This window comes from Pedobacter soli (genome assembly GCF_900101435.1).
Taxonomy (GTDB): Bacteria; Bacteroidota; Bacteroidia; order Sphingobacteriales; family Sphingobacteriaceae; genus Pedobacter; species Pedobacter soli.
In genome coordinates this window covers 519,043-749,728 of the sequence record NZ_FMZH01000001.1, presented here as the reverse complement: position 1 = coordinate 749,728, position 230,686 = coordinate 519,043, and the positions used below count along the sequence as shown (strand labels likewise).

At 41.5% G+C, this 230,686-nt stretch carries 172 protein-coding genes, 1 tRNA gene and 1 riboswitch (2 of these 174 running past the window's edge); of the genes, 102 read left to right on the top strand and 71 right to left on the bottom strand.

Annotation, left to right across the window (positions count from 1 at the left end; all coding sequences use genetic code 11):
* Positions 1-2,359, top strand: the 3' portion of a protein-coding gene (locus BLR37_RS02960; RefSeq protein WP_090764371.1) for a caspase family protein. The gene continues 1,991 nt to the left of window position 1, outside the view; the window shows 2,359 of its 4,350 coding nt (coding positions 1,992-4,350); its start codon lies beyond the left edge, outside the window; it ends in the stop codon at positions 2,357-2,359.
* Positions 2,360-2,523: 164 nt separating this feature from the next.
* On the opposite strand, the gene BLR37_RS02955 is transcribed toward BLR37_RS02960, so the two are convergent.
* Both BLR37_RS02955 and BLR37_RS02950 read right to left on the bottom strand, forming a co-directional pair.
* Positions 2,524-6,204 (bottom strand): hypothetical protein, encoded by a 3,681-nt coding sequence (locus BLR37_RS02955; RefSeq protein WP_090764368.1) that lies wholly within the window; start codon positions 6,202-6,204, stop codon positions 2,524-2,526.
* Entirely contained in the window at positions 6,201-7,109 is a 909-nt protein-coding gene (locus BLR37_RS02950; protein ID WP_090764365.1) for a hypothetical protein, read from the bottom strand. Before BLR37_RS02950 ends, BLR37_RS02955 begins: the two co-directional genes overlap by 4 nt.
* 418 nt (positions 7,110-7,527) lie before the next feature.
* Here BLR37_RS02950 and BLR37_RS25700 point away from each other — a divergent pair, with 418 nt between their 5' ends.
* The 3 genes from BLR37_RS25700 (at position 7,528) to BLR37_RS02935 (ending at position 10,079) form a co-directional block, all read left to right on the top strand.
* Positions 7,528-7,809: an RNA polymerase sigma factor gene (locus BLR37_RS25700; protein ID WP_090764362.1), complete on the top strand. Its 282-nt coding sequence runs from the start codon at positions 7,528-7,530 to the stop codon at positions 7,807-7,809.
* Positions 7,743-8,105: a sigma factor-like helix-turn-helix DNA-binding protein gene (locus BLR37_RS25070; RefSeq protein WP_143009522.1), complete on the top strand. Its 363-nt coding sequence runs from the start codon at positions 7,743-7,745 to the stop codon at positions 8,103-8,105. The genes BLR37_RS25700 and BLR37_RS25070 overlap by 67 nt, the downstream gene beginning before the upstream one ends.
* Before the next feature lie 561 nt (positions 8,106-8,666).
* Positions 8,667-10,079 (top strand): hypothetical protein, encoded by a 1,413-nt coding sequence (locus tag BLR37_RS02935; RefSeq protein ID WP_039471873.1) that lies wholly within the window; start codon positions 8,667-8,669, stop codon positions 10,077-10,079.
* 232 nt (positions 10,080-10,311) lie between these two features.
* Here the strand turns inward: BLR37_RS02935 and BLR37_RS02930 are convergent, their stop codons facing one another.
* The gene (locus BLR37_RS02930; RefSeq protein WP_039471871.1) at positions 10,312-10,731 is read right to left on the bottom strand and encodes a hypothetical protein; all 420 of its coding nucleotides are present in this window, start codon (positions 10,729-10,731) and stop codon (positions 10,312-10,314) included.
* Between the two features lie 154 nt (positions 10,732-10,885).
* Here BLR37_RS02930 and BLR37_RS02925 point away from each other — a divergent pair, with 154 nt between their 5' ends.
* The 3 genes from BLR37_RS02925 to BLR37_RS02915 all read left to right on the top strand — a co-directional run bounded on the left by BLR37_RS02925 (position 10,886) and on the right by BLR37_RS02915 (position 14,625).
* A complete protein-coding gene (locus BLR37_RS02925; RefSeq protein ID WP_052265934.1) occupies positions 10,886-11,464 on the top strand; it encodes a UPF0758 domain-containing protein in 579 nt (192 codons plus the stop codon).
* A 292-nt stretch (positions 11,465-11,756) separates the two neighbouring features.
* Positions 11,757-13,076: a hypothetical protein gene (locus tag BLR37_RS02920; RefSeq protein WP_090764359.1), complete on the top strand. Its 1,320-nt coding sequence runs from the start codon at positions 11,757-11,759 to the stop codon at positions 13,074-13,076.
* Between the two features lie 16 nt (positions 13,077-13,092).
* Positions 13,093-14,625 carry a P-loop NTPase fold protein gene (locus BLR37_RS02915; RefSeq protein ID WP_052265933.1) on the top strand — a complete coding sequence of 511 codons (1,533 nt, stop codon included), beginning with the start codon at positions 13,093-13,095 and terminating at the stop codon, positions 14,623-14,625.
* A gap of 39 nt (positions 14,626-14,664) precedes the next feature.
* On the opposite strand, the gene BLR37_RS02910 is transcribed toward BLR37_RS02915, so the two are convergent.
* Entirely contained in the window at positions 14,665-16,515 is a 1,851-nt protein-coding gene (locus BLR37_RS02910; protein ID WP_090764356.1) for a hypothetical protein, read from the bottom strand.
* A 257-nt stretch (positions 16,516-16,772) separates the two neighbouring features.
* Between BLR37_RS02910 and BLR37_RS02905 the strand changes: the two genes are divergently transcribed.
* The 8 genes from BLR37_RS02905 to BLR37_RS02870 all read left to right on the top strand — a co-directional run bounded on the left by BLR37_RS02905 (position 16,773) and on the right by BLR37_RS02870 (position 29,759).
* Positions 16,773-20,096, top strand: coding sequence for a DEAD/DEAH box helicase (locus BLR37_RS02905; RefSeq protein WP_090764353.1), 3,324 nt, complete (start codon positions 16,773-16,775; stop codon positions 20,094-20,096).
* Positions 20,097-20,399: 303 nt separating this feature from the next.
* On the top strand, positions 20,400-21,704 hold the full coding sequence (locus tag BLR37_RS02900; RefSeq protein ID WP_090764350.1) for a hypothetical protein: 1,305 nt from the start codon (positions 20,400-20,402) through the stop codon (positions 21,702-21,704).
* Positions 21,705-21,791: 87 nt separating this feature from the next.
* Positions 21,792-22,934: an HNH endonuclease domain-containing protein gene (locus BLR37_RS02895; RefSeq protein ID WP_244154579.1), complete on the top strand. Its 1,143-nt coding sequence runs from the start codon at positions 21,792-21,794 to the stop codon at positions 22,932-22,934.
* A 187-nt stretch (positions 22,935-23,121) separates the two neighbouring features.
* A complete protein-coding gene (locus BLR37_RS02890) occupies positions 23,122-24,192 on the top strand; it encodes a hypothetical protein (RefSeq protein ID WP_090764347.1) in 1,071 nt (356 codons plus the stop codon).
* An 80-nt stretch (positions 24,193-24,272) separates the two neighbouring features.
* Positions 24,273-24,527 carry a hypothetical protein gene (locus tag BLR37_RS02885; protein ID WP_039471858.1) on the top strand — a complete coding sequence of 85 codons (255 nt, stop codon included), beginning with the start codon at positions 24,273-24,275 and terminating at the stop codon, positions 24,525-24,527.
* A 422-nt stretch (positions 24,528-24,949) separates the two neighbouring features.
* Positions 24,950-25,945: a ComEC/Rec2 family competence protein gene (locus tag BLR37_RS02880; protein ID WP_039471856.1), complete on the top strand. Its 996-nt coding sequence runs from the start codon at positions 24,950-24,952 to the stop codon at positions 25,943-25,945.
* Positions 25,929-28,322: an RNA-directed DNA polymerase gene (locus tag BLR37_RS02875; protein ID WP_039471854.1), complete on the top strand. Its 2,394-nt coding sequence runs from the start codon at positions 25,929-25,931 to the stop codon at positions 28,320-28,322. Before BLR37_RS02880 ends, BLR37_RS02875 begins: the two co-directional genes overlap by 17 nt.
* On the top strand, positions 28,323-29,759 hold the full coding sequence (locus BLR37_RS02870) for a DNA polymerase (protein ID WP_039471852.1): 1,437 nt from the start codon (positions 28,323-28,325) through the stop codon (positions 29,757-29,759).
* An 84-nt stretch (positions 29,760-29,843) separates the two neighbouring features.
* Here BLR37_RS02870 and BLR37_RS02865 read toward each other — a convergent pair whose 3' ends face one another.
* Positions 29,844-32,135 (bottom strand): nSTAND3 domain-containing NTPase, encoded by a 2,292-nt coding sequence (locus BLR37_RS02865; protein ID WP_090764344.1) that lies wholly within the window; start codon positions 32,133-32,135, stop codon positions 29,844-29,846.
* Positions 32,136-32,980: 845 nt separating this feature from the next.
* Here BLR37_RS02865 and BLR37_RS02860 point away from each other — a divergent pair.
* Positions 32,981-33,415: a DUF5990 family protein gene (locus BLR37_RS02860; protein ID WP_090764341.1), complete on the top strand. Its 435-nt coding sequence runs from the start codon at positions 32,981-32,983 to the stop codon at positions 33,413-33,415.
* Between the two features lie 990 nt (positions 33,416-34,405).
* Here BLR37_RS02860 and nhaA read toward each other — a convergent pair.
* On the bottom strand, positions 34,406-35,728 hold the full coding sequence (nhaA, locus tag BLR37_RS02850) for a Na+/H+ antiporter NhaA (RefSeq protein WP_090764335.1): 1,323 nt from the start codon (positions 35,726-35,728) through the stop codon (positions 34,406-34,408).
* Positions 35,729-36,164: 436 nt separating this feature from the next.
* Between nhaA and BLR37_RS02845 the strand changes: the two genes are divergently transcribed.
* The 7 genes from BLR37_RS02845 (at position 36,165) to BLR37_RS02815 (ending at position 44,169) form a co-directional block, all read left to right on the top strand.
* The gene (locus tag BLR37_RS02845) at positions 36,165-36,494 is read left to right on the top strand and encodes a hypothetical protein (protein ID WP_143009520.1); all 330 of its coding nucleotides are present in this window, start codon (positions 36,165-36,167) and stop codon (positions 36,492-36,494) included.
* A gap of 6 nt (positions 36,495-36,500) precedes the next feature.
* Positions 36,501-36,779, top strand: coding sequence for a hypothetical protein (locus BLR37_RS02840; protein ID WP_039471844.1), 279 nt, complete (start codon positions 36,501-36,503; stop codon positions 36,777-36,779).
* A gap of 1 nt (position 36,780) precedes the next feature.
* The gene (locus BLR37_RS02835) at positions 36,781-38,427 is read left to right on the top strand and encodes a PepSY-associated TM helix domain-containing protein (RefSeq protein ID WP_090764329.1); all 1,647 of its coding nucleotides are present in this window, start codon (positions 36,781-36,783) and stop codon (positions 38,425-38,427) included.
* 180 nt (positions 38,428-38,607) lie between these two features.
* A complete protein-coding gene (locus tag BLR37_RS02830; RefSeq protein WP_090764326.1) occupies positions 38,608-40,944 on the top strand; it encodes a TonB-dependent receptor in 2,337 nt (778 codons plus the stop codon).
* A gap of 1 nt (position 40,945) precedes the next feature.
* Complete coding sequence (locus tag BLR37_RS02825; protein WP_090764324.1) at positions 40,946-42,163, top strand: DUF4374 domain-containing protein; 1,218 nt, start codon at positions 40,946-40,948, stop codon at positions 42,161-42,163.
* A 148-nt stretch (positions 42,164-42,311) separates the two neighbouring features.
* The gene (locus BLR37_RS02820) at positions 42,312-43,214 is read left to right on the top strand and encodes an SDR family oxidoreductase (protein ID WP_090764321.1); all 903 of its coding nucleotides are present in this window, start codon (positions 42,312-42,314) and stop codon (positions 43,212-43,214) included.
* Between the two features lie 37 nt (positions 43,215-43,251).
* Positions 43,252-44,169 carry a helix-turn-helix domain-containing protein gene (locus BLR37_RS02815; RefSeq protein ID WP_090764315.1) on the top strand — a complete coding sequence of 306 codons (918 nt, stop codon included), beginning with the start codon at positions 43,252-43,254 and terminating at the stop codon, positions 44,167-44,169.
* 156 nt (positions 44,170-44,325) lie between these two features.
* Here BLR37_RS02815 and BLR37_RS02810 read toward each other — a convergent pair whose 3' ends face one another.
* Complete coding sequence (locus BLR37_RS02810; protein WP_090764312.1) at positions 44,326-45,063, bottom strand: SDR family oxidoreductase; 738 nt, start codon at positions 45,061-45,063, stop codon at positions 44,326-44,328.
* 79 nt (positions 45,064-45,142) lie between these two features.
* Positions 45,143-45,712, bottom strand: coding sequence for a Crp/Fnr family transcriptional regulator (locus BLR37_RS02805; protein WP_039471830.1), 570 nt, complete (start codon positions 45,710-45,712; stop codon positions 45,143-45,145).
* Positions 45,713-45,955: 243 nt separating this feature from the next.
* Here BLR37_RS02805 and BLR37_RS02800 point away from each other — a divergent pair, with 243 nt between their 5' ends.
* Positions 45,956-47,341 carry a serine hydrolase domain-containing protein gene (locus BLR37_RS02800; RefSeq protein WP_090764309.1) on the top strand — a complete coding sequence of 462 codons (1,386 nt, stop codon included), beginning with the start codon at positions 45,956-45,958 and terminating at the stop codon, positions 47,339-47,341.
* A 47-nt stretch (positions 47,342-47,388) separates the two neighbouring features.
* Here BLR37_RS02800 and BLR37_RS02795 read toward each other — a convergent pair whose 3' ends face one another.
* The gene (locus BLR37_RS02795) at positions 47,389-47,748 is read right to left on the bottom strand and encodes a response regulator transcription factor (RefSeq protein ID WP_039471826.1); all 360 of its coding nucleotides are present in this window, start codon (positions 47,746-47,748) and stop codon (positions 47,389-47,391) included.
* Positions 47,749-47,973: 225 nt separating this feature from the next.
* Between BLR37_RS02795 and BLR37_RS02790 the strand changes: the two genes are divergently transcribed.
* The 3 genes from BLR37_RS02790 to BLR37_RS02775 all read left to right on the top strand — a co-directional run bounded on the left by BLR37_RS02790 (position 47,974) and on the right by BLR37_RS02775 (position 53,248).
* Positions 47,974-50,922, top strand: a complete 2,949-nt coding sequence (locus BLR37_RS02790; RefSeq protein WP_208599585.1) for a sensor histidine kinase — start codon at positions 47,974-47,976, stop codon at positions 50,920-50,922.
* Positions 50,923-51,339: 417 nt separating this feature from the next.
* Positions 51,340-52,893, top strand: a complete 1,554-nt coding sequence (locus BLR37_RS02780) for a sensor histidine kinase (protein WP_244154578.1) — start codon at positions 51,340-51,342, stop codon at positions 52,891-52,893.
* Positions 52,886-53,248 (top strand): response regulator, encoded by a 363-nt coding sequence (locus tag BLR37_RS02775; RefSeq protein ID WP_090764304.1) that lies wholly within the window; start codon positions 52,886-52,888, stop codon positions 53,246-53,248. Before BLR37_RS02780 ends, BLR37_RS02775 begins: the two co-directional genes overlap by 8 nt.
* Positions 53,249-53,644: 396 nt before the next feature.
* Here BLR37_RS02775 and BLR37_RS02770 read toward each other — a convergent pair whose 3' ends face one another.
* The gene (locus BLR37_RS02770) at positions 53,645-54,748 is read right to left on the bottom strand and encodes an AI-2E family transporter (protein ID WP_090764301.1); all 1,104 of its coding nucleotides are present in this window, start codon (positions 54,746-54,748) and stop codon (positions 53,645-53,647) included.
* Between the two features lie 508 nt (positions 54,749-55,256).
* Between BLR37_RS02770 and BLR37_RS02765 the strand changes: the two genes are divergently transcribed.
* A complete protein-coding gene (locus BLR37_RS02765) occupies positions 55,257-55,640 on the top strand; it encodes a hypothetical protein (protein WP_167356539.1) in 384 nt (127 codons plus the stop codon).
* A gap of 58 nt (positions 55,641-55,698) precedes the next feature.
* On the opposite strand, the gene BLR37_RS02760 is transcribed toward BLR37_RS02765, so the two are convergent.
* Together BLR37_RS02760 and BLR37_RS02755 are read right to left on the bottom strand one after the other, a co-directional pair.
* On the bottom strand, positions 55,699-57,687 hold the full coding sequence (locus tag BLR37_RS02760; RefSeq protein WP_090764294.1) for a PAS domain-containing sensor histidine kinase: 1,989 nt from the start codon (positions 57,685-57,687) through the stop codon (positions 55,699-55,701).
* 109 nt (positions 57,688-57,796) lie between these two features.
* Positions 57,797-59,224 (bottom strand): SDR family oxidoreductase, encoded by a 1,428-nt coding sequence (locus BLR37_RS02755; RefSeq protein ID WP_090764292.1) that lies wholly within the window; start codon positions 59,222-59,224, stop codon positions 57,797-57,799.
* Between the two features lie 74 nt (positions 59,225-59,298).
* Here BLR37_RS02755 and BLR37_RS02750 point away from each other — a divergent pair, with 74 nt between their 5' ends.
* Positions 59,299-59,835 carry a 2'-5' RNA ligase family protein gene (locus BLR37_RS02750; protein WP_090764289.1) on the top strand — a complete coding sequence of 179 codons (537 nt, stop codon included), beginning with the start codon at positions 59,299-59,301 and terminating at the stop codon, positions 59,833-59,835.
* A gap of 60 nt (positions 59,836-59,895) precedes the next feature.
* On the opposite strand, the gene BLR37_RS02745 is transcribed toward BLR37_RS02750, so the two are convergent.
* Both BLR37_RS02745 and BLR37_RS02740 read right to left on the bottom strand, forming a co-directional pair.
* Positions 59,896-61,239: a paraquat-inducible protein A gene (locus tag BLR37_RS02745; RefSeq protein WP_090764286.1), complete on the bottom strand. Its 1,344-nt coding sequence runs from the start codon at positions 61,237-61,239 to the stop codon at positions 59,896-59,898.
* A 12-nt stretch (positions 61,240-61,251) separates the two neighbouring features.
* Positions 61,252-62,574, bottom strand: coding sequence for a paraquat-inducible protein A (locus BLR37_RS02740; protein ID WP_244154577.1), 1,323 nt, complete (start codon positions 62,572-62,574; stop codon positions 61,252-61,254).
* Between the two features lie 296 nt (positions 62,575-62,870).
* Here BLR37_RS02740 and BLR37_RS02735 point away from each other — a divergent pair, with 296 nt between their 5' ends.
* The 6 genes from BLR37_RS02735 (at position 62,871) to BLR37_RS02710 (ending at position 68,593) form a co-directional block, all read left to right on the top strand.
* Positions 62,871-64,442 carry a L,D-transpeptidase family protein gene (locus BLR37_RS02735; protein WP_090764283.1) on the top strand — a complete coding sequence of 524 codons (1,572 nt, stop codon included), beginning with the start codon at positions 62,871-62,873 and terminating at the stop codon, positions 64,440-64,442.
* Between the two features lie 99 nt (positions 64,443-64,541).
* Positions 64,542-64,985: a pyridoxamine 5'-phosphate oxidase family protein gene (locus BLR37_RS02730; RefSeq protein WP_090764279.1), complete on the top strand. Its 444-nt coding sequence runs from the start codon at positions 64,542-64,544 to the stop codon at positions 64,983-64,985.
* Between the two features lie 29 nt (positions 64,986-65,014).
* Positions 65,015-65,770 (top strand): carbonic anhydrase family protein, encoded by a 756-nt coding sequence (locus BLR37_RS02725; RefSeq protein ID WP_090764276.1) that lies wholly within the window; start codon positions 65,015-65,017, stop codon positions 65,768-65,770.
* A gap of 531 nt (positions 65,771-66,301) precedes the next feature.
* The gene (locus tag BLR37_RS02720) at positions 66,302-66,955 is read left to right on the top strand and encodes a hypothetical protein (RefSeq protein WP_090764272.1); all 654 of its coding nucleotides are present in this window, start codon (positions 66,302-66,304) and stop codon (positions 66,953-66,955) included.
* Between the two features lie 101 nt (positions 66,956-67,056).
* The gene (locus tag BLR37_RS02715) at positions 67,057-67,833 is read left to right on the top strand and encodes an ABC transporter ATP-binding protein (protein WP_090764270.1); all 777 of its coding nucleotides are present in this window, start codon (positions 67,057-67,059) and stop codon (positions 67,831-67,833) included.
* Between the two features lie 10 nt (positions 67,834-67,843).
* Entirely contained in the window at positions 67,844-68,593 is a 750-nt protein-coding gene (locus BLR37_RS02710; RefSeq protein ID WP_090764267.1) for an ABC transporter permease, read from the top strand.
* Between the two features lie 22 nt (positions 68,594-68,615).
* On the opposite strand, the gene BLR37_RS02705 is transcribed toward BLR37_RS02710, so the two are convergent.
* The gene (locus BLR37_RS02705; RefSeq protein ID WP_090764259.1) at positions 68,616-69,248 is read right to left on the bottom strand and encodes a TetR/AcrR family transcriptional regulator; all 633 of its coding nucleotides are present in this window, start codon (positions 69,246-69,248) and stop codon (positions 68,616-68,618) included.
* A gap of 296 nt (positions 69,249-69,544) precedes the next feature.
* Here BLR37_RS02705 and BLR37_RS02700 point away from each other — a divergent pair, with 296 nt between their 5' ends.
* Both BLR37_RS02700 and BLR37_RS02695 read left to right on the top strand, forming a co-directional pair.
* On the top strand, positions 69,545-70,243 hold the full coding sequence (locus BLR37_RS02700) for a DUF1826 domain-containing protein (protein WP_090764256.1): 699 nt from the start codon (positions 69,545-69,547) through the stop codon (positions 70,241-70,243).
* A gap of 82 nt (positions 70,244-70,325) precedes the next feature.
* Complete coding sequence (locus tag BLR37_RS02695) at positions 70,326-71,381, top strand: glycoside hydrolase family 130 protein (RefSeq protein ID WP_090764253.1); 1,056 nt, start codon at positions 70,326-70,328, stop codon at positions 71,379-71,381.
* A gap of 15 nt (positions 71,382-71,396) precedes the next feature.
* Here the strand turns inward: BLR37_RS02695 and arr are convergent, their stop codons facing one another.
* Both arr and BLR37_RS02685 read right to left on the bottom strand, forming a co-directional pair.
* Positions 71,397-71,840 (bottom strand): NAD(+)--rifampin ADP-ribosyltransferase, encoded by a 444-nt coding sequence (arr, locus tag BLR37_RS02690; RefSeq protein WP_090764870.1) that lies wholly within the window; start codon positions 71,838-71,840, stop codon positions 71,397-71,399.
* 754 nt (positions 71,841-72,594) lie between these two features.
* On the bottom strand, positions 72,595-73,545 hold the full coding sequence (locus BLR37_RS02685) for a phytanoyl-CoA dioxygenase family protein (RefSeq protein ID WP_090764251.1): 951 nt from the start codon (positions 73,543-73,545) through the stop codon (positions 72,595-72,597).
* A gap of 145 nt (positions 73,546-73,690) precedes the next feature.
* Here BLR37_RS02685 and BLR37_RS02680 point away from each other — a divergent pair, with 145 nt between their 5' ends.
* From BLR37_RS02680 to BLR37_RS02645, 8 genes are all read left to right on the top strand, one after another.
* Entirely contained in the window at positions 73,691-74,380 is a 690-nt protein-coding gene (locus tag BLR37_RS02680; protein ID WP_090764248.1) for an aspartyl/asparaginyl beta-hydroxylase domain-containing protein, read from the top strand.
* Positions 74,381-74,508: 128 nt separating this feature from the next.
* Complete coding sequence (locus tag BLR37_RS02675) at positions 74,509-75,324, top strand: hypothetical protein (RefSeq protein ID WP_143009518.1); 816 nt, start codon at positions 74,509-74,511, stop codon at positions 75,322-75,324.
* A gap of 420 nt (positions 75,325-75,744) precedes the next feature.
* Positions 75,745-76,689, top strand: a complete 945-nt coding sequence (locus BLR37_RS02670; protein WP_090764242.1) for a metallophosphoesterase family protein — start codon at positions 75,745-75,747, stop codon at positions 76,687-76,689.
* Positions 76,690-76,731: 42 nt separating this feature from the next.
* A complete protein-coding gene (locus BLR37_RS02665; RefSeq protein WP_090764239.1) occupies positions 76,732-77,274 on the top strand; it encodes a phage tail protein in 543 nt (180 codons plus the stop codon).
* Positions 77,275-78,429: an ABC transporter substrate-binding protein gene (locus tag BLR37_RS02660; RefSeq protein WP_090764236.1), complete on the top strand. Its 1,155-nt coding sequence runs from the start codon at positions 77,275-77,277 to the stop codon at positions 78,427-78,429.
* Between the two features lie 9 nt (positions 78,430-78,438).
* A complete protein-coding gene (locus BLR37_RS02655) occupies positions 78,439-88,272 on the top strand; it encodes a YDG domain-containing protein (RefSeq protein WP_090764232.1) in 9,834 nt (3,277 codons plus the stop codon).
* Positions 88,273-88,347: 75 nt separating this feature from the next.
* Entirely contained in the window at positions 88,348-89,235 is an 888-nt protein-coding gene (locus tag BLR37_RS02650; RefSeq protein WP_039471741.1) for a PorP/SprF family type IX secretion system membrane protein, read from the top strand.
* A gap of 39 nt (positions 89,236-89,274) precedes the next feature.
* Positions 89,275-89,787 (top strand): hypothetical protein, encoded by a 513-nt coding sequence (locus tag BLR37_RS02645; protein WP_090764229.1) that lies wholly within the window; start codon positions 89,275-89,277, stop codon positions 89,785-89,787.
* On the opposite strand, the gene BLR37_RS25060 is transcribed toward BLR37_RS02645, so the two are convergent.
* Together BLR37_RS25060 and BLR37_RS02640 are read right to left on the bottom strand one after the other, a co-directional pair.
* Positions 89,784-90,119 (bottom strand): hypothetical protein, encoded by a 336-nt coding sequence (locus BLR37_RS25060; RefSeq protein WP_143009517.1) that lies wholly within the window; start codon positions 90,117-90,119, stop codon positions 89,784-89,786. The genes BLR37_RS02645 and BLR37_RS25060 overlap by 4 nt on opposite strands.
* Positions 90,120-90,541: 422 nt before the next feature.
* The gene (locus BLR37_RS02640; protein ID WP_090764226.1) at positions 90,542-91,417 is read right to left on the bottom strand and encodes a LysR family transcriptional regulator; all 876 of its coding nucleotides are present in this window, start codon (positions 91,415-91,417) and stop codon (positions 90,542-90,544) included.
* Positions 91,418-91,515: 98 nt separating this feature from the next.
* On the opposite strand from BLR37_RS02640, the gene BLR37_RS02635 reads away from it, so the two are divergent.
* Genes BLR37_RS02635 through BLR37_RS02625 form a run of 3 tightly spaced genes read left to right on the top strand, consistent with a single transcriptional unit; the run spans position 91,516 to position 93,464 of the window.
* Complete coding sequence (locus tag BLR37_RS02635) at positions 91,516-92,037, top strand: GNAT family N-acetyltransferase (RefSeq protein WP_090764223.1); 522 nt, start codon at positions 91,516-91,518, stop codon at positions 92,035-92,037.
* A 2-nt stretch (positions 92,038-92,039) separates the two neighbouring features.
* A complete protein-coding gene (locus BLR37_RS02630) occupies positions 92,040-92,954 on the top strand; it encodes a DMT family transporter (protein ID WP_090764220.1) in 915 nt (304 codons plus the stop codon).
* Between the two features lie 6 nt (positions 92,955-92,960).
* Entirely contained in the window at positions 92,961-93,464 is a 504-nt protein-coding gene (locus BLR37_RS02625; RefSeq protein WP_090764218.1) for a GNAT family N-acetyltransferase, read from the top strand.
* A gap of 548 nt (positions 93,465-94,012) precedes the next feature.
* On the opposite strand, the gene BLR37_RS02620 is transcribed toward BLR37_RS02625, so the two are convergent.
* From BLR37_RS02620 to BLR37_RS02610, 3 genes are all read right to left on the bottom strand, one after another.
* Complete coding sequence (locus tag BLR37_RS02620; RefSeq protein WP_090764216.1) at positions 94,013-94,516, bottom strand: CinA family protein; 504 nt, start codon at positions 94,514-94,516, stop codon at positions 94,013-94,015.
* Between the two features lie 269 nt (positions 94,517-94,785).
* A complete protein-coding gene (locus tag BLR37_RS02615) occupies positions 94,786-96,549 on the bottom strand; it encodes a flavin monoamine oxidase family protein (RefSeq protein WP_090764213.1) in 1,764 nt (587 codons plus the stop codon).
* Positions 96,550-96,561: 12 nt separating this feature from the next.
* Positions 96,562-97,749 carry an FAD-dependent oxidoreductase gene (locus BLR37_RS02610; protein WP_090764210.1) on the bottom strand — a complete coding sequence of 396 codons (1,188 nt, stop codon included), beginning with the start codon at positions 97,747-97,749 and terminating at the stop codon, positions 96,562-96,564.
* Positions 97,750-98,327: 578 nt separating this feature from the next.
* Here BLR37_RS02610 and fdhD point away from each other — a divergent pair.
* Genes fdhD through BLR37_RS02595 form a run of 3 tightly spaced genes read left to right on the top strand, consistent with a single transcriptional unit; the run spans position 98,328 to position 101,888 of the window.
* Positions 98,328-99,227 (top strand): formate dehydrogenase accessory sulfurtransferase FdhD, encoded by a 900-nt coding sequence (gene fdhD, locus BLR37_RS02605; RefSeq protein ID WP_090764208.1) that lies wholly within the window; start codon positions 98,328-98,330, stop codon positions 99,225-99,227.
* Positions 99,211-99,567 carry a DUF7009 family protein gene (locus BLR37_RS02600; protein WP_090764205.1) on the top strand — a complete coding sequence of 119 codons (357 nt, stop codon included), beginning with the start codon at positions 99,211-99,213 and terminating at the stop codon, positions 99,565-99,567. The genes fdhD and BLR37_RS02600 overlap by 17 nt, the downstream gene beginning before the upstream one ends.
* Positions 99,564-101,888 carry an FdhF/YdeP family oxidoreductase gene (locus BLR37_RS02595; protein WP_090764201.1) on the top strand — a complete coding sequence of 775 codons (2,325 nt, stop codon included), beginning with the start codon at positions 99,564-99,566 and terminating at the stop codon, positions 101,886-101,888. The genes BLR37_RS02600 and BLR37_RS02595 overlap by 4 nt, the downstream gene beginning before the upstream one ends.
* A 194-nt stretch (positions 101,889-102,082) precedes the next feature.
* On the opposite strand, the gene BLR37_RS02590 is transcribed toward BLR37_RS02595, so the two are convergent.
* Positions 102,083-102,355, bottom strand: coding sequence for a DUF4242 domain-containing protein (locus BLR37_RS02590; RefSeq protein ID WP_090764199.1), 273 nt, complete (start codon positions 102,353-102,355; stop codon positions 102,083-102,085).
* A 491-nt stretch (positions 102,356-102,846) separates the two neighbouring features.
* Between BLR37_RS02590 and BLR37_RS02585 the strand changes: the two genes are divergently transcribed.
* From BLR37_RS02585 to BLR37_RS02505, 17 genes are all read left to right on the top strand, one after another.
* Positions 102,847-105,963, top strand: coding sequence for a DUF5107 domain-containing protein (locus BLR37_RS02585; RefSeq protein ID WP_090764196.1), 3,117 nt, complete (start codon positions 102,847-102,849; stop codon positions 105,961-105,963).
* A 181-nt stretch (positions 105,964-106,144) separates the two neighbouring features.
* Entirely contained in the window at positions 106,145-106,735 is a 591-nt protein-coding gene (locus BLR37_RS02580; protein ID WP_090764193.1) for an RNA polymerase sigma-70 factor, read from the top strand.
* 483 nt (positions 106,736-107,218) lie between these two features.
* Complete coding sequence (locus tag BLR37_RS02575; protein WP_143009516.1) at positions 107,219-108,364, top strand: FecR family protein; 1,146 nt, start codon at positions 107,219-107,221, stop codon at positions 108,362-108,364.
* A 164-nt stretch (positions 108,365-108,528) separates the two neighbouring features.
* Positions 108,529-112,017, top strand: a complete 3,489-nt coding sequence (locus BLR37_RS02570; RefSeq protein ID WP_090764187.1) for a TonB-dependent receptor — start codon at positions 108,529-108,531, stop codon at positions 112,015-112,017.
* A 13-nt stretch (positions 112,018-112,030) separates the two neighbouring features.
* Entirely contained in the window at positions 112,031-113,683 is a 1,653-nt protein-coding gene (locus BLR37_RS02565) for a RagB/SusD family nutrient uptake outer membrane protein (RefSeq protein WP_090764181.1), read from the top strand.
* Positions 113,684-113,816: 133 nt separating this feature from the next.
* The gene (locus BLR37_RS02560; protein ID WP_090764178.1) at positions 113,817-114,575 is read left to right on the top strand and encodes an SDR family NAD(P)-dependent oxidoreductase; all 759 of its coding nucleotides are present in this window, start codon (positions 113,817-113,819) and stop codon (positions 114,573-114,575) included.
* Between the two features lie 138 nt (positions 114,576-114,713).
* Positions 114,714-114,787: transfer RNA gene (locus BLR37_RS02555), tRNA-Pro, on the top strand.
* A gap of 267 nt (positions 114,788-115,054) precedes the next feature.
* Positions 115,055-115,360, top strand: a complete 306-nt coding sequence (locus BLR37_RS02550) for an SMI1/KNR4 family protein (RefSeq protein ID WP_090764175.1) — start codon at positions 115,055-115,057, stop codon at positions 115,358-115,360.
* A gap of 275 nt (positions 115,361-115,635) precedes the next feature.
* Positions 115,636-116,160 carry a hypothetical protein gene (locus tag BLR37_RS02545; protein ID WP_090764172.1) on the top strand — a complete coding sequence of 175 codons (525 nt, stop codon included), beginning with the start codon at positions 115,636-115,638 and terminating at the stop codon, positions 116,158-116,160.
* Positions 116,161-116,439: 279 nt separating this feature from the next.
* Complete coding sequence (locus BLR37_RS02540) at positions 116,440-116,916, top strand: hypothetical protein (RefSeq protein WP_090764169.1); 477 nt, start codon at positions 116,440-116,442, stop codon at positions 116,914-116,916.
* A 178-nt stretch (positions 116,917-117,094) separates the two neighbouring features.
* Positions 117,095-117,523: a hypothetical protein gene (locus BLR37_RS02535; RefSeq protein ID WP_090764166.1), complete on the top strand. Its 429-nt coding sequence runs from the start codon at positions 117,095-117,097 to the stop codon at positions 117,521-117,523.
* 110 nt (positions 117,524-117,633) lie between these two features.
* Positions 117,634-118,098: a DUF6843 domain-containing protein gene (locus BLR37_RS25695; RefSeq protein WP_090764163.1), complete on the top strand. Its 465-nt coding sequence runs from the start codon at positions 117,634-117,636 to the stop codon at positions 118,096-118,098.
* A gap of 344 nt (positions 118,099-118,442) precedes the next feature.
* Positions 118,443-118,811, top strand: a complete 369-nt coding sequence (locus BLR37_RS02525) for a nuclear transport factor 2 family protein (RefSeq protein ID WP_090764160.1) — start codon at positions 118,443-118,445, stop codon at positions 118,809-118,811.
* Between the two features lie 111 nt (positions 118,812-118,922).
* Positions 118,923-119,426, top strand: a complete 504-nt coding sequence (locus tag BLR37_RS02520) for a DinB family protein (protein WP_090764157.1) — start codon at positions 118,923-118,925, stop codon at positions 119,424-119,426.
* A 198-nt stretch (positions 119,427-119,624) separates the two neighbouring features.
* Positions 119,625-120,179: an REP-associated tyrosine transposase gene (locus tag BLR37_RS02515; RefSeq protein ID WP_090764154.1), complete on the top strand. Its 555-nt coding sequence runs from the start codon at positions 119,625-119,627 to the stop codon at positions 120,177-120,179.
* Positions 120,180-120,366: 187 nt separating this feature from the next.
* The gene (locus tag BLR37_RS02510) at positions 120,367-121,161 is read left to right on the top strand and encodes an SDR family oxidoreductase (protein ID WP_090764152.1); all 795 of its coding nucleotides are present in this window, start codon (positions 120,367-120,369) and stop codon (positions 121,159-121,161) included.
* 17 nt (positions 121,162-121,178) lie between these two features.
* Positions 121,179-122,093, top strand: coding sequence for a helix-turn-helix domain-containing protein (locus BLR37_RS02505; protein ID WP_090764147.1), 915 nt, complete (start codon positions 121,179-121,181; stop codon positions 122,091-122,093).
* On the opposite strand, the gene BLR37_RS02500 is transcribed toward BLR37_RS02505, so the two are convergent.
* The 17 genes from BLR37_RS02500 to BLR37_RS02425 all read right to left on the bottom strand — a co-directional run bounded on the left by BLR37_RS02500 (position 122,094) and on the right by BLR37_RS02425 (position 143,310).
* Positions 122,094-122,792, bottom strand: coding sequence for a sulfite exporter TauE/SafE family protein (locus BLR37_RS02500; protein WP_090764144.1), 699 nt, complete (start codon positions 122,790-122,792; stop codon positions 122,094-122,096).
* A complete protein-coding gene (locus tag BLR37_RS02495; RefSeq protein WP_090764142.1) occupies positions 122,792-123,220 on the bottom strand; it encodes a FixH family protein in 429 nt (142 codons plus the stop codon). The genes BLR37_RS02500 and BLR37_RS02495 overlap by 1 nt, the downstream gene beginning before the upstream one ends.
* 12 nt (positions 123,221-123,232) lie before the next feature.
* Positions 123,233-124,600: a cytochrome c oxidase accessory protein CcoG gene (gene ccoG, locus BLR37_RS02490; protein WP_090764139.1), complete on the bottom strand. Its 1,368-nt coding sequence runs from the start codon at positions 124,598-124,600 to the stop codon at positions 123,233-123,235.
* Entirely contained in the window at positions 124,584-125,516 is a 933-nt protein-coding gene (locus BLR37_RS02485) for a cbb3-type cytochrome c oxidase N-terminal domain-containing protein (protein WP_244154576.1), read from the bottom strand. The genes ccoG and BLR37_RS02485 overlap by 17 nt, the downstream gene beginning before the upstream one ends.
* Positions 125,517-125,576: 60 nt before the next feature.
* The gene (locus BLR37_RS25215; RefSeq protein ID WP_167356538.1) at positions 125,577-125,732 is read right to left on the bottom strand and encodes a hypothetical protein; all 156 of its coding nucleotides are present in this window, start codon (positions 125,730-125,732) and stop codon (positions 125,577-125,579) included.
* Positions 125,733-125,734: 2 nt separating this feature from the next.
* Positions 125,735-127,876: a cytochrome-c oxidase, cbb3-type subunit I gene (ccoN, locus tag BLR37_RS02480; protein WP_090764136.1), complete on the bottom strand. Its 2,142-nt coding sequence runs from the start codon at positions 127,874-127,876 to the stop codon at positions 125,735-125,737.
* Between the two features lie 59 nt (positions 127,877-127,935).
* Positions 127,936-128,118: a cbb3-type cytochrome oxidase assembly protein CcoS gene (ccoS, locus tag BLR37_RS02475; RefSeq protein ID WP_090764133.1), complete on the bottom strand. Its 183-nt coding sequence runs from the start codon at positions 128,116-128,118 to the stop codon at positions 127,936-127,938.
* Complete coding sequence (locus BLR37_RS02470; protein ID WP_090764130.1) at positions 128,115-130,499, bottom strand: heavy metal translocating P-type ATPase; 2,385 nt, start codon at positions 130,497-130,499, stop codon at positions 128,115-128,117. The genes ccoS and BLR37_RS02470 overlap by 4 nt, the downstream gene beginning before the upstream one ends.
* 45 nt (positions 130,500-130,544) lie before the next feature.
* On the bottom strand, positions 130,545-131,891 hold the full coding sequence (gene hemN, locus BLR37_RS02465; protein ID WP_090764127.1) for an oxygen-independent coproporphyrinogen III oxidase: 1,347 nt from the start codon (positions 131,889-131,891) through the stop codon (positions 130,545-130,547).
* Positions 131,891-132,322, bottom strand: coding sequence for a Rossmann-fold NAD(P)-binding domain-containing protein (locus BLR37_RS02460; RefSeq protein WP_039476452.1), 432 nt, complete (start codon positions 132,320-132,322; stop codon positions 131,891-131,893). Before BLR37_RS02460 ends, hemN begins: the two co-directional genes overlap by 1 nt.
* A gap of 246 nt (positions 132,323-132,568) precedes the next feature.
* Positions 132,569-133,600, bottom strand: a complete 1,032-nt coding sequence (locus BLR37_RS02455) for a response regulator (RefSeq protein WP_090764122.1) — start codon at positions 133,598-133,600, stop codon at positions 132,569-132,571.
* 15 nt (positions 133,601-133,615) lie between these two features.
* Positions 133,616-134,806 carry a PAS domain-containing sensor histidine kinase gene (locus BLR37_RS02450; protein WP_090764119.1) on the bottom strand — a complete coding sequence of 397 codons (1,191 nt, stop codon included), beginning with the start codon at positions 134,804-134,806 and terminating at the stop codon, positions 133,616-133,618.
* 42 nt (positions 134,807-134,848) lie between these two features.
* Complete coding sequence (locus BLR37_RS02445; protein WP_090764116.1) at positions 134,849-136,675, bottom strand: hypothetical protein; 1,827 nt, start codon at positions 136,673-136,675, stop codon at positions 134,849-134,851.
* Positions 136,676-136,843: 168 nt separating this feature from the next.
* A complete protein-coding gene (locus BLR37_RS02440) occupies positions 136,844-137,992 on the bottom strand; it encodes an efflux RND transporter periplasmic adaptor subunit (protein ID WP_090764113.1) in 1,149 nt (382 codons plus the stop codon).
* Positions 137,993-138,001: 9 nt separating this feature from the next.
* Positions 138,002-142,360: a CusA/CzcA family heavy metal efflux RND transporter gene (locus BLR37_RS02435; RefSeq protein ID WP_090764110.1), complete on the bottom strand. Its 4,359-nt coding sequence runs from the start codon at positions 142,358-142,360 to the stop codon at positions 138,002-138,004.
* A gap of 89 nt (positions 142,361-142,449) precedes the next feature.
* Positions 142,450-142,824 (bottom strand): hypothetical protein, encoded by a 375-nt coding sequence (locus BLR37_RS02430; protein WP_143009515.1) that lies wholly within the window; start codon positions 142,822-142,824, stop codon positions 142,450-142,452.
* Between the two features lie 87 nt (positions 142,825-142,911).
* On the bottom strand, positions 142,912-143,310 hold the full coding sequence (locus BLR37_RS02425; RefSeq protein ID WP_090764104.1) for a hypothetical protein: 399 nt from the start codon (positions 143,308-143,310) through the stop codon (positions 142,912-142,914).
* Between the two features lie 204 nt (positions 143,311-143,514).
* Between BLR37_RS02425 and BLR37_RS02420 the strand changes: the two genes are divergently transcribed.
* On the top strand, positions 143,515-143,724 hold the full coding sequence (locus BLR37_RS02420; protein WP_090764101.1) for a hypothetical protein: 210 nt from the start codon (positions 143,515-143,517) through the stop codon (positions 143,722-143,724).
* 97 nt (positions 143,725-143,821) lie between these two features.
* On the opposite strand, the gene BLR37_RS02415 is transcribed toward BLR37_RS02420, so the two are convergent.
* The 10 genes from BLR37_RS02415 to BLR37_RS02370 form a co-directional block, all read right to left on the bottom strand.
* A complete protein-coding gene (locus BLR37_RS02415; RefSeq protein WP_090764098.1) occupies positions 143,822-144,118 on the bottom strand; it encodes a hypothetical protein in 297 nt (98 codons plus the stop codon).
* 138 nt (positions 144,119-144,256) lie between these two features.
* Positions 144,257-145,534, bottom strand: a complete 1,278-nt coding sequence (locus BLR37_RS02410) for an MFS transporter (RefSeq protein ID WP_090764095.1) — start codon at positions 145,532-145,534, stop codon at positions 144,257-144,259.
* Positions 145,535-145,540: 6 nt separating this feature from the next.
* A complete protein-coding gene (locus BLR37_RS02405; RefSeq protein ID WP_090764092.1) occupies positions 145,541-145,771 on the bottom strand; it encodes a hypothetical protein in 231 nt (76 codons plus the stop codon).
* A 4-nt stretch (positions 145,772-145,775) separates the two neighbouring features.
* The gene (locus BLR37_RS02400) at positions 145,776-146,366 is read right to left on the bottom strand and encodes a TetR/AcrR family transcriptional regulator (protein ID WP_090764089.1); all 591 of its coding nucleotides are present in this window, start codon (positions 146,364-146,366) and stop codon (positions 145,776-145,778) included.
* Positions 146,367-146,830: 464 nt separating this feature from the next.
* Entirely contained in the window at positions 146,831-149,977 is a 3,147-nt protein-coding gene (locus BLR37_RS02395; protein ID WP_090764086.1) for an efflux RND transporter permease subunit, read from the bottom strand.
* A gap of 27 nt (positions 149,978-150,004) precedes the next feature.
* Positions 150,005-151,096, bottom strand: a complete 1,092-nt coding sequence (locus BLR37_RS02390) for an efflux RND transporter periplasmic adaptor subunit (RefSeq protein WP_090764083.1) — start codon at positions 151,094-151,096, stop codon at positions 150,005-150,007.
* Between the two features lie 10 nt (positions 151,097-151,106).
* Positions 151,107-152,378 (bottom strand): TolC family protein, encoded by a 1,272-nt coding sequence (locus BLR37_RS02385; protein WP_090764080.1) that lies wholly within the window; start codon positions 152,376-152,378, stop codon positions 151,107-151,109.
* A gap of 34 nt (positions 152,379-152,412) precedes the next feature.
* Complete coding sequence (locus BLR37_RS02380; protein ID WP_090764077.1) at positions 152,413-153,786, bottom strand: ATP-binding protein; 1,374 nt, start codon at positions 153,784-153,786, stop codon at positions 152,413-152,415.
* On the bottom strand, positions 153,786-154,463 hold the full coding sequence (locus tag BLR37_RS02375; protein WP_090764074.1) for a response regulator transcription factor: 678 nt from the start codon (positions 154,461-154,463) through the stop codon (positions 153,786-153,788). The genes BLR37_RS02380 and BLR37_RS02375 overlap by 1 nt, the downstream gene beginning before the upstream one ends.
* Before the next feature lie 129 nt (positions 154,464-154,592).
* The gene (locus tag BLR37_RS02370; protein WP_143009514.1) at positions 154,593-155,051 is read right to left on the bottom strand and encodes a hypothetical protein; all 459 of its coding nucleotides are present in this window, start codon (positions 155,049-155,051) and stop codon (positions 154,593-154,595) included.
* Between the two features lie 258 nt (positions 155,052-155,309).
* Here BLR37_RS02370 and BLR37_RS02365 point away from each other — a divergent pair, with 258 nt between their 5' ends.
* The 5 genes from BLR37_RS02365 to BLR37_RS02345 all read left to right on the top strand — a co-directional run bounded on the left by BLR37_RS02365 (position 155,310) and on the right by BLR37_RS02345 (position 163,803).
* The gene (locus BLR37_RS02365; RefSeq protein ID WP_090764068.1) at positions 155,310-155,903 is read left to right on the top strand and encodes an RNA polymerase sigma factor; all 594 of its coding nucleotides are present in this window, start codon (positions 155,310-155,312) and stop codon (positions 155,901-155,903) included.
* A 99-nt stretch (positions 155,904-156,002) separates the two neighbouring features.
* On the top strand, positions 156,003-157,157 hold the full coding sequence (locus BLR37_RS02360; RefSeq protein WP_090764066.1) for a FecR family protein: 1,155 nt from the start codon (positions 156,003-156,005) through the stop codon (positions 157,155-157,157).
* A 288-nt stretch (positions 157,158-157,445) separates the two neighbouring features.
* A complete protein-coding gene (locus BLR37_RS02355; protein WP_167356537.1) occupies positions 157,446-160,739 on the top strand; it encodes a SusC/RagA family TonB-linked outer membrane protein in 3,294 nt (1,097 codons plus the stop codon).
* Between the two features lie 11 nt (positions 160,740-160,750).
* On the top strand, positions 160,751-162,142 hold the full coding sequence (locus BLR37_RS02350; protein ID WP_090764061.1) for a RagB/SusD family nutrient uptake outer membrane protein: 1,392 nt from the start codon (positions 160,751-160,753) through the stop codon (positions 162,140-162,142).
* Between the two features lie 170 nt (positions 162,143-162,312).
* The gene (locus BLR37_RS02345) at positions 162,313-163,803 is read left to right on the top strand and encodes a redoxin domain-containing protein (protein ID WP_090764059.1); all 1,491 of its coding nucleotides are present in this window, start codon (positions 162,313-162,315) and stop codon (positions 163,801-163,803) included.
* A 448-nt stretch (positions 163,804-164,251) separates the two neighbouring features.
* On the opposite strand, the gene BLR37_RS02340 is transcribed toward BLR37_RS02345, so the two are convergent.
* Positions 164,252-165,235 carry an aldo/keto reductase gene (locus BLR37_RS02340; protein ID WP_090764057.1) on the bottom strand — a complete coding sequence of 328 codons (984 nt, stop codon included), beginning with the start codon at positions 165,233-165,235 and terminating at the stop codon, positions 164,252-164,254.
* Positions 165,236-165,702: 467 nt separating this feature from the next.
* Between BLR37_RS02340 and BLR37_RS02335 the strand changes: the two genes are divergently transcribed.
* The 6 genes from BLR37_RS02335 to BLR37_RS02310 all read left to right on the top strand — a co-directional run bounded on the left by BLR37_RS02335 (position 165,703) and on the right by BLR37_RS02310 (position 175,675).
* Complete coding sequence (locus BLR37_RS02335; protein ID WP_090764054.1) at positions 165,703-166,260, top strand: RNA polymerase sigma-70 factor; 558 nt, start codon at positions 165,703-165,705, stop codon at positions 166,258-166,260.
* Positions 166,261-166,519: 259 nt separating this feature from the next.
* A complete protein-coding gene (locus tag BLR37_RS02330) occupies positions 166,520-167,464 on the top strand; it encodes a FecR family protein (protein WP_090764051.1) in 945 nt (314 codons plus the stop codon).
* Between the two features lie 139 nt (positions 167,465-167,603).
* Complete coding sequence (locus BLR37_RS02325) at positions 167,604-170,906, top strand: SusC/RagA family TonB-linked outer membrane protein (RefSeq protein WP_244154575.1); 3,303 nt, start codon at positions 167,604-167,606, stop codon at positions 170,904-170,906.
* Between the two features lie 12 nt (positions 170,907-170,918).
* On the top strand, positions 170,919-172,442 hold the full coding sequence (locus BLR37_RS02320) for a RagB/SusD family nutrient uptake outer membrane protein (RefSeq protein ID WP_090764048.1): 1,524 nt from the start codon (positions 170,919-170,921) through the stop codon (positions 172,440-172,442).
* Positions 172,436-174,292: an alkaline phosphatase gene (locus tag BLR37_RS02315; protein ID WP_244154574.1), complete on the top strand. Its 1,857-nt coding sequence runs from the start codon at positions 172,436-172,438 to the stop codon at positions 174,290-174,292. Before BLR37_RS02320 ends, BLR37_RS02315 begins: the two co-directional genes overlap by 7 nt.
* Positions 174,293-174,772: 480 nt before the next feature.
* Positions 174,773-175,675, top strand: a complete 903-nt coding sequence (locus BLR37_RS02310) for a metallophosphoesterase family protein (RefSeq protein WP_090764045.1) — start codon at positions 174,773-174,775, stop codon at positions 175,673-175,675.
* A gap of 93 nt (positions 175,676-175,768) precedes the next feature.
* Here the strand turns inward: BLR37_RS02310 and BLR37_RS02305 are convergent, their stop codons facing one another.
* Entirely contained in the window at positions 175,769-176,239 is a 471-nt protein-coding gene (locus BLR37_RS02305; protein ID WP_090764042.1) for a hypothetical protein, read from the bottom strand.
* Positions 176,240-176,421: 182 nt separating this feature from the next.
* Here BLR37_RS02305 and BLR37_RS02300 point away from each other — a divergent pair, with 182 nt between their 5' ends.
* Together BLR37_RS02300 and BLR37_RS02295 are read left to right on the top strand one after the other, a co-directional pair.
* The gene (locus BLR37_RS02300) at positions 176,422-178,434 is read left to right on the top strand and encodes an ATP-binding protein (RefSeq protein WP_167356536.1); all 2,013 of its coding nucleotides are present in this window, start codon (positions 176,422-176,424) and stop codon (positions 178,432-178,434) included.
* Positions 178,427-179,068: a response regulator gene (locus tag BLR37_RS02295; RefSeq protein ID WP_090764036.1), complete on the top strand. Its 642-nt coding sequence runs from the start codon at positions 178,427-178,429 to the stop codon at positions 179,066-179,068. The genes BLR37_RS02300 and BLR37_RS02295 overlap by 8 nt, the downstream gene beginning before the upstream one ends.
* A gap of 355 nt (positions 179,069-179,423) precedes the next feature.
* On the opposite strand, the gene BLR37_RS02290 is transcribed toward BLR37_RS02295, so the two are convergent.
* The 7 genes from BLR37_RS02290 to BLR37_RS02265 form a co-directional block, all read right to left on the bottom strand.
* Positions 179,424-180,749 carry an amidohydrolase gene (locus BLR37_RS02290; protein ID WP_090764855.1) on the bottom strand — a complete coding sequence of 442 codons (1,326 nt, stop codon included), beginning with the start codon at positions 180,747-180,749 and terminating at the stop codon, positions 179,424-179,426.
* A 272-nt stretch (positions 180,750-181,021) separates the two neighbouring features.
* On the bottom strand, positions 181,022-181,867 hold the full coding sequence (locus BLR37_RS02285; protein WP_090764031.1) for a helix-turn-helix domain-containing protein: 846 nt from the start codon (positions 181,865-181,867) through the stop codon (positions 181,022-181,024).
* Positions 181,868-182,151: 284 nt separating this feature from the next.
* Positions 182,152-182,301, bottom strand: a complete 150-nt coding sequence (locus tag BLR37_RS25210; protein WP_167356535.1) for a hypothetical protein — start codon at positions 182,299-182,301, stop codon at positions 182,152-182,154.
* Positions 182,302-182,370: 69 nt separating this feature from the next.
* Positions 182,371-183,969 (bottom strand): SusD/RagB family nutrient-binding outer membrane lipoprotein, encoded by a 1,599-nt coding sequence (locus tag BLR37_RS02280; RefSeq protein ID WP_090764028.1) that lies wholly within the window; start codon positions 183,967-183,969, stop codon positions 182,371-182,373.
* A 3-nt stretch (positions 183,970-183,972) separates the two neighbouring features.
* The gene (locus tag BLR37_RS02275; RefSeq protein ID WP_208599584.1) at positions 183,973-187,056 is read right to left on the bottom strand and encodes a SusC/RagA family TonB-linked outer membrane protein; all 3,084 of its coding nucleotides are present in this window, start codon (positions 187,054-187,056) and stop codon (positions 183,973-183,975) included.
* Between the two features lie 49 nt (positions 187,057-187,105).
* Positions 187,106-188,128: a FecR family protein gene (locus tag BLR37_RS02270; protein ID WP_090764022.1), complete on the bottom strand. Its 1,023-nt coding sequence runs from the start codon at positions 188,126-188,128 to the stop codon at positions 187,106-187,108.
* A gap of 41 nt (positions 188,129-188,169) precedes the next feature.
* Complete coding sequence (locus tag BLR37_RS02265; RefSeq protein ID WP_090764019.1) at positions 188,170-188,823, bottom strand: RNA polymerase sigma factor; 654 nt, start codon at positions 188,821-188,823, stop codon at positions 188,170-188,172.
* A 283-nt stretch (positions 188,824-189,106) separates the two neighbouring features.
* On the opposite strand from BLR37_RS02265, the gene BLR37_RS02260 reads away from it, so the two are divergent.
* The 4 genes from BLR37_RS02260 (at position 189,107) to BLR37_RS02245 (ending at position 196,544) form a co-directional block, all read left to right on the top strand.
* Positions 189,107-189,991 (top strand): ROK family protein, encoded by an 885-nt coding sequence (locus BLR37_RS02260; protein WP_090764016.1) that lies wholly within the window; start codon positions 189,107-189,109, stop codon positions 189,989-189,991.
* Between the two features lie 78 nt (positions 189,992-190,069).
* Positions 190,070-193,180, top strand: coding sequence for a SusC/RagA family TonB-linked outer membrane protein (locus BLR37_RS02255; protein WP_090764013.1), 3,111 nt, complete (start codon positions 190,070-190,072; stop codon positions 193,178-193,180).
* Between the two features lie 11 nt (positions 193,181-193,191).
* Positions 193,192-194,829 carry a SusD/RagB family nutrient-binding outer membrane lipoprotein gene (locus tag BLR37_RS02250; protein WP_039476524.1) on the top strand — a complete coding sequence of 546 codons (1,638 nt, stop codon included), beginning with the start codon at positions 193,192-193,194 and terminating at the stop codon, positions 194,827-194,829.
* 86 nt (positions 194,830-194,915) lie between these two features.
* Positions 194,916-196,544 carry a LamG-like jellyroll fold domain-containing protein gene (locus BLR37_RS02245; protein WP_090764012.1) on the top strand — a complete coding sequence of 543 codons (1,629 nt, stop codon included), beginning with the start codon at positions 194,916-194,918 and terminating at the stop codon, positions 196,542-196,544.
* 69 nt (positions 196,545-196,613) lie between these two features.
* Here the strand turns inward: BLR37_RS02245 and BLR37_RS02240 are convergent, their stop codons facing one another.
* The 3 genes from BLR37_RS02240 to BLR37_RS02230 form a co-directional block, all read right to left on the bottom strand.
* The gene (locus BLR37_RS02240) at positions 196,614-197,657 is read right to left on the bottom strand and encodes a histidine kinase (protein WP_090764010.1); all 1,044 of its coding nucleotides are present in this window, start codon (positions 197,655-197,657) and stop codon (positions 196,614-196,616) included.
* 111 nt (positions 197,658-197,768) lie between these two features.
* Complete coding sequence (locus BLR37_RS02235) at positions 197,769-198,839, bottom strand: sensor histidine kinase (protein ID WP_167356534.1); 1,071 nt, start codon at positions 198,837-198,839, stop codon at positions 197,769-197,771.
* A 299-nt stretch (positions 198,840-199,138) separates the two neighbouring features.
* Positions 199,139-199,864, bottom strand: a complete 726-nt coding sequence (locus BLR37_RS02230) for a LytR/AlgR family response regulator transcription factor (protein WP_090764004.1) — start codon at positions 199,862-199,864, stop codon at positions 199,139-199,141.
* A gap of 123 nt (positions 199,865-199,987) precedes the next feature.
* Here BLR37_RS02230 and BLR37_RS02225 point away from each other — a divergent pair, with 123 nt between their 5' ends.
* Together BLR37_RS02225 and BLR37_RS02220 are read left to right on the top strand one after the other, a co-directional pair.
* On the top strand, positions 199,988-200,212 hold the full coding sequence (locus BLR37_RS02225; protein ID WP_090764001.1) for a cold-shock protein: 225 nt from the start codon (positions 199,988-199,990) through the stop codon (positions 200,210-200,212).
* Positions 200,213-200,550: 338 nt separating this feature from the next.
* Complete coding sequence (locus tag BLR37_RS02220; RefSeq protein WP_090763998.1) at positions 200,551-201,048, top strand: anthrone oxygenase family protein; 498 nt, start codon at positions 200,551-200,553, stop codon at positions 201,046-201,048.
* Positions 201,049-201,091: 43 nt separating this feature from the next.
* Here the strand turns inward: BLR37_RS02220 and BLR37_RS02215 are convergent, their stop codons facing one another.
* Genes BLR37_RS02215 through BLR37_RS02195 form a run of 5 tightly spaced genes read right to left on the bottom strand, consistent with a single transcriptional unit; the run spans position 201,092 to position 206,554 of the window.
* On the bottom strand, positions 201,092-201,544 hold the full coding sequence (locus BLR37_RS02215; RefSeq protein WP_090763995.1) for an L-rhamnose mutarotase: 453 nt from the start codon (positions 201,542-201,544) through the stop codon (positions 201,092-201,094).
* Between the two features lie 9 nt (positions 201,545-201,553).
* Positions 201,554-202,861 carry an alpha-L-fucosidase gene (locus BLR37_RS02210; protein ID WP_090763991.1) on the bottom strand — a complete coding sequence of 436 codons (1,308 nt, stop codon included), beginning with the start codon at positions 202,859-202,861 and terminating at the stop codon, positions 201,554-201,556.
* Positions 202,862-202,906: 45 nt separating this feature from the next.
* On the bottom strand, positions 202,907-204,553 hold the full coding sequence (locus tag BLR37_RS02205; protein ID WP_090763988.1) for a sodium:solute symporter: 1,647 nt from the start codon (positions 204,551-204,553) through the stop codon (positions 202,907-202,909).
* A 6-nt stretch (positions 204,554-204,559) separates the two neighbouring features.
* Positions 204,560-205,780, bottom strand: coding sequence for an enolase C-terminal domain-like protein (locus BLR37_RS02200; protein ID WP_090763985.1), 1,221 nt, complete (start codon positions 205,778-205,780; stop codon positions 204,560-204,562).
* Between the two features lie 3 nt (positions 205,781-205,783).
* Positions 205,784-206,554 (bottom strand): SDR family NAD(P)-dependent oxidoreductase, encoded by a 771-nt coding sequence (locus BLR37_RS02195; protein WP_090763982.1) that lies wholly within the window; start codon positions 206,552-206,554, stop codon positions 205,784-205,786.
* 258 nt (positions 206,555-206,812) lie between these two features.
* Between BLR37_RS02195 and BLR37_RS02190 the strand changes: the two genes are divergently transcribed.
* A complete protein-coding gene (locus BLR37_RS02190; protein WP_039476542.1) occupies positions 206,813-207,691 on the top strand; it encodes an AraC family transcriptional regulator in 879 nt (292 codons plus the stop codon).
* Between the two features lie 26 nt (positions 207,692-207,717).
* Here the strand turns inward: BLR37_RS02190 and BLR37_RS02185 are convergent, their stop codons facing one another.
* Positions 207,718-208,989 carry a peroxiredoxin family protein gene (locus BLR37_RS02185; RefSeq protein WP_090763979.1) on the bottom strand — a complete coding sequence of 424 codons (1,272 nt, stop codon included), beginning with the start codon at positions 208,987-208,989 and terminating at the stop codon, positions 207,718-207,720.
* A gap of 137 nt (positions 208,990-209,126) precedes the next feature.
* A riboswitch (SAM riboswitch) is annotated at positions 209,127-209,233 on the top strand.
* A gap of 312 nt (positions 209,234-209,545) precedes the next feature.
* Here BLR37_RS02185 and BLR37_RS02180 point away from each other — a divergent pair.
* Together BLR37_RS02180 and BLR37_RS02175 are read left to right on the top strand one after the other, a co-directional pair.
* Positions 209,546-212,710, top strand: coding sequence for a SusC/RagA family TonB-linked outer membrane protein (locus BLR37_RS02180; RefSeq protein ID WP_090763976.1), 3,165 nt, complete (start codon positions 209,546-209,548; stop codon positions 212,708-212,710).
* 11 nt (positions 212,711-212,721) lie between these two features.
* Entirely contained in the window at positions 212,722-214,155 is a 1,434-nt protein-coding gene (locus tag BLR37_RS02175) for a SusD/RagB family nutrient-binding outer membrane lipoprotein (RefSeq protein WP_090764853.1), read from the top strand.
* A 228-nt stretch (positions 214,156-214,383) separates the two neighbouring features.
* On the opposite strand, the gene BLR37_RS02170 is transcribed toward BLR37_RS02175, so the two are convergent.
* Positions 214,384-214,584 (bottom strand): hypothetical protein, encoded by a 201-nt coding sequence (locus tag BLR37_RS02170; RefSeq protein ID WP_090764851.1) that lies wholly within the window; start codon positions 214,582-214,584, stop codon positions 214,384-214,386.
* A 673-nt stretch (positions 214,585-215,257) separates the two neighbouring features.
* Here BLR37_RS02170 and BLR37_RS02165 point away from each other — a divergent pair.
* The 4 genes from BLR37_RS02165 to BLR37_RS02155 all read left to right on the top strand — a co-directional run bounded on the left by BLR37_RS02165 (position 215,258) and on the right by BLR37_RS02155 (position 217,067).
* On the top strand, positions 215,258-216,070 hold the full coding sequence (locus BLR37_RS02165) for a DUF1223 domain-containing protein (RefSeq protein WP_090763973.1): 813 nt from the start codon (positions 215,258-215,260) through the stop codon (positions 216,068-216,070).
* Positions 216,071-216,081: 11 nt separating this feature from the next.
* Positions 216,082-216,255, top strand: a complete 174-nt coding sequence (locus tag BLR37_RS25205; protein ID WP_167356533.1) for a hypothetical protein — start codon at positions 216,082-216,084, stop codon at positions 216,253-216,255.
* A gap of 125 nt (positions 216,256-216,380) precedes the next feature.
* Positions 216,381-216,827, top strand: a complete 447-nt coding sequence (locus BLR37_RS02160) for an organic hydroperoxide resistance protein (protein WP_208599583.1) — start codon at positions 216,381-216,383, stop codon at positions 216,825-216,827.
* Between the two features lie 54 nt (positions 216,828-216,881).
* The gene (locus tag BLR37_RS02155) at positions 216,882-217,067 is read left to right on the top strand and encodes a hypothetical protein (protein ID WP_090763970.1); all 186 of its coding nucleotides are present in this window, start codon (positions 216,882-216,884) and stop codon (positions 217,065-217,067) included.
* Here the strand turns inward: BLR37_RS02155 and BLR37_RS02150 are convergent, their stop codons facing one another.
* Both BLR37_RS02150 and BLR37_RS02145 read right to left on the bottom strand, forming a co-directional pair.
* Positions 217,068-217,829 (bottom strand): LytR/AlgR family response regulator transcription factor, encoded by a 762-nt coding sequence (locus BLR37_RS02150; protein WP_090763968.1) that lies wholly within the window; start codon positions 217,827-217,829, stop codon positions 217,068-217,070. It abuts the gene before it with no gap.
* Entirely contained in the window at positions 217,810-218,829 is a 1,020-nt protein-coding gene (locus BLR37_RS02145) for a sensor histidine kinase (protein ID WP_090763965.1), read from the bottom strand. The genes BLR37_RS02150 and BLR37_RS02145 overlap by 20 nt, the downstream gene beginning before the upstream one ends.
* Before the next feature lie 317 nt (positions 218,830-219,146).
* Here BLR37_RS02145 and BLR37_RS02140 point away from each other — a divergent pair, with 317 nt between their 5' ends.
* The 7 genes from BLR37_RS02140 to BLR37_RS02110 all read left to right on the top strand — a co-directional run.
* The gene (locus tag BLR37_RS02140; protein ID WP_090763963.1) at positions 219,147-220,169 is read left to right on the top strand and encodes a GntR family transcriptional regulator; all 1,023 of its coding nucleotides are present in this window, start codon (positions 219,147-219,149) and stop codon (positions 220,167-220,169) included.
* A 10-nt stretch (positions 220,170-220,179) separates the two neighbouring features.
* Positions 220,180-221,772 (top strand): solute:sodium symporter family transporter, encoded by a 1,593-nt coding sequence (locus BLR37_RS02135; protein WP_090763960.1) that lies wholly within the window; start codon positions 220,180-220,182, stop codon positions 221,770-221,772.
* A gap of 863 nt (positions 221,773-222,635) precedes the next feature.
* Positions 222,636-225,821, top strand: a complete 3,186-nt coding sequence (locus tag BLR37_RS02130; RefSeq protein ID WP_244154573.1) for a SusC/RagA family TonB-linked outer membrane protein — start codon at positions 222,636-222,638, stop codon at positions 225,819-225,821.
* Positions 225,821-227,752: a RagB/SusD family nutrient uptake outer membrane protein gene (locus BLR37_RS02125; RefSeq protein WP_167356532.1), complete on the top strand. Its 1,932-nt coding sequence runs from the start codon at positions 225,821-225,823 to the stop codon at positions 227,750-227,752. The genes BLR37_RS02130 and BLR37_RS02125 overlap by 1 nt, the downstream gene beginning before the upstream one ends.
* Positions 227,753-227,767: 15 nt before the next feature.
* The gene (locus BLR37_RS02120; RefSeq protein WP_090763958.1) at positions 227,768-229,000 is read left to right on the top strand and encodes a DUF5000 domain-containing lipoprotein; all 1,233 of its coding nucleotides are present in this window, start codon (positions 227,768-227,770) and stop codon (positions 228,998-229,000) included.
* A gap of 34 nt (positions 229,001-229,034) precedes the next feature.
* On the top strand, positions 229,035-230,255 hold the full coding sequence (locus tag BLR37_RS02115; protein ID WP_090763956.1) for a DUF4998 domain-containing protein: 1,221 nt from the start codon (positions 229,035-229,037) through the stop codon (positions 230,253-230,255).
* A 131-nt stretch (positions 230,256-230,386) separates the two neighbouring features.
* Positions 230,387-230,686: the beginning of a glycoside hydrolase family 95 protein gene (locus BLR37_RS02110; RefSeq protein ID WP_090763954.1), read on the top strand. 2,034 nt of this gene lie beyond the right edge of the window; 300 of the gene's 2,334 nt are visible here — the first part of the coding sequence; the start codon lies at positions 230,387-230,389; its stop codon lies beyond the right edge, outside the window.

Sequence of the window (230,686 nt, the reverse complement as noted above, 5' to 3'; positions counted from 1 at the left end):
TGATAAAGAGATGTGGGTGAGTTCTAATAAATTCAGTCCTGCTGATCTGGCAAGGTTTGGAAGGACCCAGCAGACACTAGTATTTCTAAAAAAAGTTTTAGCTGATACGGGTAGCCACCGTATGAAAAAAGTGAATGCAGTTTACCACTTGCTTTATTTTGATTTCAGGGGCTTTGAAAAAGAGGCCCTGGAATTTCAAGAAATGTTATTCTCCGCTCTGCTGCATGAAGATATTGCCGCTGAAGACGCCCACAGAATCATGTCTTTACTGGCAAGGCTACCCGTTGCAAAAGAAGATCAGATTGAACAGATTGTTCAAAAATTCAAAAAACACAAGAACCAATACCTGCGTGCCGGACTTTATGAACTTATTGGTGTCTCGGATGCCCCTGAGAGGTTTATTGCTGTTCTGATGGATGGCCTGTCCCTTGCCGAGATTTCTGAGGCGGTTGAGGATAGGGAAAATTTTAGCCTTGGTGACGAGGACTATCATTGGGAAGTGGCATTTAAAAAGATAATGTCTGTTACAGGCATTCAGTCGGTTTTTAAGATATTGATTGATAATCCACAAAAGAGACTTTCGCTGGTGCATAACCAAAGGGAAAGCTTGATAGCACTTGTTCAAAATGCTGGGTCAGCATACCATATCGACCGCAATGTATTTTCGGAAGTATTTGAACTTGTTATCTTGATGGCGAAACAATATGAAGAGCATAGTGTAAAATTAATATCCGTATTTTTCAAAGAAACTGCAACTCATGGAAAAGCTTTGAGCCTGATTTCATTAGCGGATGATGATGAATTTTATTATTTGCATGATGTGGTCATTAATTTAATAGATCGGAAGGCGTTGGATGAGTGGATAGCTGGTTGGTCACAGTCAAATGTAAATGTGACCATGTTGAATTTTGTTCATCAATACCTTTGGGAGCAGAGAGATGGGGACGCTTTGGCGCAGGAGTTCGATGATAAAGTTAAACAGATTTTCTCTATAACGCTAACAAAGCCTATCGCGATACAAAGACCGGATATTTGGGAACAACGCTTGGTTGACAACTTTTATCTATTATTCAGATCTGATTTGATCAAGCCAATATTAGAGCACGTTTTTGAGCGTCTGGCAAAGGAAGAGATTACTCGGGAAGATGTTGCAGGGTTGTCGAAAGCTAATTTTAAGCCCGAGACCCTCTATATTCCTAATATAGCTTTGAATATTCTGAGGAGATTTACATACAATAACAGAATTTGCCATCGGTCTGAGATTTTGAATTGGATCGATGCTGGTTTAAGTTTCATTGGCTTTCAGATTGAACAGATCCATCAACATTTAAAAAATCATAGGCAATTACAAGTAAGTGCCCCAATGATCGACTTCATTCGAAACTGGACAGTGTTAAGAGGCAATTCTTCAGACATTGCGTGGTATTTCCTACAGCGCTTCAAATTTAAAATGCCCACCGAAAAAATTCTTGATTTCACATGCTATTATAATTTTGGGTGGGAACTGGGGGTAAGGAACAGCGGGGGGATCGAAGTGCTCGAGGAATTGGTTGGGCTGGCTCCCCTGATTTTAAGGGTCAATGAAAATATCATTAATCCGGAGTTGCAGGGTTTTGCATGGCTCGGAAATGCCTCCTATGCACTTAGAAAAAAAATACAAGAAGCGTTTCCTAATATTATCAAACGACTGCAGGAAAGTAGAGAAGATGATTATCGATATGAGGAGTTACTATCATTTTGGTTTGACTTAACCGGGGACTGGGAAAGATTGGAAACATTCATCGAAAGCGTGTGGAATCGTTCCCTCAGGTTGAAAGCTATTGAACTACTCTCAAGCGTTCCCAAAGAATCGACTGTTTTACATGGTATCTTAATTGGAGATTTAGGGAATGACCATATTTCAGATCAAGATCGTTTGATAGCTGCCAATTATCTGATAAAAATGGGCGACTCCGCTGGTTTTGATTTCCTTTTTAAAGAACTGATGGCCAGAACGAATGAGGCTTTCGATTACAGGAACCATTTATTTGGTTTCGAATTCATTGATACAATTGGGTGCCTTGATCGATTGTTGATCCTGCTAAAAAGATCCAAAATAAGCAAATACCCTGGTGACATTTTCAATAATCTCGAATCTAGGGTTTTGGAAGCGTTAAATAGTATTGCGCTGGTATCTGAAGAAAATTATAGACAAGTAAAATCTGCAATCGAAGATATGATGGATCGGGTTGAAGAGGGTACAGATTGGAGCAACCTTTATTATTTTATCCGGCAGCTTGATGATCAGAATATAAGTAAAAAGACAATTGAGGTAAGTGTAGATGAAGCAATGAGAAGTTATCATGAATTTCAGCTTTAGTCGTTTCCTCATTTAGGGTCTGTGTCATATCAGATATATAGACATGCTACGACAGGTTCAAAGCTTTTGGAAGGATAGTGGGTAAATTTAATTTATATCCTTCCTTAGTGTTTTTAAATGCGTTACACTACCAGTTTAAAAGATGCATTTGATATTGCTGTCTTTTAATTTAGAAGTTTTCTTTTTATATGGTATTCGAGATCTGTCCATAGCGTTTTGTTTTGATTTTTAGGGTCTAATTCTTCAATAAACATTAGGTCAGACCGGTCACCGATATTTTCCATTACCCTCGAAAAGCAATCCAGTTGTGGTTGGCTTACAGGCGTTTTTTTGATTGTTTTGAGTAGGGTCGAGATGATTTCCTTTCTGGATATCCCATTTTTCTCCAGGCGTTCCAGCCAACTATCTATTCGCCAGCGGCTTTTAGGAACCCTTACGAACTCATCGAATTCATCGGAAATATCCTCTTCTGAAGGGAAAAGATCCTTTACATGGTCAAAATGTCCTGGTTTTTTCTTCAGTATTGGTAGGACATTGGTTTTAATAAAAGCCCTTTCGGTTGCTGTTGAGGCATTCATCATCAAGGTTTCCAGCACGCTTTGGCTAAAATAGGCTAGGTGAGGCTTTAGGTTCTCCAGTACCTGGGTAGTGAGGGGCTTACGCTTAAATTGGATGAGATCCACAATCTTTCCGCTTGTAAATTTGATGTCCAGGTATTTGAATAAGGCCTTGGGGTCCGGGTATTGTGGGAATACCTGGGCAGCCAGGTCTGCTGTCTTTTTTGTGCCGGTAAGTAAGGCCAGTATCACAAATTCGCTCAAATAGCCCAACCTGTCCCAATGTTTTTCCAGCAGGTAACTGACATCTGCATCTGGGCAGTAAAATAGCAGTTCGGCAATGCTAGAAAGCACCCACGAATTTGAATGTTTGAACTTCTGGTCTTGATTTGGGTGGTATAAGTTTAATAAGCTATCGACATATTCTTTTGTAGCTTGGTCCCAGATCAAACACAGGTGCTCAATGTACTTCCCATTTTGTCTATTCTCAGCTTTGATGATCTGTTTTAGGTCTGCTAAGACCGAATGGTCACCTATGAGCATCCTGGTGGTTATTGTCCGGGAGTATAGCTCAGGGTTATCTAGATCTATTTTTTGCAGGATGTGCCCTTCTGATTCATCAGCGCCAACAGACCAGAGGACAAATGCTTGTAGGGTAAGGAACTGGTCATCTGGCTGGTTGTTCCATAAGCTTAGAAGTCTATTTCTACTGGCTGTGGAAAGGCTTTTCCCACTTTGATGGCGCGGAGACCACCTTTCAGGGAATTTTGAAATGGTAAGGGAGGCTACATAGAGCCCCTCTTGTTGTGACAGCTGTCTTTTGATTTTGGCAAAGTGCCTGATGGTAAATTCAATTAAATCAGGGTGGTCCATGTAGGCTGTTACCGCGAAGAAGAGGTTTAGGTAATCCTCTCGTTGTGTGTTTTTGAGTAGAAAGGCCGCCAGGGCCTCGTTAACGGCAAATTCCTTATATCTTCCCAGATTGTAGGTACTCAGTGCTTTTGTTCCTTCGGGAAACCCATTTGTTTTTTTGCTCTCGGGCAAGCTGGCCCAAAAATCAAAGACTTCCTGCAGTTTTTCTTCCTTGCCGGCCTGGAAAGAAATGATAAGTGCCCAGATGCTGTTCATAAAGAGGGCTTTTTTGTCCGATTGCCAGCGCTCAAATATAGGGTCGAACAGTTCCTGTGAACGTAGGTACCCTGCAAACATGATGATGGCATTTTTTTGTTGGATGGTGTAAGTGGGGACGCTTAGGTACTTTTTGAGGTCTGCAATCCCATTTTCCTTAAATCTATTGTTAAAATTGGCCATGAGGTAGTCACGGCGGGCATTTCCACTGTTCGGCTCAAAATCACTATTGGCAAACCTGGCTATATAGCGTATGCCATCGCCGGTATGGCCGTTTAGAAAATTAGCGCCTAAGGTGTAAAAATCGGTATCCAGGCAATCACAAATCTGGATGACACTGGGATTGTGGATATTGTTTAGGCTGGCCTTTATGGAAATTAGTGTTGCCTCGTTTAATTTTTCTTTGTGCGTTTTAAGCCAGGTGATGAGCTGCTGGGTGATGAGTCCATGGGCGTCTTCATCCTGGTGGTAATTCAGGGATTCTACTACGGCCAGCGGTAAGTGTCCAAGCAACCATTTGGATATATTGGATCGTTGCTCACCGTTAGTGTTGGATAGTGCCCTGCCGATGAGTTCTGCATAGTAGGGCTCGGACAGGGTTTGGATATGCTTGGGTAGGTCGGAAAACATGCGCGCAATGGCTTTGGACAGCAGGTAGTCCCTTAGTTTATCATGTTTGAAGATAAGCTGCCCTTCTGGGCCGAGGGAAAAGATAGCATTGTTGAGGCCGATCTGGTGAAGTATTTTGATGTCCTCGCGGTCTAGTTTGTCCTCGAGCGCTACAAAAGATATGAATTGTAGTTTGCTCTTTAGCATATGGTCAGCAAGTTTCAAGAGTGCCTGCTCAAGGCTAAAGTGTGGAATGGAAGCTTTCTGCTGGATGTCCAGTAACCGTTCCCCGATATATTCTTCAATAGGGGCTGAAGTTTTTGCCAGCCAGTTGTCCTGGTCAATACCGGTTAAATCTCCATAGATCCGGATCAGGAAAGGATCGTTGAAAAGTTCCTCTGATATCCGCTCGAATTGTTGGTCGCTGAATTTTTGGGCACTGTTCAGGGACGATAGCTTCAATGCTGCTATTGATTCTTCTGTCGAATAGCCTAATAACAGGACGGTTTCTGAAAGCTCTGGCTTATTTTTTTCGTCTGTGTTTTCCTCTTTGAAACGTTTTGGGAGCTGATCGTATACGTTTTGCCAAACCGGGATCAATACATTAAAACTGCTTTCCCTTTGCCATAGCAAAATATGCTCAAGCAGTATTGTCGGGTTGGTAGCTTTATTGATGTCATCGATCACAATCAATACTTTTTCACTTAGGTTTTGGAACTGGGAAGGGGAGATGAACAGGTCGTTCTGGTGCTGCAGGAGCTGTTTGCTAATGGCCTGGGTCAAAGAGCTTGAATCTGCTGCGATGCTGTGGTTTATCCTAAGCCCCCATTTTTTTGTCTTTGAGCAGTTTTTTAAAATGTTATAGGCAATAGTAGATTTTCCCATCCCTGATTTTGCCACTAGTAGCACCGGGGAGTATGATTGGTCGAGGATTTCCGCTAAATCAACTTCACATGCCCTGGTAATTAGTTCGCCTGCGAAAATTTCCCGGGCATAGGCTTCCAGGTTGACCAGGGTTAAATCAAGGAGTTTGGGTTTCGATAGTTGTTTGGCGCTGATATGCAGGGACTTTTGGGCTATCCATTGACCAATTGGTGTATCTTCTAGGTACGATACTATGGCTGATTGTTCAAGGAATTCAACGGTGACCCCTGATTGTTTACAAAGTTCGACAACGTCCGTGAAAAGCTTGTTATGATGGCTGTCTTTAACCCTTTGATTGGTGCACAGCCACAGGGTAAATGCTGCCTCTGGGAAATTGCTATGCCACTCTTGAACTTTTCCTAGTGCTTTAAAAACGTCGCCGGTATTTTTATCCAACCATTTCCTGCGCAGGTTGCTGTCATCTGAGGTTACCTCGATGAGCACAAAATTTCCGTTTTGATCGCAGTGGAAAGCATCCAAAGGGGAGGGCACCGGTTCACCTTTCTCGTTTAAACCGCCATGGATAATGTTGGCATATTCCGGACGGATATTACGTAGGATATCCACACATATTTTTGCAAATAGGCCCCTGTCTGTTATATTTTTGATCTGGTCTAGGACTGTCATCTGTTAGTGTCAACTAAAAACATGAGGCTGATCCCATGTTCATATTTAAGAAAGCGTGTGAAGTTTTGTATATAATCGATCTGTGCTCTTTCACGTAATTGATCCTCTTGGTCAAAAGCTGGACTACCTTCCAGTGCGAGATTTTGAGTATAATTAATGAAGGGCAGGAGCCTTATACCGTTTTCCCTGTTTGTTTCAAAATGCTCATAGATTGAAGAAAGCATGGTGGATAAGCGGAAATCCGATCTGAGTACCTCCCCTCCATGCCAGGCAAGCTCTGATCCGTTCTTTGAAAAAGAATAGTGGTGGTTATGGGTATCAACATCGGTATGTGCCGGTATGGAGATGTGGTGCCGGAGAAAAGGGTTACTGCCCAGGAATATTTTTTTAGCTTGGATACTATCGGCTATTTCAGCATCCTGGTTATCAAAAGGGCGCCACATGCGGTGCCACCATCGTGGCTCCTGGTTCATCAGTTTTTCATATTCAGCGAGGTCCAAAGTTAAGGGTGCGATATATAGTCCGTATTGGTGGGGAGGCTTATGCATACGAGCCAATAGGTTGTGCTGTAACTCTGTAGCTGTTTTAGCCTGTCTCCTTAATTGAAAATAAAGTATCGGATCCCCGGCAAGGCCATTGGATTTCCTGTAACTGATGATTTTGGCCAGTGGTTTGTTCAATATCTGGCCAAGTATTGAGGCTTTGGGGTCAAGCCCTTGGGAAACCTTAAACTGAAGGTAAATAGGCACAAACCTATTAAAAAGCTTGTCAGCCCCAGAGCTTGCCTCATTTACGGAAATCAAACGGAAACGCTTGGACCAGAATGGAGTGATGTAACCCAGGTATGAGGCTACGTCTGATTCAATTTGGTCTTCACTTAGCTGGCTTGGGATTTTGAATGACATATTTGTTAGCGCTATTTTTTATTAAGGTGTTTTGAGTTTTACTAAAATATAAACATACTTGGAATATACATTGCCTGGTTGAATAAATACTGATTTTTGTGAAACGCTCAAACGATATGCTTTATGTTTTGACTTCCCAAAAAGTTATAGACAGTTTTGATACGCGATTTCATATTTATTTGGCTTAACAAAATGATTACATTCCGTTATTTCCATTATTGGAAAAATATCCCCACCTTTGTATCCAATATTTCCTATATGTAGTGCCGAAGGAAAGGTTGTACGCCAAAGCTGTAGATAAACACATTGAAAACCCATCTGACCAGAGTGGGTTTTTGTGATCAGCTCCAACGGGTTCAAGGTCAGGCCGTGATATAAGTATTGGAATTACTGATTCATAAAAAAGTACCAGCAGACTATGCTCTGTTATGCCCATTTCTCGGATCTTGAACTTGCCGATCTTTTAAAAGGGAAGGACGAGGGAGCGTTTACCGACATCTATAACCGCTATTGGGCAGTGCTTTACTGTCATGCCCGCAGACTGCTCCTGGATGATGAAGAAGCAGAAGACCTCACGCAGGAGGTGTTTCTGACTTTGCTGAACAGATCGGGTGATCTGGAACTGAGCTCACGCTGTCTGGTTACCTGTATAAGATTTCGCGCAATAAGATTCTTAATCATATCGATCACGATAAGGTAAGGGATAAATATATTTCCTTGCTGAATGATTTTGCTGAGGCCGGTCGGTATGAATCGGATTTCTTGGTACGTGAGAAGCAGCTTAAGGAGTTGATTGAAATCGAAGTAGCTGCACTGCCCGAACAGATGCGCAAGGCATTCGAGATCAGTAGGAACCATGATCTTGCCCATAAGGAAATAGCTGAACAACTGGGAGTATCTGAAGGGGTGGTGCGGAACAATATCAGCCGATCACTAAAAATCCTGCGAGAAAAGCTGGGTCCAGTAGTGCTGTTGTACCTGCTTCTGAAGAGATAGATACCGGTCCGGAAAATTATTTTCAAAAAATAAGCCACCGAAGGATTATATGAAATGTAGCTTAATTAATGGCGTGTTGGATCATTGGAAATTTATCCTCGCTATAGGAAAAAGTGTAATTTTGTAGAACTGTTGCCTGCTACGAGGTTGCCGTTGCCTTAATTGAACTGTGTGACAAGCACTATTCTATTTATGCCATCAAATGGTTTTAGTGTGAGAATTCGAGCGCAGCGCGGTTAACAGGATTCAAAGGATCACAACTCAAGGCTGATGATCGGATTATTACTCTCGAGCTCTGGTGTTGCTAAGTTATCTGTATTAATCGATGTAAGAGATTAGATGTTGAAGGAACCGTTTGAATGTAGTTTGGCTGCGTCAATTATTCACTGCTCACATGAGTATGAACCGTGTGGCGATTTTACCTTTGGAACTGCCCCGGTCAGGGTTTTTCTGATGGAAAGGATGAAGAATTGCAAAAAAAAACGGCTCGCTTGAATTGACCTAGATGTGATGCGGATTACTTTTTTTATCTTCGCTTACCTAATTATTTAATAATCCTAAATGAAGCGTGTTTCGAATATTGGAATTCATATTCCATCCAATGACGAGAATTATATCAGGCTTGACAGCATAAGTTCCCTTTCTGAAACAGATATAGCGATCTTTTCTCCTGACCTAGATAGTACCGCCTATTCTAGCTATGATTCACATTATTCCAGGGGAGTCTATGAGGGCAAAACGCTCTACAACAAAGATTCATCATCAAAGATTCTTGATCATACCAAGCACTGGCAAAGTGAGCTTCTCCATTTTGTAGAAAATGGTGGGACTTTGGTGGTGGTTCTATGTAAAAAACAAGATTTTTATATTTATTCAGGGACCAAATCAACTAGTGGTACCGGTAGGAATCAAAAAACCACAGAGCATGTAGCCCCATTTACCAATTATAATTTATTGCCATTTAGTTCTGTTGACTTCGCTTCGGCAAGTGGAAAAACGGTATACCCAAATTCAAGTCTGGTAACTGAGCTTCATAATAACTTTAAAGATTATTTTTCATTCGAAACATATATCAAAAGTGATGTTATTGGGAAAGGATCGACTTTTACTACAAAAAACAAAGACAGGGTGCTTGGTGCAGCGTTAACTTTGAAAAAAGGTTTCCTAGTTTTTCTTCCCAATGTGGACTTTGAGATCGATAAATTGACTCAATATAATTCTAAAACAGACAAGACAAGCTGGAATTCAGAAGGAATTAAATTAGGGAAGCTTTTTCTTAACTCTTTGGTGCAGATCGATAAGGTCTTACATCAAAAGCAGGATAAAACGCCTAAACCTAACTGGCTATCTGAGACGGCATATGGACTACATTCGTCCACGGCTACCCAGACCAAGATTTCGAAGTTAACAGAGGAAATTCTTAGAAAAAAGAAAGAGATAGCAGATTTACGAAATGAGCTAGCGGAACAGGATAGCCTTAAAGACCTGCTATTTGAGACGGGAAAGCCGCTGGAAAAAGCCGTTATAAAAGCTTTGATTATTCTTGGTTACAAGGCAGAAAATTATGACGATGGTGAATTGGAACTCGATCAGATTATTATATCACCTGAAGGGGAACGGCTTATAGGTGAATGCGAGGGTAAGGATAGCAAGGATATAGATGTGTCTAAATTTAGGCAGCTTCTTGATGGGCTGAATGCTGATTTCGAAAAAGAGGAGGTTAAGGAACGCGCATCGGGGCTGCTGTTTGGTAATCCGCAACGGCTAACATCTCCCAACGAAAGAACACTGTCATTCACCGCCAAGTGCCAGACTGGAGCCAAACGAGAGCAAATTGGACTTGTAAAAACTGCAGATCTTTTCCTGGTATGTAAACATATTCTTGAAAGCGGTGACCAGCATTTTGCTAAAACATGTAGGGAGAGTATTTCGCTGCAGCTTGGGGAAATAGTAAAATTTCCTGAGATTGAGTGATAAAAAACTTCAGTTTTACTGAGGATTTAATCTGGGGATCAAGGCGCGGCGATGAGATCTAGTTGAGTTTATCCATAAGCAGATATAACTCTATATGGCTTCTCAATGACTGTATCATCACTTTCTCTGTAAAGATAAAGCGTGTTGTATCCTTGATGATAGAACTGAGTTTCAAAGCTGATGTGATCAATAGTCTTACCATTTACGGTTTTAATGGAACAGGGGATTTACATTAATAATTGTACCGGGTGTTGAGGTCTGGATCAATTTTGAAGGTGAGCCAGTTCATGTCTTCTTTCCAGCAAAATTCAAAGCAGCATTTCCACATTTCTCGGCCTCCTTCCAGTGCTGCTCCCGTACAGAAGCGGTGGTCAAAACCAAGCCTCCTCAGTTCATCTTTTCTGATATGGCGGATTTCTCCTTCTTTTAAATTGTTAAGCCGGTATTGTTTCAGGACCCTGTAATTATTTTTAATGGTTTTGATGACATCGGGAAAACGTTTGTTTTCTTCGGCGCGGTCTACTGAGCGGATACGGCTATTGTAGTTGTTCTTGCAGTCTACGTTACAGAAGATTTTTCCCGCCCTGCCGTGTAGTATTTTATCGCAGTAGCGGCAGCGCGGTTTTTCGTGGGTGGGTGTTTCGTTGCTCATGGAAGTTGGTTTTTCAAGAGTTTCCTATATCTAATATCGGATAATTTTTTGTGGAAACCGTTATGTTGTTTGGTTATCAGATAAGATTTTTTTTTCTGCTGTTAATTTTTAGCACAGCGACCAACTTTGATGCGGATTAAAAATTAAAGGCATTATGAAAAATAACATTTTGACATCTGAAAGCTTCTCTAGGGGAAACAAACACTATTTTTTCGATTACAAACGGGCAATTAACAGTAGCAACTTTATCAGTCTTACCTTAAGTGAGGCACAGCATTGTGGTGGCTACGGTCGCCAGTCGATTCCTGTGTTTGAAGAGGATTTTGGGATATTTATCGAAAGCTTTTCTTCTCTTATAACCTCAATCATGCATTATGGTAAGGCATATGAGACGGTTCAGGATATGTGGGCTTTAGGGCAATATAAAGAGCGGTTAGGAGAGCATGGGATCAAGGGAATGCAGGAAGGGGAAAGACCAAGGGAAAAGATGCTGGAGCGAGGAGCAGGTAGGATGACAGATTCTGAACTGCTGGCCATGTTGATCGGCTCGGGTACGCCGGGTGAGAATGCGATCGAGCTTGCCCATAGGATATTACAGAGCGTGGAATGGAAGCTCAAGGGACTTGCTGCGCTGGATTTTTCCGGACTGTGCCGGTTTTCAGGAATGGGGATTGCCAAGTCTTCTTCGATTATGGCAGCGATGGAACTGGGCAGGCGCTTGGGGCGGTATTGATTATGCTTAAGTCTTATACATCCTTAACCTTTTATTGTGGATTTGTGATGCTTTTATTTTAGGCTGATTTGTATTTAAAGCGGAATATTTCCAATGGATAATCTTTTTTAGCGGTAGTTGTTTTTGATCCTTTTATCGAGAACAGTACCGCTATTTGGTCGGTATTGCCATCCGGATTTTGGTTATGTGAAATTTTTCCAGGTGCCCCATATGTCCTGTTTTTTGATTTATTTCTCCATATCTGCTGGGTTTATTGTTGCAGAATATATAGTTTTACGCAAAAACGCTCTACATGAACCAGCACCTTAATATTTTTCGTTATTATAACGAAAGTAACTCTTCTGAATTTATCGAAAATAACCTAAGCAGGGCCTTTGCCATCTGTTTGGAAAGCGATACACTCTTTTTTAGTAAATACATTCAGGCCATTGTTGAAAAGGATGATTATGATTACCTGTTCAATCATTATGAAGATGGTTCGGTTTATCAGATTGACCTTCAGGTGAACACTAATTCTTTGGAAGTATCAGGGTTAAAGAAGGTTTATGCTGTTGCAATGACGGCCGATAGAAATCTTGATATGGGGGATTTTCTCTCGCTTGAGGCTTCGGTTTCAAAGGAAATCAATCTGACGGATGTACTCATTACCATCAAGGATATCGCTATAGTAATTGAGGTGAAGCGGAATACTTTTGACTGTAAACAGCAGCTTTTTGACCAGGTTGTGCCGCTTGTTTCCTCTGGCCAGCAGATAAGCGTCGTTCCTGTAAATTTTTCCTGGAAGCATACCATGGTGCTGATGGAGCAGGTAGCCAACCTGATGCAGTTCAGGGGAGGGAGATCGAGGATGCTGGACGATTTTATTGCTTTGGCTGAAATAAGATATCCTTACTGGTTTTCCAGCCGTCCGTTCCATCAGTTGCCGTCCTTAGCCGATAGTTCGCAAAAATCGGTTCATGCGAGGAATCTCCGGTTAAAGCAGATCATTAATCATTCGGCGCAGAAAATACTGGATTATGCCGACCGAATGGCCATAGGTATCAATTTTGGATGGGCGAGCGAGATCATTCCTTTTTTTCAGCAGCACCGGGGAGATGATTATGTGGTTTTTACCATCTGGCCGGGTAATACCAAGTCCCAGGGCTATCATATTTATGATAAACCGCTTAGCTGGATTGAGCGGAAATCCTTGATGATCGGGGATATAAGTTTTGAACTTGATTTGGAGTACCATATTAAGTTTTGCCATTTTAACCGCTTTGTAACCTCACTTGATTTTGGTCCGGAACAGCTTTTGAAGCCGTTGAACACTGCGAAGAATTTTTATGATAAATCTGGTAAATGGGATCTGAAGGATTGGAACGAGTTTGAATTGCTGATGGATGAGCACCTCAGGTCGGAGTTCAATTGGCGGGAGAAATGCGGCTTTGATAAACACTTTGTTAAGACTGATAGAAATTATTTCACGGTTTCGTTCGGCTTTATGGTTGATTTATATGTTCCTTATAAGATTTTTCAGCAATTAGATACTGATCTGAACAATTATTCAGCACCTTCGGGTTTTATTGATCAATTGGTAGACGCTTATTCCCATTTATTGGACCGGTCTTAAGCAAATTATATTCCTTATGCAAGAAGTTAAGAATAAATCTGGGGAAAGAATTCCCATAGATGGCGAACTGGAGCGTTTTGCGCTACATTTATCCCCTGCGGACAATAAAAGGATTATGTTTTCGGCAGGTTTTGGTGCTGGTAAGAGTTATTTTCTGGACTCTTTTTTTACTGCCCATAGCGATAGCTACCACTCGGTTCAGCTTTATCCGGTAGATTATTCGGTGAGTTCGAACGAAGATATTTTTGAACTGATCAAGTTTGATCTGCTCGATGCGTTACTGAAAAGATATGCTGAAAAGATCAAGCTTAGCGAAGAAGATATCAGCCAGGGCTTGATTACGCAGGAATTTCTAAGGAGCGAGGTGAACTTTTATAAGGTGTTCAAAGTTTTTGCCAAACATTTTATTCCTTTTGGAGAAGCTGCAACCGATACGTTGGATGCCCTTAAAAAATTGTTTGATGCCCATAATACCTTTTCGGGTGAAATTAGGCGTACCGGGACTGATAGTGCTGAGGAATTTATCAAGACATTCCAGCGGAAGAGTGGTAGTGTAAGGGAATTGGATGGTACTACGCTGCTCATTCGAGATTTCGTTTCCAGGGTGCGCGGGGATGAAGATAAACCGGTTGTACTGGTTATCGATGATCTCGATAGATTGGATCCTGAGCATATTTTTAGGATATTCAATGTATTTACTGCTCATCACGACAGTCGTTCTGAGGAGAATAAGTTCGGTTTTGATAAGGTGGTTTTCGTGTGTGATGTGAACAACATTGAGCATATTTTCCATCACCGGTTTGGGCAAAAGGCTGAATTTTCCGGATATATAGATAAGTTTTATTCACGGGAGATTTTTCAGTTTCGGCATCGGGATTTCCTTAAGCAGCTTTTTCATGATGCCTACCTGCGTCCCAGGTTGAATACCGCCCAGCAGGATGAACTGGCCAGAGTCTATGTTCAGATGTTGGATAAAGGACATAGGTTCCAAAAGGTTCTTATCCGTACTGTCGGTGAGATGATTGATATAGATGCAGTGAGGATCCGTAGTCTGGTAAAGTTCTCTGTTTATGAACTGGCTGATTATACTTTTAGCTATAATGAACTCAGGATGCAGGCTTTTGCTTATCCATTGTTATCGCTGATCCACCTATTGAGACAGCTCTTCCCCAGGCTAGAGGACCTGGATGCGGCTATCGCTGAACTTGCTGGAAATTACCATTCAGATTATTCGGTAACACCGAAGGCTTTTGATGATGGAGGCTATGCCAGGGAACTCATCAATTATTCACTTCCTTTCATCAGTCCAGACACAATCTTTACTTATAACATCACTTCCGGAGAGCGGGAAATGAATGTGCTCAATGAAAAGGGCAGGGGGTATGTTATTAAATACCGCTTGACCGAAGATTTTGAGAATGGCGGCGGAAAGATGGAGTACATCGTAATGTATAATCCGGATCAGGTTGGTGTTATTTATAGGCCAAATCCATTTCATTTGTTTTTACACGCTTTCCGTTTTTGCCGTCAAAACGGGCTTTTACATTAAGTCGGTTAACTAAAATACATTTGGGAGGTAGGATATTTATTATTTGCTGAATTTTCTAAATGCACTTACCATCTGGAAGATATAATAGGAAACAATGATCCGACTGAGCAGGTCGAACAGATAGATGATTTTGGGGGATTGATCTATGTTCTCCGTTAAGTCTTTGATACGGTGGGTGGGGTTGAGTAGCACGATCCACATTTTCAGATTCTCCAAGATAACCCAAAAACTGATCTCCAGGTCTTTCCAACTGGAAGCGAAGTGGTTATAGTCGAGTTTGTCTGATGCGAGAAAGCCGACTGGGATATAGCTAGCCAGTGAAAAGACGACTAGGCCGGTCAGTGCGCGAAGCCAGCTCTGGCCGTAATTATTGCTTGCACTGCTCCAGAGGATCAGGTATTCACTCCATTGCCTGGGCCGCTGGTGGGTTACGGCCTGCTTGTAATAATAGAGTTCGTGGCGTTGAAATTCTAGGGACTGGGGCGTATCTCCCTGTTTTTGTGAAGCAAATTTTAGCTGGCGGTAAATTTCTCTCACTGCATTCAGGCGCTGGTAGAGGACCTCTCTTGCAGCAGTAATTTCGTATCTTTTTCCACTTCGTTTTGCTGATTTAAGGGTTTCATTGGCAGAATCGATGCGATGGTTTTCCAGCTGTGAAGGACTGAACCAGGTTAAATTTGAAGTGGAAATGTCGGTGAGTACCACATTGTGCAGATCGATAAGGTCGTAGGAGTTAAGGTCGCTCTGAAAAAAAAGTGCTTTGCCCAGATGGGTATTGTTCATCTTGACCGCTGAGCTCCTGATCAATAGTGGATCTTGGTCGTCTGCCCATTGGATTTTGGAGGCCCGGAGTCCTGAAAAGATAATTCCGCCTTGATTGTTGGTTTCACAGATGGAGGGCTCATTGACTGCTACATTGGTGAAACTGATGTTTGCACTGTTGTTATAACCCTGCATAAAGATTTTTCCTACATCCAGGTCACTAAAATTGAGGTTACCGCTAAGGTTGGGGGTTAGTTCTAAGATGATCATTTTAACAGGGGAAGTCCATTTGCCGTCTCCTCGTGCTCCTTTTACGATCAGTCCAGAGGCAAACCGGCAGCTGTCTATAGAATATTGCAGGATCCCGGAATAACCCTCATGAACTAAAGCATTGTAGTCGATAAAAAAGGCGCGTTCGAAGTGGCTGCCAAAAAGCCTGAGCCCTCCATGTTTATTAAGCAGGCCTTTAATATGCACCTCACCGCGGAAAAGTCCATCGTGGAAAAGGATATTGTTTCTGATGATCTTGTTGTAGAGTTCCAGTCCTTTGGAAAACGTTCCAGGACCTGTGAATTTTAAGTTTTCAGCACTGCCGTACTCAATTAATGCAGTTTGTTGTATCTGGCAGGATGCTAAATGTATATCTGCTTTGATCTGGCATTCTTTGATCAATAGCGGACCTTCTAGGTTGCATTTTTCGAGCATAATTCCTTGGTGCTGTGTACGGATTTTCTCCAATATCAATGGGCCGGAGAATTTACAGTCTTCAAAATGGATTCCCTCATGTAATTTACATTCTTTTAATTCTACCTGGGCTTTAAAGACGCAGTTCTTAAACTTGATGCTCAGTTCTTCGCCCCAGATAAGTTCTTGATAGGCTTCAACCCTCAGGGATGAAAAGCTGATAATCTGGTTAAAGGTACATGCCTCAAAATAGATGCCCAGGCCAAGATCTGTTCGGTGGAAATGAACCTGTCCGGTAAATTCTGCCCGGCGAATATGCATGTACTGGGCTTTATATTCGCTTTCATTGATTACCAGATCTTCGACTCGGATGTCTTGGATCAAATCCTGCAGGTTTGATTTTGAAAACTTGGATTTGAGGTCGTAAAAGGTATCAGTGGACATGAGCGAAAATTATGGAATTAAAAAGTTAAATCTGTGTGAAGATATGAAATTGGTAGTAAAATGAAAGTTTACTATGCTGTTGGATTTCACAGGATTTGTAGTATAATTTGCTTGGCTTGTTTGACTGAATTGAGGGCGGATCTATCGGAACCAACTCAGGCATGGAAAATTGGGTCAGGAAAAAAAATAGCATGCAATTTCTGACATTTGGAGCGGACTGATGAATAATTCTGTATTTTGGGTGAAATTAATCTTTTATGACCGCTACTCAATTTTTAGAACTTGTTAAGAATTTCAAAACTGGTACCGGAATCAGGCTGCCTAGAATCGAATCCGGTGCTTTTAAACAGAACATCGGAAAAATAAACCATATTATCAAAAATGAACGGTATGGGGAAATCATTGCCATTGAACAAATTCCGATTTCGCCAAGGATAAGTGAAAATGCTATTGTTCTCCGGGACGGCATTAAAATACTAGTCAGTCAGCGGAAGAAAATTGCTATGCCAGAAGAGGTATCAGAGGTACTGTCATTTGATAGCGAGGGCAAGCTTTTTTGGGATCAGCATGTGTTGATCAATGAATTTCGTTCCAGGGTTGTCCAAATTGGTTTAGAGAAAATAGCTGGTGAGATCGCTGCAACCTGGCATGATATTTTTTCATTTAAGGCGGAGAAAAAGAACAGCAGCGGGGAGATAACAGATTTTGGATTCCGTCCACCACAGCTTGGGGCCCTTCATGCTATCGGCAGCCACTGGAGCTTATATCATAGCGCTGGGACTTTGGTCATGCCGACCGGAACTGGAAAAACAGAGACCATGCTGGCTACAATGGTAGCTTACAATCCTGGAAAAATACTGGTTGTTGTACCCTCCAGGGCGCTCCGAGCACAGACATTTGAAAAGTTTTTGACCCTGGGACTGCTCCGCAAGCTTGGGAATATTGGTTTTGATAGCTTAAACCCAATTGTCGGAGTGGTTACTTCGATACCTAAAAGCGATGAAGATCTGACCATCTTTGATAAGTGCAATGTAATAATTGCCAGCATGGGGGCTTTGAATGAAGATATTCATTTTCAGTCATCCAAGAAAATTGCTTCTAAAGTTGATGCGCTCATTATCGATGAGGCCCACCATATCGCAGCTCCCACCTGGACAGCCTTTAAGGAGTTTTTTCAGGAAAAGAAAGTGCTGCAGTTTACCGCAACACCTTACAGGCGTGATGGAAAGCTTGTTGATGGTAAGGTCTTATATGAATATGCGCTACAACAGGCCCAGGTAGATGGGTATTTTAAGAAGATAAATTTCTATCCTGTTCATCAGATTGATGATCTCTTATCAGATTCTGATATTGCAAATGAAGCGGTCCAAATCCTGAAACAGGATCTGACTGCAGAATTAGATCATATTTTAATGGCAAGATGTGCCGATACAACACGCGCGGGAAAAGTGGTTGAGATTTACAGGCAGCTTGCTCCGGAATTAAACCCAGTGCTGGTACACTCTGTTGAAAAGGGGAGCGAGGCATCATTGAGAAAGATCTTTTCAAGGGAAAGCAGGATTGTGGTTTGCGTGAATATGTTGGGAGAGGGATTTGATCTTCCGCAGTTGAAAATTGCTGCGGTTCACGATATCCATAAAAGTTTGGCTATTCTTTTACAGTTCACCGGTAGGTTTACCAGGACTTCGGCAAGTAAGATAGGAGAGGCCAGTATAGTTGCAAATATAGCACGGGCTGAAGTATCGCTTGCCCTGGAAAGATTGTACAGTGAGGATGCTGATTGGAATATTTTGCTGAGTGAAATGAGCTCTCAGGCGGCACGTTCCCATGCTGAACTGATGAAGTTTCTAAATGAATCTAAGCAGTTGGAAGGAGGACAGGATGGTGTGGATGCCCAAGAAATATCTCATCATTTGTTGAAGCCAACCTTCAATACCATGATTTACGAATGTGAAAAATTCGAACCAAAAAGATTTCATGAAGGGGTACCCGATAATATGTCGGTACAACGCGTCTGGTTGAATGATGAATCCAAGACGATATATTTCGTGACCAGGGTAGATTTTCCATTAAAATGGACCCGGTCTAAAACGATTAGGGATACAGAGTGGCACTTGTTTGTTATCCATTATGATCAGGAACGCAAACTAATATATTTTTCTTCAACGGAGAAAACGAATTTCTACGATAAGATGGTTTCGGCGGTTGGTGCGACAAGACAGATTAGGGAGGAACAGATATTTCGGACCTTGGGCAGGATAAATCGGTTGATCTTTCAGAATATCGGCGTGAAAAAAAATGGGCGGAGGAATCTTCGTTTTGCCATGTACGTGGGAGGGGATGTTGTTCAGGCTTTGGCACTGACTGAGAAAACCGGATCAAGCAAGTCCAACCTGAGTGGTACCGGTTGGGAAAATGGAGCTCCTGTCACTATTGGGTGCTCTGCGAAAGGTAGGGTATGGGCAAGGGATCCTGGCAGTATTCCAGAATTGATCCAATGGTGTGAAAACGTAGGGGATAAGCTGCTGGATGAGAGTATAGATCCAAGTAAAATTATAGATAATGTATTAATACCGGAGGAAGTCGAAATTTTACCGGCAATAAGGACACTTTCGATTGACTGGCCGATGGAACTGTTGAGAAAATCGCAGGAAAGAGTCAATATTTATGATAGCCATGGTAAAGATTTTACCTTATCATTGATCGATATAGATGTTGCAGCAATGCGGAAATCTGTTAATGAAATTGTGTTCACTTTAAGTTATAATCAGGAATCTGTTTGGGCAACATTTGTGTTGACTGTAGGTGGGAAAGATGGTTTTTTGGTTGGCGAACAAGGTGGGGACAAGCTTAAGATAAAGATGGGAAGGAAGGATCTTTTCCTATCCGAATATTTTTCGAACTATCCGCCGTTGATCCGTTATATTGATCTTTCTGAACTTGATGGAAACCTCTTGATCAAACCTCAGAATCCCCGTGAATTTGAGCTGCCGGAGCAAATTTTTGAGCCTTGGGATTGGAGAGGGGTCGATATATCGAAAGAGTCGTTATGGAAAGAAGGAAATATCAGAAATGACTCCATTCAGTGGAGAGTTTCGCAGGCTTACATCGCTGCAGGATATGAGATCGTGTTTGATGACGATGCTGCAGGTGAATCAGCTGATTTGGTCTGCCTCCGTGAAGAGGCAGATTTTATAAGGCTGGCGCTGGTCCATTGCAAGTTCACTAAAGGGAAGGAACCTGGTGAGCGCGTGAATGATGTTGTTGAGGTCTGTTCGCAGGCCATACGGTCAACTAAATGGAAGTGGAAATTTAAGGATCTATGTACGCATATATTGGGACGGGAAACCAGGTTAGCTTCTGCGATAAGACAGAGTAGGTTTTTGACCGGTAATGCAAATTTGGTAAATAGGGTTAGTCAGGTAAGTAGGTTCAAAGAAATTAAGCTAGAAATAATTATTGTCCAGCCTGGAATTTCTAAGGCCAATATTTCCCCAGACCAAAAGATAGTACTTGCAGCATCCCATAGCTTTTTGCAGGAAACTGTTGGTATAGAGTTACAGATTATATGTAGTGATTAACATGATTTTCATGCTGATCGGACAGTTGGAACTAAGGGGAAACGATCTTAGGTATTCAGAAAAATTCTACAGATAAGAATCCGCGATTGAGGGAAATACCATAGGCCTGATGAATACTTTAGATCAATACGATAGACAAACGAAAGGAACTTAGGGGAAAGGGAGCGCAGCTGACAACTGCCGAAAAGTTATATCTGAGTGCTTTTCATGCAGACGGAAGTGAATATCTGTTGCCTGAAAAAAATATCAGAGATACCCGCAAGTTCCTTTGAATGAAAGCGGGAAAATGCATTATTTTTGAGAATGGATTTAACAGCTCTTATCAGGATTTCGCGTGAAAATATAGAAGAATATACTCCGCTGCTCAGAGAAGTCGAAATAAATGCCGAAGAAAACTTTTCTGATATGGAACTGGGAGCCGGACTTGTAAATGAAGTAGTGGAACTGTTCCATAATGCATTCGGGAAAGATCCTGGTCGTTTTGTAAGAGAAGTTTTTTTGGAAGGAGCAGCGCTGATCAAACTTACTGGCGATCACCAGCATTATATTTATCAGCAGTTTGAAGAATTAAAAAAGGCTGCTCCTGACAGAAATTTTCAAATTAGGTTGGTCAATCTATATCGGAGCACGGTTTCGGATATGTATGATCCCTATTTGTCGATTATCGTGGGCTGTCTACAGTTTATAGAAGGGATATTTACATCCATCAACCAGGCCAATTTGAGCGGGTCCGAACACAATAAACTGGAGTTTATTCAGTCCAGAATGAAAAATTCCAAGCTGTTTGAGGGGTATTTTTCCATTATTAGAAATGCTGTGTCGCATGCTGGTACCCATGGAATAAGTTACGCTGAAGGTCACATCGTTTTTCGTAACATCAAGCGTTCCTCAAACCCATTTGTTTCGGCAACAGCGAAAATCAGCAACCATGAGTTACTGGCTGAAATACAAGCTATGATCAACTTTACCACCGCGATCGATGTGGCCAGAAATGTCTTCGGGCTGGATATAGGCAATATGATTGTAGCAGATAAGAAAATCGCTTCGCATTTTGCCAATCATCTTGCGGATAGAGAAGCTTTTGAGTTATGGCGGGCGAGGTGTGATCAGTATCATGAAAAAATATGGGTTGATGGGGCATTAAGCGAGGAGGAAAAGATCGACAAAATTGCAAAGTTGTTCACTGCGGCCTGCACAGATAATGGACTTGAGGCAATCAGCGTGACATTAAAAAAAGATCCCAAGATTCTGGTAATAAATATTCCGTATCAAGAAATTGATCATTCCGATGAAAATCTTGTCGTTGCCCGGATAGTGAAGATGATTAAATACTGCATTATTGCTGAGCCGGTATTTTGTTTTAGATATTCGTCTTTTCTTGTACAAGAAGAGGAAAAAGAGGGAAAGGATTCTTTACAGGTTTGGCTGCAAGGCAACGATCTGAAGGAATATTGGATAAGGAACGCAGATATTCATGACCTTATCGTAGACGGTAAAATCTATAAAAATAAAGAATACCTGAATGTCACAGTGGACTTTCAAACGCTGGAAGAACTTGAGATGAAATCATTGGTGAATAAGAACAGAAGAAGGAAGCCACGTGTATGATAAGTGATAAAGAAGAATTATAAATACTTTATTTTCCTGACCGGTATAATACAATCTTAATTATTTATTCCCGATATCACTATTTATATGAAGCTACCCTATACAGAACATTTGCCGGTGAATCTACTCGCTGCGTGTTTCAACAATACCTCGGCCAGTTATAAATTTTACTGGTTTCTGTCAATATTAAGCCGCGCCGAAAATGGAGAAACTGAGCTGTCAAAAAATGCTCTTTTTGCAGACATGGTCGCACAGAGCTGGTTTACAATTAATTACTTTAAGGTGTCCTTTGGGAGACAGGATAAGCTGCAGCAGGCTTCTGCGAAGATCAAGGAACTGGAAGATCTTAGCATTGATGCTGGTAGAGCGTATATTTTTCAAAAGCTTTGTGCCAGCGAGAATAAGCAGACTATTAAAGAACTGAGGTATTTCAATGCTGAAGTCCCCCATCGATTTTTGAGCCCATGGTTCAATGCCAATGACTTGAAAACAGCTTATCTGAAATCGCAGTGTTTCACCAATAACTGTTTATATGCGCTGCATCAGGATTATATAATTGTAAACCCTTTGTGGAAAGACTATCTTCAGCAGCATGCCGGTATATTAAAGTCATTTTGCTATTGGCATTTGAGTATATATTTACAGGCTAGAAATCCCAGTGTTCCGGATATCCCTGGAAAACTGATCAAATCGCCCAGGAGAAAAAGTCTTTTAGCGCAGCGAAAAAAATTCTGGGATATTGTGATAGGGGAAATGGGAGCTGTAGATTGTATCTATACAGGTAAAAAACTTGGGGTAGGAAATTATGCGGTAGAGCATTTTCTGCCATATGCATTCGTATCACACGACCTGATCTGGAACCTGATACCCGCATGTCCTTCGTTTAATAGTTCGAAAAGTAATAAGCTTCCATCATTGGAAAGATATTTTGATCCTTATTTTACCTTACACCAAAATGCAATAGAGATCATTCAGGCAAAAGCCCGGGTAACAAATTTCTTCAGGATTACCTTACGATTCTGCCAGACCTTGGACCTGATTATTTTAATGCGCAAAGTATGTTGGAGCGGATGCAGCCAATGGTCACTATTGCATCTAACAATGGATTTGAGTTCGTCAAGCTGTGAATGTAATTCTCCCATATTTCCAGCGATGATGGCTCTGGTGCTGAGCCAGTCAGAGAAGTCCTGGTCGAAGATATTTCCTTCCATGAGCGATAGTTTGGAATAATAAGGTAGCCTGGATTGTTATGGATATTTAAAGCGGAAATGAATTGGGTTTGATGAAAATGTTTTAAAAGATCCTGTTTGCATAAGTTGCATTTTACCATTTTTAAAAACTATACAATTATCGTCATTTGGATGCAGGAGACCTGTAATGCTGTATATTGTAGCTAAATCAATTTCCTAAAGCGTTTATGGAGAACCATCGCAGAGCCGATGAATATTATTATGATGAGTATGACAGGCGGACGATAGCGGATCTGAAGGAAAAAGAGCAGGCTTTGATCGGGGCCAGAAAATTGTATGTGAAGGCAGTGGAGGAGGATGAGAAAGACTTGGTGGCAAAATATGTTGCGCTCAACAGACGGTTTATAGATGCCGGGGTAGAGTGGGCAAGGTCGAGGGAAATGGAGGTGAAGAATAGGATGGCTGCTGATGAGAGAAAGGATGGGATGGTGAAAAGGGCAAAGGTGCCTGAAAACATCAGGTGCGGCACATGTGGGGAAGAGATGTTTGTAGAGCTGTCGGATTTTATCGATGAATCTTATGACCTTGTTTTCTTTTTTGCCTGTCCGGCGCATCATGCACCCAGAAGAGCTGTTTATGCAAATAGGAGGGAATATGTATTGCCAGAGAGCAGGTGCGGTCATTGTAAGGGTAGGGTGTCTTCCAAAAAGAAAAAGAGCAGAAATAAAATAATCTTTACTGATACCTGTTTAGCCTGTGGTAAGGTTGATAAAAGGGAGCTAGTTATAGGGAAAAGGAAAGTCCTGCCGATTGAGGACGCTGAAAGACAGAAGTATTGTATAGATTTTATTGGACGGCGGTCATTTACCGAGGATCTTCAGGCATTGGTGAATATCAAGCTGATGGCGGATGCGGAAATGCCGGGCTGGAAAGAGGGGGATTTGGGAGAAGAACGTGTGGTGAGGCCTGAGATGCTTAATGTGGCTGCATTGGAACAGCGGCTGACTGGGGAACTGGAGAAGAGTGGTTTTGTCAAGTTGCAGTTTGAAAAACCAAAGACCGGCAGATTTTTGACGATGGGATTTTCCGTGCAGGACAGCGGCAACCATGATGCTGATCAGAGTATAAAAAAGATAAAACAGCTGATTAGTGGGAGTTTGCTTTTGACCAATTGGCGTTTGATGTCCGGACTTGAATGTACCTTGGGCTATCTTACCGGGCAGCTTAAAGGCTATTCGAATGGAGAAGACCTCAATAAGTTAGCGCAGGAATTATCGGCGAAAAAAAGAGGATTATGATGAATTATGTTGCTGATTAGTTTTAGTTAATATAGAGGGGACTGTACTATGTTCAAAATTGATAACTTAATATTTTAACCATGATTAAAATACATCCTGAAAGAAGAAATATAACTCCGAAAAGGGCAGTAAGGATCCTGAAAAAATATGGGGAAAAGATAAGTCTGAAAGAAGCGATGTTGATGCTGGACCTGATGTATAACCTTGCGATATTGGCTGCTAATCAGGTGCTCAGTGATGATCGGATGACGGACCTCTGGACGGATGTCAAACAGAATGCGCTTGAAGAGCAATATCAGGAGAAGAAAAGAAGAATGGGGAAGGATAGAATTTAGTCCGAAGAATTTTGGCTTTTTTAGGCCTGCATGGATTCAATTATTTTAAGCATCCCGTTATGTTTTTCGTTATGTTATTGCCGACTTCAGTGGGAACTAGATAGCGGATTCAGCTCTTCCAGATAGTGCCAATACTTCAATTTTATCAACCAGCTATTATTTTTGAAGGGTAAATCCTTGCCTCAAAAAAATAAAAGGAATTGCTGAGAGAAGAAATAATGATCTGAAGACCAATGCATATGCTTTTGACAAATACCAAGAGACCTGACAGAAAAGAGCCGACCAGAAAGCATCAATATATTCACCAAAACAGACTTGTAAACTGTTATCCAGGATTCCCGGATTAAGATGAGATTTAGGTTTAGCGCAATGCCGGAATTGAGATAATTAAATTTGTATATTGGCAAAAATTATCGCTTAGTATGAACATAAAATACCTGAAAGCAGGCTCTGGTGATTCAATTCTTATTCAGGATGGAACATATAATATTCTCATTGACGGTGGAAATGACTTCACTTATATACGTGATGAGGTCACCAAAATCTTCAATGCAGGCCAGAAGTTAGATTTAGTAATCGTTACCCATCATGATGATGATCATATTTCAGGTATCATAGCACTGGTGCGCGCCGCAATTGATGGTGATTTTGGGCATGAGTTTATAAAAGAAATTCTATTGAATTCACCTAAAAAGATCAAAGGCCTTATTCCTTCAACAGACCAAAATATGCTATCCTACAGGCAGGCTCGGGATTTGGAAAACCTTTTGGTCGGTTACACGGCAAAGTGGGACATTGCCACAGCTGAAACTCCAGCATGCACATTTGGGGAAATGACCCTTAGATTTTTATCACCAGTTAAAGAAGTTTTAGAAACATACAGCTCGGCTGAAGGCGCATATCTAACCAGTGATTACAGGTGCGACTGGGATTCTTCGATGGCAGCCCTAGATAAGTACTTAGATGACGAAAGCCAAGATGATTCGGCGTCGAATAAAACGAGTATCGTTATACTGGCCGAGACACCAGGAAAGAAAGTTTTGCTGACTGGAGATTGTGTTCCTGAACGTATGGACAAAATACTTTCAAAACTTCAGGAAGAAAATCCAGGAAATCCGGTTTACTTCGACTACGTTAAGCTACCTCACCATGGCAGTTATCGGAGCCTTTCAGAGGCGATGCTATCAAAAATGGATTGCTCGAAATTTATAATAAGTACCAATAGCAAAAAGCACTTTCTTCCAAATAAACGGGCGATTCTTAAGGTAGCAAAGTTTATACCTCAACAGAAAGAAGAGATACAGTTTCTATTTAATTATGCCGAACCAATAGAGAAATTGAATATTAAGTCAGATGAGTTGCGCAAGTATAAAATTAAGTTGAAGCAAAATAACGAGATATATGGCTACGGTACTTGACAATTTACGAGGTTGCGGGATCAAGATCTGTACAGTCGTTGCCGGAGTAAAAGTTTGTGGATCTGGAATTCTATACCTTACTTCCAATCTGGAAAGCTATAATTACGTTCTCACAGCAAAACACATTTTTCAGGAAGATAGCAAAACACCTTACAGTGAAGCGAAGTTAGGCCACATAGAGGTTCTGTATAGCGATAAGAAAGGTTTCCAACGGCTGGAATGGATTAAAAATAAGCAGATCAAGGAAAAGTTGTTGCTTTTTGACCAAGATCTTGTGATTCTCAAAGTAAATAAAAATCCAAAGGTTACTTTTCGGCAAATACTGGTTTCTGATGAATTGCGAGACTCTGACGTAGATTTTTTTGCCTGGGGTATTTTTGCTGCTAACGAAGACGAACTCCAAAGGTTCGACTTTCAGCGAAACGACAGTTTAGCAAAAAGGTACAGGCTGCATGGTCCGGTAGAATATTCATGGTTAAAAGGATTATCTGGTGCAGGGCTTTTTTCTCAGTCAAGAAGCACGCTATTTGGTGTGATCACTAGATATCCAAACACGGAATTTCAGAATGCGACAGTCGACTTGGTCGATATTTCCTTCGCTGAGATCAATGTGAGGTTGAAAGATTCAGGACTTGTTGAACTGACCACGGAATCCTCGCATTTCAAGAGGGAAATAAAATCCGAGGTGGTTGACATCCATCAGGCATTTATCAATGACACCTGCGTTGATCTGGAGCTTGCCCGCAAACGGTTAAGTACTGATATTGGTGATGACTGGTTTCATGATCCGCTTAAGTACATCGATTTGTTGAATCAGGATTATCTTTTTGCGCAGTTTGAAGAATATTTTAACAACAAAGAATATCAGGCTAGTCAAGCGGAAACATTTTATGTTCCCAAAAAGAAATTTACATTAAGGTTGGCATTGATATCACCGTTTATAGACCGGATTATGTATATGGCTTGCGTCGGCACACTTGCACCAAAACTTGACAATGCGCAGATTGCGAACGTGTTTTCCGCAAGGTACAATTTTTATGATCCAGGTAACCTGATCTTAAATGGTGTCGAACAATGGAGAAAGCTCCAATACCATTTACACGAAGTAGCCGAACAAAAAGATCAGGATGAAAAATACCTTTATAACTGTGTCATTGAAATCGACTTATTGAATTTTTTTGATAACATTAGCAAGGACCTCTTGCACAGTAAGATACTTCGTATTTGTGAGACAGACAATGAGCTAAAGGCGGCAGAGATGCTCAAAATGATTTTGAGTAAGGTAACAGACAAAAAAGTTGGCTTACCACAAAATAGTGATGCTTCTGCATTGTTGGCCTCATTTTATCTCAATCAGGTAGACATTTTTATGCAGCATCACGCTCCAGAATACTATCGCTTTATGGACGATATCAAAATATTCTGCAAAGATAAGTATGAGGCGAGAAAGATATTGCAGACCTTTGAATTCGAACTGAGGAGATGTTACCTATCGGTTAACTCACAAAAGACGGAAATCTTTACCTTCAATGATAAGCCTGGTAAGGTAGTCTTACAACCTGGTGAAAAGCGCAGGGGTGATTTCAAAGGAGCGTTCGATCTCACGGCAGCTAAAATAGCAAAATATCGTAGGTCAAATAATGCACAATACAAGAATGAAGCATTTCATTCCTCAATAGAACTTTTAACTAACAACCTTCACGTACACAGCGATCAACGAGACGACGCAGCAAAAAAGATGAATTTCGCGTTGAACACAATCGCGATGTTAGCCTATAGGGGGTTGGAAGAAAGTAGCTTCAATAATATTGTAATAAGTGCAATTGAGAAGGCCTGTGCCGAGCTTGTCGACAGGCCGTGGATTACCACGGAACTATGTAAAGTTTTGAGTCTCATGCCGACAGAGATCGTCGAAGAACACATACTCAGACATCTTTTGCCAATCGTTTTGGATGAGAAATATAACACTTATGCTTTCCAGGTATATCAGATATGGATGCTTCTGGCAAAGCATAAAATTAATATCCCTAAACTGAAAACTTACGCTGTAAGATGTATTGAAAAGAATGATGATACCAACAAAGCAGTAATTGCTGCAATGGTGATATACATGTGTTCGGTCGATATGGAGTATCGTCGGGTAATCTTGCGGAAATACGAAGAGGGATTTACCCATGGTTACTTTCAGAACCGAATAGCACTCGTTGCATTACGTTCATTTAGACCTGAGATCGTGCTTGGTAAAACCGATCCTAGTCTTGCTAAATCACATGAATTCAGCCACAAAAAGAAAGATCGAGATCTTGTTTTTGTCAGGGGATTCGATGAATTTGATAATGCAAACGGAGAAACCAGTGAACAACTATATTCGCTTTAAATGATTAGACTAGCAGTACTTTACATAGAAAACAAGTGGTATTCGAGAAATATAGATACCACCGATGATTACTACGAAAACCATAAGTTTGGAAGTGATGATCTGATACTAACCTTTCAGAGCTCGGAACTAATACGGCATTTAAAAACATTTAAGCAGTTCAGGAAATGGCCAGAAATTGTCGACCTAGAGGGGTTTGATAAGCAAATGACTCAAGAAGGGAAAGATCTGCGGGAATATAAAAAATGGACAATGTTAGAGGCATTGAAATATCACAACATATTGGACCCTGACTTTAAACTTAGTTTATCCACAATCCGAGAATTTTTGGGAGGCATGGGCATATTGTATTTATATATGCTTAATCAAAAACCTGAAGAAATAAACCGTTTCAACGACTTGGAAGCCCAAATCAACAATGTAATTTATAGACGCCAACTACGTGGCGTACCTATAAATTTGAATTTGGCTGGAAACCTTTGTGCTGATTTAGAAAAAGAAATCTATAGAATAAAGAATATTTTGCAGCTCAAATACCGAATTTTCAATCCCGAGAACGAGCGGTGGCAATCCGAATATTTAAAGAGCAAAGGATACCGCCTGGTAAAGTCCGCACTATTTACTTTTAAAGCCTGGAGAAATAACGACGAAATTTGTAGCTTGATGTACGACATGATCAGGAACCAAAAAGACTTCGATAGCCTTCTTTTTATGCAGTCTCATTGGGGGGGAGGATCCTGCGCTTATCCAAAATATCTAGGTTTTGGCACTATCACTTCCAGGATAATTTTGAGGGAACCTTCTTTTCAGAATTTGAGGAAATCGAACAGGAAAGTTGTTGTGGCTGAAAGGTTTCATAAACTGTTGTATATAGATTACTCGCAGTTCGAAGCAGGGATACTGGCCTCATTGAGTGATGATCCAAAGTTGATAGATCTTTACAATACCGACATCTATGAAGACCTGGCTAACTTTGTTTTCGGAGATCCGAAAAAACGTTCAGATGCAAAGGTAGTGTTCTACCGCTATATGTACGGAGATACAACTCTGGACTTGAAAGCCCAACTGTACTTTAAAAAATTTATAAAACTTCAGGAATTTAAGGAGAAAATCGATAAAGAAATGGCGGACAATTCTCGGGTGGGTACCTCGTTAGGGAATTTCCGTATAAAAGGTGAAGAACAGGTTACCTGGGCGTTAAGTCATGTAATTCAAGCCACTGCTTCTTTGATCTATAAAAACGCACTAATGAGAGTCGCAAATGAACTAGACAGGGCAAAGTTTTTAATTCCTATGCATGACGGAACTGTTTACCAGATTTCAAATTTGTGGTACGATTCTCTAAAACCCAAGATTGAGGGAGTTTATCTGGAAGAATTCGTAAAGGTCTGTCCAAAAATTAAAGCAAAAGTTAATATGAAGGATGTATTCGATTAAATATTTCCGGGCCATTAACGAAATGTTTAGCCTATTATCAAATATTGAGCTGTTTCCCGAAGCCAGTCGAGGTTCTAAATGATCTTATTTCAAGCTATCAAACATATCAGAGATATCAGTTTGACTCTCTGAAACATCTGTTATGGTTGCATACCGCTCGTAATCATCATCATAATCTGATTCGTAATTTTCTTTGCTATCTTCCCATTTTTCATTTAATCTTTGCACCACGTCATCAAAATTTAGCCCGGTTTCGTCGGTAACACCTTTTATCTCAGCGATCAGTTCCTCTAGGTGATGGTCTTCGGCATTTTCTGCTTCAAATTCAACGATATCTTTAATTGAATCAAGAAACTCTTCATCCTTTGATACAAAAGTTTCAAAGCTACCCGCTAAAGAATCTTTCAACCTCAAAAATTCACTAAAATCATAAAGGTTCGATAGGGTATTGGAATAGGCCTTGAGAAGAGTTGTATCTTGGAAATCTAATTGATCTTGGTAATTTAAAAAGATACTGATATAGTAATTTTGATCATCTCCATGGAAGGCCTGTGGAATAATTGCTGCCTGAAATTTCTCAACTATCATTGATTCCAAAACCGGCTTTTTTGTAACCAAACCAGATCCCATTATATCAGATATTTTACTGTAAACAGTGCATTTCTCAGCATACCATTGAAAATTTGTCGTATTTGTGAAAGTAGCTTTTTTGAGTCTGGAAGACTTTAGAGCGTCAAAGTTATTAACGATATTTTCTACAATAATTTCAATCTGGCTATCGGTCAATTTAATCTGTGATTTTCGTCCCTTTTTATTAAGCGGAGATGTTTCTCTAAGCGTAAAAAGATCAAAGAATTGGTTTATAAAAATAGCACTACCAAATATGTCAGTCAAATAATCCGGCATTTCGTAAAAATAGTTAACTAGGAAATCTTGAACCGAGGGATTCAAATAATTAACTATCAGTGTACCAATAGAATCCCTTTCGGTCTTAATAAAAGTATTCTCTAATTCCCTTACTGCTTTATTATAATCGATTTCTGAATAGGTAATACCATATTTAACAGCATGTTTATCTGCGAAGACTTTTGTCTGATGTTTTAAGTTATTGAAATGAATCGGGGCACCCAGGGTCATCAGATTTGCCAAAATAATCTGGGAGAAATTTGTAATCTGGTTTTCATATACATGTTTCCAAATGCTCTCAGGGTAGTCCAGGAATGCAAGGAATCTTTCAATGAACTTATTTACAGGTATAGTTTTTAATACACTTGGTGTAAAAATGGTCTGAATTATCCTTGGACTGTAATTAGGATGAGATATTATTTTATTATAGCTTTTACCATTCAGCATTTCCTGAATGTAATCCTCGCCAACATTGGCAAAAAAGAGGTGATTATAAAGAATCTTCGCTCTTACTACCTTGGTATACTGAGCAAGATCAATCACACATTTTGCAATATCTATCGCATCATTTTCAAACATATCGTAGCGCAACTTAGCTTGAGCAAGGATATATTCTCTTGTAGTCATAATCAATATCTTGTTTTCAGATTTTTTGATTTTTTCTATGAATCTGATTATACGCTGGTCCTCATTGTTTTTTAATTTCTTGTCCAGGAAAGTTTTACCTAAAAAGTCGTCAAACAAAAACACCTGTTTTGCCTCCTCTCGAAATAAAGCATATGCATCGTCAATGGACTCAGAAAGAAAAACGAATTCTTCATAACCATTCGCAAGATACTCGTATGAAAGTATTCGCGCGAGTGTAGTTTTCCCAATCCCAGGAGCGCCAGAAATGATGACATAGTTGAAGTGGTCAATCAGATCTTTAGCAGTAGTGTGGCTACTATTATTTACATACAATTTGACAGTTTCTTTAACATGGTCTTCTTCAAAGCTGGATTGATTGAAAATTCGGCTATGTAAAATGCGCTCCAGGATATTCACGCTTGAGAGCCATAATTTGAAATGTTGCTTTTCTATCTGCGGAAATTTACCCAACAAATTGTTAAGATCATCTTTACCATAGATATCTGATGGTGTTTTTAGGAATGGCTTTAATAGATCAAAAATTTCTTTTTTATTTTTCGGCGTCAGTGAGGCCGAGGTACTGAGTACATAGCGTCTGGGTTTTAATTTTACCAGCTTAGGCAGCTCGTCTCTGAGCTTACTATATAGGCTTTTATAATCCTTAAATCGCTTACATTGGATTATCATCTCACCCGACTTTGGGTAACAGTGCCTGAAGTCGATCCCGCCATCTCTACCATTGCTAAATGATTCAAGGTGAATTTTAAGCTCTTGTTGAAGAAGATCTCTAGTTAGTTCTTCAAATTCTGCAGGTGATAGATTTAAAAAAGAATATTCCGGCATTTTTGCTCTGTTACAATATAAAAAGCTAATTTAATTAAAACTTGATTGTTTGCTGCTTAATAAATGTTTTTGCATCATAATTTATGCTGATGAAACGGAGCGTCGTAGGCGGGAGCGGAGATGCGGCTATTTTAGTAGGCTTAACGTCAAAGAAGCAAAAAACAAAGGCCCTGCTCATTTTTACCAATTCTAAGAGAGCCTTGAAAATATCAAAAAAGAGATCCGTAACAGATAGTAAGTGGGTTTAGTATTATTGGATTAACATCTCCCAGAGATCTGATCAAAACCAATTTGAGAACCGTTAATTTATAAAGTTTTAGCGAGAAATTTTGGTTTTTTAAAAGGGAATTTTTATCATTGTATTAGGTTGGAATAGTCATGAAATAGCTGTTGCGTAATTGTATCCTTTTCTTTTTAATTTATTGATTTATAGGTAGTTCTACTTTCTGTATCGGCAAGTAGATGCTAAAATAACCACAATTTTCTAGAACTAACAATAAGTTAAATCGCTAATTATAAGTTAATTAGCGATTTTTTTGTATCTTTATTTTCGTTATTTGTGGCTCGTTTTGGTTGTTTTGTTTCTTTTTACTAAAATTTCTATTCGTATCTGTGATATGTGTTTAATGTGAAAAATTACTTGACAAAATGATACAAAAAAATACAAACTAATTCATATTACACAAAATTAGTTGAAATTATGTCGGGTAATAGTTTAATAAAATAGCACATTAGATTCCACTCTACAATGACATAGGGAGATTTACCCAAGCGTATATTTTAGTTCCTCACACCATTATAAATTCTTATTTTAGTTAAAAGATTATTTGGCTTATACATAAAAAATGGAGTTACCATTAAAGATTACTTTAATAAAGCCTACTCCTGGAGTAGATTTCGCTTTGCAGAAAGGTTCAGGCAATATCTACGAATCTGTTCAGAAACAAAATGTGTCTTCTGGTGATATCAGTTTTAGCTTTTCTTTAATTGCGAAAGGAACACGTGGTGTTGATGCATTCCCACGCCTTTCAGGGGCGTTTGTTCAGGGACCGGCAAATGGAAAATTTATCTATATAGGCATTGGCACTTATGCAGGACAAACGAATACCTCATGGAGCAGACGTTTGAAAATACCATTAACTGGTATCAGTTGGGAAATGCTCGATCAGTTAACGAGCGATACTAAATCTGTACTGTATACTCAAGTTCCCGGTACTGGTAAAGATGGAGGGCCTAATTGTGCTACGGTAAAACCTTTTGATGGCTGGGCAGTTGGCTAGTTCTTGAATTGTTAAACCAAATGGGCCGATACAGGCCTGATATTGTTTCTGCCCCAATATAGGATAACCAAATAGGTTGTATGCAGATAGATACGCTGAGCTGAATATCACAAAGCAAATAATTTTTACCTTGCAATGCTGTAACACAAACTGATAAACTTTTTGATCTGATTAAAGCACCATGTAAAGTCCAAATCCTGCAATACTGCCCATGATTAAAATTGTAAGGAACATTACTATCAGCAATTTTTCGAATGAATCTAAACTTTCCATATCATGTTAACCATTTATAACATAAAAAGTTTTAATTGCCAATCCGTTGCGTTTTTTGGGTGGTTGACAAAATTGTCTGTAAACTGCTTAATGATACTGCTATCACTGTCTGCAGTATCATTTATTCCCTGTAGATCAGCCTTGCTGCCTCGATTTTACCTCAGCATTCAAAGCATTTAGCCGCAAATAGACCGGAAGGAAAATAGCAACCATCGTGCATACCGGAATAAACAGTGCTGTATTGTTTTTTTTGTAGTAAAAATATACCGCCGCGCTCAGAATTATTGGCCACAGGATACACGCTCCAATAAGTAATCCTTTAAAGAGATCACGCTGTTTTATCAGTTTTTTAAGTGCTGTCTGCTCCGTTGTCATAAAGTTTTGTTTGATTGTGTTAATTTAGCTTATTTATAATCGACAATAATATCCAATCCTGAAAACAGGATACCTATCAGGCAATATTTAAAGAAAGCTGCAAGTATATAAAAAATCTCAATATTGTGATATATTTATATTCGAATTTCTGTTCACAGCTGTAGCATTTTAGATTCAGTCCGAGAGACGCCATAAAAATTGCAAAAATAAGAATCCAGAGACCTGGCCCTACAAAAACGCTGTTGGCCTTTATCGGGGCCACTATCCAGGTTAAAACTGTGGATAAAGAAACCGCCTAAAACCTGATTTTTTAACTTTCATCATTCATCCCGGCTTTAATTTTTATCCTTTATTTACTGTCGATTTTAATACCAGCGTGCCCAGTAAGCCGGCCGTAACTGAGGCAATCAGAATACCATATTTAGCCTGATCTGCCAAATGAGGATCCGGAAAGGCAAGTCCGCTGATAAAGAGCGACATGGTGAAACCAATACCGGCCAGCAAGGAAATACCCGTCATTTGCCTCCATGTGGCACCTTCCGGCAAACCGGCAAAACCCAGCTTTACCATCATATAACAGAAAAGCATGATCCCTGTAAACTTACCCACAACGAGGCCAACAATTACACCTGCCGATACTGGATTAACTATGGCAGAAAAGAAATCGGCGCCGATCATAATCCCTGAATTGGCCAGTGCAAAAAGGGGCATGATCAAAAAAGCAACGTAAGGATGAAGCGCATGTTCAATTTTTTGAAGCGGTGTTTCTGCTGCGGTGCTCAGATCTTTTACCTGGCGGATGGTTCGATGCTGGCCAGGTGTGGTGAGCGAACTGTTATTTGGAATCTCCCTGTCAAAATCATCACTCAAACGGCGGAGCGCACTGGAATAAACATGTTCATCGATCCTGGTCCTGGCCGGAATGGTGAATGCAACCAATACCCCGGCAAGGGTAGCATGTACCCCCGAAAGCAGAAAACCGATCCAAACAACTATACCAACAATTAAATAAAATGCACTGTTGCGTATCCCCATAGCATTTCCGATAACGAGTAGCAACAAAAACAAACCTGCAATGCCCAGGGCAATAAAATTAACAGAACCGGTATAAAAAAAAGCAATCACCAGTACCGCACCCAAATCATCGGCAACGGCAAGTGCCGAAAGAAAGACTTTAATCGAAGCAGGGATATGCTTGCCTGCCATGGAAAGAAGAGCTAAAGCAAAGGCAATATCAGTAGCCATCGGAATGCCCCACCCATGCTGTGCATTACTACCCAAATTAAACAATACATAAATCCCCGCCGGAACAAGCATACCGCCCAGTGCCGCTGTCATTGGCAGTATGGCCTTTGAAAAGGTAGAGAGTTCGCCTTCCATAAATTCACGCTTGAGTTCAAGTCCGATTACAAAGAAAAAAAGCGCCATCAAACCATCATTGATCCAGATGTGTAAAGGTTTATCCAGCACATGTTGTCCCAGACCAACCTTAAAATGCGTTTCCCACAAGTGGTGATACGATTCGCCAAAAGCCGAGTTCGCCCATATTATTGCAACAACCACACTGATCAGCAGTACAATACCGCTGGTATACTCCAGGTGTACGAAACGACTAACCGGTGCAATAATTTTTTCGATGGGGGTTTTGGGTAGATTTTTAATCATGGTCTCCTTTTCTGGCAAATTAGGATTTTAGCGATAAAAATACCATAAATGTTCTTTTTCTAACGAAATCAAGTACGTTAATCTGCAATGTTATTTTCTATCCTTAAATATCATCTGTACCAAACAGCCTGACAATAAAGCCTTTTGACAAGCATCAGCAATATTTTAGTGCCGACTGGTTAGCTTATTAACTATAATTTGCGAAAAAGGTTTTTAACTCAAACAGCATTAGCTTTCGCAATCGGTTAAAGAAGTTGGCGAAATACCAAAATTAACCTTACACTAACAGTATGATTTGCAATAGCATAGCAAATTGTTGCTTCTTTTTATTTAAATTAATTCTAAATAGTATTGTCAAACTGAATTTTGGCCACTATATTTGCACAAATTTTTAGGGTAACAATCTAAAAGTATCCACCGGAAACCAAACTGAATTATGATAAGTACAGCCTGTTTAATGTTGCTTCTTGCTTTTGAAATTTTGTATCTGACCTCTAAGCAGTATAAGCAAGCCAGTTCTCTTGTTTTTGTGAAGACAATTGTAGCCAAACCCAGGCAATTCCGCTTAGCTGCTGCAATTTTATTCAGTATTGGCAGTGCATTAATCATATCAGGTATGGGCTGGGTAAGTGGCAGTGTAGCTGTAGTTGTCGCCGTAATGGCAACAGGCAGTTTAGTAGTTGTGCTCCAACCTTTCCGATATATCGGTGTAATAGGTCTTTCGGCGCTGTATGCCGCAGTTTTGTTATTAGAAATCTTTATTTAATTATTTATGCCTGCAAACAAGAAACACCTCACCAAATCTCCATGGCTTAGGCTCGCAAAGATCCTCACCGGAACCATTGGTGGCTACCTGGTTATGTTTACCTTCCATTTATTGCTATGCAAAGCTTTTCCGAAAGAAAATGTGGTAGCTACTTCTTTCATTACCGGTTATATATTATGGGCAACCTTATTGCTCGTTGCTTTTTTAGGAAAGCAGGTATGGAAAGTGGCCGGTATTTACCTGGCATTAACGCTCATTTTTTCAGGTGCCTATTTAATCGTATAAAATGGATAACAGAAAATACAATATATATTTCCATACACATACCATTAGCGGCATAATCATTTGTGCAGTGCTTTACGTCATTTTCTTTGCCGGCTCATTTTCTTTCTTTAAGGAAGAGATCAGTGCCTGGCAAAAAAATACATCTTATACCCAGAGCCGGAAAACGGTAACCAGAGATTTCGATCATATTATCGATTCACTCGCTCAAAAAAATAAGCTGCTGGGCCGCGATTTCGATTTTTTCCTGCAGAGACACGATATGGGCGCTTACGTTAGCATGAGCGCTTCAAATGATACAACCTTAAAAAAGAAACCCAAAGCCAGGCCTGCGGCTGCTCCAAAAAAACGTGGCGGACGCGGAAGAGGAGGCGATGAGGATTCCATGTATTTTAATTATGATTTTGCCCAACAAAAATCAGGTAATTATGCCGATGCGTACGACATGGGAGAATTTCTCTATCGTTTACATTTTCTGGCACAGTTAAATGTTGTGCCAATACACCTTGGCGCGCCTTTTGGTTACCTGTTAGCCGGTGTGGTCTCATTTCTTTTCCTGTTTGCACTCATAACAGGTTTAATGTTGCATTGGGATAAACTATTTTCAAACTTTTTCACTTTCAGGCCATGGTCTAAATGGAAAACCTTGTGGACAGATTTACACACGGCAATAGGGGTGATAGGCTTTCCTTTTCAGCTTGTATTTGCAGTAACCGGAGTGGTATTAATTGCAAACGTATTTTTAATAGGGCCTTATACCAAATATTTATATAAAGGAAACAGTGCCGCAATATACCAGGACCTGGAGTATAGCGATACCACCAAATTTGTTTACAGCTATAAGCCTTTGCAAACTAAATTCAGCGTTAATGATTTTGTTGCCCGGGCAGAGAAAAAATGGCCCCATAGCAGGATTGCTTCGTTACAAATCAAAAACTATGGCGATTCGAACATGCATGTTATCCTCACGGCCAAACCCCATGCGCAAGAGCGTTTTTCGGGTACCGGAAAAATCCTGTATCGGGTAAACGACCAAAAGGTATTAAAAGAAATTTCACCGGTTAAAAGTTCTACCTATGTAGATAAGGTGAGGAGCATGATTTACCACCTTCACTTCGGTGATTTTGGCGGGAAACCACTTCGCTTAATATTTTTTGTATTGGGTATTATGGGTTGTCTGGTAATCATATCAGGTATTTTAATATGGCTGGTAGCCAGGGATAAAAATAACATTCCCAAAAAGAAGCGGGTTTTTAATTTCTGGACTGCCAATATTTTCATGGCTTCATGCCTGAGTATGTTACCGGTTACCGCTTTCACCATGACGGGGTTGCTTTTCATGGAAAAACCTGGCCAGAGCGATATTTTTCACCTGTATTTTTATAGCTGGTTAATACTTGCGGTTTATTTTATCATCAGGAAAGATTTAAAGATAACCAACCAACAAACGCTCATCCTTTCTGCATTATCCTGTATCATATTGCCATTAGCTGATGGGATAAAGCGCAATAACTGGTTCTGGAATACCTTTAACCAGGGCAAATTTGAAATCCTGTTTATTGATTTGCTGTTCCTGATTTTAGGTGTGCTGGCAATAGTTGTACTGGTTAAAATGAAGCAACACGAAAAGTTAAAAACAATAAAAGCTTAACCTCAAAATAAAAGACCAACTGGAATATGAAAAAATAAACAACCGCATTTTAAGTACCCAGAAATAAATAGGCGCAAAGCTGATTTGAGGTAGCAATACCAATAAAAAACCGGATGGCTGCCACCATCCGGCTAATCATTTGCTTTTGCGCAAACAAACTTCTAACGTCAATTAAAAGTAATGCAAATTAAGAAAAATTTGTTGATCGGAATATTTATTATTCTTTGCTCAACGGCTTATGCCCAAACGGGTTCCCTGGGTGGAACCATCGTCGATGAAGCTGGCAAACCCTTGCCCGGAATCGCAGTTAAGATTAAAAACAGCAAGCTTTTTACCCTTTCTGAAAATGACGGGAACTATATCATCGCAAAGGTTCCCGTAGGAAAACATACCATCCTTTTCAGTGGTGTTGGCTTGAAAACATTGGAGAAAACCATATCGGTCCAAAATGGTGAACAAAGTACCCTTGATGCTAAGATCCTTACCGATGCACAGCAAATGGAAACTGTACAGGTTTACGGCAGAACCAAGGCTGAAGAAACCAACAGGCAGGCGTTTAACGTAACCGCTATTGATGCTAAAAAGTTGTACAACAGTACACTCGATATTTCAAGCGCTTTAGACCGTGTTTCGGGGGTAAGGGTTCGCGAATCGGGAGGTGTAGGTTCTAATTTCAACCTGTCGCTAAATGGTTTTTCGGGTAACCGGATAAGGTATTTTATTGATGGAATACCGATGGATAATTTTGGATCTTCTTTTCAGATCAATAACATCCCTGTAAACCTTGCCGATAGAATTGAAGTTTACAAAGGAGTAGTACCCATGTGGCTTGGATCTGATGCTTTAGGCGGTGCCATCAACATTGTTACAGCAGAACGTGCCGGAAGCTACCTGGATGCTTCATATGCTTTTGGTTCATTTAATACCCACAGAACCGTTTTGAATCTTGGTACAACAACCAAAAGTGGGTTTACCATACAGCTAAATGCTTTTCAGAATTATTCAGATAACAACTACAAGGTTAAAGTCGATGCTGCAGATATCAATACCGGAGCCTATGCAGTAGATGCAATGGTAAACCGTTTCCACGATACCTATCACAACGAAACCCTTATTACGAATGTTGGCGTAGTGAATAAATCATACGCCGACAAGCTTTTATTAGGTATTACTCTGGGCCAGAATTATAAGGAAATACAAACAGCCGCAAGAATGGTGGCCGTTTATGGCGGTTTTCATACCAGGGGAAACATCATTATGCCAAGTTTAAAATACCGTAAAGCTAATCTTATCAAAGGTCTTGACCTTACCTTAAACGCCAATTACAACCTTGGCCGCGAGAAACGGATTGATACCCTGAATGGCCGCTTCGATTGGTACGGAAATTTTAAACCCATCGGCACAAATGGAGAGAGTTCGAGATCATTGTACAACTACCAGAATAATAATGGTTTGGTAACGGCCACAGCAAATTATGCCATCTCTGAACGCCATAGCCTGGCCTTAAGTAATGTGTTAAACCTTTTCAACAGAAAAGGCTATGATGAGTTGAGGCCATTGAATACTGCCGACGAAGCTCCTAAAAGAACCAATAAAAATATTCTTGGTTTAGGATACAGTTACGCCATCAGGGATAAATTCAGTGCTACGGCATTCGGAAAATATATTTATCAGAATATCGTAACCACTAACACCGGCATTAACCAGCCACCTATAGAGAAAATTGGCTATGGAACGGCTTTAACTTATTTCTTTAACAGAAATTTCCAGGTTAAGGCATCATACGAACTGGCAAACAGAATGCCTGAAGCAAACGATATTTTTGGCGATCTGGTTAATCAGGAAGGTAATCCAAACCTTAAACCAGAGCAAAGCGACAACTTTAACTTAGGTTTTAGCTATGATTTTGCCATCAATAAAATTCACCGTTTCGGCATTAACGCAAATGGAATTTACCGTTATGCAAACGATTTTATTTACACCCGCTTAAACAGCAACCAAAGTAAATATGTACCCGATAACAGGGATGGGGTACGTACCTACGGCGGAGATGCCGAAATAAGGTACTCTTATAAAAACTGGCTTAATGCTGGTATCACTACAACATACCAGTATTTGCAGAACATGCAAAAGGTAGAAGCCGGTTATACCGGGGTGAGTCCGCTTTATCTCGATCAGATGCCAAACATCCCATACCTTTTTGGTAATGCCGATGTATCGGTAACATTAAAAGATCTGGGTAAAAAAGGCAATAGCTTAAATATTGGCTACAATCTGCTCTACGTACACGAATTCTACCTGTATTGGCCAAGTTTAGGGCAGCAAAAGTATAACATCCCACAACAATGGGCACACGATGTAAATGCCGTTTACAGCATGGCCAATGGCCGCTACAACATTGGTTTGGAAGCCAAAAACATTACCGATGCCTTCCTTTACGACAATTTTAGCCTACAAAAACCCAGCAGAGCATTCTACTTAAACATCAGATATTTCTTTAATAAAAACCGTAATTAACATGAAAGTACATTTTACAAAAGCTATTGCTGCATTGGCATTAGCAACAACAATTGTTTCCTGCGCTAAAAAAAGCGATGATCCGGTAGCAGAAAACCCGGGTAATTATATTTTAACCGTTACGCCTGTAGCTTCAACCGCGGTGGCAGATTATTTGTTAACAGCAAGTAACTTAGAGACTGGAACAATCTCAACAGCAGGTAATGGTGTAGAACAGGATGGAACCTACCGGTATTATGTTACGCACAATAACAAATTCTTTAGTATGCTGTACGGCCAGGGTAACCCGGGCGCGGTTACTACCTACAATATTCAGGGGGGTAAGCTAACTAAACTGTCAAACTTCCAGACCGAAACCGTTCAGGCATTTGCGCCGGTTAATAACGATATTTTGTTAACCAAACTTCCCAGGACTATCAATGCAACAGGATCTACCGTTGCCACCTGGTACCAGGTTAACACCAATAGTTTGTTAATTAGCGGTACAGGTACATTGGATGCATTGGCTCCCGGAAACAATGGAGAGATTGCACACTTCAGCTGGTTACAACAGGTAGGTACTAAGGTATATGCGCCATTTTTCAGTATTAAAAATTCGAGCTTTGCAACCAGTTACCCTGACGAAGCATGGATTGCAGTTTACTCATACCCGGGCATGCAGTTAGAAAAAACCATTAAAGATAACAGAACAAGTTTTATAGGCCGTTACTTTACCAATGGCTTAGGTGTTGTTGAAAACGGCGATACTTATGCCTTCTCTTCATCTGTAGCAAGAGACGAAACAAAATTTACATCGACAAAGCCATCGGCAATTACAAGGATTAAATCAGGCGCAACTGAATTCGATCTTACTTATTTCTTTAATTTTGAAACGGCATTGCCAGGATATTATATCACCAACTGGATTTACTTAGGTGCCAATAACTTTGTAGCCCAGGTACAGCCTATTGCTGCTAAAGGTGCTTATACTTCCGGTATCGAACTGGCAATTGTAAATGTTGTAGATAAAACAATAAAGAAGGTAACAGGCCTGCCGGCTGATGTTAAAAGCATTACGACCAATAATTACACGCCAAAAGATGGTAAAACAGCTTATTATGGCGTAAACTTAACCAGTGGAATTGGCTATATCTATAAAGTTGATGCAGCCAGTGCTACTGCGAAACAAGGTTTAAAAGTTGAAGGGGGTACAATTACTGCCGTACAGCATTTAGACTAGTATATTGATATGTTCTTTTTCGAAAGCAGTTAGAAATCCTAACTGCTTTTTTTGTTATAGCTTTCTTTTTTGGCTACAACATATCCACTTTTGGATACAAAATCTGCAGGCCTGGCACCGAACTTTGGATGAACAAAAAATAACAGCAATGAAAGTATTTATAACAGGAGCCACAGGTTTCATCGGAACAGCAGTAACACAACAACTCATCAATGCAGGTCACCAGGTTATAGGTTTAGCCCGCTCTGAAAAATCAGCAGAAAAGCTAATGGAAGCCGGTGCTCAGGTTCACCACGGAGACCTTAGTAACCCCGAAAGCCTCAAATTGGCCGCTGCAAACGCGGATGCAGTTATCCACCTTGGTTTTATACACGATTTCTCACGTTTTGAGGAAATGTGCAAACTCGACGCAAAGATAATTGCCGCCATTGGCGATGCGCTTATCGGAACGGAGAAACCATTTCTGATTACCTCCGGCACCGCGCTTTTCGCAGCAGAGGGAATTACCACCGAAAACGACCGCCATGCACAGCACCCTCATCCAAGAATAGCAACAGAAAACGCAGCCGATGCACTCGTAAGCAAAGGAATAAAAGTTGCCGTAATCCGGTTATCTCCTTCGGTACACGGAGAAGGCGACAGGATCGGTTTTGTACCCATGCTGATTAACATGGCGAGGGAAAGACAAATTTCAGCAATGATTGCTGACGGGCAGAACCATTGGCCGGCAGTACACCGGCTTGATGCAGCAGAACTTTACCTCAAGGCCCTGGAAAAACCTTTTCAGAGTGGTACCAGATACCATGCAGTGGCTGAGCAGGGTATTCCATTTAGCAATATTGCAGAGGTAATTGCAGCGCGGTTAACTGTTCCGCTAATTTCACTTTCTGCAGAGCAGGCAACTGAACATTTTAGCTGGTTCTCGCATTTTGCACAACTCGATAACCAGACCTCAAGCCAGCAAACCAGGGCTATGTTGGACTGGAACCCAAGGCATCCAAGCCTGCTCGAAGATCTTCATGGTGATGTTTATTTCCCAAAAGACCGATAATTCCTATCTTTAACCCAACGAATCTATACGCTGTAAAATGTCAGATCGCCAGCCCATTATACTCAAAACCATCTCCCAGTTCCATGCCTTAAGAGGACTGCCCGCGCCAAAACACCCTTTAATCAGCGTAGTCGACTTTAGCGAAATGGCCCCAAATATTAAGGGTGGAAGGGAGGATCTGATATTCGATTTCTACGTGATATCGGTTAAAAGGGATATGGAACATAACTACCGATATGGCCAGAAAGACTATGACTTTGACGAGGGCATTATGTTTGCCATGGCGCCACACCAGGTGTTGAGCGTAATCCGCGAAGCAGCTGGCAAGAACCCAACCGGATGGATGCTGATGGTTCATCCGGACTTTTTATGGAACAGCAACCTGGCAACTTCGATCAGAAAATACGAGTTTTTCGATTATGCGGCCGACGAGGCACTATTCCTTTCCCTTGATGAGGAGGCAAAGATTCAGCAGATTATCGATAATATCCGGCAGGAATATCAGTCCGGAATCGACAAATTCAGCCAGGATATCATGCTCTCGCAGCTGGAAACGCTGCTTAACTATTCTCAGCGTTTCTACCAGCGGCAGTTTATCACCCGCGGTAAGGCAAGTCACCAGTTCCTGCAAAAGCTGGATGAGCTGCTTGAACACTATTTCCAAAATGACAGCATGGGCAGTAATGGTTTGCCCGGCGTGCAGTATTTATCTGAAAAACTCGGAATGTCAGCGCCGTACATGCGCAGTCTCTTAAAGTCGCTCACCGGGCAGACCACCCAGCAGCACATCCACGATAAGCTGATTGAAAGGGCTAAAGAAAGACTATCTACTACCGGGCTTTCGGTCAGCGAAATCGCCTATGAGCTTGGCTTTGAGCATTCACAGTCGTTCAGTAAACTTTTTAAAGATAAAACCAAGGTATCGCCACTGCAATTCCGCAGGTCTTTTAACTGAGCAAAACGTCGGTTACATCCATCTGCCCTTAGTTAATTTATACCCTTTAGGTAGCAGATGCCAAACCTGTTTTAAGCAGGCTGGCATCCAAATTTTTACGGGAATTAAGATTTTAGGGTGCTCCAGTGTACAAATGTACCCGAAAAAATGGGGCGATTACCAGGGGCTTATTCCTGTACTATCCTCAATATCGTTGCTGAAAAATTTACCATTAGGTCCGTTATTATCGGTTAAGGTATGTTTAAGTATAAAGCTGGCGGCATTTTCTACCGTTCCTGGCCCGCTGTGGTTATTAAAATCTGTGGCCGTGTAACCAGGGTCAATTGCATTCACTTTGAAATTGTGGTTTGCCAGTTCGTGTGCGAGGACAATAGTATAAGCATTGAGAGCTGATTTTGAAGGACCATAAGCAGCTGTTTTTACCTGGTAATACTTCCATTCAGGATCGCTGTGCAGTGTGAGTGAACCAAGACCGGAAGTGATATTGCTGATTCGCGGGCTATCCGATTTCTTTAACAGTTCGAGAAAAGCCTGCGTAACCCCGATTACACCAAAGAAATTCGTGTCAAAAACGTTCCTGATCTCTTCAACTGCTGTTGTTGCGGCACCTTGCGGACTTTCGCCTAAAATACCGGCGTTGTTGATCAAAATATCCAGTTTTCCTTGCTCAGTTTCGATAGTTTTGCTTGCAGAGTAAATCGAATCGGGATCTGTTACATCTATTTCAATAGCTTTAAGGTTTTTAAGCCCGGTTTCATTTAACTCCTGTACAGCAGCGTTTCCTTTAGCCAAACTGCGGGCACCTAAGTAAACAAATATGCCCTGCCCGGCAAGTTGTTTGGCAAGCTCAAAGCCAATACTTCTGTTCGCCCCTGTAATTAATGCGGTTTTCATATTTTAAATGTTTTAAATTAATGGTGTAAAACTGCATGTTTTTAAACCACTATCATTTGCCATTTGGCAAATAATGATTTTAGCGGATATTTTTTCTGATCCTGCTCAGTGAAGACTGCGTAACGCCCAGGTAGGACGCAATATAGGCAAGTGGGATACGGTTAACCGCTGAAGGATAAATTTCCATAAATTTAAGGTAGCGCGTTGTTGCATCTTCAGATACCAGTGGGCTTCGTCTTTCTACCTTTTGCATCAAAGCCCTGGAAATAATTTTATGCACAATGGCATCCCAGCCAACAATGGTTTGCAGCAGTTCCAGCCAGTCTTTTCGCGAAAAGACGATCATCTTACAGTCGGTAACTGCCTGCACATAGGCACTTGAGCAAATTTCATTGTCAAAACTTTCCAGATCAACAACGAGATTATTTTCGTCTATAAAATATTTCGTAATTTCTTCGCCTTTATTGTTGTAATAACAAACCCTCAGAATGCCTTCGGTGATAAAGCCAACTTGCCTGGCAATTTTGCCAGCTTCCGAAAAGTATGCCTCTTTATGCAGCGTAAGGGTTTTAGCTTTGCTGGCAATAAAATCCATCTGTTGCCGGTTGAGATTGCCGAACTTTAAAATAAAGTTAAATAGTGCTTCCATGGCCGCAATATACTTAAAGGAAAATTTAGCCCTTTTGCCATTTGGCAAAAAAAAGCCAGTGCTTGTTGATGAGTTGTAATTTTAATATGATGTTATACAAAACCTTGTATCACTAAATCAAAAAGCAGGGCAGGAGATAAGGCCTTAACAAGACTGGTAACAGAATCTATTAAAACAAGGATAAAAATTATCTGCCTCCTTGCAACTAATTAAACAGTTAGGTGTCTAATACGAAAAGTACCTATGAAAATGCGCCCGGCCTTAGTGATATTTGTCCTTTTTCCTTTGAGCTTATTCGCTCAAAATAAACAGCAGCATCAGCTTGATTCGTTAATGAAGGTTGCGCACCAGCGAGGTATATTTAACGGGAACATCCTGGTTGCAAAAGGGAACAAGATCATCTATGAACAGTCGTTTGGCCTGGCAGATGCTGAACAAAAGCTACCTTTGAGCAAAGAAATGCTGTTTGATGTCGGATCCATTAGTAAGGAATTTAACGGCGCTGCGATTATGTGGCTCAGCGAGCATGGCAAGCTATCGCTGGATGATGAACTGATCAAATATTTTCCTTCCTTTCCACTTTGGGCAAAAACAGTCAAAATCCGGCACCTGATCAATTATACCAGCGCAATCCCCATTCTGGGCCCGGAGCTTGACGGCAATGACAGCCTGATTTTAGAAAGCCTGAAAAACCTCAAAACGCTTGCAGCTGCACCCGGAACAGTATATATCTACAACCACATCAATGTATCGCTTCAGCGCAGCATTATTGAGATGGTTAGTGGTATGAATTACAGCACGTTTTTGCAAACACATATCTTTCCGGCTGCAGGGATGAAGCATGCCCGGGTAGATTACCCTGTAGATGCAAAAGGCATGGCCCGGGCATTTGACGAGGAAGGAAAAACCGTTCCTTACGCCCAACAAACAAAGGGATGGGTACGTCTGCCCGTGAGAGACTTATATAAATGGATGATTACCCTGGATGCAGGAAAAGTAATTCCGGCAAGCGCATTAAGGGAACTTGGTCGTAATTTCCCCGGCGGAGAAAGCAGTCTGGGTACTACCAGTTTTAATGATGATGCTTTGATCTCTCATCAGCACCAGGGCTCTAACAGCAATTACGAAGCAGCATTTTATCACAACGCCAAAGATGGCATATCGATTGTGATGATGACCAATAACCAGCAAATGAATGTATGGCCGCTCAAAACCGCAATCGTCCATATCCTCCAAAACGAGCCTTTTACCATACCGAAAAAATCGCTTTACCTCAGCATCCGTGATAAAATACTTGCCGATTTTTCAAAAGGGATGGAATACTACCACAGCCTGAAAAGCACCGGACAGCAATCTTATGATTTTAGCTTTGAAATAGGCGACCTGATCAGTACTGCAAAATACCTCCAGCGGAGAGGACGGTTTGATGATGCAATATCCATACTTAAAGCGGCCGTTGTCCTTGATGCAAAAGCCCAGGACCGCTCTTATGGTTATGAGCTAATGGGAGAATGTTATGAAAAGAAGGGCAACACCAGCTTAGCCCTCGAAAGTTTACAAACGGCTGTATCGCTATATCCTGAAAATAAAAATGCTGCAGGCATGATGCTCAGGCTTAAAAATAATTGAGCGCTGATGGCTGAGGCTTCGGATTTGCAGGACCGAATAGTTCTTTCTTAGTTTGCTACCGCATTCACTCTGGAAACAAATTCATCAATGTTAAAAGGTTTGGCTATAAAATCGTCCGGAACAAATTTTTTAGATCCATCCGGTGCTGAAGCATGCGCCGACATCATCAAAACCGGAATATTACTGGTTCGCTCATCGGTTTTTACCTCCCTGCACAGGTCATGGCCATTTCCATCAGGCAACCTCACATCCATAATCAGCAGGTTAGGTTCATTCCAAAGCATATCCTTTCTAAAGCTCCTGATATCTGCATAAAGCCTCACATCATAATCTTCCTGGTCTAACAACAGTCCAATAATTTCTCTGATATCGCGGTCATCCTCAACAACCATTACTTTCTTTCTCATAAAATTTCGTGTACATCATTAGAACCAGATAAAAAGCCAAATGGTTTTAGGTTCATAGAAAAAGAAATTATTGAGGTGCCTTGTTTTTCAGATTTCTGGTGGCTTAACACTCAAATCGATTTTTACATGAAACAGGATCCTGATTTCGCTAATGGATGGTTGTATGATATTTAAGCTGTATTGATGCTAATTATGCTATCTTTAGCGCTATAAACTATAAAATTCATGGATAATCATAGCATCTCTAGCGAACAGTTCTTATCTGGTGGCGGGGAAATGGGGGCGTTAATACGTTCGATGGACTGGTCTGATAATCCACTTGGCCCGGTGGAAACCTGGCCCCAAAGTTTAAGAACATCGGTAAGTTTGTGCCTTTCTTCAACTTTTCCCATACTTATTGCCTGGGGGCCGGAAACGATCCAGATTTACAATGATGCGTATCGTCCAATCTGCGGATCAATGCACCCGCAGTCGATGGGCATGAACTTTCGGGTATGCTGGGAGTCGGCACTGGAAGTAGTAGGCGATAAATTTACCCGAGGACAGCAGGGGGAGGGAACCTACATTACCGACCAGCAAATGTTTCTGTTTCGTTATGGATACCTGGAGGAAGCTTTCATGACCTTTTCATTTGCACCTATACGCGATGAATCAGGAGAAGTTGGCGGTATATTCCATCCCATTACAGAAACTACAGATAAAATGCTTAACGCGCGCAGGACCCAGGTACTGCGGGAGATGGCAGCCGTTTTGGCCAAAGCCAAAAGCATTGAAGAAATTGGCAGCCTGGTTGCCGAAAAACAACCGGATTTTGTAGCTGATTTACCTTTTTTATTATTCTACAGCGTAGCTGCCGATGGCGCTTCTGCCGGTTTGGTAAGCGCAGCAGGTACAGCGCTTGCCCCAGCTTTAACCATCCCTGAGATATTACTGGATGGTAGCGATCAAAGCTGGCCGCTTGCAGCAGCAAGCTCGTCGGCCCTGGTATTGGATGACCTGGCTTCAAGATTTGGCGATTTTAGCTGCCAACCTTATCCCGAAACTCCTCATACGGCAGTTATATTGCCGGTATTCATTTCAGGAAAAGCAACACCATTCGGCTATATCGTTGCCGGCGTAAGTTCCAGAAGGGCAATTGATGAAGATTACCTCGGGTTCTACTCACTACTGGCCAATACTTTCAGTAGTGCTGTTTCTAATGTATATGCCTATGAGCAGGAACAAAAACGTGCCGAAGCCCTTGCGGCGATAGACCGTTCAAAAACTGCTTTTTTCAGCAATGTAAGTCATGAGTTCCGCACCCCGCTTACACTGATGCTCGGCCAGCTGGAGGATCTTCAACATAAGGCCATCATGTCTGATCCTGAAATTAGCGAAATTGTGCTTTCCTCTCACCGGAATTCGATGCGTTTGCTGAAACTGGTAAATAACCTGCTTGATTTTAGCCGGGTAGAAGCGGGTAGGGTGAAAGCGGCTTTTCAGCCTGTTGATATTGTTGAAGTTACAGCTGATCTGGCCAGTAGTTTCCGCTCCATCATCGAAAAAGCAGGAATGGAACTTGTGGTAGAAATCCCTCAGGCTGAGCTCGAAGTTTTTCTCGATATCCAGATGTGGGAAAAGATTGTACTCAACCTGCTTTCCAATGCCTTTAAATATACCCTGAATGGGAAAATAACGGTTGAACTATTGCCCGAAGAACGGCACGTGGTTTTAAAGGTTTCAGATACCGGAGTGGGTATACCCGAATCCGAACTGCCGCATATGTTCGAGCGTTTTCACAGGGTCGAAAACGCTATTGGCAGAACCCACGAAGGAAGTGGTATCGGTCTATCGTTGGTTAGCGAACTGGTAGGTTTGCACGGTGGTAATATAGCTGTAGAGAGTGTCTTTGGCGAAGGCTCTGTTTTTATTATCCACATCCCGCTGGGTAATGCACATCTGCCCGAAGCGCAGGTACACCAGAAAGATTACCAAGGGCTGATGAGTGGTTTAAGAGAATCCTTTTTGCAGGAAGCTTCTGGGCTGCTTGGCGAAGCATATAGCCTGCAAAGTAATGAAGATGAATCAAGCCATCCGTTACAGGAAAATGAGCCTGAGGCTAAAGTACTCATCGTAGATGACAATGCTGATATGCGTGCTTACCTGAAACGCCTGCTTGAAGGAGAGTTTACCGTTTACACTGCGGTTAATGGTGCCGATGCCTTGCAACAACTTAATGCCTTTACTCCTGAGCTAATCTTAAGCGATATTATGATGCCGGTAATGGATGGTAAGGGCTTGTTAAAGAAAATAAGGGAACGGGAGGAAAAACATTGGATACCACTCATATTTCTCTCGGCAAGGGCGGGCGAAGAAGCCAGGTTTGACGGGCTTGAAGCCGGGGCAGATGATTACCTTGTTAAGCCATTTTCGGCTCAGGAACTCCTTAGCAAGGTAAGGGCACAAATTAACATTAACCGGGTGAGGCTCCATAATGAACGGCGCATGCGCGATTTCGTTGCGGTAGCTACCCACGAATTGAAAACACCCTTAACGGCCCTCTCTGGTTACGTACAGTTAATAGCCAAAAAATCTGCAACCATAAACCAACCGCTAATTACAAATGCAGCTGAGCGGGCAGGTTATCAGGTTACGAAGATGGCCAGGCTGGTAGACGATTTTCTGGATGTAAGCAAACTCGATGAAGGGATGTTACACCTGAACCGGGAACATTTCGATATCCACAAGCTGGTTAGCGAAATTGTAACCGATGTACAATCTACATCACCCAGCCATACACTTCACTTTACCGCAGGAGATCTGCTCAAGGTTGAAGGTGATCGTGAAAAAATAGGTCAGGTAATTACCAATCTCCTTATTAATGCCGTTAAGTACGCGCCGGAAGCACCCAAAGTTGAAATTGCCATCACGGTAAATCAGGGGCAAGTGGTTATTCATGTTCGCGATTACGGCGTTGGCATTAAAAAGGAAGACCAGGCGCATGTATTTAAGCGTTTCTACCGTACCGAATCGGCCAATAAAGGTTTCAGGGGATTTGGTGTTGGTTTATACCTCTGCTCAGAAATCATTAACCGCCATGGCGGGAGCATTGGGGTAGAGAGTGAACCGATGAAAGGCTCTACCTTCTACTTTACTTTGCCGGTAAATGATTCGGCTACAGTCGAAGCCGTTTAACATAAAACCAGTATACATAAAAAAGCGGTTGCCGGAAAAACCAGCAACCGCGTTTGATCTTCAACTAACCAAAGTTTATGATCATTTAAGGTAGATGTGGGATGGTAACAAGCCCGGCAAGACGATTGTTTTGAAAAAAAAATAATGTTTCTTAATTTGCATACTTCCTGCATGAGTAAAATCCTCATTAAAAGCGGTTTACGAAGTATAAAATTATCTCTATTTGCTGTATTTAGTCAATGGGCTTAAGCTGTAAAATCTATCCGGTTTTACTTGCCGGCAGCGCCCTGGTTGTAAAGAAGGCAAAACAAAACCTGCCTGAAGGGGTTATATGAAGGATTCATTTCAGCAGAAATGGGTTAAGTGTTTCAAAGCACCATTTAAACATAACAGCCACTTACAAATTATACAATCAAATTGGATACAGCTAAAAATAGAGATTTTGACCTTTCAGCAAATGCAGGAGCATCCAATATTCAGCTGATGACCATGGCATTAGATGCCTCCAACTCCGGGGTGATTATTACAGATCATACCCAGCCGGATAATCCTATCATATATTGCAATAAAGCTTTCGAAAATATTACCGGGTACTCCAGAAAAGACATTATCGGGCATAACTGCAGGTTTCTGCAAGCCCAGGACCGCAATCAAAAGGAAAGAGAAATTTTAGCCCATTGTATTGCCGAAGGCGAAGAATGCCGGGTAGAAATCAGGAATTATAAAAAGAACGGCGACCTTTTCTGGAACGAACTTTATATGGCCCCTGTAAAAAATGAAGCCGGAGAGGTTACTCATTTTATTGGCATTCAGAACGATGTAACCTGGAGGAAGAATGCTGAACATGATTTGCGCCAGCAAAAAACAGTGATGGAAAAAAAGATCAGGGAAAGAACCATGGCCCTGAAAGATAGCGAAGCTTTCCTCTCCAGTATCATCGAAACGGTAAGGGAAGGATTGCTGGTACTGGATCCCGATTTCAATGTGCTGAGTGCAAACTACCATTTCTTAAGAACTTTTAAAGTAAGTCTGGAAGAAACCGTTGGCCGGCAATTATATGATTTGGGTAACCACCAGTGGGATATTCCCAAACTGCGCGATCTGCTCATTAAAATCCTGCCAACCAATAATCCGGTAGTAGATTTCGAGGTTGAACATGATTTTCCGCATATAGGCAGAAAACTAATGCTCTTAAACGCATACAGAGTAGAATTTGAAGGACAGTTTAAAGACCAGATCCTGCTGGCCATAGAAGATATTACCGAAAGGCGCGAAGTAGAAAACAGAAAGGATGATTTTCTATCAATAGCCAGCCACGAGCTGCGTACCCCTTTAACCACCATTAAAGGGTATGTGCAATTGCTGGAGCGCGCGATGCCTGAAAACGCCAGTCAGAAGTTTTTGTCGACCTTTGGAAAAGTCTCGGTATATGTAGAAAGGTTAAATGCCTTAATCGGAGAATTGCTTGATGTTTCGCGTATCCAAAGCGGCAATATGGAATTGCACATGGCCCGCTTCGATTTTGATGCCATGATTGCAGAAGCAGTAGATGGTATGCGGGCAACAGTGCCAACCCATAATATTCTGCTTAAAGGCCAAACCGGAGCTAGTGTAGTTGCCGATGAGTCGCACATTGCGCAGGTAGTAACCAACCTGCTGTCAAACGCCATCAAATACGCACCCGATTCAAAGCAAATTGAAGTGAATATTGCCAATGTAAGCGAGTATGTAAAGGTATCGGTTAAAGATTTTGGTTTAGGAATGAGCCAGGAAGACCGCAAAAAAGTTTTTGAACGTTTTTACCGTGGAGTGGAAATTCAGAAGAAGTTTCCGGGAATGGGGATAGGTCTTTATATCTGCGATCAGATTATTAAAAACCATAATGGAACGCTCTGGGTAGAAAGCGAAATCGGTAAAGGATCAGTATTCAGCTTCACCTTACCAAAAGCAGGAAAGGAACAACATGGATAAGAAAAAAATCCTGATTTGCGATGATGATGAAGGCATTATTGATGTATTGGAAATGATTATGGAAGAGGTGGGGCATGAAGTGATGTCGGTGAATGACAGCCTGAAAGTTCAGGAAGTTATTGACAAAGTGCAGCCAGACCTGCTTATCCTCGATTTGTGGATGCCCAGACTTTCTGGTCAGGATGTACTCAGGCAATTAAGAAGCCATCCACAGCACGATAAATTACCGGTTATCGTCATCTCAGCCAGCCGCGACGGGGAGCAGATTGCAACTGCTGCCGGTGCTGATCAGTTTATTGCCAAACCCTTCGATTTGGGCAATATTGTCGAATCGGTAGATGCGTTGCTCAATTAAAAAAATATTCACATCCGGCTTGTACTTTAAGATGCCTTTATCCGTAATATGGATAATCATAAACAGCTTAATATAGCTACCGATTATTGAGTTTAAAGTTTTCGTTTTGTCTTAATTCCTGGTTTATACTTTAATTGTATCATCACAACTCAAACACCATGCTACGAAATCTATACCGTTGAGGAGAGGAGCGCTGTTTAAAAAAAGAAAACGGAAACAATCTTACCGACTGTTCCCGTTCATCTAAATTAACGCTCTCAATAATGTATACGGATTATCTTTGCGAATATTATCCATTACCTAAAATAAATATTTAAACTTTCCATTGCTTTTAGCAAATTCATCACCGAAGATTGAAAGCGGTCTGATTTCTTCAAAGCGTTGAAGTATTGATTATCATCCCTTACTGGTAGATACCAATGCCTTTCTTCGCCTGGTTAATCTTTTAAGCTGCCCAAGGTGTTCAGTAGGTATATTATCACCTAAAAGTTTGCCCCATGGTTTAAGTCCTTCCACACGGTCAAAAATAATCTTCAGCACCGCTACAAATGGAATGGAAAGAAACATCCCTGGAATACCCCATAATGCTGCACCCAATAGAACGATTACAATCGAAATCAGCGCATTAATCTGAACCTTGGAAGATACAATTTTTGGCACAAGTAAATTATTGTCAATAAACTGAATCGAAGCGTAAGCGCCGATGATAAGTAACTGGGTGGTAAAACCATCGAAAGTTACAGTCGCCATTAATACCGGTAGCGCTATGGCAATGATTCCACCAATGTATGGTAGCAGGTTGAGTATGGCCCCAATTACACCAATCAAAATGGCATTAGGCACGCCCAGAATCAATAATGCACAAGAATTCATAATTGCAACAATGCCAGTCTCAATTAATAAGCCTACAATATAACTTTGGATGGCCCCTTTCGTTTCAGCCAGAATTTCACCTACCTTAAGCTGATTTTCAGTAGAGAATACCTCGTATAAAAAGTTTAATATCAAAGCTTTATAAAGCATGATGAGGAACGTATAGACCGGGATCAGGAAAACTACGCTCAATACGCCCAGGGCACCACTTAAAGTTTGTCCGATTACTGCTTTACTGTTATTTGCAGCCTCGTTAATCATTTCAGTTTGCTTTTGAGTGGCAATGCCGAAAGTTTTTTCGAGCCAGGATTGGCCGTTACTGAGTAGTTCAGTAAACTTTTGCTTCATCGCATCGATGTTATCAAAAAAGTGCGAAATCTGCGAGGATAAGAAATAAGCTATACCAGCAAGAACGAGTAAGGCAATGAGCATCGAAATTATTATTGCTACGATTTTGGGTAACTTTCGTTCCAAACGAACTTCCAGAGGGTTGAGCAAAATCGCAATCAGCACAGAAAAGGCCAGTGGCACCAGGATATCCCTGAGCACGCTCAGGATAAACACCATGATCACCAGTCCAAGTAATATAACAGGTGCTTTGATATAAAACGGGTATTCTTTTCTCATAGGATAAACGTATTTAAAATTACTAAATAAGCGGTTTCAAGTATCAATTCAAGTAAAATGTTAGTCTCTCAAACACTGTTTTAAACTGTTGGTTGAGTTAATGTTTTCAACTCAGTTATTTTACAGTCTTGTTTCCTAAAAACAGCAAAGTTTCTAATAGAAACCTTGTCCATTCTGTTTACATCTTGCTAGTTAACATAGGATGTAACTTTTTGTTTACTGTAAAGAGAAATATATCTTTAGAAAGGTTTTTACTCCCATTATTTTCGTGAATTGACTTAGAAAATTAACAGGTTTAAAGGAAAATTGTATAAGGTAAACTAAAATGATTAGTTTTGCCCTAACCTGAAAATCAAGGTTACATAGTTGTCAAAATATCCGCTATCAATACGAGTGAAACTGTTTACCGGTCGGGAAAAGTGTGCAATCGCTTTTCCGGTTAAGTAGTTTGCTGCTCGTATATGAACAATTATGCGCCCATATTAACAGGTTTAAGCCGATATTTGCTATGGACAGTTTTTCATTTCAACACTATTTAAGGGACACGCCCACAGCTTGCCAGATTGATGTTATGCTTTCAGGCGGTGCATATGCAATTGCTGTGAACGGAGCCCATTATGGCGTGATAATAAAGGATGATTCTGCTCCTTTAGGTTACGCCACCAGCAATGAAAAGCTGATTGAGTATTTAGCGCCGGTTGCAGCCAGGCTAAAGAAAAAGAGCTGGCAAAACGGATTGAAGGAACTACCTCAGGCCATTATTGGTACCATCAGACTGATTGCTTTCCTGCTGGCCACCATTGTCGGATTCAACCTTAAACGTATTTTTGGTAAGTTAACATCGCTTTTAAGTCTTAATCTTCTGCCCGTTATTTTCGATTTGGGAATTTAAGTCACAGGCTCGCCTTCGTAGGCCAGAGCAAAGCAACCACTTATCCTTTTGGCCAGTTTTAGTTCATCAATTGAGTATTAATGGGCAAGGTAACTTTAAAAAGTGATCCTTTTTCCGGTTCGCTTTCAACCTCAATTGATCCAGAGTGCCTGTCAATAATTTCTTTACAGAGGTAAAGTCCAATCCCAAAACCGGCAATAGATCCCATACTGGTGTTTTTAACCCGGTAGTAACGTTCGAAAATATGGGGCTGGTCTTCTTCAGCTATGCCCATTCCCTGATCTTCGACCCACATAAATAACTCATTTTCTGCTGAACGTTTGTAACCTATTGTGATGGTAGAACCCACCGGCGAATATTTTGCCGCATTACCAACCAGATTTTTAATCACCTGAGCGAGTTTCTCGCGATCACCGTAAACAGGCAAAGCGCCTCCTTCAATAAACGAAAGCCTGTGGGTATGTATATTGGCCGACAGTTCGTTTTCCAGTTCCGAAAAAAGCTCCTGAGCATCAAAATGACTATAATCGATGGCCATTTTTCCTGATTCCAGCCTGGATACGTTCAGGAATCCATTAATCATTGAAGTCATGTAGCCGATTTGTTTAAGGGCTTTATCACTGGTAGATCCCAGCCAAACATCGTCGTTCTGAATAGCGTTTCGTTTAATCAACTGCAGGTAAGCTTTCAGCGAAGTAACAGGTGTTTTCATCTCGTGGCTCACCATGCCGATAAAATCATCCTTACGTTGTTCGTCTTTTTTCTGCTCGGTAACATCGCGTAATGTTCCGTTCAAACTTGTCGGGTTACCGGCCAGATCATAAAATACTTTCCCAAGCGCCTGTAAAGTCCGTGGTTGTTGCCCTGGAGTCTGGATCTGATATTCGATCTCATAATGGCCATCCTGCTCTCCATCAAGTGCGGCCGATATGGCCTTAATCACACGTTCGCGGTCTTCTGATACGATTACATCAAGGGCATTAGAGAGGTCAATTTGCTCGTCTTCTGAAAGGCCGAACCAGGCTTTTAATAAGGCATTACCTGAAAAAGTATTGGTGGCAGACTCGTAGTAAAATGTAGCCAGCTCTCCGGCCTCAATCGCCATCTTCAGCATCTGTTGATTTTTATCGTGTGCGGCACGTGCTGCCATTTGTTCGGTAATCTCTTCAAGGATGCAAAGTATACCGGTAATTTCTCCGCGCGAGGACCTAATGGGTTGATACATCGAATTAACTACTGCCTCGCGTGTACCATTCGGTGTGTAAAGGTTAACACTCAGCTCCCTGTTTATCCGGGGCTCGCCAGTTTGGAAAACCTTTTCCAGCCATGCAAACATGGGCTGACCTGCCAGTTCGGGACGGGCAAGCTCGTGGATTTTTCCAATAACATCCTGTTCAGTACGTCCCCAGATTTTCAGGATCTTTTCATTAGCGATATCAATAACATGTTCGGGTCCCTGCAAAACGCAGATACCTACAGGTGCCTGGGCAATGAGCGTGCGCAATTGTTCTCTGCTGTCGGCAAGATCAACGAGCGAACGGTTAAGGTCTTCATTGGTAGAAGTCAGCTCTTCCATAGTGGCTGCCATCTCCTCATTAAGGGCTTGTTCTTCTGCTTCTTTTTCTGCAATTCTTAAAAGATGTTCTCTTCTTTGGGTAACATCTTTGGTAGTATGAATAATGCACAGGGTGCGTCCGGATTGATCCTGAATTGCTCTGTACTCAAAATCGAAATAAAATTCCTGCAGGATATCATCAACTACAAGTGAGGCAGGAGTATCTGATACGGAATAGGTTATCCCGGTATGCCATACACGCTGTAAAATAGCAACAAATGGCTGCCCTTCAAGTTCGGGAAGTGCTGCGGCAAGGGTTTTACCGATAATCGTTTTGTCCTTTCCCCAAATGGAAAGCATTGCATCATTAGCAAATCTGATCAGCAGATCTTCATTGATATAAATAGCGGTGGCATCGCTCGAGGTCTGGAGCGCAGCAATCAGCATGCTATCACTAAATTGGTCAAAAAGTGTGTGGTCCGCAGGATTCATGGTGTGCAAAGATATAAATCAACAAGATTTACACCTTAATTGTTTAGTTTTTTAGTACCACCTTTAAGAGTACATGATCAATAATACCGGCTAAACCCGCGGCAGTACATTACTGCTCCGTTGAAACAATTTTACTGAGCATTCCCCTGAATATGAAATAATGAAAAGGCAACATAGCCAGCCAGTATAATCTGCCGCTAATGCCCAGTGGCCTGAAAGTGGCTGTCTGGTGCACTACGTTTTGCTCGTCGATGCAGAATTCGAGCCAGGCCTCACCAGGCAGCTTCATTTCAGCATACAATAACAGCCGCCGTTGCTGTCTGGAAGACAAAATCACCCGCCAGAAATCCAGTGCTTCTCCGGGAGAAGTTTGCGAAGCGTTCTTTCTGCCCCTGCGCAAGCCAACCCCTCCGAAAAGTTTATCCAAAAAACCACGTAAATCCCATAACCAGTTCGCATAATACCAGCCATTTTTACCTCCAATGGCAAAAATGCGGTTTAAGGCTGCTTCTGCATCCTTTGCTTGCATCTGCTGTTTATCCTGAAATACCCCAAATTTGGGTACTTCGATATGCACCGATAATCCTTTTTTGAAGATCCGGTTGTCGCCGGCATCATTCCAGCTCGATAGCACCAGGTTTTGCTCAATCTTTTCAAAGGCCATAGAAATAGCTTTTTTATATGGGATTAGCCTGATACCTAAATCCTTACTGAGTGAGTTCTTTTGAGGAATGACATCTATTTTCATACTGTCTACCAGGTTTTTGGCCAATGCGTAAGAAGTAGAGGTTACAAAATACAGCCAGTAGGAGGAGAGCCGGGGGGTGAATACCGGCACAATGATTATTTTTCGTTTTAAACCGCGAACCCCGGCAAATTGTATCAGCATCTCCTTGTAGGTGAGTAAATCCGGACCATAAATGTCGTAATGCTGCCCAAAGGTTTCACTTTTACCCAGTACCCCGGTCAAAAAATCGATTACATTTCGGATGGCAACAGGCTGACAACGAGTCTTAAGCCATTTTGGGGCTACCATTACCGGAAGCTTTTCTACCAGATCCCTTATAATCTCAAAAGAAGCACTTCCAGAACCAATAATGATACCGGCGCGTAAAACCGTTAAAGGCACATTTCCCATGTTTAGTTGCTCTTCCACTGCTTTCCGGCTCTGCAGATGTCTGCTAAGCTTCTTTTCATTGATAATCCCCGAAAGATAAATCAACTGGCTGGCAGAAGTTTGATCAAGATAGGAGACAAAATTACGGGCAGAACGCAATTCGCTGTCACTAAAATCGCTTCCTGAACTCATCGAATGTACCAGATAGTATGCTGCATCGATATCCGGAGGAAGCAAATCCAATGATTCTCCTTTCAATAAATCTGCTTCAACTACTTCTACTTGTCCTGGTTTAAAAGCTGAAATATCGAGCCTGGCTTGATCTCTAATCAGGCAAACCAGGTGATGGCCCATTTCAACCAGCACGGGCATTAGCCGTCTTCCGATATAGCCTGTGGCACCAGTTAGGAGAATCTTCATACCCTGTCAACAAAAACAGGTGCCGTTTTGTTGTAAATTCAAACCTGAAAAAACACAAAGGCTGAAACAAGCGAATGGAAAATATTAATAAAATAGTACCTGTTAGCAGGAGTACCTGTATCTTAACAGCCAGGCTTGATACGCAAAGCCAGCTTTTTTTCGATCGGATGCGAAAATGCTATTTTCCGCCTGAGAGAAACTTCCTCAATGCCCATCTTACCCTTTTTCATCAACTTCCGGATAGCGGACATACTTTACATGTGCTTCGCTGTATAACTCATGATACCATTAAAGCAAACGTGAAGGCGGTAAAAAGTATCGGTTATGGTATTGCCTATTTTATCGAATGTCAGGAACTTCAGTTGGTTCACCAAAAATTGCAACAGGAATTCAGAGGGTTGCTAAGTGCACAGGATCAGCAACCTTTGCGTCCACATGTCACCATACAAAATAAAGTCAGTCCAGAGCGGGCCAGAAGTTTGTTGCTGGCATTGGCGCCGGATTTCGAACCTTTTGAAATCTATATCACCGGACTAGACCTGTGGCATTATTTAGAAGGACCATGGAGCCACTATCAACATTATCCTTTTAGTGCTGAGAAAAGGCTTTAAAGTCGTTTACTGCTTCATCCTTATCCGGTTTCCTTAAGTTGCGCTGTTCAAAAAAGTCTTCTAGCAGGGGCCATTTTGCTCATCTATACGCTTAAGTATAGCTGACAAAATGATATTATAAGCTACATAGGCTACAAAAATAAAGAAGCCAAGCTGCAGGGCCGAATTGTTCGCTGTAACCACCTTTAGCGTATCGCTGGTGATATTAAGTCCTGAAAGCTGACTTTTTAAAATTCCATTAAGGCCGATATAGGTCATGGCTATCCCAACTACCATCACATCTGCCATATCCCATTTGCCTAAATCAAAAGCCAGAAAACGGACGAATTTCGAATTACCCAGTAGTTCGCTGCAAGAAACTTGTAAACCCCGTGCGATCAGGCGTAGCAAGGGGAGTATCACCACGAAGAGCATCAGCAATACCCCCACCAATATTGCGTCGGGTTTAGGTTGTTCTACCAGCGTGCCGATTACTCCGAGTATGCTCTGGCTTTGAAAAAAGAGCACCTGATTAGAGAAAACAAGTTTTTCGCCAAGTAATGCAAACTCTAAGGTTTGAATTCTGGCATCGACCTCAATAATAGGGGAGGATACGCCTACTGCAAGTAGCGTGAAGGCAAAAAGCAATGAAATAATAAAAAGCTGGACTTCGAGGTTTACCCGTTTGCGCAGCCATAACCAGAGCAACAGGGCAATGGCAATGGAGGCAGTCATGCCAATTGCATACCGGTAGCTTAAATCTTTAATGTAACTAAGTTTAGCCTTGATAACCTTATCGAAAGCGGCTGAATTACTGACTTTGTATTTTTGATATATACTATGCTCAACCGAAGAGATGGTTTGATCGCTCCGGTCGTAAGTTTGTGCTTCCAGCTCATCGAGTTTCCCTGTTGCTACAGATTTTAATTTTTTCAGGCTCGCAGGGCTGGTTACTTTGGTAACAATGGTGCGGGAGAAAGAAGGGACCAATGCATGTATTTCTTTTACATCAACAAAGGTATTGAAGGCAAGTTTTTTGAGTTTCGCACCAAGCCCTTTCTGGGGTTTTGTAACTTCTGCAACTGCCTTGTCAACCATGCCGTGCAACTGTTTTTCAACCTCTTGTTGCATATCTGCTTTCTGGTTTTTGGTCAGCTTAAAGCCCTTTACCCGTCTGTCGACCACAGCCGATATTTTATCGCCCCAGCGGTCTACCGAAAATATACCGAAGGTGATGTTGTTTGAAAGACTGTAATCTTCTTTAATATGCTTCTGCTCGTAGGCAAGCGCCCTGAACCGGTAGCCGCAATATGCAGCTGCCACCAGGAGAAGTGAAAGCATCGCAATCAGCAAAAAAGAAGCTGATCTGGATCCCCCGGATGCTGTATGGTTGGTATTGGTCGTATCTTTTTGCAAATTGCTCATTAATTTACAGATTTAATGCACATCGTGCGGAGTAATAGATTTAAGGATTGTAGAAAGGATCAACCCATAAAGTACAAAACAGATAAAAATAATGTAGCCTGGTTGCAGGGCCGTGTTATTGGTGGTCAGGATCGTAAGCGAGTCGTTGTTGATATTCAATGCCCGCAACTGGTTTTCAAGAAGTCCGTTGAGCCCAATGTATGCCATTAAAATTGCAATAACAATTACATCTGCCATGCTCCATTTTCCAGACTGAAAAGCAAAATACCTGATTATCCTGTTTTCTGCCCAACGTTTTCCGCCCAGCAGGTGCACACCGGTTGAAGTTAGTTTTACAACAGGGAAAAGGATACTGAAAGCCAGGATCAATACACCCACCAGAACCGAATCTATTGCCGATTGGCTAATGAGTACGCGAACTACATCCATAATACTCTTGCTCTGGAAAAAGAGTACCTGATCGTTAAATACCACATGCTCTCCGAGTAAAACAAAATCCAGAGAACGAATCCTGGCGTCAACTTCGATCATCGATGCGGTAAGGCCTACGCCCAGCAGGATAAATGCAAAAAGCAAGGACATGATGAAAAGTGTTGCATGTAAATCTGTGCGCCTGCGTAACAGCCACCAAAATGCAAGCACCACAATAACGCAGCTTAACATGCCAAAACAGTAGGCATAGGTTTGTTTCCTGATGTTAATTAATGAGCTACTGAGCTTTTGGTTCAGCTGTGCATTAGAGGATACACCATAACTGTTGTAAATTTTTTTCATTATCGCATTGTTGGCAACAAATGCGGTATCCTGGCTTTCTTCTTTGGCTATTTCATTAAATTCGCCCAAAGCCATACGTCCAAGTTGCTTTTTGTTTTTGGGATTATCAATTTCGGCGATAATTTTTCGGGCAAAGGAGGGGACCTGCGCACGGATACTATCCGAATTCACAAAATTTTTGATGGCAAACTTCTGAATCTTACCACTGATGGTTTTTTTGGGTTTGTTTACCAGGGCTTCGGCCTTATCAATAAGTGCAAGGAGTACCTGTTCGACTTCGCCCTGAAGCACTTTTTTTTGCTTGCGGGTTATTTTAAGCCCGGAAACCTGATGATGAACAATAGCTGCAACCTTATCTTTCCATTGTTGTACAGAAAACAGCCCATAAGTAATGTTGTTTACCCTGGAATAATCGTGTTTAATTTGTTCCTGCCTTTCTGACAACTGATGCAAACTGTAGCCGAAAAAGCCTTCGGCTGCAAGCAGTATGGCCAGTGCAAAAATCAGCAAAATGCGGTGGCTAAGTTTACCGGCTGTGGTCTTGTCGATTATTTTTTCCAATCTTAGCGTTATGAAGGTGGTTAAATCTCCTGGATAGGAACTATTGGCATTTAAACATGCATTTTTGAAAAAAGTTTTATGCCGATCTGCTAAAATGAACTGAAAGCAGACAGGACGATGCAGGGAGAAGTTTATCCAGGCAAATTTGGCTGCGGAAACATGCAAACTACCTTACCAGCGTGATTTGCATTTAGTGCCTGGCTGGTAACGAATTACCGCTAGCCCAGGACGCGAATTTTCAAAAAGTATTGCTTATTTGAAGATCATAGCTAAGTTTTGTATATTTTCAGGATTATATGGTAAAATACATCGTGCTCGGGCTTTCCCTGCTAACCGCAGTGGCCTGTACAGGCAATGGAAAAAAGAAAGAAAGGCAAACAGTAAATACAGCAAAAGTAGCTGAACCTTTAGTCGATACCTCCTTACTGGTGCTTGATACTTTGATGATTGATAGCTTTCTGGTTAATAAACCGGCGTTTAAGGAATTTAAAGAGGATTTCAGAACATTTTATGCCTCAAGAAACTTCCGCTACGCCTGGTTTGATACAAAAGGGATAATTGAAGGAGCCCAGCATTTAGCAGGGCAGATCCATGCGAGGGAAAATGATGGGGTACTGAAGAAACAAGTATACGCCGACGAATTCTTTACCTTGATTGATCAGCAGAAAGTGAAACCCCTGAAGCCTTTGCTGGCCTTAGAGCTGATGTTAACTGCCCAATACTTTAGCTATTCAAAAAACAGGCTGGGAGGTTCAGAACTTACCAAAGCTAAAGATCTCGGTTGGTATTTACAGGCGAAAAAACTTTCCTATGCCCAGTTGCTTGCCAAACAGCTCAAAAGCCCTTCCAGCGAGATAGAGCAGGAGGCAGTGATCCCCCAATATATCGCCCTGCGCAAAATGCTCAACTTTTATCAGCAACTGGAAAAAAAGGAAAAAGATGTGTGGGTAGCCAATGATACACTGTTTAAAAAAATAAGAGTAGGAGATACATCAGCGGCGCTTGCTAAGCTGCGCGAACGGTTATTCCAGTTGGGCGATCTAAAAGTTAAAACACCCGACAGCGTGTACGATCAGCCCCTGGCAGATGCCATAGTGCGGTTTAAAAAAAGGCATGGCATCCGCGCCGATTTTTCCATCAGTCAAGGCTTTTTAAAAGAAATCAATGTTCCGCTGCACAGCCGCATACAGCAGATGATGATCAATTTAGAACGCATGAGGTGGATTCCGCTGGGAGATCATGGCGCTAAGTTTATTTTGGTTAACATACCCGCCTACCAGCTGTATTACTATGAAAATAACAAGCTCAGCTGGGGCTGTAAGGTTGTAGTTGGAAAGGCAATGAATCAGACGGTTATTTTTGAAGGAAATTTACAATATATCGTTTTCAGCCCTTATTGGTATGTGCCCGAAAGCATCATCAAAAAGGAAATCCTGCCAGCTATGAAAAATAATCCGGCTTATCTCGACCGGCATCGGATGGAGTGGAACGATGGCAAGGTAAGGCAGAAACCGGGAGCCGATAACTCATTGGGCCTGGTAAAGTTTATATTCCCCAATGTAAACGATATTTATTTACATGATACCCCGAGTAAACCTTTATTTAAAGAAGATGTCAGGGCCTTTAGTCATGGCTGTATCAGGGTTGAAAAACCAAAGGAGCTTGCAGAGCTGTTATTACCCAAATGGACCTCGAAAAATATTGATGCTGCGATGAAGGGTGGAAAAGAGCAATGGATTCCATTAAAAAATAAAGTTCCGGTTTACATCGGCTATTTTACAGCCTATGTAGATTCGGCCGGCGAATTGAATTTTAGGGATGATGTCTATCAGCGCGATGGGCGTTTGCTTGAGATGTTGATGCAATAAAATACTGCCTGATTTTTTTAATCCGCTATTGGATAAAACGGGCTTTATTGATAGCTTTATTTTAAAGACAAATTTAACCATAGAAAAACAAAACAGGATATGCTGGGAAATCTAAATAAAGGAGAGATCGTTGCACTGCTGGAAAATCAGGTAATTGGCCGGTTGGGCTGCCATAGCGAGGGCGAGACTTACATCGTACCGATAAACTATATCTATCACGATAACGCTATCTATGCCCATTCGGCAAAGGGAAAGAAATTGGATATGCTGCGGGCAAATCCGGAAGTATGTTTTCAGGTCGACCAGATTGAAGATACCTTTCGCTGGAAAAGTGTAATTGTTTGGGGAAAATTTGAAGAACTACAGGGAGAGGAACGGCAGCAGGCCATGCAAGGAATTATCCATAAGATTATGCCTTTAACAGATGCTTCATCCCAGGGGCCTTCTCATGGAATTGATCCGGCCGAGCGTGCCAATATTATCGTTTACCGGATTAATATCAAAGAGGGTACAGGCCGGTTTGAGGCGCATCCGGATTTGTAAGTATAATAATGGTGTAAATAAAAAAACACATGAGAAAAATTTATACGCTGGGGATAATCGGAACACTTTTGTTAGGAGCTTGTAATCAAACAGCTGAAAAGAAAGCCCAGTCAAATAATGTCGATACTGTGGTTGTTCCCAAAGCAGATATTCTTATCTCCGAGGCGCTCACATCAGAACAACAAGAGAAACTTACTCCCGATAGTGTGCTGCAACGTATGAAAAATGGGAATAAGGATTTTACGGAGGACAATCTTACGATCAGGAATAGCACCGAAAGGGTTAGGAGGGCATCGCTTGGGCAATATCCTAAGGCAGTTGTTTTATCCTGCCTGGATTCCCGTGTGCCGGTAGAAGATGTATTCCATAGTGGAATCGGAAATCTTTTTGTAGCCAGGGTAGCAGGAAATATTATCAATGATGATATTTTAGGTAGCCTGGAGTACTCTTGTAAAGTATCAGGCGCTAAGCTGATCGTGGTATTGGGACATGAATATTGTGGTGCGGTTAAATCGGCAATTGATGATGTAAAATTGGGTAATATTACCTCGCTTTTAGCGAAAATACAACCCGCCGTTCAGCATGCGAAGGCTTCTTTCAAGGGAAAAACAACATCTTCAAATCCAGATTTTGTTGCGGCCGTATGTGATGAAAACGTAAAGGAATCTATTCGTCTGATCCGTGAAAAAAGCCCCATATTGAATGAGATGGAAAAAAGCGGAAAGATTAAGATTATTGGTGGAGTTTATGATATGAACTCCGGTAAAGTTGAGTTCTTTAATTAAAATTCCCTACGGTTCCCCCAGAGAAGGTTACGGCGGGCTTGCTCATGATCAGATGACAGGTACAGGGAGCACCAATTATAGATATTTCTTCGTGTCGCTGCTGTCCGGTAGCCTAGTCGCTGCCAATATCAGATATTAAAAGTGATAAGCCAGGCCAAGGTTTGCAAAGATATTGTACATTTTAAATGATATCCCTTTAAAGCTTCCTGGAAATACCGGAACAAGCCCCCATTGCAGTTCTGCCCTTAAGGCCAGTTGATTCCAAACCAGCCTTTCAGCACCACCCGGTAACCCAAAGTCAATTTTACGCTGGCGATCGCTGAAATCACAATGCTCAGAAATTTTATTTTATAGCATAATCGCAGTTATTAAGCGCTTGCCGTAATAATGGTCATGATCATACATCTGGCTAAGGTAATGCAATAGATTAAAATATGTTTGAATACTGTTGCAACCTTTAATAAATCCTTGTCGTCTTTCCTGCATACAAAATAATAAACATACTTGCAGCACCTAACAAATTTCAAAAAGATGAAAAAAATTATTTACCTGTTTATTTTAGGCCTTTGCGTTTTTACCAGTTCTTGCACCATGATGGTTAAAGGTTTTGCCAAACTCCTGGTTAAAGATTATAATGATTATACCAGCACCTATATCTCCGACATCCAGATCGAAGATCCGAATGGTAAGCATCAAACATTTAAAAATTTGTATGACGGAAAAACTGTCTATCTGTATGTTTGGGGAAATAAGAAATTATCTGCAGAGCAAGAAAAGTCGTACCGGTTACTCAAAGAACGTTTTGCTAAATATCCCGACGTAGTTTTTGCTAATCTAATTGTCGGCTCAGATAGCTCATCTACAACCAACAGGTTAGTTGATGATGCATCATCGGCTGAATTCCGTAAGATTTTGAAACTGAATGATCCTGCGCCATTTATTATTGGAAAGGATGGAGCCATTTTAGCCTACAAGGGCCCAAAGCCTGACGACAAAATTTTAGTTGATTATGTGCTTTTTCAAGCTATGCAGGGCGAAGATGGAACTAAATCTGCCAAACGGTTCATTAGAGGTATCAACGGCAACAGCCAGTTTAAATCTGATAAACTGATTGAATGGTATACTGGCCATTTTGGTAAAGCCCCTGGCAATAAATTATCCATGTCTTTGTCTTCTACAAACTAAAGTCGCTTGTTTGGAATGACTTTTTGTAAAACCATAACCTAAGCAGCTAACAGATTTATTAAGGAGAACATTGAATAGGCCTAAATTTATATCTTTGGTATATGGAGATCAGTCAAAGCCTTTTAAATGTCGAAAACCTTTCTGTTAGCTATGGGAATTTCGAGGCTGTGAAAAACATTAGCTTCAGCGTTTTGCCTGGAGAAATTTTTGGCCTGCTCGGTCCTAATGGGGCTGGCAAGACCAGCACATTGAGTGCAATAGAAGGTTTGGTCAGGTTTTCTTCAGGCACTATCATTGTCGACGGCTATGACGTAATTAAAAATCCCTTGCACGCACGTGCGGCAATGGGCGTACAATTGCAGTCAACAACCTTTCAGCCTGAACTTAATGTGGTGCAGATACTGCAGCTGTTCTCTGGTATATACGGTGTACCACTTGATAAAAACGGGCTTAACCGGATTTTAAAAGAAATCCAGTTGGAAGACGCTGTGCATAGGAGATTTGCCCAGCTATCCGGTGGACAGCAACAACGCTTGTCGCTTGTCATCTCAACCATACATCATCCGCGTCTGGTTATGCTTGACGAACCTACCACAGGTCTTGATCCACAGTCGCGCAGGCAATTGTGGGAACGTATAGAAGCGATCCGTAAAAGCGGACATGCCGTTTTATTAACTACGCATTCAATGGAGGAAGCTGAAGCGATCTGCGACCGCATTGCTATAGTTGATCACGGTAAGATCATCACCATCGATGAACCCCAGGCGCTGATAGAAAAACACCGCAATGATCCGGAGGTTATTGCTGTTTCCCGCCGTGGAAAAATTACTTTGGAAGACGTGTTTATTGCATTAACCGGTCGCGAAGTGCGCGCCTAAAAATTTTCAGATGTCGGTATCAATTCCTAAAACCAACACCGCCTTAATGGCATTGTTAAAAGCAGATTTCGCAGTCCTCAGGGCTAACCGCCGTTCCGCTATCCTGGCACTTCTTGTGCCTGTGGTTATATTAATATCGTGGAAACCCCTCATTCCTAAATTGGGAGGTGCTTATGCGCTCTCAGCGGCCATTACCTTTGGCCTGATGGCAATTGGGTTGATGGGGTACTCCATTACAGTAGCACGAGACAGGGATAAGGGAATATTTCAAAGATTAAGGGTTGCTCCGGTGCCTACCTGGGCAATTATGGTAAGCAGACTGGCTATACAACTTTTTATGATTATGCTCCTCACCATACTCATCTTTATTATCGGCAAATCGTATGATGGTGTTACGCTAACATTAGCAGGTTATGTCATAACCTTTTTTGTGGCTTTTTTGGGCGGTGCAGTTTATTTATCGCTGGGGCAGCTGATTGTTGGCCTGATCAAAAATCCTGAAACTGTTAATGCCACTACGAGGATTGTATATTTTATCTTTATTATGGTGGGCATGTTTGGCGAATTGGGTACCCTTGGGGAGCAGGTTAAGAAGTATATACATTATTCTCCGTACGGTGCTGTGAAAATGATGCTGGCTACCAGTATGATTCCGCAAACATGGTCTTCCGCTACAAGTGTGGCAGTGCTCATATCCATTGGCTATGTGCTATTATTTGCCGGTGTGGGCATTAAATTATTTAAGTGGAATACCAAATAATGGTGCAGGCAGCGCACGCGCGTTATGCATATGCCCAATCGATAATTTGCCTGAAAGTCTTTTTTATTGCTTCCTGGTCTTCGGTTTTTTGGATATCGATTCCACATATTTTACTGCCATTCACCTGGCTAATCAGGGTCATATAATAATTGGCGCTGATTAAAATGGCAACCACCGCCCTGAAATTTTTGTCCTTATCTTTAAAATAGGCATCGGCCAGATTGGTAAAAAAAGCTTCAGCCAGCTCCTCACGGGCTTCGTTAAGCTCTCTTAATGGTTTCAGGTCCTGGCAAAGCGCCCAGGTTATGATACTACGCATCTCAGCATTTTCCATTAGCGCATCAAACTGTTGTTCCAATATATCGCAGGTTGCTGCTTTGCCAATATCTGCGGTATTTTCCGGGATAGCCTGCTCAATTTGTTCGGTGTTAGATGCCCAGAAATCCCTGGTATTCAGGTATTCTTTTACCAAACCTTCCATACCACCAAAGTAATCGTAAATTAACTTACGGTCGATTTTAGCCTTTGCTGCAACTTTGCTAACATTAAGACCGGTAAATCCTTCTTTAACCAGGATTTTACCTACAGCCGAGATCATTGCTTTTTTTGTACGCTCTTTGTTCCTTAAAGGGCCGTCAGTAGTTTTCCGGGTCATGGGAGGGTTTGGTTTTACATTGCAATTTGCAAAATTTTTAGATTTTAATGCAGTAAAACGCGGTATGTTTTTAATGTGGCACTGGTAGGATAAATTTGATTTGAAGATGGTGTTTTGCGGCGTATTGTATATTGAAAAACATTCCAGACGTTTTTTTTATAGAAATTTTGTTTTTTAAACCTGAGTTTTTAACATTGTGATGCAAAATTATGCTCCTTTAGACCTGTTTTTGAGCATAAGTGTTTATGTTATTTTTTTATACCGGGGGTAATTCTTCAATAAATACTGTTAAGTAAATGAACGCTAAATTTTCGGATAACCATCAAATTGGCGTAGTGACTACTTTTGCCGAACTGATGGGTACTAATTTTCAGGGAGCCATCAATGCATTGTGCTGGTACAGGGAACTGGATCGCGATTTTAAAGAAATTGTGGCTAAACTTCAGCTGGATCAAAATATTACAGAAATTTCTGCCGAAAATCTTTTATCGCTTGAGCTTACTGAAATGGGAAATATTGCCAGAGGGATCATCTTAACTGATTTGAAGTTGCTTGCTGATTTTGGCGCATCACCTTCACTCAACCTTATTAAAAATTATCAGCGTGATGAGGAGCTCGATTTCATTTCAACCGATGTATATTCCTATCATGTAGATCGCTCTCCGGTGGCTACTGATACTTTTTTATGTACGTATTATGGGGCATCGAGTGATATTTTGCCAAATGATCAGGCCGAACAGAAAGTTTTAATTCCCGAAATCCGCGAAAAGCTTAAAGCCTTACACGATGGCTCCGATGCTGAATTTGAAGACTTTTTAAAGGAGTATTTTTTCGATCTGCACTATCAGCCTAAATCTGGCGCGCAACCCACAAATTTAGGTCTGGGGCATCTTTGGAAATTAGCGGTAGATCACCCTCAACAAAAAGTTTTGCCCTGTGTGCATCGGGCGCCTGTAGAAAACGATGGTGAATATCGCTTACTGCTCATTTGTTAATCAGTTAAGGCTTTGCTTACTGTGTTTGAAGGTCAGCAGGTTAAAGTTAAAACATTAACCATCCGGAGGTGTTCATTAAAACATGAAAGACCTTGCCCACAGATTTGAATCCAACCCGATTTTACTGCCCCGCGATATTACACCCAGCGAAAAATCATTGCAGGTAATCTGTCTGCTTAACCCTGGTGTTTTCCGTTTTAAAGGGAAAACCTGGCTGCTGGTACGGGTGGCAGAAAACATTGCACAAAAAGAAGGCTTTGTGTTTTTTCCAACCATGAATGCATCCGGAAAATTGGAAATAGCTGCAGTTGCGCTAAATGATCCTGAATTAATTGCTACCGATGCGCGGGTAATGAACTACCGTGGTCTCGATTATCTCACAACCATTTCGCACCTTAGATTGTTGAGTAGTAACGATGGCATAAACTTTACTGAGGAAGAAGGATATCCCGGAATTTTTGGAATGGGCGAACTGGAGCGTTTTGGGATTGAGGATTGCAGGGTTGTAAAGATTGATGAAACTTTTTATCTGACCTACACTGCGGTTTCTCCTTCAGGAGTAGGGGTTGGATTGCGAACTACTAAAGATTGGAAAAACTTTTCCCTACCGGTAATGATTTTGCCTCCGCACAATAAAGACTGTGCTTTGTTTGAAGAAAAAATAGACGGGAAGTTTTTTGCCTTACACCGGCCAAGTTCGAAAGAAATTGGTGGTAACTTCATTTGGCTTTGCGATTCGGTAGATGGCGAACGCTGGGGAAACCACAAATGTATTGTTAAAACCAGGCCGGATATGTGGGATAGCGCACGTGTTGGGGCAGGGGCAGCACCAATCCTCACCGAAAAAGGTTGGCTTGCCATTTATCACGGTGCCGACCAGTCGCAAAGATACTGTTTGGGTGCTTTTTTGCTCGATTTGGATAACCCGGCAATTGTATTGGGCAGAACAATAGAACCGATAATGGTTCCTGCCGAACCTTATGAACTCAATGGTTTTTTTGGCCGTGTGGTTTTTACCAACGGGCATGTGGTAAATGGCGACAAGCTTACGATCTATTATGGTGCAGCAGATGAATTTATTTGTGCTGCAGTTTTTTCTATTGCCGAAATTCTGGATGCAACTTTGGCCACTCGTTAAGCAAGCTATTCACGCTTATTCCTCAATTGCCATAATGCCTTCTTGTTTAAGCTTTTCAATTCCGGCTTTCATGGTATTAACCTGTTCGGGCGAGTGACTTTCCCATAACTTAACTTCGCCAATAACTTTGAAAGGATGGGTTGAACGGTAAGACATCGTCGGATTACCAGGGAATTTTTTATCCGTTACATTGGGATCATCTTCAAGTGGTCCGGTAGCCTCTACCAGGTAAATGCGCTCAGGTTCGCTGCCCGAGGCCAGTTCCGCACCCCATATTGCGGCGTGTAAGGTAGCCGACAGGTAAATGTGTTTCAGTTTTTTATCTACAAAGTTCGATTGATATCCGGTTGTAATCAGATCTCCGGGTTTTAAATCTGCTTTTGTTCCATGAAAAAAGGTTTGGGCAAAGGCTTGTGCTGCTGGTGATTGATGTTCTTGTTCCTGATTGTTGTCTTTCATGGTGTGGTTGTTTAAAGTATAGATGTTTATGGTGGTGAGCAGCTTTAAAATTAAAAAAAATAATGGAAAGCATATGGCAACGCCTATTAATCTGGTTCCTTTGTTGAAGGGGGAATAATAAAAATCAGCCACAGATTCACAGATTTGACTGGGAAATTTTTGTGCGCTTTGCGGCTAAATCAGCCACGGAGGCACGGAAAACACGGATGATTTTGATGTTCTGTAGTTGCAATAAAACTGTACTTTGTGTGCTCTGTGTTTTTTCTCTGTAGCCCTCTGTGGTAAAAAAACAGCTTTGCATCCTTCGCGTTTCTTCTTTGCAAACTTTGCGGTTAAATCAGCCACGGAGACACGGAAAACACGGATGATTTTGATGTTCTGTAGTTGCAATAAAACTGTGCTTTGTGTGCTCGGTGTTTTTTCTCTGTACTCTTTGTGGTAAAAATGACTTTGCGCCCTTTGCGTTTTTTCTCCGCGCCCTTTGCGGTTAAAAGCCACGGATGCACGGAAAACACAGATGATTTTGGTGCTTCTGTATTTACCATAAAACGGTTCTTAGCGCCCTTTGCGTTTTTTCTCCGCGCTCTTTGCGGTTAAAAGCCACGGATGCACGGAAAACAAGGATGATTTTGATGTTCTGTAGTTGCTATAAAGCTGTGCTTTGTGTGCCCTGTGTTTTTTCTCTGTACTCTTTGTGGTAAAAATGACTTAGCGTCCTTCGCGTTTTTTCTTTTCGAACTTTGCGGTTGAAAAGCTAGTTTAACTCATTAAAACTCACATACTGAACAAATCTTGGTAAATCAGAACGATTCGGACTGGCCGCATGCGGAAGCGACTCTAACCAAACAATTAAATCGCCCTTTTTACCTTCAACAGGAATTTCCAGTCCTTTATTGCGTAAATCTGCTATTGCGCTTTCAGGATGGTCGAATTGGGTTAGGTAGTCATCAATCTGATGATGAAAGCCTGGAATTAAAGTAAAAGCGCCTCTGTTGGCCGGAACATCATTCAGATACAATAGGCCCTGAATGTAATATCTGGGACCTATTTCGAAATTAATATCCCAATGTAACGGACTGCCTTTAAAAGTGAAATGTTGATTTACCGGTGGATTATAACTTACCTTTTCACAATTGGCTAAAATATTGTTGTGACCATACAAGCTGCTAAAAACTGCTTTAAGTGGAGTGTAATTGCGAATATTTGCAATGGCTTCATCCTGATATTTCTGTAACATTAAGCCCTGTAATAACTCATGTTGCGGATACCAGGTTGCAGCATCAGCTAAATCGATATTCAGAGTTTGGCAAATCAGGTCGGTTACGGCATCACAGTCTTGTTCTCCAATTAATTTTTCTACTTTGAGGTAGCCATTCGTATTCCAAAAAGCGTGCTGTTCGGCTGTTAATACATCAATAAAATCAGTTTCTTGCCCTTTTTGGCGTTTTTGTAACGTGTTGAATTGTAGCGATGCAGCATCATAGAAATCCTGCCCTTTCACATCGATAATCCATTGCCTAAAATGATTGCTGTCTATGCATTTGGTGTATAAAAAATCATAAACTTCAAATAAACCCAGTTGAAATACATTCAGGAAAAGCTGTTCTGTTTGTGTAAAAGAAACATCTGTTTGTTTGTGTGGATGGCTGGGATGATGATGAAGCCGGTAAACATCGAGAAACGGTGATATAGAAGAATTGTGCATATAGCGCTTTGAGCAAGTTAAATCAGGTTAATACTAAGATTAAAATTGCAATTTTAAAAATAGCTGTAGGTTTTAGAAAGAAAAACCAGTTAAAATATTTGCGCATTAAAAAACAATAACTAATATTACAGCAAACATCCCGACCTTGCTAAAATACATTCAGTTTAACCAAAACTATAACGTTTCGTTGCTTAAAGGCGAGTTGGCCATTGCATTACAACAACATTGGGTAGATCATTTCAACAAACAGGATTACGATGGGAGTTGGCAAAGTATTGCCTTGCGCTCTGCAAGTGGAAAAGAACATGATATTTTAGCCAACTATGGAGTGGATAAATATCAGGATACATCTTTGTTAAATCAACTGCCATACCTTAAATCGATTATTGAACAGTGGGAGTGCCCTAAAGAAACCATTCGTTTACTGGCGCTACACCCGGGAGCAGAAATTAAGCCACACAGAGATCTTGGTTGCAATTATGAAGGAGGGGCGCTTAGAATTCATATCCCCATTCAAACCAATAAGGAACTGAAGTTTATGGTAGGGGGCGAGCAGCTGAAACTGGAAGAAGGTTCTTGCTGGTACATCGATTTCGATCAAACCCACAGTATCGTAAATGCTGGCGAAAATGTTCGGGTGCATCTGGTGATTGATGCTTTGAGAAACGAATGGACCGATCGTTTATTTGAAGCTTATGGCTATGATTTTAAAGCAGAAAAGCAAGGGCAAGCCTTAGATCAGGCTACAACCTTAAAAATGATTGAAGAACTGGAACGCATGGATACGCCGGCGGCAAAAGAACTGGTTACCCAATTAAAAAAGAACCTGAAGTGAGTACACTGATTAACTGGATTCCGTATAAACTGAGCTATCAGGACAATGATTGGCAGCTTTTGTGGCTGGATTTGCAGGAAAAGCATATTGAAGAACCTTTTTTTGATGAGACTATTCAGTTTTGCCGGATGCGCACGAAAGAAAGATCAGGTTATGTACCAACAAGCAGTTTAGACTTTTTAGCGGATGTTGCAAAGCATACCGATTCTATACCTCCAGATGCATTTATTTTTCATGTATCCAGATGTGGTTCGACCTTATTATCTCAAGCTTTGGCTACTGCAGAAACAAACATTGTTTATCCGGAGGCCCCGTTAATTGACGAAATTTTACGGATGCAGGAACAAGATCCTGCTATAACGGCAGAACAACAGGAACTTTGGTTTAAATCGGCCATTGCCTTAATGGGACAAAAGAGAAAAGCAGGGTATGAGCAGCTCTTTATCAAATTAGATAGCTGGCACATTCATTTCTATTCCTTGTTAAGGAAATGGTATCCTGATATACCCTTCTTTTTTCTTTCAAGAGAACCAAACGCGATTATGGCATCACATCACCGCAAAAGAGGTATTCACAGTATTCCGGGAATGGTTAATGCCAATGTTTTAGGGGTTATGATAGCAGAAAAGCATTATCAGGATTTTAATTTATTTACAGCAGAAGTGCTTGCAAATTATTACAAAGCCTTACAGGAGATACTGTTGGTCAATCATCCTAAAAATACCTTTTTCGATTATGGTTGGGGAATGGATCAATTATTAAAGCAATTTTTTAAAGCTTTAACTATAATGGATGCCTTAGATGAGAAAATGTTGGCTAGACTTAACTTTCATAGCAAAAGCCCCGGAGAAAAGTTTGCTGGTGATCATCAAATACAGCTTAAAACTTATGTTGATGTGAATACCGCTTATGAAATTTTTTTGAATCAGTTAACGAGGCCTTGATGCAGAAAGATAAAAATATAACTCTCTATGGTGCTGTAAAATAAATCTCACACAAGTATTACCAACGTTTTGTGATGATTTCAGAATTTAGACTCATTAGATTCTGGCTTGTAAGCGAAAGTGTGAAACAATTTTGCAGATTTTACTAGTTGTTTACAATAAATTAATGATTTGTAGTATTTGTTGTACTCAATTGTGTTATGTAGCAGGGCAATATATGACTGATTGCTCAATTGTTGATAAATATCAAGAACTAAATATTGTGCTTGTAAATCTACTAAAATGGGCCTTTTGTATACTATTTTGTTTGTTTTGCCTACTGAAAGGATGAGTTTTGGTGATTCTAAATTTGTAGTATTTGTACTATAAGCAAAATTATTCCATCTTTACAGCAACAAACATCCCAGTAATAAACCTTTTATGAATACCAATAGACGCTCTTTTCTGAAGAGGAACGTCTTGTTAAGCAGTAGTATCTTATTGGCAGGCCCAGTAGATGCACTAGCTAAAGCAAGCCGTACTATCTATACCAAATCTGTAAACCAAAAACAGGTTAATATCATGTATAGTAACGATATTAACGGAGCCGTTAATTCAACCTCACAAGGGTTTGGCGGCTTAAAATCTTTACAAACTACAATCAATAACGAACTTGTTTCTACTTTATTATTGGATGCCGGAGGATTTTTAAATTTTAATCGAAATAACCATACCGAAACCATCCAATGGATGAATAAAGTAGGTTACCATGCGGTTAACCTTAGTGCTGCCGACTTAAAACAAGGGATTGATGCTTTTGCCGGTTTACTTCCGGATGTGGCTTTCGATCTGTTAAGTTGCAATTACCAGTTTGAGCATCCGAAATTACAAAAGGCAGTAAAAAGCTACCAGGTAATTACTTATGGGAAATACAGGGTAGGGGTTACTGGCGTTGGCGAAACGGTTAAAATGGCTGGCTTAAAGGTTTCTGATCCTGTTATAGCGCTAAACAAAATGGCCAAATATTTAAAAGAAGACGAAGCATGCGATTTAGTGGTATGTTTATCTCATTTGGGTTTTGATTCAAAAGCAAAATTTAATAACAGACAACTTGCAGAATATACCAGCTCTGTAGATCTCATTATTGGTGGAAATGTTTTAACAGGTAAAAATCAGCTTTACGCACTTCGAAATAAAGAAAAGAATGAAGTGCTGTTAGGTACAAGTCATACAGGCTTACAGTCTGTTGCTCAACTTACATTTGGATTTAACGAACATAAAATTAATCATCAGCTTGATATCAAAAAGCATGTACCTGGTGTAACTAATAGAGCAGAAATGAACGAGATTTTATTTGATCAAACAAAGATTCTAAAATCAGTTTAAAGATATTTAATTAACTCATTCACAAATTAAAATTTAAAAATTATGTACGAACCTTTTATAAGTTTCATTGGCTTATTCGGCCTCAGTTTTAATCCACGCGGATGGCAGAAATGTTATGGGCAAATTATGTCTATCGCTCAAAATACTGCATTGTTTTCTTTGCTTGGTACTACCTACGGTGGAAATGGGCAATCTACCTTTGCGCTTCCAGATTTACGAGGAAGGGCTCCTATTGGAGATGGACAAGGACCAGGATTATCGCCATATGTATTAGGTCAAATTGGAGGAGTAGAAAATGTGACACTTATTTCAACACAAATGCCACAACATAACCACCTAGTTTTAGCTAATACAGACCCAGGAACAACAGGCGTCCCTGCCGGTAATTATCTGTCAGCCAGCCCAAAAACAGGTTCTGGCCCCAATGCTACAGTTTTAAATACTTATACTACTACCGCAAATACGCAATTAAACCCGAGTAGTATTGGATTTGCAGGTGGAAACCAGCCGCATGTAAATATGCAGCCTTATTTAACATTGACATATTGTATCGCTACAGAAGGTATTTTTCCATCAAGAAATTAAATGAATAAACCACTTAAAATTGGTTTTTTAATGCCCTATTCAGGAGTCTATCCGTACTATGCACAACATATTACGGCTGGATTTCTGTGTGCGGCAGCTAAAATGTCACATGCAGCTACAGACTTTGCTTTTATGCCTGCTTACATCGGACAAGGTAGTAATAAAGCTGTTTTAGAAGCTGCGCAAAAGCTTATCTTTTTTGAAGGAGTAGATGTCATGATGGGGATGATTAATCCCAAAATGTATCCAGAACTCAGGACTATATTAGAAAATCACAATAAGTTGGGCTTATTTTTTGATTTTGGAGAATCAATATCATCTAATGAAGTATATAGTCCAAATATCTCTAATCTTTCAATGAACCTTTGGCAAAGTGAATATGCATTAGGACAGTGGGCAACCAAAGAACTTGGAGAAAGAGGCCAAATGATATCTCCACTTTACGAAAGTGGCTTCAATTTAGGAAGCTCATTTTTGATGGGAGTTGGTTCTGCTGGATCAAATCAGCTAAAAAGTATGGTTTTAAAGGAGAATCATGCCAATAAAGATGTCTTAGATCTTAAGGATTTCTTTGCTGCTATAAATGCAGATGCACCCGATTATGTACATGCCATTTTCGTAGGACGGATCGGAAACGAATTTCTTAGACAATGGAAGGCAAGTAAGTTCAATAACGTTATTCCTCTAGTTACTGTTGAGAATATGGCTTACCCAGATATGCTGGAAGATATAGGTCATCTCGGACTAAACTTTTATAGTGCCTCTTCCTGGAGTAAGGAACATAAAACAGGTGCTAATCCTGCCTTTGTTAGAGATTTTGAAAACTTTGGCAAGCAACAAGCCAACATATTTGGCATGCTAGGCTACGAAGCAGGCTTAATTCTCAGCCGAATGAAAGCACAGCTTACCGTCGGCAATGCTTCAACAGCTGTAATCGACTTTAATCAGAGTGGAACAATAGGACCAAGAGGATTACTTCATTTTGGTATGCAGGAGCAACAAAGTTTTCCATTGATCGACATTGTGAAAATTAACACCAGCAATAAAAAAAATAATGCAACTATAATTTCTCAGGGTACAGCTCTGGGATACGATATATCAACTGTTTACAGCGAAACTGAAAGCGGTTGGCAAAATCCATATTTATCTGTCTAATTAACGCTTATGAAGAGATTTTTTACGAAAGTAGCTTTTACCGTTTCAGTAATTGTACTTTTTCTGGCACTTGCTCCCGCATTTGCTCAGTACACTAAAACTCAGCTGCATGCTGGCGGTTTATATACCGCTTTAGCCAAAGATGCGAGTGGAAATATTTATGTTACCAAAGCCTCTGGACCTGGGACGTATCATGTAGCCAAGTATACTGGCGGTACAGGTAGTCCCACCATTATCTATAGCGGCTTAACCTCTCAACCTGGAGAATATCCATGGGGTTTAGCAGTCGCGAGTAATGGTGATGTTTATCTGAGTACCGATTTTACAACCAATAATGGAGCAATTATCCGGTTAAATGCAGCATCATCTTATGCAGTAACCACAGTACAAACCGGAAGATACTTTACGGCATTGGCTTTAGATGCTGCAAATAACTTATATGCTTTAGAATATAATACCACCAATTCAGACTATGCTGTAGTTAAGTATACTGATCCATCAACAATCAACTCTACCAGTAAAACGATGATCTATCACGGTCTTGTTTCAGGAAGCGGAATGAGCTATCCTACTGGAATTGCTGTTGCAAACAATGGTGACGTTTTTGTAACTAAAACTTATAACGGAACTACACAAACCGGGGGGATTTTAAAAATAAATGCCCCAACCTACGCAACAACAACAAGCGTTGCAACAGGCACCTACGCCACAACATTAACACTTGATGAATTTGGCAACTTATATGCTTCTGAAACTAGCGGAACAAATACTTATTCGCTAAATAAATATACAGGTGCTACAGGTACACCAGCTGCTTTTTATTCCAATTTACATGGGACAGGTACATTTTTACCTTATGGGGTAGCTTTTATAGGTACAACAGGATATATTGCAGATGGTGACGATGGAACATTAGGAGGAGAGCTAATCAAAATGGCTCCAACAGATGTTGTTTTGCCAGCTGTGCCAACCGGATTGGCTGCAAGCGCCGGTAGCTCGCAAAATACACTAACCTGGAACGCCAATGCCGATGCAGACTTATTGGGCTACAAAGTTTATGGGGGGACTACAGCAGCGCCAACTACATTGTTGGCGGCCATTCCGAAGGGAACCACAACCTATACCCATACAGGCCTGATTAACGGAACACAATATTACTACCGTATTTCGGCAGAAGATAATTACTTTAACGAAAGTGCTAAATCGGCTGATGTAACGGCTACACCAACACCACCAGCCATTACTTCGGCTACTTATAATGCTTCAACCGGAGCTTTAGTGGTTACAGGATCGGCTTTCCCGGCTTTAGCAGGGGCAGCAAATGATATTTTAAGCAATAAATTTACTTTAACAGGAGAGGGCGGAGCTACTTATACGCTTACCTCGGCTGATGTTGACATTACCTCATCTACAGCTTTTACCATCAACTTAAATGCTACTGATAAAAATGCGGTGGGTATGATGTTGAATAAAAACGGAACGGCTTCTACCAGTGGCACAACTTACAACCTGGCAGCAGCCGAGGATTGGGCAGCAGGAGAAAACCCTGCCTCAGTAATTGTAGATCTAACCAATCCGATTACCGTATCAAACGTAGCAGCACCTGCAATTACCAGTGCTACATACAACGCTTCAACCGGAGCAGTAGTGGTAACAGGTACAGGTTTCTTAAAACTTAGTGGGTCAGCGAACGATATTGTAGCCAACAAATTTACTTTTACAGGCGAAGGGGCTGCTACATACGCTTTAACCAATACAGCCAACGTAGAAATCACATCGGGTACCGCATTTACTTTAACATTAAGTGCAGCCGATCTGACAGCTGTTAACCAAATTATCAATAAAAACGGTACGACTTCAACCGGAGGAACAACCTATAACCTGGCGGCAGCAGAAGACTGGGCTGCCGGTGCAGATCCCGCAGTTGTAGTAGCCGATTTAACCGGAAATGGAATTACCGCCAGTAACGTGGCAGTTCCGGCAATTACTTCAGCAACATACGATGCATCAACAGGTGCTTTAGTGGTAACCGGTACCAATTTCTTATCTTTATCAGGCGCAGCCAACGATATTGTAGCCAATAAATTTACTTTTACCGGCGAAGGAGGATCGACCTATACCTTAACCAATACACCTAATGTTGAAATTACTTCTGCAACTGCATTTACTTTAACATTAAGTGTAGCAGATCAGGCTGCGGTTAACCAGATCATCAATAAAAACGGTACCTCATCAACCAGCGGAACCACCTATAATCTGGGGGCTGCCGAAGACTGGGCAGCAGGAGCAGATGCCGCGGTTGTGGTAGCCGATTTAACCGGAAACGGGATAACTGTAAGCAATGTGGCTGTACCGGCAATTACAAGTGCTGCCTATAACGCTTCAACAGGAGCTTTAGTGGTAACCGGTACAGGTTTTTCTGCTAAAACAGGAGTCGCTAATGATATTGTAGCCAATAAATTTACAATTACAGGTGATGGCGGGGCAACCTATACTTTAACCAATACGTCAAATGTTGACATTACTTCATCAACTACCTTCACTTTAACTTTAAGTGCAGCTGACAAGGCGGGTGTTAACCTCATTGTGAATAAAAACGGTACTACATCAACCGGCGGTACAACCTACAATCTGGCAGGTGCAGAAGACTGGGCAGCTGGAGCAGATGCTGCCGTTGTGGTGGCCGATTTAACCGGAAATGGAATTACCGTTTCTAACGTTGCTATTCCTGCCATTACCAGCGCAACTTACGATGCATCAACGGGAGCTTTAGTTGTAACCGGTACCAATTTCTTACCTTTATCAGGCGCAGCCAACGATATTATAGCCAACAAATTTACTTTTATCGGCGAAGGAGGATCAGCTTACACTTTAACCAATACGCCTAATGTTGAAATTACATCTGCAACAGCATTTACTTTAACATTAAGTGCAGCAGATCTGGCTGCAGTTAATCAGATCATCAATAAAAACGGAACAACCTCAACCAGCGGAACTACTTATAACCTGGCTGCAGCAGAAGACTGGGCAGCAGGAGCAGATGCAGCGGTTGTAGTGGCCGATTTAACCGGAAACGGAATTACTGTAAGTAATGTTGCAGTACCAGTTATTACTGCCGCAACTTACGATGCCACTACAGGCGTATTAGCAGTAACAGGAACAGGATTTTTAAAATTAAACGGTGCAGCAAATGATATTGTTGCCAATAAATTAACTTTCAAAGGTCAGGGTGCAGGAACATATACCTTAACCGATTCGCCTAATGCAGAGCTTACCAGCGGCACTTCATTCAGCATTACCGTTAGTGCAACAGATAAATCAGCTTTAGCTTTATTGATGAATAAAGACGGTCTGTCTGCAGCTGATGCAACAGTTTACAATCTGGCAGCAGCCGAAGACTGGAATGCCGGTGCTGCAGCAGCGGTAGTAATTGCCGATCTGACAAACCCGGTAACAGTTTCAGGTGCCAAATCAAGAAATGCCGATTTAGCTACTTTAACCACCAGTGTGGGAACATTTACACCAGCTTTTGCGGCTGGTACAACAAGCTACAGCATTAATGTACCATTTACAACTTCAACAGCAACCATTACTGCAACAAGGGCAGAAAGTCATGCAACATTGGCTTCGAGTTTAGGTGCAGGTCCTTTTACAGCCTTAACAGATGGTGCTGCATCCGGAGCTTATACGCTGGCCGATGGTGCGAACGCGATTAATGTTAGGGTTACTGCCGAAGAACCAACTGTGACCAAAACTTATACCATAACGGTAAATAAACAGGTGGCCGCCTCAGTTGGTAATTTTGTTTGGCTTGATTACAACCAGAATGGTGTACAAGATGGAGGAGAGCCTGGCGTATCGGGAGCAACCGTTACTTTAACAGGAACCGATATCTTTGCCAATGCGGTTAATTTAACAACTACGACAGATGCATCCGGAAATTATACCTTTAGCAATTTAAATCCTTCAAGTGGCTATACCATTGTGGTATCAGGATATCCATCGCGTTATACTGCCACTTTCGATCTTGATGGAACAGGAACTAATGGTGCCACTTTCGCACTTGCATCAGGACAAAACAGAACCGATGTAGACTTCGGTTTATACGATCCATATTATGCTAATGCAGATTTATCTGCACTAAGCACTACCGCAGGTTTAACACCAGTATTTGCAGCTGGTACAACCAGTTATACTGCAAGTGTTTTAACTGCAACCAATACAGTAAAATTAACTGCTACTGCACTTGCTGCAGGATCAACCTTGCAAATTAATGCGAATGGAGCAGGCTTTGTAGCCTTAACCAGCGGTGTTGAAACTGCAGATTTAACTTTAAACTTTGGTAACAACACCTTTGATGTAAAGGTTACTGCCCAAAACGGAACAACAACTAAAACCTACACGGTAACTGTTAACCGGCCGAATGCAAATCAAACCATTACTTTTGCAGGTACTGCCTCAACTACTTACGGTGCTGCCGATTTTGATCCAGGAGCAACCAGTGCAACATCGGGAATTAATACAATCACTTACAGCAGTGATAATTTAGCCGTGGCTACTATTGTAGCAGGTAAAATACATGTTGTGGGTGCCGGAACGGCTGTTATTACAGCTAAGCAAGCGGCAAGTACCGGATATAACGCCGCTACTGATGCTACGCAGACCCTAACCGTAAATGCGAAAAGCATTACAGGTAACTTCACTGCCGACAATAAAGTTTACGATGGAAACAATACGGCAAGTGTTTTAAGCAGAACGCTTACCGGTGTAGTAACCGGCGATGAAGCTGCAGTTACCCTAACAGGAGGTACTGCAACTTTCGATAATGCCAATGTTGCTGCCAGTAAAACCGTTACAGCTGCTGGTATGACTTTAGGAGGTGCCAAAGCTGCAAACTATACCCTGGCATCTGTAGCAACAACTACAGCCAATATTACCACTAAGGATATCAGTGGTAACATTACAGCCAGCAATAAGGTTTATGATGGTAACAATACAGCCAATATCCTGACCAGAACATTGTCTGGAGTAGTAACCGGCGAAGAAGCAGATGTAACCTTAACCGGTGGAACAGCAACCTTTGCTGATGCATTGGTGGGTACCGGAAAAACGGTAACGGGATCGGGCTTAACCCTAACCGGAACCAAAGCTGCCAATTATAACTTAACAGGTGTAGCTACTACCACTGCAAACATTACCGGTTTAGCTTTAACCGGTGCTTTTACTGCCGATAATAAAGTTTACGATGGTAATACCACAGCAAGCGTATTAACCAGAACATTAACCGGTGTACTCCCTGCCGATGTGGCTGATGTAAACCTGACAGGTGGTACAGCTACTTTTGGTACAGCCGATGTAGGTACAGGTAAAACGGTTACTGCAGCAGGTATGACATTAGGAGGTGCCAAAGCAGCTAACTATACCTTATCATCTGTTGCAACAACCACGGCTAACATTACCGGCCTGGCCTTAACAGGTAGCTTTACTGCCGATAATAAGGTATATGATGGTACCAATGCCGCAACAATATTAACCAGAACTTTAGCAGGCGTATTACCTGCCGATATTGCAGATGTAACCTTAACTGGTGGCACAGCAACTTTCGGAGGCATCAATACCGGAAATGGTAAAAACGTTACTTCAACCGGTATGGTATTAACTGGAGCTAAAGCTGGTAACTATACTTTATTTGCTGTAAATACCACAACAGCTAATATTACGCCAAAAGATATCACCGGAATCTTCACTGCTGCTAACAAAGCGTACGATGGTAACACTACAGCAAGTATCTTAACCAGAAGTTTAACCGGCGTAGTGCCAGCTGACGTTGCTGATGTATCTTTAATTGGAGGTACAGCTACTTTTGCAACTGCAACTGTAGGCACAGGCAAAACGGTTACTTCAACCGGAATGACTTTGGATGGAACCAAAGCCGAAAACTATAACTTAACCGGTGTGGCTACAACTACAGCCAATATTACCGGACTGGCCTTAACCGGTAACTTTACAGCCGATAATAAGGTTTATGATGGTAATACTACCGCGAATATCTTAACCAGAACCTTAACAGGTGTACTTCCTGCCGATGCTGCCGATGTTACCTTAACAGGAGGCTCAGCAACGTTTGCCGATGCGGCCAAGGGAACCGGTAAAACGGTTACTGCTACCGGAATGACTTTAGGCGGAACCAAAGCAGCCAACTATACCTTAGGTACAGTAAATACTGCAATTGCCGATATAACCGCTAAAGACCTTACTGCAAGCTTCACTGCCGACAATAAAGTGTACGATGGCAATACTACTGCCACCATTTTAACCAGAACCTTAACAGGTGTATTGGCCGCTGATGTTGCTGACGTAACGGTTAGCGGAGGTACAGCAATCTTCAATAACGAAAGCGTAGGTACAGGCAAATCTGTAAATGCATCAGGTTTGGTATTGGCAGGAGCTAAAGGAGGCAATTACAATATCACAACTGTAAATGCAACTAGTGCAAACATCACTGCTAAAAACATCAGTGGTAACTTTACTGCCGACAATAAAGTGTACGATGCTAACACTACAGCAACCGTATTAACCAGAACCTTAACTGGCGTACTGGCCGGAGATGTTGCAGATGTTACCTTAACCGGTGGTACAGCAAGTTTTGCTACAGCCAGTGTAGGTACAGGTAAAACGGTTACTTCGACAGGTATGGCCATTACAGGTGCAAAAGCAGCTAACTATAGCCTAACTGGTGTAGCTACTACTACAGCCAACATTACCGGTTTAACCATTACCGGAAACATTACAGCTGCAAATAAAGTGTACGATGGTACGGCTAATGCTACCATTACCGGCAGAACCTTAACAGGTGTACTGGCTGCTGATGCTGCAGATGTAACTTTAAGCGGCGGAGCAGCAACTTTTGCCGATGCCAACAAAGGCACAGGTAAAACCGTAACCGCAACTGGTTTAACTTTAACAGGTGCTAAAGCCGCCAACTATACTTTAGCTTCAGTAGGTACTACCACTGCCGATATCACTGCAAAAGATATCGCCGGTAACTTTACTGCCGATAACAAGGTTTATGATGGTACTACCACCGCGAGTATCTTAACCAGAACCCTAACTGGTGTACTGGCCGGAGACGTCGCAGATGTTACCTTAACCGGAGGAACAGCAAGTTTTGCTACTGCCAGCATTGGTACCGGTAAAACTGTAACTTCAACAGGTATGAGCCTTTCTGGTTCAAAAGCAGCTAACTATAACTTAACAGGTGTAGGTACTGCTACTGCAAACATCACAGGTTTAACCATTACGGGTAACTTCACAGCGGGTAATAAAGTGTACGATGGCAATGCCACTGCTACCGTGTTAACCAGAACTTTAACAGGCGTATTGCCAGCTGATGCAGCTGATGTTACCTTAACAGGTGGTACGGCTAGCTTTGCCGATGCAAATAAAGGTGCTGGTAAAACGGTTACTGCTGCTGGTATGACTATAACAGGTACCAAAGCAGCTAACTATACTTTAGCTTCGGTGGCTACTACAACAGCCGATATCACTGCAAAAGATATCGCCGGTAACTTCACTGCCGATAGCAAAGTGTACGATGGCGCTACTACAGCAAATATCCTTACCAGAACCTTAACTGGCGTATTAGCTGCTGATGCTGCCGATGTTACTTTAACCGGTGGAACAGCAAACTTTGCCAATGCAAACGTAGGCACAGCTAAAACGGTATCGGCTACAGGATTGACTTTAACCGGAGCCAAAGCTGCCAATTACAATTTAACGGGCGTAGCTAATACAACCGCTAACATTACTGCAAAAAATATTGCAGGTGCATTTACAGCCGATAACAAAGCTTACGATGGTAACACCACCGCAACTATTTTAACCAGAACATTAACTGGCGTGATTACTGCCGATGCAGCCGACGTTACCTTAAGCGGTGGTACAGCAAGTTTTGCTGACGCCAACATTGGTACAGGTAAAACGGTAACTTCAACAGGTATGGTTTTAGCGGGCTCAAAAGCTGCTAACTATAACTTAACCGGAGTAGCTACCACAACAGCTAACATTGGCGTTAAAACCATCACCGGATCATTCACAGCTGATAATAAAGTTTACGATGGCAATACTACTGCCACCGTATTAACCAGAACCTTAACAGGTGTATTAGCTGCCGATGCTGCTGATGTTACCTTAACAGGTGGAACTGCAAGCTTTGCCGATGCTAACGTAGCTGCCGGTAAAACGGTAACTTCAACTGGCATGGCGCTTAGCGGAACAAAAGCGGGCAACTATAACCTAAGCAGCGTAGCTACCACAACTGCAGCCATTACTGCAAAAACAGTTAATGGAAGCATTACTGCCAGCAACAAAGTTTACGATGGTACTACTACTGCTGCCATTACAGGCAGAACCTTAACCGGTGTATTAACTGCCGATGTTGCCGATGTAAGCCTAACAGGCGGAACAGCAACCTTTGCCGATAAAAACGTGGGCACAGCAAAAGTGGTAACAGGCGCAGGCTTGTTATTATCGGGAGCTAAGGCTGCCAACTATACTTTGGCCAGCGTGGCAACTACAACTGCAAACATCAGTGTAAAACCAATTACGGTTACTGCCGATGCTAAGACAAAAGTGTATGGCGCAACAGATCCTGCATTAACCTATACTTTATCTGCAGGTGCATTAGCTACCGGCGATAACACCACTGGTGCATTGAGCAGGGCAGCAGGCGAGGTAGTAGGTACTTATGCCATTGCACAAAATACACTTAGTGCAGGTACCAATTATAGTATCACCTATGTACCGGCTAATCTTGAAATTACCAGAAAAGCGCTCGTAATTACAGCCGATAACAAAACCAAAAACTTTGGAGCAGCTAACCCTGCGCTTACCGCAAGTTACAGTGGTTTTGTAGGTACTGAAACTGCAGCAGTATTAACCAGTCCGGTAGTGTTAAGTACAACTGCTACTACCACATCATCAGCAGGTAATTACCCAATTACAGCTAGCGGTGCAGCAGCAGCAAACTACAGCATTACTTATGTTGCAGGTACCTTAACCATTAACCCAACTGCACAAACCATTACGTTTGCTGCATTGCCAAATAAGTTAGATACCGATGGTACCTTTACCTTAACGGCAACGGCAAGCTCAGGTTTACCGGTAACTTATACCAGCAGTAACCCAACTGTTGCCAGAATTATTAATGGTAACCAGGTTGAGATCCTGAAAGCAGGTGTAATCAACATTACTGCCAGTCAGGCCGGAAATGCCGATTACCAGGCCGCAACCAATGTGGTGCAGTCGTTCACTGTGATCGAGAACCCGCCACCGGTAATCACCATTACCAGCAATAAAGGTAACAGCATCAGCAAAGGTGAGGTTGCTGTACTTACGGCAAGTGGTGCTTTAACTTATCAGTGGTCAAATGCCAATGGTATCCTTAGCGGACAAAACAATGCTTTATTAACGGTTAGACCATCTCAAACCACCACTTACACGGTTACCGGTTTTAACCAGTACGGTCGTAGCAGCACCAAAACCTTTACCCTTGAGGTAAGGGCCGATTACCAGGTGCTGAATATTATGAACGTAATTACACCTAACGGTGATGGTAAAAATGATACCTGGAAAGTAGAGAATATCGATATGTATCCAAATAATACAGTTAAGGTATTTGATCGTTCAGGAAAGCTTGTGTTTGAAATGAAAGGCTACGACAACAGCTGGGGTGGTACTTTCAGAGGATCGGTATTACCTGAGGGTGCTTACTACTACATCATCGATTTCGGTCCTGGTGTTGGTGTAAGAAAAGGATATATCACCATAGTAGGTCAACAATAAGAGAGATTAATCAGTCATGATCAATTGAGTATTTAACCATACAAAACTGATCATGACTTAGCTAAACGTATAAAGATGAAAACAAAAAGAATTTTGATCACTTGCCTGATGCTTGGCATCAGCATGACCACTTTTGCGCAGCTTAACCCTATGGGAAGCATGTACTATCAAAACCTTTACCTAAGCAATCCGGCAATGGCGGGTATTGAAAAAGGATGGGAGCTTAATGCTGGTTACAAGGCGCAGTGGACCTCAATTGAAGGCGCACCTACCATGCAGGCGGTAACTGCAACTTACGGTACCCAAAGTAACAAAGTAGGAGCTGGATTATCATTTTATAATGAAAACGCAGGTGTAATTCAACGTACCAGTTTAAAAGGTACCTATGCCTATCACTTACCGCTTAACAACGAATCAAGCTATCTGGATTTTGGTCTTTCGGCAGGTATTATGAACGAATGGATCGACTTCAGCAAAATCAGGGGCGACCAGGGCGATATGTCGTTAACAAACTTCAACCAGCGCAAGCTGTATTTCGATGGTGATTTCGGGATTGCTTTCCGCAACCAGAATTTAAATATCCAGGCTGCACTACCCAACATGAAACGTTTCTTTAACCGCGATCTTTCAAGATCAGTGGTAGATAGGGCAACCTATTTTGCAGCGGTAAGCTACAAATTCATTAATCCTAATAAAGTTTTAAGTGTAATTGAACCGAAGTTCAGTTACCGTGGTATTGATAACTACCGCGATATTGTTGATTTGGGCTTAAACACCCAGTTCTGGACCAACAAACTTTTGTTAAGTACCATTTACCACAGCAGCAACAGTGTTTCTGTAGGTGCTGGTACAACTTATCAAAACCAACTGGCTATTTTGGTGATGTATACCACCAACACTTCAGCTTTACAGAATTATGCCAATGGCGAATTTGAAATAGGTTTGAAATACAATTTTAGATAAGAAACCTAAATGCAATTTGGGCATGATTAAATTTTAAGCATGAAATCCTTTTTATCAGAAATCTCACCGATCCTGTCTTTTTTAGATAGGATCGGTTTGCTTTATAAGCTTGAAGAAATCGAAGGTCAAACCTTTCTTCCAGGCTTAAAACTCAGTAAGGGTACCTTAATTATCGATCTTAATAAGTTACTTTATCCCGGAGATATTTTGCATGAAGCCGGTCATCTGGCTTGTATGCCTCCAGCAATCAGGCAAGAAATGAGCGATGATTTAGCCGCTTCCGATCTCCATCAGGGAGGCGAGATGATGGCCATTGCCTGGTCGTACGCTGCTTGTATTCACCTTAATATCGATCCAATAGTTGTGTTTCATGATGATGGATATAGAGCTGGCGGGAAAGCCATAATTGAAAGTTTTAAGCAAGAAATCCCCATGGGGATCCCGCTTTTGCAGTGGTGCGGCATGACTTTCGATCATATACAAGCTGAAAAACATCAAACACAACCTTTTCCTCATATGCAGCGTTGGCTGTGTGAGCATAGGCCTGACTAATATTGGCGGCTAAGCAATTGATACTGGTGACTAAGCAATTGATACTGGTGACTAAGCAATTGATACTGGCGATTAAGCAATTGATACTGGTGGCTAAGCAATTGATACTGGTAACTTAGCAATTGATACTGGCAGGTTAGCAATTGATAGTAGTGGCTTAGCAATTGATAGTAGTGGCTTAGCAATTGATACTGGTGGCTTAGCAATTGATACTGGTAGCTAAGCAATTGATACTGGTGGCTAAGCAATTGATACTGGCGGCTTAGCAATTGATACTGGTAGCTTAGCAATTGATAGTGGTATTGTATTCTTTGCTTTTCCTCTCTGCGCACTTTGCATTTTTTCTCCGCGCCCTTTGCGGTTAAAAGCCACGGATACACGGAATGTTTTGTGCCTTGGTGGTTAAATCTGCTTTGTGGCCTCTGTACTTTTTCTCTGCTTTCTCTGTGGTAAAATAAGTCGGAGGTCCGGAGTCAGATGTCGGAAGGCAATATGCATAAAACCTATTCTGCGGTTATCTGTGTAATCTGCGGGAAACAACCTGCATCTGCTTTGCACCCTCTGCGATTTATCTTTGCGAACTTTGCGGTTAAACGCCACGGATGCACGGAATAACACGGAAGATTTTGGTGTCTTGGTGCCTTTGTGGTTGAACAATAGCACTTAGCGCCCTTTGCGTTTTTCTCTCCGCGCCCTTTGCGGTTAAACAGCCACGAATGCACGGAATAACATGGAGAATTTCTTGTTAATCAGCTTAAACCAATTCAATCTCCAACAGCAGCTTAATAATATTCGCTATAATCGGGTTTTCATCATCACTTCGCCAGTTCAGGTAAAGATCGGTTGGGTGGGGTAGCTGGATGTATCTGATACCCGGTACAGCATGATGGATATACGAATCGGGCAGAATAGCCACTCCCAATTTCCGCCGCACCAGGGCGATAATGGTAGAGCCAAACTCAGAGTGCAGGTAAACATTAGGCTGGATACCAAAAGATTTAAACACATTTTTAATAATGCGGTTATAGCTGCTGCCTTCATCCTTAACCGGTAAAATAAATTTTTCTGCGATCAGCATTTCGCGCGTCAGCTCATCTATATTTTTAAGCGGATGGTCTTCCGGCACCACTAATGCCAGATGATCGGTATAGATTTTTTTTGAACTAATGCCATCAATGGTGGTCTTATCGCGTGTAATTACCACATCGAGCTTATAGTTCGCCAAAAACTCCTGTTGATTTTCATACATTACCTGTACCAGCTCAATCTGTAGTTTGGGAAATTCTTCATTTATCCGCGAGGTAATTTGCGGCACCAGCGAACCTGAAATAGAATCCGGATGCGCAATCCTGATGGTACCATATTCGCCCAATTGGATCTGACTGGCAAACTTATGAATGTGACTGATCTCATTGAACTGCTTCATCCATTTTTCCTTCAAAAACTTGCCTGCTGCCGTTAGCTTTACATTGCGCTTATTGCGGATAAACAATTGTATATCCAGCTCCTGCTCCAAAGCCTGTATCTGCCTGCTCAATGCCGATTGCGTAATGTTCATCTTAGCGGCTGTTTTCCAGAAATGAAGTTCATCGGCCAGGGTTAAAAAGTATTTGATTTGTTGTAGATCCATTATTGCAATTTATGCATTAATAAATGATAAAATAGCATTTTACTGAATTATTGCATGACTTATCTTTGTGCTATTACAAGCCAGCAAACAACATTAAAATGCATCATTCAATAACCATACAACAGATTGGCCCTTCAGCTATTTTAACCTTGCAGATCATTAGCAGGCAAATCTTTTTAGAAGCTTTTGCCGATACCACCAGCGAGGCCAATATGCAGGCTTATCTCGATTCGAGCTTTTCTTACGATAAATTACTGGCTGAGCTTGAAAATCCCGGCTCAAAGTTTTACTTCGCCCTTTCTGAAGAAAACGTAGTTGGTTATTTAAAATTGAACACCGGTGATGCACAGACTGAACAGGAACTGGAAGATGCGCTTGAAATTGAACGTATTTATGTGCTGGCCGCTTATCATGGCCAAAAGGTGGGGCAAGCCTTGTTAAATAAAGCTTTTGAGGTGGCTGAGGAGCTCCAATACAAAAATATATGGCTGGGCGTATGGGAAAATAATCAGCGGGCCATCCGTTTTTACACCAAAGCTGGTTTCGAGGTATTTAACAGTCATATTTTTCGTTTGGGCGATGATGAACAAACCGATCTGATGATGAAAAAACAATTATAAGCATGGGCAAGAAAAATATTTTCCTGGTGTTACTCATTATAGGCACCGCATTTTGGGGCTTATCCTTTTCGATAACCAAATTGTCGATTAGCAACCATTCCCCGCAACTTTTTTTACTTTACCGTTTTATAGGGGCAACACTGGTACTGGCAGTTGTTTTTCGCAAAAAAATGAAACAGCTGAATTATAAAAGCATCCTTTCCGGTGCTTTACTGGCTATCCCGCTCATGTTAGGCATCGGCTTGCAAACTTTAGGTATTAAACTCACCTCCGCGTCGCAAGCTGCATTTTTAGCCGGAACCACGGTGGTGATTGTGCCCTTATTAAAAATGGCCCTGTATAAGAAATTGCCGCACCTTAAAATCTGGGTTGCTGCCGGTTTATCATTAACGGGTTTGTTTATCATTTCGGTTAAAAATGGTTTCGCCATTAATGTAGGCGATTTATTTACCATTGGCGGGGCCATCGGTTTTGCCTATTATCTTTTCAGGGTAGAAGAAGAAGCGGCAAAGGTAGATATTGTTGCTACCATTGTACCTATGTTTGCTACCTGTGCCCTGCTTACTTTTGGTGCGGTGATCTGGAGCACTGAAGAAAGCTTAGTGCCGGCCGACAATACTTTTTGGTTGGGTGTTATTTTCTGTTCGCTTTTCTCTACTGCCTACATGTATTCTGTATCCAACGTGGCACAACAATATATCAGTGCCGAAAGGGTAGCTGTAATTTACCTTTTAGAGCCGATATTCGGTGCATTTGCAGCAGCTTACCTCATAGGCGAAGTAATTACCTGGCAGCTTTTAATCGGCGGACTATTTATCTTTGCCGGGATGGGTATATCTGAGCTCAAACTCAAAGCTTTTAGAAATCTTTTCGGACAGACCGCTAAACCAGTAACCACTCATTTAAACGAACATTAAACGGATATGGAGACACTAAAATTCAGGAACGCGACTAAAAATGATTTACCCAGGATTGTGGAAATCTATAACACCACTGTACCTACGAGAATGGCAACTGCTGATACTGAACCCGTATCGGTAGCCAGTCGCGAGCAGTGGTTTGATGAGCATGATCACAACCGGCCGCTCTGGGTAGTAGCAGATGAACAAAACCGTACGTTGGCCTGGGTTAGTTTTCAATCTTTTTATGGCAGGCCGGCTTATCAGGCCACTGTCGAGATTAGTATTTATATCGATCCCGAAAGCAGGGGAAAGGGGTTGGGCAAAAAGATCCTCGAGTATTGCATTAACGAGGCACCTAACTACGGTATCAAAACGTTGGTTGGCTTTATATTTTCGCACAATACACCGAGCCTGCGCTTGTTCGAGCAATTTGGTTTTGAGCATTGGGGGCAATTGCCCAACATCGCCGTGTTGGATGGTGAAGAAAAGAGCCTGACGATATTAGGCAAAAGAATCGCAACATAAGCTTATCCCGATCTTTACCATTAAGAATTTAAGGTCATTAAGCGGATGTTAAAAAAGCCACAGATTACTACGGATTTTTTTTGTCTTGGAGCCCTGGTGGTTAATTCTGCTTTGTGTCCTCTGTGTTTTTTCTCTACTTTCTCTGTGGTAAAATAAGTCGGAGGTCCGGAGTCAGAGGTCTGAAGATAATATGCATAAAACCTATTCTGCGGTTATCAGTGTAATCTGCGGGAAACAGCCTGCATCTACTTTGCGTCCTCTGCGATTTATCTTCGTGCTTTGCGGTTAAACAGCCACGGATGCACGGAATAACACGGAGAATTTTAGTGCCTTGGTGGTTAATTCTGCTTTGCGTCCTCTGCGATTTATCTTTGCGTGCTTTGCGGTTAAACAGCCACGGATACACGGAATAACACGGAGAATTTTAGTGCCTTGGTGGTTAATTCTGCTTTGTGGCCTCTGCGATTTATCTTTGCGTGCTTTGCGGTTAAATAGCCACGGATGCACGGAATAATACGAAAGATTTAGTGCCTTAGTGGTTAAACAACTTAAGCATCCCTCACCACCGCTTCAATTTTATCTAAAATGAATGCTACAGTTTTTTCGCGAATTTCATTTCGCTGATCGTCGGTTTTATCAGGTTTAATAACTGTTTCGAAATGATGAAATGTCTGATACCAGATAGAAACATAAATTTGTCCAACCTCCTTATCAATAACATAATCTGTTGTGGGCAGAGAGGCTACACCAGTTACCGCTACAGCAATAGAAGCATCAGGATAGAGCGAACGTAAGCCAGCACACATGGCAAAGGTAGTCTCTTTAGATTCGGCGGTATAAGCTGCAATGATTTGCGCATCAACACCAAGCACTTTTGTTTTAACTGTGGCATCGTAAGTTACAATGCTTCCCTTTAATATTGCTGAAGCACCCGAAACCGAAGCAATAGTGCTTGATAATAAGCCTGCGGTAATACTTTCGGCACAAATTAGCGTTAAGCCTTTATCCCTTAAAAAATTGTTGAAACTGGCAATGCGGGTTACGGAGATCATGGTGTCAGATTTTGGGTTAAGATATGATTTTTATGGTTAATTTGTCATAGGTTTATTGACGCTAACATTGTTGCAACAAATTCAGTAAAAACAGAACTAAATGAGATGGCGCTCAACGTAAAACGCTGAACGCCATCCTGATCATTGTGTTTTGATTCTTGGTACTTGATTCTTGGTACTTGATTATTGATGCTTGTTAATTGGTACTTGATTATTGGTGTTTGGTCATTGGTACTTGATTCTTGATACTCGAATATTAATCCAAGCCCTTACCAACCCAAATAATAATCCTTATCTAACCAAACCGGGCGTTTAAGTCCGAAATAATCCTTGAGCATTAATTCAGCTACACAAAAAGCGCCTTCAACCCAGCCCTGCTGATCAGAATAAGCTTCGCCAATAATGTGGATCTGCTCATCAGCTACTGGCTTGCGCATGTAAGGCATTACCTTTTCAACCGAGTAGCCAGCTTTCCAGGCATGGTAGCCCGCACCAAAAGGCTCGTCGGTCCAATCCCTGAAATAAGTTACATAAGGTTCGGGAATATTTACCTGTGCACCATGTAGTTCGCGCAACTGAGTCATCAACTCATCAACCATCAGCTTGGTAGCCTGTACGCTGTCCAGTTCGTGCAATTCTTTCAATGAAGCTGATTTAGCTGGTTTTACTTCGAAAAGCAATTTGTCATCCGTAAGTGCTTTCCAGAAGGTTTCGGTTTCCATGTCGCCATAGCTGCCCAGTAACATCGAGTTATTGGTTTGCGGATCGGTACCAAAGTAGTAACATTGGCGCATCGGCAAATCGGTAATTGAGTGACCCGAATCAATGCCCAGCTCTTTCCACCAGGGGTAGGTAAAGCCCATTAAAATTTTAAAGGCAGGTTCCATAATTACCGAGCGGATATTGTTGTTCAGCACTGCATTTTCGTTAATATCGAAAAAGAAATTGTCCTGATCTAAAAGCTCGAGCGATTTCCGTGGCATGGCCAGTACCAGGGTATTGGCGTATACTTTCCATTTCGTATTGGTTTCGATGTTTAAGAAAGTGAGTTCGTATTTATGCGTGTGGATGAAGGGATGCGTTTTGGTAAAGGTAAGCAGCTTATTTTTAGCCCAGATACAAGCCCCTGCATGATCGGTATAGGCATTGGCTACGGCATAGGCAATACTATCGTAACCCTCTTCAATGGTTTTGTAAATGGTGCCGGCCGAGAAATCTCCCACCATGTATGGAAAAGCTTCAGCCGAATTCCAGTTGATGGTGTTTGAATAATATCCCCCTGCATTGGCTAAAAACTCGTAACCCTCTTGCGAAACCTGGTCTTTAATCAGGTTCCAGAAACCCAGGTCGTTCACCAGTCGTTTATCGTAAGGCGAATTGGGGAAATTATATACCAGTTTCGGTTTAATATCATCCCAGTCGCGACTTGTTAACTCAAACGAATAATCGTAAATGCTGGCGCCACTAATAATCTTATCTCCATAAGTTTTGGCTACCCATGGATCGGCCATCAGCACATCGTAAATGATTTTATTAAACAATTGATCTGAGCTAAACCCCAGGTCATCATCATTGAGGTAGTACCGGGTTAAGAGCTTTTCATGACCTGTTTGCGCCACATTCCAGGCATCTTGCTTAAAACGTTCTTTACGAAGGTACATCAGTAATTTAGACGGATCGCCCATTGGAAAAGGGATAGGGGTCATTTTATCTTTAAGCACGGGCGTACGTTTGGCCGGATCTTTTTCGCTAAGCGGATAGCCTTCGATCAAAGTGGTTACAATTTGTTGCGAAGTAAGGTAACGCATGCCGCCCAGTTCGCCCCAGAAATTCATCCCTGGCATAATTACCGATTCGAGGCGACCGCCCAGTTTATCGTTCATGTCGAAAATCTGTACCTGGCTGGCCGTGTATTTTTGATCCGTTACCAGGCGGTAAGCAGTGTATAATCCCGAAGTTCCTGCACCAATAATGGCGACTTCAGTTTTTAAATCGGGATGCATACCCGTGTTTAAAGGTGTGTTTTTGTTCATAGTAAGTTGGTTTTAAATTGCTTTGAAGAATTTTTGTCCTAACTGGAATGGGCTAATGTCGAAATCAGTATGTCCATCCAATGCCAGATCAGACATGATTTTGCCTAAGAATGGAGTAAACTTGGCAGCCCAGCCAGTAGCATACAACACAATGTTTTTATGATTGGGTACATAGCTTGGTGCAAAATCAATTAACAGTTCTTTGTTTGGAATGGTACTCAGTGCAATTAAGCAGGTCGAAGTATATTCTGGTTCTGTACTTAAGCCGGTCATGTGGTCTTTTACCCATTCTGCCGTATAGCCCAGTTCTTGCTGGTTTGGAATTAAAGTCCGTTCGTTGGGCTCATCTAAAGGTGTAATTACAAAATCGGGTGCTACGCGGATATATTCCGGATGATCCCAGTCTACTGAAGGGAAACCATAAAACTGGTTGCCGTTTTGGCCAATGGCATTCTGGAAAACAAACCAGGTAGGATATTGTATCGCAGGGTCGGTTTTCTTAAAATAAGCTGAAGACATGTTCCAATACGTAGCATCGATCTTAAAATCGAGCAGGTTAATTACGCTGTTAATGTAAGGGCCGGGAATAATCGATAGCTTTTCGGTAATGTAAATGCCGTTCGGGGTCTCAATTTCGAAAAGTTTACCAATTTGGTTGATTTTGAGTACCGGAGAGTTCTCTTTCAGCTCAACAGTTTCTTCCTTTTGGCATAAACCTAACAGTGCTTCAATGGTAGCCTTAAAATTAATGCTGGCACCATCGGGTTGAAAAAGCCCGGTGTAGGTTTCTGGTAAGTTTTTGAAGTGGTATTTTTCTTCAATTTCTTTGGCTGTTAAAGTGGTGTACGGAACATTTAAGGCTTTCAGGGCTGCTTCAGCTTCTGCAATGTTGCCTTCTGTTGAGTGTACCGCCGGATCGCCAAACCACAAGGTACCTACTTTATCCAGCAATGATGTATCACTTGCGCTTTCGAGTTCATCCCAATAAGGTTGTGCATCTAAAGCCATTTGTACCATGTACTCATCTGGATAGGGAATGCGGAACTGGCGCGATACACCTGCCGAACTTCCAAGCTGGTTAACAAAAGTAAACTGTTCCAGTACCAGGGTTTTAGCCTTTCGTTTACCCAGATGGTAGGCTGTGGCCAGGCCTATAGCGCCACCACCGATGACAATTACGTCGTAATTTTCTGTAATCATAAGTTGTATGTATTATTCTTTATTGGAATGTATGTAGCGTTGGCTTGAAATATATAGTCTGCGCATCAATCCGGTTTTATATTACATGAATTGAGCTGACTGCTATAAAGCTTTTAAAAAATAATTTATGCTTCTTTTAAGCACAATATGGCCATATTGTGATGTGCAGGACTTGCAAAATGGCGAAGCCGGCTGGCACTGCCAACAGGTAATAAGGGTTGGGAACTGAATGGGGACATTTGGAGCTAATTTAGTTTATGGGAACCTAAAATAAATAAATCGGTAAGCGTTTGGTTATCTCAAAACTAAATAATAAACTACAAATTTTTTATACTCAATTGTAAGTAATTTGTTTGTCTGGTTCATCGGTGCATTAGTGCTAAGCCATGACTTTAGCCCAATACCTGCTTCCAATTTAATGGTTTGCATAACCGATAGCCAAAGGCTTTCCATATGCTACGTTAAAACAGATGGCATTAATCAAAAATTGAAACAGAATTTCTAACTTAGTACAAGCGTTGGCAAAATAAAAATAGCTGCCCACGCGAAAGCCAGTTTCTACTCCAAATTAAGCTAACATGAAAGCACTTTCTGATGTTTCTCTTCAAACTGCACCTCAAAGTTTCAATGCCGGAAATGTAGCCATAAAAAAAATGAGTGATGGCATTAGTTACGAGCATCATGACATGCTGGCTATCGAAGAACCATTGGAAATCAGGCTTTCAGGTAACAAAAAAGGCGAGCAGGTGATAAGCAGCATTTCGGTAACCATGCGTACCCCCGGCAATGATGAGGAACTGGCTAAAGGTTTCCTGTTTACAGAGGGAATTATAGGCCACGATACAACATTGCAAAAAACAGAAACATTTGTATGTAGCGAAGGGCGCGAGAATATCATCACACTGGCGCTTACATCAGGCCAGATTCCTGATTTATCGGGCAGTGAGCGTAATTTTTATACCACTTCGAGCTGTGGCGTCTGCGGAAAGTCGTCAATAGCGTCCATCCGTACCAGACAGCCCTTTCAGCTGGCAACCACTGATCAGGGTTGTATCGATAGTGATGTCCTTTTGCAATTGCCCGCTATTATGCAAAGTCAGCAGGATTTGTTTTCGGCAACCGGCGGATTGCATGCCTGCGGACTTTTCAATACCCATGGAGCCCTACTTGATTTAAAAGAAGATGTAGGCCGTCACAATGCGCTCGATAAACTGATTGGAAAAGCCTTTACCGCAGGTTTGTTGCCCCTTCGGGATCATGTTTTGTTGCTTAGTGGCAGGGCAAGCTTTGAATTGGTACAAAAGGCGGCCATGGCAGGGATTGCTACCATTGCAGCGATTGGTGCACCTTCCAGCCTGGCTGTTGAACTTGCCAGCGAATGCAATATTACCCTGGTAGGTTTCCTGCGTGGCAGGAGTTTTAATATTTATACCGGCGCTGAGCGCATTAAATCATACAGACATGAAAATAAGAATTAAAGGCAATTTTATCAGATACAGATTAACGCGTCCGGAAGTAGAAGGCCTTTCTGCAAACAGCACTTTGTCTGAAACCGTAGATTTTGGTAACCGCAAGCTTATTTATAGCATCACTTGTACTGGCGGTGACGCCCTTTCGGCTACCTTTATTGGCGATGAAATTAACCTCAGGTTTCCAGAAGCCTGGCTAAGCGAATGGCAATCGACAGATAAAGTTGGTTATAAAGGAACATCAGGTGCATTGAGTATTTTACTGGAGAAAGATTTTAACTGTTTAGATAATGTAGAAGAAGACCAGCGCGACCATTATCCCAATCCACTTTTGAATCAGCCAAAATGAAAAAGTTAAAAGTAGTGCCTAATCCCGAAAATCCGGAGAAATTACTGGATCTGAAATATACGCCGGCTAAAACCTGGGCTGCGGGAATTCCTGCTGTAGCTGCAGCTTTCAGCGATCTGATAGAGGAGAAGATTCCATTCCGTGGTATGCGGGCCTTGTTTAGCATGAACCAGAACGGAGGTTTCGACTGTCCCAGTTGTGCCTGGCCCGATCCAGACGATGAGCGTTCGCCGATTGGCGAGTATTGTGAAAACGGGGTGAAAGCACTGGCCGAAGAGGCGACTTCAAAGCGGATTACCGAAGCATTTTTTGCCGAAAATTCGGTTGTAGATTTAGCACAGCTAACTGATTTTGAAATTGGTAAAAAGGGGAGGCTTACCTCACCCATGTTTTTACCTAAAGGCGGCACACATTACCAACCGATTAGCTGGGATGCTGCTTTTAAAAAAATTGCCGGGCATTTAAACGCACTCGGTTCTCCAAACGAAGCTATTTTTTATACTTCCGGTCGAACCAGTAATGAAACTTCATTCCTTTACCAGCTTTTTGCAAAAGAATTTGGCACCAACAACATGCCCGATTGCTCCAACATGTGCCACGAAACTTCGGGTACCGCACTACTGCCAACCATTGGCATAGGAAAGGGAACGGTGAAACTCGATGATTTTTATCAGGCAGAGGTGATTGTGGTAATTGGCCATAATCCCGGTACCAATGCCCCCCGTATGATGACTGCTTTACAGAAAGGTAAGGATAACGGTGCAAAAATTATTGCCATTAATCCGCTGCCTGAGGCCGGGCTGATGGGGTTCCGCAACCCGCAGGCATTAAACGGCATATTGGGCATCGGCGAACATTATTCAGACCTTTATTTGCCGGTAAAAATAAATGGAGATATGGCCTTGCTCAAAGCAATAGGCTTGTTACTGGCCCGCGAGGAAAGGCGTACACCAGGGCTTGTTTTCGACCAGGAGTTTATCCGCCAGAGAACGAGCGGTGCTGAAGATTACCTCGCTCAATTCGAAAATTATAAGCTGGAAGAACTTGCAGCAGCGGCCGGATTAACCGTTACTGAAATTGAAGCCGCTGTTGAAATCCTGGCCCATAAAAAGAAGATTATATTTGCCTGGGGCATGGGGCTTACCCAGCAACCGAACGGTGTGGACATGATTCGGGAGATTGTAAACCTCCTGCTGCTTAAAGGCAGTATTGGCAAGCCCGGAGCAGGCGTATGCCCGGTAAGAGGGCACAGCAATGTACAGGGAAACCGGACCATGCTCATAAACGAAAAACCAACGCAGCAGCAACTGGATAAGATAAGGGATGTTTTTGGTTTCGAGCCACCCCGTGCACACGGGTATAACGTGGTAAGTGCCATTAAAGCCATGCACAAGCAGGATGTTAAAGTGTTGTTTGCGATGGGCGGTAACTTTTTATCGGCTACACCCGATACTACTTTTACCGCCGAGGCTTTGCGCAAACTCAGGCTTTCGGTGCATGTTTCTACTAAACTGAACCGGAGTCATTTGGTGCATGGCGAAGAAGCGTTGATTTTGCCGACACTCTCGCGCAGCGATATCGATATGGTTAATGGTGTGGCGCAGTTCATCAGCACAGAAAGCTCGATGGGGATTGTACAGTCTTCAAAAGGAATATTAAAACCGGTATCCGATCAGCTCTTAAACGAAACGCATATTGTATGCCGGATGGCTATAGAAACGCTTGGCGAAAGATCGGTGGTCGATTGGAGAGCTTATGCCGATGATTACGATAAGATTCGGGGTGTGATTGAAAAATGTATTCCAGGTTTCGAAAATTACAACGAACGTATCAGGCAAAAGGGAGGTTTTTATTTACCCAATGCTGCCCGTGACGGGAAGTTTATGACCGGAATAGCCGGAAATAAAGCTGCCTTTACACTTTCACCTGTTCCGTTAAACTTCCTGTCAGAAAATGAATACCTGATGGCCACCACCAGAACACATGATCAGTTTAATACCACCATTTATGGGCTCGAGGATCGCTATCGTGGCATTAAAAACGAACGCAGGGTAGTGTTTATGAATCAGCAGGATATGGACAGGCAGGGATTTAAAGCCGAAGATAAAGTTGATCTCTTTAATTTCGATGATGGCATTGAGCGCGTAGCCAGGCTTTTTTTGGTTGTTCCCTATGCCATTCCCGAACGTAATGTGGTCACCTATTTCCCCGAAGCCAATGTGCTCGTTTCGATCAATAATGTGGTGAAAGAATCGAACATGCCGGCTTCAAAATTTGTGCGGATTCAGATCAGGCCACATCAGGCAGTTGCCGATGAATAAAAATGCTTAGGAGTTAAACTGCTGATTAGCTTGTCGAAGGCTTATTGTTTTTCCTTCCGCGATCCGTCATTGCGTACTCTCCCTCTCGCTGTCATGCTGAGCACAGCGAAGCATCTCTTTATTGTTTGCGTTTGAAAAATAGAGCCCTGAAATAAATCCGATAGCTATCGGATCAGGGCCACAATTTTGTTAGGCTACTCAGCCGTAATCGGATCTATAACAGCAGAGACTTTTTTTATCGAATTAGCCGGAAAACCACCTAAATGTGCATGCTCGCGTATCATTTCTTCATTTGGTGCATTGTAAACACAATAAATTTTATCGTCGGTTACATAGCTGTTTACCCACTGAATCTGTGGTCCCATTTTGCTTAGTACCCCACACGATGCTTGCGAAATGGTTTTCAGTTCCTGAGCAGTTAATTTTCCAGCTCCCGGAATTTCCCGTTCAATTACATATCTGGGCATAATCAAATAATTTAGCATTTATCCCTACTCGTATGGCTTTTCGGTAACGCCCCGTTTTTATTGGTATCTGGCCTCCAATTTTTCAATGGCTTCGGGATGATTTGGCTGGTTGATATGGTACCCGATAGCACCATAAGCTCGCCGGATGGCGGAAAATTCTGGAATGAATAATTATTGCTGTATTAAATTTACAAATAATATCTGGTTACACTTGCGCCATCACTGCTCATTTTACTTCACAATTTGAATGTAGCTGCGATAAGATTAAAGCATTGCAAAGATTAATTTTTGCGATATTTAGCTGTATTTACTTTACATTCCTTGTGGTTCTTCAGAAATTTTTATCTTCGGACTCACCTAACCAAATTTTACTGTAAAAAATAGCCTCGCGTTTTGAATCAGCTTGTTACAAGCCAGAAGGAAGAAACAAATCCTTTGGGTTTTAACCTCGCCTCAAATCCTGTTGTTTTTAAGGTTAAATCCATTTTCAGATGAAAAAACTATTGCTCACGTTTTCGGTTTGTATAGCGGTAATTGGCACTTATGCGCAAAATAACGCCAGTTTTAAAGAAGATAAACAGGTATTTACCACCTATCCTTTTTCTGATCCGAATCCCGTTCCGGCTTTTACCCACATTTATCCTTATTTCCGTTATGATGGATTTACCGATAAGGCCGTACAAAAGGAATGGAAAGTGGTTACCCTCGAAAATGATTATATCAAACTAACCATATTGCCTGAAGTTGGTGGTAAAATCTGGTCGGCTATTGAAAAATCGACAGGACGTTCGTTTATTTACGATAACCACGTGGTAAAATTCAGGGATATTGCCATGCGCGGTCCCTGGACCAGCGGAGGCATAGAGCCCAACTACGGCATAATGGGGCATACGCCCAATACCGTTACGCCGGTTGATTATATTACGCGTAAAAACAACGATGGAAGTGTAAGCTGCATCATTGGTGTACTCGATTTATTGACCCGGACCAACTGGACAATGGAGATCAATTTGCCGAAAGACCGTGCTTACTTTACCACCAAATCATTCTGGTATAATGCTACACCGCTCGATCAACCTTACTACCATTGGATGAACGCTGGTATAAAGGTGAAAGGAAACCTGCAATATATTTATCCCGGTACACATTATCTGGGGCATGAAGGCGAGCATAGCGACTGGCCTATTAATAAAGAAAATGGCAAAAATATTTCCTTTTACGAACAAAATAACTTTGGAGGCTATAAATCTTACCATGTTTTTGGTAAATACACTGATTTTTTTGGAGCTTACTGGCATGATGACGATTTTGGGATGGCCCGTTACGGTAGTCACGATGATAAAGCCGGAAAGAAAATCTGGATCTGGGGACTTGCCGATCAGGGGATGATCTGGGAAAAATTGCTAACCGATACCGATGGACAGTATTCTGAGATCCAATCGGGCAGGTTATTTAACCAAACTGCCGAAAAAAGTACTTTTACGCCTTTTAAACACAAAAGCTTTTCGCCCGGAGCTGCCGATACCTGGACTGAATACTGGTATCCGGTATTAAAAACAAAAGGGTTTGTGAAAGCCAACCAATATGCAGCCCTGAATGTGAAATATGAGAAAGGCTGGTTGAAAATTTATTTAAATCCGGTGCAAACGCTAACCGATACACTTGCCGTAAAGCAGGGAAATAAGGTGTTGTACGCACAAAAGGTAAAGTTAAAACCTTTGCAAACTTTTGCCGATTCTGTAAAACTGGATGGATCAGTAAACGATCTGTTGGTTACCCTGGGAGGCAATAAGTTGCAATACGAAACTAAACCTGATGCTGATGTGCTGAGCCGCCCGCTCGATTCGCCTGCAGGTTTCGACTGGAACTCCGGTTATGGCTTATACCTGCAGGGTAAGGCCTTTATGGATCAGAAAATGTATGTTCAGGCAGAAGAGAAACTAACAGCTGCCCTGAATAAAACACCTGGCTTTGTGCCGGCGTTGGTTCAAATGGCCGAACTCATGTATCGCAATATGCGCTATAAAGAAGCTTTAACATTTGCGAAAACCGCTTTGAGTGTTGATACCCACGATGGTGCAGCAAATTATTATTATGGTATTATCAATAAACAGTTGGGCAATACCACCGATGCCAAAGATGGTTTTGATCTGGCGAGCTTAAGCATGGCCTTCAGAAGTCCGGCATATCGCGAGCTGAGTAAGGTATACCTTGCCGAAAAGAACTGGGATAAGGCGATAACTTATGCAGCTAAAGCCATCGATTTTAACCGTTACGAGATTGGCGCATTGCAGGTGCAGGCTATCGCATACCGTAACCAAAATAAAATGAGTGAGGCTAAAACAGTATTGGATACCCTTTTAGCTTTCGATCCGCTGAGTGATTTTGTCCGTTTTGAAAAGTACCTCATTCAGCCGTCAGCAGAAAACAAGAGCCGTTTTATAACAGCAATCCGCAATGAGCAACCGACTGAAAGCTACCTGGAACTGGCTACCAATTATTACCAGAATGGTTGCTTTGCAGAAAGCGAGCAAGTACTTCAATTGGCACCTGACCAGGCCCTGGTGAACTTTTGGCTTGCATTTTTGCAAAATAAAAAAGGGCAGTCTTTTGCTGCTATCTTAGCCAAAGCTGATCAGGCTACTGCAGCTTTTGTATTTCCTTTCCGCTCAGAAGATGAAGCAGTATTGCTTTGGGCCGGTAAACAGCTTAACAGCTGGAAGCCTAAATATTATCTGGCACTTTTATATCAAAACCGCAATCAGCTTGCTGCAAGTAAAAAATTGTTTCAAGACTGTGGTAATACACCCGATTTTGCTCCTTTCTACGCTACACGGGCTGCGATGCACATCGATGCGTCAGAACTGGCCGATCTTAAAAAAGCACAAAGTTTAGATCTACCTGATTGGCGTTATACCAAACTGCTCGGCGAATATTACCTGAATCACAATCAAAATGCCGAAGCCTTAAAAACAGTCGGGCCTTTTTACCAGGCGCATAGCGAAAATTATATCATGGGCATGCTGTATGCCAAAACACTATTGCTGAACAAGCGTTACCGCGATTGTGCACAGTTACTGGATCAAATCCACATCTTGCCTTTTGAAGGTGCTACTATTGGCCGGGAGTTATACCGCGAAGCCAAACTAATGCAGGCCATTAATGAAATTAAGCTTAAGAACTACACCAAGGCACTTGGCTTCATTGGCGATGCTAAAAAATGGCCGCAAAATTTAGGCGTAGGCAAGCCTTATGCCAGTGATATTGATGAACGTTTAGAAAACTGGATGGATTATTTATGTTACCAGCAGATGGGTAACAGGCAGGCTGCGCAAACCGCCCTGCAGCTGGTTATCAGCTTTAAACCAAAGGTAGAAAACACCGTGAGTAATTTTACTTCTGCAAACCAGTTGTTAACCGCCTGGGCTATGGAAAAGCTGGGAAAAAAGCAGGAAGCTGTTGTTTGGCTCGATAAACAGGTTAAAGCATACCCTAAGGATACAGTTATAAAATGGTGCCAACAAATATTTTTGAAAGTGCCTGGCACCAGGGCCGATACAAGCGACTCTGGCGTACGTTTAATCGAACAATTACGTGTGCTTAAATAACGGCTAAAAAGGATATTTTAAGTACAGATTATTACAAATCTGCAAAACTGTGGCATTTAATACCGAGTTTTGCATATAGTAGTGTTTGGAGTCTTTTTAACCAGATAATAACTGATGAAAAATATATAAATTGACCCTTAATTTTTTTGCTTAGCATTGTAAAAGCTAATCCTTATAAAAAATGAAACCTGATAACCTCGAACTATGGCCTGATAGTTTGCTTGTGAGTAACATGCAAAGTAACGACCGGGCTGCGTTCGGGAGAATTTACAGCAGGTACTGGAGTAAGTTATATTTATCGGCCTATCAGATTTTACGTAACAGAGAAGCAGCAGAAGATATCATTCAGGAAATATTTGTGAGCTTATGGCTAAAGCGGGAATATACCCTGGTTGATAACCTCAATAATTACTTGTTTACAGCCGTTCGTTTTCAGGTTTTTAAAGCCATCAGGGATGGAAAAATGCGTACCGATCTGCTGCACGATACCGATTTACTGGTAAGTGCCCACAATGCCGAAAATGCTTTCGCCGAAAAGGAAATTACCCAGCGGCTGAATGAAAGCATTGAACAGCTACCCCAAAAATGTAAGGAAATATTTATCCTGAGCAGGAAAGAACACCTCAGTGTGAAAGAAATAGCCGAACGTTTAAATATTTCGCCTAAAACCGTCGAAAACCAGATTACCATTGCATTACGCCGCCTGCGCACCGATATGGGTGAATTTTTATTTTGGGCAGTACTGCTGCTGGGGGGTATCTGGGGTAAGTAACCCTTTTCACAACTGTTCATTTACCACCTAAGACACCTTAATGCACCTAGCTTTAATCAAAGCCTGCCTCAGTTAAACTTACTGTCTAAGGTAAAATTATAAACCATTTAAGACAAATAAGTGCATTTAAGGTAAGCTTACATTTTCTTTAATGCCTTATATGGTTTTGAATAAGTTTTTACCACCTAAGACACCTTAGAACACCTTAGCTTTAATCAAAGCCTGCCTCAGTTGAACTTCCTGTCTAAGGTAAAATTATAAACCATTTATGACAAATAAGTGCACTTAAGGTAAGCTTACATTTTCTTTAATGCTTTATATGGTTTTGAATAAGTTTTTTACCTTCTTATATTTCCTTAAATGACTTATATGGTTAATTTTTATGGAAATTTAATTGACTGTTAAATAGCTTTTTATAAAATAATTAAAATTCTTTTGGGGGATACCCTTCATTTAGGGTACATACACCCAAACCACAGCAAATTGAATAAAGCAGCATTAACACGTTTAACAGAAAAGTATATAGCCGGTACTGCCAGTGGAGAAGAACGCCTCGAGCTTGAATCGTGGTATAATGAACAATTGGCGCAAAATAAATTGCAGCAAGATACCGGATTTGACGAAGCTGAGCAGGAGATAACAGGCGAAAAAATCTGGAATAATATTAATCTGCAAATTGATGCCAAGGAGCAGACAAAACCTAAAAGATCGTTCTACCGCTGGGCCGTTGCGGCATCAATAATTGCTGTTTTGGGCTTTGGTGCATATTGGTTAAGTGGACGTATCTCAGATAAAAACACCAATAAAGTAGCTGCATTAATTAAACCGGGTGGCAATAAAGCTTTTTTAACCTTAGCCAACGGTACTAAAATTGATTTAGATGAGGCCGTTAATGGTACCATCGCCAGTCAGGAAGGCATTAAGATTACTAAAACTGCCGATGGTCAGCTGGTTTATGCCATTGTTGAAAATACATCCGGTAAACAAGCAAGCGGTTACAATACCATTAGTACTCCGGCAGGCGGCCAGTATCAGGTAACCTTGCCCGATGGAACCAAAGTGTGGTTAAATGCCCTTTCATCATTAAAATATCCAACTGCTTTTAATGGTAAATACCGTAACGTGATGTTAACTGGCGAAGGTTATTTTGAAGTGGCCAAAAACAAAAATAAACCTTTTAAACTAACCACGGCCAAACAGGAAATCAGTGTATTGGGTACTCATTTTAACGTAAGTGCCTATGCCGACGAGCCCGAAATAAAAACTACACTGGTAGAAGGTGGGGTAGCCGTTAAAAATTTTAGTCCAATGGCAACCGGAGTGTTAAAACCCGGACAACAAGCTGTATTTCATGGTACTGGTTTCGAAATTAACCAGGTTGATGTGGAAGAATACATTGCCTGGAAAAATGGTTTCTTCGTGTTCAATAATGAGGGAATTAAAGAAGCCATGCAAAAGCTGGCACGCTGGTACGATGTGGAAATCGAGTACGATGGTAATTTCGACGGCATTTATTTCGGTGGTTCTTTTTCTAAACACAACAACCTGCAGGAAACCTTAAAAATATTAGAATCAACCGATAAGTTTAAATTTAAGATAGAAGGAAGGAGGATTAAAATTATAAAGTAATACCCTAAAATTTTAATCTGAAGAAACGGATTTCGACTGCAATCGAAACCCGCTCAAAGTTTCGGATTAGAAAAATGCCCTAACGATAACCAAATAGTTAAAACATTGTAAATGCAATAGCAACAGCTATAAGCATTTATATCAACCCAAAACCTAACAAATGTATGAAAATTTACGATTTTAATTTATACAGCGCAGGCCGTATAAAGCATAAAATTCTGTTATCCATGAAGCTAACCATTATCTTGCTTTTTGTAGCTTTTTTACACGTTAATGCGAGCAGTTTTGCACAAAAAAACATCACGCTGAACGAGAAAAATGCATCCTTACAAAAAGTGCTCAAATCCATTAAAAGCCAAAGCGGTTTTAATGTATTTTTTATCCAGAGCGATTTAAAAAAATCAAAAGCTGTAAATATCGATGTTAAGGATGTTACGCTGGCCGAAGCTTTAAATCAGTGTTTTAAAGATCAGCCCTTAACTTACTCCATACAGGCCAACACCATTGTGGTTAAAGAAAGGCCTGCAACTGTGGCGCCCGCAACTAAAACCGGACAAGAAACGCCCGTATATAAAGTGATTGATGTAATCGGTACCATTTTAGATGAAATTGGCAAGGGAATACCCGGTGCCAGCATTAAAGTAAAAGGTAAAGAACAAGGTACCATTAGCGATGAGAGCGGAAATTTTAAACTAACAGGCTTAGCCGACGATGCTGTTTTAGTGGTATCGTATCTGGGCTACCAAACCAAAGAGGTAAAAGCTGCCGCAACCTTAAAAGTTACTTTAGTGCCGCAAACCAACGATTTAAATGATGTGGTTGTGGTGGCTTATGGTACGCAGAAAAAATCGAGTTTAACCGGTGCCGTTGCTACCATTACCCCAAAACAACTGAAAGAACGCCCGGTAACTTCAATTCAAAATGCTTTACAAGGTATTTCGCCTGGTTTAACTATTTTACAACGCCCTGGCGATGTAAGTGCTAGTGCCACAGGTGGTACTGCTGTAAATATCAGGGGCAGAAGTAGTTTGGCAGGCGCAGGTACACCGCTTTATATTATCGATGGTATTCCGGCCAGTTCGCAGGAGTTTGCTACATTAAATCCGAACGATATTTCAAGCATGTCGGTACTTAAAGATGCCTCGTCTGCAGCTTTGTATGGATCAAGGGCGGCCAATGGCGTAATTATGGTTACCACTAAACGTGGTGGTGGCGATAAAGTAAGTATCGAGCTAAATGCCAATTATGGCTGGCAATCGCCAACCCGTATCGCCAAATATTTAGGGTCTGTTGATTATACTACGCTATATAACGAAGCCTTAACTAACGTGGGCCGTAGCCCCCTTTACACCCCAGCACAAATAGAATTGTATAGAAACGGTTCTCAGCCAGATTTATATCCCAATACTGACTGGTACAAAGAAGTTTTAAGATCGAGTGCTCCACAAAGCGACGTGAATTTAAATATTAATGCACCTGGTAAAACTACAAGTAGTTATTTAGGCTTAAATTATTTAACGCAGGAATCATTAATTCCAAATAAAGATCAGGACCGTTTTAGCGCAAAACTAAATACCGAAACCAAAGTTGTAGAGAACATTTTAAAGATTGGTACCAACATCTCTTTCATTAACCAGGCTTTCGATCGTTTGGGTAATTTATCGTGGACAGAGCTAAATCGTTCTTTACCCACTACTGTTTTTCGCCAAAGCAATGGCCAATGGGGTTCGGTAAATAATGGAACAGTTGCCAGCAGCTCACTTCCATACCGAAACCAGGCCCGCATGATCGCTGAATCATCAAAAGGCAGCAACCGTAATAATTTGTTGCAAACGGCTGCCAATGCTACCCTAACGCCATTAAAAGGCTTATCGATTAATGGATTGGTTTCGTTAAAGTTTACCAACAACAACAGTACAGCTTTTAACAACACCATGGTTCCGATTAATAACTTTTTAACCGGGAACCCGATTGCATTACCTGCCGGCAATGGTACGCAGAACGATTTAAGAGAGTATTGGGTTAAAAGAAAAGAATTGTTGGTACAAGGTACTGCAGATTACGAGCGCACTTTTGGCAAACATTACGGTAAGGTAACCGTAGGTGCATCGCAAGAAAGCAATGTGCTTAGAAGTGCATTTCTTGGCCGCAGAAACTTCCCTAATAACGATTTAAGTACTATCATTAATGGTTCGGGTAACGGAGAAGATGTGTTATCGGATAACAATGGCGATGATATTATTGCTGGTGTTTATGGTTTGGCAAACAGAACTGCCGCCGAAGAGTGGGCTATGCGTTCAATGTTCGGCCGTTTTAATTATGCTTTTGATAATAAATATTTGTTAGAAGTTAATGCCCGTATCGATTATTCTTCACGTTTCCGTGATGATGTACGCAGGGCTTTCTTCCCGTCGTTTTCTGCGGGCTGGGTAGTTTCAAAAGAAGACTTCATGAAAAATATCAGCTGGGTTGATAATTTCAAACTTCGTGGTTCTTACGGTTCGTTAGGTAATCAGGATGTGGTTGCTGTCGGGAACTATTTTAACCGGTTAAACGCAGGCTTCCAGTATAGCTTTGAAGGTACCGCACAAGACGGAATCTGGCAGGCCGACGGATCGTGGCCAACTACTACCTGGGAAAAAGTATACATGACCGATTTTGGTACCGATATCACCTTGTTTAAAGGTAAATTAGACATTACTGCTGATTATTATATTAAAGATACCAAAGATTTGTTATTGCGTAATACTGTATTGGCAACTTATCCCTTAACTGTACCTTTTACCAATTCGGCAAGTACCCGTAATACCGGTTTCGAGCTTGCAGTTACTCATAACAACCGCATTGGTAAAGATTTTACTTTTAGTGTAGGTGGTAACTTATCATTAATCAAAAGTAAAATCACCAAAATTGGCGAAAATGGTAATGATAATTTCCCAACCGGCGATCCGAACTTTCCTGATGGTTCACAAATACAGCGTTTAGGCGAATCTATCGGTTCTTTTTACGGTTATATTGCCGATGGCCTTTTTGTTAGCGATCAGGAAGTTGCTGCGCACGCTTTTCAGGATACGCGTACCAAGGCTGGTGATATTAAGTACAGGGATTTAAATGGTGATAATGTGATTAATGCGGCCGATCGTACCATCATCGGTAACAATGTTCCCTTTATTAATTATGGCTTTAATTTAAGTGCATCCTACAAAGGTTTCGATTTTAATATTCTTACTTATGGCGTAGCCAAAGTTAAAACCTATCTGGGCCAGGAAGCATCCCAGCCTTTCTTTAACGGAGCAAATGCAAAAGTACAGTTGTTAAATCGCTGGACAAAAGAAAACCCTGATCCAAACGCCAATTTCCCGAGAACATTATTAACAGCAGATGCTGGTCATAACATTGATAATTATTCTTCTTTCTGGTTATTTAATGGTGCTTATTTTAGGGTAAGAGGTATCACTTTAGGTTATACTTTACCTCAAAATGCAGTGAAAAAAATTGGTTTATCTAAACTGAGAATTTACGGAACTACCAATAATCCTTTCACTATCATGGCTGATAAACGTTTAGGCGATTACGATCCTGAGTCGGCTTCGGGCCGCGGAGGTTATCCGGGTATTAAAACATGGTCGTTTGGTTTAAGTGCAGGATTATAAATTGAATAGAAAAATGAAAAAGATATATATAGCTACAAGCATACTGTTAGCAACTGTTTTGGTTTCTTGTAAAAAAGATTTTTTAGAAAGGCCGCCATTAAACCAGGTATCCGAAGCTACTTTCTGGAAAAATGCAAATGATGTTTACCTGGCAGTAAACGGCGTATACAGCCAGTTACCGGGTGATGATATGGTGTACGATGACGCGGCTGCAGATAATGCACATGCACAGTATCCCTGGGAAAGTTCGGCAACAGCCGTATCATCAGGTAATGTAAATTCTACTTTAGATGCAGGCTGGGGTTTTACGGCAATTGGTCGTGCCAATTACTTTTTAGATAATGCAGATAAGGTAACCGCTATTGACAAGGCTTTGCTGGAACGCTATAAAGCTGAGGTTCGTTTTATCAGGGCAAATGCCTACTTCTGGTTAATTTGCAAGTTTGGCGATGTGCCTTTACAAATTAAAACAGTTGTACTGGGCGAGGAAAATATACCCCGGACTCCTAAAGCGCAGGTATTAAAATTTGTAGTAGACGAGCTGGATGCCATTGCTAAAATTTTGCCACAAAGTTATGGAGGGGGCAAACCAAACGAAAAAGGCCGCATTACGAAAGGTGCAGCACTCGCTTTGAAAGCACGTGCATACTTATACGATGGCCAATGGCAACAAGCTGCTGATGCGGCAAGCCAGGTAATGACACTGGGTTACAGTTTGTTTAAAGTAACTGACGAAGATGCCCTTAATGCCAAAGATGATTATAGCACATGGGTAGATTTTGCCAATGCCGATGATGAGAAAAAGTTCCGTTTAGGTTTACGTAGCTACGAAGCTTTGTTTCACCAGGTAAACGAAGGCAATTCAGAAGTGATTTTAGACAGGCAACGCATTCCACAACAAGATGCCAATTTCTTAAACACTTTGTTACCTTCTGCCGATTTAGGGGGCTGGGGCTCTATTGCGCCAACACAGGAACTGGTAAACAGCTACCCAAGCTATAAAACCGGCGATTTAATTACGCCGCCTACACCAGCGCAACGTGCTGCATGGTACAAAGCCAAAGATCCGGCATTTAAAAATGAGTATAGAAACAGGGATCCTCGTTTCTATGCCAGCATTTTATTTGATGGTAACCCATGGAATGCCATTGAAGACGATTATACCTTTAAATGGACAGAAGGTGCTGGTAATACTGCATTAACAGGCTATAGCGTACGTAAAATGGTCGATCCGAAAATTTACCGCGATCAGATTGATAACCACGCCAACAATATCCTGATCCGTTATGCAGAGGTTTTATTAACCTATGCTGAAGCTAAAAATGAATTAACTGGTCCAGATGGATCGGTATACGATGCTTTAGATCAGATCAGAACCCGTGCCGGTATGCCGGTGATAGACAGAACTAAATATGCTACTCAGGCAACCTTAAGAGAATTGATCAGAAACGAAAGACGTGTAGAGCTGGCTATAGAAGGTCAGCGTTATATGGATATCAGAAGATGGAAAATTGCACCACAGGTAATGAAATCAATTTTTAGTATTAGTGATGCGGTTAAACCGATTCAGGTTAGAACCTGGACTGATAAATTATATTTAATGCCTATACCACAATCTCAGATAGATCTATCCAGAGGTGTTTTAAAACAAAACAGCGGATATTAAAATAAAATGCATCTACTTATGCACACACAATGATTATAGCGGCCGGGGCTTATCCTGGTCGCTATTTTTTTGAAGGCATGGATGGCGCATAAAGCAGGCTGATCAAAAAAATACTGCCACTTAAAAAAATAATATGGCACTTACTATAGATTTAAAAGGAAAAATAGCTTTGATAACCGGCGTTACTTCAGGTATGGGCTTTGAAATTGCCAAAATGATGGCCAAAGCAGGTTGTACTGTAATCGGTTGTGCTACACAAAGCGAAACGAGCGAGCTTGCCCAGCGGTTTTTAACCGAAATGGAATCGTATGATGTGCATACCGATTATTTCAGGGCAGATACTTGTCTGACCGAAGACCTCGAAGGTCTGGTGGCCGATATTCGCAGCGGTTACGGCCGATTGGATATTTTAGTTTCAAATGCAGGAAAAAATAGACTTACCGGTTCGGCTAACAGCAATGCGAAAGAATGGCAGTTTAACACCCATTCAAACCTGACTGCACATTGGCGCCTGGCCAAAAAATGCAAGCCGCTGCTGGCCGAAAATATCGATGTAATCCTGATTATGGCCTCGGGTTATACCTACAATAGCTTGATAGACCGTTCTGGCAGCGCTGCTGAAGCGCCTTTAACTGATCTGTTCAAAAACCTGTCTAACGCATGGGGGCCGGATATCAGCAAGGTAGGCATTGCACCGGGCTTTATTAATATAGCTGGAAATCAGGAATCGCTTAGTGGCTTTCAGCATGCTGAAGCAGAAAGACAACAGATGGCAACTCCAGACGAAACGGATAGCTGGTGTATGTTTTTAGCAAGCGAATACACCGCTTTTGCATCGGGTGTTATCCATTGGGTGTATGGTGAAGAAAATGCTGTGATGCAGGATGACTGAAGTTGTGAAAGATAGGAGAGGAAGCGGATAGATGTGATCAACCTGTTGCGGAAATAAAAAATAAAATATCTCGCCACTGCTCTTGAGATTTTCGTTGCGGATGTTATCTTTGTTCGTTTTTCAGATCAGATTGATCATCGGGATGTAGCGTAGCCAGGTATCGCGCCAGCATGGGGTGCTGGAGGTCGGAAGTTCGAATCTTCTCATCCCGACAATAAAATGAAGCCTTTAAATGTAAAGTTTAGAGGTTTTTTTGTTTTGTGTAAATGGCGAGATCTGCACTAATATTTAACTAATAGGAGTATTTTTATCATTAAGGTATTAAGTACATTAAGTTTGCTTTTAATGCATTATTTTTAAACTATACCTATTAATGACCTTAATTTCTTAATGATGAACCATTACCAGCGCAAGTCTTAGCGGGTAGGATAGAGTTGTTGGTTGACTTGTGCTTTTAAGAAAATATTAGAATTGTGGCAATGGAAAGAATTGTTTTAATTATTACTCGACTTGTAGCGTTTTGGAGAAGTCAAAAAATTGAAATATCAACTAAGACAATAGAGGAAATTGGGTTAGTTGAAAGAAAACTGGACCTAAAACTACCAGATGATTTTAAAACGTTTTATACAAGGGTTAATGGTATGGAGAATTTTTATCCTAATGAAATTGATGAGGAAGGTTTTCTGTTTTATCCGGTAGACGCAATAGTATCTGCAGAAAAAGAATTGCGAGACTGTAACTTAGTAAATAAAGATAAGATTTTCATATTTGCAGAATATGCATAAAAGTTGGTGGTATGGGTTGAGTTGAAGAAAGAAAACAAATATGTTATTGGGATTATTCCTGACAACTTATCATTTAAACCAATAACCAGTACCCTTGAAGAATTTATCGAATTATATTTAGGAGATTCATCTAAACTTTATGATTACTTATAGTTGCTGTTAAGAGGGATTTATTGGTTTAACGAGGGCACAAGTCAGGCTGTTGCAAGGCCAGTGGCGCTAAGACTTGGCCAGTAGGGTTAAGAAGATTAGAGTTATTTATTCCAAACACTGGTATGATTTTTATTTTAAACATAAAACCTGTCATTAGTACGTCCGAGATCAGAGATTTTTTATTATCAAGGCTTAAATTAAAATCTTGCGATATTAATGAGTTATTAGGAGAAAACGATGAAGCCTTGATTAATTATGAAATTAAGATCAGAGATTATCATGTTGAATTTAGAACAGAGTTACTTTTCTTTTTGTCGGACCAAACATGTTTGGAACTGAAGATCTATAACAGTCTTCAAATAGCTTTATTATTTTGTACGTATTTTAATATTGAAGTTGTTATCGATGACGGGAGTAATGATCCCTACAGATGGATATTAGTTGAAAGAAATGAAATGATCTACGTTGTTGATGAAAAAATTGGAGCTGATGATGATTTTTCTATAAATTATAAATCAAAAAAAGAAATCCCTGTAGAAGAAGTGATGAAAGTATTGCCTGGAAAAGATTATTTTCTTTTGGCTCCAGGTGAACGACCAACATTTGTTAATACCGATCCTACTTGGAATAAACGATTTTATTCGTAACAACCCCTCGCTAGCGTACGCGTGCCGCGTGTGAAATATAAAAGGTTGTAACTATTAATTACTTTTTTAAAACGGTTATATTTTTTAATTTAACAATCAATATTTCAAGGGCTTATAGATTTAGATATACTGTTAATGTGATATGGAAATGCACACGGACACGTGTGCGCCAGCGATAGGAATTTGTTGAACTTACTCTCTCAAAGACTGTTAAAGAAGTCGCTAAGGATGGTACAATAACAAAATCATCAACTAAAGTTAGGTTTACAAAAGATTAATATGAGTTTTAAAGATTGTACACTAAATAAAGAATATATAGAATTAGAGTCAAGTCTTTTAAATAAAGACGCAGAACTTCCTGAAGATGTTGTTAAAATAAAGTTTAAGTACCGTAGTACTTATCTATTTGAAGTTATTCGGCATGAGGTAATTATTAATCTTATAAGATTAAATGTTGAAAATCTTGAAAAACAAATATTCTATATCATTCCGTGGGATGATGATAAAGTTTATGAATTTAGATTTGATGAGAATATTCTGGATGATTACATAAAGTTTATGTACACACCAGAAATTGTCAAGGAAATTACACCTCCAAGATCTGTATTTGGGATACAGCACGCTAGTATACATATAATAAATAAAGAAAAAAGTATTGTTGTGGTTGCAGATAGATATTGTGATGTTTTGTATTTCTATTCAAATAGTGCCATAATTAATATAGAGGGAAATTTAGTTGAGTATATTGAAATGTAATAACTTAATCGTTTCAGTGATGCAAGCCTTATTAGGAGGCCGTTACACAGGCCAAAACGCTAAGACTAGAGCCAATAGGGGGTATGCTGGCTTGTGCCTAAAAATAATTTTAAGAGCTTAGCCTAGCCATTGTACTGGATTTTAACCTTTGATCTACGTGGAAAAATAGAATTCAATAATGGAACAAAATAGCCAAATAACTATTTCAAAATTATTTTTTGATACAAACCCAATTGTTATTGGAATAAATGTACTCGGCGAATTCGTTATGCTTTTAGCTACGGGATTTATTTTGGTCCAAGAAAATAATTCAGTTTATTTAATTAGGATGCTGGGGTTAAATTACAATAAATTTTACTCAGATATTAATAAAATGATAGACGAGTTTAATGAGCTTCAAACAGAAGTTAAAGCTGATGTTGGAGACTTCCCATTTCTAATGATAGTAAAAGCGGCATTAAATAGTGATAGAAATTATTGGGTTGAATTATCAAAAACGTGGATAATAAAGTTGGGTAGGGAGAAATTTTTAGATGAAATTAGTGCTATTCAATTAAATAAAAAGATAAATCAAAAAATAAGACATAGTTTTTTAAAGCTTGAATAATTCCTTTTAACGAAAGCACATTAATGCCAATGTACTCACTTGAGCGCTAAGACTTGCACCAGTAGAGGGAGCTGGAATCTTTTAAGCTTTAATTACCAGCGAAAAAAAATATGAATAAGTATTTATCTCTCATTCTTCTGTTTTTAACAATATTTATTTTTGGATGCAAGGAAATACCATCGAAAGAAATATACTATATCCCTAAAGGTTTTACGGGGAATATTTTGTTAATCTATAATCAAAGTACAGGTCAGAATGATAGTTTGTCTAATGGAAGTATAATTTACAAGATTCCAAAAAATGGTATCTTATTACTGAAGGGCAATCAGATCGTTACAAATATGATGTATTCGAAATTTTATTTTTATGATAGGCGTGCTATATCCGAGATATGTTTTCCTCCCTATTCCATTAATAATTGTAGTGCATTTGTTAATCAGTACCATTCAGGTTCATATAGGGCAAGTTTAAAGTCAAAACAATACGATTATGTGTTAATTACAATTGGAGGAAATAAAAGTAAATCAGATGATTTTGATGATTCCAGTATTCCCAGTTTAATTGATGGGCGTTGAATTTAAATTACCTAACTTTTCGGAGTACTTTAATGAGCTATTATTGAGAGATTTTAAGAAAGAACGTCGTCATTGCGAGGCACGAAGCAGTCTTAAAGCGTATGCTATTAGCAGCAATCGTTGTAAGATTGCTTCGGCGGCTGAAAAAGCCTTCTCGCAATGACGAATCTTTTAGACTCGTTGGTCAGGATTTTTAATCCCGTCCTTATTTGATCTTGTAAGGATATTATCATTTAGAGATACTTCGCTGCGCTCAGCATGACAGATCATCTAAGGTGGTGGAAAACTGGGCAAATAATTTAGGTTCATCTGTTTCGCTTTTATATCTTTAGCAAAAAACAACTATGGAAAGTAAAGTGCTAAAGTTAGATGAACAGCTTGTTGCCGCCATCTTAAATAGCGATGTAGCAGTATTGGATAAATTACTTCACAATGAACTCGTATTTGTTAATCACCTGGGGATGACGCTAACTAAAGCAGAAGATCTGGCTCCGCATACCAGTCATGATTTAAAAATCAGCAGTTTAGCAATTTCAGACCGGCAGTTGCAGCTGTTTGGAGATACCGCAGTGGTTGTAGTCACCAAAGAGATTAAAGGAAGCTACCTGAATCAGCTGTTTGAAAGCAAGCTGAAGTTCACCAGGGTTTGGAAATTACATGAGCAGGATTGGAAGGTGATTGCAGTAAGCAGTGTGCCACTACAGGTATCTTAAAGAATTTTTGATGAGGTTTGGGCAGGCAAATATTTTTATCTGTTGTATACTCAAAAAGCTGTTTCAATCGTAAATATTCCTTATTTTTATATATAACAAAACAATATAAAAATGATGAAACAAGCATTAATTGGTGAGTTCATGCATGAAGCTGAAAACACCAGAAAATTATTATCCATGATTCCGGATAGTGCATTGGAATACCGTCCGCAACCACATCTTTGGTCGGTAGGCCAGCTCGCTTCGCACATTGCCGAAGTGTACAACTGGTACGAACCTACATTTGATCTGGATGATTTTGATATGGGTTCATATAAATACGATAAAGGTGATATCAGTAAGGCCGCTAATATCCTGGCCAGGTTTGAAGAAAATGTTTCGAGGGCAAAAACGGTAATCGAAAACTCAGATGAATCTAAGTATATGAACAACTGGACAATGTCTGCAGGGGGGAATGCCTTAATGCCGGCCATGCCGAAGATTCAGGTGATCAGAGGATTTCTTTACAATCATTTGTACCATCATCGTGGTGAGTTGATTTCGCACCTTAGGGCAACGGGAAACAAAGTACCATCGTTGTATGGTCCTAATTACGAAGAATCGCAAGCATTCTAAATCTGGAGAAACCAGGCTTACTTATTAAGGGCTATCTGATTTTTTTAGATAGCCTTTTTGTTGATACTTAAAGAAAGAAGATCGCTGTTAGTATTGCTAGCGCAAGTCTTAGCGGGGAGGATAGCGTTGTTGGTTGACTTGTGCTTTTAAAACTAACAACCAAATTGATTATCTGCTCTAATCCATCTATATTTATAAATGAGCATAAAATATAAATTTCATGACCCTAGTGCAATATATTTTGTCTCTTTTGCTGTTGTAGGATGGATAGATGTTTTTACGCGCAGTGTTTATAGCGATCTGTTATTGGAAAGTTTAACTTATTGTAGAAAAGAAAAAGGCCTTAACTTGCATGCCTGGGTAATCATGAGTAACCATGTTCATTTAATTGTGAGTAGCAGAGAGGGTTATTTATTATCTAATATTATGCGCGACTTAAAGAAATATTCATCATTTAGGATAGTAAAGGAGATAAGAGAGAGCACGATTGAAAGCAGAAAAGAATGGATGCTTTATTTGTTTGCTAAGGCTGGACAACAGAATAGCAACAATAAAAACTTTCAGTTTTGGCGGCAGGATAATCATCCCATCGAATTAGATCCTCATTTAAATATGTTCGAAGAACGAATTGATTACTTGCATAATAATCCGGTTAAGGCTGGGTGGGTGACAAATGCGTCAGACTATTTGTATAGCAGTGCTATCGATTATGAAGGTGGTAAAGGATTGATTGAGATTGATTTATTGGTTTAATGAAGCGGTATTCAGTCTGTTGCATAGACTCATTGGCGAGGGCACAAGTCAGGCCATTGCACAGGTCCGGAGCGCTAAGACTTGCGCCAGTGGTTGTGTAACGTCATTTCGGCTACAAATAGCTGCATTTTGGCAACGCAGGGGAACCGCCCGGAGACGAATTTTGTATTGTTAAAAGAAAAACAATATGAAAACAATTTTTATTACCGGTGCTTCAACCGGATTAGGCCGGGCCACCGCAATATTATTTCAGCAAAATGGATGGAAAGTAATCGCTACCATGCGTAACCCCGAAGCAGAAACTGTACTGGGCCAATTAGCGCATGTAACCCTTTTGCCACTCGATGTAACCAACGAAAAACTGGTGAAAAGCACCGTAGATTTGGCGATACAACAAGGCGTAGATGTGGTGTTTAATAATGCCGGTTATGGTTTGGTTGGGCCAATGGAAGCCATTTCTGATGAACAAATGGTGAGGCAGTTAAATACCAACCTTTTGGGCGTATTGCGCGTAACACAGGCTTTTATCCCGTATTTCAGGGAAAAAGGGGCTGGTACATTTATCACCACCACTTCTATGGGCGGTTTGTTTGCTTTTCCGCTGGGTTCCGTTTACCATGCTACCAAATTTGCTTTGGAAGGCTGGAGCGAAAGTCTTTCGTTAGAGCTTGGTCTTTTCAATATCAGCGTTAAAACCGTAGCTCCTGGAGGTATTGCTACCGATTTTATGGGGCGTTCTATCGATGCACCTTCGCACCCGGCTTATGAAGAAGCCAACGAAAAACTCTGGGGACTATTTAATGCCGACAATTTCTCAACGGCAGCACAAATTGCAGCAGTGGTATACGAAGCCGCAACCGATGGTAAAGACCAGGTGCGCTATGTAGCCGGCGAAGATGCCAAAGCCTTGTATGCCCAACGCACCGAAATAGGTTACGAAGCATTCAGAAAAGAGATGCGTAAAAACATTTTTGGATCATAAATACTTAAATTAGCCTGATGAAAAAAGTTGCCGCCGCACCGCATAAAATAGATGCCATTTCGGATTTACACCGCATGCTGGGCCTTCCTGGTCCGCTACATCCTTTGGTAAGTCTGGTTGATAATACGAAGATTGCGGCGCTGATAGATCACCTTCCTGAGACTTTTTTATTGAGCTTCTATAAAATTTCCTTTAAAAAACTGCTGAAAGGCCGTATAGGTTACGGACAGGGTTATTACGATTTTGATGAGGGTGGTCTGGTATTTACCGCCCCTCATCAAATTATTTCTATTGATGCCGAAGCCGAGTTTTATGGCTCTACTTTATTAATCCATCCCGATTTTATCCGCCATTACCCTTTGGCCAAAAGCATTAAACAATACGGTTTCTTCTCGTACGAAACCAATGAGGCGCTGCATTTGGCAGAAAAGGAACGAACAACCATTTTAGAGGTTCTTGCGCATATAGACCGTGAACTGAATAACCCGATCGATGATTTTAGCCAGGATGTAATTATTGCCTATATCGAAGTGCTGTTAAATTACAGTAACCGTTTCTACAAACGCCAGTTTATTACGCGAAAGGCCATTAACCACGATCTGCTTTCGAAGATGGAACAATTGCTGCACGATTATTTCGAAACTGAAAATGGCTTGAACAAGGGGCTGCCCACAGTCGAGTACCTGGCAGATCAGCTGCATCTTTCGCCTCGCTATTTGAGCGATATGCTACGTTCGCTTACCGGACAAAACGCACAGCAGCATATTCACGAAAAGCTGATTGAAAAAGCCAAAGAAAAGCTAAGCATTACCAGTTTATCTGTGAGCGAAATTGCTTATGCACTGGGCTTCGAACATCCTCAGTCATTCAGCAAATTATTTAAGAGTAAGACCAATCAATCGCCCCTTGCATTCAGGCACTCATTTAATTGATTAGCGGCAAAGTACTGTGCCATTAAAATGCGTACCCATATTGGGCGAAATAAACGGGATACCAAGCTCGGCCGAACGGAGTAAAAGCAATACGCCCATAAAAAGCATAAACCAGGGGATAAGCCTTTTGGTATTAAAATGAATGTATTTTTTGAGGTAAATACCACCCATTGATATCATCATCAACAATGGCGAAGTACCCAAACCAAAAAGGAACATAAACTGCAAGCCGTTATTAACCGATGCACCATTTACAGCCGTAGCCAGTGCCAGATACACCATGCCACAGGGAATAATACCATTGAGCATGCCGGCCACAAATTGCCATAATGGAAAGCCCATCAGTTTGCCCATCAGTTTGGCAATAGGGTTAATCAGCTTAAACTGTAGCGCACTGAGCCGCTGGCTATAACTTGCCCGCATTTGCAATAGGGTAAAAACAATTAAAAGCAAACCAATGGTTATACTCAGTATTTTCTGGTTGGCTACCAGGTTAAAAGTACTGCCAAGCCAGCCAGCTATAGCCCCCATCAGGCTATAGGTGAAAACCCGGCCCGATTGGTAGAGCAACAAAGCCCAGCCCGTTTGCCAGCTGCTGCTCTTTTCGAAAGGCATAGCCAGCATCAGCGGACCGCACATTACTGCACAGTGCAGGCTGCCGAGCAGGCCCATTAAAAATGCAAGTGGCAGGTTGTTCATTACAGCGTAATACTTTTTTTATACTGGTATTGTTTCTGATTGCTTTTCCATTTTAAATCGAGGTACCAAAGGCCTTTATCAGCGGGTTTACGGTCTAATAAAATCAGGTGACTGTTGCCCAGGGTATTGCCGTTTTGCTTTTTATCGGCCCGCGCATTGGATGGCCGCATGAGCACCAGGGTATAACTGGCGCTGTCTTTTAGGCTGATAATTACCTGATTGGGATTTACCGTAATAACGGGTTCTGCATGGTCTGCAAAGGTATTTGCCTTCTGTTTGTACTCTTCATTGTAACGAAGACCTTTTTCGTAATAATTGCTTTCTACCAAGGTATCATTATCCTGTTTACTGAGCATGTAAGCACCTAAAGCCAGTATAAAAAGCATAAATGCGGCCATGGTGATGATAATTTTTTTTCCCCAGTTCATATCGTTTATCTTTTAATTTGGATTGGCAAAAAAGCTTGTGGTAGCCGTGCTGATCGTTTTTTTATCGGTTACCACTTCAAAAGTGACTTCCGTTTTATAACTTTTTATCTGTGCCGGTTTCCTGATCAGGAAAAAAGTTAAATGTACCGTTCCTTCTTTGGGCAGGAGGTTTTCCTGCTGGATAAATAAGATGCTATCGGTACTATTGGCCGATTTAAAACTGAAATGCATATCGCGGTTGGTTTTGTTAATCAGCTCGGCATTGTAAAGGTTACTGATACTGCCATCGGCTCGGGTTTGAAACAGCGTACCACTTGTCCTCAATACGGTGGTTTCTACATTTTGCCTGTTGTAAATGAGCGATGAAAACAAGATCATGGCCACCAGCAACACGGCCGCATAACCATAAGCTTTAAAACCGGCCCTGAAAGGTTTACGTGCCTGAATAAAATCGTTGTTGTAAAAACCAATAAGCCTTTCGGGTTTGTTGATTTTGAGCATCACTTCATCGCAGGCATCGATGCAAGCTGTACAATTGATACACTCGAGCTGGGTTCCTTTGCGGATATCGATCCCGGTAGGGCAAACCTGTACACAAAGACCACAATCTACACAGTCGCCTTTTAAATGGCCTGCATCTTTTACAAGTTTACCACGGGGTTCGCCACGGGTTTCATCATAAGCCACAATTAAACTCTGGTTGTCGAGTAAAACTCCTTGTAAACGGCCATAGGGACAAATAACTGTGCACACAATTTCGCGCACGTAAGCAAAAACGGTGTAGAAAACAGCCGTGAAAATACAAATGGAGATAAAGCCCGAAATGTGCGCCGATACCGGTTCGGTAATGATTTTATATAGTATATCGCTACCGATAAGATAGGCGAGAAAAGTATTGGCAATGCCAAAAGATATGAGCAGAAAAAGAAAGTGCTTAACTGTTTTTTTGAAGATTTTTTCAGCTGTCCAGGGCTGGGCATCCAGTTTTTTCTGGTGTAGTGCATCGCCTTCTATCCAGTATTCAATCCGGCGGAAAACCATTTCCATAAATATGGTTTGCGGACAGGCCCAGCCGCACCAAAGCCTGCCCAGTACCACGGTAAAGCAAATTACAAAGAGAATAAAAATCAGCATCGCAAAAGCGAAGAGATAAAAATCCTGCGGCGTAAAAATCAATCCGAAAAAAACGAATTTACGGCTAATGAAATTGAGTAATACCAGTTGCTCACCTTTAAACTGTACAAACGGAAAACTGAAAAGGCAAAGCAAAAGCGCATAACTTACCCATTTGCGGTAGGTGTATAACCTGCCGGAGGGTTTCTTCGGATAAAGAAAATTACGGCCTTTGCCTTGCTTATCGGTTTTATTTTTTGCCGGCATCTTTTACCTCATTGTTTGGTTCATATTTTTCACCTTGTGGTGCTTTGGCACCAGCGGGTTTACTTCCTTCGAGCGATAAAATATAATTGGCTACTTCACTGATCTGTTTCGGGCTGAGCGTTTTTTCCCAGCTTACCATTCCTTTGGCCGGAACGCCGTATTTAATGGTTTTAAAAATGTTATTGATTCCACCGCCATGCAGCCAGAACTCATCGGTAAGGTTAGGGCCAATTAAACCGCCTCCGGCAGGGCCATGGCAAACGGCGCAGTTGGCCGAGAAGATGGTTTTACCAGATTCGATTATCGGCGCAGCGTTATCTGCTTTTACTGTATTTTCATCAATGGCATTGGCCGATTTTTGCAGATAAATTGCTTTTTCTTCAGCCGAACGCGTCATTTCGGCCTCGTAAAGCTGATCCTGGTTTAAGCCGTAGCCACCAATGTAATAATAGAAAAGGTAGGCTGCACCAAACAGGATAGTACCATAAAACAAGAAGTTAAACCATGCCGGAACCGGATTGTTGAGCTCCTGAATACCATCATAAGCATGCTCAATTACGATGTCTTTTTCTGCTTCAATAGGTTTTAACCCAAGTATTTTACTCCAGATAGAAGGCTTGTGCTTTTTGGTTTTTAACCAGCTGTCGTAATCAAGCGCCGCTTCTTTTACCGGTGCCAGGTAAGGCGTAGGGTTAAGTTGTTCGCGGTACATAACCTTGAAGGCATTAAGTAGGGTAATGGATACAACCAGTAATACCAGTACAAATAAAAGCATGATGAGCAGGAGTGTTTCGGCCTGACTGAGGCCTAATAAACTTGGTTCCGAACTAACTGTGGCTGCTTCAGCTTTATCATCGGCAGCCAGGGCAGCCATGGCTGGTAATAGCAATAGGAGGGTGATGTTTAATTTTTTCATCCTTATGTTTTGTATTTGTTTTTACTCTATTAAGGCAATTCCTTAATGAGGGTATAAATGCTAATCTTTTAAGGGTAACTCACTCATGTTACTGATGTGGTTTTTGCTCAGCTTAATGAGATAAATGCCCACGATGATAAAAAAGACCATAAATAAGAGCAGCGAACTAATCAGGTAATATTCGCGGCCTGCTAAGTTTTTAAGTTGTTCGAACATGGCTATTGGTTTGAAGGTATAGTTTCTTTATTGGCTTTAATATCGGTACCCAGGCGCTGCAGATAAGCGATGATGGCCACAATTTCGCGGTCGCTTTTTACCTTGATATTGTTCTGTTGTAAATCTGCAGTAATCTCTGCTGCCTGTTTTTTCAGTTCATCGTTGGCCGTTTTATCAAATCCTTCAGGGTAAGGAACCCCTAAAGTTTGCATCGCCCTGATTTTTGCTGGTGTTGTACTGATATCGAGTTTTTGATCAATTAACCAGGGGTATGGAGGCATAATACTGCCCGGCGACATGGAAGTAGGGTCGAGTAAATGGTTAAAATGCCAGGCATGCGAATATTTGCCCCCTTCGCGGTGTAAATCTGGTCCGGTACGTTTACTGCCCCACAAAAACGGGTGATCGTACACAAATTCTCCTGCTTTGCTGTATTCGCCGTAACGTTCTGTTTCTGAACGGAATGGTCTGACCATTTGCGAGTGGCAGTTTACACAACCTTCGCGGATGTATAAATCGCGCCCCTGGAGCTCAAGTGCTGTATAAGGTTTTACACTAGAAATGGTTGGTACATTAGATTGAATAGTGAAAGTTGGCATCATTTCTACCATACCGCCAATTAAAATGATAATGAGCGAAAACACCATGAATTTCATTGGTTTACGTTCCAGTACACGGTGCCATTTCTGATCCATTGGGTTGGTTTCTACCAGTATCGGGGCCAAAGGCATGGCTTCGGCCGCTTCATTGGCTTGCAGGCTTCCTTTCAACATGGTTTTAGCCAGGTTAAAGGTCATTACAATTGCACCCAATAAATAAAAACTACCACCAACAGCACGGAAAACATGCATCGGAATAATCTGAAGCGTTACCGCTAAAAAGTTAGGGTATTTTAAAAGCCCCTCGGCAGTAAACTCTTTCCACATTAAGCCCTGGGTAAAACCAGCCCAGTACATAGGCACAGCGTAGAAAAGGATTCCCAGTGTACCAATCCAGAAGTGGAAACCGGCTAATTTTTTGGAGTAGAGTTCGGTTTTGTAAATTCTCGGAATTAACCAGTACAATACGCCAAAGGTTAAAAATCCGTTCCAGCCTAAAGCACCTACGTGTACGTGCGCTACAATCCAGTCGGTAAAATGTGCAACACCATTAATTTGTTTAATAGAAAGTAAAGGGCCTTCAAAAGTAGCCATACCGTAACAGGTTAGCGCAACGACCATAAATTTCAGCGTTACATCTTCGCGTACTTTATCCCAGGCACCGCGTAAGGTCAGCAAACCATTAATCATACCTCCCCAGCTTGGTGCAATAAGCATGATAGAGAAAACAATACCTAAGGATTGTGCCCAGCCCGGTAAAGATGAGTACAGTAAATGGTGCGGCCCTGCCCAGATGTAGATAAAAATAAGCGACCAGAAATGCAGGATACTCAGTTTATAGGAGTAAACCGGTCTGTTAGCCATTTTGGGTAAGAAATAATACATCATACCCAGGTAAGGCGTAGTTAAGAAAAATGCTACGGCATTGTGCCCGTACCACCATTGTACCAGCGCATCCTGCACACCGGCATACCAGTAATAGCTTTTCATAAACGAAACCGGCAGCTCAAAAGAGTTAACAATGTGCAATACAGCAATGGTAACAAACGTGGCAATGTAAAACCAGATGGCTACATAAAGGTGGCGTTCTCTTCTTTTAAAAATGGTACCGAACATGTTGATTCCAAATACCACCCAGATCAGCGTAATGGCAATATCAATCGGCCATTCCAGCTCAGCGTATTCGTGCGAGGTGGTAAAACCCAAGGGCAGGGTAATTACTGCCGAAAGGATGATGAGCTGCCAGCCCCAGAAATGTATGGCGCTCAACGCATCGCTAAACATACGGGCTTTAAGCAGGCGTTGCAGCGAATAATAAACACCCATAAAAATGGCATTACCTACAAAGGCAAAAATTACGGCATTGGTGTGCAGCGGACGGATACGGCCAAATGTGGTATATTGGCTGCCCATGTTCATGCCAGGTTTAAATAACTGCATGGCGATGAGGAGCCCCACTGTCATGCCGATTACGCCCCAAACAATGGTAGCAATACCAAAGTTGCGGACAATCTTATTGTCGTAAGTAAATTTTTCTAACTGCATATAATTAAGAAATTTGTTAGTTTTTGTACAGCAAATGTATTCAGGGTAGTTGTGCCCAATTATGATGTGGGTTGGTTTGAAATGTGATTGTCGTCACTTTTGGGCTCGTTGTCAAAAAGGATGCGCATGGCGGGGGTGTAAACATCATCGTGCTGACCGGTTTTTGAAGCCCAGAAAAATGCCGCCAGAAAAACCAGGGCCATTAATACGCTGCAACCCACTAAAAAATACAAGATGTTCATAGCTTATTTTTACGTGCAAAAAAGTGTGTGGCAATAGAGGTAAATGAGATAATGGTGATGGTGCTGATGGGCATTAATACCGCGGCAATTAAGGGGTATAAAGTACCCTGAACAGCAAAATAAAGGCCTATACAGTTGTAGGCAATGGCGATGGCAAAACTAATTTTAACTACTTTGAGCCCATCTCGGCTTAATGCTACAAAATTGGGCATCAGGTTAAGGCTGTTTCCGGTTAAAATGGCATCGCAACCGGGGGTAAAGTTGTTGATGTTATCCGTAATGGCTACGCCAAAATCACTTTGTTTTAAAGCTCCCGCATCGTTAAGGCCATCGCCCAGCATCATTACTTTGTGCTTTGCTTTTTGTTGCTGCAACACATAGTCTAATTTTTGGTGCGGGCTCTGCCTGAAATTGATTTTGGTATCTGGCGGGAACATGCTTTTTAAGGTACTGTATTCCTGGTCGGTATCGCCCGATAGGACATGCATTTGGAATTTCTTAGCAAGTTTTTGAATGAGTTGGTTTAACCCTCCACGCCATTGTTGTTCGGTTTGGAAACGGCCTTTGTATTGATTATCGATAACTACGTGCACTCCGTTGCTGTTGGGGATACTTAAGTTATCGGGTATCATGGCGCTGCTTCCGAGATAAACCTGCTGCCGGTTTACCTGACCAGAAATACCTTTGCCCACGCGTTCTGTATAATGGCTAACAGGCATAAATTCATTGCAGAACAGGTATTTTAAAATGTGACGACTCAAAGGGTGTGAAGAGTTGCGTACCAGCGAAGCAATTAAACGTTGTTCATGATAATCGAGCTGACCTTCAAAAATAAGACTGGCATTTTCGGTGCTGGTTAAAGTTCCGGTTTTATCGAAAATGATTGTATCGCAGGCTGCCAGGGCCTCCACTGCATCGGTATTTTTAACGTAGAAACCTTTTTTATCGAAAATAGAGAGGATGGCCGAAAGTGTAAAGGGTGTACTTAGCGATAGTACACAAGGGCAGGCTACAATTACCACGGCAGTAAAGGCAGCCCAGGCTTTGCTGTTGTCGTGTTGCAGCAGCCAGTAAATTGCAGCAGAAAAGGCTAAAACAAAAACGCCCAGACTAAAGTATTTGGCTACGCGGTCGTTAAAATTCTGTTTTTTTAAATCGGTCTGGTAATTTTCGTTGTTCCATAAGCCGGTGAGGTAGCTTTGTGATACTGGTTTAATTACCTCCAATTCAATGGCCTCGGCGGTTTGCCGGCCTCCCGCATAAATAATTTCGCCCAGTACTTTGTGTACAGGTTCGGCTTCGCCGGTTACAAAACTCATGTCCATCCAGGCATCGCCCTTCATTAAAATGGCATCGGCCGGTACAATTTCGCCGTTTCTGATCCAGAGCCTGTCGCCAATGGCAATATCGGCTATTGCAGTAGGTTTTTCTTTCCCTGCAATTAATTTGGTAACGGCGATAGGAAAATAGGAGCGGTAATCGCGGTCGAAAGAGATATGGTGGTAGGTGCGCTGCTTAATCCATTTGCCCATCAGGAGCAGGAAAACCAGTCCCGTAAGCGTATCGGCAAAGCCTGGGCCAGTGCCCGAAAGGATATCGTAGGCGGTACGCAGAAAAAGCATGGCAATAATCAATGCCAGCGGCGTATCCAGGTTAATTTGTTTGTGTTTTAAACTGGTTATTGCCGAAACAAAATAATCTTTCCCACAATAAAAGGCTGCGGGGATACAGAAGGTGAGGTTTAACCAGCCAAATAACTGCTGAAATTGTTTTTCGAAACCAGCTAATCCAAAATATTCAGGGAAACTGAAGAGCATAACATTGCCCATTAAAAAACCGGCAACGGCAATTTTTTGAATGAGTTGTTTGTTAACCGAACGGCTGTTTTCTTTCACCACATCCTGCAGGCTGATTAAGGGTGCATAGCCAATTTCGTTTAAAATTTCGACCAGTTTGCGCAGCGAAACTTCTTCATGCCTGAAACTGATGGTAACCTGACGTTTTAGAAAATCGATACGCGACGAGAAAATGGCAGGATGAATTTTATACAAGTGCTCTAAAAGCCAGATGCAGGAGCTGCAATGGATAGCCGGAATATAAAAGGTTACAATGCTGGCCTTCTCATGCTGGTAATCGAGCAATTGACTGATAATGGCCGGTTCATCGAGGTATTCGAAATGGCTGTGCTGTTCAGCCCTTTTTCCGGGCGAATGGTTGTAGGTATAATAATTGCAAAGATTATTTTCAGAAAGGATTTTATAAACACTCTTGCAGCCGGTACAGCAAAAATCGTGACCATCGTAATTAAACTTAATCTGTTCTAATGGCTCGCCGCAATGGTAACAAAGTGTTGCTGCAGCGGTTTCATTTTGATTTTCCATACTGGTAATTGTTTATTGATAAATTATTGTTTGATGAGGCCTACCTTATATGGCATAGCTGAACATCTGGCAATCGGGTGTTTTTGCCCAAAGGCGCTCATCAAAGGCCATGCATATATTTCTTAGAAAAGGTTTTCCTGCGGGATTAACCTTTAACTGATTTTCAGATACGGAGATCAATCCGTCATCAATCAATGTAGCCAGTTTATAATAGGCTGGCTTAGGGATGCCGTCCAGAAAAAGACTCTTGCCATCGCACATGATATTGCGGATGTGCCTGCGGATTTTTAAATCTTTGCGCGACAAAATATGTCCCTTTTCAATCGCAAATTGACCGTTATTAATCGCTTCAAGGTATGCCTCAACAGTTTTTACGTTCTGGGCAAATGCCGTATAACTGTCGCTGATTGCAGAAACGCCTAGTCCGATAAGCAATTGAGTATGCTGGTGGGTATAGCCCATAAAGTTTCGGTGAAGGTTGTTTTGTTGCGCGGCCAGGTACAGGTTATCGTGCTTTCTGGCGAAGTGATCCATGCCAATGTCATCATATCCTGCTGCAAGCAGAGCATCTTTCCCTAACTGGTATAAAGCAAATTTAGCTTCGCTTTGTGGCAAATCTTTTTCGGTGTACCGGCGCTGTCCGGGTTTTAGCCAGGGCACATGTGCGTAACTGTAAAAGGCAATTCTATCGGGATTGATCCTGATTACTTCCTGCAGCGTTTCGCTTAAACCTTCAGCCGTTTGAAAAGGCAAACCATAAATCAGATCGAAATTAAGTGAAGTATAGCCAATTTTTCTCGCCAGTGCCGTAATTTCTGCTACCTGCACTGGTGTTTGAAAGCGGTTAATCATTAACTGCACCTTTGGATCGAAATCCTGGATACCCAGACTCAGGCGTTTAAAGCCCAGATTAAAAAGGGTGGTTAAATGAGCTTCAGTGGTATTGTCGGGGTGTGCTTCAAACGAAAACTCAGCATCAGTAGCAGGTTCACAGTTGCACATGATTCCGTTAATTAGTTTTTTGAGGTTGTGGGCACTGAAAAAGGTGGGGGTACCACCGCCGAGATGCAATTCTCTTATTTTGGGCTTGTTGCCTAAAACCTGCAGATACATGTCCCATTCTTTAAGCACCGCATCCAGGTAAGGTTCTTCTACCTGATGATTTTTGGTAATGCGGGTATTGCAGCCACAGTAGGTACACAGGCTCTCGCAAAAAGGCAGGTGGATGTATAGGCTAATGCCCTCATTCTGATAATCTGCAAAGGTGTTTTTTACCGAAAGCAGCCATTGCGCTTCATCAAAACGATCGGTTTCCCAAAATGGTACTGTAGGATAGCTGGTGTACCTTGGGGCAGCTACATTGTACTTTTTAAGCAGGTTTAAGGTATCCATCAGGCTTTATTTAAGGTTTTCGGAACGGAGCAGTTGTTCTGGCAGCAACAGGCACTGCCTACGCATTTACCAGCCGCCCAGTTATCGAGGTTTTTAATTACCTGCAACATGCGGTCTAAAGCACTTTGGCCTTCTTTTAACGGCACATTGGCAATTTTAAAACCTGCGGTTGCCGCCGATTTTAAATCGAGATGGCTGGTTTCAAAGGAGGAGGTTGCAATGTATTTCACCCCGAGTGCTTTGAGCTGCTGAATGAGGGACTGATCTACCGTATCGTTATTGAAAACAAGTAAAGTTTCCTTCCCGGCAGCGAAAGCGATGGTTTCGGCCGAGAGACTGTTGGCGATAATGGTGATATCGTGCTTTTTGTGATTGGCCAGAACCAGGCATTCTTTTTCGTCGGGCTTAATGTTGTAAGCAATGGCTTTCATAAACAAATTTTTAGTATTCAAAACTATCATTTGTTAATGGCGGGGCGGATGAGGTTAGTCAGCTGAAAAAATGATTTTGATCAGGAAAGACAAGCACACTGAATAATAGTTTATGATGTTCAGTGCAGACCCTGACCATGGCTATACTGTCATTCTGAACGCAGTGAAGAATCTCTTTTCGTGAAGTCAGGAGTTGAATAATGGTCAGTGTAGACACTGACCATGGCAGCCATGGCGACAACAGTACTATTGCTTAATATTTTTTAGCTTAGATATAGCTGTAATCTTTATCGCGTTACCGCTTTTTTCAATCAGTTTTTCTTCTTTAAAATCAGCCAGCATACGGCTTACGGTTTCGCTGGCAGTACCTACCATGGCGGCGAGGTCATCGCGCGAAATTTTAATCGTAGCGCTGTCATTATCGATTGTACTGAATTTTTCAGCAACCTGTATCAAGGCATCAGCCACGCGTTTGCGTACCGAAAAATAGGCGAGTTGGAGCATTTGGTTTTCCTTATCGCGAACACTGCCCGATAGTAAACGGATAAAAGCTGCTGACAGAGGCTGGTGTTGGTAAAGGTAATCTGTAAATGCTGATTTTGGGATTAAAATGAGCTCACAATCGGCAAGGGTTGCTGCATTGTCTTCGTAGGCACGTTCCGTAAAAAGGCTTTCATAACCAAAGAAGTCGCCTGTCTGGTAAAGTGCCGAAGAAAGTTCGCGGCCATCTTTAAAACGCTTGTAGGTTTTAACTTGCCCTTTTTTCAGGTAATACACATGGTTTGGCTCATCTTCCTCTACATAAATAAGCTGTTTGTTGGCCAGCACGCGGCTTTTCCCTTTTTTAATTAATTCGGTAAACAGCGATTGCGTATCGATATCTGTTCCGTTAAAATTACCACTGGTTTTGCTTTTTTTGAGTCGCCCTTCTATGGCGTTAAGCAATTCTATATCATCAAAAGGCTTGGTGAGGTAATCGTCGGCACCCATTTCCATGCCTTTACGCATATCAGCACGTTCGCTTTTGGCGGTAATAAAAATAAAAGGTATGGAGGCCGTTTGCGGGTTCTTATGCAGCAGATAAAGCACACCGTAACCATCCAGTTCGGGCATCATAATATCGCACAAAATCAGGTGTGGGTGATGCTTGATAGCCAGTTCTACCCCGATTTTTCCATTGCTTGCAGTAAAAGTTTCGTAATCGGCCAGCGAGAGAATTTCCGCTGTACTTTCGCGGATATCGTCGTTATCTTCAATAATCAATACTTTCTTTTTCATGCGTAGGGGAATAGGTTAAGGGGTAAAGGGAAATTTTAGCAGGAAAGTAGTACCCACATTTTGGGCGCTTTCGCACGATACGGTACCGTTCATTAAACTGGCATAACGCTTCACAATGTTTAGCCCAAGACCGGTTCCGGGGATACTGCCGGTATTGTGCGCCCTGAAAAATGGCTCGAAAAGGTTATGCTGGTCGGTTTCAGGAATGCCGATTCCGTTATCCTTAATCTCAATAATCAGCTCATCATCTTTTAAAATGCTGTTAAACTGGATCATGGTATTCTCTCCCGAATATTTTACCGCATTCGAAATGAGGTTAATGATACTGTTTTTAAGTAAGTTCATATCGAGGTAAACCTGCGCCGAAACCCCCTGGTGCTCGTAAATAATGTGCTGATCCTGCTTGCTGATGAGTTGCATTTCTTCAACAATCTCTTCTGCAAAAGTTATAATGTTAAACCAGCTGGGGGTGACTTCAACCTTGCCGGCTTCGAGTTTTTCGAGCGACAGGAAGTCGTTTAATATGGTAGTGAGGTTACCTACGGCATTTTTAATCTTGCCGGTATGCTTTTCGATATTTTCTGTATCGTGTTTTGGGGTGTATTTATCAATTAAAGTGGCTGATAGCTGAATGGAGCTCAGCGGTGTTCTGAACTCGTGCGAAGCCATAGAAACAAACCGGGTTTTAAGCTGATTGAGTTCTTTTTCTTTGATGAACAGCGCATTTACATGTTCCTTTGCCGATTCTAACTCCCCAACCAGTTTTACCAGATCGCGGGTACGGTCTCTGATTTTATCTTCCAGTTCTTCGGTATAACTTTTAATGCGGGCTTCATCTTCTTTAAGTTTGCTCAGATCGTGGATAAAACCGGTGTAGATTTTACGGTCGCTGAATTTTACTTCGCTTACCCCAAGCCGGAAAGGAAAGGTAGAACCATCTTTACGCTGGCCAATTACCTCGCGACCGATACCAATAATGCGCTTTCTGCCTGTGTCGTGATAGTTTTTAATGTAAGTATCGTGCTGAGTTTTATCAGGCTCAGGCATTAATACCGAAACGTTCCGCCCAACCAGTTCATGGCTTTCAAAACCAAAAAGCTTTAAAGCCGCTGGATTAACGTGTTCAATAATACCCTTATCATCTATTGTAATAATACCATCAATCGCATTTTCGATAATGGCATTCAGTAATTTTGCTCTTTCCATAAACCAATCTGGTAATATTAATCATTTAGGCAGGATTTTGACCTAAACTTTTGCGCCTAAATTTAACGATTGTGTGTTTATGCTTTGGATATTCAGTACAGCTTTTTCGAAAAGTTCAATCTGTTCTTTACCCCAAATCTTTAAATCAGCGTCGGCTTTCTGGAAACCGGCACGGTAAAATTCAACACCATTTAATAACTGATTGTAGAATCTGGTAAGATAAACCTGTTTCTTCTGGTGCAGTTGCTGAATATTTGTTTTGAAATCTTCGTTAAAATGCTGCAGCTCTTTTTTAAAATAATCGATGTAAAGGCCAAGTTCTTTTACAAATAAATTGGGCCGGTTTATACCTTCGAGCAGATTTACCTTGCCATAAATATGATCGACCATTTCCTTTAAGCTGTATTTTTTAGAAAAGTAGGCCAGGTTTGGACCCGGACAAATGCTTACTGCTTTGCTTTCTTTCGGTTTCAGGATCTCATCTTTAAGGTAAACCGAAGCACAAAGCCCTTCGCATAAACAGGTCTTTTCGGTTACTGCATCAATTTGTTTTTTGAGTTCTTCAGGCGAAGTGGCAAAAGCCTTTATTTCTCTGATTTTTAAATGCTGATATTGCCGCGAAGCCGTGCAAATGGGCTGCTCGGTAAATTCGGTGTTGGTACACAGGTATTTCTTAGTGCAGGGGCTGCCCGGTCTGCTTTTGGCAATGCGGCTTAGCCTTTCCTGCTCGGCTGTACTTTTTCTGAAATTATTGAATGGAACGCCCAGGGGTGAAGCATTGCTCAAATAAAAATCACTTTCGGTGGCCTCAGCCAGGTTTTTTAAGGTTTCGCTATCTACGTTGGTGGCTTCTTCAACCAGTAAAAACGGACTTCCCCAGCCGGCAGCATCTAAACCGTAGGCCTGTAATAAATGGTTGTGCTCGGCAGCGGTACCAATACCACCCTGAGCGGTTATTTTTTGGATGGGTTTAGTGGCACAGTAAATGTTTTTCTGTTGCAACGCTGCGGTATAAATCGCCCAGAGTTCTTCGCTTAATGCAAGGCGGTTTGCTTTAAATTCGTGCAAGATGGGGCCAAGTAAAAAGCCTTCGGTAGCAAAAGCATGTCCGCCACAGTTTAAACCCGATTCGATCCTGAACTCAGCTACCCATAGGCCTTTTTTTGCCAGCATTTTAGCCTGTACCATAGCCGAGCGGTAATCGCTCACTTTTAAAATGATTTTTTTATTAAAATGACCGTCCTCATCGGGATAAAAATCAGCAAAGTTTTCGAGGTAAGTAAACAAGCGCGGATTAAGTCCGGCCGAAATAACCACAGCCGATTTGAGCCTGCTGTTGGCAAACCCCCTTAAAGCCGCCAATGCATCGGTATTTTCATTACCCAGATCCAGATCATCAACAAAATTTACCTTATCTACCTTGGCCATAATATTAACATCAATGCTACCTGCTTCAACAGCCTTTCTCAATTGGCTTTCCAGCATTGTTCTTTTTCTGCCCGCAGGGGTTTTAAGCATTTCTTTGTAAGTTTTGCTTAGCGGACTGCTTTCGCATTTTAATTCAAAATATCGGCTTATTATTGTGCCTGGTTCAAAAGCCTGGTTTTTGATGTTTGCAACCTGACTGTAAATCAGTTGCTGCATTAAATTAAGGTAAGCGGTAATCCGCTTTGCGCGACTATCAATTACGGTTTTATCGATGGATGTATAAGGTAAGTAGTTTAGTTCGCAGTGGTATTTACGCATCCGTTCACAAAGTTCATCATCAACGATTGAAACAACAGAAGAGATGCCAAACTGGGCAACTTTTAAAGGGGTATCAACAGAGTAGGCGAGGCCTAGAACGGGGATGTGGAAGGTATGCGGCATGATTTGTTTTAACAACAAAATAACGTAACCCGCAGGTTTCAAAAAGTGATACTGGTCATTTTTTAGTGTGACAATGCTTTCTTTTTATGTCAGGCAGTTAAACAAAAAGGGAGCCGGTTTTAAAACTCCGGCTCCCTCACAAGTAAAATGATAGGGTTTTGTTAGTTGTTAACCCTCATCACCACTGTTTTTAAGCTTCATTAAAACCGCATAGGCATTTTTAACCACAATATTTTGAAGTGCTGATTTTGGTTTTATTGCTGTAAAGCCATTTAAACTGGCGCCTGTTTCTACGCCAATCATTTTAAACTGGCCTTTGGCTTTTTCTTCAAAAACATAATACTGGTTTTCCCACTTCACAATCGCATCATCGGGTACAGCCTGTACTTCGGCACCGTTTAACTGGATGGCTGCATTTAAAAAGGTACCCGGCAGCAGGTTCTGATCAAAGTTTTCCAGATCGCAATGTACGCTGGTAGTCCTGTCGTTCTCAATATTCGGAGTGATGAGGTGTATGGTAGCATTATACTTTTTATCGGGATTGCTGCTGGTGGTACACACAATTTTTTGCCCGATTTTCAGGCTGGCTGCATCCTGCTCAAAAACCGTTAAACTTACATGCAGGGCACCTGGATTAATCAGTTCGAAAAGCACATCGGTAGCATTTACATATTTACCGGTATTTACATTTACCTTTGAAAGGTAGCCACTAATTGGTGCATAAATGCGAATGGTTTTGGAAATGTTGCTTTCGTTTAATCTGGCTGGATTTAACCCGATTAAACGCAGTTTTTCAGCCAGAGCACTTACCAGTACTTTTTGGTTGTTAAACTCACTTTCAGTTTGCTGAAAAATTTTATCGCTCGTTGCCTTGGTTTGGTTTAACATTTTTTGGCGCACATAATCAGCTTCCGAAAATTTTAAACGGTTTTTAGCAGTCAGATAATCCTGCTGAAGCTGGATATACTGCTGATCTTCGACACTGGCCAGCACGCTTCCTTTTTTAACGAGCATACCCGGAATCAGGTTCATTCTGGAAATGTAACCGCCCATGGGTACACTTACCGAGTAAATGTTTTCGGGTGGTACATCTACCACTCCATTCACATTCAGGGTTTTATACATGCTTTTCGTTTCGGGGCTGCCAATCACAATGCCTGCATTTTTAAGTTGCGCATCGCTTAAGCTCACTTGATCAGTAGCTTCAACGTTTTCTTTTTTTGCCGTATTTGCTTCAGTTTCCTGTTTTTGATCTCCACAGCCCAGGCAGAAGACTGAAAAAAGGGCTATAATTATACTATTTTGATTGATTTTCATTGTTGCTATTTATTTAATTCCCTTTAATCTTTCTATTTCGAAAAGTGATTCGTTATACCGTTCTACCTGATCGAAATACTCGCTTTTAAGTTGTACCGATTGGTTGATCAGGATTACCCAGTCCAGATAACCAATTTCGCCTGCATTGAGCTTTAAGGTCGAAGTATGGATAATGTCATCTGCATTGGGCAGCAAGGTTTGCCGGTAATTGTTAACCAGCTTATTGTACCGGTTGTAACTTTGGAGGGCATTTTCGTAAGCACTGTTCAGCTCTTTTTTGGTCTGTTCCAGTTCGGCCTGTTTCTGTGCAGCAGCTAAGCCTGCAGCTTTAATACGCGATTGTTGCGCACCAAAAAACAGGGGAATACCCAAACCGATATTTACCGAAGAAAAACGCTTGGATTTGTCGAAATACTGATCGGTACCCAAGGCATTGGTTTGCCAGCCAATAATGCTCGAATTGTTATAGCCAAAGCTGATAGAAGGCAATAACTTGCTTTTCGCTAACGATTCCTCGTTGGCCGCCAGCGTGATTTCTTCTGCTTTTTGTTTCAAAACCGGATGATCGGCTGTACCATCAAGCAAAGAAGTTGTAGATTGATAAATAGCTTCGCCAGCCGGAAGCAGGCGATTACTGCTGTTTAACAGGAGATTGAAGCGGTTTAAAGCCAGCGTATAATCGGTTTCCAAAAACTGCAGCTGGTTGGCAATTTGCTGTTTCTGGTTCTCAGCAGTTCTGAGCTCCAAAACATCCACATCACCAGATTTAAAACGCAACTTTGATTTTTCCAGAAAAGCAGTATACATGCTATCGGCTTTGAGCAATAAGTTCCGTTTTTCGGCCAGGATTAACAAACCAAAATAACTGGTTTTTACCTGATAGCGGATATCGATTTCTTTGCCTTGCAACTGCATTTCACTAATGCGTATGGCCGTTTTGTAAACTGCCGATTGCTTGGCATAAACCGTAGGGAACTCCAATCCCTGACTTACCGAAATTTTATTGTCGTTGGCCAGGCTGTTAAATTTACCATACTCGAAATTTACATCTGTTTTTGGCAAATCGAAACTGGTTTTGCTTATTGCCTTGCTGTAATTCACATCAGTTCGCGCCAGCTGTAAGGTATAGCTGTTTTTAACGGCCGTATCCAGGGCCGCCTGTAAGGTTATTTTTTCCTGTGCCTGAGCACTTGTCGCTGCAAGGCCAGTTAGCAACACCATTGCAGCAAGTATTTTTTTAGGTTTAAAATAACCGAAACCTTTTTCGAAAAGGATATAAAGCATAGGCAATACAAAAAGGGTTAATAGGGTAGAAAAGATTAGACCGCCAATTACCACGGTAGCCAGGGGCTTCTGTACAGCACCACCGGCACCTGTACTAATGGCCATAGGGATAAAGCCCAGCGAAGGCACCAGGGCAGTCATTAAAACAGCGCGTAGTTTTGATTTGGTGGCGTGGATTACAATGCGTTTCACATGTGTCCAGCCTTCCTTTTTTAAACGGTTAAATTCCGAAACCAGTAAGATCCCGTTTAGCACCGCAACACCGAACAGCGCAATAAAACCAACCCCAGCAGAAATACTGAAAGGTAAATCGCGCATCCATAAGGCAAATATGCCGCCAATTGCCGACAGGGGGATAGCAGTGTAAATGAGTAAACCTTGTTTTACCGAGCTGAAAGCAAAATAAAGCAGCAGGAAAATAAGGAGCAAGGCAATCGGCACTACAATAGCTAAACGCGATTTTGCCGCAGTCATGTTTTCGAAAGAGCCACCGTAAGAAATGGTATAACCTTTTGCCAGCTGAAGGTTTTTCCCAGCTTTCTGTTGTAGTTCTTCTACTATCGATTGAACATCGCGGTCTTTCACGTTGAAACCTACAATAATCCTGCGACGGGTATCTTCACGCTGAATCTGGTTAACACCTTCCACCTCGCTGATGTTGGCCACCATGCTTAATGGAATCTGATTTCCGGCAGGCGTAGCAATCATTAAATCCTGCACATTTTTGATGTTTTTGCGGGCGTCTTCTGATAGTCTCACCACCATATCGAAACGTTTTTCACCTTCATAAACCTGTCCGGCTACTTGCCCGGCAAAGGCCGTATTCACCACGCGGTTAATATCGGTAACGTTTAATCCGTATTTTGCCATGCCATCGCGGTTATAGCTAATTACCACCTGTGGCATACCGGTAACCTGCTCTTTGTACACGTTAATAGCGCCTTTTACCGTACCAATAATGCCCCCGAGTTTTTTTGCATAGCTGGCCAGCGAATCGAGGTCTTCGCCAAAAATCTTACACACTACATCTTGTCTGGCACCCGTCATCAGCTCATTGAAACGCATTTGTACCGGAAACTGGAAGCCCACGGTAATGCCGGGGATTACCTCAACAGCTTTGGTCATCTTGGCGCTTAATTCTGGGAATGATTTGGCCGAAACCCATTCTTTTTTCGGCTTTAAAATCACCATCATATCACCTGCTTCAAAAGGCATTGGATCGGTAGGGATTTCTGCACTACCAATTTTAGTTACGATTTTCTGCACTTCCGGGAAGTTATCCAAAAGGATTTTAGATGCTTTCTGCGTAGTTTCGATGGTATTATTCAGGTTACTCCCGGTTAGCAGGCGCGTTTCTACAGCAAAATCTCCCTCTTCCAACTGCGGAATAAATTCGCCACCTAAAGTACCCATTACCAAAACGGCTATTGCAAAAAGCGAAAGGGTAATGGCTAAAATAGATTTTGGAAATTGTAAAACCCGGTTAAGCAGCGGCTGATACCTGCGCTCCAGCCAGATCACAAACCTGTCGGTAATGGTTTTCTTATGCGATAGTTTTTTGTTCAGGAACAAGGCCGACATCATCGGTACATAAGTAATAGAAAGGATAAAGGCCCCCAAAATGGCAAATGCAATGGTAAAGGCCATGGGTTTAAACATTTTTCCTTCGATACCTTCGAGCGATAGGATAGGCAGGTAAACAATAAGAATAATAATCTGACTGAAAACTGCAGATTTAATCATCGAACCCGACGATTTTTCCACTTCCTCATCCATCTGGTTCTGATTGATCTGGCTCAGGCTCCTGAATTTTTTAGAATGCGAAAAGCGGTGTAAAATTGCCTCAACCACAATAACAGATCCATCTACAATCAAACCAAAATCGATTGCACCTAGCGACATCAGGTTACCACCCACACCAAATTTATTCATTAAAATTATGGCGAATAACATGGATAGCGGAATAACGGACGATACGATTAAACCAGCACGCAGGTTACCCAGGAAAAATACCAATACAAAGATTACAATCAGCGCACCTTCCATTAAATTGGTTTCTACCGTGCTAATCGCGTTATCAACCATTTTGGTACGATCGAGGAAAGGTTCAATCACTACTCCTTCAGGCAACATATCCTGTATTTTGGCAATTTTATCTTTTACCCGTTTTACCACTACGGATGAGTTTTCGCCCTTGAGCATCATTACCACCGCACCGGCTACTTCACCCTGGTCGTTGTAAGTCATGGCACCATAACGGATCGCTGAGCCATAACGCACATCGGCAACCTGAGCCATTAATACCGGCATACCGTTGCCGAGGGTTTTTACCACAATCTTTTTAATGTCTTCGGGACTGGTAGTTAAACCCTCACTCCGGATATAAAGCACGGTTGGCCCTTTTTCAATATAGGCGCCACCTGTATTTTCGTTGTTCTTTTCGAGCGCATCGAAAATATCAGAAATGGTTAAACCGAAAGATTTGAGCTGATCTTGCCTAACTGCAATTTCATATTGTTTAAGTTTACCGCCAAAGCTCGAAACTTCGGCTACGCCAGGAGTGCCCAATAACTGGCGGCGTACAATCCAGTCCTGCATGGTGCGCAATTCCTGCTCATCATACTTACCTTCGTAGCCCTTTTTAGGGCGGACTACATACTGGTAAATTTCGCCCAAACCGGTCGAAACGGGAGCCATTTGCGGTGCACCAATTCCTTCGGGAATTTCCTGCTGTACCTGCTGCAGGCGTTCGGCAATTTGCTGCCTGGCCCAGTACACATCGGTTTCTTCGTTAAAAACGATGGTAACCAAAGAAAGCCCAAAGCGGGAAAAACTTCTGATTTGTTTCATCCCCGAAATGCTGCTGCATGCCTGCTCGATAGGGAAGGTGATTAAACGCTCAATATCCGGAGCGCCTAATGAAGGCGAAACTGTGATTACCTGCACCTGGTTATCGGTAATATCGGGCAGGGCATCAATGGGTAGTTTAGTTACTTCGTAAGTACCCCAGCCAATAAGGACGAATACAAACAAGGCAACAATCAGCTTATTCCTGATGGAAAAGCCGATAATCTTATTTAACATAATAGCTTATTTAAAAAGGATCGAAAAGAAAATTTAGTTGCAGCAGAAAAGCGCAACCAAAAAAATAAACAATAAAATTTAAAACGATATTACGCGGTAGGGGGACGCAACAGGCTGGTAGTGTAAGGATTTGGAACAAATACCTGGTAACGAAATACCTGTTTGGAAGATATTTTTTTAGCGGGTGCAGCAATCAGCCTGGTTTTGCCTTGTGGTACACCGAGTGAGAACATGTGGTGTCCGTCAATTTTCTTGAAGGGGAGTTTCATGTCTTCTTCCTGGTCGTTATCGTTAATATCTTGCCCGAGGTAATGCATTTCAATAAAGGTTACAAAACCGATATTGGCATTTAGCTCCTTGTGTTTAATAAAATGTGAAACCAGTTGAGGTACCTTAAGCAACTCGCAAAATGAGGCGTTAAGCATAATAACCGGCAAAAGAAAAATCAGACAGATTTTATTCACGCGGCAAATATACCCAGATGTGTTTAAAATCAACAATTATTGCACTATCAAGTGTGTTACAAATTGCTTTTAAATGTTTTTTATGGGCTACGAGCTATAAATCAGCTTTTTTGCTTCTTTAAGCTTATAGCCATTTTGGTTACTGAGTTCGAATTTTCCTTTTCTCCAGATGTATTTTCCCTTTTTTAGGGTTCTGATCAAAATCAGGCTTTCCGGATAACTGGCTAAAAAAACTTCGGCTTTTCTATTATCGGCACTAAAAATAACAGCAGCAATGGCTTTGTAACTTGCTGTAGAATCGACCTGATGTAGTTTGATTTTTTGCTCAAAAACCCTGATGCAATCCTTTTTAAGCTGAGAGTAGGTATAACCGGCCGAACCGATACAGCCATGCTTATCGCGGTCGGCACCTGTAATAACCTGTGCATAACCAATTTTTGAGAGCAAAAGCAGGAAGCTGCAAAAAACTAATAATTTTCTTTTCATTTAAGTAGTTCATTATCAGTTTAAAAGTAATAAAAAACAACTGTGTAGGCAAAAAACAAGAACAGGTATGATGAACAGAATAAAAAAAGGCAGGCTTACTTTTCTGAAAAGCTAAATGTAAATAATTTGTTGCTTATCGAAATTTAATATTGAGTTTATCTGTAACTGGAATCAAATGGGTAAATTAGTGTAATTTTAGGAGACATGGAAAACTACCCAAATTTAGCGAACGCTGCTGATCTTCCTGATCGAGATTTGGAGATTATAATCTTTAATGGAACGGCAACAGACAGCGTGGTTCAGCAGACATTATCAGATGATGTTGAAGATCTGGATTACCTTTTGCGCTGTCGCAATAATTTTAGAAATGCAATCGGTATGGTGAGAGGCATATATCAGGCTAAACTGGCTTAGTATAGCTCATTCTGGTATTGCAATGGCACACTGTTATTTTTACCTTTTTAAAATTGAGGATGGCTTGACTGGTGCTTTGCCTGTATTGATTTAAGGGTTAACCATGCCCGCGCTCCAGCTGCGAAATCCTGAAAACTTCTCTGGAAATAACCGCAATATTGTCTTTAAGATTTTCGCTGCAGCAGTGCAATACAGCTATGGATATGGTAATGCCACTAATTTCTTCGCAAAGTTCCATTTGAATACAGCAGCCCTGAATGGGTTCAGTTTTTCCTTTGAGCATGCCGAAAATATTCTTGGCTTCCCTGCGGTCTGTTCCCAAAAAAAATGATCCATAAGTATGGAGTCCGACAGGAACAAGTAAGCTTAAAGTGACTGCATATTTGTTTTCCATTATCTATTCAACGCTTATTATGGTACTCATCATATCAGAGCGAGAAAAAGATATTAAATATACCAAAAAATGCAAATACTTGTATCAGATCAATTTAATAGTTTAAAATCGTTACCGTATTTGCATTCTTTTTCCTTTTTAAGCCATTTCGTGCAGTATGGGTTCATCGGCAACAGGAGCTGTGGTTATTTTAGCCTTCTTTTTTGCCAGGTTGCTCACTCTCGACATTAAAATAATACCAATGATAGAGATGACCACAATGAGATAGCCAATAACATTGTAATTTTGCAGCGGTGCACCTTTGGCAGGCTGCGTTACAATCAATCCGGCTACACCGGCAGCAATCCCTCCGGCAATTTGTTGCAGCGAAGAATTGATACTCATAAATGCTCCGCGATCGGCAATGTCGGGGATAGCACTGGTTAAAGCTGAAGAAGGGATCATGCGGCTCATTACCCCCATCATCATTAGTACATTGTAAAATATAACCAAATAAAATGGTGTAGGGCCGAGATTGGTGTAAACCACACACATGATCATCATCCACGCAGAAGCTCCCGCGAATATTTTAAACTTATCAATCTTGTCGCTCAGTTTCCCCACAAGTGGCATAATAATTAAAGCACAAACACCAGATACCATAAATAACAGCGGTAGTTGTTGCGCAGTAAGTTTAAGGTTATTTACCGCAAATGCACTTCCGAAAGGCATCATCATAAAGCCACCGATAGAAAGCAGTGCAGTAGCCGTAAAACCAATGCGGTAATCGGCTTTGGCAACGGTATGCAACAAATGTTTAATGGGCGATTTATCGGTTTGTACCAGTAAATGCTGGGTTAATGGACGGAGTTTGGCGGCAATGAGCAGCGCAATACCGATACTTAGGGCTGCAATCATCCAAAACGGTGCTTCCCAGCCCCAGGCGTCGGCCAGATAAAGACCAATCGGGATACCAAGTACCTGACTGGCACCAAAGCCAATCTGAATAAAACCCATTACCCGGCCACGTTGCTGCAAAGAAAAAATATCGGTAATAATGGCCATAGATATAGAACCGATTACGCCACCAAACAGGCCAGTAATAATGCGTGCAGCAACCAATAGGGCATAGGTGTGGGCCAACCCGCAGAAAACGGTACCGATAATAAAACCGATATAAAAAAACAGTAAGAGTTTTTTGCGGTCAAATTTATCGGCAAAACCGGCAGTAAGCAGGCCCGAAATACCTGCACTGAAGGCATAGGCCGAAACTGCAATACCGAAATTGGCAGGTTTAAGGTTAAGCGATTTCATCAGGATATCGCCAAGTGGCGACATGACCATAAAATCGAGTATGACCGTAAATTGGGTTACGGCCAGTAAGAATATAACTAGTTTCTGGTAGCCGCTTAGGGCTGCCTTTGGTGTATTTTCCATGTATTGTTAAGTAAGCTCACAGCATTCATAGCCATGGCTGGTAAGTAAATGGATAATCTCGGCATGCGAGAGGGTGTAAGATACAATGCGGAGTACGCGGTCTATATCCTCGTGGTCTACCGTCCAGGAATTTATACCAGGGTTGCTGTTCAATAAGCTGCATAGCGATGGATTTGCCATCTCTGAAGTGATATTGGTTTTGAACAGCAGAATGTGATTGAAATTTTCGGGGTCCATAATCTTATTTTTTAAGTGCTTTTACCACGAGATCAAAAGTTTTCCAGAATACGGCATCGGTTACTTTGAAAGGGCTGCCATCTAAACTTTTGCCTTCCTGATCGAGACGGATGAGGTTGTACAAGGGGGCGAAGGCAATAGACCAGTATACATCAAGGGGCATCTCTTCAATTTCTCCCCGTTCAATGGCATTGGTCATAAACTGGCCCATGGTCATTTTAAAGGCGCTAATAGAATCAGATAGGAGTGTTGATTGGTAGCTGGAGCTCCGTAGCTGATCAAAAAACAGGTTCATTTGCGGATGATTTTTGGCAAATGCATAGCGGTTTTCCCATTGTTTGTGTAACCCTTGCTCGAAAGACATTTCCGGACTAAAATCTTTCATAATCCCCTGCGTCATCGATTCGAGTTCTTCGATGGTGATTTTAACAATCAGATCGTCGCGGTCTTTATAATAGATGTATAGCGTAGCGACTGATATCTGGCAGGCTTTTGCCAGTTTATTCATGCTAAAACCTTCTAAACCGTCTTTTACAATCAGTTCGATGGCTTTTTGTTTTACCAGTTGTACTTTTTCTGTGTCTCTTAATCTCATGTGCTTACAAAAATAAATAAATATTCATTCATTTAACAAAATAAAATTTTTTAATTAATTATTTAGCTGAAAATTAAGATGCTAAATGGAGGGAATATTAGCGAATGATTAAATCTACAAGTATGAAAAAGTAGATGAAAATATCTTTTTTGTAGTTTTAATTCTATATATTTAAGGCGCAATAAATTAGTTTTGCCAACCAAATACTTCCTTATTATTATGAATGCCACATCCCCGATGCTGCCAGGTGTAAAAACTTGTCCGAAATGCCCCAAGTGTAAGAACCCTGAAACAGATAGGGTACCACGTGGGTTTTTATTCAAAGCCATATTGCCGTTCATAGCGGTAAAGCGATATAAATGCTACAGGTGTTTCAATAAATTTTATGTGATGTAGGAATTTTTGAACAACAATTGATTAAAGTTTTAGTTCGGCCTGGGAGAATATTCAACCAGGCCGTTTTTTTAAGCTATTGTATTAATCTTTGAAATTGCCGATAACTCTGCTTTGGCTTTCTTTTGATAAGCCCAGTAGAAAACAATGGGATATACAAAGAGGTTAAACAAAGTGTTGGTAATGAGGCCGCCAATAACCACTATGGCCAGAGGTTTAGAAGCTTCAGATCCGATTCCGGTAGAAAGTGCCGCGGGCATTAAACCAATTGCGGCCATCAGGGCTGTCATTAATACAGGTCTGAATCTGCTGGCAATGCCATCGCGCATGGCATCATTAAAGGTCCAGCTACTGTGGTGCTTTAATTCGGTTATATTGGTTTTAAATTTGGTAATCAATATCACGCCGTTTTGTACACATATACCAAACAGGGCAATAAAGCCGATACCAGCCGAAATGTTGAAATTTACCCCTGCAACCAAAAGCGCCAATATGCCACCAATCATGGCAAAAGGAACATTGTTTAATACCAGTAAAGCATCTTTAATATTACCAAAGAGTACAAAGAGGATAAAAAAGATAAGCAATAAACTGATGGGCACCGCCTGCGATAAGCGCGAAACAGCCCTTTGCTGATTTTCGAAATCGCCGGCCCACTCCAGCTGATAAGTTTTGGGTAGTTTAATTTGCGCGTTTACTTTAGCCTGTGCTTCGGCAATTACACTACCCATATCACGGCCGCGGATTGAGAATTTAATGGCTCCGTAGCGTTTATGTTTATCGCGGTAAATCATGCTGGGACCGGTGATTTTTCTAATGCTCGAAATCTCGCCCAATTGTACATTAGAACCCGAAAGGGTAGGGATACGCAATTTACTGATCGAACTCTCATCGTTCCTGAAATCTTCGGGATAACGGATTACCAGATCAAATTTCTTTTCGCCTTCAAAAATCTGCGTAGCCGCTTTACCACCAATAGCCATTTCAATTACCGCATTGGCATCGGCCGTGCTTACGCCGTAAAGGGCCATCTTTTTTTGGTCGAGGTTAATCTGTAATTCAGGCTGACCGAGGTTGCGCAAAATTCCCAGATCAGCAATTCCATCAACTGTTTTTAGGATCTTTTCAATTTTTTCTTCTTCCTGTTCTATGTACTCGAAGTTTTCGCCAAAGAGTTTAACCACAATACTGCCTTTTACCCCCGAAACGGCTTCTTCAACATTGTCTGAAATGGGTTGCGAGAAATTAAGGCTAATGCCCGGGAAACTTTTCAGTTTCTCCTGCATGCGCTCAATGAGCTGTTCTTTGGTTTGCTTGCGTTTCCATTCTTTTTTGGGGTAAATGTCTACGTGGAACTCCATATTATAAAATCCGGTTGCGTCGGTACCATCATTCGGCCGGCCGGTTTGCGACATGACTTGTTTTACTTCTTCAAAGCTTAAAAAGATCTTTCGCATCTCATTAGAGAGCTTCTTGGTTTCATCCAACGAAATACTCAGCGGACCTGTTGCCCGTACATAAATGGAGCCTTCATCCAGACTAGGTAAAAATTCGGTACCCAAAAACTTAAAGCTAAAAGCCCCAAGCACCAATACTACAATGGAGATGGCAAATACCAAACGTTTTTTGCTAAAGCATACATCGTAAAACTTTAGGGTGGCTTTGGTCATCCAGGTTAAAAAGATGTTGTGCTTTTCTTTCACATTTTTCTTTAACAAAACACTGGCCATAGCGGGTACCAGCGTAAAGGTTAAGATCAATGCGCCCAGTAAGGCAAAACTGAGTGTCCAGGCCAATGGCGAGAACATTTTGCCCTCTACTTTTTCGAAAGTGAAAATAGGAAGCAAGCCGGTAATGATGATGAGTTTGGCAAACAGGATACCTTTGCCATTTTCCATGCAGGCTTTTTTAATGAAACCAAGCTTACTCATTTTGTTAAAACGGGTCATACCCACTTTTTGGGCCCGCATATCCAGCGCCACAAAAATTCCCTCGACCATTACCACTGCGCCATCGATAATAATCCCAAAATCGATAGCTCCCATTGAGAGCAGGTTGGCTGGCATGCCTTTAATTTTTAAGCAGATAAAGGCAAAAAGTAAGGCCAGTGGAATAATTATGGATACAATCAGTGTGGTACGCCAATCAGCCATGAACAGGAATACAATTAAGGTTACAAACAAAATACCCTCAAGCATATTGCCCATCACTGTATGTACCGAATAGTTTACCAGGTCTTCGCGATCGTAAAAGGGTTTAATTTTTACATCACCGGGTAACAGGTTCTGGTTAATGTCGCTTATTTTTTCTTTAAGTCTGGCAATAACCTCGCTCGGGTTACCACCTTTACGCATCACCACAATGCCTTCTACCACATCCGGGTCCTGATCCCTGCCTACCTGGCCAAGTCTCGGTAACGCCGATTCGGCTACATTGGCAATCGTTTTTACATAAACCGGCGTACCGTTAATGTTATCTACCACCACATTTCTAATTTCATCGATATTGTTCAGCACGCCAATACCACGCACCACATAAGCTTGTCCGCTTTGTACAATTACATCTCCGCCCACATTGATATTACTTTTAGAAACGGCTTCGAAAAGTTCGGTAGCACTTACACCGTATTGAATGGCTTTTTGTGGGTCGACCGTAATCTGGTAAGTTTTCACTTCGCCACCAAAGCTAACCACATCGGCAATACCTGAAACAGATAGCAGTTCGCGTTTAATAACCCAATCCTGTAAGGTTTTCAGTTCCCGTACCGATGCTTTATCGCTGGTGAGCGTATAACGGAAAATTTCGCCTGTTGGACCGTATGGTGGTTGCACTTCAGGTTGTATGCCATCGGGTAGATCTGCCTCATCAAGATGGTTGTTTACCTGCACCCTTGCTGTGGCATAATCTACATCATCCTCAAAGCTCACTTTTACAATCGAAAGTCCGAACAGGGAAGAGGAGCGGATACTGGTTCGCTTTTCGGTTGGGTTCATGGCGATTTCCAGCGGGCGACTTACAAATTTTTCGACTTCTTCCGCGCTTCGGCCAGGCCATTGGGTAATGATGATGATATTGGTATTGGTTACATCCGGAAAGGCATCTATTGTTGTGTTTTTAAAGCTGAAATATCCTGCCAGGATGAGGATAAAAGTGGCAAAAAAAACGAAGTATTTGTTTTTTAAGGCAAAGCCGATGATATTTTTAATGAGTTTATTCATTTAGGGAAAAGCTAAAGGATGAAAATCTTATTGTGCCTTAAGGCTTTCGAACAGAAAGACCTGTTTTGAGGCAATTACACGGTCGCCGGCACTGATACCTTTTTTGATGTAGATTTTGTCGGTAGTTTTATGGCCGATTTCAATTTCACGGATAAGCACTTTGTTCGCTGCATCCAGCAAAAGCACATAATTTTTGTTTTCGTCGAAAATAACGCCCCGCGAATTAACCACCGGTAGATCTACCCCCGAACTGGCCGAAACTTTAACAGTACCCAACATCCCAGGCTTTAACAAAAAGTTGGGATTGGCAATTACTACCCGGGCATTCATCACCTTGCTGTCCTGATCTACCAGGTTGTATATTTTCTCGATCTTACCGGTAAAAACCTGCTCAGGATAGGCCAGGGTAGAGAGGCTAACCAAATTGCCTGCCTGTATGCGCGAAATGTCTGATTCGTAAATATTAATCATGGCCCAAACGCTCGAAAGGTCGGCGATGGTGAATAAACTTTTATCGTTGTCGCCACGGAGTTGCATGTTTTCGGTTACATTTTTTTCGATTACAAAACCATTTATAGGCGATTTGATGGCATACGAGCCGTTTTTATTGCCGCCATTCAGTTTAAGCACGGCATTGGCCCTTTTCAGTTCTGCTTGTTTAATCTGAAACTCGTTTTTAGCATCTTCGAGCTCTTTTGCTGATGATAAACCACTGGCATAAAGTTGTTCGGCTTGTTTTAAGGTACGGTTTGCACTACGTAACTCGGCATCGGCCGATACAGCTTCTTTATCAAAACCAGCCATTTCTGCACTGTTTACCCTGGCTAATAGTTGTCCACTGCTTACCCGGTCGCCCAGCCTTACATTTACCTGGTTTACGGTACCGCTTACCATCGGGAAAAGCTCCGATCGGCGTTCTTCATTGGCGCTGATCTTTGCGGAGAAAATCAGGTCTGTTTTGCCACTGGCCTGTTGTACGGTATCAATCAGCAGGCGTTTAAGCAGGGAATCGGTAATGGTAAATTTCTCTTTCGCGGCTTCAGTTTTATGTTCGCTGCAAGCCATACTTAAACCTAAAAGCGGAAAAATGATCACTTTTATAAAGTTTTTATTCATCATATCGGGTACGTTATTTAAAAATGTTACTGCCGGTTACGTAGTTCAGTTCGGCTCTGGAGTTCATCCGTTCTAATTGCACTTTGTTGATTTGTAGCGTGTTGGTCTTATAGGCATCGTAGAGATCCAGAAATTCAATTAAACTAATATTCCGTGCTTTAAAGTTTTTAATCAGGCCGGTAATGAGGGTGTTAAAATCACCGCTAAACGTTGGATCAATCTCCTGATAGAGTTTTTCGTTTCGCAATGCGGTACGGTAGGCATTATATACTTCATTTTCGAGTTGCAGTTCCTGCTTTTGGAGTTTAGCGGTTGCATCGTCGATTCCTACTTTGGCTTTCTTAATTTCGCCCTGGTTGCGGTTGAAAAGTGGAATGGGGATTTTGAGGCCTAAACCGGTGTATTTTTCAGGGTAATTCCCTTTGAGGTCGTAGCTGAGCGAAATTTCTACATCAGGTATGGCCATTGCCTTTTGCAGTTTAAGGTTGAGCTCATTGTATTCGAGATTAGTTTTAGCCAGTTTTAAATCGCTCCGGTTTACCCTTGCCGAATCGAGCAACTGATTGTAGGGTAGCTGTTCAGGGCCGGGTGTTTTTATTGCTTCGGTTGGTAAAATCAAATTAAGTGGTGTGGCAGCGGGAATACCGCAAAGCAGTTTGAGATCTTTATTGTTGTCTTCGAGCTCATTTAAAAGCGCAGCTAATTCCGCTTTCAGTCCAATCAGTAACGATTTGATGCGGATTACCTCTTTAGCGGCAACATTACCCATTTTCAGCTGGATTTCGTATGCGTTTAAAAGTTGTCCGGTTGATTGGATTTGCTGCTCGTACAGGGCAACGGATAAAGCAGCGTAATAACTTTGATAAAAGGTGCTTTGCAATTCGAATTTGAGGCTGCGGAGCAAATCAAAATAGGCCAATTCTGATAGTTTAGTGCCTGTTTGTGCCAATTTAATGTTTTTATTGCGTTTTCCCGCCAGTTTTACGAGCTGCGATAAGGAGGCTGCATATTGCCCGTACTGGTAAGAGGTTTGTAAGAATTTTTTAGTTTCGTGGTTATAAAACAGGTTTTCGTATTCCAGTTCCGGGTTATCGAAAAGGCGTGCGGTAATTACATCGGCATGGGCACGGTCTATCTCATAATTGGCTGCAATTAAATCGTAATTTTGGCTTAAAAAGCGCTGCTCTGCCTGCTTAAGGTCTAGTTTAAGCGTATCGGTTTGGGCGAATGTAACCGGCATGGCATACAGCCAAAAGGAAAGGAATAATAAGTAAATTCTGCTCATGCGGCAAAGCTATTTTTGCCGGATTAAAGCGGAATTAAATCGAAATTAAAACGGGATTAATTCGGGGTAGGGTGAGGATAAATGTACAACCCTGATCAGTTTGCTGATCAATTTCAATCGATCCTTTAAAGAGACCGATAATTTTTTGCGCCATATAAAGTCCCATGCCTTCGCCTTCGAAACCCATATATTTTGCCCTGCTATAAAACGGCTTAAAGATTTCGGTTTGTTGCGCAAGTGGAATACCAGGTCCTTTATCGCTAAGGTAAATCTGCAAAGTATCGTCGCTACCGGTAAGTAGAGCTTTAACCTGCTGTTCCTGCGAAAATTTAAAGGCATTGGCAATGATGTTGTCCAATGCAATTTGCAGTAAGACAGCATTGGCCAGTACCACAGGTTGTATTTGGTGGACCAGTTTTTTTTGTATACTTAGGCTAAGCTGTTTCTGGTTTTGCCAGTCTTGGCTGATTTTATCGAGCAAAACATCCAGTGCAATAGGCGAAAGCTGCGAATTGATCAGTTCGAGGTCCATTTTGGCTAAAGCCAGCAAACCAGTGATGATATGATCCATTTTTTCTGAATCCGCTACCGTTTCAGCAAGCGCTTGCTGATAATCTGCTGTCGTTCTTTCTTTGGAGAGGGCCAGTTCAGCGCGCATCATCATTCGGGTAATGGGGGTTCTCAATTCATGCGAGGCATTTGCTACAAAGGTTTTTTGCAGGATAAAAGCATGCTCCAGCTCTTCCATCAGGTGGTTAAAACTTTTGGCAATCAGATTAATTTCATCTTTATTGTTGGTGGTGGCCACACGTGCTTCCATATTACCCGATCCGATTTGCTGTACTTCCTGCATAAAGCGGTTTAAAGGCTTCAGCATTTTTTCGGCAATCCACCGGCTCAGTAACAAGAGGATAACCGAAATCAGGATGAACACAACGATCATGATTTTGAGCAGTTTGGCCAATCTGTTCTGCGAGCCCTGATCTCTGGCTGAAGCCAGGATTACAAAATTGCCCTGGTTATCGCGGTAGTAAATACCTACCACCTGGCGCTCACCATCTGTATACTGCAGGCGTTTGAGTTGCCGAACTTTTTCGATAGTTTGTTTAGTCCAGTATTGTGCCGAATCGCCAATAAAGGTCGCCCTGTCTTTACCGTCGTAAATCCTGATGACTTCGCTGTTAAGTTTTTGCAGGTATTGGTGGCGTACTTTGCTCAGCGCATCACGACTAATTTCGTCGGCCTCGAGGTATAGTTTGGCGGTAACCATTGTGCGGTCGGTAAGACGCTCAAAAAAATCGGCTTTTAAAAACCGCATAAAGGTGAAATAAATTACGCAGAGCACAGCCAGCAGCATCGAAGTGCTGATGAGTGTGAAATAAAGTGCAATGCGGTCTTTTATTTTCATTATTTAAGGATGTAGCCCATGTTAATTTTGGTATGGATCAGCTTGCGCTCAAAACCTTTTTCAATTTTATTGCGGAGAAAATTAATGTACACATCAATAACATTGGTGCCCGTTTCAAAATGAATATCCCAAACCTTTTCGGCAATGTATTGACGGGATAAAAGCCGGTTGGGATTATTTAAGAACAGCTCGAGCAGGGTAAATTCTTTAGCACTCAGTGTTATTGGTTGTCCTGCCCGGGTTACACTTTTGCTCCGGGTATCGAGGCAAAGGTCTTCAAAGCAAAGTTGCTCGGTTGCTTCTGCTGTAACGGTTCCCTGGCGCCTTAACAGTGCCGCAACCCTGGCTAAAAGCTCTTTCAGGTGAAAGGGCTTAACCAGATAATCGTCGGCACCCGTATCGAGGCCGTTTACCCGGTCTTCGACAGTACCCATAGCGGTAAGCATTAAAATGGGGGTGTTATCGCCTTGTTCGCGAATGTATTTACAGAGCTGAAGACCGTTTAATCCCGGCATCATGATATCGAAAATAAACAGGTTGAATTCGCCCGGCAAAAACAGGTTGCGGGCATCGTTACCATTGCTTACGGTAAGTACCTCGTAGCCACTTTCTTCGAGTGCAGCTTGTAAAAGTGAGGCTATTTTCGGATCATCTTCAGCTATGCCAATTTTTTGCATAAGGCAAAAGTAAGGATACCATCTTAAAATGAGATTAAAATAGACGATAAAGGGATCGCCACTCCCAGCTTGACTGGTAATGATGGATTTGCAATGATGGGTTATTTAACAGGTTATCCGATGTCGGCATTAAAGCAAATTGATAATGCTGTTGTAAAATACACTTGATTTGAGCGCTTTGCCATTGGCATACGCCGTAATATCGAACTTTAATTTGTGTACCTTATTGGCTGCCAGGTTTAATTTGGTATACGGGATAAAAAAGTACGGATCGGTTGCTGGATTAGCTATAATAGTTAAACTTGTGCTGTATTTTGGTGTACCAGAGGGCAGGTAAAAACTGGTTGTTAAAATTATTTTGCTGTTGCCCAGGTTGTCGATTTGTAATTTAGGCCAAATTTTAATGCCTTTTTCATTATCCTCAACCACATCATATATTATTTTTGCACTTATCGTTTTGGTAACTGCAGGCATGGATAAACTTTCAGTATTGGGGCGTACCGATGTTGTTAAAAAACGGTTATCAACGTTTTTCTGTGCAATAGCCACTGTATGGCAAAACAAAAGAAATACACACAGCAATTTCATCGTTTAAATGTTTGGTTAAATTTAGAAACTATATGGCCCAAAAAGTTGTAAAGAACTTTTCTGCCCGAAATTTGTAAACCTGCTTTACAGCTTATAAATGGGTGTAACTTGCAGGCCGCAAACAATATTTTAGTCCGCTTACCTGTAAAACATACCCTGTGTGTGCGTTCGGATTTGTAAATGGATAAATAATTAAGCCATTTGCGGGCTATTTAGCCTATTTATTTTATATTTCTTCTATATTCGTTTCTACAAACTATGCTATCCCTAAGCCATGTACCTGATCTTGAACTGATCTTGCTGATAAACCAGGAAGAGGAGCAGGCATTTACCGAAATTTACAACCGCTACTGGGAAAAAATGGCATCGTATGCCGTGAGGTTAACCAAATCAGAAGAGGAAGCTGCCGATATTGTGCAGGAGATTTTTGTATCGCTCTGGAACAGAAGGACTACCTTAACGGTTAAAACTACATTAGGGGCTTATCTCATTCGCAGTACCCGCAATTTGTGCTTAAGGTATATTGAAAGAAATATCCATACCGGCGATTTTTTGGATAAAATAACCGAACAAGCGGTTGATAATAGCTTGAACATTGAAGAAAGCATCTCTTTAAAAGAATTGCAGGAAAATATTGATCTGGGGATTGCCAAATTGCCCAAAAAAATGCGCGAAGTTTATCTGTTGAGTCGCGATGAACAGTTGTCGTACCGCGAAATAGCCGAAAAATTAAATATTGCTGAAGGGACAGTTAAAAAACAGGTAAGCAATGCACTCAAAATAATCGCCGATTCTTTAAACGGCAAGCTTTCGGCTACTATGATGGCCATATTTTTACACCTTTTAAAGTGATGAAAAACTTTTTTTATTTTTTTTAAAATAAATCTACCACCAAAACCGCTTTTTCGGAATATCTATTTGTAAGGCACGCTCAATGCGCTTCAAAAACCTATGAAAACCGAACAGGCAAAACAATTAATACAGCATTATTTAGATGGAACGGCTTCGGCAAAAGAAGTTCATGTAGTTGATTCTTTTGTAGAGCAGCAGCTATTGGAAAATAACTGGTCAGCCGATGAAGCACAGAAAGCAGCTTTTGGCGAAAAGCTAAAAGCGCGCATTGATGCACAAAGGTTAAAAGGGGAAGAGGGTAGTAAAAATGTAGTTGGAAAACCTAAAACCATTACCCGTCGCCTATGGATTATTGCCGCTTCGGCTGCTGTGCTGGCCTTGTGTGTAATTGGTGGCTTGTTTGCCATAAAGAACAGGACCGAAGACCGTACCGAACGTTATGCCAACGATGTAGCACCAGGGGGCAACCGTGCCATTTTAACACTTGCCGATGGCCGCAGGATCGATTTATCGGACAGTAAAACCGGAGAACTGGCCACTACAAACGGACTGAACATTAAAAAGGCGGCAAATGGCTTGCTGGTTTTTTCGGTTATTGATAAGGGAGTTGCAAAAGAAGAAAGAAAAAATAATACCATCACAACCCCCTCAGGAGGGCAGTATCAGGTAAACCTGCCTGATGGTACCATGGTGTGGTTAAATGCAGAAACGAAATTCAGTTTTCCGAGTCATTTTAACGGCAAAAACAGATGGGTAGAGCTGGATGGGGAAGCCTATTTTGAGGTGAGTAAAGATAAAAACCATCCGTTTATTGTTAAAAGCAAGAAACAGGAGGTAGAAGTTTTGGGTACCCATTTCAATATTGACAGCTATGATAATAGTATGGGTACTAAAACAACACTCTTAGAAGGCTCGGTAAAAATAAAAGGAGCTGGCGGCGAAAAAGTAATTGCTCCGGGCGAGCAATCGGTGTTGTATGGTAATACCATTAAGGTAAATGCAGTAGACCCCGCATTTGCTATCGATTGGAAAAACGGTGAGTTCAGGTTTAAAAACGAAAGTTTACCCAGCATCATGCAGAAACTATCGCGCTGGTATGGAGTACGGTTTGTAATGGATGTGCGTTATGAGCTAATGCCTTCTTTTTCGGGTTCGGTATCGCGTTTTGACAACATTTCTGAAGTGCTTAAAATGCTCGAAGAAACAGGAAATATTAAATTTTATATCAACGGTAAGGTAGTAACCGTAAAGTAATACCACCAGCAGCCTTAACCACGCTGTTTAATTTAAATCAATATCAACTAAAAACCAGAAAAAAATGAAGAAACCACTACCGGAACAGCGTTAAATAGCACGATAGGTTTAGAAGAAAAAACCATGGAAGTGTTGGAAGCACAACCATGGCCATGATCTGAGTTAACCCTTTAAAAACGAATTCTGAGGTCCATTTACGCATTAACCCAAACAAACGAAAGTATGAATATTTATCCTTTTTATCAAGGAAGGCATTTGGCGTGCCTTCCTAAAAAAATCCTGTTAATTATGAAACTCACCATCATCATCATGACGACTTTACTCATGCATGTTAGTGCCAGTAGTTTCTCTCAAAAACTTACCTATACGGCTAAAAACATAACCGTAGATCAGGTTTTTAAAGAAATAGAAAAGCAAACCAACTACAGGGTATTGTACGCCACCAGCACGCTGAACGATGCGGCAAAGGTGAGCGTAAACTTTAAAAATACGCCACTCAAAGAGGTAATCGAGTACCTTTTAAAAGACCAGCAGTTAACCTACAACATTGAACAGCATACGGTATTGATAAAGAAGCAGGAACGCTCATTTATCGATAAAATAGCTTCGGTTTTTACGTCTTCGCGCTTTAACGGACGGATTGTAGATGAAAACAATGCCCCGCTTGTTGGTGCAACCATTACCGTTAAGGGCAGTAAAAAGTATGCCGTAAGCGGATCAACCGGCTCGTTTGTGCTCGATCTGGATGAAAATGAGGTGCTGGTTATTTCTTACATCGGCTACGAAACCAAAGAACTGAAAATAACACGCGGCCTGTTACAGAGCGGTGTAGCCAGTTTGCTCGATATTAAATTAAGCCCTTCGGCTTCCTCTTTAGATCAGGTGCAGATTATTGGTTATGGTAGCACCACCAAACGCAACAATACCGGTGCCGTGAGTTCGATCACTGCCGAAGAAATTGGTAAACAAACCGTAGAAAACCCTTTGCTGGCTTTACAGGGACGCATTGCCGGTGTGCAGATTACGCAAGATAACGGCTTGCCAGGTGCTGGTGCACGGATGAACATCCGTGGTGCATATACGGGCGTATCTGGTGCAGGTTATATTCCATTGTACATTATTGATGGTGTGCCTTTTACTTTGTTTAATGGTGCCCAGCCCGCTACCGACAACCTGAACGCAAACGGAGTGAGTGCTGCAAACGGTGGCGTAAGTCCTTTCAGCATCATTGCACCTGAAGATATTGAGCGGATCGATATCCTGAAAGATGCCGATGCAACGGCCATTTATGGTTCACGTGGATCAAATGGTGTGGTATTAATCACCACCAAAAAAGGCAGCAAAGGTAAAACAGCTTTTAATTTCAACGTAAACTCAGGGGTAACCAATGTGGCCAATTATATTCCGATGATGAATACGCAGGAATATCTGGCTACCCGCAAGGCTGCTTTTGCACGTTCCGGCGTTACGCCAACAGCCGCAAATGCCCTGGATTTAACCGTATGGGATCAAAATGCCTATACCGACTGGCAGAAATATTTCATCGGCCATACCGGCCATACCACTAATGCTACCGGATCAGTTTCGGGAGGTAATGCGCAAAATTCTTTCCTGTTTTCTTCAACCTATCGTAAACAAAGTACTGTTTTTGAAGGCGATTTTGGTTCCACCACCTTTTCGAGCAGGTTAAACGCGGGGCATAAAAGCAGTGATGGGCGTTTTAACATCGATGGTTCTGTAAACTATACCTACATGAAAAACCTGTTGCCATCTACCGATTTAAGTACCATTTACAACCTGGCACCAAACTATCCTTTGTACAACGCCAACGGCAGTGTAAACTGGACCGCTACGAGTCCACTTTCTTACAACCCGAAAACAACCAATGCACAAACCACTAACTTGTTCAGTAATGTAAACCTTTCGTACCGCATTATCGATGGTTTGGTGGTTAAAGCCAATTTGGGTTATACTTCAACCCGTTTAAAGCAGCAACAAATTAATCCGGCCAGTTCGCAAAACCCGGCCACTGCACAGGTAAGCTCGTTAAGGTATACCGATAACGATAACAACAATTACATTATTGAGCCACAGGCAGTGTACACCACCAAAATTGGTGAAGGTAGCCTGGAAGCTTTAATCGGTACCACTTTTCAGCGTACCAAAGCAACCGGAATCTTTTTAACCGGTACAGGCTATAATAACGAAAACCTGATTAACTCGTTGGCAGGTGCGTCGGCTGTGGTTACCAGTTACAATGCCGATGCCACTTATAGTTATACTGCTTTTTTTAGCCGGTTAAACTATAACTGGAAAGGTAAATATATTGTTGATGGAACATACAGAAGAGATGGTTCATCACGCTTTGGTGGGAATAACAAATTTGGTGATTTTGGTGCAGTAGGCGCTTCTTGGATTTTTAGCCAGGAAGATTTTATGAAAGACCTGAGCTTTTTAAGCTTTGGTAAATTAAGGGCGAGTTATGGTATTACCGGTAACGATCAGATCCCGAATTACGGATACCTATCCCTTTATTCGTCAGCTGGATCAAGTTACAACTACGATGGTACCAGCACCTATATTCCTTCCAATATTCAAAACCCCGATTTAAAGTGGGAAACCAACAAGAAACTGGATATTGCCGTAGAATTGGGATTCTTAAACGACAGGATTTTGCTGAAAGCGGATTATTACCGCAACCGCGTTTCTAACCTGTTAAACTTCATTACCATTCCATCGCAAACAGGTTCAACCGGTTATACCGCCAATTTAAATGCTACGGTACAAACCAAAGGTTTTGAATTTGAATTGAACACCATTAACGTAATTGCAGGTGATTTTAAGTGGAATACTAACCTGAATTTAACCATCAGCCGCAATAAATTACTGGCTTTTGATAACCTGGAGAATACTTTTTATGCCAGTTCTTACATTATCGGCCAGCCAACCGATATCCGGAAGTTTTATAAATACACCGGGGTTAACCCGGCTACAGGCTTGCCAACTTACCAGGATTTAAACGGCGATGGCAGCATTAGTTTTGCAGGCGACAGATACGTGGGCTATTACGGTCACCCTTATTTTGCCGGTATGAACAATAGTTTGAGCTATAAAGGTTTTGCACTCGATTTTATGTTCCAGTACAATCACCGTTACGGCGTATTAAATTCGACTTTAAGTTCTAGCCCGGCTGGTTTTAACTATACCAACATGAGTACCGCTTTATTAGATCGCTGGGGTGCTGTGGGTGATGTAGCGCTTTTCCCGGCTGCTTCAACAGTTAACGACCCCTCTTACGGAAACTTAACTTCATCAGATATCAACTGGGGTGATGCATCTTACGTAAAATTGAAAACGGTAAGTCTGAACTATACTTTCCCTAAAGCAATGGCCAGTAAATTAAAACTGTCTAACCTGAGTGTTTATGTACAAGGCCAAAACCTGTATACCTGGGCAAAACAGAAATATACTTACGATCCTGAAACTACTTTACCGGGCACAGGACCTGGTTTGGGTACAGGGCAATACATTGCTTTTCCGCAGGTGCGTACCATTGTATTCGGTTTAAACTGTTCATTTTAATCAAGGAAATCATGAAAATTAACTCTATATTTTTCAAAAAAATAATGGCATTGGGCTTGGTTTTAATGGCAATGTCGTCGTGCAAAAAGTTTGTTGAAGCCGATCTGGCCAATAACCTTATCGCCAAAGAAGATGCTTTTAATACAGATAATTCGGCTACCAGTGCTACTTTATCGCTATACTCTTATTATTCAACACTTGATCATTTACGTTTTAGTACCCGATTGGGTGGTTTACTGGCCGATGAGCTGCAGAATACGGAATCAAATGCCGATTTAATACAGTTCTCGCAAAATGTAGTGGTACCAACCAATACTGTCGCTACAAATAATGTATGGGGCTATGCTTATCAAACCATCCGCTATTGCAATCTGATTTTGGATGGTATTGGTCGTTCTACCGGAATGACTACCCCCGTAAAAAACCAGTTAAGTGGTGAAGCTAAATTTTTCAGGGCACTAATGTATTTTAACCTTGTAAATTTTTATGGTGGTGTGCCCATTACTTCTGAAGTAACCGAACTGGATAATGCTTTTAAACCAAGGGCAACAGTTGCAGAGGTTTATGCACAAGTGTTTAGCGATTTAAAAGATGCACAAAACCTGTTGCCTGCTACTTATGTGGGTAGTAGTGCAGCATTAAAGGTTAGGGTAAACAAATGGGCGGCAACCGCATTGCTGGCTAAGGTTTACCTGTACAACAAAGAGTATGCAAATGCCGAAGCCGAAGCCACCAAAGTAATCGGCTCGGGCACTTATAGCATGGCCACTTTATCTAATGCTTTTATCAATACCAGCAGCGAAACCATTTTGCAATTGTCAACTTTATTTGGTGCATCGGCTTTTAGCACGTACCGAACAACCAGTTCTGCTGCTAACGTAGCACCGCCGGCTTATGTGTTATATAACAACTTTACCAAAGATTTCGAACTAAACGATAACCGTAAAACTTCGTGGGTTGATTCGACCACTTTTAATGCCGTTAAATACTACCGGATTAATAAGTACAAGGTACAAACTGCTACAGCAGCTACCTTGGGTAACGAATATACCGTGTTATTGCGCTTAGGCGAACAGTATCTGATCAGGGCAGAAGCCAGGGCACAGCAATCGAATATCGGTGGTGCGCAGGATGATATCAACGTGATTCGCACCCGGGCAGGTTTGGGAAATACTACGGCTGCCACGCAAAGCGCCTTGTTAACGGCTATTGCCAAAGAACGCAAACTCGAACTTTTTGGTGAGTATGCCAACCGCTGGTTCGATTTAAAACGTACGGGAACTGCTGATGCCGTCTTAGGTGTCTTAAAACCAACCTGGAAAACCACTGCGCAATTACTGCCGATTGGTGCTGATCAGATTTTGCTGAATAATAAACTGACTCAAAATCCTGGGTATAATTAATAAAGATGGACGTCATTGCGAGAAGGAACGACGAAGCAATCTTTACTGCTAGCGATCCTTGCTATAAAGATTGCTTCGTCGGCCGAAAAGGCCTTCTCGCAATGACGTGTTCTAATTGCGAGAAGAAAATCTCTAGCTTTTTTTAAAAAAAAATTAAAATATAAAACCTCATGAAATTATTAAAAACCGCCTGCTCGGTACTGTTATCGGTAGTTGCCATAAATGCGGCACAGGCACAAAACACTAAACCAGCCGATACCCTGGTTAAATACCTGGATAAACTGGTAGCTTCAAAAGATTCGGCCGATAAAACTTTGTTAAGAACCAAATTAGCCGATTTATCGGCTGCTAAGACCGAAAAGGAAGTTATAACAGCAGCCAATTATTATTATCGCATAGGCGATGTTAAAAAATCGGAAGCCATTTATAGCGACATCGCTACGCGTTTTCCTTTGGGTACACAGGCCAGAAATGCTGCTTCGAAAGATTTTTACCAGCTTAAAACTGCCGCCGAAGCCGAAGCTGCTTACAAAGCCTGGATTAAGAAGTTTCCACCAACCATGTATGAGAATACCAAGGTAGACGATCGCCTGGCTTACGATTATCAAAGGGCCATGATTGCCGGTAAATTTGCCGCCGAAAAAAATGTAGCGAAAGCCAATGAATATGCCAATATGCTTGAAGTTGATTTCTGGAAAGGCAATGCTTATTCGGGTATTACCAATGCCTTTTACAAAAACGGCGATTTAGCCAATGCCGAAATTTATGCCAAAAAAGGTATGGATAATGCCTTTTCGTATACGGATGGAAAAAAAGGCAATGAGAATTGGGCCAAATTTTCAGCCTCAGGTTACCCTGGCTTAACCAGTACCTATGCCAATATTTTATTCGAAAGGAAAAAATATGCCGAGGCATTGAAGTACTCGGAACTTGCCTATAAAAAATCGACTAGCTTAAGTCCCGGCTTAAACTACCGCTATGCGCAAATTTTAATGGGACTTAACAGAAACCAGGAAGCTTACGATAAACTGGAAGAAGTGGTTAAAGCAGGTAAAGCATCACCGGAAATGGCTGCCGATTTCAAAAAACTTTATGTAAAAGTAAAAGGTAGTGAAAGTGGTTTCGATGCGTATGCCGCTGCCATCAGAAAGGCATATTTGGAAAACCTGGGCAAACAGTTAACCAAAGATATGGTGAATGAACAAGCTCCGGCTTTTACTTTAACTGACTTAAATGGCAAACAGGTTTCACTGGCCGATTATAAAGGTAAAATTGTAATCCTCGATTTCTGGGCAACCTGGTGCGGTCCGTGCAAGGCCTCTTTCCCGGCAATGCAAATGGCGGTAAACAAATTCAAGGACGATGATAATGTGAAATTCCTTTTCATCCATACCTGGGAAAAAGTAGCCGATCCGGTTAAAGATGCTGCCGATTACATTAAAGGCATGAAATACTCGTTCGAAGTATTGATGGATGTTAAAGATGCCGAAACCAAGGTAAACAAAGTAGTAAGCAGTTATAAGGTAAATGGTATCCCAGCCAAATTTGTAATTGATGCTAATGGCAACATCAGGTTTAAGCTAACCGGTTTTGATGGCAGCAATGAGGCCGCTGTTGATGAGCTAAGCATGATGATTGATAAGGCCAAAGCCAAATCATAAAAAAAAGAGCCAAATCTTTAAGTACAATGCCCCCAAAAAGTTAAACACTTTATGGGGGCATTTTTATACCTAGTAAAATTCAATGAAAGTTCCCCACCATAGGTGGCAGAGAATCATTGTTACTTTGAAAGCTTCCCACCATGGGTGGCAGAGAATCATTGTTACTTTGAAAGCTCCCCACCATGGGTGGCAATAAATCATAGTTACTTTGAAAGCTTCCCACCGTAGGTGGCAACAAATCAAAGTAAAATAAGGCTGTTCTTTAATTATAAGCCCTTAACTTGTCATCCTGTAATGACAGCCCCTCCGGGATCGTCATTGCGAGGTACGAAGCAATCTTACTACTTTAGGTAGGTAAAAGCAGCAATTTCATTTCAACTAGCGTTCGTTGTAAGATTGCTTCGTCGTTCCTCCTCGCAATGACGATTGTTTTATATAGTAACCAGCATTAAAACTTATCCAGCTCCGTTGCAATAAATGCAAGCTCTTCAGTTGTAAGATCAAACTGCATGGCCTGTGCATTGGCTATAGCTTGTTCTGCATTCCTGGCACCTGCAAGTACGGTGGTAATGCCTTTTTGTAAGGTAGTCCAGCGCAATACCAGCTGTGCTAAAGTGGCATTTTTCGCTTCAGCAATGGGGCGGATACCGGCCAAAAAGCTTTCTATTTTTTTAAGGTCGAACTGACTGAAATACCCGTTTCTATGATCATCGGCTTTTAACTGATTATTTTCGAAATACTTGCCTGATAAAAGACCGCGTTCCATTGGGCTATAAGCCAGCAAACCGATTTTATTTTCGATAGCATAGGGCACCAATTCCTGCTCAATGTAGCGGTGTAACATACTATAATAAACCTGGTTCGAAGCCGGAGTAAATGTTTTGCTGGCATCTTTCATTAACTCAACAGCCGCATTTGATAAACCTGCTGCGCGGATTTTTCCGGCTTTAATCAGCGCCTCCGTGGCTTCCATGGTTTCGTCAATTGGGGTAGTGGCATCAGGCCAATGTTGTTGTAAAAGATCAATGTAATCGGTATTCAGGCGTTTAAGCGATTCTTCTACTTCCTTAATGATATTGGCTTTAGAAGAGAATTTATAGATGGGAATGGTTTTGCCATCTTCCTGCATATCAAAAAAATGCTCGCCTTTCCCGTTGTTGCTGCCATCCCAAACCAGTCCGAATTTGGTTAAAACCTGCACTTTGCTGCGATCTTTTCCTTTCAGGGCTTCACCAATGAGTTCTTCGCTAAGGCCATAACCATAAAAAGGGGCGGTATCTAAAGTGGTAATACCCTGATCAATTGCAGCATGAATGGCTTCAATAGAGTCTTTTTTCTCGTTACCACCCCACATGGTGCCGCCTATTGCAAATGCACCGTAGGCGATAGCTGATAGGGCTAAATCTGTATTTCCTAATTTTCTATATTCCATTTTGATGTTGTTTTGAATTTGATGAGGCAAAATTTGGAATAATGGTGCTATCATCAAAATAGGATGAGTTATAGGTTGGTATCATTATTTTAATAATGTTGTCCATAAATACAAGGAAAGAGGATCGTCATGCTGAACTTGTTTCAGCATCTCATTTGATAAAGGCGTATTATTTAGTATGCCAGGGGAGTAAGAGACCCTGAAACAAGTTCAAGGTGACGGCATAGGCGTTTTAATTAAAGTCGATTGTCCTGCTGAATATCCGCCGGGCGGAAGTTCAGGGTGACGACCTGTTACGAAGCACATCTTTTGCGATCTATTTAGCACTAACCGTCATTGCCAGCTTGACTGGCAATCTTAATGGGTGTCTGCACGAACCACTATAACTAACCAAACCGCAGTGTTTAAGATTTATTAATATTAACTGAATATAGGGCTGGTAGTTTTGCCGGGTAAAACCTGCACCCTTGAGTAATACACTGTTCTTATCGCTGAAAGAAGATAACCGCCAGGCCATGGAGCAGATTTACCATGCCCATTGGGAATCGGTTTTCGATGCTGCATTTAAAAGGATTGGCGACGAAGATATCGCACAGGATATTGTTCAGGAGATCTTTATCACCCTTTGGCAAAACCGTAAAACTATCGAAATACAGGGCGAACTGGGTGCTTATCTGCATGGCGCAGTAAAATACCGCATAATTAACCATTTCAGGTCGGTAGCCATGCGCGATGGGCACCAGACAGAATTCGCCCTTTTAATGGAAGGGAAGCATACCGCTGCGGCCGATTCGGAACTCATCAGGCAAGATGCCGACAGGGAAGTGGAGCAGGCCTTGGCACAACTGCCCGACCGCATGCGACTGGTTATTGCTATGAGTCGCAAAGAAGATAAAACGATTAAAGAAATCGCCAGCGAGCTCGATGTATCCGTTCAAACTGTAAAAAACCAGATTACGGCAGCGATGAAAATTTTAAGAAAAAACCTTTCTTATATTTTGTTTCTAGTCTTTCTATTTGGTTAACTGTTTAAATCGATTAAACTGGTTAACTGCTCGATCCCAAAGCAGATCTTTTTACTCCATACGCTACAATTAACCAATTTAAATGGTTAACCGATTAAGCACCCCAGGCAATTAACCGATTAACCAGTTTCAACAGTTAACCATCTCAAGCGGTTAACCATCTTAAGCAATTAATTACCTCAGGTACTTAACCAAAACTTAACCTACTCATAACATCTTTGGTTAGTACCCTTTTGCATTTGGATTGACATCTAATCAAATGACAGAAGAACAGGCAAAGCAATTGCTGCAAAAATATTTAGACGGAAACGCTGATCCGGTAGAGGCCAGACAGGTAGAAGAATGGTACAACCTTTTGCAAAAGGAAGAACTCCGTTTACCTGTTGACCGTAAAGCCGCCATTGGCGAAGAAATGCTGCTTAACCTCAGGGCAGCGATGAACAGCGAAACCAAAACCCGTAAATTATTTATGCGGACAATGTGGTGGCGTGTAGCGGCATTACTGGCAGTAGTAATTTCTATTGGTTTTGGGATCTGGAAATTAAACAATACAGCTCCGGTTCAGGCATTGGTAGTAATGACCACCAAAGCCGGTGAGCAAAAAACAATCTTATTGAGCGATGGCTCTGAAATTACGTTGGGTCCTTCGGCACGGGTGGTTTATCCCAAACAATTTGCCAGCAATAGCCGTAAAATTTCGCTGATAGAGGGTGAAGCCTTTTTCTCGGTAGCACACGAAGAGAACCGGCCATTTACTGTACAGGTTAAATCTGGTCTCGATGTTAAGGTATTGGGTACTTCATTCAGGGTGAGTGCCTATGCCAATCATCCCAAGGTTAAAATTACGGTGGCAACGGGTAAGGTGGCTATTAGTAAACAACAGCAATTGCTTGGCACACTGGTTAAGGGGCAGCAACTCGAATACAATAAAAGCAACGGCAGTACGGCGATTCACGAAGCCAAACATGAAGAATATGTCAAAATCAGCTTTGATGGAGAAACACTGGCTGAGGTTGCACGCAAAATCGGTTATATCTACGGTATTAAAGTAGTGTTGGCCGATAAAACTATTGAAAAGTTGAAATGTCGCGCCAGCTTTACGAGCAAACAACGGCCCGAAGAAATTCTCGATATCCTGTGCAGCCTGCACCACATCCGGTTCAGTGCCGCTAAAAACCATAAAACATTTAAAATATATCCATAATGAATACATAAAACCAACAGCATGCTGGTTTGCAACTATGTTCAGGCCAGAAATAATTTAAAACACATTTTAAACAATACAATCAATCAAACAAATGGAAACAACCTCAGCCAAGAGGACATCACCCCTTATTCGGATCATGAAATATTCATGCTTAACATTTTCAATCATCTGCATCTTCTGCAGTTCACTGCTGGCATCGGCGGGCATGGCCCAACGCCTCGAAAAAAGTAGTGTAACCCTAAAAATTAGTAAAGGCCGCAGGCTTAACGAAATTGTAAAAGAAATAGAAGCCGCATCGGGTTTAAGTTTCGTGTACAATCCTGATCTGCTTCAGGAAAGAAATACTTTAGTTAGCGGCGAATTTAAAATGGAACCTGTACGTTCACTTTTAGATAAGTTAGGCCTGAGTGTAGTAGAAAAGGGCGATTACGTTATCCTCAATAATATTACTTTTAATAAACCAGATCGCATTATTACCGGTGTGGTAAAAGATTCGACCGGGCTTACACTTCCGGGTGTTTCGGTAAAAGTTGTAGGTACACAAAGCGGTACCATTACCGATGCCAATGGTGCTTTCAGGATCGAAGCCAGTGCGCAAACCGTGCTTTCTTTCTCTATGATCGGTTACCGCACTAAGGAAGTAACCGTAGGCGAGAATCCGGTAATTAATGTTACGTTAATCGAAGAACGATCGAACCTTGGTGAGGTAGTGGTAATAGGTTACGGTACGCAAAAGAAAGAAACTTTAACCGGTGCCGTGAGTGTGGTTTCGTTAGATAAATTATCATCACGTTCGGTAAACAGTGTTGGCGATGTGCTTGCAGGTAAATCGCCGGGCGTAATTGTAACCAACGAAGGGGGCGATCCAACGTCTACGCCGCGTATTAATATCCGTGGATCTGGCGGACTTAACGGGGAGAGTGTATTGTATGTAATTGACGGATCGATCTTTTTAGGTACCCCACAACTTAACCCGAATGATATCGAGTCGATTTCAGTGTTAAAGGATGCGGCAGCTGCCATTTATGGTGCACGTGCATCGGGCGGTGTGGTTTTAATCACCACTAAAAAAGGAAAGAGCGGTAAAATGCAGATCAGCTTTGATGCCAAATTAGGTCAGCAAAGTGCCTGGAGAAAATTAGAGCCTTTAAATGCCCAGCAACGTGCACAGGTAGCTGCAACAGCAGCTAAAAATGGTGGTACCACTATATTACCAGCTTTTGATGCGAGTAAATACCCTGACGGACAGGTTACGCGTACCAACTGGATGGATGAGGTGTTTAGAGATGGCTTGTTGCAGGATTATAACGCAGCCATAAACGGTGGAAATGAAAAATCGAACTTTTACCTGAGTTTCAATTACCGCAACGCAGAAGGTATTGTGTTAAATACCAAAACCCAGCGTTACAACTTCAGGATTAATTCTGAGCATGAGCTTGCACCCTGGTTAAAAGTGGGCGAGAACTTATCATACAGCAGTACCAATGGTAATGGTGCCAATACCAGCAGCGATTATACCGGTGCGCTTTTATCAGCCATTTATTATCCAACCAATGGTACGCCTTATAATGCCGATGGTAGTTTTGCAGGTTTACCAGGCGGTCAGTATGCGGGCGATTACGGCGATATCATTAACCCTGTTGCCGAATTACAGCGTATTGATGTAAATAACCCGGTTAATGTATTGGTGGTTAATCCTTACGTTACCCTTAAACTGGCCAAAGGTTTAACTTTCCGGTCAAACCTGAGCATTACCAAAAGAGATGCCAGCTATAAGAGTTTTACGCCTAAAAGACCTGAAGTAGGTAAACCGGTTTTGAGCAATAGCCTGCAGCAAAGCAGCGATCAATCGACCGATTTTCTTACCGAGCAAGTTTTGAGTTATAAAGAAACTTTCGGTAAGCACAGCTTAGATGCTACCGGTGGATATACTTTCCAAAAAACAAAAAATAGCGGATTGAGTACTTCGGGGGCAGGTTTTGATGATGAATCGCCACAGTATCGCTACCTGGCTAACGCAACCGTTATCCAGCCTTCATCAAGTTATTATAATGCCAATGCAGTGTCTTCATTGTTTTTAAGGGCCAACTATAACTATGACGAAAAATACCTTTTATCGTTAATCGGTCGCCGTGATGGGGTATCCTTATTATCAAAAGATAACAGGACCCGCAATTATGTTTCAGCTTCGGCAGGATGGTTAATCACTAAAGAAGATTTTCTTAAAAATACAAGTTGGTTAAACGAATTGAAATTAAGAGGTAGCTATGGTATATTAGGTAACCTGGGTAGTCTTCCGCAATCGGCTGTTAATCCTTTACTGGCGGCAACTCAAAGTTATTTCGGGCAAACGCCAACCTTACAAACAGGTTATGTATCTACCATATTGGCCAATCCTGGCTTAACATGGGCAGAAAGTAAACAAACTAACTTCGGGTTGGATGTTACCGTACTAAACAGGTTAAGTTTAGTAGCCGATTATTTTATTAAAGATATTGATAAGATGATTTTAACCCGTACACTTCCGGGTACAGCAGGTTTAGGTACGCAAACCATTAATGCTGGTAAAGTTAGAGATAAAGGGATTGAATTAGGCTTAACTTATAACAGCGATAAAAATGCAGCTTTTACCTATTCGGTTAATGCAACACTTACTAAAATAAACAACAAAGTAATTAACCTGGGTGATGGATTGCAGAATATTGCAGTAGGTACCAATTTCCGTAACGAGCTTGCACCACTTTCAATCAATGTTGGTCAACCGCTTTACAGCTATTATGTATTAAAAACCGAAGGGATTTTCCAGTCGCAGGCCGAAGCTGATAACTATAAAAACGCCAGCGGACAAAAAATACAGCCCAATGCAAAAGCTGGTGATTTCAAATTTGCCGATTTAGATGGCAATGGCTCAATTGATAGCAAAGACCGTTATTTCGCAGGTAGTGCTTACCCTGATTTTTCTTATGGATTAAGCTTTAACGCCAGCTATAAAAACTTCGACTTTAACATTTTTGCACAAGGTGTTCAGGGCAATAAGCTTTTCAACGCCGTAAAAAGAACTACTTACAGTGCCAGCGGACCATCTTACAATAAACTGGTTGGTATTTTAGATGCATGGTCGCCGGAAAACCCGGGTGGCAAAGTGCCAATTATCTCAACTAGCGATAGCAATGGTAACTTTAATGCCTCTGATTTTTACATCGAAGATGGCTCTTACCTGCGTATCCGTAACGTAACCCTGGGTTATAGCTTGCCAAAACAATTAACCAGTAAACTGAGAACAGGTGCTATCAGGGTATATGCAACTGCCAATAACTTGTTTACCATTACCAACTATTCAGGTTTCGACCCTGAAATCGGGATGGACAACAATGGTTTAGATGTAGGCCGTTACCCGCAAGCCAGAAGCTTTATCCTTGGTTTAAGTGTTAATCTTTAATCTCACACAAAAATGAAAACGAATATAAAATACCTGGCAGTAGTTGCCGCAACCCTTTTTGCCTCGTGCACCAAACAGCTCGATATCGTACCTGAGGGTTCGCCGTCGGCACAAAACTTCTGGAAAACCAAAGAAGATGCCATTAAAGCAGAAGCCGGCATGTTCGAAAAATACAATGAAGAAGATTATTATGGCCGTGGTATGTTCTGGTTTATCAATGCCAGCGACGATATGGTAACCGGCCGTAATAAGCCTGAGGCCGATAATATTAAAAACTTTAACCGGAGTTACATAGGCGGTGGCTACACTGAAACGCAGTGGAGCATGCGTTACGCCATTATTAAAAGGGCTAACGACATCATTACCAATGTGCCTGGCATTAACATGGATGAAACGCTTAAAAAACAAATTATTGGCGATGCTTATTTTAACGCTGGTTTGGTTTATTTCCAGCTGGCAGCAAACTACGGTAACGATAAAGCCGGTGTACCGATTGTAACACCTGATGCTGATCCGGCTGTTGCTGTACCGCGTGCCAAAAATGTAAATGAAAATTACGATTACATTATCGGGCTCCTGTTAAAAGCTGCCGATAACCTGCCGTATTTTAAAGATATGAAAGCAACCGATTACGGTAAGGCGCATAAAACTGCTGCATGGGCTTATCTGTCAAAGGTATATTTGTATAAAAAAGATTATGCCAATGCTGCAAAATATGCCGATATGGTTATTACATCTGGTCAGCATGATTTAATTATGACCGGCTTTGCCGATGTATTTAAAGCCTCAAATAACTGGTCTAAAGAATACATCTGGTCGGTAGTTTGTACACCAAGTGGTGGTGGTACCGGTTGGGGTAGTAAATTGCCTGGTGTAATGTTAACCAATAAAGCCTGGGGTATTTACAATGGCTGGGGGTATTACCTGCCTACCAAAGAGCTTTACGATTCGTACGAAGCAGGCGATCAGCGTCGTGAGGCTACCATTCTAAAGCCGGGCGATAAGTTTATGTTTTTTGGCAGCGAACGTAGCTTTACCAAAGATGCAGGGGCAACATCAAACTACCAGTTTAAAAAATACATGGAGCCTTTCTCTTATGCCAATCCAATCCCTACGCACGTTAACCCGAATGGTGATAACGGAACAACCGATTTAAACGTACCTTTAATGCGTTATGCAGAGGTACTGTTAATTAAAGCCGAGGCCGCAATTAATTTAAGCGGTGCAGGTGCTGGTGATACCGAACTGAATAAAATCAGGGTAAGGGCAGGACTTGCTACCAAATCGGGTATGACGATTGATGATTTGAAACGCGAAAGGCGCAATGAGTTGGCCGGAGAATGGGCAGACCGTCACCGTGATCTGGTACGTTGGGGCGATGCACAGGCTACTTACGCCAAACCTTTGCACGATTTTGATGGAACTGTAATCTGGCCAGCCAGAAGTTTCAATCCACAGGTGCACGATGTATGGGCAGTTCCGCAAAGGGAGATTGATAACAGTGCGGGAACGATTAAACAAAACGCAGGATGGTAAAAAGACTTAGTTTAGTGTGCCTGCTGGGCATCGTTGGTTTAAGCTTTCAGCCGCTTTATGCGCAGCAAAAACTAACCGCTAACCAGGCACACAGCCACAACGATTATAAACAGCAAATCCCATTGTTAACCGCTTATTATGCGGGTATGGGCTCTATTGAGGCCGATATATTTTATCGTGATGGCGAATTATTTGTTGCACACGAGCGCTCGGAAATTAAACCCGGGCGCACCTTGCAGAAATTGTATCTCGATCCGCTGGCGGCATTGTACAAAGAAAATGGTAATCACCCTTATCCCGATGCAAAAAAACGGCTTCAGCTCGTAATCGACATTAAAGAAGACCACGAGCATGCCCTTAGTAAACTGATCGAAATGGTAAAAGCTTACGGTAGCCTGTTCGATTGGCAACAAAACCCCGATGCCATTAAACTGGTAATTAGTGGTGATGTGCCTGCTGCCGATCATTTTAACGATTATGCTGAAATCATTTCTTTTGATGGCCGGCCGGATAAAACGTATAATGCTGCTCAACTGGCGCGCATAGCCATGATTAGCCAAGATCTGGCGCATTATACCGTTTGGAATGGTAAAGGCACGCCAACACCACCAGATTTGCAAAAACTCACAGCTGTAGTGGCTAAGGTGCATCAAATGGGTAAACCTTTCCGCTTCTGGAATACCAAAGATAGTCCGAATACCTGGAAAGAACTGGAACGTATAGGCGTTGATTGGATTGGAACTGATCATCCTGATGCTTTAAAATCTTTTTACCAGAACCGTCCTAAACTGGAATACACAAGTCCTAAGGCTTATGTCCCTTATCAGCCTAACTATAAAAGTGATGGCGCTCCCAAAAAGGCCAAAAATGTAATCCTTTTAATTGGCGATGGTATGGGGCTGGCTCAGATTCAGGCAGGACTTAGTGCTAACTTTGGCCTATCCAATTTGGTTAACCTGAAACACATTGGTTTTTCACGTACCGAAGCCGCGAATTCTGATTTTACCGATTCTGCTGCGGGCGCTACGGCTATGGCCACCGGCCATAAAACCAATAACCGTTACATCAGTTTAGATGCCCAGGGGCGTAAACTAACCCGTATTCCGGATACTTTGGCCCGGTTTGGGATAAAAAGCGGTATTATTAGCAGCGGCGACATTACCGATGCCACGCCTGCTGCTTTTTACGCACAGCAAATAGAAAGAACCATGAGCAAGGAGATTGCTGCCGATTTGCAAAACAGCCATGTAGATATTTTGGTAGGATCTAACCGCAAAAGCTTTACTGCCAATACCGATGCCGGGTTAATGGATAAGCTGGCGCAAAAAGGATACAGCTACCGTTCTACACTGGATGAATTTGCAACTGCTAAAACCGGTAAACAACTGGTGCTTTTGGCCGATTCGGCTACCCGAAAAGTGTTGGATGGCAGAGGCAACATGCTGCAAACTTCACTGCAGAAAACGATTCAACTGCTTGCTGCTAACCCAAAAGGTTTCTTTATTATGGCTGAAGGGGCACAAATTGATCATGGCGGTCATGCCAACGATTTGCCGTTTGCCGTAACCGAACAACAGGATTTTGACCGTTTAGTAGGCGAGGCGCTTAAATTTGCCGACCAGGATGGTGAAACACTGGTTATTGTTACTGCCGATCATGAAACCGGTGGATTGTCGTTGCTCGATGCTTCCTACCAAAAAGGAATGGTGAGGGGTAATTTCAGTACAGACGATCATACCAATATTATGGTGCCTGTATTTGCTTATGGGCCGGGAGCTAAAGCTTTTATGGGCGTATATCCAAACAATACCATTTTTGATAAGATTATTAAGGCTTATCAATTAAAATAGCATTATCATTTATTTAGAAAAGCGTTGCAAGTAAAGCTGCAACGCTTTTTTGCGTTAAAGGCGCAATACGAATTACGCACGCGTTTGGAAAAGCCCGCGAGCTATTAGTTCATACACTATAGTACGATCGTCACCCTGATCCGATAGCTATCGGATTTATTTCAGGGTCTCTGGTACCAATAGAAATTACACAAAGTATTGTTTTTCAGTGCTTTCTGAGTCTCTGTGGCTATTTTCTTATAGGTTGCCACGCCTGCCCAGCCGTTCAGGCGAGGATTCACTGAACTCACGGAAGGGTTTTTTATACTTCTTTGTGCTTTTGTGTCTTGGTGGTTCTATATAGTTTTTTACCACAAAGGCACAAAGCACACAAAATAATGTTTTTCTGAGTCTCTGTGGCTATTTTAGCCTAAACCGATCTCGAATTAACATTCAATACACATTCGAAACTTAAATTTGCCGCATTCAAAAACAACATACATGCAAAGAAGAACAGCATTAAGAAATATAGGAGGACTTTTACTACTACCATCAATAAGTACTGCAGTAACAGTAGCGGAGCAGAAACCAGTTTTACGTGTAGCACATATAACCGATATTCATTTAAAGAACGATTTTGGTGCGCCACAAAAGTTCAGCAAATGCCTGCACCACCTCCAGCAACATTCGCCAAAAGTAAACCTGGTTTTAAATGGGGGAGATATGGTATTCGACATGAATAAAGAGAATATCAGTACAATAAACGACCAGTGGAAATTGTTTATGGATACCGTGAAAAACGAATCGAATATCCAAACCCAATACTGCCTGGGTAACCATGATATCTGGTGGAATGAAAACAGCAAAAGCGATGCCTTTTACGGTAAAAAATACGCAATGGATAAGCTTCAACTAGCCAAACCTTACTATAGCTTTTTAAAAGCAGGTTGGAAGTTTATTGTGTTAGATAGCACCCATCTGGATATCGACAATACCTGGTACATTGGCAAACTGGGCGAGGAGCAGTTTAACTGGTTGAGTGAAGAGTTAAAGGCCACGCCGAAAGAAACTCCTGTGTTGGTCATGTCGCATATCCCCATACTTACGGCTTTACTCATGATAGAAGATGATATTGTAAATAAGTGGACCATGCTTGGCGGAGATATGCATACCGATACCGCCAAAATCATTAATCTTTTTTATCAGCATCCCAATGTAAAACTTTGCTTAAGTGGTCACCTGCACATGCGCGATAAAGTAGTTTATAATGGAGTTACCTATTTGTGTAATGGTGCCGTATCGGGTGCCTGGTGGAAAGGAAATAGAAGGGAAACTGCACCGGGTTATGGCCTGATTGATCTTTTTGCCGATGGAACTTTTGAAGAAAGTTATGTGAATTATTAGCTGGGAATTTTGAGCAGTCGAAGAATTACAACTAACAACACAAAAAAACCGGTTCATTTTTAATGAACCGGCTCATATGAAAGCGCTTAAATATTAAAGCTGGTATGATTTGGTGTAAACAGGGCTTCTGTCTTTTACAATTCTTTCTGTGCCCTGGTCAATTACTTTACCATCTACTTCGATTTTATAATCAACTGTAAAAGGAGTTGCACCGAATTCGAAACCACCAAACTGAACACTGCCCGCAAATAAATTACTGGCCGATTCTAATACAATGGTTTTACCGCCGTTAAAATCATCGGTACCTACGGTAATTACGGTACCTTTTTTGGTTACTCCGTTTACCAGCCAGTCAATTGATGAACCATCTGAGCGACCAGCGGCAACATCTACATCAAAATAATCGCCTTCTGCTTTTTTAAAATCGCTTGATAGGGTAATGGTAATTTTTGCCTTTTTCCCGCCATTTGCTGCCGGATCATCACTTTTCTTTTTACACGAGAAGAGTACAGTTACAGCTATCATGGCCAATGCAAACTGTGTTATTTTTCTCTGGATTTTCATGGGTTTTTGTTTTTAATTGTTAATCAAATGGTAATGTTTACAGTAATTATACTTATCGATACAAAGTAAGGCAATAGGCAAAAACACATCAATCGACATAAAACAGTATTTTTTTCTACTGGTATTCCTGTATTTTTTAATGAAATTTTAGTTTGCCATTTAAAGGCTGCAATTTTATGCGCATGAGAAGAATAAGCTGGCTGATTGCTTTTCTGTTTTTCAGCCTCCACCTAGCTGCGCAATTACCGGCACAGGATAAAAAATACCTCGATAGCCTGAACCGGCTGGCAGTTAACACTAAATCTGATAGTGTGCGGGCCGAACTTTATTTTACGCTTTCTGATTATTGGGTAGATCGCGATTCGGCTAAAACAATTGGTTACTTAAACAAAGGGATTAAATACGGGCAGCCTTATCGTTACTTAAGGGGACGTTATTATTACCTGCTGGCAGATTATTATGCAGCAAAATACCCTGCAAAAGCCGAAAGCAATTATTTAAAGGCTGATCAGGAGTTCGCGGGCTTCACTACTAAACGTGCTTATAAGCAGCGTGCCATGCTGTGGCATAACTACGCCTTATTACAGCAGCATAAAGACGATTTAAAAGCTACGCTTGAAATACTGGTTAAACGGGTGCTTCCGCTCTCTGAGAAAGGAGGAGATAATATACAGCTCGGTACCGAATATATCTCTATCTCTACCATTTTTATGAACCTGGATCAGTTTGATAAGGCGGTAAAGTATTCGGAAGCGGGCATCAAATATTTTCAGCACACACCTCCAGGTCAGTTTTATTTACTGGTAAATGCTTACCTCACCACTGCCGAAAGTTATTACCACCTGGATAATGTTGCACAAACAAAAAGGTACCTCGATCTGGCCAAAGCGGTGCTCAATAAATCGGCCGGTGTGGTTTCGCATTCCAACATGGAAATTTTCTGGCTTAAATATCACGAAGTTTTGAGCTGGCACCTCATTGCCATCAAACAATACGATGCTGCGCTGATTAATATTGAAAAGGGTACCGAACTGGCTACTAAAATCGAAGATCAATATACTGTGCAAGCGCTGGCTTTTAACCGCTACGATGTGTTATTTGCCCAACATAAATATGCGGAGGCAGAGCGCTTGTTGCTGCACCTGGCCGGACAAAAGGAAATCCATGCACTGGCTGATAACCGGCTGATTACGTTCAATAAGCTATCTGATTTTTATCAGGCAACCGGTAACATGAATGAGGCTTATAACTGGCTCAAAAAAAGTAAAGGGTTAAGCGACAGTATAAATGAAAGTAAGCTGAAAAGCGATATCAATACGCTCGAAATTAAATACCACGCAGCCGAAAACCAGAAAAAAATTGCCGGTTTAAGTGCCGAAAAGAAACAAAACCTGCTCACCTTAAAAAACCAGCGTTTAGCCAACTGGTTGCTTACGGCGACTATTGTTTTGTTACTGGTGCTTACAGGTTTTATTTTCTTTTATTACCGGAGTTATAAAAAACTGGCCCTGCAACGCGAAATAAACCTGAAACAGCAGGCTACCGAGCTGGCACAAAAACAACAGATAGAAGTTACCCGGGCCATGCTCGATGCCGAAGAAAATGAGCGCAATCGGGTAGCCCGCGATTTGCACGATGGATTAGGCGGAATGCTGGCAGGTGTAAAAATTAATTTATTAAGCTGGGCAAAGTATAATAAAAATATGGAAACACAGGATTTTGAATTACAACGCATTATCAGCCAGTTAGATGGGTCGGTAAATGAGCTGAGAAACATTGCGCGTAACATGATGCCGCAAACACTGCTAAATTATGGTTTGGAAGCTGCCTTGAAAGAGCTCTGTGAAAGTGTAATGGATCGCGATCTGGAAGTTGATTTTCAAGCCATTAATATCAGTAAAGAGATTGGCCTGTCGCAACAAATTAGCATATACCGGATTGTGCAGGAAATCCTGGCCAATATCTTAAAACATGCCGGAGCAACCGAAATTTTATTGCAATGCAGCGAAAACCAACATCGTTTTTACATCACAGCCGAAGATAATGGCAAAGGTTTTGATGTGAAAAGCAGTAACCTCAAAAATGGCCTCGGATTGGCCAATATCAGAAAGCGTGTAGAGTATTTTAATGGGCGCTTCGATATTGCATCGACCATAAACGAGGGCACTACCATTAATATAGAGCTTGATGTTTGATACTGTAAGAAAGACCAGAATTATAATTATAGATGACCACCCATTAGTATCAGCCGGATTGGAGAGCCTGTTGGCAAGGGAAGAAGATTTTGAGGTAATTGGCACTTTTGCTTCTGGCCTGGCAGGATTGGCCTTTTTAACGCAAAACCAGGCCGATATTGTTATTCTGGATATTTCGCTGCCCGATGTAAATGGGGTAGACCTTTGTTTAAAAATAAAGTCGCTTTTACCACAATGTGATGTGCTGGCTTTAAGTAACCATACGGAAAGGATGCTGATGATGCAAATGTTGCAAAACGGAGCCTCTGGTTATCTGCTTAAAAATGCACCAATTGATGAGATTATTAACGGCATTAAAGATTGTTTAAATGGCGAAATGGCTTTTAGCAAAGAAGTAAAAGCCATTATGCTGAAGCCATCTGTTAACGAACTGGGCGCAAGACCAAAAATCACCAAACGCGAAAAACAGATTTTAAAACTAATTGAAGAAGGTAAAACCACAGTGGCGATGGCCGATTTACTTTTTGTAAGCCCCTTAACCATCGAAACTCACCGCAGAAACCTGATGCAGAAGTTCGGTGTAAAAAATGTACTCGAGCTGATCAAAATCTCCCGCGAACAATTATTACTTTAACCCATTCAAGCCACTATACCTGTACCTCAGTCGTCATTGCTAGCTGGCTTTTTTGCCAGCGTGGCAATCTATTTCTACGCACCCATTTGGTTATTGCAATTTGATTATTGGTAATTTTATACAAACTGATAACTACCAACTGCCAACTGTTAACTAGTTTAACCGGTTAATTGTTTAAACTGGTTAACTGATGCGCAACGCCCAATTCTAAATTTAGTTTAATCATTGATTATTGGTCATTGGTTCATTGGTCATTGGTCATTAGTTCATTGGTCATTAGTTCATTGGTTCAATTGATCATAGGCTATTGAGTATTGGTCATTGGTAATTGATTATTAGTACTTGGTCATTACCGCTAAAACACCACTTTCCCTCCCTGAATCAGAGATTTAACCGGCGAAACCCGCGAAACCGCTTCAGCAGAGCAACTGGCATCTACCAATACCACATTGGCTTTATCGCCTGCTTTTGGCCATTGCCTGTCGCCTTTATCGCTTAATGGCAAAATATTACCTGTAGCCAGTTTTAAAATACGCGAAAGATCAAATTCAGTGCGGTAACCATAAACCTGCGCTGCAACATTTGCTTTTTGTAAAATACTGCCCGTACCAAAAGTGCTCCAATGGTCTACAATACAATCATTCCCTGCCACAACATCTACACCATATTTATAAAGCGTTGGGATCGGCATCGGAGTGCCCGTCATTGGAATGGTAGAGGCAATTCCCATCTTAGCTGCGCCTATTTTTTCGGCAATTTCTTCTGTTTTGGCTTTATCCAGGTAACGTAAAGCAAAAGCATGACTTACGAAGGTTTTACCTTTCAATACAGGGTTTTCCATTACCTTGGCAATCAGGTATTCGATGGTTTTAATACCCGGATCGCCCGATTCGTGCAGGTGGATATCAATTCCTTTGCCATGATCGAGTGCGAGTTGAATCACAAAATCCATGTGTTTTTCTATGCCGCCATCAATACTGGTAGGATCAAGACCGCCAATAAAATCGATATCCATTTTAGCTGCCTCTTTCATCAGCTCGGTCGATTGCGTATAGTAAAGCCCATGTTGCGGAAAAGCAACCAACTCTGCCTCAAACGAATCTTTTTTATGTTCAAGAGCCGTTTGGAGGTGCTTTAAAGAGTCGAGTTTTGAAGTAGGCTCAATATTTACATGCGAACGTGCATAACCTGTTCCGTATGATTGCAGGAGTTCGATCAGCTTTTCGGTACGCGTAACAGAGGTTTTTAACAAATCCGGGATGATTTGCTGCTCAAAGGCAATCATATCTTTTACACTCTTGTTCTTTTTCAGATGGGCCTGCCACGGTAAACCATAATAAGTTTTATCTAGGTGGATGTGCATATCCTTAAAAGCAGGCAGCATTAACCAACCTTTGGCATCTATAGCTTTTGCATTGGGCTGGTTTGGCGCAATATTTTTTATCTTACCGTCTTCAATCTCAACAGTAAACAGCTCAGTTTTGGTATGAATCACATCTTCGCCATCATATTCAAAACCAGTTTCGAGCCTTACATTTTTTAAAGTATAGTTTTTACCAGCAGGTTTGCTAAGCGAATTTTCAGTAGCATCGGCCTCTCCGGCAGCAAGCAAGCAGCTACTGGCCAATAAAATAGAAGAGCTTTTAATAAAGTTTTTTCGGGTGATGGATTGTGGAATCATAGTGGTTAAAATCTGAAATACAAACATAACACACCGCTGATTTTTATTAGCGTAATATTTATCTTAAAAATTGTACCATTTATTAAAAGTGTATGCTTTTGAAGATTGTTTGTTGTGTATTTGGTGAGGTTGTAAGGTGTAATTCATGATTGGTTCATTAGCCATTCGTTCATTGGTCACACCCATAGTCTAAATTTTACATATTCACAAAACCGGCTGAAAATTGTTTATTGGTTGTTGGTAATTGATAAGGTGTGATTGGGTTTACCTTTCTATTGTTCCCTAAACTGCTTCGGCGTACTCCTGGTATACTTTTTAAAGAATTTAGAAAAATAAGCTAAATCGTAAAAGCCTAGCTCAAAAGCTATAGCCTTGATGGGTTTTTCGGTAGTGAGTAATATCCGTTTGGTTTCGAGAATTAGCCTTTCATGGATTAATGCAGTAGCCGAAACATGAAAATGCTTTTGGCACAGAATATTGAGGTAGTTAGCAGAAATGTTCAGCTGATCGGCGTAATAAGAAACAAGTTTTTCGCTTTTATAATGCTTATCTATCAACCCCAGGTATTTGAACAGCACCGGTTTGCTTTGGTAAACGGTTTGTTTGTTAAAAATGGTTTCTGCCTCGCGACTAATCATTAAAGCAATAAGCCTGAGCCGGGTGATAAGCATTTCTGCTAAGCTGTTTGTGGCCTCCAGTTCGGTTTTTACTTGTTTAGTTTCGTATAAAATTTGCTCAAATGTTGCCTTGCTGAGTTTAATTACCGGATAATTTTGGTACAGCATTAACGAAAACCGTAGCGAGCTGGCCAGCGTTTCAAACATTTGCCGGTTAATCATAATCTGATGGGCAACCGTATCGGGCCCCAAATCCCATTTGTGTATCTGCTCCGGAAAAAGCAGGTGTAACTGGTATTGCTCAACCGGGTGATCTACAAAATCGATGCTATGGTTTCCGGTCCCTTGCTCAAAAAGCATAAACAGAAAAAAATCATGTTTATGGGGCTTTTCGATATGTCTTTCACCTTCAATATAATGGTACAGCAAATCACTCCCCAGGTTTTGGTCAGGCGAAAATTCGTTGATATCGAGGATTGGAAAATGCGGTACAGCAGGCATGGGCGAAAGGTACGGAAAAAGTCCGAAGTCAGATGTCCGGAGTCGGAAGTCTGGGCATTTAATAGCATTTTGGCTACTCAGGTGCTCTTAGGTGTCTGAGGTGGTTAAAAAAGTCAGAAGCCAGGAGTTGGAAGTCTGGATGCTTAATATGGATTTCGCTACTCAGATGCCCTTATATCTCTTATGTGGTTAAACAATAACCCTGTCATCCTGAGCTTGTCGAAGGACTTTCGCAAAATACAGATAAAACTTAATTTCCCTAACATGGTTAAGCCAGGGAGCGTTTACCGCAACAAAAGCCCCGCAATTAGTAAAGCAGAAATTACCAGGATAAAAATAATCATCGGTTTAAACTCACTGTTTTCCTGCTTATCTTCGCTATCCTCCGCTATATTTTCCTGTTTCTGCTTCCTCCAATTTAACATGTAATCCATAGGTAATCTGTTAATACAATAAGTCTGACTACAGAACAACCTTATGGTTTAATATCTCAAATGTTAAATTTATTTATCCCACCATACCCGGGCGGTTAAAATGTCGCCTCCGTTTAAACGGCTCACGGCTTCTTTATAGTTGTTGGTGTTATTTAAAATCTCTGTCGAAAGGTAAATCATTCGCCGTGGAATGGTTGCATTGGTGGTATTGCCTGGATAATTTACTGGTGTAAGGACCGGATAACCACTTCGTTTCCAGTTTAACCACGATTCGATAAAGTTAAAATTGGTGCCGGTAGCCAGCCAATATTGAGTATTAATGGCATTCAAACTGTTTTGCATATTGCTTTCATCCAAAGGATTAAGCGAAACATAACTGTCAATTGTCCCCTGTGGTATTTTTCCCGTAGGATCTAACTGTGCCAGTGATTGGAGTGCTGCTGTAACGCCGTTTGCATAATGCGTTGTGGCCGAGGTAGGTATGTTCCAGCCCCTTACTTTGGCTTCGGCCAGTAAAAGTTCTGTTTCGGCATAGGTCATGATAAAAATCGGACCACCCAGTTTAAGGTACAATGCTGTTTTAGGTCGCGAATACTTTCCCAATGGAGCAAAATCAGCTCCTGTACCCGTACCACCCGGGTAACCGATAGAGTTGCGCACATCTGTTGGCCCTTCCTGCAGGTCGAGGCCATTGGGCAGACCCAACTGAACCGCAGGATCGCTATTGCCCGATAATTTCTGATCGGCATTATTAGCTAGTCCGGGTTGGGGCACTTCGCCAATAACCCCTAAACGGGGATCATTGGTTTTACGGAGCTGATCGATCAGCGTTTTGCTCCAGCGCACTTCCCTGTAATCAGAAAAGGTTCTTAAAGCCAGCGAAGTTCCATTTTGACTGTTAAAAGACGACGCGTCGGTAACAATAATGGCATTATCACTAATATCGGCAAAAGTATTGCCAGCACATTTTTCGGCCCACATTTTAGCCTTTTCTGGGTTAACCTTGGTTAAACGCATGGCCATGCGTAGCAAAATAGAGTAACCCAGTTTTTTCCATTTCAGGATATCACCTTTATAAAAAAGATCGGCAGTAGGTTTAGGTTTCTGCGGATCGAGATTTTGAATGGCTTTTTCCAGATCGGTTAGCATGGCATCATAAATATCTTCCTGCTTATCGTAACGCGGATATTTAATGCCCTGCATGGCTTTCGCAGCATCAAAATAGGGTACATCGCCGTAAGTATCGGTTATGCGCTGCAAAATCAGGATGGCCATAATATCGCCAATGTTAATGAGGTTGCTATTGGTTTCCTGGTTTTTAAGGCTCGCTAAACGTTGCATTTCGCGTACTACGGAGAGTTGCAAATAACCTTCTTCGAAAATACGCCCCTGGTAATCGGTAAAATTGGCAACGTTAATGTATTTGTCTCCGTTGTTGTAGTAGAAATAGGTCGAAGCCAGCAGCTGCATCATGGTGCTTTGGTAAACTAGTTGATAATAGCCAATGTTGGCATATTTGAGTTGTGCAGTAGAAAGCAGTTCGTTCGGATCGTAATCTTTCTCCGGAATTTTGGTGGTATCGGTATTAATTTCATCAAGCTGTGCTTTCGAACATCCTGTAAAGCAGAAACAGATGATTAATGTGATATAAATCAGGTTATTTTTCATCTGTTATTTAAATTTAAAGTTAAAATTGATCCCGAATGTACGCGTGGCAGGTAACGAAGCACCTTCTATGCCCGCATAGGCCAGTATCGGCGAAAATTCAGATTCCGGATCGATATTTTTAGTGTATTTGAGCAGAGTAAACAGGTTTCGGCCCACTAAATCAATAGAAATGCTCTTAAACGGAGTTTTGAGCAGCGCATTTGGGCTAAAAACATAACCCAGCGTAGCCTGTCTGAATTTGATGAAACTACCATTCAACACCGATAAGGCCGATATGTTACTGGCCAGTTCGGGGTAGTAGCTGTAAGCTGGAACATTAGTGGTATTTTTGGTGCCGTTTTCGTAAACACCATCAGCCACTATTCCAGTCTCGCGACCAACCAAGGTGGCTTTGTTCAGTCCGTTTACATACGAGTAATTCTCTGTCGCCGATAAAATTTTATTGCCAAACCTAAAATCGATCAGGAAAGAGAGCTGAAACTGTTTGAAGGTAAAACGGTTATTGATCCCGCCATAAAAGGGTGGGATAGTGGTACCCATGGGAACAAAATCGCCGCGTTTGGGAATGCCATCTGTGCCCACAATAATATTACCTGATGCATCTCTCTTATAATCGTAAGCCATGATTTGTGTAATCGGCTTGCCAACCACCAGGGCCGTATTGGCGTTTAAAGGGCGGTAAGCACCTGTTAAGGTATAGTTGCTATTGCCATCTATGGATAACAAAGTGTTTTTAACGTAGGTAAAGTTAAAATCGATATCCCACTTCTTATCTTTTTGAAGGATAGGTGTATAGGTAATAGCTGTTTCTATTCCGCTGTTGCGTGTTTTGCCCAGGTTAACATAAGCAGAAGTAAAACCAGTGGTAACCGATTGCCTGGCATTAATAATTTCGTTATTGGTTACCCGGTGGTAGTAGGTTAAATCGAAGGTAAGCCTGCTTTCAAAAAACTTCAGGTTTAGTCCTGCTTCATATTCATCAAGTGTAAAAGGTTTTAAATTATAATTGGGCAAGTCTTTAGCGAAATCGCCAAGAGGTACGCCGTTGATATTATCGTTCGAGGCGTAGTAAATTTGCGTGGTGTATGGCGTAGTGGGTTCGCCACTGGTTCGGGCATAATCTAAGCGAAGTTTACCAAAACTTAATCCCTTGATGGAAAGCAGGTCTGAAAAGACAAAACTGCCCGAAATACCCGGAACAAATATTCCCCGGTTATTTGTTGGCAGGGTGGAGTAAACATCGTAACGACCCGTTAAAGAGAAGTTTAGCAATTGTTTGTAGGCCAGATCGGCAGTAAAGTAAGCCGATTCAGTTACGATTTTCGAAATGCTATGTGTACTGTTTTTGGTGATCAGATTTTCGGGTGTGTACAAATATGGGATAATAAACTGCGACCCTACAATCTTATCCGTCGAGCCGTTTCTTTCGCGGTAATTCGCTCCAAGCGAAACATCTAAATCTAAGCTTTCGCTGATACTGCGGTTGGCTGTAAGTAAGAGGTCAGTGTTAAATTCTGAGGTATGTAAAGTGTCGAGTTTGTTGATGCCACCCTGACGATTTACCGAAAATGCGGTTCCAGTTGGTAAAATACTGAGCAGCTGATCACTGCTTACATCATAACCCAGCCTGCCTTGTGCAGCCAGCCAGTTATTGAAACGGTACTTTACCGAACCCGACGAAATGGAGCGGTTGCGTTTGGCGTAATCAGCCTGGCGGTTAAGCAGAAAATAGGGATTGGTTTTATATTCATCGGCGTTCCAGCGACTTTCGTTGCCTGTAGACTCATCGTAGCCAGGTGCCAGCAGTGATTCGTCTAAACTGGTAGCCAGTGCAGCAATACCATAATTGGCGTTTAAAGGCCCGTCGCTGAGGTAGCTTTTATTCTTGTTGTTTTCGTAAATATAATTGCTGTTAAAACTTACCGTAAGCTTTTTCGACAGATCGAAAGAACCATAGAAATTAAAGGTTTTGCGGTTCAGGTGGCCGTTTTTTAAGATAGAACTGTGATCTAGGTTAGAAGCCGAAACACGGTAAATACTGCGTTTAGTACCGCCAACCCATGAAAGGGTATTGGTAAAGGCAGGTGCAATGCGGTAAAAATTGCTGATGTTGTTTTTAGCAGGAAGGTAAGGTTTGGATGAGCCATCTACCTGCGGTGAAAGCCTGCCATCCATTTTTTCGCCCCAGCTCGAAATGCCTGTAGAAGTAGCACCATAAAAATCGGCCGGAAGTTTGTTTTGTGTACCCTGTCCATACACATACTGAAAATCAGTGTTATTTACCGGGCTATCGAAAGCAAGATTGGAATTGTATTCAAAGGATGAATTGGCATTTTCCTTTCCGCTTTTTAAGGTAATCAGGATTACTCCGTTTGCTGCCCTTGCGCCATATAATGCCGATGCTGCCGAACCTTTCAGGATAGTAACCGTTTCAATATCATCGGGGTTAATGTTGCTGATCCCGTCGCCGTAATCTGCCCCGCCATATTCGTTGGCACTACCACGAATGCTATTATCGATGGGCAGGCCATTAATGACGAACAGGGGCGAAGCAGCACTCATACTGGCTGCTCCTCTCAGTAAAATCCGTGCCGAAGAAGAAGGGCCACCGTTAGTGCCGTTAATGCTTAAACCGGCGACACGCCCTTGCAGCGAAAGTATAAAGTTAGATTCACGCGCCTGGGTGAGGCTTTCGCCGGGCACTACAGTTACGGCATAGCCAATTTTGCGGTTATCTTTTTTAATACCGAGAGCCGTTATAACCACTTCTTCGAGGTTCGTTGCAGTATCGATCAGAGCAGGTCGACTCTCGAGTTGCCTGATTACAATCAGCTGATCGGGTAGCAGGGCATAGGTATAGCCGGTATTTTTTAATAGTTGAGTTAAAACATGGGTAACCTCGGCATCGTGTACTTTTAGGGTAATGAGGCGCTGCGGAATTTTCGATTCGCTGAAAACAAAACGGTATTTGGTTTGGTGCTGAATAGAATCGATTATACTTTCGAAACTTACCGCTTTTACATTAAGGCTAACCCGGGTTTGCGCGTAACTATTGAGGCAACAGCACAGGCATAATAAAAAAAGCAATTTCGAAATCAGCCTCATAAAAACAAATCATCACCTCGGTTTAACAAAATTAAGGGTAAATGTAGATAGTTTGACCCTTTCTTTCGTAATTAAAAGGTACAACTGAGCCGAGGACATTCAGTATGTCTGAAACACTTTCCCGTTTAAACTGGCCGGTAAATTTTTGTTTTTTTAGCTTTTCGTCTTTGCAAATGATTTTGACATCGTATCTTCTTTCCAATTGGTTTAAGATAGAAGCGAAATCAATATTTTTGAAAGTAAGCATATTGTTTATCCACGCAATTTCTATGATGTTATTCGGATTTTCCTCAGCATAGTAAGTGAGGCGTTGCATGCTGCCTTCATTTTTCTGGTTATCCAGCACAAATTTGTCTTTAGGCTGCAAAATAAATTTCTGGGTGGTGTTATTTTTTAGCTGAATTTCTACACGGCCTCTAATTAGGGTTGTTTCGGTAAAAGCATCGTTTTTGTAGGCTTTCACGTCAAAGGCTGTTCCTAAAACCTTTACCTGTATTTTATCAGTATGGATAATGAATGGGTGCGCTGCATCTTTTGTTACATCAAAAAAGGCTTCTCCACTTAAATAAACCTCGCGGGTATTGCCTGTAAAATTTGCGGGATATTTTAGATCGGAAACTGCATTAAGGGTTACGGTGGTACCATCGGCCAACGTTAGTTTTTTAACCGATTTTGCTGGCGTACTGGCCAGGTTCCAAACCAACTCATTTGCGGGTTGGCTTGTAGTTAAAAATGTTTTGTATATTAAAAATCCACATGTGGCTAAGACGATTACAGCCGCAATTTTTAACCAGATGCTGTAATTTGCTTGTGTTTTTAAGGGTTGTGCCGCAGTTTCTTCAATAGGGCTAATCCTGGTAGTAATGCGTTCAAAAACTTCATCAATATTTTGGCCTGGTGCTTCTTTTTTCGAAAAATAGGTGCTTAACGATTGATATTCCTGCTGATAACCTGCATTAGCAGCCAGCAGCGATTTAAATTCCGTCGATTCTTCAGGTGAAAGTTCTCCAGCCAGTTGTTTGCCAAGCAATTCTGTAAATCTTTGATCTGTCATTGTGTGTTTTACCCTTGTGTATTAATATAGTACTTAAAGATTTAAAAATTGCCTACAACATATTTGAAAAAAGTGATGATTCCCAGTAAGATAACCATACTGATGAGCTTTTCGCCTATTTCAGCATTGAAACCGCTTGGCTTTTCACTTTTTAAAACCAGCCTGAGTTTGGCAATGGCCCTGAATAGCTGGGTTTGCACCGTCCGCGGACTAATCTCGAGGATATCGGCCACTTCCTTATATTTTAAACCATTTTCTTTAATTAACCTGAATACCAGTTTGGCTTGTGCAGGCAATGTTTCTATGGCATGATCCAGCTTATGGTGTAATTCTTTTCGTTCCAGTAAACTTTCGGGCGTATAAGCCTCAACCGGATGTTCGGCTTCATTTTCGGCCAGATCAATAAAAGTAGTGCCCGATTTTTTTTTCAGGTATTTTAACGATTGGTTTCTAACCGCCACAAAGAAATAACTTTCGGGTTGCTGTATGTGAGTGCTTTCTTTCCGGTTTTCCCAGCACCTTACAAAAATTTCGGCTATAATATCTTCAGCAACCTCCTGCTCGCGTACGTAGTAAAGCGCAAGCTTATGCAGGCTGTTATACAGGTAGCGATAAAGCACTTCGAATGATTTAATATCATCTTCGAGGCAAATCCTGGCCCATAAAACAACAAAATCTGGCTTGGCTACTTTCAATTCTGCGACGCTATTTGGTTAAATAAAAAGTAATAATAAAAATAATTATCAAAAAAATGCATTTGCCTGTAGGCAGTTTTTCGTAAAAACAGATCATTGATATAAGGCCGTCATATTTTTCGACCCGTTAATTAACCTTAAAAACTGTTTTAGCCAATATAAACCCCTCTTAATCATGTATAAAGCGCAAACTAATCGTTCAAGTCACATCGGCGCTCTACAGGTAAAAGGATTTACCAAAGGTGCTAAAACTTTTAATTGCTTATCTCATTAAACTCAATAAATGACAACAAATAAATATGTTCTGGGTGTAGATATCGGCGGTTCGCACATTACGGCGGCTGTGATGGATATGGAAAACAGGCTTATCATCGAAGGATCTTATACACGATGCTGGATAGACGCCCATGGGAAACCCGAAACCATTATTAATGACTGGAAAGCTGCAATTGAGCAGGCTTATGATAAAGCAGGGCTGGAGGTGGATAAAATTGGGATTGCGATGCCGGGCCCATTCGATTATGAAAACGGGATCTCGCACATTGCCGGTAACGATAAATACGAAGCATTTTATGGCTTAAACGTAAAAAATATGCTGGCTGCTGCTTTAGGTATTGATGCCGCTAATATTTTAATGAAAAATGATGCAGCCTGCTTTTTAGCCGGCGAAATGTTTGCCGGCGCCGTAAAAGATTATGCCAATGTAATTGGTATTACTTTAGGTACTGGCCTGGGCTCGGCTGTAGCTACAGATGGCAATACGCGCGATGCCAACCTTTGGTGCAGTTCATTTCTGGATGGCATTGCCGAAGATTATCTCTCTACGCGCTGGTTTTTAAAGCGCTATTACCAGCTTACCGGTGTAAATATGATCGATGTGAAAAGTTTAACCGGATTGTATGATGAAAGCGAAACCATCAGGACCATATTCGACGAATTTTCGCAGCACCTGACCGCTTTTTTAAGGCTGTTTTTGCAAGATAATCAGGCCGATGCCATTGTAATTGGCGGTAACATCAGTAATGCCTCGGCTAAGTTTCTACCCAATGTATTGAAAGAATTTAAAGCGAACGACATCGAAATACCGGTGCGGATCTCCGAATTAAATGAACGGGCTGCTATTGCCGGTGCAGCAAGCTGCTGGGAAAGCCTGGCCGTAACCAGTTAAAATAAATGAACTAACTAACACTAATTATCATAATAAATAACAATTAACCAAATAATAATAAATCTTATCACCATGAGTATGAAAAGATCACTACAACTCACATGCTTATTGCTGTATGCATCGGCTGGTTTATATGCCGCCGAAACAGCAAATAATGCATTGCCGCTAAATTCGATTAGTGCGCATTATCAGGAACCGATTAAGGGTATTGTAAAAGATGGAACAGGTTTAACTGTGCCGGGGGTAACCGTTAACGTTAAAGGTACCAAGGTAAATACACAAACCAACGCCAATGGCGAGTATAAAATTGCAGCCAAAACCGGCGATGTATTGGTATTCACTTTTGTTGGTTACCAAACCAAAGAAGTTACCGTAGGTACGCAAACTACCATTGATGTAACCCTGGCTAACGATTCGAAAGAACTGGAAACAGTTGTGGTAACCGCACTGGGTATTAAACGTTCAGAAAAATCTTTGACCTATACCACGCAACAGGTTGGTGGCGAAGAACTCAATAAAGTAAAAAGCCCTAACCTGGTAAACAGCTTAAACGGTAAAGTGGCAGGGATGACCATCAGCCCAAGTACTTCGGGTGTAGGTGGTTCTGCTAAGGTAATATTAAGGGGTAGCCGTTCGGTAAGTGGTAACAACCAGCCTTTATATGTAATTGATGGGGTGCCAATCAGCAATAATGGTAACGCCAATGCCCAGCAAAACAGTGTATTTGGTGGCGGACAGGATGGCGGTGATGGTATTTCAAACCTGAATCCCGACGATATTGAGAGCTTAACTGTATTAGAAGGTGCTTCGGCAGCTGCGTTATACGGTAGTCAGGCACAAAATGGGGTGATTTTAATTACCACCAAACAAGGTAAAGCAGGTAAAACACAAATTGGTTTTTCTTCGAGTTTAACTTTCGATAAAATTGCCTACAAACCTGAATTTCAAAATAGTTATGGCCCTGCATCTACCACTACAAGGGATAGCTGGGGTGCTGCCATTAACAACAGCACCGATAATCTGGATCAATTTTTTCAAACCGGTACAAACGCTACCAATTCAATTAATTTTTCGGGCGGTTCTGAAATTGCCCAAACTTATTTTTCTTATGCCAATACCTACGCAAGTGGTATTCAGGAAGGTAACAAGTTAAACAGGCATAACATTAACCTGCGCGAAACCGCTAAGTTTTTAAACAACAAATTAACGGTTGATGGAACAGTGAATTACATTAACCAAAGGATTAACAACAGCCCTTCAATTGGCTTGTACAACAATCCTTTAGTGGGTTTGTATCTTTTTCCGCGTGGTGTAGATATTACTCCTTATAAAGATAACTATCTGTTAGCAAATAATGTGGGTACCGCACGTCAGAACTGGTTGGGCGGAAGTGCCGATATTAACCAGAATCCATGGTGGTTAACCAATATGAACCCGAATACAGCAATCAGGAACCGCTTTTTATTGAGTGGAAACGTAAAATACGAATTTACACCCTGGTTAAATATTCAGGTAAGAGGTAATATCGACCGCAGTACAGATGATTTTGAGAACAGACGTTATTCAGGTATTAACGGAAACTTCAACTCTAACGGAAGAGGTTATTTATCGCAAAACACCCAAACTTTTATCCAGAAATATGCTGATGCGATTTTAAATGTTACGGTACCGATGAAAAATTCGGACTTTAAAATTAACGGTTTAATTGGTGGTAGCATTAACGATCAGAAAACTTCAGGCTTATCATTAGCCGGCGATCTTTCTGCAGTAGATTTGTTTACGCCAAACAATACCATTGTAGCAACTGCAGGTAACTACACATCTGATGTTTTAAGTACTACAAAAGCCAGCGATGCTTTCCACAGTCAGTTGCAGGCCGTGTTTGCCAATGCCAACCTTTCTTACAAAGATTGGGCTTTCTTAACCTTAACCGGTAGAAATGACTGGTCATCGAACCTTTCTTTTACACCTAATGTTTCCTATTTCTATCCATCAGTAGGTTTATCGTTTATCGTATCGCAGATGGTTAAATTACCAGAAGCCATTACTTTTGCCAAAATCAGGGGTACTTATGCCGAAGTAGGTAACACGGTACCAGCTTATTTAACTTTTATTCAAAATACTTTGGGTAATGGCGGTGCACTTACCATTAACACCAACAGGGCATTTGCCGAGTTAAAACCAGAAAGAACAAAATCGTTCGAGATTGGTACTGATATGCGTTTCCTGGCTAACCGCTTAAACTTTAGCTTTACCTATTACAAAACCAACACTAAAAACCAGTACATTCCGGTTAAACCTGCACCATCGGGCCTTGTGGCAACTGGTTATCTAAATGCGGGTGATGTGCAGAACCAGGGCTTACAGTTTACTTTAGGTGCTGATGTATTAAAAGGCGATGGCCTGAACTGGAACACAGCCATTAACGGATCGTTAAACAGAAACAAAATTATTGATGTAGCTGCATCACAAGGTTTAAATTCAATCGATTTAACCGGAGGTGGTAACAATGCTTACATCTCGCGTATTGCGGCAGGTGGCTCTTATGGTGATATTTACGGATATACCTTACAAAAAGATGCAAGCGGCCGTATCGTATTCAGCGGCGATGGAACTACAGCAAATCCATATTTTCCAATTAAAAGTGCCGATTACAGTTTAATTGCCAATGCAAATCCAAGATTCCAATTGGGTTGGAACAACAGTTTTAACTATAAAGATTTCAGCTTAAGCTTTTTAGTAGATGGTAAGTTTGGTGGTAAAGTACTTTCGTTAACCGAAGCGCTTATGGATCAGGCAGGTGCCTCAAAAGTAACCGGCGACGCAAGGGCACAAGGCGGTGTTAAAATAGATGGTGTTGATGCCAGCGGAAAAGCAGTTTCTGCAACTATTAACCCACAAAGCTATTATTCTTTCCTGGGCGATAGAAATGGTGTAACCGGCGAGTATGTTTACAGCGCTACGGTTGTGCGTTTACGCGAAGCCTCATTAGGTTATAATTTACCTTTAAAAGGAACATTTAAAAGCATGCGTTTATCGCTAATTGGCAGAAACCTATTCTATTTCTACAAAAAAGCACCTTACGATCCGGAAGTTACCATGTCAACCGGTAATGGTTTATCTGGTATCGATGTATTTAACCAGCCTGTTACCAGAAGCTTTGGTTTTAACCTTAATGTTTTATTTTAATCCGAACAAAAATGAAATCGATATATCATCCAGCATATCATAAAATTAAAGGTTTATCTTTAGTTTTATTGGCTACAGCAGCCCTGAACTCGGGCTGTAAAAAGAACTTCGAAAGTTTTAATACCAACGATAATTTACCAACAACAGAGCAAAGTTTAGCTTTGTTGAAATCGGCAATTGGCCCCATTCAGCAGAATATATTTTCTAATTATCAGATTGCACAGAACCTGAGTTCGGATGCATACAGTGGTTATATGATGGCGCCGACACCTTTTGGAGGCGGTATCAATAACATGAACTATGCCCTTAACAATGGTTGGAACGAAGCTGGTTTTAACGATCAGTATACCAATGTAATGGCACCCATTTCTAAGATTGCCATCTCACCTTTAAAAACAACTGCACCCGAATCGTGGGGGATCTCACTTTTGGTGCAGGTAATTGCTATGGACCGGGTAACCGATAAATTTGGTCCGATACCCTACACACAGGCTGGTAAATCGTTGATTTCGCAAGCTTATGATGACCAGAAAACAATCTATACTGAGTTCTTCAAGCAGATTGATACAGCAGCCAATAACCTGCAGGCTTTTATTACTGCAAATCCGGGCAAAAAAGCCTATTTCGATTCAGGCGACCTGGTTTACGGCGGCGATGCTGCAAAATGGCTTAAACTGGCCAACTCGTTAAGGTTACGTTTGGCCATGCGTATTGTTAAGGTCGATCCGGCAACCGCAAAGCTGCAGGCAGAAAAAGCCATGGCTGCAACGGGTGGTTTAATGACTACTGCCAGCGACAATGCTGCAGTGGCCCAGTCGGGTAACAGAAATAACGATCTTTGGAATGTAACCATCAACTACGAAGGCGATAACGCTATGGGTGCGGCTTTACAATCCTACCTGGTAGGGTACTCAGATCCGCGTTTGCCGGTATATTGTACCCCTGCAACCGATCCTTTATTTGCAGGTCAGTACATTGGAATCCGTTCCGGAGCCAACACTTCTTTTAATGGTTTAGGTAAAGCAGGTTATAAAACTTATTCGAGTTTAAATGCTACTACACCTGATAATGCGAGGGCTCCGATTGGTCAGAAAGCACCACAAATTTTAATGACCGCTGCCGAAGTATGGTTTTTAAAAGCCGAAGCGGCTTTGCGTGGCTGGACAGGTGCCGGCGATGCACAAACCAATTACGAAACCGGTATAAACACTTCTATGCAACAGTGGAATGTTGCAGCAGGTACTTATCTGGCCGATGCCGTAAGCAAACCAACGGCTTATGTTGATCCGAAAAACCCGGCCAATAACGCAGCGGCTGTAAGTACCATTACCGTTAAATGGGATGGAACAGCGTCGAACGAAGTAAAATTAGAACGCATTATTACACAAAAATGGATCGCTATTTTTCCTGATGGGGCAGAGGCATGGGCCGATTTCCGCAGAACAGGCTATCCTAAACTATTTACTGTAGCCAACAATTACAGCGGCGGTACAATAGATACACAAACTCAAATCCGCAGATTGCCTTATCCAACAGCAGAATATGGCAATGGCAACAAAGATGAGGTACGTAAAGCAGTTACCTTACTTGGCGGACCAGATAACGGAGGAACCAGATTATGGTGGGATGTAAATAAAGCCAATTTTTAAAGAGCAGGCAGACAGGATTTAAAACCCTGTCTGCCTTTTCTTTTTGTAACCAATAAAAACAATTTCTAACCAAAAACATCAAAATTATGAGAAAACTAATGACCATGGGAGTGGCGCTTCTAGCCGTTTTCACTATTTTTTACGCCTGTAAAAAAGCAAACACCCAAAATGAGGCAGCCAGTACCTTTAGTACTAAAAAAGATTTAAAAGCATTGACCAATGCTTCTGCCCTGAATTCCGGTCCTTTTGTTACTGCCTATGTGGAAGTAAACAGCAACAACTTTGTAAACCCCGGCTGCTATACTTATGGTACGCCAGCCAAACAGCTGTTCGGTATTTCGGTAATTTTTGCGGCAAATATCAATTCGGTTAACGGAGTACCAACCTTGAGTTTTAACCCACAAGTGCAGGATGTACTTAATTCTGGTAAAGTAGCTTACCTGCAATCGCTGGGTATAAATGTATTGCTCGATGTGTTGGGCAACCATCAAAACGCAGGATGGGGTTGTTTTACCACCTACGCGCAGGCCGATGCTTTTGCAGTGCAATGCGCCAATGCGGTACAGCAGTATGGTTTGGATGGTATTGATATCGACGATGAGTATTCTACCTGTACCGCAAATGATGGTTCGCTGGTGCTCGCTGCTGCGGCGCTGAGAGCCAGATTAGGTACTACCAAACTGATTACCATGGCAGCCTTTAACCAGGCCAATTACTTTAACAGTGTATACAATGGCCAAAAACTGGGTGATATACTTGATTATGTTTTTGAGCAAACCTATTTCTCTACCAATTACGCCACCAGGTTACAACCCTATATCAATGCAGGTGTACCCAAAGCTAAACTTGGTTTAGGCACCGATTTGGGTAACAGCGATCAGACAGCCGTAGCCAACTATGTTAAAAACAATGGTTTGGCCAGCGTTATGGTATACAATGTAGCCAATAACTCGCAAACCAAACTTTCGTCTGTTTCCAATTCGCTGTATAGCTCGGCAACTGCTGTTAAACCCAATTGTATTGATGGCAATGGCACCACGCCCCCTGCCAATGGCAATACTTCCTTGTTATTTGATGGTACCAATGAGTACTTAAATTCGAACAGCTTTAACCTGGCTGGTACCGGTTTAACTTTAGAGGGCTGGATAAGATCTAACGCCTTCAAAAGTGCTTCGCCCTACATTTCTACCATTATGGGGATTGAAGTAAGTGATGCCAATGTGGCTTTATTGCGCCTGGGCGATGCTTCTTTAGCCAACAATAAACTTCAGTTTGTGTTAAATACAGGAGGCACTACCGCTAAGAAACTCAATTCGGCAACAACATTGAGTGCAAATACCTGGTATCATGTGGCGGCCACTTACGATGGAGCGACCATGAAAATCTATATCAATGGGGTGCTTGATGCCAGTTTATCGGCAACGGGTACGATTTCGGCCAGCGGAACATTCCAGATTTCGAGAAGTTACGATGCCAATCGTGGGTTTAACGGGTTGTTTGATGAATTGAGGGTTTGGAAAACAGCATTAACGCAAACACAAATTCAGAATAATAAATGTACCGTAGCTACCAATAGCACAGGTTTAGAAGCCTATTGGAAATTTAACGAAGCCAGTGGTACTACTGCTGCCGATGCTACAGGAAAGGGACACACCGCGACTTTAACCAATATGGAGAGTACCGATTGGTCTACTACTTTACCAACCTGCCAGTAAAATAATTTTTAAATCAATACCCGTCTCGATTTGTACCGGAGCACATGAGTTCCGGTACTTTTTTGCATACTAGACCTGGTGATTAACCGCCAGATCTTGCTGTTGATTATCGAAAGCTGTGGCAAGCGCTTTCTCGCAGATGGCAATAGAAAGGCAATAAAAACCATCTTCATCCATAAAAGCATTCATTTCGGCACCATTACCATAGGTGTAATCTAATCGGGTACGGATATTGTCTAAGCCTGACCCAAAACCAATATTGCTTTTAACCAGTCCGGGCAGATTTCTGCTTTCAATTCTTAACATCCCATCAACCAGATAAACATCAATTGTTGCTTTGTTATCCTGATCAAAAAGGTGCCCGTGCTTAAACATATTTTCGAGTAGGGTTAACAATACCAGCGGAATTAACCTGATTTCTAAAACATCGGGCGAGAAAGCCACCTCAATAAAAACCTGTCCCTGGGTAAGCTGATGAAGTTTAATCAGGTTCTGGCATTGTGTTATTTCGTCGCTCAGTTTTACATAACCTTCGTTGTGCTCGGTCGCGGCAGCAAAACGCATCATATCCGAAAGGTAAACCATAACCTGCGCATCTTCGGGCGAGTGTTGTCTTATTTTCTGGTGAATAACTTCAAAGGTATTAAAGAGCAGGTGCGGGTTAATCTGTGCCTTCAAGAATGCATTTTTAGCCATTACCAGCTCTTTGTCCATTCTTTCTTTATCAATCAGCATTTGGAAACGTAGCTTTTCAATACGTTGTTTTTCGGCTTTTTCGCTTAAGTAACGTTTTAAGAAGAAATAGCTCGTCGAAAAAATCATAAAGTAACAACCTCTATAAATTAACTTGGTTAATCTTATTTTAAATTCGGGCAGAGGACCAGGCATTATATTGGTAAAGGCATTGAGCATATTGTCGAGGCCTAAAACAAACAGTACATACACGAAGATTTCGATGGCAACAAATAAGATAACTTTCCAGAACGATCGATTAGGAAAGGCAGTAGCTTTTTCTAATAACCATACATTTATATAAAATAAAAATATATTGATTGGGTAATGAATTACAAAATTGGCAAACTTCCCGGCAGCTTTACCAAAGGAAAGTACCATAATAGTTTCCCATGTAATAAATATTAACCAAACTATAAGATGAACCCTATAGTTAACTAACCAATGCTTAAAATTGTTGCTTTTCAAATCTAAACTATTTATTATGTCCGCTTAATATTTAGCATCCGCATACTTCATTTGTTCGTCAAATGAATTGGTTAATGCACTTTCTTCAATCGAAATAGACAAGCAATAAAAACCATCCTCATCAATAAAACTTTCCATTAGGCTGTTGCTGCCATAGGTATAATCTAATCTGGTTCTTATGTTGTCAAGTCCAGAACCAAATCCAACATTGCTTTTTATCAAGCCCGGCAGGTTTCGGCTTTCTATTTTTAATACACTATCTATTATATAAATATCAACCGTTGCTTTATAGTATGGATCTGAAAGCTGGCCATGTTTAAACATATTTTCGACAATGGTTAATAACACAAGAGGGATTAACCTAATTTCTAAGACATCAGGAGAATAGGCAAATTCAATGTAGACCTGTTGTTGGTTAAACTCATGTAATTTGATTAAATTCTTGCACTGCGTAATTTCATCATGAAGTTTAATATAATCGTGGTTATGCTCAGTATTAGCAGCAAAACGCATCATATCTGATAAATGGATCATGATCTGCGCATCTGCGGGATCGTGTTGCCTTATTTTTTGATGGATAAATTCGAAAGTATTGAAAAGTAAGTGCGGATTGATCTGGGCTTTAAGAAAGGCATTTTTTGACATCGCCAGTTCTTTGTCTGCTTTTTCTTTTTCAATAAGCATTTGAAAACGTTGCTTTTCAATACGTTCCTTCTCCGATTTTTCTCCTATGTAGCGCTTTAAAAAGAAATAACCGGTAGAAAACAACATGAACATTAAACCTCTGGAAGAAAGCCTTAAAATTCTTGTTTCAAACTCGGGCATTTGAATTGTTATGATATCGGTGTAAGCAAGAAGTAGGTTGTCTAACCAAAAAACCACAATTACATACATAGAAATTTCGGCCAATACCAGTGTGGCTACTTTTAAACCGACATTACGCGGAAAAATCGCTGCCTTCTCCAATAACCAGGTATGCACATAAAAGAGAAAAATATTCACCAGATAATGTATGGCATAATTGCTGAATGTTCCAATATAGCCAGAAAAAATGCCAACAAGGATAGACTCCCAGAAAATAAATACTGCCCACATTACAAGATGAGGTTTGTATTGTATTAACAAGTTTCCTATGTGGTTATTTTTCCAATTTATCCTATCTGCCATGATAATCTTACCATCTATATAATACTTACTGTTACAGGGTGTTTTCGACGCTAGTTTTCGAAAAAAGACAATATGAAAACACCAAAATTAATCCGGAGAACATTATTTAAATTTAAAAAAAACACTTTCACTAACGGTAGCTTACAAGCCTATTCCGATCCGACAACGGCAAACACTACTTCTACCTCTGGCATAGCTTTGCCTTAATTTCTAATTATCAGCAGCCGTTATTTTTTGCGGCTGCTGATAATTAGTTTATCTGTAAAAAACGCTTTAAAATCGTTATAATAAATATCACCAACGGTAAAACTGGTGTGGTTGCTGAGCGTAATCCGTGTGCCATCAATATGCAAAATATGATCGATGGCAATAATGTAACCCCTGTGCAACTGTATAAAGCCCTTTTTAATACTCAGCTGCTCTTTTACATCTTTTAAGCTGAGGTAGGCAATAATTACCTTGTCGTTAGTGTGTATTTTAATGTAATTGTGAAAACTTTCAAAACAAATGATATCAGTATAGCGTACCATTACCGCCTTATGATCTTCCGATTTATTTTTAACCAGGAAATAAGCTTCTTCGCTACCCGTTTCCATTTCTTCGCCGAAAAGCCTGTTTAAAGTAAGGGCAAACTTGGCATAACCATAGGGCTTCAATAAATAAGCATCGGCATCGGCTTCAAAAGCTTCAAAAGCATATTCGGTATGCGAAGTGGTAAAAATCAGTTTCCTGGTTTTTGCGCGTACAGCTTTAGAAAGTTCGAGGCCCGAAATCTGCGGCATTTGAATGTCCATAAAGATCACATCAACCTGATCTAACTTCTTCAGTTCCCTTAAAGCCGTTAGCGGGTCGGTGTAACTCCCTATTAATCTCATATTGGGTGTTTCCTCTATGTATTTTTCCAGTCCCGCAATCGAGCTCTGCTGGTCATCTATAGCTATACACTTAATCATCTCCTAATCTAGCATTTGTATATATAACGAAATTACACCTTTTCATCACGAAAATCTAACTATTCATACAGTTTTCTTTCAGAATGTATTAAAGTTGACTAAATTATTGTAAAAACATGCCTTATGATTTATACAGGAGTGGTTAAGTGGTACAATCCGGTCCGTGGGTTCGGATTTATCGCTGCTGAGGGCTGCACAGAAATGATTTATGCAGATAATCAGCAGTTAAAAGGGCTATTTAAGCCTTTATTGGAGGTAGGAACAAAGGTTAAGTTTAACCTGGAAAAAGGAAATGTTGGTTGCCGTGCTACCGATATTGTGGTAATCGCAGCAGAGGTCAACCCGTAATTGCACCGATCCATAACGAAAACAAACCGATCTATGTAACCTGGTTTGCAATATGGATTACGAATGCGACCTTCGGGATGTATTGTAATAAATAAAGAAATTTAGTTGTTCAAAGCAATATCTTCCCGTTCAGTTTAATACATCTACCTATACCTGTCTTCATCAAATTAACGCTCTTCCATATCTAAATTAACGCTCTTAATTAGATATGGTATTTGCAGATTTTTTTCCCTTCGCGTTTCCTTATTTAGTAATCCCTCCCGGAATTGAACAGGCTTTTTAGTCAAAATTGTTTAAATTCGAATAACTTCAACTATCTGCTATTTAAAAAACACTTTATGACTATGAAAACCCTGGTGCTCTTGCTCAGTACCGTTTCTACAGCACTTATTGGCGGCCTTTTTTATGCTTATTCTTGCTCGGTTTTACCCGGCCTTACCCGATTATCTGATCTTTCTTTTTTACAAGCCATGCAAGCGATTAACCGCGCCATTTTGAACCCGCTGTTTTTTATCAGCTTTATGGGTACTTTGATATTGTTACCCATTTGTACCTGGTTTTTTTATGAGAAGAATCCATCTTTAACTTTTTATTTACTCCTGGCAGCTACGCTGTTGTATGCCGGCGGTGTTTTTCTGGTTACCATGGTGGGTAATGTGCCTTTAAATGATCTTTTAGATGGTGCCAGTTTAGAGAAAATGAGTGCTAGCGAATTAAGTGCGTTGCGGAATAAATTCGAGCCTGCCTGGGGTATGTTCCACCGCATCAGGACCATTATTTCGTGTATTTGTATTGCTATTGTGGCTTATACGGCCCTAATAAGTCGAACACCTTAATAAAAACCGGGCATGATTCTGCATCATGCTCCGGTTTTATCTTTTAATTTTGATGAAAAACCTCTTCCATACTGCTCCAGGTTTCATTTTTGGCGGCAGCATCGGGTAATGGAAGCTGGGTTGGTGCAGTTTCTTTCCACCAACGCTGGGTAGTGGTATCTGCAGCCATCTTTTTCATGTCGGCTTCAAAATCTTTTCCGGTATATTCGAAGTAGCTAAAGAGGTAAAACTTGTGGTCAATCTCTTTTAAATAAATAGAATAATTGTGGATATTACATTCCGTTATTTTTCGCTGTACACCCGGCCAAACCGCTGCATGCAGTTTTTTGTAATAAGCAATCTGATCTGGCTTTAGGCCGGTTACAGCGCCAAAACGTTTTACATTTTTTGGTGTTTCAACCGCTGTAGCCGTTTCCGTTTTACTGCTCTGGTTGCAGGCTGTAAGCAACAGTAAACCTGCTGAAATAATCAAAAATCCCTTTTTAAAATTTTTCATAGCCAATCTTTAATCAATAACTGCTGTTTTTTCAATATCACCATCCATTTCTATCGCAATAACATATTGTAAAGCTCCTGACTGGGTTTTAGGCAGGTTGATTTTAAAATCTGATGTACCTGGCTCAACCGAAACTTTGTCTCCGCCTAAAACATAGGCTTTTAGCGGTTTTCGCCCTGTAATATTTTTTAAGCTAATGGCACCGGCATCGGTTTTAAGCACATGGACAAAAAGTTTATTCCCTTTTCGGGTAGTTGCATAAGCATCAGTAGGTTGATATGGGCCACCCAAATTACCGTATACCGCTTCGCCATTGATTTTTAGCCACTGGCCAATTTCTTTAAGGCGTGTAATTTGACGGGCTTCAATGCGACCATCGGGCATAGGGCCTACATTTAGCAACAAGTTTCCGTTACCGCCAGCTGTTTTGGAAAGAATGGCTAAACATTCTTTCAGCGATTTCATTTTATCGTTAGGTTTCCAGGCCCATTGGTTACAAATGGTAAAACAACTTTCCCAGGGGGTATCCATGTTTAAACGGCCAACGGTTTGCTCGGGGGTATCATAATCGCCAACCATTTTCGAATGATCAATTTTTTTATTTTCCATTGCTGCAAATTCTTTACCCAGCCGATTATTAATAATTACATCGGGTTTTAAGCCTTTAAGATAACTGTATAAATCCCTGCCCATTTCATCTGTCCAGGGTTTTTCCCACTGGCCATCAAACCAAAGCATGTATGGATCGTAATTGGTAATTAATTCTTTTAGCTGGTTTTTCATGTAGATGATGTATTTGCCCATATCTGCTTTCGGGTCGATGGTTTGGCTGGCAGAAGAATGAATGGGGTAATCGGGGTGATACCAATCCAGTACCGAATAGTAGATACAGAATTTGATGCCTTGTTTTTTACAGGCTTCGTTTAAAGCACCCACAATATCTTTTTTATAAGGAGTATGGGCAATGTCGTATTCTGTAAATTTCGAAGGCCATAAACAAAAACCATCGTGGTGGCGGGCGGTAATGGTCAGGTATTTCATGCCTGCATCTTTAGCCGTTTTTACAATGGCATCGGCATTAAACAGGGTAGGATCGAACTCTTTGTACAGGTTATCGTAGTCACTTTTCTCAACCTGTTTGTCTCTCGACCAGCCAATTTCGGTTCCGCGCAAACTTACCGGTCCCCAGTGGATAAACATGCCGAAGCGTTTGTCCATAAAATCTTTCATTACAGCCGGGTTTGTTTTGGTTTGTGCAATGGCCAGGTTGCTCAGCAGGCCAAACAGCAGGAGATAAATAAATTTGGTGTGTTTCATGTGGTTTATATTTGGTTGTTGTTATCAATTTATTTAGGTTTCAAATTACCTGAAGGTCCAGTACAATAAGGCCATAATGCCCAGAAGCAAAGCTGATAAGGTTTTGTAGTTGCCAATGCCACTCCAGCCTTTAACTTGCAGGGGCTCCCAAAACGATTTCCAGTAGAGTTTGTTACTTTCTGCCGTGTGCTGAACAGGATAGAGGTACGAGAACCCGATCTGCATAAGCATACAGGCGCAGAAAAGGTAAAAAGCCATCATCATGAAAGGAATCTGACCGATGAGGGTTTCGGAATTGAGCTTATTGATGGCAAAAACAGCAACGCCGAGTAGCGAACCCAGCCATAAAGTATATTGAGCCGATTTTGCTGAAGCTTTTTTCCAGAAAACACCCAGTAAAAATACACAGGTAATAGGAGGAGCAATGTGGGCAATTACATCGTTTATCCCTTCAAACAAACTGGTGTATTGGTTAAGTAAGGGCAATAATGCTAACGAAACCATTAAAGCAATTGCAGCCGATAGCCGACCTACCGTTACCAGTTTGACATCGCTGGTATCTGGTCGGTATCTTTTGTAAAGATCAAAACTACTCAGTGTAGCAATTGAGTTTAATGCACCGGCAATCTGGCTCATTAAACCCGATAATAAGGCTGCGACTAATATCCCTACCAAACCTTTGGGTAGCAATTGGGTAATCATGAGCGTGTAAATGCCTTTGGTATTTAAGGTTGTACCATTTGCTCCGGCTTGCTGTAGGCTGCTTAAATCTATAGCATTGGTTTTATACAATACGTAGGCAAATAAGCCGGGCAAAACGAAAATAAAAACGGGTAAAATTTTAATGAAACCGCAAAAAAGTGCGCCGGCTTTGGCGTGGTTTTCGTCTTTTGCACCTAAAGCGCGTTGTACTATGGTTTGATCGGCACACCAGTACCAGATGCCCAGAATGGGATAACCTAAAAATACAGCCACCCATGATAATCCGCTTTTATCGCCAACAGGCCTGATCATACTTAATTTGTCAGTTGCCTGATTGTTTTGCAACACCGTGGTTAAATGATCCCAGCTACCCACTTTGTTCCAGGCGAAATAGGTGATAATCAGCGCACCCGCAATCAACACCACACTTTGGATAGATTCGGTAACCACTACCGCACGTAAACCGCCAATAATGGTATAGAGGCCTGTAAGTGCAGCGATAATTACAATACTGGTGTACATGTTAATGCCAAAAAGGGTTTCGAGCACAATACCACCTGCCAGAAAAGAAAAGGCAATGTGGATGATAATGGCCGAAATAATGGAAACAAAAGCTAGCCAATCGCGACAGGCTTTATTGTAGCGCCTTTCTAAAAAATCGGGTAGGGTAGTTACGCCAGAGCGTATGTAGAAAGGAATGAAAAATAAAGCCAGCAAAATGAGGGTAAAGGCAGCCATCCATTCGAAATTACCGTTAAGCAAACCGCTATCGAAACCACTTTGGGCCAAACTTACCAAATGCAAACACGAAATATTGGTTGCAAAAAGTGCCAGGCCAATCATGGGCCATTTCAGGGTTTTACCTGCCAGAAAGTAATCGTTAGATGAACTTTCGGTCTTTTCCTTTTTGCGGCGCCCGCTCCATAAGCCTATGGTTACAATAAACAGAACGTAGGCAATGGTAATAACAATATCTATAGTACTAATCATAAGCTGTTATTTTAAATCGCAACTCGATCCTGCTTCCTGAGGGGTAACATACACGCCGTTTTCAATTTTAATCGGATTTACGAAATGTGCTTTAAGGTGCGGAATATGTTCTAAAAATAAGGCTTCGTGCCCCATGGCAATGTGATTAAACAATACCAGGTGTTGGTGCAGCTGGCCCATATCGCCAACATGTGGCACTACCGGGACACCATATTTTTTAGCCATTAAACTAATAGTGATAAACTCACTTACGCCACCAACGCGTACGGCATCTACCTGTGCAAAGCCCGCGCAGCCGGTTTGCAGATAGTTTTTAAAGATAATGCGGTTTGGTACGTGTTCGCCGAGGGCCAGTTTGATGGGGGCAATGGTTTTGGCCAGGGTTTGGTGGGCCAAAACATCATCGGGATGTGTGGGTTCTTCTACCCAATAAGGATTCATGTTTTTGAGTTCGTTACAAATCGAAATCGCCTGAGGTAAAGTCCATTGTTGGTTGGCATCGAGCATTACTTTTGAAGTTTCGCCAGCCACCTCGCGCACAATATTGGCCCTGCGGATATCTCTTTGTGGATCTGCTGAGCCTACCTTTAATTTCATTGCAGTAAAACCATTGTCGATGGCTTTTTTGCAATTTTCGCGTACTTTTTCATCATCGTAATTAAACCAGCCCACCGAGGTGTCGTAGCCGGCGTAACCGCTAGCTAAAATACCCTCTCTGCTTTTCTTCGAATCTACATGAGCCTGTAAGAGCTCAATGGCTTCTGCTTTGGTTAATATATCTTCCAGGTAGGATAAATCGAGGGTGTTTACAATTTGTTCGGGGGTTAAATCAATCAGCAACTTCCAAAGTGGTACGCCACGTTTCTTCGCCCATAAATCGTAACAGGCATTGGTTACAGCGGCTAAACCCAAATGTACCACGCCTTTATGCGGCCCTAACCAGCGGAATTGCTGCTCATTGGATAAGGTTTTAAAAGTCTGACCAAAATCGGCCATCAGTTCTTCAATATCGTTTCCTTTTATTTTATCGGCATAAAATGATGCTGCTTTACAAACCAGGTCATTCCCTTCGCCCAGGGTAAAAGCCAAACCATTTCCGGTAAGGCCACTTTCATCGCCCAGTTGGGCAACAGCATACGAGTATAGCGGATCTTTATGTATGGCATCGCTACCAGCACCGGTAGCCAGTTCAAATCTTTTGTCGAGGATATTAATTTTGTTGATCATATTTTAAATAATGGTTCTGTAGCCTAATTCTGCACCACCGCTTACGGGCAAAATAGTGCCTGTTATAAATCGCGCGGCATCGCTCAATAGAAACACACAGGCATCGGCAATTACATCGCCATTGGGCATGTTACCCAAAGGTTGCAATTGGTTAAGATATTGTGTTAAATCTGCTTTATTGGGTTGTTCGTTGCTCCACGCCTGTAATGTTGGCGTGTTTATGGCAGCAGGCGAAACGGCATTTACCCGTACCTGAAAGGGAGCATAATCTAACGCCATGGCTTTGGTTAAGGCGTTTACTGCACCTTTGGTGGCTACATAAGCCGCATGGTTATCCTGCCCAATGCTGCCCACCAGCGAACTGGTACTGAGTATGCTTCCTTTTGTGGCTTTTAAATGTTGTAGTCCGTGACGGGTGGTGAATAAAATACTTTTCAGGTTAATGTTCATGAGCAAATCCCATTCGTCATCGCTGGTTTGGTCTAAAGGTTTGGAAGGACTGGCTATAGCCGCATTGTTGTGGATGGCATCTAAACGGTTATATTTGGCAATCACAGTTTCGATAGCAGCCTTTACCTCTGCTTCCCGGCTTACATCGCATTGGATAAAGGTACCGGGCTTAGCCAGCTCGCTTAATTTTTGAGCTGCAATGGGATTTTTATCGGCTATGCAAACTATCGCGCCTGCATTGCTGTAAGCTTTGGCACATTCCCAGCCAATACCATTAGCACCACCTGTTAGCAGGATCACTTTTTGGTGTAAATTTTGGTTCATTTTATATTTTTAATTTAATCTGCTCCGCTTAAGGATAGATTTTATTGATTTGGTTAGTATAGGTAATTACTCAAAGTTAGGCGGATGAAAACCTAAATTCTAAAGCTCTGTTTGCTAAATTTGATGTTATTTTAGCAAGTATTAAGGTTTTTTTTGTTTTATTTTGATAATGTAGCGTATATTTGATCAAAGCCTGATACCACCACCTGAGCGTGATATGGGCCTGTAACCAAATATAAATGATATAAAAATACGCCTATGAAACCGGTTTTTGCCAAAATACTGGAAGGTTTGGATAACGAAGTTTTTAAAACGAAGGTAATAGACCAGCCTTATTTTTCTACTGCTTTTCATTTCCATGTCGAATGCCAGATTACTTATATGGTAGAGAGTGAGGGGAAGCGGATTATTGGCGATAGCATTGAAAATTTCGAAAAAGGCGAACTGATCCTGCTTGGATCTAATATCCCGCATGTGTGGTACAACAGCGAAGCTTACTTTGACGATAAGGTAAACCAGAAACACGCCCGCTCTATATCGGTATTTTTTAATCCGGATAAGCTGGTTGGCTTGCTGGAGCAACTGGGCAATATGCAGAAAATGAAAACCGTGTTGCAGATTGCCGGCAGGGGAATGAAATTTTATGGAGAAACCAAATCGCAGTTAAAAAAACTACTGGTGCAGTTGGTTAAAGAAGAAGAAGATTTCCCGAAAATGATCTCGCTCTTTAAAATACTCGAGGTATTGAGTCATACCAAAGAATACCATTTACTGGCAAGTCAGGGCTATACCAATACCTACCAGTTAAAAGATAACGACAGGATGGATAAGGTATTTAAATATGTATTTGAAAATTTTGCTACCGATATGCAGCTGGATGATGTGGCCGCACTGATTAACATGAATAAACAGGCTTTTTGCCGCTATTTTAAAAGTCGTACCCAAAAAACCTTTGTTGAGTTTGTAAACGAAGTACGCATTGGCCATGCCTGCAAGCTGATTACCGATGGCGAAAGGCAAATCGGTAACCTGGCTTACGAATGTGGTTTTAACAGCCTTTCTAATTTTAACCGTTTTTTTAAAGAAGCAAAAGGGGTAACCCCGCGCGATTATAAAAAGATGGTGGCTACAGCTTAGTGGCCCGACAAAGGTTTAAGCTATGCTTATTTCTTTAATAAGCTGTTAATCTCGTCGTTAAATTCTTTCTTAAATTCATCGTAGAACTTTCCGGTAGCCGGACCATTAAAACCGGTATGGATTTGTGCTACATTGCCTTGTTTATCGATAATAATGGTTGTTGGAAACGATAAAAATGAATCTAAGGCGGGTAATGATTCAGAAACTACCTGTTTATCGGCAGTACCGGCAATCACCTGATCGTATTCAATACCGAAACGCTCACGGAAACGGCTCATTACTTTTTTAGCATATTCGGGCTCGGTAGAGCGTTCGTAATGTAGCGCAATAACTTCTACACCGCGTTTTTGGTTAGCTTTATACCATGGGGCAATAAAGGTAGCTTCATCTACACAATTAGGGCACCAGCTGCCTGTAATGGTTAAAATAACCACCTTATTTTTATACTTGTCGTCTTTAAGCGAAATCTTTTTACCATTTACATCCGGAAAGCTAAAATCGAGGGTTTTGTAGCCCGGTTTGAGGTAGGTAAGTTTATAGGCATCGGGTAGGGTAGCATTGGCATTTTTAACCCCTGTAAAGGGCTGACTTCCCCTGGAACCTAAAATCTCACCGCTTAAGGTACCATCAGGTTGAAATGTACCTTTGTAGTAAGCTGGAGAGGAGCCAATAAAACTCGATAATTGAAACTGGTTACCTTCTACTACGCCTTCCAGGAAGCGCGAATCGCCGGTTACGCGTAAAAAAGTGCCGGTAAGTTTGTTGCCGGTTTGCTTAAATAAACCTACTGTTTTTTCTTCTTTGCCGGTTGGCGATTTAAAAACCACATCGTAGCTGCCCGAATAATCAGCAGTTGCGGGTTTACCGCTGGTTTCGAAACGGTAGTTTTTGCGTTCGGCTACAATAGCTAAAGGTTTGCCAGCCTGCCCTTGTTTTCTTAAGGTACCTGTTAACTGGTCGCCGGTTATGGCAAAGGCAAGTTCATTATCAAACTGATCCAGTTTTACAAAAAGCGAATCGGCGGTTTGTTTCACCAGGCCGCCTTCAAAGCTTTCTTCGGCATTGCGGAAATATAATTTCTGCTGACCACTTTTTTCGTTGATTTCGAAATTGAAAGGAATTTCGAGCCCTTCTTTTACCTGGGCTACTGCGCGCCAGCTGCCCAATGCAACAAAAGCATGCTGTTTTTCTTTTCCGGTCTTTGCGGTGTTATGGTTTGCAAATACGGTTTCATCTTGTGCAAAGGTTATAGAGGTTGATATGGCCAAAACGGCTGTGAAAATGGATTTCAAATTCATGGGGATGTATTTTAATCGACTAAATTAGTCGACAAATATACGGCTCATATCTGGCAAGAAAAAATATTTGATAAAATAAATATAAAAACTATAGGATTACTAGATTTAATTATACCTTTGCCTCAGTTATTTTAAAATGCTTATCAAGAAAGGCGGAGGGAATGGCCCTGTGAAACCTTAGCAACCAGCTAAATTTTAGAAATGGTGCTAATTCCATCCCGGATGAATCCGGGCTAGTTAAGTCGGCAGTTTGCGTTATCCTTATTCATATGGAGCACTTCTGACTTTGGTAGAGGTGCTTTTTTTGTGCCAGGCTTTTTTAGGTTAACTTATTTATTAAAGATCATTTCCAGATGAAAAAAAGACAAGTACTAAAATCTATTTATTTAAACCAAACGGCGTATTTCCGAATGCGCATGCCCTGTTAAGATGCATTCATTTTAACGGGCTTCCAAGCTAACCAATCCTTTCCTGTTTCAACAAAACGCGGTTTATAGCCGTGGTGGAAAAGTATTGCCCAAATTATTATCCCTATTAACTAATTATTACACACAACATGTTCAAGAAAATTAAATCAATAGCCTTTATTTTGCTGCTCTTTACGGCGCAGCAGCTACTGGCGCAAAATGTGGTAGTTACCGGTACGGTAAAATCGGCTGATGGCGAAACACTGCCCGGCGTTTCTGTTTTGATCAAAGAAACCAAACAGACCACCATTACCGATGGCAAGGGCGCTTTTAGTATTAATGCACCCGAAAAAAATACCCTCGTGTTCTCATATATCGGTTTTAAAACACAAGAGATACAAATCAGTAAAAACGGACCAATTTCGGTAATCCTTCAATCGAGCGATAATGCCCTTGATGAAGTTGTGGTTACTGCTCTCGGCATTTCGAGGGAGAAAAAATCACTTGGTTATGCCGTTCAGGAATTGAAAGGCGATCGGGTGGCCGAAGCCAAAGAATCGAACCTGGTTAATGCGCTTGCGGGTAAAATTGCCGGTGTTCGGGTAACTAATAGTCAGGGAAGCATGGGTTCCTCGCGCGTGGTTATCAGGGGCGAAACTTCTATCGCAGGTAATAACCAGCCCTTATTTGTGGTAGATGGTATTCCGGTAGATAACTCGCAGTTAAACTCAGCCGGTGCCAGAGATTATGCCAATACCATTTCGGATATTAATCCGGAGGATATTGAATCGATGAGTGTATTAAAAGGGCCAAATGCAGCAGCTTTATACGGTTCCCGCGCTGCAGCAGGGGTAATCATCATCAAAACCAAAACCGGTAAATCGAAAAAAGGATTAGGTATTGCTGTGAACTCGAATGCTGTTTTAGAAACATTGCTTACCCTTCCGGTATATCAAAATGCTTTTGGTCAGGGTTCTGAAGGTAAGTTTAGCTATGTAGATGGTGCTGGTAAAGGTTTAAATGATGGGGTAGATGAGAGCTGGGGACCTAAACTGGATGGTCGTTTAATTCCGCAGTTTTTCTCGAAAGGTGTGGCCGTTCCTTTCGAGGCGCACCCTGATAATGTGCGCGATTTTTTCCAGACCGGTTATTCGTTAAACAACGGGGTATCTGTGGCTGATGCCGGCGAAAAATACGATTACAGAATTTCTTACAACAATTTAAAACAGGTGGGTATTGTACCTAACTCAGGGCAGGGTAAAAATTCGTTTGTGTTGAATACCAGCCTTAAAATCACCCCAGAATTAACTTTAACTGCTAATGCCAATTACAGCAAACTGAATTCTGATAACCTGCCGGGAACAGGTGGTTCGCGTTCTACTAGCACCATGTTGCAGTTTACCTGGTTTGGCCGTCAGGTTGATATTAACCAGCTTAAAAATTATCTGGATGAGAATGGAAAAACGTTTAACTGGAACAACAGCTATTACAGCAATCCATATTGGGTAGCTTATGAGAATACGGTATCGCAAAACCGGAACCGCATTATTGGTAGTTTAGCCCTGAATTATAAAATTATTGACGGACTGGATTTAAATTTCAGATCGGGAACAGATTATTATAACGACAGGCGTAAAGTGCGCATCGCCTACGGTACCAACGGAACGCCATTTGGCTCATATACCGAAAGTGCATTTACGGTTAACGAAAACAATACCGACGCAACTTTAAACTTTAACAAACAGCTGAATGATGATTTTAGCCTCGAGTTATTGGGTGGGGGGAATATCCGCAGGCAATATATCGAGCAAAACGATCAAAGTGCACCTAAACTGGCGATTGCCGGATTGTATACGCTCAAAAACTCGCGCGATCCTTTGGTATCATCCAATAACCTGTCGCGCTTAAAATCGTATAGTATATATGCATCGGGACAACTGGGTTTCAGAAATTACCTTTTTGCCAACATTACTGCCCGTAACGATTGGTCATCTACCTTGCCTGCGCAGAACAGATCGTATTTTTATCCTTCGTTTAACGGAAGTTTTGTAGCAACAGAAGCCTTTGATATTAAAAGTGAAGCCCTTAACTACCTAAAAGTACGTGGCGGTTGGTCTAAAGTAGGTAAAGATGCAGATCCTTACCGCTTAATTAATACGTATGTTTTCGGTGCGCCATTTTATGGAAATCCACAGCTTACAACGGGAGCTATCGATCTGAATCCTAACCTGAAACCCGAAACCACCACTTCTACCGAATTGGGTGTTGAGGCCGTATTCTTTAACAAAAGGTTGCGTTTCGATTTAAGTGCTTACAATACCAATAGTTACAACCAGATTTTGGCAGCCGATGTAAGTCAGAGTACTGGTTTCAGTTCTAAATTGCTTAACGCAGGAAAAATCAATAACAAAGGTATTGAAGCGCAATTGGGCATTACGCCGGTTAAAAAAGCCTTTACATGGGATGTTGATTTCAATTTTGCAGCAAACAGGAGCAGGGTAATTGAACTCGATGCCGAAAAATTGCTGACCAATTATGTAGTTGCTTCTAACTCGGCGCAAGTAATTGCAACCGTAGGCCAACCTTACGGTTCGTTATTTGGCACCGCGTTTTTAAGAGATGGCAACGGAAATATCATTGTAAATGCTACGGGTGCACCTGCCACTAACCCTACCAAGCAAGTACTGGGTAAATATACGCCAGATTGGATTGGTGGCGTGTATAATACCTTTACTTACAAGGGTATTAGTTTAGGCGTATTGGTTGATGCCAGTATTGGAGGTTCTATTTATAACGGTACTTATGCCACAGGTACCTATACCGGTGTTTTAGCTTCTACTTTGCCGGGTAGGGCAGCCGAATATGGCGGCATTTCATATTATTATCCGGGCAACGATAAAACAAAAGGAACCGTGCGCTTAAACGGAGCTGCTCCGGCAGGCGAAACCGTGTACGATGACGGGATTATTTTTGATGGCGTAACGGCCGATGGCAAACGTAACGACAAGATATTACCAGCCCAGCAGTATTACAAATCATTCAGAAATATCGATGAAGCCAATATTTTCAGTGCTTCTTATGTTAAGCTCCGCGAAGTGAAACTCAGCTATAACCTGCCTGCCAAATGGTTGCGTCCGCTAAGTTTACAGGGCGTATCGGTATCGCTGGTTGGCCGTAACCTGTGGATTATTCACCGCAATACCGTTGATATTGATCCCGAAGTGGCTTTTAATACCGGGAATGGTCAGGGATTGGAAAGCCTTTCTAACCCAAGTACCCGCAGTTATGGTATTAACCTGAATGTTAAATTTTAATTATGCCCATCATGAAAAATAATAAACTCTATATACTGGCCTTTTTGGTCCTTGCATTTTCATCCTGCAAAAAGGAGCTCGATGAGATCAATATTAACCCGAATGCACCTGAGGTTGCGCAACCTGATTATTTACTTACCGGAACTACCAAAACCACGGTTGATACCTATTGGGGCGTAACCAACAACATGAATTCGAGCTTACTTTTTGCCCAGCAGTGGGCTAAAGTGCAGTACACCGAAGAAGATCGATTTATCTTCTCTAACAGCAGCTTTACTGCGCTGTGGTCTACCGGTTATGCGCAAAGTATTGCAGGTTTTAATAAAATTATCGAGCAGGGGGATGCTCAAGGCAATCCGAACTATAAAGGTGTAGGTTTGGTGTTGCGTTCGTGGGTGTTTTTATTGCTTACCGATGCTTATGGCGATATACCCTATTCGCAGGCCGGAAAAATTAAACAATTCGTTACACCGGTTTACGATAAACAAAAAGATGTGTATTATGGCATTTTAAGCGATTTGAAAGCTGCGCAGGCAGCACTTGATCCTGCTTCAAAAGCCATTGCCGGCGATGTAATATATGGTAATAACATCGCATCGTGGAAGAAATTTACCAATGCACTACGATTACGCATTGCCTTACGTATTGCGGATAAGGATGCAACCAAAGCGAAACAGGTTATTGATGAATTACAGGCAGAAGGAGGAGCTTACATTAGCAGTAATGCAGAAAATGCGCAATTAAAGTACGATGTCTCGCCTCAGCAAAATCCCGTTGCAGCGTCGTTCGAAACGCGGAACGATTACCGGATCAGCAAAACCATAGTAGACAAACTTTTTGCCCTAAACGATCCGAGATTACCAGTTTATGCCAGCAAAACGGAAAATACTACGCCGCAAACTTATGTTGGTATTCCCAATGGGTCTACCAACTCAGAGGCAAGTGCTATAGGTTTGGCCAATTCATCAAAACCAGGCACTTATTTTCTCGATGCCAAAGCACCTGCAGTAATTTTTAGTTATGCCGAATTACTTTTCGATCGCGCTGAAGCTGCTGCGCGTGGTTTTACAACCGAAAATGCCGAAGATTTATATAAACAAGCCATCCGGGCATCATTTGCGCAATACAACCTCAGCGGAACAGCAGTTGATACTTATATCAATCAAGCCACAGTACAATATGACGCTGCGAACTTTAAAAAATCTATCGGCGAGCAAAAATGGATTGCCTTATTTGGTCAGGGGTTGGAAGCCTGGGCAGAGCAACGCAGGTTGGATTATCCACAGTTAACCGCTTCTGTAAATACCGTGTTAAGTGGTAAAATCCCGGTACGTTTTATTTATCCCGGCACTGAGCAATCGCTAAACGGCCAAAATTATAAAAATGCGGTAAGCAGTCAGGGTGCCGATTTATTAACCACCAAACTGTGGTTTGATGCTTTTTAATGCTGTGGTACCATGCCATTAAGTTAAAAACGATTAACCACGGATGCACACAGATGAACATGGATTATATCTGTGTGCATCCTTTTTATCTGTGGTTTAAAGTGCTGTCAGATGTTACCATCTGATACTTATCAAAAAAAAGTCCCGGTTTTTAATCGGGACTTTTTGTTTTTTTAACGATCAAAGAAAAAGGTAAACCTGTTCAGGTTCCTTTCTTTTTACCGGTATTCATCTGGCCAAATCTTCGGCTGCATTGCTAAGCCTCGATTTCAGATCCTGAGTGTAATCTTTTGCTTTATCTGCCCATTGAGGGGCTTTGTTCATTAAATCGTCTACTATCGATTGGCCCGTAATAGGGTCTTTCTTGGTAATATATTTCACGCCTGCATAAACCGCGGCACCAATAATTGCTGTTTTTAAAATTCCCATGTCGTTTTTCTTTTGTTTTTTAGTTAAACATTTTGTGGTAGTTAAAAGTTTTAGACAGCTTAACCTTCCTGTTGTTACACCAGCGGTTCCCATCTTTAAGTTAAAACGAAAAAAGTTACGGTTTATTGAATTGCGTTATTCTTGTCTTCCTTTGAAGGAGGCAGGGGGATGAATAGAGTGGTATTGATATTATGGTGTAACAGGAGAGATGCTGAAACACCCGTCCGACCAGCCAGGCGGAAGTTCAGCATGACGGCGGGGGATGCCGGGATAATCTTGTCCCCCTTCGAAGGGGGCAGGGGGATGAACTGAGTGGCATTGAGATTATGGTACAACAGGAGAGATGTTGAAACAAGTTCAGCATGACGGCGGGGATGCCGGGTTAATCTCGTCCCCCTTTGAAGGGGGCAGGGGGATGAATAGAGTGGTATTGATATTATGGTGTAACAGGAGAGATGCTGAAACAAGTTCAGCATGACGGCAGGGGGATGCCGGGTTAATCTTGTCCCCCTTCGAAGGGGGTAGGGGGATGAATTTGATAGCCTCCAAATGTACTTGTCCATTTCAATCCCTCCATTTCCTATTTCAAGTTTGATTACGTCCGGTTAACCCGTTTTCTGCTCTTCCAGGGGCGTTTTTTGAAATAATTTTGAGCAACAAAAAACACAATATTATGAAAACAACAAAAATTTTATGGTTAGCAAATTTCTTCCTCGTTATTACCCTTTCCATTACGGCTTTCGCAGCTATGTATAAAGCTCCATTAAAAAATACCCCTGTTAGCAAGCCCGGAAAAGGCTTTGCCGTGGTCGAATTATTTACTTCAGAAGGTTGCTCGAGCTGCCCGCCTGCCGATGAACTGATGGCTAAACTGGAAAAAGAATCGGCCGGAAAAGATTTGTTTGTACTTGCTTATCATGTCGATTATTTCGACCGCTTAGGCTGGAAAGACACCTTTGGTAATCCCGAATATGCTAAAAGACAGGCAAAATATGGCCAGTGGTTGGGCTTGCCACAAATTTATACACCGCAGGTTATTGTTAATGGTGCAAACGAATTTATTGGCTCGGAAGAAGGCAGTATCCGCAATGCCATTTCAACCCAGTTGGGTACACAATCAACGGCAGAAGTTAAGCTTCAATGGCACCAAACCGGGCAGAATTTTAAAGTGCATTATCAAACATCTGGCGCAACAAAAGGCAGTAACCTGTTAATCGCAGTAGTGCAAAAAGCGGCCAGTATCCGGGTAGCACGAGGCGAAAACGAAGGCAGAACCCTCTCGCACGTGCAGATTGTACGCCAGTTACAAACTCAAAAGCTTAGTGCCGATGGAACTGGAGCAGTTTCCCTTTCATTACCAAAAGGCTACAATGAAAAAGACTGGGAAATTATTGGTTTGCTCCAAAATCAAAACAGCGGACAACTTGTGGCTGCTACAAAAGCGACCAGGTTTGAACAAAATGCTGATAACACCTTACATCACTAATAATTACCATTATGGAAAATACACCACAAAAAAGGCACAGCAAATTTATGCTGACACTCGCTTCAATGCTCTCCATGTTATTTCTGCTTACTCCACCATTCGAAAGAAATGTACAACAGTGCGAAATGGTGCTGGAAATATCCAGGAAAAAGAAAAATGGCCTCCTGTTGGATGGAGAAAAGTAAACCCAAAAAACTCAAGCCTATAAATGTCCGGCTCAGCAGTTAATCTGTCCAGGTCGCCGGATTAAGGTCGTTTAATCACTCATCAGACAATAATTTTGAATAACAAATTTAAAAAACACAATAAAATGGAAAATAATCAAAACGGAAACCCAACTGTGGCTTCAAACAAAAAAGTACTCTATACAGGCAAAACACACACTACTGGTGGCAGAGATGGCAACGCAAAAAGTAATGATGGGAAATTAGAAATCGCACTTTCTTCGCCAGGTTCGAACGGTAAAGGCACCAACCCCGAACAGCTGTTTGCGGCAGGCTGGTCGGCATGTTTTATCGGTGCAATTGGTTTGGCTGCGGCAAAACACAAAATTACACTTCCTGCCGGTTTAGCAGTTGATGCAGAGGTTGATCTTTGCGTAACTGATGGTGCTTACAGTTTGCAAGCCAGGTTAAATGTGAGCTTACCTGGTTTATCGACAGAGGAAGCCAGATTGTTAACCGATACTGCACATCAAACCTGTCCGTACTCAAAAGCCACTAAAGGCAATATCCCGGTCGAAATTAACTTAGTATAACATTTTAACCGCGGAGGGAGACGTTTAAATCTGCCTCCGCTTTTTTATCAGAAGATGATCAATTTAACTTTAAACCCCGATGTTACCTTATGCTGCATGGCGGCATTATCGGTTGTAATGTTCGATATCTGCAACAGGCAAAGGAGCCTCCCGTTGCCCATAATTGCCAATGAAACCAGCGAACAAAAGGAAGTTCGGGAGGAAATCAGGCATATTCTGGAGCAGCAGTTTTCTAAATAATTACCTGTTCTCCAGCCAGTTTAAAAAAGCAGTAGTTTTTTCTTTTCCAATCAGCAATTTTTCGGGTGAGGGAATGACCAGTTTAACAAATAGTTTACGATCGAAATAGTGCTCTACTTCTTTAATGGCACTAAAATTAACAATGTACTGGCGGTTGAGTCTGAAAAACTGCAAAGCCGAAAGCTGCCCTTGTATGGTATCCATCGATTGGTTCAGGGTATATTCTTCCTCTTTCAACGTCATAATGGTAGGCGATTCGTTGCGGATGTAAAAAAACGCAATCTGCTCAGTGGGTACTGTAGTGTACTTATTGTGTTTAAATACCAGAAAACTCTTTTTGCTCTCATTTGGGCCAATCCTTTTCAGTAGTTCATCCATATCGGGTAACTGGTTTTGCTGAAAGAAATTCTGAAACTGATCTACCTTTTCAAAGGCCTTCTCCAAATCCTCCTGCGAAAAAGGTTTCAGCAGGTAATCAATACCATTCGCTTTAATGGCATCCATGGCATACTCGCCATAAGCGGTACAAAAAATTACCGGACAACTGATTTTTACCGATTGAAAAATTTCAAACGAAAGGCCGTCTGATAGCTGGATATCCATAAATATCAGGTCGGGATGCTCATTTTCAGTGAAATAGTGTATGGCATCGTCAATACTTTGCAGGTTGGCCACTACCTGTGCTTTCGGACGTATTTTATTAATGAGGCTGGCTAAAGACTTCGCGGCCTTCAACTCGTCTTCAATGATGATAATCTTCATGTATAAGGGGAAGTTTTATACTAAAATGGGTGTCTGTTTTGGTAATAATAATCTCTTTGTTAAGTAAATGGCTGTAACGCTGATTAATGTTTTCGAGGCCAATTCCGGTTGATGCCTCAGGCGTGCGTTTGGGCTGGATTTTATTCTCTACCACAATAAAATCATCTTCAACATATAACTTAATGTGCAGGGGTTTGTATAGCGAAACCACGTTGTGTTTAATGCAGTTTTCGATCAAAAGCTGCAGGGTAAAAGGTGGAATGAGCGACTGCTGGTAGCTTTTATCAATATCAATGCTCAACTCGATACCTGCTTCGAAACGCGCTTTCAGTAAAAACAGGTAAGCGGCTAAAATATCGAGTTCTTCTGAAAGTTTTATGAGGTCATGTTTGCGGCTTTCGAGGGTAAAGCGGTAAAAATCAGAAAGTTTCAATATGAATTCTACGCTGTGCTTATCGCTGCTTTCAACCATGTATTTCAGCGTATTGAGGCTGTTGAACAGAAAATGCGGATTAACCTGTTGTTTAAGCAGCTCATACTGGGCACCCAGGTTATCGGCTTTGGTACGCTCGAGTTCGATCCCCACCTGCTGGTTTTGGTAATTTTGATAAAGCAGGTTCAGGAACATGTAAAAAGTGATGTTTACCAGAATTCCCCTTACTTCAAACATGAGCATTACCGGACCAAAATGAATGGAGCTGAGTAAATATTGCTGCAGGCATGACAGTAAAAACATTAACAATATCCCGAAGAAAAGTCCTTTAATGAGCCGCATCATTGAAAAACCGCTGGCTACGTCGCGCGAGGTGTAAGCTGGCAAGGTGAATACGTTGTAATACCAGATGAGTACGGCAAAAAGAAAGGTTACGGTTGCATCGGCAATGGCTTCGTAAACATTAAAGCGATGTTCGGCAATTTTGGGGATGGAGGTTAATACCCCCAGAAAAAAAGAACTCAGCCATATTACTTTATGTGGGATCTTAAATGTTTTCTTTTTCATGCGTTTCAAATATACTATAAAGTTTATCGTCTCGCTGAACTTATTGTGCATTGTCAGCTGTTACCATATGACAGATCCTTAGATTCCAATGGGATAAACTAAAAGTTGAAATTTAAATTCGTGTGCTGTCAGATGTTACCATCTGACAGATCTTTCGAGGAGATAAACTAAAAGTTAATATTTAGTAATGCCAGATGGTAACATCTGGCACCACGGCAAGGGGAATAGAATTAAAATTTATAGATAATCACCATTAAATTTTTATATTTCGAGCAAAATTACCCTAACTAAAACGATTACCAATCTCAAAACGCTGCATGAATAAGGAAAAACTGTTCAACGAAATCAAAGATTTAAGTATCATCAATGCTTTTTCGAAATACGAACAGTTGGTGCAGGGAATTATCAACAGTTTAAACCATAAATACATTGCCAAAGGCGATATTCTACCATCGGTTAACGAATTGATGCGCGAAACAGGCTATGCCAAAGAAACGATTGGGAAAGCCTACAAAGAGTTGATTAGCAGGGGGATTGTAGAGTCGAAAAACCGGAGAGGGTATTTTGTAGCGACCGACGATACCGAACAGCACCTGAAAGTATGCCTGTTGATTTATGCCTTCGATACCTTCCAGGAAACCTTTTATCAGAATTTCCGCAATCACCTAGGCGAAAACATCCAGGTTGATGTATACTTCCACCACAATAATTTCAATGTTTTCGAATCGATCATCAACAGTAATAAGGGCCAGTATGGTTTGTACGTAATTGCCCCGATTGAAAGTAACGAGGCCAAAGAAGTGCTGGAGCAATTGCCTAAAGAAAAGTTGCTGATTGTAGATCGTTACGTGGAGTTAAAAGGGGAGTATTCTTACATTGTACAGGAATTTGAAAACGCATCGTACAATGCTTTTTTAGAACTGGCACCGCGTATTAAGGAATTTGCTGAATTTGTTTTCTTTTTTAAACCTTCATCAGCCGAACCTAACGAGGTGCTGATCTCATTTAAGCGTTTTGTTAAGGAATTTAACATTAATGGGGTAATTAAAAACCATTACGAATCGGGAAGCATTGAGCCGGATAAGGTTTATTTTACCATCCACAATCTCGAACTGTGGGAAATGCTGAAAGATACCAAAGTAAAAGGCCTTAAAGTGGGCAAAGATTTGGGTATTCTTTCGCATAACGACGATAACGTGAAAGAGATTATTTTCGACGGAATTACCACGTTTTCAATCGACTTTGCCGAAATGGGACGTTTGGCTGCCGAATTTGTATTGAGCTTAAACCCGGTTAAGCATGTGATGGAGAATAAACTGATCCGAAGGAACTCACTTTAGCAGCAAAGGCGTGGGAACGACAGCAATTATCAGCTTCATTTTGTTTACGGTTCTGGCCGCAACAATTTCTTACTTTAAAACCCGCCATAGTCAACGCTCAACTGTTACCGGTTTTTTCTTTGCTAACAGGAGCAATGGTTTTATAATCATCGGGGCATCGCTGTTTTTCAGTAATATCAGCGCCAACCAGTTTATCGGCGAAAATGAATCGGTGTACATCAATAACATGTCGGTTATTGGCTGGGGCATTTCGTCTATCCTGGCCATGATTATCGTATCAGAATTTTTTATCCCCATATATTTTAAAACGGGTATTCGAACCATTCCTGATTTTTTAGAAAAGCGCTACGATCCGCAAACCAAAACACTGGTTTCGGTTATTTTTCTGTTTAGCTACATCATTAACCTCTTACCATCGGTGTTATATGGTGGGGCAGTGGCTTTCAGCAACCTGATCGATCTTTCTGGCCTGCACCTTTCTTATTGGGAAAGTATCTGGGTATTTGTATGGATTATGGGGCTAATTGGTTCCGTTTATACCATTCTGGGCGGATTTAAGGCCATCACCATTTCTGATACGGTGTTAAGCGCAGGCATGCTTATCTTAATTGTGGCACTGCCTTACTATGGTTTACGCTACCTTGGTCACGGCGATTTCTTCGGCGGACTTTCTACCGTACTCTCCACTAAAAAAGAACACCTCAATGCCATTGGGAACAGTAAGGATGCGGTGCCTTTTTCTACTTTGTTTACGGGGATGCTCATTATCAACCTGTACTATTGGGGAATGGAGCAATACATAATTCAGCAGGTACTGGCCGCCAGAAGTTTAGCTGATGGACAAAAAGGGATTGCTTTAACCTGTTTTGCCAAATTGCTTTGTCCTTTAATGATCAATATACCAGGCTTAATTGCTGTGCATTTGTACCCGGTTTTAACCAATACCAATCAGGTTTTTCCCTTGCTTATTAAAGATGTATTGCCGCCACTTTTAATGGGGCTCTCTGCCTGCGTGCTTTTTGGTGCAGCCATTACCACTTATAATGCCGGTTTAAACAGCTCGAGCACATTGTTCCTCCTTAATTTGTATAAGCCTTACATGGAGAAAAAGGGCAAACTATTATCTGATAAAAGCTTGTTGCGCACCGGCAGATTGTTTCAGATTTCAGTGTCGTTGTTTGCCATGGCATTTGCACCCTTTATTATTTTTTCCAGAAATGGTTTTTACGAGTACCTGCAAAAAATCAGTGCCATTTTTAGTTTGCCCATTTTTACCATCATTTTTATTGGCTTTATTACCAAAAAGATGCCGCCAATTGCCGCTAAAATCGGAATGCTGTTCTTTATTACCTGTTATGTACTGAGTGAATGGGTATTTTCTATTCAACTGCATTATCTCCACACGCTGGCCATCATTTTTATCATCACCATTTTACTAATGCTGGCTATTTCCAGATTGTATCCTAACCAAAATTCTTATACCCTGGTGCTCGATAACCAGATCGAGATCATTCCCTGGCGCAGCAGGCACTACTACCATGTGGTTTTAATTGCGCTGATGGCTTTGGTGTTTTTTATATTCTCTTCTTACATGCTGGCTTAAGGGATACCAGTTTTCAGTTAACAGTTGGCAGTTTTTAGTTATCAGTTGGCAATAACCAATGTTCAATAATCAATTATCAGACGGGATTTTTGCAGGTGGTAAGATTTGGGAAGCGGGTTAGACTAATGAACAAATGAACTGTTGAACTAATGACCAATATCCAATAATCAATTATTAGACTTGATTTGTGCAGGTGGTAAGATTTAGGAAGCGGGTTAGACTAATGAACAAATGAACTGTTGAACTAATAACCAATATCCAATTATCAATTATCAGACGTGATTTGTGCAGGTGGTAAGATTTAGGAAGCGGGTTAGACTAATGAACAAATGAACTGTTGAACTAATGACCAACATCCAATTATCAGACGGGATTTTTGCAGGCGGAAAGATTTAGGCTGAGGGTGGAACTATTGAACTAATGGCCAGTGAACCATTGAACGAATCAGCTTCGAAAATTTGGAATATCAAATATTTTGTTTATCATTGTAAACGGAATAAATAGGATAGTATAGGATAGGGTAGTTGGTTGTTTGTATTCCAGCATGGATAAGCACAAGCGCTTTGAAATGATAAGCAACCGCTCAATCTCCTACAATGCTTTGCTTAACCCTTGATTTTCCGCTAACCAAACCAAATCAAAATATATGAGAAAATTTACAATTTACTTCAAAACGGAGCAACAACTCCCAGTATTCGCCAAAATTCAAATGCCGCCAGAGGCAAGTGGCCATTAAAGACTTATTCCTTATCTACCTTTTTTGATCTTATTTAATTTACTCATTAAAAGCTAATTGGCAAATGAAGCAATTGTTTTTGTGCGGGTACTTTCAGGTACCTGGCAGATTAAAAAACGCATTGTTATTGACGGGCTCAATCTTTGTGTTTTTTCTGGTTTTTATGCCTGTAAAGAGTTTTTCGCAGGCAGCAAAGAAAACCATTACAGGTAAAGTTACCGATACGCTCGGGGTTGGACTTCCGGGAGTTACCGTAGCGGTAGTTAATAAAGTAAACGTGGGTACACAAACCGATAACAACGGTAAATATGTACTCGATGTCGCTCCGGGCGAGCAGTTGCGCTTTTCTTATGTGGGCTATCGCGAGCATCGTGTAATTGTGGGCGCAGCTAACGTGATTAACGTTAAACTAGCAGAAGAAAATTTGCTTTCAGAAGAAGTGGTGATTACTGCCCTCGGTCAGAAGCAACGCAAAGAAGCGCTGGTAGGATCGGTAACCACAGTGAAAGTAGGCAATCTTAAAATTCCCTCAAGTAATTTAACCAATGCACTTTCCGGTCAGATAGCGGGTGTAATTGGCTACCAGCGCAGCGGACAACCAGGACAGGATAACTCGCAGTTTTTTATCCGCGGGGTTACAACTTTCGGATATAAAAGAGATCCATTGATTTTGATTGATAATGTGGAGCTAACCAGTTCAGATCTGGCCCGCCTTCAGGTTGATGATATCGAGAGTTTTTCGATATTGAAAGATGCCAGTGCCACAGCGTTATATGGAGCAAGAGGTGCAAACGGTGTAATTTTGGTGGCTACCAAATCAGGTAAAGAGGGCAAAGCCAAAATCAGTTTCAGGTTAGAGCAATCGGCTTCTCAATCGGTACAAAATTTAGAACTGGCCGATCCGATTACTTACATGAGGCTTTTTAACGAAGCATCTATTGGTCGGGGCATGGATCCCATGTTTACACCGAACCAGATTATTAACACACAGGCCACGGTAAATAAAAGTCCGGGGTACAACGAATATGTTTACCCCGCGGTAGACTGGCTGGATATGCTCTTTAAAAAACGTACCAGTACACAACGGGCCAATTTAGGTATCAGTGGTGGTGGCGGTGTTGCCCGTTATTACATTGCAGGTTCGTATAATTTAGATAATGGTGTGCTGAAAGAAGATTCGCGCAATAACAACGATAATAACATCAAATTCCGTAATTATCAGTTGCGTTCTAATATCAATATCGATTTAAGTAAAACAACCGAAATGGTGGTGCGCTTATCGGGTAATTTTAGCGAGTATAACGGTCCTTTAGCTACTGATGGTGGTTTTTCTACTGATTTATATAACATAGCTGTGCATACCAGCCCGGTTTCTTTTCCGGCATTTTACCCTGCCGATGCGGCCAACCAAAATGCGCAACACATTTTATTTGGTAACAGGGGTGGATCGGGACAAAACAGTATTTTAGACAATAACCCTTATGCAGCCATGTTGCGCGGGCATAAAAATTCGTCCGAATCGCGTATGTCGGCTCAGTTTGAGCTTAATCAGAAACTCGATTTCTTTACCGAAGGGCTTTCTTTTAAAACCATTTTCAGTACCAACCGCTATTCTTATTTCGATTCGCAGCGTGCTTATTCTCCATTTTATTATAACATCGGTTCGTATGATAAACAGAGCAATACTTATGTGTTAAGCTGGCTCAACTCATCTGTAACGAGTGGTGCGCCTAATATTGCGCAGGAATATTTGTCATATTATCCGGGAGGTACCAATATCAATACCTTTTTATATGCGCAGGCATCTTTAAATTACGATAAAGCCTTTGGTAATCATAATGTTAGCGGTACTTTAATTGGTACAGCACAGCAATCTGTTTACAGCAATGCCAGTTCATTGCAAAACTCGCTTCCTTACCGCAATTTAGGTTTGGCTGGTCGCTTAACCTATTCCTATAAAAGCCGCTATTTTATCGAATCTAACTTTGGTTATAACGGATCTGAAAGATTTTCGGAGAATCATCGTTTCGGATTTTTTCCAACCATTGGTGCCGGCTGGGTACTTTCTAACGAGAAATTCTGGACAGGAGGACTGGCCAATTTGGTTAACCGCTTAAAATTAAGAGCCAGTTACGGTATAGTAGGTAACGATGCCATTGGTGCACAGCGTTTCTTCTACATTTCGGATGTTAACTTAAACGGTGGTGGAAATTATGCCCAATTCGGGTTTAATGGCGCTGCGAACCGGAATGGTGTATTTATTAATAATTACGAGAACAAAGATGTAACCTGGGAAACTTCGAGGCAGACCAATGTGGCGCTAGAAGCTACACTTTTCAAAGATCTGAATCTGATTGCTGAATTTTACAACAATTACCGTTACAACATTTATATGCCACGTACCAATTTGCCTACTACATTAGGCCTGGAATCGGGTATAGGTGCAAACGTGGGCGAGGCACGCTCTCGGGGAATGGATTTATCGCTCGATTATAAATTCAGGGTGAACGATTTTTCTTTCGCCTTACGTTCTAATTTAACTTTTGCTAAAAATAAATACCTTAATTACGAAGAACCACAATGGGCAGAGGCTTACCGCTACACTACCGGACAGGCCATTAACCGCAATTTCGGTTACATTGCGGAACGTCTTTTTGTAGACGATAAGGAGGTGCAGAATTCGCCAACGCAGATTTTCTCGCCTAATGGTAAAGCACCAAGAGCAGGCGACATTAAATACCGCGATTTAAATAATGATGGCAGGATAGATGAGGCTGATAAAGCTTACATCGGTTTCCCACAATCGCCGGAAGTGGTGTATGGCTTTGGTTTTAGTTCCTCTTATAAAGGTTTTGATTTGTCGGCCTTTTTTACCGGGCAAGACCGCATGACTTTCTTTATCGATCCGACCAAAGTGAGTCCGTTTGTGCCCAGTAACCAGCAATACATATTAGGTAATACCCAATTACTTAAAGATTTTGCCGATAACCATTGGTCGCCGGAAAACCAGAATTTGTATGCGCTTTACCCTAGGTTGGCTGTAAATGCTGCAGATTTGGAAAACAATGCACAAACCAGCACCTGGTGGATGAGAAACGGTCGTTTGTTACGCCTTAAATCAGTAGAGTTGGGCTATACACTTCCACAGCGTATATCGGGCAAAATGAAGTTAAATTCCTGCCGCATTTATTTCAATGGCTTAAACCTGCTTACCTGGAGCCCTTTCAAATTATGGGATGCCGAGCAGGGTGGAAACGGTTTTGCCTATCCAATACAAAAGGTATTCAATGTTGGTCTTAACGTAACCTTATAATGAAAACGATAAAAACTTATTTCAAATACAGCTGCATCCTTTTAATGCTTTGCACTTTTGCATCCTGTAAAAAATACCTCGATGTAACTCCCGATGATATTGGCACATTAGATTATGCCTTCAGGAACCGCAACGAGGCCGAAAACTACCTGTATTCTTGCTACGCTTATTTGCAGCGCATGAACGATATGGCCACTAATCCTGGTTTTACCACTTCATCAGAGTTGATTTATTCAAATTCGCTCGATAACTTTCAGGGTTTTAATCCTACAGGGTTTAACCTCTTGAGGGGAACACAAACGGCGGCCAGACCGGGTTTAAATACCTGGGATGGGCAGGAGGGTAGTTACAGTCTTTGGCGCTCGATCAGGATTTGTAACATTATGCTCGAAAACATCGATAAACCAATCGATTTGGGAGCTGCAGAAAAGAAACGCTGGATTGCGGAAACCAAATTTTTAAAAGCTTATTACCATTACGTTTTATTTAAAATGTACGGGCCAATTCCCTTGGTTAAAACCAATCTGGCCATTAACAGCTCAACCGACGAAGTGCGTGTAAAAAGAGTACCGGTTGATGAAACAGTTGATTACATTGTATCACTTTTAGATGAAGCAGCGGCAGATTTGCCGGCGGTAATCAGCAACCAGGCTACAGAATTGGGTCGTATTACCAGCGTAATTGCGCTTTCGGTTAAAGCCGATGTTTTGACCACAGCTGCAAGTCCCTTGTTTAATGGTAATCCCGATTATGCAGGTTTTAAAGATAAAGATGGTGTGAGCCTTTTCCCGGCAGCTTATGATGCGCAGAAATGGAAAAAAGCTGCCGACGCTGCTAAAATTGCCATTACTGCTGCCGAAGCTCAAGGCATAAAACTATATACTTTCAGTGCACCATCAACAGTGGGTAAATTATCCGATTCGCTTAAAATAGAACTGGATGTACAGAATGCAGTAGCCGAAAGGTGGGAACTTAACTCAGAAATTATCTGGGCTTCCAATCCTGAGTTTAATTACCAGGGTTTTGCAACGCCAAGGTTAACCGCGAAATCGGCAGTGAACATTTTTTCAAACCCTTCTACTTTTGCTGCTCCGATTAGCACGCAGGAACTTTTTTATACTGTAAACGGTGTGCCCATTACAGAAGATAAAACCTGGGATTATGCAGGGCGCAACACCATTAAAGCGGGAGATAATGCCAGCCGTTACTACATTCAGCAGGGTTACGAAACCATTAAAGGGCATTTTGCCCGCGAAAGCCGTTTCTATGCCGATATGGCTTTCGATGGAGGAATCTGGTTTGGTAACGGCCGTAACTTTCAGGATAGCCCAAGTGCACCGTTATATTATGTTTCTGCCAGGGGTAGTGGTTTTGCAGCTCCAAGCGATAACATCAGGCTGAACATAACCGGTTATTGGCCTAAAAAACTGGTAAGCTATGCTTCTGTTTACGATGATGGTTTTCAATCTTCGCCATTCCGTATGCCTTTAATCCGGTTAGCTGGTTTATACCTTTTATATGCCGAAGCCTTAAACGAAGTGAACGGACCAACTGCCGAAGTGTTTACGTATATCGATAAAGTACGTCAAAGAGCAGGTTTACAAGGGGTACAATCCTCGTGGACAAACTTTTCGAAAAACCCAAATAAATATAGTACCAAAGATGGGGTGAGACAGATTATTCACCAGGAAAGAAGAATTGAGTTGTGTTTTGAAGGCCAGAGCGGTTGGGATTTAAGAAGATGGAAAGAACTGCAGGCAGTGTTAAGCAACCCAATTCAGGGCTGGAGCATCAACAATGCTGATGCAATAAACTATTACCGGCCAACAACACAGTTTATTCCGGTTTTTGGTTTGAAAGATTACTTGTGGCCGATCAGAAGCTCAAATCTGGTGGTGAATCCAAACCTTGTTCAAAATCCTTATTGGTAGTTTAAATTAAACAACATGAAAAATATTAAACATATTTATCTGGTACTTACTGTAGCTGTTCTGGCAAGCCTCTCGGCCTGTAAAAAGATGGAAAGTTACAACGATCCAGCTTCTTCAGATATGACCAAGCCCGGAGTAGTAACCAACATTAAAGTAGATAATTTTAATGGCGGGGCTTACATTACCTATTCTTTGCCAAATTCTAAAAATCTATTATATGTGCTGGCGCAGTACAAAATAAATGGTGTAACCACCCGCGAAACCAAATCGAGTTATTATTCTGATTCGATTATGGTTGATGGTTTTGCTAAAAAACAAGGTTACGATGTTACCCTGTATGCAGTAAGCAGGGCAGAGGTAAAATCAGACCCGGTTGTGGTAAAGGTTAATCCCGATACGCCACCGTATTTATTGGCCAAACCAAGTATTAATGCCGAACCAGATTTTGGTGGATTTAAAGTTACCGGTACCAACCCGGCAAAAAGTAATCTGGGCGTTATTCTGCTCTCGGTAAACGACAATAACAGTTCAGATGTGATCGATCAGCACTATGGCAATTCAGATCTAATCAGTTATTCGGTAAGGGGATATGCACCAGTGGCCAAAAAAATTGGTTATTATGTTACCGATAATTTTGGAAACATCTCCGATACCACTTACAAAACCATTACCCCGTTTTTCGAAACCTTGCTTGATAGGGGGAAATTCTTTCAATACAGGTTACCATCAGACGGTGTGATTGCCTATGGATGGGATTTACCTTACCTCTGGGATGGAAAAACCGATGGTAACTCTAACGGCTGGCACACCGCGCCAGGTGGTGCAATGCCTGCCATTGCTACTTTTGGTTTAGGGGTAAGTGCAAAATTAAGCCGCTTCATTTTATGGGAGAGACCCGATGGAGGCGATAAATTTGCTTTTGGCCATGGCAATCCAAAGGTGTTCTCGGTCTGGGGTTCTGATGTAGCCGCTCCACGTGATGCACAATTGCCTTTATCGGCACCTGAAGGTACTGTAATTGGTGACTGGATTAACATGGGCAATTACAATTATCCTAATCCGCCATCTGGCGCTACTCCGGTAGCCCATACCACCGCCGATAATGATTTTGTAAAAGCTGGTGTAAGTTTCAATTTCCCGCTAACCAACCCTAAAGTGCGCTATATCCGCTTATCGGTAAGCACAACCTGGTCTAGCGGTACCTTTGCACACGCCATGGAAATGGCCTTTTACGGCGATCCGAGATAGTTATTGATTAACAACAGATGATAAATTTTCAGATATGAAAAGTATATATAAAATAAGCGCTTTGTTACTGCTGCTGGTAACCGTAATCATCAGCTGTACCAAAGATGATCTTGCTTTTAAAGAATTTTTAAAGGACGGAGAAATGATCTATCCCGGTCGTGTGGCCAACATTATTACCAAACCGGGCAACCTGAGGACAGCACTCTGGTGGAACCCCAGTCCCGATCCAAGCGTAAGTAAATATGTGGTGTACTGGAACAACAATGGCGATTCGGTGGTGGTGAATTCAACTACACATAACCCGCTCGATACCGTTAAAGTAACCATTCCGAACTTGAAAGAATATACCTATACCTTTACGGTTTATTCTTATGATGCACAAGGACACAGATCTATCCCCATTGAGGCCAGAAATGTACGGGTATTTGGTCCGCTTTACCAATCGGGATTGTTAAACCGGCCTTACAATGCTACCAACCCCTATGTGGTAAACAGCAATGGTTCCGTTCAGCTTAATTTTAATACACCCGATACCATTAATGTAAATACCATTGTACGGTACACCAATACTACCGGAGCTACGGTTGATAAAACGTTATTGCCAAAAGATACGGCCATTACACTAACTGACTATAAAGCCGGAACGGATATCCTTTACAAATCAGCTTACATTCCGGGTAAGGGCTCGCTGGATGTATTTACAGTTGCTGATTTCTCAACTTTCCCGAAAATTTTTACTTATGTGCTATGCGATAGGTCGTTGTTTAGCGAAGTACGTTTAACAGGCGATGCACAGACTTACGAATCGGGAACCAGCATCAGTAAGTTGTGGGATGGCAGCGTAGGACCGCAGGGTTACCCCAATATTTTCCATAGTGCGGGTAACAGTGGCATGCCTCATGTAATTACGTTTGATTTGGGTAAGGTTTATACCAACTTATCGCGCATAGAAGAAACCGGTCGCGATTGCTGCAACAATCCAGATCGTTTTGAAGTATGGGGAACAGCCGATTTAACCAATGCAACTACCACCTTATCAGCCAGTAACAGTGGCTGGCCAGCTGAGGCAACGAGCAAAGGTTGGACGTTGTTAAAAGATATTACCAGAACAGATGACGGTAAGAATGCTTTTACATCCGAACTGGATAATGGAGGCAAACCGATTCGTTATATTCGCATCAGGATTAAGCATGTAACTACCGGCGATGGTAATTATAGCAATATGAGCGAAATCAGGTTCTGGAACAAGCAGTAAACTTTTTAAAGCACCGTCATCTCGACCGGAACGCAGTGGAGTGGAGAGAACTGCCTCAAGATAGATTTCTCGACTTCGTTGCACTCCGCTCGAAATGACGATTATGGAGTACAACACACACAAATGAAATTATGTTTTTAAAACAACTTACTGTAATTGCGTGCCTATCGCTTTTCATCAGTAAAAATGCCACAGCCCAACAAAAGCCCCTAAACCTTTGGTACGATAAACCCGCCAAAGTTTGGGAAGAAACATTGCCTCTGGGTAATGGGAAACTGGGCATGACGCCTGATGGGGGAATAACAAGGGAGCAGATTGTACTGAACGACATTACTTTATGGAGTGGTGGCAAGCAGGATGCCAACAATTACGAAGCTTACAAAAGTCTGCCCAAAATCAGGCAACTGATATTGGAAGGCAAAAATGATGAA

What these genes read in the sequence shown, in the direction of transcription:
- BLR37_RS02145 (WP_090763965.1), bottom strand. Translation starts at nt 218,829, where the DNA reads ATGAAAAAGAAAACATTTAAGATCCCACATAAAGTAATATGGCTGAGT.
- BLR37_RS02190 (WP_039476542.1), top strand. Translation starts at nt 206,813, where the DNA reads ATGAAACCGGTTTTTGCCAAAATACTGGAAGGTTTGGATAACGAAGTT.
- BLR37_RS02315 (WP_244154574.1), top strand. Translation starts at nt 172,436, where the DNA reads ATGGTAAAAAGACTTAGTTTAGTGTGCCTGCTGGGCATCGTTGGTTTA.
- BLR37_RS02495 (WP_090764142.1), bottom strand. Translation starts at nt 123,220, where the DNA reads ATGAACTGGGGAAAAAAAATTATCATCACCATGGCCGCATTTATGCTT.
- BLR37_RS02405 (WP_090764092.1), bottom strand. Translation starts at nt 145,771, where the DNA reads ATGGACCCCGAAAATTTCAATCACATTCTGCTGTTCAAAACCAATATC.
- BLR37_RS02270 (WP_090764022.1), bottom strand. Translation starts at nt 188,128, where the DNA reads ATGACAGATCAAAGATTTACAGAATTGCTTGGCAAACAACTGGCTGGA.
- BLR37_RS02880 (WP_039471856.1), top strand. Translation starts at nt 24,950, where the DNA reads ATGAACATAAAATACCTGAAAGCAGGCTCTGGTGATTCAATTCTTATT.
- BLR37_RS02885 (WP_039471858.1), top strand. Translation starts at nt 24,273, where the DNA reads ATGATTAAAATACATCCTGAAAGAAGAAATATAACTCCGAAAAGGGCA.
- BLR37_RS02645 (WP_090764229.1), top strand. Translation starts at nt 89,275, where the DNA reads ATGAAATCCTTTTTATCAGAAATCTCACCGATCCTGTCTTTTTTAGAT.
- BLR37_RS25215 (WP_167356538.1), bottom strand. Translation starts at nt 125,732, where the DNA reads ATGTTCGAACAACTTAAAAACTTAGCAGGCCGCGAATATTACCTGATT.
- BLR37_RS02550 (WP_090764175.1), top strand. Translation starts at nt 115,055, where the DNA reads ATGGAAAGAATTGTTTTAATTATTACTCGACTTGTAGCGTTTTGGAGA.
- ccoS (WP_090764133.1), bottom strand. Translation starts at nt 128,118, where the DNA reads ATGAACATCTTGTATTTTTTAGTGGGTTGCAGCGTATTAATGGCCCTG.
- BLR37_RS02205 (WP_090763988.1), bottom strand. Translation starts at nt 204,553, where the DNA reads ATGATTAGTACTATAGATATTGTTATTACCATTGCCTACGTTCTGTTT.
- BLR37_RS02715 (WP_090764270.1), top strand. Translation starts at nt 67,057, where the DNA reads ATGGAGATCAGTCAAAGCCTTTTAAATGTCGAAAACCTTTCTGTTAGC.
- BLR37_RS02930 (WP_039471871.1), bottom strand. Translation starts at nt 10,731, where the DNA reads ATGAGCAACGAAACACCCACCCACGAAAAACCGCGCTGCCGCTACTGC.
- BLR37_RS02400 (WP_090764089.1), bottom strand. Translation starts at nt 146,366, where the DNA reads ATGAGATTAAGAGACACAGAAAAAGTACAACTGGTAAAACAAAAAGCC.
- BLR37_RS02765 (WP_167356539.1), top strand. Translation starts at nt 55,257, where the DNA reads ATGGACAGTTTTTCATTTCAACACTATTTAAGGGACACGCCCACAGCT.
- BLR37_RS02845 (WP_143009520.1), top strand. Translation starts at nt 36,165, where the DNA reads ATGATAAGTACAGCCTGTTTAATGTTGCTTCTTGCTTTTGAAATTTTG.
- BLR37_RS02210 (WP_090763991.1), bottom strand. Translation starts at nt 202,861, where the DNA reads ATGAAACACACCAAATTTATTTATCTCCTGCTGTTTGGCCTGCTGAGC.
- BLR37_RS02665 (WP_090764239.1), top strand. Translation starts at nt 76,732, where the DNA reads ATGTACGAACCTTTTATAAGTTTCATTGGCTTATTCGGCCTCAGTTTT.
- BLR37_RS02540 (WP_090764169.1), top strand. Translation starts at nt 116,440, where the DNA reads ATGAGTTTTAAAGATTGTACACTAAATAAAGAATATATAGAATTAGAG.
- BLR37_RS02570 (WP_090764187.1), top strand. Translation starts at nt 108,529, where the DNA reads ATGAAAATTTACGATTTTAATTTATACAGCGCAGGCCGTATAAAGCAT.
- BLR37_RS02380 (WP_090764077.1), bottom strand. Translation starts at nt 153,786, where the DNA reads ATGAAAATAAAAGACCGCATTGCACTTTATTTCACACTCATCAGCACT.
- BLR37_RS02830 (WP_090764326.1), top strand. Translation starts at nt 38,608, where the DNA reads ATGCAAATTAAGAAAAATTTGTTGATCGGAATATTTATTATTCTTTGC.
- BLR37_RS02410 (WP_090764095.1), bottom strand. Translation starts at nt 145,534, where the DNA reads ATGGAAAATACACCAAAGGCAGCCCTAAGCGGCTACCAGAAACTAGTT.
- BLR37_RS02125 (WP_167356532.1), top strand. Translation starts at nt 225,821, where the DNA reads ATGAAAACGATAAAAACTTATTTCAAATACAGCTGCATCCTTTTAATG.
- BLR37_RS02810 (WP_090764312.1), bottom strand. Translation starts at nt 45,063, where the DNA reads ATGAAAACCGCATTAATTACAGGGGCGAACAGAAGTATTGGCTTTGAG.
- BLR37_RS02800 (WP_090764309.1), top strand. Translation starts at nt 45,956, where the DNA reads ATGAAAATGCGCCCGGCCTTAGTGATATTTGTCCTTTTTCCTTTGAGC.
- BLR37_RS02450 (WP_090764119.1), bottom strand. Translation starts at nt 134,806, where the DNA reads ATGGAAAGAGCAAAATTACTGAATGCCATTATCGAAAATGCGATTGAT.
- BLR37_RS02535 (WP_090764166.1), top strand. Translation starts at nt 117,095, where the DNA reads ATGGAACAAAATAGCCAAATAACTATTTCAAAATTATTTTTTGATACA.
- BLR37_RS02170 (WP_090764851.1), bottom strand. Translation starts at nt 214,584, where the DNA reads ATGGGAATTTTAAAAACAGCAATTATTGGTGCCGCGGTTTATGCAGGC.
- BLR37_RS02890 (WP_090764347.1), top strand. Translation starts at nt 23,122, where the DNA reads ATGGAGAACCATCGCAGAGCCGATGAATATTATTATGATGAGTATGAC.
- BLR37_RS02560 (WP_090764178.1), top strand. Translation starts at nt 113,817, where the DNA reads ATGGCACTTACTATAGATTTAAAAGGAAAAATAGCTTTGATAACCGGC.
- BLR37_RS02345 (WP_090764059.1), top strand. Translation starts at nt 162,313, where the DNA reads ATGAAATTATTAAAAACCGCCTGCTCGGTACTGTTATCGGTAGTTGCC.
- BLR37_RS25700 (WP_090764362.1), top strand. Translation starts at nt 7,528, where the DNA reads ATGCTCTGTTATGCCCATTTCTCGGATCTTGAACTTGCCGATCTTTTA.
- BLR37_RS02905 (WP_090764353.1), top strand. Translation starts at nt 16,773, where the DNA reads ATGACCGCTACTCAATTTTTAGAACTTGTTAAGAATTTCAAAACTGGT.
- BLR37_RS02365 (WP_090764068.1), top strand. Translation starts at nt 155,310, where the DNA reads ATGCTATCCCTAAGCCATGTACCTGATCTTGAACTGATCTTGCTGATA.
- BLR37_RS02840 (WP_039471844.1), top strand. Translation starts at nt 36,501, where the DNA reads ATGCCTGCAAACAAGAAACACCTCACCAAATCTCCATGGCTTAGGCTC.
- BLR37_RS02545 (WP_090764172.1), top strand. Translation starts at nt 115,636, where the DNA reads ATGATTTTTATTTTAAACATAAAACCTGTCATTAGTACGTCCGAGATC.
- BLR37_RS02590 (WP_090764199.1), bottom strand. Translation starts at nt 102,355, where the DNA reads ATGCCCAGATATGTAATTGAACGGGAAATTCCGGGAGCTGGAAAATTA.
- BLR37_RS02675 (WP_143009518.1), top strand. Translation starts at nt 74,509, where the DNA reads ATGCGCACGAAAGAAAGATCAGGTTATGTACCAACAAGCAGTTTAGAC.
- BLR37_RS02955 (WP_090764368.1), bottom strand. Translation starts at nt 6,204, where the DNA reads ATGACAGTCCTAGACCAGATCAAAAATATAACAGACAGGGGCCTATTT.
- BLR37_RS02285 (WP_090764031.1), bottom strand. Translation starts at nt 181,867, where the DNA reads ATGCCTGCTGTACCGCATTTTCCAATCCTCGATATCAACGAATTTTCG.
- BLR37_RS02445 (WP_090764116.1), bottom strand. Translation starts at nt 136,675, where the DNA reads ATGCCGCATACCTTCCACATCCCCGTTCTAGGCCTCGCCTACTCTGTT.
- BLR37_RS02580 (WP_090764193.1), top strand. Translation starts at nt 106,145, where the DNA reads ATGAAACCTGATAACCTCGAACTATGGCCTGATAGTTTGCTTGTGAGT.
- BLR37_RS02155 (WP_090763970.1), top strand. Translation starts at nt 216,882, where the DNA reads ATGATCAATTTAACTTTAAACCCCGATGTTACCTTATGCTGCATGGCG.
- BLR37_RS02460 (WP_039476452.1), bottom strand. Translation starts at nt 132,322, where the DNA reads ATGAAAGCCATTGCTTACAACATTAAGCCCGACGAAAAAGAATGCCTG.
- BLR37_RS25210 (WP_167356535.1), bottom strand. Translation starts at nt 182,301, where the DNA reads ATGGATTACATGTTAAATTGGAGGAAGCAGAAACAGGAAAATATAGCG.
- BLR37_RS02395 (WP_090764086.1), bottom strand. Translation starts at nt 149,977, where the DNA reads ATGAATAAACTCATTAAAAATATCATCGGCTTTGCCTTAAAAAACAAA.
- BLR37_RS02260 (WP_090764016.1), top strand. Translation starts at nt 189,107, where the DNA reads ATGACAACAAATAAATATGTTCTGGGTGTAGATATCGGCGGTTCGCAC.
- BLR37_RS02585 (WP_090764196.1), top strand. Translation starts at nt 102,847, where the DNA reads ATGAAAAAACTATTGCTCACGTTTTCGGTTTGTATAGCGGTAATTGGC.
- BLR37_RS02185 (WP_090763979.1), bottom strand. Translation starts at nt 208,989, where the DNA reads ATGAATTTGAAATCCATTTTCACAGCCGTTTTGGCCATATCAACCTCT.
- BLR37_RS02925 (WP_052265934.1), top strand. Translation starts at nt 10,886, where the DNA reads ATGAAAAATAACATTTTGACATCTGAAAGCTTCTCTAGGGGAAACAAA.
- BLR37_RS02230 (WP_090764004.1), bottom strand. Translation starts at nt 199,864, where the DNA reads ATGATTAAGTGTATAGCTATAGATGACCAGCAGAGCTCGATTGCGGGA.
- BLR37_RS02695 (WP_090764253.1), top strand. Translation starts at nt 70,326, where the DNA reads ATGAAAGACCTTGCCCACAGATTTGAATCCAACCCGATTTTACTGCCC.
- BLR37_RS02290 (WP_090764855.1), bottom strand. Translation starts at nt 180,749, where the DNA reads ATGATTCCACAATCCATCACCCGAAAAAACTTTATTAAAAGCTCTTCT.
- BLR37_RS02505 (WP_090764147.1), top strand. Translation starts at nt 121,179, where the DNA reads ATGAAAAAAGTTGCCGCCGCACCGCATAAAATAGATGCCATTTCGGAT.
- BLR37_RS02650 (WP_039471741.1), top strand. Translation starts at nt 88,348, where the DNA reads ATGAAAACAAAAAGAATTTTGATCACTTGCCTGATGCTTGGCATCAGC.
- BLR37_RS02720 (WP_090764272.1), top strand. Translation starts at nt 66,302, where the DNA reads ATGAAAAAAATTATTTACCTGTTTATTTTAGGCCTTTGCGTTTTTACC.
- BLR37_RS02950 (WP_090764365.1), bottom strand. Translation starts at nt 7,109, where the DNA reads ATGTCATTCAAAATCCCAAGCCAGCTAAGTGAAGACCAAATTGAATCA.
- BLR37_RS02630 (WP_090764220.1), top strand. Translation starts at nt 92,040, where the DNA reads ATGGGCAAGAAAAATATTTTCCTGGTGTTACTCATTATAGGCACCGCA.
- BLR37_RS02860 (WP_090764341.1), top strand. Translation starts at nt 32,981, where the DNA reads ATGGAGTTACCATTAAAGATTACTTTAATAAAGCCTACTCCTGGAGTA.
- BLR37_RS02870 (WP_039471852.1), top strand. Translation starts at nt 28,323, where the DNA reads ATGATTAGACTAGCAGTACTTTACATAGAAAACAAGTGGTATTCGAGA.
- BLR37_RS02750 (WP_090764289.1), top strand. Translation starts at nt 59,299, where the DNA reads ATGGAAAATATTAATAAAATAGTACCTGTTAGCAGGAGTACCTGTATC.
- BLR37_RS02515 (WP_090764154.1), top strand. Translation starts at nt 119,625, where the DNA reads ATGAGCATAAAATATAAATTTCATGACCCTAGTGCAATATATTTTGTC.
- BLR37_RS02165 (WP_090763973.1), top strand. Translation starts at nt 215,258, where the DNA reads ATGAAAACAACAAAAATTTTATGGTTAGCAAATTTCTTCCTCGTTATT.
- BLR37_RS02790 (WP_208599585.1), top strand. Translation starts at nt 47,974, where the DNA reads ATGGATAATCATAGCATCTCTAGCGAACAGTTCTTATCTGGTGGCGGG.
- BLR37_RS02330 (WP_090764051.1), top strand. Translation starts at nt 166,520, where the DNA reads ATGACAGAAGAACAGGCAAAGCAATTGCTGCAAAAATATTTAGACGGA.
- BLR37_RS02910 (WP_090764356.1), bottom strand. Translation starts at nt 16,515, where the DNA reads ATGTCCACTGATACCTTTTACGACCTCAAATCCAAGTTTTCAAAATCA.
- fdhD (WP_090764208.1), top strand. Translation starts at nt 98,328, where the DNA reads ATGAAAGCACTTTCTGATGTTTCTCTTCAAACTGCACCTCAAAGTTTC.
- BLR37_RS02705 (WP_090764259.1), bottom strand. Translation starts at nt 69,248, where the DNA reads ATGACCCGGAAAACTACTGACGGCCCTTTAAGGAACAAAGAGCGTACA.
- BLR37_RS02815 (WP_090764315.1), top strand. Translation starts at nt 43,252, where the DNA reads ATGTCAGATCGCCAGCCCATTATACTCAAAACCATCTCCCAGTTCCAT.
- BLR37_RS02805 (WP_039471830.1), bottom strand. Translation starts at nt 45,712, where the DNA reads ATGGAAGCACTATTTAACTTTATTTTAAAGTTCGGCAATCTCAACCGG.
- BLR37_RS02435 (WP_090764110.1), bottom strand. Translation starts at nt 142,360, where the DNA reads ATGTTAAATAAGATTATCGGCTTTTCCATCAGGAATAAGCTGATTGTT.
- BLR37_RS02640 (WP_090764226.1), bottom strand. Translation starts at nt 91,417, where the DNA reads ATGGATCTACAACAAATCAAATACTTTTTAACCCTGGCCGATGAACTT.
- BLR37_RS02370 (WP_143009514.1), bottom strand. Translation starts at nt 155,051, where the DNA reads ATGAAATTGCTGTGTGTATTTCTTTTGTTTTGCCATACAGTGGCTATT.
- BLR37_RS02770 (WP_090764301.1), bottom strand. Translation starts at nt 54,748, where the DNA reads ATGAGAAAAGAATACCCGTTTTATATCAAAGCACCTGTTATATTACTT.
- BLR37_RS02760 (WP_090764294.1), bottom strand. Translation starts at nt 57,687, where the DNA reads ATGAATCCTGCGGACCACACACTTTTTGACCAATTTAGTGATAGCATG.
- BLR37_RS02710 (WP_090764267.1), top strand. Translation starts at nt 67,844, where the DNA reads ATGTCGGTATCAATTCCTAAAACCAACACCGCCTTAATGGCATTGTTA.
- BLR37_RS02595 (WP_090764201.1), top strand. Translation starts at nt 99,564, where the DNA reads ATGAAAAAGTTAAAAGTAGTGCCTAATCCCGAAAATCCGGAGAAATTA.
- BLR37_RS02865 (WP_090764344.1), bottom strand. Translation starts at nt 32,135, where the DNA reads ATGCCGGAATATTCTTTTTTAAATCTATCACCTGCAGAATTTGAAGAA.
- BLR37_RS02255 (WP_090764013.1), top strand. Translation starts at nt 190,070, where the DNA reads ATGAAAAGATCACTACAACTCACATGCTTATTGCTGTATGCATCGGCT.
- BLR37_RS02635 (WP_090764223.1), top strand. Translation starts at nt 91,516, where the DNA reads ATGCATCATTCAATAACCATACAACAGATTGGCCCTTCAGCTATTTTA.
- BLR37_RS02415 (WP_090764098.1), bottom strand. Translation starts at nt 144,118, where the DNA reads ATGGAAAACAAATATGCAGTCACTTTAAGCTTACTTGTTCCTGTCGGA.
- BLR37_RS02525 (WP_090764160.1), top strand. Translation starts at nt 118,443, where the DNA reads ATGGAAAGTAAAGTGCTAAAGTTAGATGAACAGCTTGTTGCCGCCATC.
- BLR37_RS02660 (WP_090764236.1), top strand. Translation starts at nt 77,275, where the DNA reads ATGAATAAACCACTTAAAATTGGTTTTTTAATGCCCTATTCAGGAGTC.
- BLR37_RS02565 (WP_090764181.1), top strand. Translation starts at nt 112,031, where the DNA reads ATGAAAAAGATATATATAGCTACAAGCATACTGTTAGCAACTGTTTTG.
- BLR37_RS02500 (WP_090764144.1), bottom strand. Translation starts at nt 122,792, where the DNA reads ATGAACAACCTGCCACTTGCATTTTTAATGGGCCTGCTCGGCAGCCTG.
- BLR37_RS02615 (WP_090764213.1), bottom strand. Translation starts at nt 96,549, where the DNA reads ATGAACAAAAACACACCTTTAAACACGGGTATGCATCCCGATTTAAAA.
- BLR37_RS02140 (WP_090763963.1), top strand. Translation starts at nt 219,147, where the DNA reads ATGAATAAGGAAAAACTGTTCAACGAAATCAAAGATTTAAGTATCATC.
- BLR37_RS02310 (WP_090764045.1), top strand. Translation starts at nt 174,773, where the DNA reads ATGCAAAGAAGAACAGCATTAAGAAATATAGGAGGACTTTTACTACTA.
- ccoG (WP_090764139.1), bottom strand. Translation starts at nt 124,600, where the DNA reads ATGCCGGCAAAAAATAAAACCGATAAGCAAGGCAAAGGCCGTAATTTT.
- BLR37_RS02755 (WP_090764292.1), bottom strand. Translation starts at nt 59,224, where the DNA reads ATGAAGATTCTCCTAACTGGTGCCACAGGCTATATCGGAAGACGGCTA.
- BLR37_RS02305 (WP_090764042.1), bottom strand. Translation starts at nt 176,239, where the DNA reads ATGAAAATCCAGAGAAAAATAACACAGTTTGCATTGGCCATGATAGCT.
- BLR37_RS02820 (WP_090764321.1), top strand. Translation starts at nt 42,312, where the DNA reads ATGAAAGTATTTATAACAGGAGCCACAGGTTTCATCGGAACAGCAGTA.
- BLR37_RS02115 (WP_090763956.1), top strand. Translation starts at nt 229,035, where the DNA reads ATGAAAAGTATATATAAAATAAGCGCTTTGTTACTGCTGCTGGTAACC.
- BLR37_RS02700 (WP_090764256.1), top strand. Translation starts at nt 69,545, where the DNA reads ATGAACGCTAAATTTTCGGATAACCATCAAATTGGCGTAGTGACTACT.
- BLR37_RS02280 (WP_090764028.1), bottom strand. Translation starts at nt 183,969, where the DNA reads ATGAAAAATAACCTGATTTATATCACATTAATCATCTGTTTCTGCTTT.
- BLR37_RS02360 (WP_090764066.1), top strand. Translation starts at nt 156,003, where the DNA reads ATGAAAACCGAACAGGCAAAACAATTAATACAGCATTATTTAGATGGA.
- BLR37_RS02470 (WP_090764130.1), bottom strand. Translation starts at nt 130,499, where the DNA reads ATGGAAAATCAAAATGAAACCGCTGCAGCAACACTTTGTTACCATTGC.
- BLR37_RS02920 (WP_090764359.1), top strand. Translation starts at nt 11,757, where the DNA reads ATGAACCAGCACCTTAATATTTTTCGTTATTATAACGAAAGTAACTCT.
- BLR37_RS02620 (WP_090764216.1), bottom strand. Translation starts at nt 94,516, where the DNA reads ATGATCTCCGTAACCCGCATTGCCAGTTTCAACAATTTTTTAAGGGAT.
- BLR37_RS02900 (WP_090764350.1), top strand. Translation starts at nt 20,400, where the DNA reads ATGGATTTAACAGCTCTTATCAGGATTTCGCGTGAAAATATAGAAGAA.
- BLR37_RS02325 (WP_244154575.1), top strand. Translation starts at nt 167,604, where the DNA reads ATGAAATATTCATGCTTAACATTTTCAATCATCTGCATCTTCTGCAGT.
- BLR37_RS02610 (WP_090764210.1), bottom strand. Translation starts at nt 97,749, where the DNA reads ATGATTACAGAAAATTACGACGTAATTGTCATCGGTGGTGGCGCTATA.
- BLR37_RS02150 (WP_090763968.1), bottom strand. Translation starts at nt 217,829, where the DNA reads ATGAAGATTATCATCATTGAAGACGAGTTGAAGGCCGCGAAGTCTTTA.
- BLR37_RS25695 (WP_090764163.1), top strand. Translation starts at nt 117,634, where the DNA reads ATGAATAAGTATTTATCTCTCATTCTTCTGTTTTTAACAATATTTATT.
- BLR37_RS02225 (WP_090764001.1), top strand. Translation starts at nt 199,988, where the DNA reads ATGATTTATACAGGAGTGGTTAAGTGGTACAATCCGGTCCGTGGGTTC.
- BLR37_RS02875 (WP_039471854.1), top strand. Translation starts at nt 25,929, where the DNA reads ATGGCTACGGTACTTGACAATTTACGAGGTTGCGGGATCAAGATCTGT.
- BLR37_RS02520 (WP_090764157.1), top strand. Translation starts at nt 118,923, where the DNA reads ATGATGAAACAAGCATTAATTGGTGAGTTCATGCATGAAGCTGAAAAC.
- BLR37_RS02375 (WP_090764074.1), bottom strand. Translation starts at nt 154,463, where the DNA reads ATGCAAAAAATTGGCATAGCTGAAGATGATCCGAAAATAGCCTCACTT.
- ccoN (WP_090764136.1), bottom strand. Translation starts at nt 127,876, where the DNA reads ATGCAGTTAGAAAAATTTACTTACGACAATAAGATTGTCCGCAACTTT.
- BLR37_RS02440 (WP_090764113.1), bottom strand. Translation starts at nt 137,992, where the DNA reads ATGAAAATCAATCAAAATAGTATAATTATAGCCCTTTTTTCAGTCTTC.
- BLR37_RS02915 (WP_052265933.1), top strand. Translation starts at nt 13,093, where the DNA reads ATGCAAGAAGTTAAGAATAAATCTGGGGAAAGAATTCCCATAGATGGC.
- BLR37_RS02195 (WP_090763982.1), bottom strand. Translation starts at nt 206,554, where the DNA reads ATGAACCAAAATTTACACCAAAAAGTGATCCTGCTAACAGGTGGTGCT.
- BLR37_RS02775 (WP_090764304.1), top strand. Translation starts at nt 52,886, where the DNA reads ATGGATAAGAAAAAAATCCTGATTTGCGATGATGATGAAGGCATTATT.
- BLR37_RS02175 (WP_090764853.1), top strand. Translation starts at nt 212,722, where the DNA reads ATGAAAAATAATAAACTCTATATACTGGCCTTTTTGGTCCTTGCATTT.
- BLR37_RS02655 (WP_090764232.1), top strand. Translation starts at nt 78,439, where the DNA reads ATGAAGAGATTTTTTACGAAAGTAGCTTTTACCGTTTCAGTAATTGTA.
- arr (WP_090764870.1), bottom strand. Translation starts at nt 71,840, where the DNA reads ATGAAAGACAACAATCAGGAACAAGAACATCAATCACCAGCAGCACAA.
- BLR37_RS02385 (WP_090764080.1), bottom strand. Translation starts at nt 152,378, where the DNA reads ATGAGCAGAATTTACTTATTATTCCTTTCCTTTTGGCTGTATGCCATG.
- BLR37_RS02250 (WP_039476524.1), top strand. Translation starts at nt 193,192, where the DNA reads ATGAAATCGATATATCATCCAGCATATCATAAAATTAAAGGTTTATCT.
- BLR37_RS02825 (WP_090764324.1), top strand. Translation starts at nt 40,946, where the DNA reads ATGAAAGTACATTTTACAAAAGCTATTGCTGCATTGGCATTAGCAACA.
- BLR37_RS02220 (WP_090763998.1), top strand. Translation starts at nt 200,551, where the DNA reads ATGACTATGAAAACCCTGGTGCTCTTGCTCAGTACCGTTTCTACAGCA.
- BLR37_RS02240 (WP_090764010.1), bottom strand. Translation starts at nt 197,657, where the DNA reads ATGGTACTTTCCTTTGGTAAAGCTGCCGGGAAGTTTGCCAATTTTGTA.
- BLR37_RS02730 (WP_090764279.1), top strand. Translation starts at nt 64,542, where the DNA reads ATGCTGGGAAATCTAAATAAAGGAGAGATCGTTGCACTGCTGGAAAAT.
- nhaA (WP_090764335.1), bottom strand. Translation starts at nt 35,728, where the DNA reads ATGATTAAAAATCTACCCAAAACCCCCATCGAAAAAATTATTGCACCG.
- BLR37_RS02625 (WP_090764218.1), top strand. Translation starts at nt 92,961, where the DNA reads ATGGAGACACTAAAATTCAGGAACGCGACTAAAAATGATTTACCCAGG.
- BLR37_RS02235 (WP_167356534.1), bottom strand. Translation starts at nt 198,839, where the DNA reads ATGTGGGCAGTATTTATTTTCTGGGAGTCTATCCTTGTTGGCATTTTT.
- BLR37_RS02355 (WP_167356537.1), top strand. Translation starts at nt 157,446, where the DNA reads ATGAAACTCACCATCATCATCATGACGACTTTACTCATGCATGTTAGT.
- BLR37_RS02245 (WP_090764012.1), top strand. Translation starts at nt 194,916, where the DNA reads ATGAGAAAACTAATGACCATGGGAGTGGCGCTTCTAGCCGTTTTCACT.
- BLR37_RS02120 (WP_090763958.1), top strand. Translation starts at nt 227,768, where the DNA reads ATGAAAAATATTAAACATATTTATCTGGTACTTACTGTAGCTGTTCTG.
- BLR37_RS02735 (WP_090764283.1), top strand. Translation starts at nt 62,871, where the DNA reads ATGGTAAAATACATCGTGCTCGGGCTTTCCCTGCTAACCGCAGTGGCC.
- BLR37_RS02390 (WP_090764083.1), bottom strand. Translation starts at nt 151,096, where the DNA reads ATGATGAATAAAAACTTTATAAAAGTGATCATTTTTCCGCTTTTAGGT.
- BLR37_RS02745 (WP_090764286.1), bottom strand. Translation starts at nt 61,239, where the DNA reads ATGAGCAATTTGCAAAAAGATACGACCAATACCAACCATACAGCATCC.
- BLR37_RS02670 (WP_090764242.1), top strand. Translation starts at nt 75,745, where the DNA reads ATGAATACCAATAGACGCTCTTTTCTGAAGAGGAACGTCTTGTTAAGC.
- BLR37_RS02160 (WP_208599583.1), top strand. Translation starts at nt 216,381, where the DNA reads ATGGAAAATAATCAAAACGGAAACCCAACTGTGGCTTCAAACAAAAAA.
- BLR37_RS02180 (WP_090763976.1), top strand. Translation starts at nt 209,546, where the DNA reads ATGTTCAAGAAAATTAAATCAATAGCCTTTATTTTGCTGCTCTTTACG.
- BLR37_RS25205 (WP_167356533.1), top strand. Translation starts at nt 216,082, where the DNA reads ATGGAAAATACACCACAAAAAAGGCACAGCAAATTTATGCTGACACTC.
- BLR37_RS02320 (WP_090764048.1), top strand. Translation starts at nt 170,919, where the DNA reads ATGAAAACGAATATAAAATACCTGGCAGTAGTTGCCGCAACCCTTTTT.
- BLR37_RS02295 (WP_090764036.1), top strand. Translation starts at nt 178,427, where the DNA reads ATGTTTGATACTGTAAGAAAGACCAGAATTATAATTATAGATGACCAC.
- BLR37_RS02200 (WP_090763985.1), bottom strand. Translation starts at nt 205,780, where the DNA reads ATGATCAACAAAATTAATATCCTCGACAAAAGATTTGAACTGGCTACC.
- BLR37_RS02835 (WP_090764329.1), top strand. Translation starts at nt 36,781, where the DNA reads ATGGATAACAGAAAATACAATATATATTTCCATACACATACCATTAGC.
- BLR37_RS02725 (WP_090764276.1), top strand. Translation starts at nt 65,015, where the DNA reads ATGAGAAAAATTTATACGCTGGGGATAATCGGAACACTTTTGTTAGGA.
- BLR37_RS02795 (WP_039471826.1), bottom strand. Translation starts at nt 47,748, where the DNA reads ATGAGAAAGAAAGTAATGGTTGTTGAGGATGACCGCGATATCAGAGAA.
- BLR37_RS02425 (WP_090764104.1), bottom strand. Translation starts at nt 143,310, where the DNA reads ATGAAAAGAAAATTATTAGTTTTTTGCAGCTTCCTGCTTTTGCTCTCA.
- BLR37_RS02420 (WP_090764101.1), top strand. Translation starts at nt 143,515, where the DNA reads ATGGAAAACTACCCAAATTTAGCGAACGCTGCTGATCTTCCTGATCGA.
- BLR37_RS02215 (WP_090763995.1), bottom strand. Translation starts at nt 201,544, where the DNA reads ATGAAAAATTTTAAAAAGGGATTTTTGATTATTTCAGCAGGTTTACTG.
- BLR37_RS02455 (WP_090764122.1), bottom strand. Translation starts at nt 133,600, where the DNA reads ATGAAAAAGAAAGTATTGATTATTGAAGATAACGACGATATCCGCGAA.
- BLR37_RS02485 (WP_244154576.1), bottom strand. Translation starts at nt 125,516, where the DNA reads ATGAAAAAATTAAACATCACCCTCCTATTGCTATTACCAGCCATGGCT.
- hemN (WP_090764127.1), bottom strand. Translation starts at nt 131,891, where the DNA reads ATGGATACCTTAAACCTGCTTAAAAAGTACAATGTAGCTGCCCCAAGG.
- BLR37_RS02600 (WP_090764205.1), top strand. Translation starts at nt 99,211, where the DNA reads ATGAAAATAAGAATTAAAGGCAATTTTATCAGATACAGATTAACGCGT.
- BLR37_RS02300 (WP_167356536.1), top strand. Translation starts at nt 176,422, where the DNA reads ATGAGAAGAATAAGCTGGCTGATTGCTTTTCTGTTTTTCAGCCTCCAC.
- BLR37_RS02510 (WP_090764152.1), top strand. Translation starts at nt 120,367, where the DNA reads ATGAAAACAATTTTTATTACCGGTGCTTCAACCGGATTAGGCCGGGCC.
- BLR37_RS02685 (WP_090764251.1), bottom strand. Translation starts at nt 73,545, where the DNA reads ATGCACAATTCTTCTATATCACCGTTTCTCGATGTTTACCGGCTTCAT.
- BLR37_RS02935 (WP_039471873.1), top strand. Translation starts at nt 8,667, where the DNA reads ATGAAGCGTGTTTCGAATATTGGAATTCATATTCCATCCAATGACGAG.
- BLR37_RS02350 (WP_090764061.1), top strand. Translation starts at nt 160,751, where the DNA reads ATGAAAATTAACTCTATATTTTTCAAAAAAATAATGGCATTGGGCTTG.
- BLR37_RS02895 (WP_244154579.1), top strand. Translation starts at nt 21,792, where the DNA reads ATGAAGCTACCCTATACAGAACATTTGCCGGTGAATCTACTCGCTGCG.
- BLR37_RS02340 (WP_090764057.1), bottom strand. Translation starts at nt 165,235, where the DNA reads ATGGAATATAGAAAATTAGGAAATACAGATTTAGCCCTATCAGCTATC.